The organism is Phyllobacterium sp. 0TCS1.6A, assembly GCF_026420825.1.
GTDB lineage: Bacteria > Pseudomonadota > Alphaproteobacteria > Rhizobiales > Rhizobiaceae > Phyllobacterium.
This window is the reverse complement of record NZ_JAPMAB010000002.1, coordinates 1-226755: the sequence shown is the minus strand read 5'-3', so window position 1 is coordinate 226755 and position 226755 is coordinate 1. Positions and strand designations below refer to the sequence as shown.

The following is a 226755-nucleotide window of genomic DNA, read 5'->3' as shown; positions in this document are numbered from 1 at the left end:
GGATCAGCGTGATGCAATGCCGTTGAATGGGCCATTGAACGGGCCAATGAACGGGCCATGGATAGGCCATCGATGGGCCGTGGGTCCCTATCCTCAGGCTTTCGCCTCGATGGTCAGTTCGGCCCGCGTGCCGCGGTCCCGCGTCACATATTCGATGCTGCTGCCAAGGCTCGACGCCATCGCCTTGACGATCCGCGTGCCGAGACCGGTGCCCTTGGGCTGGGTGCCCTCGGACCAGCCGATGCCGTCATCCTCGACCGAAAGCGTGGCCTTGCCATCGCCCTTCTTGAGGAACGAGACGCGGATCGTGCCCTTCGATCCCTCGGGATAGGCATATTTGAACGCATTGGTGACGAGTTCGGTGACGATCATGCCGATGGAGACGGCCTGGTCGGAGGAGAGGCGGATATCCTCGACGTCCTGCTTTATCTCCAGCCGCTGCGAGGCATGTTCGAGCGAACTGCGCAGTTCCGAAATCAGGCTGGTCAGGTATTTGTCCATCTCGACCTGCCGCACATCGTCGGAACTGTAGAGGCTGCGATGCATGCCGCCGATGGCGGTGATGCGCGCCTGCGCCTCCGTCAGCGCATGTTTCACGGCTTCGTCTACGCTGTTCGATATCTGCAGGCGGATGAGCGCCGCCACCAGGGCGAGGCTGTTGCCGACGCGGTGATTGACCTCGGCGAGCAGCACTTCGGCCCGTTCCTTGCCGCGCAGGATCTCCATGTCGGCGCGCTCGCGGTCGCGGTGCAGCTCGGCGGTGGCGATGGCCTGGGCGATGGCGCTTTCGAGCAGCGGCATGAATTCGTCGCCGACGGTCTTTATGACGTAGTCGGCAGCGCCGGCCTTGAGGGCGTCAATGGCGATCTTCGCCTCGCTCGATCCGGTGACATAGACGACCGGGACGGTGATGCCATGTTCGCGCAGCACACCTAGAAATTGCGTGCCGGTGGTGTTCTGCAAGTAGTGGTCGAGGACAATGACGTCGACCTGCTCGCCGCCCAGGATTTCGAGGCCGGAGGCGGTCGTTGCGGCGTGGACGACTTCATAGCCGGCGCGGCCCAGCGCCTTCTGCGCCAGGCGGACGAATGCCGGATCATCATCGACATAAAGAATGCGGCCTGGCACGTTCCTACCTGTCAAGGAATCTGCATGACGGAAAAGAACAGCCCCAATTGCCGGATGGCATTGGCGAAGCTGTCATATTCCACGGGCTTGGTAATATAGACATTGGCGCCGAGATCGTAGCACCGCTGTATTTCGCCCTCGTCATCCGTCGTGGTGAGGATGACGACGGGAAGTCGCTTCGTGTGCGGGTTGGACTTGATCTTGGCGAGGATGTCGATGCCCGACATGTCCGGCAGGTTGAGGTCGAGCAGGATCAGCAGATAGCTGTTCTTCGAAGTCTCGCCGGTTCTATCCTTGCCGAGGACGAAATCGAGCGCGGAATTGCCGTCCGTGAACGGAATGATCTCGTTGTTGACGCCGGCGCGGCGCACATTCTTCTCGATCAGGCGCGCGTGACCTTCGTCATCCTCCACCATGACAATGGTAACTTCTTTGCCGGTGCCTTTCACGCCATCATACTCCTGCGACTTTCGTCAAATCCGAGGGAAGCCGTAGCACAAAGGTGGAACCTTTTCCAATCTCGGATTGGACCGTGATGTCGCCGCCGAGGTTGCGGGTCAGGGAGCGGACATGGGCGAGCCCGATGCCTTCGCCCGGTTTGTCCTGCTGGCCCGAACGGCGGAAGAGCTCGAAAATCCGCTCCAGATCCTCCTCCGCGATGCCCCGGCCATTGTCGCTGACTTCGACACGGATGAACCTCGGCCCTTGCGGCCTGGCATGCACTTCGATGTGCAGCGGCCGGTCGGGACTGGCATATTTCACCGCATTGTCGAAGAGATTGCCGAAAATCTGCTCCAGAGACAATTTGTCGGTGGTGATCTTCGGCATCCTGCCGCCGATCTCGATGCTGCCGTCGAGGTCGGCGACCTGATGCTGGATGCTCGCCGCGCTCGTCTCGAGCAATTCCCTGAGGTCGATCGGCTCGGGCTTCAACTGGCGGCGGCCATCGCGCGAGATCTTGAGGATGGCATTGATCAGCCCGTCCATCTTCTTGGTCGAAGAGCGGATGAAGGTGATGGCTTCCGGCAGGTCCTCCTCCGCCGCGACGCGGGCAAGCTTTATCTCGTCCTCGGAGAGGACTTCGCCTTCGGAAAGGACATAGGGCTGGATGGCATTGAGCGACGTTTCGAGTTCGCTGGTGAAACCCATGATGTTGACGAGCGGCGCCCGCAGGTCATGCGTGACGATATAGGCGAAACGCTGGATCTCCTGGTTGGCGCGGATGAGATCTTCCGTGCGCTCGTTCACCCGCTCCTCGAGGCTGGCATTCAGGGTCTCGACCTCGCTCCGCGCGCGGGAGAGATCGCGGATGTGCTGGTAGATGACGGAAAGGGCGCCGGCCAGCACCAGCACGATCGCGCCGGCGCCGATGATCGTGGCGCGCTGCAATGTGGCCAGCGCCTCCGACTGTTCGTCGAGGGCCGCCTGCAGATCGATCTCCGAGGCCACCATGTAATTGTTGAGGATCTCGCGGATGCCGGACATGGTTTGCTCGCCGGCGCCGCGGCGGGTAATGGCAATGGCCTCCGCGGCCTTGCCTTCCATGGCGAGATCGACGGTATGATTGAGATCGTCCAGCCTTTGCGTGATCAGCTGGTCGAGCCGGGGAAAGTCCTTCTCATAGCTTTGCCTGCCCGTCACGCTGCGCCTGAGCGTATCGCGCCGCGCGGAAAGACTTTCCAGCGCCGATTTGTAGGGCTCGAGGAAATTGTCCTCCTGGGAGAGAAGATAGCCGCGCTGGCCGGTTTCGGCGTCCTGCAGCGTCGACAGCAGGTCGGTCGAGCCGCTGCGAATGGCGCGCGCCGAGACGACTTCGTCGAAATAGTGACGGCTCTGCTGTACGAGCCAGATGGTCGAGCCGACGATCCCGAGCAGGATCAGTCCGCCGATCGAAATCATGATGAGGGTGGAGCGGGCGAAACTGGATCTGGTGCTGAACATTCGACCGTTGCTGCTAGGGTTCGTGCCGTATCGACAGGCTAGCGCAAATTGACCCGTGGGAGCCAGAACGTCAACCTGGAGTAGCGCTATTCGGTGGATGGTTCCTGTCGCTGCGCCAGTACCGGATCGGCCCGCGCCGCCTCCGCCGCCACATAGGCGAGAACGGCCGCAAACACCACGGTGCCGCCGGCGATAGTGCTGCCGCCCGGCATTTCCGAGAAGAAGAGCCATATCCACAAGGGTGCGAGCGGCGCATCGAGCGAGCCGAGCAGCGCGGTTTCGACCGGCGGCAGCAGCCGTGCGCCGAGGGTGAAGAAGGCGAGCCCGACGGCCGAGACGAGCAGTCCGAACAGCGCCAGCATCAACAGGTCCGGGCCCGCGACGGAGAGCGGGGCGGCGGCGATCGGCCAGCAGACCAGCGCGCTCGCAAGCGCCGATATGCAGGCCGCCGGCATGATGGCGATGTCGGGCGAGCGGCGGACGATGACCATCAGCACCGCCATGCACAGCGTCATGCCGAAGGCGAGGAGATCGCCATGGATGGTGCCCTCATTGTTGATGCCGATCATGATGACGATGCCGATGAGCGCGGTGGCGCTGGCGATGATCGCGCTGCGCCGCGGCCGTTCGCCCAGCGCCAGCCATGCGAGCAGCGCCGCGACGAAGGGAATGGTCGCGTAGACGACGGCGACATGCGCGACGGTGGTTTCCTTCAGCGAGGTGATGAAGAATACCGTGCCGAGGCCGGAGACGGCGACGAAAGACCATCCCGCCGCGCCCATGTCGAGGAACACTCGCAGGGTACGGCCGCGCTCCATGATGGCGACGACCAGCGCCAGGCCGAGCGCCGCGAAAATGCCGCGCCAGGCAAGGATCGTCCAGCTGTCGAGCGGAATGACGCGGGTAAAGAGGCCCGCGAGGCTCCAGGCCAGCGCCGAAAGCGCGACGAGAACGAGGCCGAGGGCGCGGGATGCGGATGTCATGGATGTCCTTTGCGAGCGTGGCGGCCATGGTGGGGCCGGTGCGGCCCTTTGGCAAGCGGCGCGGCGTGCAATGCTGCCATCCCCATGTCAGGAGTGGTTTCAGCCTTGATCGCGGGGGCGGCCTGCCGCATAAAGCAGTGCAACTCACACCCACTTCACGCAACACAAGTCAATTCAGAAAGCTTCGCCATGCCTGATGTAATCGTTCCGGATAATGCTGTTCTTCTCGGCAGGGCCAGGGTGCCCGGCCATGATCATCCGCGTGTCGTCACGGTGCGAAACGGCGAAGTCTTCGACATTACCGCCAAGGCGGCGCCGACGGTGCGGGATATCGGCGAACTGGACAATCCGGCCGCCTATGTCGCCGGCGCTGCGGGTACGCCCGTCGGAAAGATCGACGCCCTCATCGCCAATAGCTGGCAGGAGGAACACGACGAGGCCGCGCCCAGCCTGCTCTCGCCGATCGATCTCCAGGCCGTCAAGGCATCCGGCGTCACTTTCGTCGCTTCGCTGCTGGAGCGCGTTATCGAGGAACAGGCCAAGGGCGACAAGGCCAAGGCCGATCTTCTGCGCAGCGAGGTGCTCGAACTGATCGGCGCCGATCTTTCGCAGATCGTTCCGGGCTCGCCCTCGGCCATGCAGGTCAAGGAGGCGCTGCTCGCACGCGGCGTCTGGAGCCAGTATCTCGAGGTCGGCATCGGCCCCGATGCGGAGATCTTCACCAAGGGCCAGCCCATGTCGACGGTCGGCTATGGCGCCGATGTCGGCCTGCATCCCGTATCGAGCTGGAACAATCCGGAGCCGGAAATCGTGCTCGTGGTGACCAGCCGGGGCGAGATCATCGGCGCGACGCTCGGCAATGACGTGAACCTGCGCGATGTGGAAGGCCGGTCGGCGCTTCTCCTCGGCAAGGCCAAGGACAATAATGCTTCCGGCGCGGTCGGGCCGTTCATCCGGCTATTCGATGCCTCGTTCACGCTGGAAACGGTGAAATCCGCCGAGTTGAGCATGCGCGTCGAAGGTACGGACGGCTTTGTCCTCGAAGGTCACTCCAACATGGCGAAGATTTCGCGCACGCCGGAATCGCTGGTCGAGGCGACGATCGGCCGGCATCACCAGTATCCGGACGGGCTGGTGCTCTATCTCGGCACGATGTTTGCGCCGGTGAAGGATCGCGATGGCCCGGGCATGGGCTTCACCCACAAGATGAACGACGTCGTTTCCATTTCGACGCCGACGCTCGGCACGCTGGCCAACCGGGTGCGGCTCTCGACGGAATGTGCGCCCTGGACCTATGGCGCGAGCCAGTTGATGCGCGATCTGGCGAAGGCGGGCCTTCTCTAGTGTGGTTTTCGGAATTGAAATACGCTCCGGCCCCTGCCGCCATAGTGAGGCGTATTTCAATTCCACCACACTAGAAACATAGGGTCACTAGGTCCAGAAATAGCGGACGATGTGGAAGAATATCGGGGCGGCGAATATGAGACTGTCGGCCCGGTCCAGCATGCCGCCATGGCCTTCGATCATGTGGCCCCAGTCCTTCACGCCGCGGTCGCGCTTGATGGCGGAGGCGACGAGCCCGCCGAAGAAGCCCATGATCGCTGCCAGCGCCGCCATCAGGCCTGCCTCGGCCGGTGCGAATGGCGTCAGCCAGGCCAGCGCCGCACCGAGCAGCGAGGCGCTGACAATGCCGCCGATCAGGCCCTCCCACGTCTTGGAGGGCGATATTTTGGGCGCCACCTTGCGCTTGCCGAAGAGCTTGCCGAAGACATATTGCAGCACGTCGCTGCCCTGAACCGTCACGATGAGGAATGCGATGAGCAGCAGGCCCTTGCCTTCGAAGCCGGGAATGGCGAGCGTCAGCAGTGCCGGCACGTGGCTGATGCAGTAGACGGAAAGCATGATCCCCCATTGCTGCTCGCTGACGCGTTCGAGAAAGCGCTCCGTATCGCCGGAGATCGCGGTCAGGGCCGGCATGGCGAGGAAGCAGTAGACCGGCACGAAGATCGAATAGAGCCCGTACCACTCGATCCAGAGCAGGTAGTACTGCACCGGGATGACCACCAGGAACATGCCGATCAGGATGCGGTGGTCGCCGCGCCGCGTATGGGTCAGCGTCACATATTCGCGCAGGGCGGCGAAGGAAACGAAGGCGAAGAGGAAGATCACCCCGCCCTTGCCGAAGAGGAAGGCGATGGAAATCGCCGCGATCATGATCCACCACGCCTTTATGCGGGCGTTGAGATTGACCAATGTCGAGGGGAGGACATCGCTGGTGCGCCGGCTCTTCCAGCTGAGCAGCGTGGCGATGGCGCTTGCGAGGGTGAGGACGCCGAGGAGCCCGAGGAAAAGCCAGATCGTTTCAGCCATGGGCCAGCGCCTTCTGCCGTTCCGGCGAAAGATCGAGGAGAGCCTCCCGCGCGCGGTCGAGGAAAACATGCCGGTCCTCGCCCTCTTCGAGGACGACCGGCGCCCCGAAGATCACGCGGCAGAGCAGCGGCACGGGCAGCAGTGCGCCCTTCGGCAGGACCCGCGACATGTTCTCGATCCAGCAGGGCACGAGTTCGACATCCGGGCGGGCGACGGCAAGATTGTAGAGGCCGGAGCGAAAGCGCAGCAGCGGCTCCTCGGTCATGTTGCGCGTTCCTTCGGGAAAGAAGATCAGCGAGCTGCCTTGCTCGAGCGCGCCGAGCATGATGACCATGGGGTCCTCGGACCGCTCCACCCAGTTGCGCTCCACCAGCACGGTGTTGAGAATGTCCCGCGCCAGCACATGGCGGACCTTGTTCCGGCGCCAGTAATCGGCTCCCGCCACGGCGCGCGTGCGGCTGCGCTCTGAGGGCGGCAGGCTGGACGAGAGCAGGATGAAATCGCCATGGCTGCTGTGATTGGCGAAATAGATGCGCTGCCGGCCGGATGGCGCGCAGCCTTGCCATATCGGACGCACGCCGGTTATGGCGCGCGCCAAGCCCGCCAGTCCCATCGCCGCAAGCCGCTGGATCGCCGCTTTCACGTGAATTTCCCCCCAATGCCGGTCGTTGTCGGGTGCCGGCCGATTGGCAGATAGAACAATCGGCGAGGCAAAAGCAAGATGCCGTTTCGATGGATGCGGGTCGCCGCTCAGCCGGCGCGGGCGAGGCCGGCGCGGATGCGGTTGACCATCGTATAGAGCGAGACGAGGGCGAGCACCGGGAACAGCCACTCGAACCAGCGCGGGACGAGTTGCAGGGCGATGAGGACCGCCAGCACGCCCAGCGCCAGCGCGCGGTCGCTCTTGCCGAACGGACCGTCATAGATACGCCCGGCGCCGACCATCGTCCCGAGCACGCCGGCATATTCGACCAGCAGCGCGGCGATGGCGAAGGCGACCACGCCGGCAGCCCCGAAAGGCGCGACGAGGGCGAAGGGCAGGATCAGCGCCACATCGGAAACCACATCGCCGATCTCGTTGAGATAGGCGCCGAGCTTCGAGGCCTGGCCGAACTCGCGCGCCATCATGCCATCGATGGCATTGAGCGCCATGCGCACGAACAGGATGACCGGCACGATCCAGAAGATGCCGGGATTGGCGGCAAAGACCGCCATGGCGATGCCGCCCGCCGCCGACAGCGCCGCCGCGCCGAGCGTCACCTGGTTGGCGGTCATGCCGGCCTTCACCATGTGGCCCACGAGCGGACGCAACAGGTTCTGGAAGGCGGGCTTGATCGAATAGAGTGTCGGCATGGGCGGCTCGCTGGTTGGATCCTTGACATGGCGCAGGCGCCAACCCGATCTATAGCCAAATCCGCAGGTCTCGGTAAGTGGCCCGGCGCCCGGACGAAAATGCAACTGCGCCTTGAAAAACAATGGTTTCTTAAACGAATACATTCAGGATAAGCTCGCAGGGGAGCAGGTATAAGAAGCCAAAACAGAACGATGGTCAGATCGGAACGGGAATTTCAAGCCATTCTGCGGCGGCTGGAGCTTGCGCTCGATGCCTCGCAGATCGGCGTATGGGAGCACAATGTCGATACGGAAGAGCTGCATTGGGACGTGCAGATGCATCGGCTCTACGCCACAGGCCTCTCCGTACAGAAGGTAAATTCGGCGCTGTGGCTGAATTCCATCCACCCGGACGACCGGGCGCGGGCTCTCGAGGATTTCAACCGGGCGGCGCGCAATCACGGCGACTACTCCTCGGATTACCGCATCGTCTGGCCGGATGGCAGCATCCACTACATGCGCTCGCGCGCCTATCGCTACGAAGACGGTGCGGCGACGACCTATATCGGCGCGGAATGGGATGTGAGCGCGGATGTGCAGCTCAATCGTGAGTTGCAGAACCAGACGGCAATCGCCGAGGCGCGCTCGATCGCGCTGGAGGCAAGCACGGCGCAGATCGCCTATGCGGCGGAGCACGACTACCTGACCGGCCTGCCCAATCGCCGCTATTTCGACAAGCGCCTGCGCGAACTGGTCAAGGCCGATGTCGAGCGCCTGGCGGTGCTGCATGTCGATCTCGACTATTTCAAGCAGGTCAATGATACGGCCGGCCATGCGGCGGGCGATTTCGTGTTGAAATCGGCGGCGCTGATGGTTGCGTCGGTGGTGCCGTCCAGCGGCTTCGTCGCGCGCATGGGCGGGGACGAGTTCGTCGTCGTCCTGCCGGATTTCGGCTCGCTGGCCGAACTTGAAATGGTGGCGCAGCATATCGTTCGGCTGCTCAAGCAGGGCGTGACCTATGGCGAGGTCCTGTTGCAGACGGGCGTTTCGATCGGCGTCGCCTGGACCGATGACGGCCGGTCGGAAAATCTCCTGGCCGAGTCCGATCTTGCGCTCTACCGCGCCAAGAAGCGGGGCCGCAACCGCGTCGAATTCTTCGCGCCGCATCACAAGGTCGAGCTTTCGCGCGACCGGCGCATCGCCGAACACGTGAAACTCGGCCTGAAACGCGGCGAGTTCATTCCGCATTACCAGGTGCAGGTGGATGCCCGTTCCCAGCAGATCGTCGGCATGGAAGCCCTCGCGCGCTGGCAGCACCCCACGCGCGGTTTGCTTGACCCGGAAGCTTTCCTCAAGGTCATGGCGACGCTTGGTCTCATGGCCGAACTCGACACCGTCATTCTCGAACATGTGCTCAAGGATCGCAGGACATGGCAGGGGTGCGGTCTTTCGGTGCCTCGCATCGCCGTCAACACATCCGCGTCGCGGCTGTCCGATCCCGGCCTTTCCGAGCAGTTGCGCCATCTTCGGATCGAGCCGCACTCCATCTCCTTCGAATTGCTGGAATCGGTGTTCCTCGACGAGATCGACGACGACGTGCTGATGAACATCGCCACGCTCGAGCGGATGGATGTCGATATCGAGATCGACGATTTCGGCTCGGGCCATGCCTCCATCATCGGCCTTCTGAAGCTGAAGCCGAAGCGGCTCAAGATCGATCGCCGGCTGGTAATGCCGATTACCACATCGCGCGAGCAGCGCATCCTCGTCCGCTCGATCGTCGACATTGCGAAGGCATTGGGCATCGGCGTCATTGCCGAGGGCGTCGAGACGCCAGAACATGCACGGCTGCTGCGCCGCCTCGGCTGCGATACGCTGCAGGGCTATGCCATTGCCTATCCGGCGGCCGCCGCGGCAATCGGCGACCGGTTGCTGGCCGAACAGAGCGCGGCAACGCTCGTCCTCAGCCGCTGAGACCTTTCATACCGTACTCCGCATTGCCCGGTTGCGCCGGGCCATGCCTGTCTCGCCAGGGTGCTAATGCCGGGTATCGGACGTGAGCCCCGAGGCCGCGGTGCGGGCCAGGAACGGCTTGTGGAAATGTCCACGCGCCGCGAGTACGCCGAGCTCGCGGTTGGCGGCCATGGCCGCCAGTTCCTCCTCGTCCCGGATGCCGCTGTCGAACAGCGTCAATATGGTACGGGCCAGCTCGTTGCACCTTGGATGAGTCTTGGGACAACGGTCGAGCATGCGCGACGCCCGTTCATGGGCCGCCTGCATGATTTCCCAATCGCTCGAAGCGAATATTCGTCGATCCTTGTCAAGTAATGCCATTACACGCCTCCATTTTTGTGGCGCAAGCGCGAGGGGTAACAGACGCTGCGATCGTCGGGTCCGCGCTCGGCAATGATGATGAAGCTAAGCGCATTTTTCCTGCCACATCAAACCGAAAATGATTCGCCTGCATGGTCGCGGACTTACCGCACCGCATCATCGCGAAGCCGCGGCGGGAATTTGCAGGAAGGGTCGCGGTCAGGTTCTGGCGCGGCGGTCCGCCTTTGCGGATCGCCTGGATTGTAACCGATAGTTGCTGCATGATGGGGGTGGTCGAACTGCATTTTACTGTTCCTGTGCCGGCCCCTTGAAATGCCGGACGCACGACACCGGTTCCCGCCGTGGAACCAAATATGCCGGCTGTCCGTTGTCGGCACTGGATCGGAAAGGTACGCCCATGGCGCCGCGTTCATTCTGGAAGGGGTATCTGAAACTTTCGCTCGTAACGTGCCCGGTGGCGATGTCGCCGGCGACGACCGACAATGAGAAGGTCAAGTTCCATACGCTGAACCGCAAGACCGGCAATCGCGTCGTCAGCCAATATGTCGATGCCGTCAGCGGCAAGCCGGTCGATGAGGACGAGGAGGTCAAGGGCTATCAGCGCGGCGAGGACGAATATATCGTCCTCGAGGATGACGAGATCGATGCCGTGGCGCTCGAAAGCACCCGCACCATCGACATAGAGATGTTCGTGCCGCGCGACAGTATCGGCTGGATCTGGTACGACAAGCCGCATTATCTCGTGCCGGACGATCCGGTGGGCGAGGAAGCCTTTTCCGTCATACGCGATGCGATGGCAGCCACGGACCGGGTCGGTATTTCACGGCTGGTCATGTATCGGCGCGAGCGCGCGGTGATGCTCGAGCCGCGGGACAAGGGCATCGTGCTCTGGACCCTGCGCTATGGCGACGAGGTGCGCGACCAGGAAGCCTATTTCGAGAAGATCGGCGACAGCAAGCCCGATGGCGAATTGATGACGATGGTCAAGAAACTGATCGACGAACGGACCAAATCATGGGAACCGAAGATGATCGAGGATCCGGTGCAGGACCGGCTGCTCGATATCATCGCGGCCAAGAAAAAGGGCAAGCGCGCTGCCAAGCCGAAGCCGGCGGCCGGGGCGGAAGAGCCGAGCAATGTCATCAATATCATGGACGCGCTGCGCAAGAGCCTCGCCAGGGAAGGCAAGGGCAAGAAGGGCTAGGCCGCATATGGGAGCCTCGCTATCGCCGCTTTGATGGCGTCTTGCGCGCCAGCGGCGCCTCGGCCTTCCTGAAATCCGCCCACGGATTCTTCGACAGCGCCGCGAGGCGCGTCGGCGTGTTGAGCACGGTGAAATAGGCCGGCCCGATCCCCGGCGTCAGTTCCTCCCAGTCGAGAGGCATGGAAACGGCGGCGCCGGGTCGGGCGCGGGTGGAGTAGGGCGCCACCGCCGTTGCGCCGCGCTGGTTGCGCAGATAGTCGATAAGGATCTTGCCCCTGCGCTTCGATTTGGTGATCGTCGAGACATATTTGTCCGGCGTATCCGCCGCCATGGAATCGGCGATCGCCTTGGTGAATTCCTTCACCTGCGGCCAGTCGGCCTTGGGCTTGAGCGGCGCCACCACATGCAGCCCCTTGCCGCCGGAGGTCTTGAGGAAGGCATTGAGGCCCGCCCGTTCCAGCCTCTGGCGCGTCTCCTGCGCGGCCTCGATGACGTCTTGCCATTCGACGCCATCGCCCGGGTCGAGATCCATGATGATCGTATCCGGATGTTCCCAATCGGCCACGGTCGATCCCCAGGGATGGATCTCGAGCACGGCCGACTGGACGAGCCCCAGCAGCCCATCGAGATCGTTGATGCTGATGAGCGGCTCCTCGCTCTCCTCGTCCGTTGCGTCCTTGACCAGCACGATGTTCTCGTTGAGCCCCTTCCACGCATGTTTCTGGAAGAAGCTCTGCCCGGTAATGCCTTCCGGACTGCGCAGCAGCGCCAGCGGCCGCCCGGTGACGAAGGGCGCCATGCAGTCCCAGACCTCGGTGTAGTAATCCGCCAGCCCCTGCTTGGTCACGCCTTCGTCCGGCCAGTAGATCCGATCGGGATGAGTGAGCTTCACGGCGGGCTTCTCCTCTCTGGGTTCGGCCTTGGCAGTGGCCGCGGTCGTCTCGCGCACCACTTCCGTCGGCTCCTTGTCCTCGCGCAGGCCGCGAAATGCCGCATGGCGCAGATTGTTGTCGGCTGTCCAGGCGCGGAACTCCACATCCGCCACAAGCTCCGGCCTGGTGTAGCGTACCTGCCGCGCGGCGTCGGCGCCGAGCTTTTCGGCGAAGGGGCTGGACGGGATGCGGATGCGCTCCAGCCGCCTGAACAGATCCTCGGCGACGCTGGCGCTGTAGCCGGTGCCGACCCTGCCGACATGCTCCAGCTTCCTGCCATTGTAGACGCCCATGACCAGCGATCCGATGGCCTTGCGCGAGGTCGTGGAGGGCACATAGCCGGCAATGACGAATTCCTGCCGCGACGAGCATTTCGACTTGATCCAGCTCTTGCTGCGGCCGGAGCGATAGGGCGCGTCGCGCAGCTTCGAGACGATGCCCTCGAGGCTGAGGCGGCAGGCATGGCTGAGGACGGTGGCGCCGCTTGCTTCGAAGTGGCCGCTATAGCGGATCGGCTCGGCGCCGGCGCCGACGAGCTGTTCCAGCAGCCGCTTGCGCTCGATCAGCGGCGCATTGGTGATGTCATAGCCGTCGAGATAGAGCATGTCGAAGACGTAGAAGACGAAACGGTCGGTGCGGCCCTCGCTCAGATCCCCCTGCAGGGCCGAGAAATCCGAGGCCCCGCCGGCGTTTTCCACCACCAGTTCGCCATCGATCAGGGCGGTTCCCATCGGCAGCGCCTGGAACGCGGCGGCTATTTCCTTGCCGAACTTCTTGGTCCAGTCGAGGCCGCTGCGGGTGAGGAACTTCACCCGGCCTGCCTCCACCCGGACCTGGAGGCGGTAGCCGTCGAACTTGATTTCATGCAGCCAGCGGTCGCCTTCCGGCGGCTTGGGCGAAAGCGAGGCGAGCGTCGGCTCGACAAAATCCGGCAGCGGCTTCTTCTTCGCGCCCTTGAGCGCGGCGGGATCGGGCATGGCATCGGCTTCCGTCGTGCCGGCCGCTTCGCCGGCATTGCCGGTTTCATTCGCTTTCCTTGCCCCATTTTTCTGCTTGGCACGGGGTTTCTTTTCGATCTTGCCGGTTCTGGACGACCAGCCCGGCGCGTCCTTGGATATTTCCTCCAGATCGCGGCCGGTCTTCACCGAATCCGGTTCCTCTTCGAGGATGTCGGGGGCGTCGGCCGCGCGGGCAACCTCGTCCTCGGCCTTGATCAGTAGCCAGTTCTCGCGCTTTTCGCGCGGCCTGCCATGTATCCGCACAAGATGCCAGCGGCCGCCCAGCTTTTCGCCATGCAGTTCGAATTCGAGATGGCCCTTCTTGTAGCCTCGGTGCGGATCGCCGACGGGCTCCCACGTGCCGCGATCCCATAGCAGCACGGTGCCGCCGCCATATTCGCCCTTCGGGATCGTGCCTTCGAAATCGCCGTAGTCGAGCGGATGATCCTCGACATGGACCGCCAGCCTTTTCTCGCTCGGCACGAGGCTCGGTCCTCTCGTCACGGCCCAGCTTTTCAGCACGCCATCCATTTCCAGGCGCAGATCGTAATGAAGCCGGGTGGCGTCGTGCTTCTGGATGGTGAAGCTGTTGCCCGCCTTGCGTGCCTTGCGCCCGCGCGGCTCCGGGGTCGATTTGAAGTCGCGCTTCCTCCAATAGGTCTCCAGCGCGGGCATGGATCAGCTCGCTTTCCGGCGGGCCGGTTCTGCCGTGGCCTTGCGCGCGGTTTTCTTCTTCGGCGCCGCCGTCTTCTTGCCGATGCCGGCGCTTTCCCGCAGGGCTTCCATGAGATCGACGACCTTTTCGGATTTGCGCGGCTTCTGCTTCGGGATGGCCTTGCCTTCCATCTTCGCCTTGACCAGCTCGGCCAGCGCCGCCTCGTAGCGGTCCTCATATTCGGAAGGATCGAAGCTTCCATGCTTGGTTTCGATGATATGCTTGGCAAGATCGAGCATTTCGCCCTTGATCTTCATGTCTGGAATGTCGCTGAAGGCTTCCCTGGCCGAGCGCACCTCGTAATTGAAGTTCAGCGTCGTCGCCACCAGGCCACGACCCTCGGCGCGGATGAGGAAGGTCCGCACGCGGCGGAAGATGACCGTCTGCGCCAGCGCCATCACCTTCTTGGCCTTCAGGCCCTCACGGATGAGGTTGAATGCTTCTTCGCCATGCTTGTCGCTCGGCGCCAGATAATAGGGCTTGTCGAAATAGACGTCGTCGAGATCGGCGCTGGGGATGAAGGCATCGACCGCCAGCGTCTTGTCGCTTTCGGGCACGGCTGCGGCCACTTCTTCAGGTTCGAGCACGATATACTCGCCGCCGGAAACCTCGTAGCCCTTGGTCTGGTCTTCGCGCTCGACCGGCTTGCCGGTGGAACTGTCGATGAATTGCCGGTGCACGCGGTTGCCGGTCTCGCGGTTCAGCGTGTGAAAGGCGATGCGGTCCGAAGTGGATGCAGCGGTGTAGAGCGCTACCGGCGCCGTCAGCTCACCGACCTTGAGAAAGCCCTTCCAGTTTGCCCTTGGTGCCACGATACGCTCCCATACTCACCAACGAAGGGAATGCCGGTGGAGCGCATTTTGTTCCGGGCCTCTGCAATCTATGGCCCGGTCAGTCTCTGTCCGCCAGTTCCACCGTGCGTGCTCCGACATGGAGGGCGCGGCCCGCGCCCCACCCGAAGATCGCCGCGGCAAGGCCAAGAAAAACGAACAGAAAGGCAGTCGCTCCGTAACTCTCCGTCAGGCTGTGGATCAATCCTACCAGCAGTGGGCCAATGGCGGCAAGCATGTAACCGATACATTGCGCCATGCCGGAAAGATGGGCGGCGACATGGGGATCGGGCGAGCGCAGCACGATGATCGTCATGGCGAGCGCGATGAGGCCGCCCTGGCCGATGCCCTGGACGATGCCCCAGACCCAGAGGCTGGAAATCGGCGCGAACAGCACCCCGAGGAGGCCGACCGTCGCGCAGGCGACGAGCGCGGCGCCGATAAGGCGCTGGTCGGCGCAGCGCACGGCAATGGAAGGGATGGCGAGGCAGGTGAGCACCTGCGCCATGATCGACAGCGATGCGAGGCCGCCGGCGGCGACGGCATCGAGCCCACGGTCGCGAAGAATGGGCGACAGCCAGCCGAAGACGCAATAGGCCAGCGACGACTGGAAGCCCATGAACAACGTCACCTGCCAGGCGAGGCGATCCATCCAGAGGCCTTCCACCTTGAAGCCGGTCCGTTTCACCCGCACCTTGCGTCCGGCGGCAAGCGGCAGCCAGAGCAGGGCGACCGCAAGGGCAGGGACCGCCCACAGGCCGAGCGCCAGCGACCATGAGCCGGATGCGAGATTGCGCAGGGGCACGGTGAGGCCGGCGGCACCGGCAGCGCCGGCGCAGAGCGCCATCGTATAGAGCCCGGTCATCATGCCCATGCGCGAGGGGAAATCCCGTTTCACCAGGCCGGGCAGAAGGACATTGCCGGTGGCGATGCAGGCGCCGGCAAGCGCCGTCCCCGCGAAGAGAAGCGGCAGGGATGAAAAACCGCGCAGCGCCGTGCCGAGCGCCAGCAGCAGAAGCACGACCAGCAGGGTGCGCTCGGCGCCGATCCGCTGCGCCAGCTTGGGCGCGAGCGGCGCGAAGACGCCGAGGCAGACCACGGGAAGCGTGGTAAGGACACCGGCGCCGAAGGAGGAAAGGCGGGTCTGCTCGATGATTTCCGGCAGCAGCGCCGAGGCGCTCGAAAACAGCGGTCGCAGGTTGAGCGCGATCAGCACGAGGCTGAGACCGGTGGCGATCGCGATGGCGCGGTTCGGGAAAACCGGCGGGCGCGGACTGGGCTTGCTGTCCAGTTCGGCATCGATCAGCTGTTCGCCCGACAGGTCGGTGGCGATCTGGCGGTTCATGATGCCAGCAACCGGTCGAGCTTGGCGATGATGGGCGCCATGAAGTTGCGCGCGGTCTCCGCCGCGAAGTCCGGCTTGCCCGAGGCTATGGCGTCGATGATGGCGACATGCGCCGCCATGTCGGGCTCCGGCAGTTCGCCCGTCACCGTCGCCTGGATGACGTCGCTGATCGAGGCCGAGAAGAAATCGTAGACTTCGAGCAAGGCCCTGTTGCCGGAGGCGGTCACGACCGCGCGGTGGAAGGCGAAATCGCGCTGGATATAAACCGAGCGGCGGGAAGGTTCGTATTCGCCGCGCCGCGCCAGCAGGACGCGCAGGTCGGTGATGGCGTCCGGGTTGGCGCGCAGCGCTGCAAGCCGCGCTGCCTCGACTTCCAGCGCGCACCGGGTCTCGACCTGGTCCCGCAGGCTGGTGCGGCGCATGCGCAGCATGCCCTCTTCGACGTCCAGCGTCGATTTCACATAGGTGCCGGAACCCTGGCGCGTCTCGAGCAGCCCCTTGGCGGCCAGCACCCGCACGGCTTCGCGCACCGGGCCACGGCTGACGCCGAGCATGGCGGCGAGTTCGGTCTCGTTGGGGATGCGTTCGCCGACTTTCCAGCGGCGCGAGACGATCTCGGCGCGGATATTGTCGATGGCGGCATCCGCAAGATTGGTGCGGTTGACGGATTGCATGCGAAGTCCTCAAGTCATCTGATGATTTGATCATTAGACGATAATCCGGCCGCCGTCAAACAGGCGCAACGGGCGTCCGCGACGGGAATCCCGGCGACGTGCGCAGAACTGTTAAATAACTGTCATATGACTGTTATATTGGTCCTATAGACGGCAGTCGTCACACGGATTTTACAACCCCAGGAGCTGCTCCTATGACCCAATATTTCTCAAAAGCCGCTTTGCTTGCCATTGCGGTGGCCGCCTCGACAGGCGCCGCATCCGCCCGCGACCAGATCCAGGTTGCAGGTTCCTCCACGGTTCTTCCCTATGCCAAGATCGTTGCCGAGGCTTTCGGCGAGACCTTCCCGAACTTCAAGACCCCGGTCGTTGAATCCGGCGGTTCGGGCGCAGGCATCAAGGAATTCTGCAAGGGCGTCGGCGAAAACACCATCGACATCGCCAATGCTTCGCGCGCCATGAAGGATACCGAGCTGAAGTCGTGCGTCGATGCCGGCGTCAAGGACGTTCAGGAAGTTCGCATCGGTTATGACGGCATCGTCTTCGCCACGGACATCAAGGGCCCCGATTGGGCGCTGAGCCCGAGCGACGTATACCTGGCCCTCGCAGCCAAGGTCGTCGTCGACGGCAAGCTCGTCGACAATCCGAACACCAAGTGGAACCAGGTCAATCCGAAGCTGCCGGACTGGGACATCGCCGCCTATATCCCGGGCGAAAAGCACGGCACCCGTGAAGTCTTCGAGGAAAAGCTCCTCGCTGCCGGCTGCGAAGCCACCAAGGCATCCGAGACCATCGCAACGCTCGGCCTCGACAAGAAGGCTGCTGCCGCAGCCTGCATCGCCGTGCGCAAGGACGGCAAGGCGATCGACATCGACGGCGATTATGCCGAGACGCTCGCCCGCATCGATGCCAACAAGACCGGCGTCGGCGTATTCGGCCTGGCATTCTACGAAAACAATGCCGACAAGCTGAAGGTCGCAACGGTCGACGGCATCGTGCCGAGCACCGAGACCATCTCTTCGGGCAAGTACCCGGTTTCGCGCCCGCTGTTCTTCTACGTCAAGAAGGCGCATCTCGGCGTCATCCCCGGCCTGAAGGAATATGTGGATTTCTTCCTCGACGACCAGATGGTCGGTGAAGACGGTCCGCTGGTCGAATACGGTCTCGTCGCTGCCCCGGAAGCGGAACGCAAGGCTCAGCGCGACGCCTTCGCTGCCGGCGAAACGCTCAAGAACTAAGCATGATCGGAACATGAGGCCGCCGCGAGGTGGCCGCATGGTCTTGTAAAATCTGAATTGGCGGACGGATCGAGGAAGCCCTGATGTCCACATTGCTGGTATTTGTGATTGTCGTTGCCATAGGCATCGTCGGCTATTTCATCGGCCGGCAACGCGCGGTGCACAACGAGAAGTCGGGCGCCAAGGCGCATTCCCTGCCGCACTATCACGGATGGTGGGTCTTTCTCGTTTCCGTCCTGCCCGCAATCATCTTCCTCGGCATATGGGCGTCCGCATCCAGCCTCTATCTCGAGCGCAACGCCATTTCGAAACTTCCCGTCCACAATGCGGAAAGCGTGATCGCCAGCCAGAGCCTCGAGATCGGCATGGTCAGCGGCATTGCGCGCGGCCTCGCCCGCCTCAGCGAGGAGGAAAAGGCCAGCCTGCCGCAAACCTTCGCCGAATTGCGGCCGCTCCTTTCCAGCAAGGGCGTGGCTCTCGCGACGGAAGGCCAGGATTTCATGATCCCGATCGCCGTCGAATGGAACAGGAATGCCACGCGGCTGAGCGTCATAGGCGGCACGATCGCCATTGGACTGGCCCTCGCCGGCGCGATATTCGGCCTGTCGCGCGTCGGGGTGCGCTCGCGCGCCCGCAACAATGTCGAGCGGATCGTGCTCTGGGGCCTGCTTGCAGCCTCGACCATCGCCATCCTGACGACGGTCGGCATCATCCTGTCGATGCTGTTCCAGACCATCACATTCTTCCAGTCCGTATCGCCGCTCAACTTCTTCTTCGGCACCGTCTGGGATCCGCGTTTTGCCGATGCCGGCTCCGGCGGCTCGCAGGGCCAGTTCGGCCTGATCCCGCTTCTGGCCGGTACGCTCTATATCGCCTTCGTCGCCATGCTCTTCGCGGTCCCGGTCGGGCTCTTCGCAGCCATATACATGGCGGAATATGCCAGCCCCAAGGTGCGCTCGGTGGTCAAGCCGCTGCTCGAGGTGCTGGCGGGCATCCCGACCATCGTCTACGGCTTCTTCGCCCTCGTTACGGTCGGGCCATTCCTGCGCGATTTGAGCGCGGCGCTGGCGGGCGGCTATGCCTTCATCCAGGCGCAGAGCGTGCTTACCGCCGGCATCGTCATGGGCGTGATGCTCATCCCCTTCGTCTCCTCGCTGTCGGACGACATCATCACCGCCGTGCCGCGTTCGCTGCGCGACGGCTCGCTCGGCCTCGGGTCGACGCCTTCCGAAACCATCAAGCGGGTGGTCCTGCCCGCCGCCCTCCCAGGCATTGTCGGCGCCCTGCTGCTCACGGCCTCGCGCGCCATCGGTGAAACGATGATCGTGGTGCTGGCAGCGGGCGTCGCCGCGCGGATCAGCATCAATCCCTTCGAGGCGATGACCACGATCACGGTCAAGATCGTCAACCAGCTGACGGGTGACCTCGAATTCAACTCGCCGCAGACCCTCGTCGCCTTCGCGCTTGGCCTGTCGCTGTTCTTCATTACCCTGGCCATGAACATCTTCGCACTCTACATCGTGCGCAAGTACCGGGAGCAATACGAATGACCGATACGACACTCAATGCCCCGGCCGTTGCGGCCAGGCCGGCCCGCCGCGATATCGGCCTGAAGCGCCGCTATGCCGCCGAGCGCCGGTTCAAGATGTACGGGATCATCGCCATCGCCATCGGCATCTTCTTCCTGGCCGCACTGTTGTATTCGGTCATTTCGAACGGCTACACGGCGTTCTGGCAGACCGAGGTCAACCTGGCGATCAATTTCGATCCGGAAGTCATCGATCCCGACAACAAGCGCGCGACCGATCCATCGGTGCTTTTGACGGCGAATTATCCGGTCCTGGCGCGCAATGCGCTGGCGGAGAAGCTCGGCGTCAGCAAGACGGACCGCCCGGCCATGCGCGAGATGAGCAAGCTGTTCTCGGATGGCGTGCGCGGCCAGCTGCGCGAGCTCGTTGCCGCCAATCCGTCGCTGATCGGCACGACGCAGAATATCTGGGTCCTGACCGGCGCGGACATCGATTCAGCCTTCAAGGGCCAGATCGACATCAGCGTCGAGGAGAGCCGCCGCAAGGTCTCCGACCGGCAGCTCGGCTGGATGGAGCAGCTGAAGGGCGAGGGCGCCATGACACAGCGCTTCAATTCCGGGCTCTTCACCTATGGCGCGTCGAGCCGCCCCGAGACATCGGGCCTCGGCGTCGCCCTGGTCGGTTCGCTCTACATGATGCTGATCGTGCTCGGCCTGTCGCTGCCGATCGGTGTCGCCGCGTCGATCTACCTGGAGGAATACGCCAAGAAGAGCCGCCTCACGGACATTATCGAGGTCAATATCAACAATCTCGCGGCCGTGCCCTCCATCGTCTTCGGCCTGCTCGGCCTCGCGGTCTTCATCAACTTCTTCAACCTGCCGCGCTCGGCCTCGCTGGTCGGCGGACTGGTGCTGACGCTGATGACGCTGCCGACGATCATCATCGCCACCCGCGCGGCCTTGCGCGCCGTGCCGCCATCCATCCGCTCGGCGGCGCTCGGCGTCGGCGCCTCGAAGACGCAGATGGTGTTCCACCACGTCCTGCCGCTCGCCGCGCCCGGCATTCTTACCGGCACGATCATCGGCCTTGCCCATGCGCTGGGCGAAACGGCGCCGCTGCTGCTGATCGGCATGGTGGCCTTCGTCGCCAACAGCCCGGTAACGCCGCTCGATCCGGCAACCGCGCTGCCGGTGCAGATCTATATGTGGGCGAACGAGGCGGAGCGCGCCTTCGTCGAGCGCACCTCCGGCGCGATCATCGTCCTGCTGCTGTTCCTGGCGGTCATGAATATAACGGCTATCATCTTGCGCCGGCGCTTCGAGCGTCGCTGGTAAAACGAAAAGGCTTGTCCTATGAACCTGATGACGGAACGAAATCTCGAAAAAGCGGTGAATGAAAAAATGAACGCACAGTTCAACGCGATCAAGATGCAGGGCAAGGATGTCACCGTCCATTACGGCGACAAGCAGGCCCTGTTCGGTGTCAGCCTCGATGTTCCTGAGAAGATGGTAACGGCGCTGATCGGGCCTTCCGGCTGCGGCAAATCCACCTTCCTGCGCAGCTTGAACCGCATGAACGATACGATCGAAGGTTGCCGTGTCGGCGGCCAGATCACGCTGGACGACGAGGATATCTACAATCCGAAGATCGACGTGGTCGAACTCCGCGCCCGCGTCGGCATGGTGTTCCAGAAGCCCAATCCGTTTCCGAAGTCGATCTTCGAGAACGTCGCCTATGGCCCGCGCATCCACGGCCTTGCCCGCGGCAAGCAGGAGCTCGAGGAGATCGTCGAGAAGAGCCTGCGCCGCGCCAGCCTCTTCGACGAGGTGAAGGACCGCCTGCACGAGGCCGGCACGGGCCTTTCCGGCGGCCAGCAGCAGCGCCTGTGCATTGCCCGCGCCATCGCCGTCAGCCCGGAAGTCATCCTGATGGACGAGCCCTGCTCGGCACTCGATCCGATCGCCACCGCCAAGGTGGAGGAACTGATCGACGAACTGCGCCAGAACTATACGATCGTCATCGTGACGCATTCGATGCAGCAGGCCGCCCGCGTGTCGCAGCGCACGGCGATGTTCCATCTCGGCAATCTGGTGGAAGTCGGCGATACCGAGACGATGTTTACCAATCCGACCGAAAAGCGCACACAGGACTACATTACCGGACGCTTCGGCTAAGCGGTGGAGGAACAATCATGACCGACCTGCAATCCCAGCATACGGTACGCGCCTACGACGAGGAACTGAAGTTCCTCACCCACAAGATCGCCGAGATGGGCGGCCATGCCGAGCGCATGGTCGAACAGGCCATCACGGCCATGGTCAATGCCGATAACGCGCTGGCGCAAAGGGTCATCTCGGACGACCTCATCCTCGATGCGGGCCAGCGCGAGATCGACGAGCGGGCGATCACCATCATCGGCAAGCGCCAGCCCATGGCGATCGACCTGCGCGAGATCATCGGCACGATTCGCATTTCCTCCGATCTCGAGCGCATCGGCGACCTCGGCAAGAACATTGCCAAGCGCGTGGTGGCCGTGACGGAAACGCGGCAGACGCTCTCCGTCTATCGCGGCCTGCAGACCATCGCCGAACTCGCCTTGACGCAGCTGAAGGACGTGCTCGACGCCTATGCGACGCGCTCGATCCAGCAGGTCAATATCGTGCGCGAGCGCGACGACGAGATCGATGCGCTGTACACCTCGCTCTTCCGCGAGCTCCTGACCTATATGATGGAAGATCCACGCAATATCTCGGCCTGCACGCATCTGCTGTTCTGTGCCAAGAATATCGAGCGGATCGGCGATCACGCGACCAATATCGCGGAAACGGTCTATTATATCGTCACCGGTTCGCAATTGCCGGCCGAGCGGCCCAAGGAAGACCAGACCCACAGCATCGTGGTCGATGAAGCCAACCTGTCCTAGTATCGCAATGCCGAATTTCGCAACCCGTCGCAACCCGGTACCGGCGATCCCAGGATCGGGAATGCCGGTGTTTACAGGAGGAGGCGCCTTGCGGTGCTTCCTGTCACACTCGGTTCCCGCGCGGAAAGCCGGTTCCACCGTCCAGGATTTGCTCTAGTCAGCGGATAATCTCATGGCCATAGCTCCGAAGATCACTGTAGTTGAAGATGAAGAAGCGCTCAGCGTCCTGCTTCGATACAATCTTGAAGCAGAGGGTTATCTCGTCGACACCATCGCCCGTGGCGACGAGGCGGAAATAGCCCTGCGCGAGAAGGTTCCGGACCTGCTCATACTGGACTGGATGCTGCCGGGCCTTTCCGGCATCGAGCTATGCCGCCGGCTGCGCACGCGCCGCGAAACCGAGACGCTGCCGATCATCATGCTGACGGCGCGCGGCGAGGAGAGCGAGCGGGTGCGCGGCCTTGCCACCGGCGCGGACGACTACATGGTCAAGCCGTTTTCGACGCCGGAACTGCTGGCCAGGATCAAGGCCATGCTGCGCCGAGTCAATCCGAGCCTGTTGTCGCACGTCCTCAGCTTCGGCGATCTGAAGCTCGACCGCGAGCAGCATCGCGTCTTCCGCAAGGAGCGTGAACTGAAGCTCGGGCCGACCGAATTCCGGCTGCTGGAATTCCTCATGCAATCGCCGGGGCGGGTTTTCTCGCGCGGCCAGCTGCTCGACAATGTCTGGGGCGCCGATATCTATGTCGACGACCGCACGGTCGATGTCCATGTCGGCCGCCTGCGCAAGGCGATCAATGTCGGCCGCTCGCCGGACCCGATCCGCACGGTGCGCGGCGCCGGCTATTCATTCGGCTAGGCGTTTGCCGGCAGGGCATATTCCAGCGGGCGCGCCGCCCCGTCTTGGGATGGATCAGATCGCCTTCACATATTTGATGAAGGGCGTCACCTTGGCCAGCCGGTCATAGAGCAGGCGCGCCGTTTCATTGTCCCGGTTGGTCATCCAGTAGACGGAGTGGATATCGTCCGCCTTCGCCTGCGCGTGGACCGCCTCGATCAGGGCGCGGCCGACGCCTTTGCCGCGGCTGTCCGGATCGGCATAGAGATCCTGCAGATAGCAGACATTGGCCACGCTCCAGCAGTGGCGGTGGTAGAGAAAATGCGTCAGCCCGACCGGCTTGCCGTCCCATTCGGCGATGAGGCCGCGGAATTCGCCATCGCCGCCGGAATTCAGGCGCGCGAACGTCGTCCGGTAGACTTCCTCGGCAACGCTGGTCTCGTAGAAGTCGAGATAGCCGGTCCAGAGGCGGCGCCATTCGGTCTCGTCCGAACGCCGCAGGGGGCGGATCAGGATGGTCATGATTTTCCTCGTCTCATGGGTGTGTGGGGTCGGGTGAGAGGGGGCGGGTGAGGGCTGTGGTGCGGCATCGTAGCCCGGTGTCCGGCCTTCAACAAGCATCGCCCGGCGCCGGCGGCAGAAATCGTCATCGGCGCTCTGGCAGAAAACCGTGCCCCGTCCTATATTCGTCGCGGCGCTCTGCGCTTCTCGACAGGAGAGACATATTCCCCGGGGCCTTAATGATCCCTTAGGGAGCTGTCCCTGAGGAGGCCCGTGGGCCTCTTCACACGGCGCCCACCTACTTTGTAGGTTCCCGGGATCGACTTCTCCATCGGTTGTGTGGACGCCACTGTTTCATCCCGAGCCGGCTTGCCGGCGCCTCATGAAAACAAGCGCGTGCATCATCCGTCTTCCGTCAAAGAGCTGAAAAAAACGCTGCGTCTCGAGGCTTTGGCCAGGCGCGACGCGCTGTCCGCCGAATATCGGACGCAGGCCTCGCAGCGGATCGCGGCAGCGGGGCTCGAGACTATTCCTGTCGCGCCCGGCGAAATCGTCTCCGGCTTCTGGCCCATCCGCTCCGAGGTCGACCTGCGGCCGCTGCTGCACGCGCTGGCCCAGCGCGGTGCGCGGCTTTGCCTGCCGGCTATCATCGACAAGCAGACCATTGTCTTCCGCGAGCATCGCGACGATGCGGCGATGGTGGAGACGGGCTTCGGCACGTCGGGTCCCGCCGAGGATGCGCCCGTGCTCGATCCACAGCTGATGCTGGTGCCGCTGGCCGCTTTCGATGCGCGCGGCCATCGCATAGGCTATGGCGCCGGCTATTACGACCGGGCGATCGCCGCGCTTCGCCGCAAGGGCGCCCGGCCGCGCCTCGTCGGCATCGCCTTCGACTGCCAGCAGGTGGCGACCGTGCCCGACGAGCCGCATGATGTGCCGCTGGCGGCCATCCTCACCGAAAGCGGCTTGCGCCGCTTCGCAACGACCGATAAAGCCAGTGAAAATACCTTCAGGATGGATGTGTGAGATTACTTTTTCTTGGTGATATGGTTGGACGCACGGGACGCACCGCGGTCCATGAGAAGCTGCCGGGGCTGATCGTCGATCTGAAGCTCGATTTCGTCATCGTCAACGGTGAGAATGCGGCGGGCGGTTTCGGCATTACCGAGGAAATCTTCCGCGATACGATCGGCGCCGGCGCCGATGTGGTGACGACCGGCAACCACGTCTGGGACCAGCGCGAGGCGCTCATCTTCGCCGCCCGCGAGGAACGGTTCCTGCGCCCCGCCAATTTCCCGGTCGGCACGGCGGGCAAGGGCTCTGGCGTCTATCTCGCCAGGAACGGCGCGCGCATCCTCGTATCCAACATCATGGGCCGGGTCTTCATGCATCCCGACCTGCACGATCCCTTCACGGTGGCGGAGGAAATCCTCGCCGCCTGTCCGCTCGGCGAGCAGGCGGATGCGGTCGTCTTCGATTTTCACGCGGAAGCCACCAGCGAGAAGCAGTGTTTCGGCCATTTCGTCGATGGAAGGGCCAGTCTCGTCGTCGGCACCCATACGCATGTGCCGACCGCCGACGCGCAGATCCTCAATGGCGGCACGGCCTACATGTCCGATGCCGGCATGTGCGGCGATTATGATTCCTCCCTCGGCATGGAAAAGGAGGAGCCGCTCAACCGTTTCCTGTCGAAAGTGCCGAAAGGCCGTTTCGAAGCCGCCAGCGGACCAGCCACGATCTGCGGCGTCGGCGTCGATATTTCCGACCGCACCGGCCTTGCCGAAAGGATTGCACCGCTGCGCATCGGGCCGCGGCTTGAAGAAACCATACCGGCATTCTGGAAATAAGTTGACCATTCCAGCACATGCAGACTTAATTCGCCCAAATGCTTCGCACCATCCGGTCACTCAACAAGGAATGTAAGACCCCATGGAAGCCCTGCTCTCTCATTTCGATTTCATCTATCAGCCAGCCGGCCTGATCGCGCTCGTCACCCTCGTGGTGATGGAGGTCGTGCTCGGCATCGACAATCTGATCTTCATTTCGATCCTGACCAACAAGCTGCCGCAGGAGCAGCAGGCCCGCGCCCGCCGGCTCGGCATCGGCGCCGCGCTCATACTGCGGCTCGCGCTGCTGTTCACGATTTCGATCATCGTCCAGCTGACGGAGCCGGTCTTCGAGGCATTCGGACATGGCTTCTCCTGGCGCGACATTATCCTCATCGCCGGTGGTCTCTTCCTCGTGTGGAAGGCCACCAAGGAGATCCACCACACGGTGGACCACGAGGATGCCAAGGAAGACGTGATCGGCAAGCAGGTGACCCTGACGATGGGCGGCGCCATCACGCAGATATTGCTGCTGGACCTGGTTTTCTCCGTCGATTCCATCATTACCGCGGTCGGAATGACCGATGAGATCGTCATCATGATCATCGCCGTCATCACCGCCGTCGGCGTCATGCTGTTCGCGGCGGAACCGCTTTCGCGCTTCATCGCCGCCAATCCGACGATCGTGATGCTGGCGCTCGGCTTCCTGCTGATGATCGGCATGACGCTCATCGCCGATGGCTTCGGCTTCCACGTGCCGAAGGGCTATATCTACGCGGCCATGGGCTTCTCCGCACTGGTCGAAGGGCTCAACATGCTTGCCCGGCGCCGCAAGAAGAAGCATTAGAAACGAACGGATTTCAAGGAGTACCAAATGACCCCGAATGTGCTGCCAGAGGCCTATGTGCCGCTGAAACTGGCGAACGGGAACCTCGCCTACCAGGTTCTCGCCGTCCTCCTCGGCACGGCATTTCTCGCCGCGAGCTCGTGGATCGAGGTGCCGATGTATCCGGTGCCGGTGACGATGCAGACCTTCGCGGTGACGCTCGTCGGTGCGCTTTATGGCTGGCGCCTCGGCGCTGTCACGGTGCTGGCCTGGCTGGGCGAAGCGATGATCGGTTTCCCGGTTCTTGCCGGCGGGGCAGGCGGCTTCGTCCATTTCGTCGGGCCGACGGCCGGCTATCTCGCGGGCTTCGTGGCGGCAGCCGCAGCGGCCGGCTTCCTCGCAGAGCGCGGCCTGACCCGCAATCCGCTGGTGTCGTCGCTCGTCATGCTGATCGGCAATGTCATCTGCCTGGCGCTCGGCGCGGCATGGCTCAGCTACCTGTTCGGTTTCGACATCGCCTGGACGAGCGGCGTTGCACCGTTCCTTGCCGGCGCGGTGCTCAAATCCGCCTTGGCGGCCGCGACGATCGAGATCATGCGCCGCCGGGGTCTGCGCCTGTCTTGACGGTCAGGCTTCGCCCGCATCACCTGTTGTGCATGCTGACCTATGTCGGCAAGGGCTATAGCGAGGCCTTCGTCGACAATTATGACAGGATCATAGCAAGGCTCTCGGCGGGCGAGGATGTGCTGATATGCGAGGGGCCGGACGATGTCTGCGGCCCCTTGCTCGTTTCCGCCGATGCGCATTGCCGCCGCGAGAGCGTAACCGTCCGCGACCGCAACGCCTTGCGCGAAGTCGGGCTGCTGCAGGGGCGGCCTCTTGCCGTCGGCGACACGATGCGGCTCGATGCCGGGCTGCTGGCGGCGTTTCGCGACGCCTTTGCCAAGGGTGCGACGCGCAGCGCCTGCGGCGGCTGCGAATGGGCGGATCTCTGCTCGCGCGTGGCGAAATCGGGCTTCGACAATGTCAGGCTGGTGGCCAGTGCGGTTCGGCACACGGCACAGTAGACGAACAGGGCGTTTTTCCCTATAAGGGCGCCATTCCAAAATCGCGATAATCTATGCAGGGGCGCCATGGCCGGCCATTCACAGTTCAAGAACATCATGCATCGCAAGGGGCGTCAGGACGCCGTGCGGTCGAAAATCTTCTCCAAGCTCGGGCGCGAAATCACCGTCGCCGCCAAGCAGGGCCTGCCGGACCCGGCAATGAACCCGCGCCTGCGCCTGGCGGTGCAGAACGCCAGGGCTCAATCGATGCCGAAGGACAATATCGAGCGGGCGATCAAGAAGGCGGCCGGCGGCGATGGCGACAATTACGAGGAAGTGCGCTATGAGGGCTACGGCCCGGGTGGCGTCGCCGTCATCGTCGAGGCCCTGACCGACAATCGCAACCGCACCGCCTCCAATGTGCGCGCCGCCTTCACCAAGGCCGGCGGTGCGCTGGGCGAAACCGGCTCCGTCGGGTTCATGTTCAGCCGCGTCGGCGAAATCACCTACAAGCCCGAGGCGGGCGACGCCGACAAGATCATGGAAGCCGCCATCGAGGCGGGCGCCGAGGATGTGCAGAGCGACGAGGACGGCCATGTCATCCTCTGCGCCTTCGAGGATATTGGCGAGGTCTCCAAGGCGCTGGAAGCTGCGCTCGGCGAGGCCGAATCGGTCAAGGCGATCTGGAAGCCGGCGACCACCGCTCCCGTCGATGAAGACAAGGCACAATCGGTGCTGCGGCTGATCGCGACGCTCGACGATGATGACGACGTGCAGAACGTCTATGCCAATTTCGAAGTCAGCGACGAGGTTCTCGCCAAGCTCAGCGCCGCCTGAACCGCGGCCTCGACCAGATGATGAAAGCCCTGCCCGACGCGTGTCGGGCAGGGCTTTTGTTTTCTTGAGCGTCCGGAGACAGGAGTGCGCGTTAGTTTACCGGCCCGTCGCCGCCGAGCGCCGATAGATCGCCGGTGGATTGCACGCCCGTTGCCCGGTTCACCAGCACGGTGACGACCCACAGCACCACGCCGACGGCGATGAGCACGCCGGCGATCTTGTATTGTACCGGATCGCGCCCGGTCCATGGGCCGGCGAAGAAGGCGCATGAGATGGCGCCGACGATCGGCAGCAGGGTCGGGGTGCGGAAGTGGTCGTGCTCCACCTTCTCGCGGCGCAGGACGAGCACCGCGACATTGACGATCGTGAACACGAAGAGCAGCAGAAGCGCCGTGGTGCCGCCGAGGGCCGGCACCTCGCCCACGAACAATATCAGGCCGAAGGCGAGCAGCGTCGTGAAGCCGATGGCCCAATAGGGCGTGCGGCGCGTCGGATGCACCTTGCCGAAAAGCGGCGGCAGCACATGTTCGCGGCTCATGCCATAGACGAGGCGGCTCGCCATCAGCATGTTGATGAGCGCGCTGTTCGCCACGGCAAACATGGTGATGAAGCCGAAGATCCAGATCGGAAATCCGGGCGCTCCGGCCTGCACCACCTTGAGCAGGGGCGTCTCGCCCTCGCCAAGCTCTGCGGGGGATACGAGCGTAATCGACGAGATCGAGACCAGCACGTAGATCAGCCCGGTTATCAGCAGGCCGGTAAGGAGAACCTTCGGGAAGATGCCCGAAGGATTCTTGCATTCCTCCGCCATGTTGACGGAATCCTCGAAGCCGACCATGGCGAAGAAGGCGAGGGTGGTTGCCGCCATGACCGACCAGAATATGCTGCTGTCCGGTGTCGAGGCGAACTGGGTGATGCGGGAAACATCGCCCTGTCCCCCGGCGATGGCCCACAGGCCGATGAAGATGATGATCAGCAGGCCGGTGAGCTCGACCATGGTCAATACGACATTGGCCTTGACGCTTTCGCCGACGCCACGGAAATTGATGATCGCGACGAGCGCCATGAAGGCGAGGCCGACAAGCGAGATCCCTATGCCCGCCTCGAGATTGAGCTGGAACGCGCCTGAAAGATTGGCCGCGAATGCCCGCGATGCCGTCGACGCCGAGGTGATGCCGGAGCACATGACGGTGAAGGCGACGATGAATGTGATGAAATGGATGCCGAAGGCCTTGTGGGTATAAAGCGCGGCGCCCGCCGCCTTCGGATATTTGGTGACGAGTTCGAGATAGCTGAAGGCCGTCACCACGGCCACGACGAACGCGATGAGGAAGGGCAGCCAGACCACGCCGCCAACCTGCTTGGCGACCTGGCCGGTCAGGGCATAGATGCCCGTGCCCAGAATATCGCCGACTATGAAGAGAAGAAGTAGCCAGGGTCCCATGACCCTATGCAGACTGGGCTCGATTTCGGCGCCAGTCTTGCTCGTCGCGGAAGCCGCGTTTGCCATGGATAATCCTCCCTTGCGCGCCACAACTGTCGGAAAAGCTATTGGCGAATCAGAAACTTGTCAAACAGTCCTGGTGATGCAGCGCTTTAAAGGGATTGCATCAACGTTGCTGCGCCCTTCGACAGGCTCAGGATGAGGGAGAGTAGAGTTTTGCAGGGGGATAATTCAGCGAGGCTTCCAACCTGGGCTCCCAACCTTCCCGCCACCAACCCACGTCCCTCATGCTGAGCCCTTTATGGTGAGTTCGTCGACCACGAAGCACGCACTATTTTGATGCGGTGCTATAAAAAAGCGATTGCACAAACGTTGCTGCGCCCTTCCACAGGCTCAGGATGAGGGAGAGTGGAGTTTGGCAGGGGGATAATTCTGCGAGGTTTCAGATCATGGCTCCCGACTTTTCTGCAATCAAATCAATCATCCTCATGCTGAGCTTGTTGAATGACCCCACAACAGTAATGCAACACACGTCCCCTCTGGTGGGATAAATGGAAACTTATCCCACCACTTTGAAACCGGGTTATTTTGATTCGGTCCTTTCCAGTGGGGGAGCAGCTTCCGGAGCTGTTTCGATTGCTGGGAAAGGGTGGCGTTGCCGAAAGATCGGAAGTGACAACCCCGATTGGGCGGCAAACTGCAGAAGGAAACGGAGGTGGCGCTTCGTTTTCCGGGTTGTTGCGTCTGACAAACGTGACAATGGCAGGCAAAGACGTCGCGGGCGGTCTTCGGACCTCGACCCTGATACCTACTGACGCGCTGAAGACCGCCCGTCTCCCCCCATTTCAATGACCAGACGCGATTTTCGCGGGCGTGGTGCGGATTTTCCGTATTCAGCAGGGATTGCCAACCACCAAGTTCCCTCATGCTGAGCCAACCTCCCTCATGCTGAGCCTGTCGAAGCACGCACTATGCTTTTGCAGCGCTCAAAAAAAGGATTGCACAAACGTTGCTGCGCCCTTCGACAGGCTCAGGATGAGGGAGAGTAGAGTTTTGCAGGGTTGTAGCTGTGCGAGCTTGCAAGTGGTGAGGACTTGCAGAACTACCACCCTGCCACCAGCCCACACCCCTCATGCTGAGCCTGTCGAAGCACGCAGCAACAGGAGTGCAATCTACCGGAAGGCTGCACCGCACTTCCAAAATGGCACGCCCCAAAAAGAAAACGGCCCCGAAAGATCGGAGCCGTCAGACAAGCCATGGAGGCAGATATTATATGCCGAGATTGGCGAAACGGCTCTTGAACTTGGAAACGCGGCCGCCACGATCGGTGAGCTGTGCGGAACCGCCGGTCCATGCCGGATGGGTGGACGGGTCGATGTCGAGGTTCATCGTGTCGCCTTCCTTGCCCCAGGTCGAACGGGTCATGTATTCGGTACCGTCGGTCATGACGACCTTGATGTTGTGGTAGTCGGGATGAATATTGGCTTTCATCGGTCTATTCCTGAACTGGTGGGCGCAGGACCGGTTCCACGAGGTTGCGTGGATTTGGTCGGTCATGTGCCGATTGTTAGAGATGAAGCCAAACGCCGCAAGGGCATGGGCTTCCAAAACTGTTGGCGAGCCTATACATCAGCCTTGGAGCAATAACAAGGCCGTATGGCTGCAAAGTCGCATCGCGGCGTTAGGAAGATCGAGGTAATGGCCGAACTGGCGTTTGAAGATGCCGAAAAGAAGCGGCGGACGCTGAAACCGTTGCGGCGGATAATCCCCTACATGACGCGCTACAAGCCGTGGCTGGCGGGCGCGCTGGTGTCGCTGGCGCTTGCGGCGGGAACGACGCTGACGCTGCCGCTCGCGGTGCGCCGCATGATCGATCACGGCTTCTCCGGCTCCAACGGTGCCTTCATCAACAATTATTTCGGCATGCTCGTGCTGCTCGCGGCGCTGCTCGCCATTGCCTCGGCCGGCCGCTATTATTTCGTCATCACCCTGGGCGAGCGCATCGTCTCCGACCTCAGGCGCGACGTCTTCGGGCATTTGACCACGCTGTCGCCGTCCTTCTTCGACAATAGCCGCTCAGGCGAGATCGTCTCGCGGCTGACCGCCGACACGACGCAGATCAAATCCACCGTGGGGGCGACAGCCTCCATCGCGCTGCGCAACATCATCCTGGCGCTCGGCGCCATGGCGATGATGATCATCACCAGCGCCAAATTGTCGGGCCTCGTCATCCTGGCGATACCGGTGATCATCATACCGCTCATCGCCTTCGGCCGTTCGGTGCGGCGGCGCTCGCGGCGGGCGCAGGACCAGCTGGCCGACGCCACCGCCTATGCCAGCGAGTCGATCGTCTCCATGCGCACGGTGCAGGCCTTCACCAACGAGCATCTCGCCACATCGCGCTTCGGCCAGGCGGTGGAGGATGCCTTCGCGGCGGCGCGCGCCTCGGTGCTCGCCCGCGCATTCCTCACCGCCTTTGCCATTTTTCTCATCTTTTCGAGCGTCGTCGCCGTGCTCTGGTTCGGGTCGCGTGACGTGCTCTCCGGCGCGATGACGCCGGGAACGCTCGGCCAGTTCCTGCTTTATTCGGTCTTCGCCGCCGGTGCGCTCGGCGCCCTGTCGGAGGTATGGGGCGAACTCAGCCAGGCTGCCGGCGCGGCGGAGCGCCTCGCCGAGATACTCGACGAGACACCGGCCATCCGCGCGCCGACAAGGCCCGCGCCGCTGCCGAGCCCGGCAAGGGGCGGCATCAGCTTCGAGAAGGTCGGCTTCAACTATCCGGCGCGGCCGGATGCGCCGGCCTTGAACGGGCTGGATTTTGCCGCAAGGCCCGGCGAGACCATCGCCATCGTCGGCCCGTCCGGGGCGGGGAAGAGCACGGTCTTCGCGCTGCTGCTGCGCTATTACGATCCGGTTTCGGGGCGGATTCTCATCGACGGCGTCGACCTGAAGGATGCCGATCCGGCCGATATACGCAGCCGGATCGCCATCGTGCCGCAGGATACGACGATTTTTGCCGCGACGGCGCGCGAGAATATCGGCTTTGGCCGGCCGGGCGCCGACGATGCCGAAATCGAGGCCGCGGCGAAGGCGGCGCTGGCGCATGAGTTCATCCTTGAGCTCGACCATGGCTATGACACGCAGCTCGGCGAGCGCGGCGTCATGCTCTCCGGCGGCCAGCGCCAGCGCATCGCCATCGCCCGGGCGATCCTGCGCGATGCACCGATCCTGCTGCTCGACGAGGCGACTTCGGCCCTCGACGCGGAGAGCGAGATGCTGGTGCAGCAGGCGCTGGACCATCTGATGCAGGGTCGCACGACGCTCGTTATCGCGCATCGCCTCGCCACCGTGCTGAAGGCCGACCGCATACTGGTGCTTGAGCATGGCCGCATCGTCGAAGAGGGGACGCACCAGACGCTGGTGAAGGCCAATGGCGTCTATGCAAGCCTCGCCAAGCTGCAATTCGAGGCCGGCGCGAATGCCTTCAGGGGCGCCGCCGAATAGCGGTAGCCCTTGGAGTGAACTTCAGCTCGGGTCACACTAGAAATATATAGTTGCTAGTGATCCTTTCGAATCTGAAGTTCATCTGACGCTGCTGCAATAATGTCGTGAACTTCAGATTCGGGTCACTGGTGTGGTGGAATTGAAATACGCCTGACTATGGCAGCAGGGGCCGGAGCGTATTTCAATTCCGAAAACCACACTAGAAACATATAATTGCTAGTGACCTTATCGAATCTGAAGTTCATCTGACGCTGCTGCAATAATGTCGTGAACTTCAGATTCGGGTCATTAGCGTTCCGTCAGCTTCAATTCGATGCGGCGGTTGCGCGCCCGCACTTCCGGCGAATTCCCCGGCTCCAATGGCTGGAATTCGCCAAAGCCCGCAGCGACCAGCCGATTGGCCGGAACGCCATTGGCCATGAGGAACTTCACCACCGAGATGGCGCGGGCGGAGGAAAGCTGCCAATTGTCCTTGAACTGGCCGGTGCCGGACAGCGCGACATCGTCGGTATGGCCGTCGACGCGCAATACCCAGTTGATCTCCTCGGGGATTTCCCGCTGCAGGTCGATCAGGGCGACCGCGAGCTTCTTCATCTCCTCCGATCCGGCAGGGTTCAGCTCGGCCGTGCCGGAGGCGAACAGGACTTCGGACTGGAAGACGAAACGATCGCCGACGATGCGGATATTCTCGCGGTCCGACAATATTTCGCGCAGGCGGCCGAAGAAATCCGAACGGTAGCGGTTGAGCTCCTGCACCCTTTGCGCCAGCGCGACATTGAGGCGCTTGCCGAGATCGGCGATCTTGGCATTCGACTCCCGGTCGCGGGATTCCGACGCATTGAGCGCTTCCTCGAGCGCGCCGATCTGCCGGCGCAGCGCCGCGATCTGCTGGTTCAATATCTCCACCTGCGACAGCGCCCGCGCGCTGATCTGCTTTTCGTTCTCGAGCCCGGTGGAAAGCTCGTTGATCCTGCCCTCGGCCGCCGCACCGGCGCCAGCGCCCTGCGACAGCAGCGACTGCAGCCGCGACTGTTCGTTCTGCGCATTGGACAGCGACGCCTGCAGGTTGGCGATCGTATCCTCCAGGTCTTGCTTGTTGCCCTGTTCGAGCGACAGAAGCTGCGTCAGCTCGTTGATCTGGGCGTTCAGGCGGTTGAGCACGGCATCCTTGCCGGTGATCTCCTGGCTGAGCAGGAACTGCGCCAGCACGAAGACGGAGAGCAGGAACATGATCGAGAGGAGCAGCGTCGACAGCGCATCGACGAAACCCGGCCAGTAATCCACATGGCGGACAGGTCTGCGGTTGCGGGCAAGCGCCATCGTCAGGGCTCTTTCCGCTGGATGGCGTCGGTCAGCCGGTCGAGCGTGTGGCGTATCGCCTTCTGGTCGTCGGCCTGTTTCTCCACCCAGTCGCGCATCATCTGCTGTTCGGATCGCATGTTCTTGACAAGGCCCTGGATGCCCTCGGCAAGGTTGGCGAGCGCGGCTGTGGTGCGCTGGTTGGAACCGCCGCTCTCCTGCATGTTCTGCAGGCGCTCCGCCAGCGCGCGCAGCTCATCCGAGGTACCGGCGCTTGCGGCATCGAGGGCGTGAAGGTCCGAACCGAGATCGGTGACGCTGGAGAGCCAGTTTTCCAGCTCCGTATAGAAGCGGTTCTGGGCGCGGCCGGCCTGCAGGTCGAGGAAGCCGAGGATCAGCGAGCCGGACAGGCCGAACAGCGACGAGGAGAAGGCAGTGCCCATGCCGCGCAGCGGCGATTGCAGCCCCGCCTTCAGCGAATCGAGCACGCTGTTGGCGTCGCCGGCGCGCGGATCGAGCGACTGGATGGTCTGGCCGATCGAGCCGATGGTTTCGAGCAGGCCCCAGAACGTGCCGAGCAGGCCGAGGAATACCAGCAGGCCGATGAGATAGCGCGAGATGTCGCGGGTTTCGTCAAGTCTCGTCGCGATGGAGTCGAGCATCGAGCGCATGGCGCTCGTCGAAAGCGCCATGGACTGCCGGCGCCCGATCAGCGCCCGCATCGGCGCGAGCATGGTCGGCCTGGCGTCGGTATCGTGGTCGCCGCGGCGGAAGGAATTGACCCAGCGCACCTCCGGAAACAGCCGGATGACCTGGCCGAAGGCGAGCAGGATGCCGACGAGCAGCACGCCGAGGATAAGCCCGTTCAGACCGGGATTGGTGGTGAAGAACTGCGATATCTGCCGAAAAAGGATTGCCCCGAGGAAACCCACGATGACGAGGAAGATCGCCATGGAGAGAAGTACGAAACGTGGGCTTGAAAGCCGGTAGGGGTCGTAATCATCATTGTCCAGACCGTGATGGGTCGAACTGAAATCGGCCATATTCTCGTCTCCGCATCGCCCGTACATACATCATATGTATGCAAACCAAGGGGGTTGCGCGGAGCCTAGCCGAAAATATGGTCGAATTGGAAGGTTGGAATGCGGCGGCAAGACATTTTGTCCGCCGCAGCCTTTCAAATCGGATCAGACCGGCTTTTTGAGCGTCTTCAGCAGCGCGCGCTGGATGGCTTCGTTGCCGGCGACGAGCGCCTTGCTCTCGATGACGTTCTGGCCGCCGTCGAGATCGGTGACGAAGCCGCCGGCCTCGCGGATCAGGACGATGCCCGCGCCCGTATCCCAGGGATGGAGGCCATCTTCCCAGAAGCCGTCGAAGCGTCCCGCCGCCACGTAAGCGAGGTCCAGAGCCGCAGCGCCGAGGCGCCGCACGCCGGAAACCTCGCCCATGACATTGCGAAGCTGGAGCAGGTAATTGCCATGGTCGCCGCGGCCGAGATGCGGCACGCCGGTACCGATGACGGCATCGACCAGCTTCGTGCGCCCGGCAACGCGCAGCCGGCGGTCGTTGAGGAAGGCACCGCCGCCGCGCTCGGCCGTATAGAGCTCGTCCATGGCCGGATTGAAGATGACGCCGGCGACGATCTGCCCCTGGCGCTCAAGCGCGATGGAGACCGCGAACATCGGGATGCCATGCAGGAAGTTGGTGGTGCCGTCCAGCGGATCGACCAGCCAGCGATGCTGCCCGTCGCTGCCTTCGACCGCGCCGGTCTCCTCCATCAGGAAGCTGTAATCCGGGCGGGCGCGCTTCAATTCGCTGAAGACGATCTCCTCGGAACGCTTGTCGGCCTGGCTGACATAATCGCCCGGACCCTTCAGCGACACCTGGAGATTCTGCACTTCGCCGAAATCGCGCGCCAGCGAGCGGCCAGCCTTCATGGCAGCCTGCACCATTACATTGAGGATCGCTGAACGCGCCATTCGAATTTATCTCCGTCAGTCAGGATGGGTTGCGGCAACATGCGGTTGCCGCATGCCGATGCTCAGTCCGCGCGGCGGACATAGGTGAGTTCGTTGGTGTCGACGATGATGCGCTCGCCGGACGAGATGAACGGCGGAACCAGTACGCGGATGCCGTTTTCCAGCACTGCGGGCTTGTAGGACGATGCAGCGGTCTGGCCCTTGACCACCGGGTCGGCTTCCGTGATCGTCAGCGTCACCTGGTCGGGGAGCGAAATGCCGATGGGGCGCTCGTCGTAGAGTTCGACGGTGACCATCATTCCGTCCTGCAGGAAGGCGGCGCGGTCGCCGACGAAATCCTTCTGCAGTTCCAGCTGTTCGTAGCTTGCGGTATCCATGAAGATCAGCGCGTCGCCCTGCTCGTAGAGGAAGGAGAAATCCTTCTGCTCGAGGCGGACCTTCTCGACGGTCTCGGCCGAGCGGAAACGCTCGTTCAGCTTGGTGCCGTTGATGAGGTTCTTCAGCTCGACCTGGTTGTAGGCGCCGCCCTTGCCCGGTTTCACGGCGTTGGTCTTGACCGCGACCCAAAGGCCGCCATCATGTTCGATCACATTGCCTGGACGGATTTCATTGCCGTTGATTTTCATTTGTCTATCCGGATTGAAGTTTGAACTGGCGCCCGCGGCGACCGATAATGGCGCTCCAAGACCACAAAATCACGCGATAGGCAAGAGAAAGCGCGAAAAACCGCAGCCGGGCGCGGTTTATCGCAGCCTGTTGGCCTCCGAGATGGCGGCCGCCATCTGGCTGTCGTCCAGCCCGTCGAGGAAGGAATTGAGGTCGGGATCGTTCAACCCGGCGCGCCGTGCCACGATGTACCAGGCGGCCGCCTTGACACTGTCGCCCTCGACGCCGAGCCCGTCGCGATAGAGCTTCGCCAGCCTCGCCTGCGCCGCCACATTGCCGCCGGTCGCCGCCCGCAGCATCCAGCCGAAGCCGGTCTTGTAGTCGCGCTTGCCGCCGCGCCCCTCGACGAGCCAGGTGCCGAGATCGAGCTGCGCCGTATCGTGGCCCTTGATCGCCGCGCTGATGAGGAAGACCCGCGCCCGCGCCTCGTCGCGCTTGATGCCGGGCGTGCCATTGGCGAGAACCTGGCTCACCGCATATTCGGCGTCCGCGAGGCCCTTCTTCGCCGCCTTCTCGAACCATGGATAGGCATTGTCGAGCCCGGTCGAGCCGGGCTTTTCCTGCATCAGCATCTGGCCGAGATTGAACTGGGCGGCGGCATTGCCGGCATTGGCGGCCGCCTCGGTCAGCTGCCGGGCCTTTGCCGGGTCCTTCGCCACATATTGGCCGTCGAGAAGGATGGCGGAGTAGCGGAACTGCGCTTCGGGCGAGCCCTGTTCGGCTGCCTTGCCGTACCATTTGGCGGCTTCGGCGGGATTGAACGGCACGCCGAGGCCGCGCGACAATATCTCCGCCACCAGCACCTGCGCCGCGGCGTCGCCCGCCTCGGCCCGCGGCAGCGCGAGATTATAGGCGGTCTTGTAGAGGCCGCGCTGATAGGCGCCGAAGGCGTCGTCCTCCGGCGGCTTGCCGAAACGAGTCGGATTGACCGCCTGCGCATTCTCGTTGGCGGATTTCGGCTTGTCCTGCTTTGGCGCCGTCGCCGGTGCCTGTTCCTGAGGGGCAGCAGGCGATCCAGCAGATGGGGCAGCAGGGGAAGCGTCCTGGCCGAAAGCCATGCTGGGGGCCAGCAGCACCAGGGCGAGCGCTGCGTTTCTGGCGGCAAGACGGCTGGAGCGGATCAATCTGCCCTCCTTCATTCCTGGTCTTCGAACATGGGCGCGGTCTCGTCCAGAAGCCGGTTGGCTTCCCGCATCGCCGCTTCCGGGTCGTCGCCGCCGAAAATGGCCGAGCCGAGCGCGATGAACTCGGCGCCGGTGCTTGCCGCATCGCCTATGCTTTCCATGCTGCTGCCGGCCTGGATGATGCAGGGGATCTCGACCATTGAGGCCCACCAGTCCGCGAGCTCGACATTGCGGGGATGCGCATCGGGCCTGGCATCCGCGCCGATCTTGCCGAAGAGGACGTAGTCCGGCTGCGCCTCGCCGATTTCGAGCGCCGAATGCCGGTTCTTGATATTGCCCGTACCGACGATCAGCCGCGGCGACAGTCGGGAAACGAGGTCGGCGATTTCCGCGGCCTTGCCTTCCACATGCACGCCGTCGGCCTTGATGCGCCCGGCGATCTGGGTGTTGCCGACGATGATGGCGGCCGCGCCGGCCTGCTGGATGACCGGCACCGCGGCCTCGCACATATCCTGGAAACGCGCCTCGTCCAGATCGTATGGCGGCAACAGGACCGACGCCGCATCTCCCCCGGCAAGGGCCTGCGACAGGCGCGCGGCCAGCTCTTCCGGGGTAGCGGCTTCAGGCGCTACAAGAACGATGCGGCAACGGTGGGGAATGGTGTCGTTACTCATGCTGATTACCCTGTCGGCCGTTCTGTCGAAGAATAGTGATGGAATTCGGGCATAAAGGATAGGGCGCGTTTTGAACAGGCCGCGATTTGGCGCGGCGGCGAATTTTTGCAGCCAAAACAGGGGATTTGCCGGCCGCAGCCATTTTCAACCGGCGCAAACAGGCGTAAACGGCAGTGTCTCCCGCCCGGATATCTCCGCCATGCCCGATCTTCTGACGAATCCCTGGTTCTTTGCCGCTGCGGTCCCCGCAACCATCCTCATCGGCCTTTCCAAGGGCGGGCTGGGCGGCGCGATGGGACAGATCGGCGTGCCGCTGATGGCGCTGGTCATGCCGCCGGTGCAGGCGGCGGCGATCATGCTGCCGATTCTTCTGGTGATGGATGTCGCAAGCCTCTGGACCTGGCGCGGCTTCAGGGACGTGCAGACGCTCAGGCTCATGCTGCCCGGCGGCCTCATCGGCATATTCGTCGGCTGGCTGACGGCCTCGGTGATCTCGGACGACATGGTCAAGCTCATCGTCGGGCTGATCGCGATCATCTTTTTCGCGCGCTACATGCTGGCGAGCCCTGCAAGACGCGCGACGCCGCAGCCGCACAATGCCGGCTCCGCGACGCTGTGGTCCAGCCTTGCGGGCTTCACCAGCTTCGTCGCCCATGCCGGCGGGCCGCCCTACCAGATCTATGCCCTGCCGCTGCGGCAGGACCCGCGCGTCTATAATGGAACCAGCGTGATCTTCTTCGCCATCATCAATGCGGTGAAGGTCATTCCCTATTTCGCGCTCGGCCAGTTCGACCGGACGAACCTCCTTGCCTCGGCGGCGCTGATGCCGCTGGCGCCGCTGGCGACCTTCGCCGGCGCGTGGATCGTGAGGCGCATGCGACCCGAGATTTTCTACCCCTTCATGTACGGCATGATTCTGCTGATGGGGCTGAAGCTCACATATGACGGAGTGGTCGCCCTGTTATATTCTTGAACTAAAGTTGATCGGCAATACCGCAACTTTTGCCTTAGGAAGACATTAATCAAACCGACTAGCCAAGCTGAATCGCTAGCCCGAATCCCGGGCATCGAGCTTGCGGATTGCTGACAGGAAGTGGTGAACAACATGACACAGAGCCAGACAAAACAGCGGGACACCCGCATCGATGTCTTCAGGGCGCTGGCGCTGTTGACCATCTTCATCAATCACGTGCCGGGAACGATCTACGAGCACCTGACCCACAAGAATTTCGGCTTTTCCGACTCGGCCGAGGCCTTCGTCCTCATCTCCGGAATAGCCGTCGGGCTTGCCTATGGCTCCAAATTCTCGGCCGGCAGCCGTTTCCTGATGACGCTGAAGGCATGGCGGCGGGCGGCGACGCTCTACAGCACCCATATATTGACGACGATCGCGACGCTGGCGATCTTCTGCGCCGCCGGCATCTACCTGAAGCGGCCGGATTTCATGTCCTTCATCAATATCGGCCCGCTGATGGACGAGCCGGCCAAGGCGCTGATCGGCCTTGCGACGATGGGCCACCAGCTCGGCTACAACAACATCCTTTCGATGTATGGCGTCCTCCTGCTCATGCTGCCGCTGTTCCTGGCGATAGGCAGCGTCAGCATCAGCGCCATGGTCGGCATTTCGGGCGTGCTGTGGCTGGTTTCCGGCGTCTACCAGATCGCGCCGCCGAACTATCCGACCGATGGCGTCTGGTTCCTCAACCCGCTGTCATGGCAGTTCCTGTTCGTCATCGGCATCGCCGGCATCATGCACGTGCGCCGCGGCGGCAGCATCGCCTTCAACAAATATCTGTTCGCCCTGTCGGCGGCCTATATCCTCATCGCGCTCGTCTGGGTGCGCTGGCCGCTCTGGGGCGTCGATACCTCGCTCGGCCTGCCGATGGTGGTCACCGGCTTCGACAAGACCTTCCTGTCGCTGACGCGGCTCGCCCATGTGCTTGCGCTGGCCTATATCATCGTTTCGGTGCCGGCGATCTCCAATCTCGCCCGCACCGCGGTCGATCATCCGCTGGCCATTCTCGGCAAGCATTCGCTGCCGGTCTTCGTGGCGGGAACGATCCTCGCAATGGTGGCCCAGGTGGTCAAGGTGATGAATCCCGGCGGCCTGCTCGACGATACGCTGCTGATCGCCAGCGGCATCATGGCCCAGTTCGCCCTTGCCTATTACCTCGAATGGCTGCCGCGGATCGGCTGGGGCGCCAAGGCCGCTCCGAAGCCGGCCCTGCCGGCCAAGGGCCCTGTCGCCGGCAAGGTGCAGGTGGCCGGTTCGGTCAAGGTCGCCGGCAACGTCCTCGCCTAGGTTTCGGCTAAAGAGACTGGCCAAGGGCGGCCGGACCTGCTTCTATCGCATCAGGGAGTCGTCTGGTGATGTGGGAGGCAGTGCATGGGTGGAATGTTCGATCGGGATCTTGACCGGAACGAAGCCAATCACCAGCCGCTGACGCCGCTTTCCTTCCTGGAGCGTGCCGCGCGGGTCTATCCGTCCCGCACCGCCATCATCCACGGCGCCGAACGCACGGACTACGCCACCTTCTACGCGAGATCGCGCCGGCTGGGATCGGCGCTGCAGCGCGCCGGCATCGGCAAGGGCGACACGGTAACCGTGATGCTGCCCAATACGCCGCCGATGCTGGAGGCGCATTTCGGCGTGCCGATGACGAAGGGCGTGCTGCATTCGCTCAATACCAGGCTCGACGCCCCGATCATCGCCTTCCAGCTCGACCATGCGCAGACGAGGATCGCCATCGTCGATACGGAGTTCGCGGAGGTCTTCGCCGCCGCGCTCGACCTGTGCAGCGTCAAGCCGCTGGTCATCAATGTGGTGGACGGGCAATATCCGGCCGATGCCCCGCATCCGGCGGGGGCGATGATCGGCGATCTCGACTACGAGAGCTTCCTCGCTTCCGGCGATCCGGAATTCGCCTGGTCGATGCCGGACGACGAATGGGACGCGATCAGCCTCAATTATACCTCCGGCACCACGGGCAATCCCAAGGGCGTCGTCTACCACCACCGCGGCGCCGCCCTCATGGGCTATGGCAATATCGTCGCCTCGGGCCTCGGCCGCTACGCCGTCTATCTCTGGACGCTGCCGATGTTCCACTGCAATGGCTGGTGCTTTCCCTGGACGCTGGCGCTGCAGTTCGGCACGCATGTCTGCCTGCGCTGGGTGCGGGCGAAGCCGATCTACGATGCCATCGCCGATCATGGCGTCACCCATCTGTGCGGCGCGCCCATCGTCATGTCGACGCTGATCAATGCGAAGGAGGAGGAGAAGCGGCGCTTCCCCCATACGGTGTCGTTCAATACCGCCGCCGCTTCGCCGCCGGAGGCGATCCTCGCCGGCATGGCCGAGGCGGGGTTCGAAGTGACGCATCTCTACGGGCTGACGGAGACCTATGGCCCGGCAGTGGTCAATGAATGGCAGCAGGAGTGGGATGCGCTGGAGCCGGGCGCAAGGGCGGCGCGCAAGGCCCGGCAGGGGGTGCGCTATCCCTCGCTCGAGAACCTCGCGGTGCTCGACCCGCAGACGCTGGAGCCGGTTCCCGCCGATGGCAGGACCATCGGCGAGGTGATGTTCCGCGGCAATATCGTCATGAAGGGCTATCTGAAGAACGCCAAGGCCAGCGCCGAGGCCTTCGCCGGCGGCTGGTTCCATTCGGGCGATCTCGGCGTTCTCTATCCGGACGGCTACATACAGCTGAAGGACCGCTCCAAGGACATCATCATTTCGGGCGGCGAGAACATTTCGTCGATCGAGGTCGAGGATGCCATCTACAAGTTTCCCGGTGTCGGCACCTGTGCCGTGGTCGCCTGTGCCGACGAGAAATGGGGCGAGACGCCGCTGGCATTCGTGGAGATGAAGCCGGGACATGCGGCGGAGGCGGCGGAAATCCTCGCCCATTGCAGGAAGGTGCTCGCCCCGTTCAAATGTCCGCGTCATGTCCTGTTCGAGGACATACCGAAGACGTCGACCGGCAAGATCCAGAAATTCGCCCTGCGCAGGCGGGCGGAGGAATTCGCCATGGCCGGGCAGGAGGCACGGCCGTCCGCATGAGGCCGGACGGCTGCGAAAGTGCAATTCGCTTGTCGGCGTTAACCGATCATTAAGCATTACAATCTATAAATTGATCATCCAGTTTTCTGGATTCTTACCAAGTGGTTTGGCCACTTTGTTTGACGCCTCCCTGTTAGACTCCTGAGAGCCGCCTCGTTTTGCGGCTCTTTTTTTATGTTCATATCCTCGCGGGCACGCTGCCGTTAACCCTTTATTAAGGATAAACTTGCGCTGATGTATCCGACCGGGCAGGTTGCTGGGGAATACCGCCCGCCAACCGTTGTGATGTTCGACCTGCTGCGCCAGTAAGAAGCACTGCTTTGACGAAATTGCGGATTGCGGCAGCGCATTAGATGACAGGGCATATGATGGGTGAACACGAATTTCGGGCTGACAATACGATTCGACTGGCGGACCGCATGGTCCGCTCCGAGGGCTTCAACCTGCTTTACGACGAGGGCATGAACCTGGTCGAGGAGGCTGCGGCCTATCTCGACGGCGAGGGGCGCGAGGCGGCGCGCTCGATGTCGCGCACGGCCGCGACGCTTTATGCGGCCGAATCGATGCGCCTGACGACGCGCCTGATGCAGGTCGCCTCATGGCTGCTGCTGCAGCGGGCTTCGCGCAGCGGGGAAATGACGCTGGAGCAGGTCCTCTCCGAAAAGGCCAAGGTTCGCCTCGATACGGATTCGGCGCCCGAGAGCGCCGCCGGCTGGGAAGATATCCCGGAGGACTATCGCGGTATCGTCCACCGCTCGCTGCGCCTGCAGGCGCGGGTGCGGCAGATGGACGACGAAATCTACAGCGGCGGCAGGACCCCGCGCCCGAGCTTCCTGACGCCAAATCCGGTTTCGGACCAGATCAGCCTGCTCGCCACCGCATTCGGTCATCGGTAAAAAGCCGGTCGAAACGACAATTTGTTTCTCTTTTGTTCACCTTTCTGCTGTCAAGTCGCCTGACACGGGATTAAGGTCCGCACATGAAAGAAGCGATTCGCATCATCGGCATCGATCCGGGGCTCAGGCGCACCGGTTGGGGCATTATCGAGACGCTCGGCAATTCGCTGCGCTTCGTTGCCTCGGGTACGATCAGCTCGGATGCGAAGCTCGACCTCGCCTCGCGGCTCTGCCAGCTTCATGACGGCCTCGCAGCGGTGATCCACCAGCTCGTGCCGCATGAGTCGGCGGTGGAGCATACTTTCGTCAACAAGGATGCGACGGCGACGCTCAAGCTCGGGCAGGCGCGCGGCATAGCGCTGCTGGTACCGGCGCTGGCCGGCCTCAAAGTGGCGGAATATGCGCCGAACGCCGTGAAAAAAGCGGTGATCGGCGTCGGCCATGGCGAAAAAGCGCAGATACACATGATGGTGAAGGTGCTGATGCCGAAGGCGACATTCGACACCGACGATGCGGCCGACGCCCTTGCGGTGGCGATCTGCCATGCGCACCACCGGCAGAGCGCGATCGGGCGGCTGGCGATAGAACAGAAGCTGGCGGCGCTGTAGGCTGCCGGAAGCGGTGGAATTTTTGGGCGGCACCGATTCCGGGCGGCACCATGACAATCGGGATGCTCTGAACACGGGGTGGCGGCATGATCGGAAAGTTGAAGGGCACGGTGGACGAGATCGGCGAAGATCACGTCATTCTCGATGTGCACGGCGTCGGCTACGTCGCCTATTGCTCGATGCGGACGCTGTCCAGCCTGCCGGGCGCGGGCGAAGCTGCGACATTGCTGATCGAGACCTATGTGCGCGAGGATCTCATCCGCCTCTACGGCTTCGGCACGGTGCTGGAGCGGGAATGGTTCCGCCTGCTGCAGAATGTGCAGGGCATCGGCGCAAAGGTGGCGCTGAGCGTGCTCGGCACGCTGTCCCCGTCGGACCTCGCCAATGCGATCGCGCTGCGCGACATAGCCATGGTCAGCCGCGCGCCGGGCGTCGGCAAGCGCGTGGCGGAACGGATCGTCACGGAACTGAAGAACAAGGCGCCGGCCTTTGCGGGCGAGGCGTTGGGCACGATCGGCCTGAAGCAGGAACTCGGCGAAGGCGTCGCCGCCGCGCCGGTCACCGATGCGGTTTCGGCGCTGACCAATCTCGGCTATTCCCGCGACCAGGCCGCCAATGCCGTTGCCGCCGCGCTCAAGGAGGCCGGGGAGGGCGCCGATTCGGCCAAGCTGATCCGCCTGGGGCTCAAAGAACTGGCGCGATGAACGACGAAAAGACCTGTTCCCGACTATGCCGGGCGGCCCGGGCTTGGTATTTGCCGCAAAGAGTTTCTATAAGGCTGCATGGAACATGCTGAGCGCACGTCACAGGCCGATATCGACCTTCCACCCAATCGCAGCGCATGCGGGAGGCGCCAATGAGTGAGACCGACCGCCTTCTGGCGCCGGAGAAACGCGGAGAGGACCTCGATACCAGTCTTCGCCCGCAGACGCTGGCCGATTTCGTCGGCCAGGCCGCCGCGCGCGCCAATCTCAAGGTATTCATCGATGCGGCGAAGGCTCGCGGCGAGGCGCTGGACCATGTCCTGTTCGTCGGGCCGCCCGGCCTCGGCAAGACCACGCTCGCGCAGATCATGGCGAAGGAGCTCGGCGTCAATTTCCGCTCCACTTCCGGGCCGGTCATCGCGAAAGCCGGCGATCTGGCGGCGCTTCTGACCAATCTCGAAGAGAACGACGTTCTCTTCATCGACGAGATCCACCGGCTCAATCCGGCTGTCGAGGAGATCCTTTACCCGGCGATGGAGGATTACCAGCTCGACCTGATCATCGGCGAGGGACCTGCGGCGCGTTCGGTGAAGATCGACCTGGCTAAATTCACGCTCGTCGCCGCCACCACGCGGCTCGGCCTGCTGACGACGCCGCTGCGCGACCGCTTCGGCATTCCGGTGCGGCTCAATTTCTATACGGTGGAGGAGCTGGAACATATCGTGCGCCGCGGCGCCCGCATCCTCGGCATAGGCATGACCGATGACGGCGCGCTGGAAGTGGCGCGGCGGGCGCGCGGCACGCCGCGCATTGCCGGGCGGCTTCTGCGCCGCGTGCGCGATTTTGCCATCGTCGACGGCCGCGACAGGATCGACCGCGAGATAGCCGACAGCGCGCTGCTGCGGCTCGAGGTGGACAAGCTCGGGCTCGACCAGCTCGACCGCCGCTACCTGGCGATGATCGCGCATAATTTCGGCGGCGGGCCGGTGGGGATCGAGACCATCGCCGCGGGCCTGTCGGAGCCGCGCGATGCGATCGAGGACATTATCGAGCCCTATCTGATCCAGCAGGGGTTCATCCAGCGGACGCCGCGCGGCCGGGTGCTGACCGCCAATGCGTGGAAGCATCTCGGGCTCAGCGCGCCGGCCGATATCGTGCAGCAGCAGATCGCACTGTTCCAGGACGACGAATGATGGCCGACAAACCGATGGATGCAGCCGCAGCGCTGGCTGGTGAACTGACGGCCGACGGCCATCGTCTCCAGGCGCGCGTCTACTATGCCGACACGGATTTCTCCGGCGTCGTCTACCATGCCCGCTACCTCGAATTCCTCGAGCGCGGCAGGACGGATTACCTGCGCCTGCTCGGCGTCCATCATTCGGAACTTGCAGAGGGCAAGCTCGGCGAGAGCATCGTCTGGGTGGTGCGGCGCATGGAGATCAACTTCCGCTCGGCCGCGCGCATCGACGACATATTGACCGTCGAGACCCATACGGCAGCCATTTCCGGCGCGAGGGTGAAGATGGCCCAGTCGATCAGCCGCGGCGACGAGCTGCTGCTGACGGCGACGGTGGAAGCCGCCTTGGTCAATGGGGCAGGGCGGCCGCGGCGGTTTCCGGCCGAATGGGTCGAACTTTTCCGCCCGCATCGGTGAGTTCGAGTAAAAAAACTTATAATCGAACAAATATTTGAATCATAACTGATCCTTAACCATAACAAATCATGAATAGACGGCAGGGAACGAGGCGTTTGGCGTTAACGCCTTCGTTTTACCAAAATTAACGTCAAGAAGCCGCGTTAAGGTTTACTGGATGAGAGACGATTGCAGCCCGGTCGCCAAGCCGGGTTTTCGGATTCGAGGATAATATGGAAGATTTAGCGGTTGCCGTTCAAGCGTCGGATGTATCCTTGTGGGGATTGTTCTGGCAGGCTGGCCTCATCGTCAAGCTGGTGATGATCGGGTTGTTGGGCGCTTCGATCTGGACCTGGGCGATCATCATCGACAAGATGCTCGGCTTCGGCCGGGCCAAGCGCGCCTTCGACCGGTTCGAGCAGGTGTTCTGGTCGGGCCAGTCGCTCGAGGAGCTCTATCGCAATCTCGGCGACAAGCGAACGGTCGGCATGGGCGCGATATTCGTCGCAGCGATGCGCGAATGGAAGAAATCGTTCGAAAAGGGCGCGCGCTCGCCGATCGGCCTGCAGATGCGTATCGACAAGGCGATGGACGTGGCGCTGGCCCGCGAGAGCGACTACCTGTCGGCACGGCTCACTTCGCTGGCGACGATCGGATCGGCCGGCCCGTTCATCGGGCTGTTCGGAACGGTCATCGGCATCATGACCTCGTTCATGGGCATTGCCGGTTCGAAATCGACCAGCCTCGCCGTCGTGGCGCCCGGTATCGCCGAGGCCCTGCTGGCGACGGCGATCGGCCTCGTCGCGGCCATTCCGGCGGTCATCGCCTACAACAAGCTGTCGAGCGATGCGGGCAAGCTTACGGCGCGCATGGAAGGCTTTGCCGATGAATTCTCTGCCATACTCTCGCGGCAAATCGATGAGAAGCTGCCGCGGGCGTGAGTACCGGACTGATGGCGCAACAATATCATTTACGGGATTGACGATATGGGCATGTCAGTGGGTAACAGCGGTTCTGCCGGCGGGCGCCGGCGCCGCGGACGTCATTCCAAGGGTTTGATGAGCGAGATCAACGTGACGCCGCTCGTCGACGTCATGCTGGTGCTGCTGATCATCTTCATGGTCACCGCGCCGATGATGACCGTCGGCGTGCCGATCGACATGCCGGAGACGTCGGCCCAGACGCTGAACAGCGAGGCCGACCCGATCTATGTGACGATCAATCCGCAGGGCCAGATCTATCTGCAGGAAACCGAGATCACCATCGACGAGGTGGTGCCGCGGCTGCAGGCGATTGCCAAGACAGGCTATAAGGAGCGGATTTTCGTCAAGGGCGACAAGGCCGCCGATTACGGTACCATCATGAAGGTCATGGCCAGGATTTCGGGCTCGGGCTTCAGCAATATAGGCCTTGTGAGCCTTCCGGAAGGCAACTGATCCAAATGCGGGCCAGCATAACATCATCCGCAATCATCCACGCCGTCGTGCTGGGCTGGGGACTGTTGTCCTTTTCCGCCCCGAGCCCGATGGACATGGCGAATTCGGAATCGATGCCCGTGGAAATCATCTCGGATGTCAGCCAGCTGCAGCAGGGCGACAAGACCGCTGCGAAGAACGACAAGCCGGCGCCGAAGCCGAGCGAGAAGCCGCAGACCGTGCCCGACGCGCAGAATATCGGCGAGAGCGATACGGATACCGACACCAAGCCGGTGCCGGAGACCAAGCCCAAGCCGGTCGAGGCGGCCGAGGCGCCGAAGCCTTCCGAGATGCCGGTCGAGAAGCCCGAACCGCAGCCCGATCCGAAGCCCGAAGTGCAGCCCGAGCCGACGCCGGTGCCCGCGACAGAGGTGAAGCCGGAACCGGAGCCGCAGCAGGAGGTCAAGCCCGACCCCGTTGCCGAAGCCATCAACGAGACCAGGACGGCGACGATCCCCACCGAGGCGCCGAAGGCGGAGCCTGCGCCGGTGGCCGAAAAGCCGGCCGAGGAACAGATGAAGCTGCCGGAAAAGGTGGCGATGCCCCAGGCAAAGCCGACGCCGCCGGCCCAGACCGCCAAGACGCCGGAGCGCAAGGAACCGACCGAGAAGCCGAAGAAGACGCAGACGGCCTCGACGCCTTCGAAGGACAAGGGCATTGCCGACGAGGTCGCGGCGCTCCTCAACAATCAGAAGCCGGCGGGCGGCGGTGCCAAACGGTCGACGGATCGGGCATCCCTCGGCTCGCAGAAGCCGAGCACGGGCGAGAAGCTCAGCCAGAGCGAAATGGACGCCCTGAAGGGCGCCATCCAGAAGTGCTGGAACGTTCCGGCAGGCGCGGAAGATGCCGACGGACTGCTGGTTACCGTGAAGATGCGGCTGACCCGTTCCGGCGAGATAGAAGGCACGCCCGAAGTTTCGGGTTCCGGGAGTTCGCCTGTACAGCGGGCGGCAGTCGAGAGCGCACGCCGCGCCGTGCTGCGCTGTGCACCATACTCCCTGCCGCAGGAGAAATACGACACCTGGGCAGACGTGACGGTCAATTTCGACCCGCGTGACATGTTCTGAACCAATCGGCCAGCCAGATGAGGGCCCCCAAGCTATGATGAAACTAATCCGGATACTTCTTCCAACCTTTGCGGCGGTCTTCGCCATGGTCATGACCATGAATGCGGCGGCCCGGGCAGAAGTCGTCATCGACATCACCAAGGGCACGGTCGAGCCGCTGCCGATCGCCATCACCGACTTCCTGTCGGGCGATCAGCTGGGCGCGCAGATATCGAGCGTGGTCGCCGCCGATCTGGAGCGGTCGGGGCTCTTCGCCCCGATCGACAAGGGCGCCTTCATCGAAAAGATATCCAACCCGGACGCACAGCCGCGCTTCGACGACTGGAAGGTCATCAATGCGCAGGCGCTGGTGACCGGGCGGGTGACCAAGCAGGGCGACGGCAGGCTGAAGGCGGAATTCCGTCTCTGGGATACGTTTGCCGGCCAGCAGTTGGAAGGGCAGCAGTTCTTCACCTCGCCGGACAGCTGGCGCCGGGTGGCCCATATCATCGCCGATGCGATCTATGAGCGGCTTACCGGCGAAAAAGGCTATTTCGATACGCGCGTCGTGTTCGTCGACGAGTCCGGTTCCAAGGAAAAGCGCATCAAGCGCCTGGGGATCATGGACCAGGACGGCGCCAATGTGCGCTATCTGACGAATGGCAAGGATCTCGTCCTGACGCCGCGCTTCTCGCCGAGCCGCCAGGAAATCACCTACATGTCCTATGAGCATGGCCGGCCGCAGATCTACCTGCTGCAATTGGAAACGGGCCAGCGCGAGCTTGTCGGCAACTTCCCCGGCATGACCATCGCGCCGCGCTTCTCGCCGGACGGGCAGAAGGTCATCATGAGCCTGCTGCAGGAAGATGGCAGCGCCAATGTCTATTCGATGGATCTGCGCAGCCGCACCACGACCCGGCTGACGAGCACGAGCGCCATCGATACGGGCGCGTCCTATTCGCCCGACGGAACGCAGATCGTGTTCGAATCCGATCGCGGCGGCCGCCCGCAGATCTACAAGATGGGCGCCGACGGTTCCAATCCGCAGCGGATATCCTTCGGCGACGGCTCGTATTCGACGCCGGTCTGGTCGCCGCGCGGCGATCTCATCGCCTTCACCAAGCAGTCGGGCGGCCAGTTCTCGATCGGCGTGATGAAGACGGATGGATCGGGCGAGCGCATCCTGACCAGCGGCTATCATGACGAGGGCCCGACCTGGGCGCCGAACGGCCGCGTGCTGATGTTCTTCAGGATGCCTCCCGGCAGCGCCAGCCCGCATCTGATGACGGTGGACCTGACCGGCCGCAATCTCCGCCAGATCCAGACGCCCAACCTGGCGTCCGACCCGGCCTGGTCGCCTTTGCTCGAATAGGATGCCGGATCATTGCAAGGTTAATCGCGGCGGAGTTCCCACTTCGCCGCGATCGTCGTTTTTCCGCCGCATTCCTCGCCTTAAGGATGCGGCACAACCAATAAATTCGCCGTTAGTCCTGGTGTTAAGAGTGGATTAACCCTGTTTCTTGAGCGAGCCTTAACCTCGATATGGTTACTGCTTGCTGACAGACACAATTCAATTCCTAAGGAGTCCAGGCTATGCGCCGCTTCGAAATGATCGCCCGCAGTCCCGTTTTCGTCGCCCTCTTCCTGTCGCTCGCCGTTGCAGGTTGCGCTTCGAAGAAAAACATCAACAACGCCGGTGATCTTGGTCTTGCCGGAAGCGCCACGCCCGGCTCGACGCAGGACTTCACCGTCAATGTCGGCGACCGCATCTTCTTCGATGTCGACTCGTCCGTCATCCGTGCCGATGCCCAGCAGACGCTGTCCAAGCAGGCCCAGTGGCTGCAGCGCTACCCCAATTACTCGATCACGATCGAAGGCCATGCCGACGAGCGCGGCACGCGTGAATACAATCTGGCGCTCGGCCAGCGCCGTGCGGCTGCCACCCGCAACTTCCTTGCAGCCCGCGGCATCCCGGCCCAGCGCATCAAGACGCTTTCCTACGGCAACGAGCGCCCGGTCGCCGTTTGCGACAGCGAATCCTGCTGGTCGCAGAACCGCCGCGCCATCACCGTTCTCGGCGGCGCCGGCAGCTGATACAAAGCAACATCACCAGGAAAAAAGCGGCTGTAACGGCCGCTTTTTTCGTTTTGTATTGTCTTGAAACAAAATTTGGCCGAAGTCACACTGCTCGTGTTAAATACGACGCCAGGATGAAAATCCAAGGTAATTTCCCATTTTCAGGGCGGTGAAGGATGAAGAGACGTTTGAAGTATTTCGTGTGGGCGATGACCGTCGTGCCGTTTCTGGCTGGCGGCGCGAGCCATGCGACCGGCATTGGCGGCGGGTTTTTTCCGCCCGCGCCGAAGACGGATATCGGCCAGGGCGGCGCCCCGATCATCATGGCGCAGGCGGGCGATCCGCGTGTCAGCCAGCTTGAAGAGCAGGTGCGCCAGCTGACGGGCAAGATCGAGGAACTGAACTTCCAGCTGCTGCAGATGCAGGAGCAGATGCGCAAGGTCCAGGAAGACAATGAATTCCGGTTCGAGGAAATCGAAAAGGGCAAGCGCAGCGATGCCGGGCAGAAGAGCGACCGCGCCGTCGCCTCCGCTCCAGCCCAGCCGGACCATGGGGAGGCATCTGACGATGCCTCCGCCACCGATTCCGCTGCTGTTGAAAATCAGCCTGATTCTTCCGGCGACGTGTTGTTCGGCGCCCCGCCGCGCACGCTCGGCCAGATACAGTTTGATGCCAATGGCAACGTAATCGGTGGAACGGCCAGCAATGCGCCGGCCGGTGCCGACAATACCATCGTCGCCGCCCTGCCACAGACCGACGATCCGAAATCGCTCTACGACCAGGCCTACCAGCTTTTCCTCTCGGGCGACTATCGCAGCGCCGAGGCGGCGTTCCGCAGCCATGTCGATCGTTTCCCCAATGATCCGGCCAATCCCGATGCCCGCTACTGGCTGGGAGAATCGCTCTACGGCCTCGGGCGCTACCAGCAGGCGGCGTCGGTCTTTCTCGACAATCACAAGCAATATCCGGATGCCAAGAAGAGCCCGGAAAACCTGCTCAAGCTCGGCATGACGCTGGCCAGGATGAAGGATCATGAAGTGGCCTGCGCCACCTTTTCCTCCGTCACATCGCGCTACCCCAATGTTTCGCAGGCGGTGAAAGAGCGCGTGAAGAATGAACGTGCCGCCAACAAGTGCTGATCCTGCGGCAGCCTTCGCATCCATCGACTTCGCCAGCCTGAACTCGGTCGTGGTCGCCGTCTCCGGCGGCAGCGACTCGCTGGCCCTGCTATATCTCCTGCTCGACCGTTCGAAGCGGGAAGCGGCTTTTCCGAGAATCGTCGCAGTGACCGTCGATCACGGGCTGCGGCCTGAATCCGCCGCCGAGGCAGCCTATGTCGCGCAGCTGTGCGAACGGGCCGGGATCGCCCATCGCACCATGCGGTGGGAGGGGCCGAAGCCTGACAGTGCACTTTCGTCGAAGGCCAGGGAAGCGCGCTACCGGCTGCTGTGCGAGGCTGCCGCCGATCTTGGCGCGCAGGCGATCCTCACCGGCCACACGCTCGACGACCAGATCGAAACCTATGCCATGCGCCTTGAGCGGGCAAAGGAAGCCAGCGATGCGCGCGGCCTTGCCGCAATGGCGCCGGCGACCCTGCTGGAGCGGCGCTACTGGCTGCTCCGGCCCTTGCTCGGCACGTCGCGGGAGACGCTGCGTCGCTATCTGCAACGGGCCGGCGTCGAGTGGCGCGACGACCCGAGCAACGAAAACGTCGACTATGAGCGCGTGCGGGTACGAAACCGGCTGCGCGGCGGCGACCGGGCGCCGCTGCAGCGGCGCATTGCCGAACATGCAGCGCGGCGGCAGGGGCTGGGCGCGGATGCGGCGACGCTACTGCCGTCGCTTCTGGCGATGGAGGGCGACGACCTTGCGATCGTCTCGCGCCAGCCTGCCGGGCCCGATCCGCAGCGGCTGGCGACCGGCGCCATTCTCGCCATCATCGGCGGCCAGGAATTCCTGCCCGCTGCCGCGCAATGCGACAGGGCAGTTGCGTTTCTGGCCGATGGCGAGGCCGGCAAGAAAGCCTCGCTTGCGCGCTGCATCCTCGAAAGCCGGCGCCGATCCACCGCGATCTACCGTGAATTGCGGGGAATCCCGACACATATCGTCGAGCCCGGCGCGACGATCGTCTGGGACGGCCGCTACCGCGTGAGCAATGGCGGCCATACGCCGGTCACGATCATGCCGCGCGGCCGCCAGGCGGATGCGGCGGGCCAGCCTTCGCCATTGCAGCGGCGGGCGGCCGCATCGGCGCCATCGCTCGTGCGAAGCGACGGCACGCTGGTCGAGGACTTCGCCTCGGCCTGCGTCAGCGTCACCCGGCACCTTTCCCTGTTCGACCGGGTTCTTTCAGGATATGATGTGGCACTGGCTCAATCTTTTGCGCACATCTTGAAGTTGCAGGCCTATCCGGCGCCGCCTGTAAACCAGATTAACAAGAATTGACCCGAGTTGGACTGCTAGCCTTGGCAAGGCCACGCTTCGAACCTATGTTACGATAGAATTCCGCATGTGCGGTTGCAATTGATGGGACCCGATATGAATCCTAACTACAGGAACTTCGCGCTGTGGGCGATTATCGCCTTGCTCCTGATCGCGTTGTTCAACCTATTCCAGAGCCCCACATCGCGTTCGGGATCGAGCGATGTTCCCTATTCCCAGTTCATCAGCGATGTGAACAGCGGGCGCGTCAAATCGGTAACGATCTCGGGCAACCGCATTACAGGCGTATATTCCGACAGCAATGCCAGCTTCCAGACCTATTCGCCGGGCGATGCCGGGCTTGTGGGCCGCCTCGAAAGCAAGAATGTACAGATCGCCGCACGGCCTGAATCCGATGGTTCGACCTCGCTGGTCGGAATGCTGATTTCCTGGCTGCCGATGATCCTCATCCTTGGCGTCTGGATATTCTTCATGCGCCAGATGCAGGGTGGTTCGCGCGGCGCCATGGGGTTCGGAAAATCCAAGGCGAAGCTCCTGACCGAGGCCCATGGCCGCGTGACGTTCCAGGACGTGGCCGGTGTGGACGAGGCCAAGGAAGACCTTGAGGAAATCGTCGAGTTCCTGCGCGATGCGCAGAAGTTCCAGCGACTCGGCGGGCGGATTCCGCGCGGTGTGCTGCTCGTCGGCCCTCCCGGTACCGGTAAGACGCTGCTTGCCCGCGCCATCGCCGGCGAGGCCAATGTGCCCTTCTTCACCATCTCCGGCTCGGACTTCGTCGAAATGTTCGTCGGCGTCGGCGCATCGCGCGTCCGCGACATGTTCGAACAGGCGAAGAAGAACGCGCCATGTATCATCTTCATCGACGAGATCGACGCTGTCGGCCGCCATCGCGGCGCCGGGCTTGGCGGCGGCAATGATGAACGCGAGCAGACGCTGAACCAGCTGCTGGTCGAGATGGACGGCTTCGAAGCCAATGAGGGCGTGATCCTGATCGCCGCCACCAACCGTCCCGACGTTCTCGATCCCGCGCTGCTGCGCCCGGGCCGCTTCGACCGCCAGGTCGTCGTGCCGAACCCGGACGTTTCCGGTCGCGAGAAGATCCTGAAGGTCCATGCGCGCAACGTGCCGCTGGCGCCCAATGTCGATCTGAAGGTGCTTGCCCGCGGCACGCCCGGCTTCTCCGGCGCCGACCTGATGAACCTCGTCAACGAAGCCGCCTTGATGGCCGCGCGCCGCAACAAGCGCCTCGTCACCATGCTGGAATTCGAGGACGCCAAGGACAAGATCATGATGGGCGCCGAGCGGCGGTCCACGGCCATGACGCAGGCGGAAAAGGAACTCACCGCCTATCATGAGGCCGGACATGCCATTGTCGCGCTGAATGTCGAGGCGGCCGATCCGCTGCACAAGGCGACGATCATCCCGCGCGGCCGTGCCCTCGGCATGGTCATGCAGCTGCCCGAAGCCGACCGCTATTCGATGAGCTACAAATGGATGATTTCCCGCCTCGCCATCATGATGGGCGGGCGTATCGCCGAGGAGCTGAAATTCGGCAAGGAGAACATCACCTCCGGCGCGTCTTCCGACATCGAGCAGGCGACGAAACTGGCCCGCGCCATGGTCACCCGCTGGGGCTTTTCCGACAAGCTCGGCCAGGTCGCCTATGGCGAGAACCAGGAGGAAGTCTTCCTCGGCCACTCGGTCGCACGGACCCAGAACGTCTCGGAAGAGACCGCCCAGCTCATCGATGCCGAGGTGCGCAAGCTCATCGACGATGCCTATTCGCATGCGCGCAGCATCCTGACCAAGAAGAAGAAGGAATGGATCGCCATTGCCGAGGGGCTGCTCGAATACGAGACGCTGACCGGCGAGGAGATCAAGGCGCTGATGGCCGGCGACAAGCCTGCGCGCGATCTTGGCGACGATACGCCGCCTTCGCGGGGCTCCGCCGTGCCGAAGGCGGGGGCGAAGAAGCCGCGCAAGGGTGACGAGCCCGACAAGGGTTTCGAGCCTCAGCCGCAATCCTGAGCTTGAATACATAGATAAAATGGCCGGTCATGACCGGCCATTTTGTACTAATTGTTCACCTCTTGCTTTTAGTATATTAGCAACACAATTTGTGAAATGCGGCATGACCGGCCTTCTGCCATAAGCAGAACAGACTTGATTGGGACGGTCCTCGCCCCGTAACTGGACCTTCAATATGGCGCGCAAATATTTCGGCACAGATGGAATCCGCGGCAGAGCGAATTCCTATCCCATGACCCCCGATATCGCGATGAAAGTCGGCATGGCCGTCGGCCTCGCCTTCAAGCGAGGCGATTATCGCAATCGCGTGGTGATCGGCAAGGATACGCGGCTTTCCGGCTACATGATCGAAAACGCGCTGGTCGCGGGCTTCACTTCGACGGGCATGGACGTATTCCTGCTCGGCCCGATCCCCACTCCGGCCGTCGCCATGCTGTGCCGCTCGCTGCGTGCCGATATCGGCGTGATGATCTCGGCCTCGCACAATCCCTTCAGCGACAATGGCATCAAGCTCTTCGGCCCGGACGGCTTCAAGCTTTCCGACGAGATCGAGCTCGATATCGAGCGGCTGATGGATGAGGATCTGGGCGACCGGCTTTCCGGTTCCGAGGCGCTCGGCCGCGCCAAGCGCGTCGATGGCGACATTTATCGCTATATCGAGTTCGCCAAGCGCACCATGCCGAAGAACATCTCGCTGAGCGGCCTGCGCATCGTCGTCGATTGCGCCAATGGCGCCGCCTACAAGGTCGCTCCCGCGGCGCTCTGGGAACTCGGCGCCGAAGTCGTCACCATCAATAACGAGCCGAACGGCACCAATATCAACGAGGATTGCGGCTCCACCCATCCGCTCGGCCTCATCAAGAAGGTGCATGAGGTGCGGGCCGATATCGGCATCGCGCTGGACGGCGATGCGGACCGCGTGCTCATCGTCGACGAGAATGGCGCCGTGATCGACGGCGACCAGCTCATGGCGGTCATCGCGCAGTCTTGGCAGGAATCGGACCGCCTCGTCGGCGGCGGCGTGGTGGCGACGATCATGTCCAATCTCGGCTTCGAGCGGTTCCTCGGCGATCGCGGCCTGACGCTGGCGCGCACCCAGGTGGGCGACCGCTACGTGGTCGAACACATGCGCAATCATGGCTTCAATGTCGGCGGCGAACAATCCGGCCATATCGTGCTTTCCGATTTCTCGACGACGGGCGACGGCCTGGTTTCGGCGCTGCAGATCCTTGCCGTCGTGCAGGAGCAGGGACGGCCGGTGAGCGAGGTTTGCCGCAAGTTCGACGCCGTGCCGCAACTGTTGAAGAACGTGCGTACGACCGGCAAGAAGCCGCTGGAGAACAAGCAGGTGAAGAGCGCCATCGACGAGGCGCGCAACAGGCTGGGCAATACCGGCCGCCTGGTCATCCGCCCCTCCGGCACCGAGCCGCTCATCAGGGTCATGGCCGAAGGCGACGACCGCAAGCTGGTCGAAACCGTCGTCAACGACATCATCTCGGTCATTTCATCGGCGGCCTGATCGGCCCTGCCGACGAGAGCATGCAAGGAGCCCCGCGCGGGGCTCTTTTTGTTTGGCTTGTCCTGAATAGCGCCAGGTTGCGCCACCATGCGGGCAATTTCCTTAACGGATATGGTGAATAAACACGGTTAAGCGGGATTTAACTTTTTTCCTCGATAGTCAGCTGCAACTACCGGCTGCATCGCGTGCACCGGTCCATGGGCCTGACGAGGGAAACGGAAATGACGATCCTGACTAAATACAATGTACTGGCGGCCTTGGGCGCCTGTCTCCTTTCCGCTCCGGCCCTCGCGGCGGACATTCAGGAGGCGCCCGTCGTCGAGGTCCAGCAATTCGGCGGCTGGTATCTGCGCGGCGATATCGGCATGAGCAACCAGCGTCTCGACAAGCTCGACTATTCCGGCTTCGACGCGCCGGAAATCTTCGGCTGGCACAATGATGGCGATTTCGATGCCGGCATCACCGGCCAGATCGGCGTCGGCTACCAGTTCAATGACTGGCTGCGTGCGGACGTCACGGCGCAGTATCGCGGCAAGACCGAATTCAGCGCGCTCGACTATTATTCGAACCCGAGCAATCCGGCTTTCGGATCGGGCACCAATGAATACAGCGCCAAGAAGTCCGAATGGCTGTTCCTCGCCAATGCCTATGCCGATCTCGGCACCTATGCCGGCATCACGCCCTATATCGGCGCGGGTATCGGCGCCTCGCGCAATACGATCTCCGAATTCAGGGACGTCAACGTCCTCAATGCCGGCGGTGGCTATGCGGGCAGCAATTCCGAATGGAACCTTGCCTGGGCGCTTCATGCCGGTGTCGGCATCCAGGCCACCGAGCGGATGACCATCGATCTCGGCTACAGCTATGTCGATCTGGGCGATGCCAAGACGGGCACGTTCTACAATGACAATGGCTCGACGCGCGGCGAGCAGGTGACGTTCAAGGACATCACCTCGCATGATTTCAAGCTGGGCGTGCGCTACGCCTTCTAGGCCGGTCGCACAGGCTTTATTTGGATGGCGGGTCCTACGGGGTCCGCCATTTTTCGTGCGTCGGCAGGGAAATCGTGTCGCCGCGGAACATATTTCTTGACTGTCAGCGACATTTCTCTTAATTCCCGCAGCGGGCCACCTTTCCCCAACGAAAGGCGTGCTATCTGAGAGGATAGGAGAAAACATGACGACGCTTTCGAAGCCGGCATTGCGCCCGGCCAATCCCAATTTTTCATCTGGCCCCTGCGCCAAACGTCCCGGCTGGTCGCTCGAAGCGCTTGCCGATGCGCCCCTCGGCCGCTCGCACCGCGCTAAGGTCGGCAAGGCAAAGCTCAAGCAAGCCATTGATCTGACACGTGAAGTTCTGCAGGTTCCGGCGGATTACCGCATCGGGATCGTTCCGGCTTCGGATACCGGCGCCGTCGAGATGGCGCTGTGGTCGCTGCTTGGCGAACGTGGTGTCGACATGGTCGCCTGGGAAAGCTTCGGCGCCGGCTGGGTGACGGATGTCGTCAAGCAGCTCAAGCTGGCCGACACGCGGCTGATCGAGGCCGGCTATGGCGAATTGCCGGACCTTTCCTCCATCGATTTCGACCGCGACGTGGTCTTCACCTGGAACGGAACGACTTCCGGCGTGCGCGTGCCCGATGGCGATTTCATCCCGGCCGACCGCAAGGGCCTGACGATCTGCGACGCGACGTCGGCGGCCTTTGCGCAACGTCTCGACTTCGACAAGCTCGATGTCGTCACCTATTCCTGGCAGAAGGTGCTTGGCGGCGAGGGCGCCCATGGCATGCTCATCCTCAGCCCGCGCGCGGTAGAGCGCCTGCTCACCTACAAGCCGGCCTGGCCCTTGCCGAAAATCTTCCGCCTGACATCCGGCGGCAAGCTGATCGAAGGCATCTTTGCCGGCGAGACCATCAATACGCCGTCGATGCTCTGCGTCGAGGATTATCTGGACGCGCTCAACTGGGCCAAGTCCATCGGCGGCCTCGACGGGCTTGTCGCCCGGGCAGAGGCGAATTTCGCCGTGCTCGACGATTTCGTCGCGAAATCGACCTGGGCCGCCAATCTCGCCCGCGTGCCGGAGACCCGGTCCAACACGTCGGTGTGCCTGACGATCGCCGATCCCGAGATCGTCGCGCTCGATGCCGAGGCACAGGCCGGTTTCGCCAAGAACCTGGTTGCCCTGCTCGAGAAAGAGGGCATCGCCTATGATATCGGCGCCTATCGCGACGCGCCTTCGGGCCTGCGCATCTGGGCCGGCGCCACGGTGGAGGCTTCCGATCTCAAGGCGTTGACGCTTTGGCTCGAATGGGCATTCCAGACGCAAAAAGCGGCGCTGCGGCAAGCGGCTGCCTGACCAGGCGTGGCGGCAATGGCCGCCACCGACAAATCATCCCTTTCGATTTTCATGAATGGAGGCCTTCATGGCACCGCGCGTACTCGTATCGGACAAACTTTCGCCCACTGCCGTGCAGATTTTCAAGGATCGCGGCGTCGAGGTCGATTACCTGCCGGATCTCGGCAAGGACAAGGAGAAACTGCTCGAGGTCATCGAGCAATATGACGGATTGGCCATCCGCTCGGCCACCAAGGTCACGGAGAAGCTCATCGCCGCCGCGAAGAACCTCAAGGTGATCGGCCGCGCCGGCATCGGCGTCGACAATGTGGACATTCCCGCCGCATCGCGCCGCGGCATCATCGTCATGAACACGCCTTTCGGCAATTCCATCACCACGGCCGAACATGCCATCGCGCTGATGTTCGCCGTCGCCCGGGAACTGCCGGAAGCCGATGCTTCGACGCGCGCCGGCAAGTGGGAGAAGAACCGCTTCATGGGTGTCGAGATCACCGGCAAGACGCTGGGCGTCATCGGCTGCGGCAATATCGGCTCCATCGTCGCTACCCGCGGCGTCGGCCTCAAGATGCATGTGGTGGCGTTCGATCCCTTCCTTTCCGATCATCGCGCCGAGGAGCTCGGCGTTGAAAAGGTCGAGCTCGACGAACTCCTTGCCCGTGCCGATTTCATCAGCCTGCACACGCCGATGACCGACAAGACGCGCGGCATCATCAATGCCGAAGCCCTTGCCAAGATGAAGGACGGCGTGCGGATCATCAATTGCGCGCGTGGCGGCCTGATCGTCGAGAAGGACCTCGTGGCGGCATTGAAGTCCGGCAAGGTCGCCGGCGCCGGCATCGACGTGTTCGAGGTCGAGCCCGCGACGGAAAACGAGCTTTTCCATCTGCCCAACGTGGTCTGCACGCCGCATCTCGGCGCATCGACCAGCGAGGCGCAGGAGAATGTCGCCCTGCAGGTTGCCGAGCAGATGTCGGACTACCTCATCAAGGGCGCCGTCTCCAATGCCATCAACATGCCTTCGATCACCGCGGAAGAGGCGCCGCGCCTCAAGCCTTTCGTCAAGCTCGCGGAAGTTCTCGGCGCCTTCGTCGGCCAGGTCACGGAAGAGCCCATCGAGGAAGTCGAGGTCCTGTTCGACGGTTCGACGGCGGGCATGAACACCAGGGCACTGGTCAGCGCGGCGCTTGCCGGCCTGATCCGGCCGCAGGTGGCGGACGTCAACATGGTGTCGGCGCCGATCATGGTGAAGGAGCGCGGCATCATCCTCTCCGAAGTGCGGCGCGACAAGTCGGGCGTGTTCGACGGCTATATCAAGCTCACGGTCAAGTCCGCTTCCCTGACGCGGGCCATAGCCGGCACCTGCTTCTCGGACGGCAAGCCGCGCTTCATCCAGATCAAGGGCATCAACCTCGATGCGGAAGTCGGGCAGCACATGCTCTATACGACCAATAATGATACGCCGGGCATGATCGGCCTGCTTGGCACCATTTGCGGCAAGAACAATGTGAACATCGCAAACTTCGCGCTCGGCCGCGATCATCCGGGCGGCAATGCCATTGCCATGCTCTATCTCGACGAGCGCATCCCCGATCACGTTCTCGAGGAATTGCGGGTCAACAAGGTCATCGTTTCGGCGAAGCCGCTGGAATTCGACGTCGCCTGACGGAGAGGATGATGTCGGCCGATAGCAATGCACTCCATTGGCGGAGGATGGAGGCGGGTGATCTCGCCGCCGTCAGCCGCATGGCCGCCATCATCCATACCGGCTTCTTCGAGGAGGACTCGATCTACAGCGAGCGCCTCGAACTCTATCCCGAAGGCTGCCATCTGCTGCAGGCGGCTTCGGGCGAGGCGCTCGGCTATGCCATAACCCATCCCTGGCGCCTCTATTCCATGCCGGCGCTCAACAGCATGCTGGAGCGGCTGCCGACGACGCCGAGCACCTATTACCTGCACGACATCGCCCTGATGCCGGCGGCGCGCGGCACCGGCGCGGCGGGCAGGATCGTTTCGCTCCTGGCGCGGCATGCCGGCGAGCAGGGGTTCGATACGATGTCGCTGGTGGCGGTCAATAATTCGGCCGGCTTCTGGCAGAAGCACGGCTTCGAGATCGATGACCGGCCCGAGCTCGAAGCCAAGCTCAGGACCTATTCGGACGATGCCCGTTTCATGCTGCGGCGGCTTCGCTGACGCTTCGGCGGCTCAATTGCGCGACCATTCGCGGCCCATGCCTCCGGATCATGGTTTTGCTTAACAATTTCCCCCCGAACTCAAAGAATGGTCGCACTTTTCCAATCCAGCCTGTATAGAAGCACCGCATTTACCGAAAAAATGCGCGATAAGAGGATGTGGCTCGAGGAGTTTTGAATGGCTAATGTGGTTGTGATCGGCTCGCAGTGGGGCGATGAGGGCAAGGGCAAGATCGTCGACTGGCTTTCCGAGCGCGCCGATGTGATCGTTCGCTTCCAGGGCGGTCATAATGCCGGCCATACTCTGGTCGTGGACGGCGTCACCTACAAGCTCTCGCTGCTTCCCTCCGGCGTCGTGCGCCAGGGCAAGCTTTCGATCATCGGCAATGGCGTCGTTTTCGATCCGCATGCGTTCATCGCCGAGAAAAGCCGCCTTGAGGCGCAGGGGGTGAAGGTCACGCCCGAAACCCTGAAAATCGCCGAGAACACCACGCTTATCCTGTCGATCCATGGCGAGCTCGACCGCCGCCGCGAGGCCTCCAATTCGGGCACGAAGATCGGCACGACCGGCCGCGGCATCGGCCCGGCCTATGAGGACAAGGTCGGCCGCCGCGCCATCCACGTGCTCGATCTGGCGGACCCCGAAACATTGCCCGCCAAGATCGAAAGGCTGCTTGCGCACCACAATCCCCTGCGCCGCGGCCTCGGCATAGAAGAAGTCGATGCGGCGAAGCTGCTTGCGGAACTCAACGAGGCGGCGCCGCACATCCTGCCCTTCATGGACCGCGTCTGGTATGTTCTCGACCAGAAGAAGCGGGCGGGCGAGCGCATCCTGTTCGAGGGCGCGCAGGGCACGCTGCTCGACATAGACCATGGGACATATCCCTTCGTCACCTCGTCGAACACCGTTGCCGGCCAGGCCTCCGCCGGCTCGGGCATCGGCCCGGGTTCGCTGCATTACGTGCTCGGCATCACCAAGGCCTATACCACGCGCGTCGGCGAAGGGCCGTTCCCGACGGAGCAGGAAAACGAGGTCGGGCAGTTCCTCGGCGAGCGCGGCCATGAATTCGGCACGGTCACCGGCCGCAAGCGCCGCTGTGGCTGGTTCGATGCGGTGCTGGTGCGCCAGGCCGTCGCCAATAATGGCATCAGCGGCATTGCGCTGACAAAGCTCGACGTGCTGGACGGATTGAAAGAGATCAAGGTTTGCACCGGATATGAGCTCGATGGCGAGACCATCGATTATCTTCCGGCGGGCCAGGGCCAGCAGGCGCGGGTGAAACCCATCTACACCACCATGGAAGGTTGGGAAGGCACCACTGCCGGCGCGCGCAGCTGGAGCGAATTGCCGGCGCAGGCCGTCAAATATGTCCGCTATGTCGAGGAGCTGATCGGTGCGCCGATCGCGCTGCTTTCGACCAGTCCGGAGCGGGACGATACGATACTTGTTACTGACCCGTTTCATGATTAGACTCGGGCGCGAGAATTACGAAGCAATCTCGCAGTAAAACCATAGGTTTGGGTGAATGGCCGATTTCGTTGCAGTATTGAGAAAGACAATTGACGGTCTCGCGGATCCTACGCCGGAGCTCCGGCAACGCGTATATGCCAAGGCTCGTGCAACGATTGAGCAGAAACTGGTCGCCCTCAATGCGTCCGAAGCGGTGGCTGCGCGGCAGACGCAGGCGCTGGACGATGCAATCGCCGAAGTCGAATCGAGCTTCGCACCGCCTCCGGCCGCCGCCGCTCCCGAACCGGTCGAACCACCACCCGCACCCGCCGAGTCCCAACAGGCCCCCCAACCCGAGCCTCAACCCGAAACGGTAGCGCCCCAGCCCCAGCCCCAGCCCCAGCCCCGGCCCCGGCCCCAACCCCAGCCCCTGCCGCCGACGCCCGTCGCTCCGCCGTCTTTCGTGGCACCCGCACCGTCTTCCGTGCCCGAGCCGGCTCCTTCGTCGGAAATGTCGGAGCTGCTGCGGGCGGAGAAGGGCGAGACAGGCTATGAGTTCGATCGCGAGGACGTGCCCGTAGAGGCTGCGCCGACCAGTTACACGCCGTCCAACTACACGCCGGTGCAGTCGCAGCCGGACGCGCTGGAGGATTTTCTTACCGGCCAGCGTCAGGCGGACAAGCGTGACGAACCGCAGGAAGACCAGCCCGTTTCGACGGGACCGCAGTGGCAGGACGATCTTGCCGACCACCGCGTGGAGGGCGAACCCGCTATTGCCGCTGATGGTGAAGACCGCAGCGACTACGGCGTTTATACGCGCAAACCACTCAAGCATCCGACGCAGCGCCGTTCGCTGACGCCGATCATCGCCGCCGCCGTCGTGCTGATAGCATTGGCCGGCCTGGGCTATGCCGGCTATGTCTGGCGCGATTCGCTCGTCGAGCGTGCGGGCGCGGCCAGGGATTATCTCGCCAGCCTCACTTCGTCGAGCGAAGAGGGCGGGCAGCAGCCACCGGCAGCGCCCGCCGAACAGCAGGCCAGCCAGGAGCCGCAGCCGGCAACGCCGGGGCAGCCTGCGCCGACGAACGAGGCTTCGCCCGCGCCGGCAACGCCCGAGCCGCAGGCCGAACCGAAATTGACGCAGCGCCTGCTGCCGGATGGGCAGGAGGTCGATCCCGGCCGGGCCAATGACACGCCGTCGCTCGGCGAGGGCACGTCCGTAGCGACCTCGACGCCGGACCAGCCTGCCGCGCCGAACGAGCCGAACGCACAGGCACCGGCGGCATTGCCGATCGGCCAGAAGGCATTCTTCTACGAGGAGCGCTCGGGACAGGATGCGGGCACTGCCGAATCGGGCGGTGTCGTCTGGTCGGTCGTCCAGGAATCGCCGGGCAATGATCTGCCGCCGGAACCGGCCATCAAGGCGGAAGTCACGGTGCCGGAGCGTGGCATCAACCTGCGCATGATCATTCGCCGCAATGGCGACAAGACCCTGCCGGCCAGCCATCTGATCGAGATGATCTTCACCGTGCCCGAAGGCTTTGCCGGCGGCGCGATCGAAACCGTGTCGCGGATGACCTTCAAGGATACCGAACAGGCGCCGGGAAGCCCGCTCGTCGCCATTCCGGCAAAGATCGCCGACAATTTCTTCATCATCGCGATGAACGACGCAAAGACCGCGATCGACACCAACATGTCGCTGATGCGCCGCCAATCCTGGATCGACATCCCCATCGCCTACAAGACCGGCCGCCGTGCCCTGATCACGCTGGAGAAGGGCCTGCCGGGCGAAAAAGCCTTCGAGGAAGTGCTGCGATCCTGGGCCGCCAAATCTGCCGGCACACAATAATCTGCCGGCACACAATAGTCGGCGGGAATACATAGCAAAAAGGCCGCATCCGCGGCCTTTTCTTCATCATTCGAATTTCCGGTTCCTAGCGGGCGTCGGCCCCCGTGCTGACGAGAGCCTTCTGCTGCTTCAGCGCGGCCGCCTTGACCGCATCCTGCACCTTCTCGAACGCCCTGACCTCGATCTGGCGCACACGCTCGCGGCTGATGCCGAACTCGGTCGAAAGGTCCTCGAGCGTCACCGGATCGTCCGACAGGCGCCGCGCCTGGAAGATGCGGCGTTCGCGGTCGTTCAGCGATGACATTGCGCCGGTCAGCATCTCGCGGCGGTTTTCGAGTTCGTCCTGCTCGATCAGCATGGTCTCGGCGCTGTCATGGTCGTCCACGAGCCAATCCTGCCAATCGCCGCCCGCTTCGCCATCCGACGAGCGGATGGGCGCATTGAGCGAGGCATCGCCGGACAGGCGGCGGTTCATCGAGATGACCTCGTCCTCCGAAACGCTCAGGCGCGTCGCGATTTCCTTGACCTGTTCAGGATTCAGATCGCCATCGTCCAGCGCCTGGATCTTGCTCTTGACCTTGCGCAGGTTGAAGAACAGGCGTTTCTGGTTGGCGGTCGTACCCATCTTGACCAGGCTCCAGGAGCGCAACACATATTCCTGGATCGAAGCCTTGATCCACCACATTGCATAGGTCGCCAGACGGAAACCACGCTCCGGTTCGAAGCGCTTGACCGCCTGCATCAGGCCGACATTGCCCTCGGAGATCACTTCGCCGATCGGCAGGCCATAGCCGCGATAGCCCATGGCGATCTTGGCGACGAGCCGCAGATGGCTTGTCACCAGCTTGTGTGCCGCCTTGGCGTCGGTATGTTCCAGATACCGCTTGGCGAGCATGTACTCTTCCTGCGGTTCCAGCATGGGAAACTTACGGATTTCTTCCAGGTAGCGGGTAAGTCCACCGTCACCACTCAGGATAGTCGGAAGATTTTGGGCCACTTAGCACCCCTCCTCATTTAGAATATGAACCTCCATTTTCGGCAGGTTCGCAGCGTCTGCCCGCCCAGGAACTGGCGCGGACACTCTGATGCTATGCATATATAGGTAGTATTTTGGCAAAAACACGGTGCATTGCGTCGCGAAACAAACCGTCACATGAATGTGAACGACGCGCTCATGTTTGCATTTATTCTCGTGAACGGCCAAAGGGCCGAAAAGTTCCCGCCAGATCAGGAAAAATGCGTGCGGAACGCTGCCAGAAGCTCTGCCATGTCTTTCGGCGGCGGCGCCTCGAATTCCATGATCTCGCCGGTCGTCGGATGTTCGAAGACGAGGAGGCGCGCGTGCAGCGCCTGGCGGGCAAAGCCTTTCACCAAAGTCTGCAGCGGCTCGCCGAGCTTGTTCGCCTTGGTCTTGAACGCGCTGCCATAATCATGATCGCCGACCAGCGGGTGGCCGATATGCGCCATGTGCACGCGGATCTGGTGCGTCCGTCCGGTCTCCAGCCGGCATTCCACCAATGAGGCGAAGGCGGTGGCATCTTCCCTGGCGCCATAGCGTTCGAGAACTTCGAAATGCGTCACCGCATGGCGGGCATCGTCCCGTTCCTCGTGCACGATGGCCTGCTTGGTGCGATCCTTGTGCGAACGGCCCAGTGGCGCATCGATCGTGCCGGTCGCGCGGTCGGGAGCGCCCCAGACGAGGGCGAGATAGGCGCGTTCGAGATCGCCGGTGCGGCCATGATCGGCGAATTGCGCGCTGAGATGGCGGTGGGCATTGTCGTTCTTCGCGACGACGATGACGCCGCTGGTATCCTTGTCGAGGCGGTGGACGATGCCCGGCCGCTTGACGCCGCCTATGCCCGAAAGCGTATCGCCGCAATGGTGGATCAGGGCGTTGACGAGCGTGCCTGTCCAATTGCCATTGCCCGGATGCACGACGAGGCCGGCAGGCTTGTCGATGACGATCAGGTCATTGTCCTCGAACAGGATGTCGAGCGGGATTTCCTCGCCCTTGGGCTCGGCTTCCGCCGGCTCCGGAATGATAATGGCGACCTCATTGCCTTCGCGAAGCTTGTGCTTCGTCTCGAGCGTGGTGCGGCCGTCGACCTGGACCTGGCCATCGGCTATGAGAGCCTGTATGCGATTGCGCGAAAGATCCGGCGCAAGCTGCGCGGTGAGCCAGGCATCCAGCCGCTTGCCAGTCGCTTCCGTATCGGCAATTAAGACTTTCAAAAAACCGGTCCCTTCGTTACAGAGGCCTCGACTGAAACCTCGGAGATGCCTTGCATGGCGAATATCAGCCCAGATATGGATGGCGAAGAACAGCCGCTGGACCCGACCATGGAGCGGGTGCGCCGCAAGATGATCCGCCTTCTGGCTGTTTCCATCGGCATCATGGTCGTTGGTCTTATGGCTGTGCTCGCCGCCATTGTCTACAAGATAAACCAGCCGATCGGCGAGGTGGCGAGGCCTGCAGCGCCGGCGGTCCCTGGCCAGCCGCTCGGCGACGCGCTGGCTGGCGAGGCGATCACGCTCGATCCCGGCACGCGCATCCTGTCGCACAATCTTTCCGGCGGGCAGCTTTCGCTGGAAACGCGCCTCGTCGACGGCACGCGGCAGATCCTGATCTATGACATCGCCACCAAGCGGGTGGTCGCAAGGATCGGCGAGGCCATCAACTAGCGTCCAGCACCGGAGGTTTGGTCGGCCGCGCATGGAACGAACCGCATATTAGTCATTGCACTTTTCGTTCCGCTTGGTTATATCGCGCTCACAAACTGCTTGCGCCCATCGTCTAGCGGTCAGGACGGCGCCCTCTCACGGCGCAAACAGGGGTTCGATTCCCCTTGGGCGTACCAATTTATTTATTTATTGCCATTTACTCGGATTTCTGAATTTCGTCGGTACGTGACATTTTCCTACAGTAACTTGTCCGAGTTCAGTCCTAAATATTAGCGATTCACAAATGAATAAAATGAGATTATACCGTAAGAAACGGGGTGGACAGTCACAATGAGATCATATCAAACAGATCTGGTCGCTGACTACTTTCTTGCAAGAGCGAATCCGGAATTTGGCGATGCGCTTTCCAATCTAAAACTTCAAAAGCTATGTTATTACGCTGCAGGTCTGATTGCGGCGGTGCGTCCAGATGATGAACCCCCATTATTTGACGATCCGATTAAAGCTTGGCAGCATGGCCCGGTCGTTCCTTCGCAGTACCATCGGTTTAGCGGCCATAAGTCGGACACCATACCTCACGTTGCAGTCTTCGATTTTGACCAGTTCGATGCGCCTGATCTTGCCATATTAGATGACGTGAATTCATTCTATGGCCAATATTCGGCATGGAAGCTGCGAAATATGACACATGAAGAAGAACCTTGGATCAACGCCTATAATCAACCAAACGGCAACACGATCACGACTGCAGCGCTTCGCGACTACTTCCGCTCGGAGGTTAGCGGCGATTACATAAGCTCCTATCGTGCGCAACAGGGATAATCGGAAACCCTTTAGGGGCGTCGTTGGAACAAGTCCGCCGGAAAACTCCGACACACAAGCTCCGTTGTTCTCGTTTGAAAAAATGGTCGTTAACGGATACAGCGTTAGCTGTTGCGCAGTAGTTGATCAGGCTGCGTTGTCTCGGAAGCTTTTTACCCTAAGCAGTCTCAAATGGCGGGATATTTTGCAGTCGCCAAGACATGGGCTTGGTTCTGAGAAGATTGCAAGAGCAAGTCTAAGGGTTGCCGTTCCGATTTCTGTTACTGACGACGTTACGTTTCTCGCCATCCGGTTCAACAACAAGAAGCCGATGGTGGGGTATAGAGAAGGGCGGATATTCCACGTTTTATTCCTGGATCACGATTTCACCGTATACAACCACGGCTAACTAGGCCTGTCTGATCGGATTTCGGATGCGCCACGGCGATGACGACGCGTGTTTCCGGCCGCTTCGCCGGGTTGCCGCTTATCCCTGGCGTTTCTTCTTCACCTGCGCCATGCGCGGCTTGGTTTCGAGGCCGCTCTTGTAGAGATTGTTGCGATCGAGCACCTTCACGTCCCGTTCGCCGCAAAGCGCCATCGTTATGTCGAGCTCCTTGCGGATGATCTCGAGGGCTTCGGTCACGCCGCGCTTGCCGCCGGCGCCGAGGCCGTAAAGGAAGGCGCGCCCGATATAGGTGCCCTTGGCGCCGATGGCCAGCGCCTTGAGCACGTCCTGTCCCGAGCGGATGCCGCCATCGAAATGCACCTCGATCTTGTCGCCGACCGCATCGACGATCTCGGCCAGCACGGAGATCGAGGAGGGGGCGCCATCGAGCTGGCGTCCGCCATGATTGGAGACGATGATGGCATCAGCGCCGGTCGCAGCGGCCATCTTCGCATCCTCCACGTCGAGAATGCCCTTGATGATGATCTTGCCGCCCCACCGCTCCTTGATCCAGGCGACATCGCTCCATGAAAGGCGCGGATCGAACTGTTCAGCGGTCCAGACGGAAAGCGAGGAGAGATCGGCGACACCCTTGGCATGGCCGACGATATTGCCGAAGGTGCGGCGCTTCGTGTTCAGCATGCCGAGGCACCATTGCGGCCGCGTCGCCATCTGCCAGATGTGCTTCGGCGTGAATTTGGGCGGGGCGGAAAGGCCGTTGCGCAAATCCTTGTGCCGCTGGCCAAGTATCTGCAGGTCCAGTGTCAGCACCAGCGCGGAACATTTTGCGGCCTTGGCGCGGTCGATCAGATTATAGATGAACTCGCGGTCGCGCATGACATAGAGCTGAAACCAGAACGGCCTGGTGGTCGCTGCCGCCACGTCCTCGATCGAGCAGATGCTCATCGTCGACAGGGTGAACGGCACGCCGAATTCCTCGGCGGCCTGTGCGGCCAGTATTTCACCATCCGCATGCTGCATGCCGGTGAGGCCGGTGGGCGCGAGCGCGACCGGCATCGAAACGGGCAGGCCAACCATGGTGCTTTCCAGCGTGCGCTCGGTCATGTCCACCGCCACGCGCTGGCGCAGCTGGATCTTGGCGAAATCCGCCTCATTGGCGCGATAGGTGGTTTCCGTCCAGGCGCCGGAATCGGCGTAGTCGAAAAACATCTTGGGCACCCGGCGCTTTGCAATCCGCTTCAGATCGGCGATCTCTACTGTCTTGGCCATGGATTATTCTCTTCGTTTCGACGAGGTTGTTTCAACCTGTTGCAGGCTGGTAGGCAAGCCTGGAGCTTGGATAATCATATACGGGCAGGCGCTTCACGAGTAAATGGCTTGTTGTCCATCCGCAACATTGTCTATGTTGTATGCCTTGCTGTCCGCATCCCCGCAACCCACAGGAAATACAATGGCGAAACCACCCATTCTCGTGCTTGGACCCCTCATGCCCTATCTGATCGAGGAGCTCGAAAAGAGATATGCGCTGGAAAAGCTCTATGAGAAAGAGGATGCGCTCGGATATCTCCAGGAAAATGCGCATCGCTTCGAAGCTGCGGTCACCAGCACATTTACCGGCCTCAAGGCGGACATGATCGATCTGCTGCCCGCCGTGAAGATCGTTTCTTCCTTCGGCGTCGGGATGGATTCGCTCGACGTCGCCTATGCCGCGACGAAGGGCATCAAGATCGCCAATACGCCGGACGTCCTGAACGAGGATACGGCCAATATGGCGATATCCCTGCTGCTGGCGTCGACGCGCGACATCGTCGCCAACGACCGTTTCGTGCGTGAAGGCCGCTGGGCGCGAGGCGAGACGGCGCCTCTGGCCCAGGGGATCGAGGGCAAGAAGGTGGGGCTTGTCGGGCTCGGCCGGATCGGCAGCGTCATTGCCGCAAAGCTCACCGCATTTGGTTGTGAAATCGTCTATCACACGCGCAATCAGCGCACCGACAGCCCCTATGGCTATTATGGCGACCTGATCGAAATGGCGCGCGACTGCGCGGCGCTGATAGCCATTCTGCCCGGCGGCGAAGCGACCCGGGGCGTCATCTCGCGCGACGTGTTGAAGGCGCTCGGGCCGCAAGGCACCTTCGTCAATGTCGCGCGCGGGACGGTGGTCGACGAGGAGGCGCTGGTCGAGCTGCTGCAATCCGGCGAGCTTGGCCGGGCAGGGCTCGATGTCTTCGTCGATGAGCCGAATGTACCGACGGCGCTCTTCGCGCTCAACAATGTCGTGCTGCAGCCGCATATGGGCAGCGCCACCGTCGAGACGCGCAAGGCCATGGCCGACCGCGTCGTGACCAATCTGGAAGCCTATTTCGCCGCGAAGTAGAGCCTGTTCCACATCGCCGGGCGCTTGGCAGCCCGGCGGTCAGCGCTGTGTCGTCGCGATGCTGCTCAACCGAAGACCACGGTCTTGTGACCGTTGAGCATGACGCGGGATTCGAGATGCTTCTTGACCGCGCGGGCGAGGACACGGCTTTCGATGTCGCGGCCGGTCGCCACGAAATCCTCGGCGCTCATCGCATGGGTGACGCGTTCCGTCTCCTGCTCGATGATCGGGCCCTCGTCGAGGTCCGGCGTGACGTAATGCGCGGTCGCGCCGATCAGCTTCACGCCCCGCTCGAAAGCCTGGTGATAGGGCTTTGCACCCTTGAAGCTCGGCAGGAAGGAGTGGTGGATGTTGATGACCTTGCCGAACAGGCGCTTCGACAGGTTGTCGGACAGGACCTGCATGTAGCGCGCCAGGATCACGAGATCGGCGCCGGTGTCCTTGACGATCTTCAGCAGGGCGTCTTCCTGCTCCTTCTTGTTCTCCCGCGAAACCGGCAGGACATGGTAGGGAATTCCCTCATGATCGGCGAAGCGGCGGCTGTCTTCATGATTGGAGACGATCGCCACGACTTCGGCATCGAGCCAGCCGACATTGATCTGGTAGATCAGGTGCTGCAGCGCGTGGTCGAAGCGTGAAACCATGATGACGATCTTCGGCTTCTTCGATTGATCGACCAATGTCGTCTTCATGTCGAAGCGTTCGATCGCCGGCCGCAATCCGCGCTCCACATCGTCCTTCGACGTGCCCTCGGCGGCGGTGAAGGCGATGCGCATGAAGAACCTGTTGGTCTGCCGGTCCCAGAACTGATTGCTCTCGGCGATATTCGCGTCCATCCCCGCCAGCTCGGTCGTGACGGAGGCGACGATGCCCGGACGGTCTTCGCAAGTGAGGGTCAGAACGTAGTTTTTGTCTGGCATGGGAACTCCGGCTGTCAAATGAATGTGGCGGGATGATAGGGCGCGCGCCCGGCTTCCGGCGATGCAAAAGCGAAGCGCATAGTCCTTTTTCCGGCATCGTCCGCCGGCGTCAAACGAAGTTTGCTCATCCGGCGATGAATTTCGGCGCGGTCACGGTCTACGGTTTGGCGCCGTACCAGCGCGGCGTATAGACCCATTCGCCGCCCGCAGCGCGCGGAAAGCGCTGGGTGAGCGAGGAGCCGACGATGATGACCGTCCGCATATCCACCTGTTCCGGCGTCAGCTCCCCGAGGGCGATGGTGGTGAGCGCTTCGCCGGGGCGGCCGATGTCGCGGCCGAGAACGACGGGTGTCGCGGGCGAACGATGTTGCCGCAATATTTCGATGGCGCGCGGCAATTGCCAGGGGCGGTGCTTCGAAATCGGATTGTAGAACGCCATGGCGAGATCGGCTTCGGCGGCGAGGGCGATGCGCTTCTCGATGATTTCCCAGGGCTTCAGATTGTCGGAGAGCGACAGAATGCAGAAATCATGGCCAAGCGGCGCGCCGCTGCGGCTCGCTGCCGCCATTGCGGCCGAGACACCCGGCAGAACGACGAGTTCGACCTCATGCCACGCCGGATCGGCGGATTCGTGCAGCGCTTCGATGACGGCGGCGGCCATGGCGAAGATTCCGGGGTCGCCGGAAGAAATCATCACCACCGAACGTCCGCCCGCCGCAAGTTCGAACGCGTGCCGCGCCCGCTGCATCTCTTCCCGGTTGTCGGTCATGTGCAGGCGCTGATCCGGGCGAAACGGCCCGGCCATGCGCACATAGGTCTCGTAGCCGAGAACGTCTTCCGCCCGCTGCAATTCATGCTGAACGGCGGGGATCATGTAGTCGCGATCGCCAGGACCGAGGCCGACGACGACCAGCCGGCCGCGCCGGTGCGATGCCGGCGCCGCTTCGGGCGTTGTCACGAACAGGAGTTCCGCCTCGCCGGGCGCCGCGTCGTCGCTGCCTATGCGGATGCGAAGCTCGCCCTCGTCGTCGACCGGCAGGCGGGCATCGGCCAGCCACGGCGCGTCGCCTTCGATGCGGACCTTCTTTCCGGCCAGCATGTCGGCGATGAAGGTCTTGGCGTCCTCCGGGTTCTTCAGCACATAGCCCGGCGGCGGGTTGAGCAGGCACGTGCCGAAGCGCAATTCCCCGGATGTCGTTATGGCGGGCGCTATGCCGAGGATCGATGCAATGGTGCGGGCGAGCGGGTTGACGCCTGTCGTCCCGCCAAGCAGGGGAACCACGGCGCTGCCATCATCGGCGACGGCCAGCACCGGCGGCTCGGCACCCTTCTCGCCGAGGATGGGCGCGAGGGCGCGAATGGTGATACCCGCCGCGCAGAGCGCGATGATCGGATGCCCCTCGCGATATTTGCCGCGGATCGTGGCGCCGAAATCGTCGAATGGCTCGTCCGCGCCGGCAGCGCGGCTGGCGAGGCCGTGGATGATCGCCTGCGGCAGGCCAGCCTTGATCTTTCGGGCGGTTTCGAGCCCGAGTGCCGACAAGACGACCAGGATCGGCGCCGGTGCGGTCATTCTCCGGTTCCCTTCCACTTTTCGCCCGGGACGAGGATCAGCGAGAAATAGGGAGAGCTGGAGGGATCGACCTCGCTCAAGGGCAGGATACGCTGCGCGTCCATGGTGGCGCGCTCGACATAGAGGGCCCGGTGCATCAGTCCAAGCTCGGAGATGACGCCGCGCACCTTGTCGAGGTTCTTGCCCAGCTTCATGATGGCGGCGGCTTCCGTATTGGCCAGCCGGCTTTTCAGTTCGTCGGCTTGGAGCACGCCGGACAGAACCGTCAGCGTCTGGTTCCGGTAGACGAGCGGCGCGCCGAGCACCGCGGCACCGCCGAGAATGGAACAGACGCCGGGCACGACCACCGTCTCGTAATGTTCGGCCAGGCGGTCGTGGATATACATGAAGGAGCCGTAGAAGAACGGATCGCCCTCGGCGATGACGGCGACGTCGCGCCCGGCATCGAGGTGTTCACGCAGCAGCCTCGTTATGTCGCCGTAGAAGTCGCTGACGATCGCATCATAATTCATGTGGGCCGGCAGGATCTCCGTCGTCACCGGATAGATCAGCGGGACCAGCTGCTGTTCCGCCGTCAGGTATTCTTCCACGATCGAAAGGGCATTGCCCTTCTTGCCGCGCGCCGCGTGATAGGCGACCACCGGTGCCGCCCGCAGCAGGCGCAGGGCCTTCAAGGTGATGAGTTCAGGGTCTCCCGGACCGACGCCGAGGCCGAAAAGCCGTCCTTTGTGCGGCATTATTCCTTCTCCGAAGCCAGCGCGTTGACCGCGGCGGCGGCCATGGCGCTGCCGCCGCGCCGGCCGTGCACCACGACATAGGGGATGCCGAAATCATTCTCCGCCAGCGCCTGCTTGGATTCCGCCGCGCCGACAAATCCGACTGGAAAGCCGAGGATGAGCGCTGGTTTCGGCGCACCTTCCGCGATCATCTCGAGCAGGCGGAAAAGCGCGGTCGGTGCATTGCCGAAGGCGACGACCGAACCTGCGAGCCGGGGCCGCCACAATTCAAGCGCGGCCGCCGAGCGCGTATTGCCGATCTTGCGGGCAAGTTCGGGCACCGACGCTTCGCCCAGGGTGCAGATGACTTCGTTTGCCGCCGGAAGGCGGGCCCTCGTCACGCCCTCCGATACCATGCGGGCATCGCACAGGATCGGGGCGCCGCGCAGCAGCGCCTGCCGGCCGGCATCACCGGCGCCCGGGGAAAAGGCCAGTTCGTCGATGACATCCACCATGCCGCTCGCATGGGCCACGCGCACGGCGAGCTTTTCGAGATCGGCCGGGATCCTGCTGAGGTCGGCTTCGGCGCGGATGATGGCGAATGAGCGATCATAGATCGCCTGGCCATCGCGGATATAGTCAAGCATCAAATGGCCCCCCGGAGCCGGAAAATCTGGCGCCGATCAATTCGGCGGCTTCCTCGATAGTGCGGTCGCCAGCCAATAGCTTGCCAAATCGCGACGGTCCACCGGTCGCATGCAGAAAGATGTCGTAATGCCCGGGAGAAGTGGCAACGAGCGTCACCTGCCGCGCCAATGGCGAAGCGCATGATTTGGCGCAGCCGGTCAGGTGGACATGCGGAAGACCCGGTACGCCGGCAAGCCTGTCGGCCAGTTGCGCCGCATCCGCCTGCGTATCGGCCAATGCCGCGCCGCATCCGGTCGAGCCCGAGCAGGCGATCATGTTGGCAAGCGGCGCACGAATATCGGTCGTGAAGCCAGCCGCTTGCAGCTCGCCAATGAGCGCCGCCGCCATATCCGGCGATGTGGCGGCGATGAGCACGCTCTGCCACGGGGTCATGCGGAGGCGGCCGTCGCCATGGGAAAGGGCGAGCGCGGCGAGCCGCTGCATCGATGCCGCCGATAGCCGCCCCAGCGCAGGCAGTGCGCCGACAAGATGATGGTCTCCTGCCGCATGGATCCGGCCGAGATGTCCGCCACGGTCCGGCGCCGCGCGCCGCCAGTTCCCGGCCGGTTCTATCCCTGCGCCCTGCCGGAGCTTCGCCACGATGGTTTCCGCCGGCATTTCCGCCAGCAAATGCCGCATGCGCAGCGATTCAGGCCGATCGGCGCGCCAATCCAGGAAGAGATCGAGCACTGCTTCGATGAAGTGGCCGGCCCCGGAGCGCATGACGAAACCGCTGGCCGGCCTGTCGTCGGCGGCGATCGGCGGCACGCCGGCGAAGCCGAAGCACAAACCCGGCCCTGATCCGGCGATATCGGCGGCAGAGAGCCATAGATCATGCGGGTGATCGAGCTTGGCGACGGTTTCGCCGCCATCGATCAGGATGCAGAATTTGGGCGAAAGAGACTGGTAGTCGGTGCGGGTTTGCAGCGCCGCGAGCAGTTGCAGGCCCAGAGGCCGGGCATCGATCAGCGCCGGCTCGAAACCCGCCGTCGGATTGATCATGACATTGCGGACATCGTCGCCCTCATCCGTCAAGGGACCGAGTCCGGCCGCCAGCAGCGCATCGATCAGCGCCGTCCGGTGCTCCGGCGCGACGCCGCGCAGCTGCAGATTGGCGCGGTTGGTTATATCGATGATGCCATTGCCGAAGCGTCGCGCTGCATCGGCGATGCCGCGTGCCTGCTGCGCCGTCAGTTCGCCGAAGGTGAGCTTGAGCCGGCAAATGCCGCCATCGCGCGCTTCGACCATGCGAAACAGGCCTGGACAGGCCGAGCGCCGGTCGCCGCTGCTTCGCGGGCGGTCTATGGTGGAAGCGGAAATCATCGGGTGAAACTACAGTATGGCTTTGCGCCTGCCAACTGCCGCCATCACCCTGTCGTTGACCGGTTCCGCGGTTTCGGGCATGCAGGGCGCAGCGAGTTTCGGGAAACATGATGAGACAGTGGCTGACAATCATCGGCATCGGGGAAGATGGCTATTCGGGACTGGGTGAGGCGGCGCGCAATGCGCTGGCGCAAGCGCGAACGGTTTTTGGCGGACAGCGCCATCTCGACCATCTGCCCGAGCAGGTTTCGGCGCGGCGCATAGCCTGGCCGACGCCCTTCTCCGATGCCTATCCGCTGCTGCTCGAACGGCGCGGCGAGCCCGTCGCCGTGCTGGCGAGCGGCGATCCCATGTATTTCGGCATGGGAGCGACCCTGACGAGATATGTCGCCGCCGAGGAAATGCACATCCTGCCGGCGCCGTCATCCTTCTCGCTGGCCGCGGCGCGCATGGGATGGCCGATCCAGAACAGCGTGCTTCTGAGCGTCCATGGCCGGTCGCTGGAAACGATCCGCGCCCATCTTGCGCCCGGTGCGCGCCTGCTCGTCCTGAGCAATGATGGCGATACGCCCGCCGCGGCCGCGCGGCTGCTTTGCGATGCCGGCTTCGGTAGCTCCCGGCTTACGGTGCTCGAACATCTGGGCGGCGGGAGCGAGCGCCGCATCGACGCGACTGCGAGGGACTGGCCGCATGGACGCTGCGCCGATCTCAATGTCCTCGCCATCGAATGCGGCGAGCCTTCATCCGATACGGACAGCCTGCCGCTGGTGGCGGGCCTGCCCGACGGGGCCTTTCGCCACGACGGGCAATTGACGAAGCGGGATATCCGCTCCGTTACGCTGTCGCATCTTGCGCCGCTGCCCGGCCAGCTGCTGTGGGACGTGGGGGCGGGCTGCGGTTCCATCGGCATCGAATGGATGCGCTCGCATCCATCATGCCGGGCCATCGCCATCGAGGCCAATCAGGCGCGGCAGGAATTCATAACGCATAATTCCCGCGCCCTCGGCGTGCCGGGCCTGGCATTGATATGCGGCGAGGCGCCGACGGCACTGACCGGCCTCGAGGCACCCGACGCTGTCTTCATCGGCGGCGGCGTCACGGATGAAGGCGTCATTCAAACGTGCTGGGAGGCCTTGAAACCCGGCGGCCGGCTCGTCGCCAATGCGGTCACCGTGCAAAGCGAGATGTTGCTGTTCAACTGGCGGTCGACGCATGGCGGCGATCTCGCCAAGCTGCAGATTTCGCACATTCAGGCAATTGGCGGTTTTGATGGCTGGCGGGCGGCGCTTCCCGTCACTATCTATAGCGTTCGCAAGCAGAGATAGCCTTGTTCGGCCTCGTCCCGCGACAGGATTACGACAGGATTATGCTCTCTAAGGGAGGCGGGAGATTGCATTTGGGCGACTATTCCTGTTCTTAGCTTCGGCTAGGCAGGGGGATCCCATGCAGATCGGGAGTCAGGAGCAGGAAACACGCATGGCAACTTACAGATACTTCATATGGCCCATCATGTTCACGATCGTGGGTCTGGCGCTGGGAGCCTGGATAGGGTTCGTCTATTCGGGAACATTGCAGGGCGCCTTGTCGGTTCTGTTCATCTGTACCGTACTCGGAATTCTCGAGATTTCGCTTTCCTTCGACAATGCCATCGTAAACGCCAAGATCCTGAAGGATATGACGCCGAAATGGCAGCATCGCTTCCTGACCTGGGGCATCATCATCGCCGTGTTCGGCATGCGCATCATCTTTCCGCTGGCGATCGTCGCCGTGGCGGCGTGGATCGATCCGATCTCGGCCTTGAAGCTCGCGATTTCCAATCCGGGCGAATATGCGCGCATCATGAATGAAGCCCATGTGGGCATCGCCGCCTTTGGCGGAACGTTCCTGATGATGGTCGGGCTGAAATTCTTCTTCGACCATGAGAAGGACATTCACTGGATCAAGGTCATCGAAAGCCGGGCCTCGCGCTTTGCCTCCATCCAGGGCATCGAGGTCGGCGTGGTGCTGGCCCTGATCATCTTCTTCTCGCGCCAGCTGGAAGGAGCGGAATCCATCACCTTCCTTACCTCCGCCATCTATGGCCTGCTCACCTTCCTCGTGGTCGAAGGTCTCGGTGCCATTCTCGACGCGACCCAGGAACAGATGGACAGCGTGCACAAGGGCGGCCTTGGCGCGTTCCTCTATCTCGAAGTGCTCGATGCAAGCTTCTCCTTCGATGGCGTCATCGGCGCCTTCGCGCTTTCGACCAATCTCTTCGTCATCGCCATCGGTCTCGGCATCGGCGCGTTCTATGTGCGCTCGCTGACGATCATGCTGGTGGAGAAACAGACGCTCGGCCAGTATCGCTACCTCGAGCATGGCGCATTCTACGCGATATTGGTGCTCGCAGTGATCATGTATTGCCAGACGCTGGTGCACATCCCCGAGGTCATCACCGGCCTGATCGGCGCTGCCTTGATCCTGATGTCGCTGTTCTCGTCCATCGTCTATCGGCGGCGGAACGGCGAGGTGGAAGCGGCCTGAAGTCCAGGCAGGCTCTTTCGAGGTTTCGCAAGGCGCCGGGCGAAAGTCCGGCGCCTTTCCTTTCGCGCCCTGGAAAATGCCCAGGCGCGCGGACCGGGGGAACATTTGCCGTGCCCTCGGACTTTATGGAGACGTGAAGCTCCGTTCTGCCAAAGGAGGCTTGCTCATGGGCTGGACCATTGCAGCGTCGAACGGGCCCGCCGCGCGGGCCGGCAACGCCCGACCGCGTGCGTCCAAAGTCGAAGCGCTGCCGGGAGGATTGCAAGAGGTCAGGCACGAGGCGGAACATTGCACGCGCTGCCATCTCTACAAATCGGCGACGCAGACCGTATTCGGCGAAGGGCCGCAGGATGCGAGGATCATGTTCGTCGGCGAGCAGCCGGGCGATCAGGAGGATCTTGCCGGCCAGCCCTTCGTCGGCCCGGCGGGCAAGATGCTCGATGCGGCACTGAAGGAGGCGGAACTCGACCGGTCGCAGGTCTATGTCACCAATGCCGTCAAACATTTCAAGTTCACGCCGCGCGGCAAGCGCCGCATTCATCAGAAGCCGAACATGGGCGAAATCCGGCCATGCCGCTGGTGGCTCGAACATGAGCTCGGCATCGTCCGGCCGAAGCTGGTGGTCGCGCTCGGCGCAACGGCCTTGACCGCCCTGATGCAAAGAACGGAAAGGCTTGCGGATTTCCGCGGCCGCGCCGTGGCTTTCGGTGACGGCCAGCAGCTCTATACGACCGTTCATCCTTCCTATCTGCTGCGGATTCCGGATGCCGATTCGAAGCAGATGGAAACCGCGAAGTTCGTCAGGGATATGCGGCAGATCAGGAAGCTGGCCTATCCGGGCTAGTCCGCCGTGCGGCGCCGATTGGAGATATTACTTGACTGGGCGGGCCAATCGCTGGATTGACTGTGCGACAAAAACTCAAGACCCAATCGCTCATTGCCGGTGCCAGATTTGCAAACATTGTCAAAGTCCCAGATCGCTTCCTATGTTCTGGCCGCGGCCGCCCTGTTCGGCGTGCTGCAACTCGGTCTGCTCTCGGCCCTGCTGTCGGGCCTGCTCGTCTACAGTCTCGTCCACATGGCGGCTCCCGTTCTCGGCCGCCTCGGTGTGTCGAACGGATTCACGCGAACGCTCGCTCTCGCGCTGTTGAGCCTGATCTTCATCGTGCTCATCGTCGTCGGGGTGACGAGCGCCGTTTCGCTGCTCGCCGACAATACGGAAGGCATCGTCTCGCTGTTTCAGAAGATGGCGGAGATCATCGATACGGCGCAGGTTCACCTGCCGGCCTGGGCGCGCGAATATTTCCCGAGCAATCTCGAGGAACTCGAGAGCCTCGCAGCCCGCTGGCTCCGCGATCATGCCGGGCAGCTGCAACTCGTCGGCAGGGACATCGGCGTGCTGATCATCCGCGTCGTCCTCGGCATGGTCGTCGGCGGCCTCATTGCCCTGACCTCCTTTGCCGACAGCAGGTGGCCCGGGCCGCTGGCCGTTGCGCTGACGGAGCGGGCGGAATTCCTCAGCAATGCCTTCCGCAACATCGTCTTTTCGCAGCTGCGCATTTCAGCGCTCAATACCTTCTTCACCGCGATATTCCTCGCCGGGGTGCTTCCGGCCTTTGGCGTGCATCTGCCTCTCGTCAAGACGATGATCGCCGTGACATTCCTGGTCGGGCTGCTGCCGGTGATCGGCAACCTCATCTCCAACACGGTGATCGTGATCGTGGCGCTGAGCGTTTCCTTCGTCGCCGCGGTCGGTTCGCTGGCCTTCCTGGTGATCATCCACAAGCTCGAATATTTCATGAATGCGAAGATCATCGGGTCGCGCATCAAGGCGCGGGCATGGGAATTGCTGCTCGCCATGATCGTGCTGGAGGCATGGTTCGGCATTTCGGGGCTGATAGCGGCGCCGATCTACTACGCCTACGCCAAGGATGAATTGAAACAGCGCCACCTCATCTGAGAATCCTCTGGTCCGGCCAACCGCTTGCGGCTAGACTGGCGGCACAGCAAATCTGGAGTCCACCATGCCGCCATTTCCAAATGAGGTCAGATCCATTCTCAACCGGGTCATGGGTTCGTCGCCGGCGGATCTGCGGCTCATGGCGCAGCGGCTTCACGATCATGCGGTGGAAGAGCGCATGCCGGCCGACGAGGTGAAATCCCATCTCGCCGAACTCGGCTACGGCAATATTTCCGATTTCTGCAAGGATTTGGAGCTGCCGGCGCATGTGGCGGAGCGCTGGGAGCGCTTCGGCGTGTCGTCGGAGATGAAACAGGTGTTCGGCATGCTGATCAAGCAGCGCAAGAAGTTCGCCGATGCGGCGGCGGAGTTCGAGGCGATCACGCATATGGGGTTGATGGATTTCCTGCGCAGCCGCGGCGTCCTCTAATATTTCGCCAGCAGCGCCGCGGCGGTATCGCTGTCGGTGATCAGCACCTTGGCGGCGACGACCTTCAATGCCGCGCGGATGGCCTCGGTCTTGGCAGTTCCGCCGGCGGCAAGCACCACATTCGGAATGCGCGCCACTGTCGGAAGGTCGATCGCCATGATCTGCCGGTTCACCTCGTGGTCGATCAGGCGTCCTTCCGCGTCGATGACGTAGCATAATATGTTCGCCACCGCGCCCTTGGCGGTCAAAGGCCCGATCAGGCTCGCCGGCAGGATATCATGCCTGAATATGGTCGATTCCGGCGTTATGCCCCCGACGGTCAGGAGGGCGATGTCAGCCGCCTCCGCGCGCTGCTTGACGTCCTTCAGCGATGCCTGCTGCCACAGCGCGTCGCGCAAGGAAGCATTGTCGACCACCACCGGCGCGGTGATCTGGTAACTGTCGACCCCATAGGCCTCCGCGACGCGGGCGGCGACGATCGACGGGTTGACCCAGCGGGAATGCGGCAGGCTGCCGACGAGCGCCACGACCGACGCATCCTTCAGCTGGCGCTTTTCGATGAAGCGCAGGCTGGCATAGAGGGTGGCGCCGCCGCCGATGGCGAGCGTCATGCCGTCCTGCATCGATTCGCCGAGATAGGAGGCCACCGCATGGCCTATCGCCGTTTCGAGGTGTTCTTCGCTGCTGGGCGTCGGGATGACGATGGCCGAAGACAGGTTCCAGCGTTTTTCGAGTTCCCGCTCCAGCGCGATCTGCTCTGCCGTCACGCCGTTGATGGTGGTGACGACGATGCCTTCGGACGTGCACGCCGCCAGCGTGCGCATCACCTTTACCCGGCTCACCTGCAGCTTTTCCGCGATCTGTTCCTGCGTCAGCCCCTCGACATAATAGAGCCAGGCCGTCTTCACCTTCAAATTCGACGAAGTCATCGGAAGTTCCGCCTGTTCCATCCCAATCTCCCCCTTCGGAATATCTGCTGGCATGCCCAAACTGTCATATAAGCTTCATTGTTCAAATGTATTTGACAAGTGACAAATGAACATGAACTATCATTGCCAGCATGGTCGAAGCTATACAATGGCCGGCCATGCGTGGAGGATGATTTTCGTGGAACCGCAACCTTTCCACCGAACACCAGAATCCCTGGGAGGAGAAAGAAAATGAAAAAAGTCGCAAGAATGTTGTTGGGCACGCCGGTACTGCTGGCAGCTTCGCTGGCCCTGGGCAGTGCCTGGGCGGAAAATCTTACCCTGTACACGTCGCAACCCGATGCCGATGCCGCCAAGACGGTGGAAGCGTTCAAGAAGGTCAATCCGGATATCGAGGTCCAGGTCTATCGTTCCGGCACGAGCGAGATCATGAGCAAGCTTGCGGCGGAATTCGCCGCCGGTGCCGCCCAGGCCGACGTCCTGCTCATCGCCGATGCCGTCAGCATGGAAAGCCTGAAGAAGCAGGACAAGCTCCAGGCTTACGAGAAAGCCAATGTCGAAGGTTTTGCCGCTGATTCCTACGATGCCGGCAAGACCTATTTCGGCAGCAAGCTGATCACCACCGGCATCGCCTATAATTCGGCCGCTCCGAGCAAGCCCGCGCATTGGGCCGATCTGGCGAAGCCGGAATATAAGGGTGCGATCGTCATGCCGAGCCCGCTTTATTCGGGCGCTGCGGCCTATCTCCTGAGCGGCTTCGTCGCCAATCCCGAGTTCGGCTGGGATTATTTCGAGAAGCTGAAGGCCAATGAAACGGTCAGCGTCCGTGGTAATGGCGCGGTGTTGAAGTCGGTCGCCAGCGGCGAGAAGCCCTATGGCATTCTTGTCGACTTCATGGCGCTCAACGCCAAGGCCAAGGGTTCGCCGATCGAATTCGTGTTCCCGAGCGAAGGCGTTCCTGCGGTCACCGAGCCGGTTGCGATCATGGCCGGCGCCAAGAACGTACCGGCAGCGCAGAAATTCGTCGACTTCATCCTGTCCGACGAGGGCCAGAAACTGGCGCTCGAACAGGGATATCTGCCGGCGAAGCCCAGCATCGGCCGGCCGGGCTGGCTGCCGGAAGGCGTCGAGGTCAAGGTCATGCCGATCGAGACGCAGAAGGTTCTGCAGCAGACCGATGCCGACAAGGCGAAGTTCGGCCAAATGTTCGGTGGCTGATTTGCCATTGACTGGCGCAAGGAAATATCAGGGCTCGGATGGAGCCCTGATTGCCGGCGTGGCGATCATCGTGGCGATGCTGTCCATCGTGCCGATGTTTCGTCTCGCATTCGAAATTGTCATGCCTCAGGGCAGCCTCTCGGCGGCCCCCACCATCGCCGCGCTCTCGGGTTCAGCCACCTGGACGGCGACGCTGCATTCGCTTCAGGTCGGCATTGGCGGCACCCTGCTTGCCGTCGTGCTCGGCACGGCGGTTGCGCTTCTGGTCAGCCTGACCGATGTGCGCGGCCGTGGCCCATTCGTGCTTTTCTACGTCGTGCCTTTGCTGATCGCGCCGCAGGTGACGGCCCTTGCATGGCTGCAGCTTTTCGGCCCGGCGAGCCCCTTCCTGAAGCTTATCGGCATGGCGCCGCCGCTTGGCACCCGCAATCCGCTTTATTCGACCGGCGGCATCATCGCGCTGCTCGGCGTGCAATATGCGCCGCTGGTGTTCCTGATGGTGCGGGCAGGGCTGCGCAAGCTGCCGCGCGAACTGGTCGAGGCGGGTTTGAGCAGCGGCGCCGGACGGTGGACGGTGGTCGGTACGATCATCCTGCCATTGATGACGCCTTCCATCATCGGGGCGACCGCCCTTGCCTTCGTCTCCTGCGTCGGGAATTTCGGCATTCCCGCCTTTCTCGGCATTCCCGCCGGCTATCTCGTCCTGCCGACATTGATCTATCAGCGGCTTGCAAGCGGCGGGCCCGCAGTATTGTCGGAGGTCGCCGTCCTCTCCATGCTGATCGGGCTGATCGCGATGGCGGGGATACTGGCGCAGGATTTCGCCGCCAGACGGCGCGACTATCGCATCACATCCGCCTCTCTCACCGCCGCGCCATTCACGCTTGGAAAGTGGCGGCCGCTTGCTGAATTGCTGATGTGGCTGGTGGTCATCATCGTCCTGGTCCTGCCGATCCTCGGACTGCTGCTGACCTCGCTCGTCGCGGCCTATGGCGTGCCGCTCACCATGAAGACGGTCACCCTCGCCAATTACGAGTTCGTCCTGTTCGAGCACGCGGCCGCCAGGCGCGCCTTCTTCAACAGCTTCGGCCTGTCATTGGCCGCCGCGGCCTTCGCCGTGGTGATCGCGGTGCCGCTCGCCTATCTCATCACCTGGCGCAGGCGCTGGTGGACACGTTTCCTCAATCTTTCCGCCGAGCTTCCCTATGCGCTGCCGGGCGTGGTGCTGGCCATCGCCTCGCTGCTGCTGTTTCTCAAACCCGTTCCGGTGATCGGGCTGCACATCTACAACACGATCTGGATCATCCTCTATGCCTATCTCGCCCGCTTCCTGGTGCTTGCGCTGCGGCCGACCATCAGCGGGCTGCATCAGATCGACAGGTCGCTCGAAGAGGCGGCGCAGGTCGCCGGCGCCGGTCTGTATCGCCGCTTGCGGACCATCGTATTCCCGCTTGTCGCACCGGCGACGCTGGCGGGCGGCGTGTTGATATTCATGACCGCTTTCAGCGAATTGACGGTTTCGGCGCTGCTCTGGGCCTCCGGCTCGGAGACGATCGGCGTCGTCATCTTCTCGTTCGAACAGGGCGGCGATTCCAATTATGCCGCCGCGGTCTCGACCCTGACCGTGCTGGTCACCTTCGTGCTGATGCTCTTCACCAACCTCTTTGCACGGCATCTACCATCCGGAGTACTCCCATGGCGGGATTGAAGCTTGAAAACGTCACCAAGACATTCGGCGATCATGACGCCGTCTCGAATGTCTCCATGAATGTCGCCAATGGCGAGTTCGTTGCCGTGCTCGGCCCTTCGGGCTGCGGCAAGACCACGCTGCTGCGGCTGGTGGCGGGCTTCGAGCAATTGAACGCCGGGCAGATCATCGTCGGCGGCGAGGTGATGTCCGCGCCCGGGCAGAGCGTGCCGCCAGAACTGCGGCGCGTCGGCATCGTCTTCCAGAACTACGCGCTGTGGCCGCACATGACCGTGGCGGAGAATGTCGGCTACAGCCTGAAAGTCGCCAAGGTCGACAGGGCGACGCGGGAAAAGCGGGTGGCCGATGCGCTGGCACTGGTCGATCTGCAGAGTTATGGCGACCGCCGCCCGGCCAATCTTTCCGGCGGCCAACGCCAGCGCGTGGCTCTTGCGCGCTGCCTCGTATCCGCGCCGTCGCTGGTGCTATTCGATGAGCCGCTTGCCAATCTCGACGTGCATCTCCGCGCCGCGATGGAGGATGAATTCGCCGCCTTTCACAAGCGCACCGGCACGACGATCATCTACATCACCCACGACCAGGCGGAAGCCATGGCCCTCGCGGACCGGATCGCGGTGATGGATCGCGGCCGCCTGATCCAGTTCGCGACGCCGCGCGAACTCTACGAGGAGCCCGCAACGGAAATGGTCGCTTCCTTCATCGCGCAGGGCATGGTCGTGCCGTGCGAAGTCCTCTCCAGCGAGACGAACGGTCGCTGCCGGGTGCGGGTGCTGGGACAGGAGGCGGAATTCCGCTGTCGCAAAGGCCAAGGCGCGACCGCTGATGCAAAGGTGTGCATACGCTCGGCCGATATCCGCGCCGGCGGCGATGGCCCCATCGGCGTCATCGTCAGGCGCAGCGTCTACAAGGGCGGCGGCTCGCGCATCGAGGCAGTCGCCAAGGCGGATGAATCCGTCGACCTGCATTTCGAGCTCGCCGATCCGCACCGGCTGGAGGAGGGCGCCACCGCGCGCATTTCCATCGGGTCGGGCTGGGTCATACCCGCCGAGGGGGCAGCTTGATGCGCGTGGACTTCCATGGCGGCTTTGGTGAAAAGGGCCGCACCAGCCTCGGCATATCCGACGGCAATTCAAACCTGCTGTTCGATGCCGGGATCAAGGTCGGCGCGAAGGGACGCGACTATTACCCGATGATCGCGGCCGACGCGGCGGCGGCACTCGATGCGGTGTTCATCTCCCATGCGCATGAGGATCATATTGGCGGCCTTGCCTGGCTCTGGGCGCAGGGCTTCCGCGGCCGCATCGCCATGACGGCGGAAACGCTGGCCGAGATGCCGGCCATGCTCGCGCAATATGGCGAGGCAGAGCATCTCGGCGCGCTGCCGGAGCTTGCGGCGCATGTCGAACTGTTCGAACCCGGCGACGATATCACCATAGGCGGCATCGAGGTCGGCACCGGCCGCTCCGGCCATGTCGCCGGTGGGGTCTGGTATGCGGCGAGGCTGGAGGGCAGGTGCATCGTCTACACCGCCGACATCGTTCCCGACAGCGCCGTTTTTGCCATGGACCCGATACCGGCCTGCGACCTGCTGGTCTTCGACGCGTCCTATGGCGATGACGCCATTTCCGGGGCGGATCGCGCCCATGCCATACAGGCCTGGATAGAAGAACAGTCCAGCGGCTGCCTCCTGCCGGTACCGCTATCGGGCAAGCCATTGGAATTGATCGCCATCCTGCCGGAGCGCTTCGCCGTCCATGCGTCGATGCGCGACGCCATTGCGGCGCAGGTCTCCGCCGGCAATGCGCTGAAGCATGGCGCCCGCGCGCTGCTTGAGCGCAAGCTGCAACGGGCGGTGGACTGGTCGGAGGGCGATGCGCTGCCCGATTGCCCCTTGCTGACCTTTGACGGCATGGGCAGCGCCGGCCCCTCGGTCGAAGCCATCGCCGCCGCCGCCGCGCAGGACTATCCCGTTCTGCTGACCGGCCATATTCCGGCCAATACGCCGGCAAGTTCGCTGCACGGGGCAGGCCGCGCCGCGTGGATCCGCCTGCCGACGCACCCGACGAGGCCGGCAAACGTGAAAATCTGGCACGAGGCCGGTCAGCCACTGGCGGTCGGCCATTCCTGCGAGCGTGGCGCGTTGCAAGCCCTGAAAGCGCATATGCCGAGGCTCGACGACGCCATTATATCCGGCGACCATCTGTTTCTGTGAGGCATGCGCATGCGAATACTCGTTTGTAACGACGATGGAATAGAGGCGCCGGGTCTCGGCGTGCTTGCCGAAGCTGCCGCCAGGATCAGCGACGATGTCTGGATCGTGGCGCCGGACGGCAAGCGCACTGCGGCAAGCGCATCCATAACGGTGGGCCGGCCGCTGGTGATGCGCGAGATCGAGCCGCGCCGCTTTTCCTGTTCGGGAACGCCGGCGGATTGCGTCGTGACCGCGATGACCTGGCTGTTCAAGGATCGGCAACGGCCCGACATCGTTCTGTCGGGCATCAATGATGGCCGGAATGTCGCCGAGGATATCGTCTATTCCGGCACGCTGGGCATTGCCCGCGAGGCATCGTTCTGGGGCGTGCCGGCGATCGGCTTTTCCCGCGTGAAGAATTTCGAACCCGGCGACGGCGATGTCGAATGGCTCGTCGCTTTCATCCGGACCGCCTGGCAGCAGCGGCAGGACTGGGTGCTGGAGGGCCACTGGCTGGGCGTCAATCTCCCGCATTCATTGCCCGCTCCGATCCGGCAGCCGCGCATCGGCCGCGACAAGATCGCGACCCGCTCTGAAGTCACGGCCAGCGATGGCGACCTGACCACCCTCATCGTGCCGCGTGGCCGGGCGCACAGCACCGAAGCCGGCGACGAGAACGACCTTATCGATCGCGGCAATGTCTGTATCAACCGGCTGAACTGGTTCGGCCAGGCCGGGCTAGATCAGGCGTTCCTGGCGCGGCTTTCGGCCTGATCATCCCCGCCGGGCGACAAGGATGCCGCAGATGACGATGACGCCGCCGATCGCCTGAACGAGACCGATCGGCTCGCTGAGCAGGACCCAGGCGAGGATCGCTGCGACGACAGGCTGGAGCAGCAGCGTCAGCGAGGAGAAGGCCGGCGGAAGAAATGCCAGCGCGAAGGTGATCATGCCTTGCCCGCCCGCATGCGAGACGAAGGCGAGGCCGACCAGCATCGCCCAGCCGAACATTGTCAGCGGCAGGAGATCGGTTTCGAAGATCAGCGCGATCGGCAGCATGCACACCGCAGCCGTCGCCGTACTCCACAGCATGATCGTCCGCGTGGAAAAGCGCGAGCGCAGGCGGCCGATGACCAGAATATAGCCCGCATAGAACACCGCTGCGAAAGCGGCCGTCGCATCGCCGGCGAGGTGGCCGTCGCCAAGCGCGGCCGGCCCGCCCTTGAGCACGATGACGCCGACGACGGCAAGGGCGAGGCCCATCAGAAAGACGCCGCTGACCCTGGACCTGAACAGGAGCCAGCTGCCGAGCGTGACGAAGATCGGCGCCAGATTTGCCAGAAGGGTAGCGTTCGCGACAGATGTCATGTGGAGCGCGAGATGCCAGGCCGCGAGATCGGCGGCAAGGAAGACGCCCGGGGCCGCCAGCCAGAAATAATCGGACAGGCCCTGCGGGCGGGCATTCCTGACAATGGCTCCCGCCGGATTGGGCCAAAGCAGCAGCGGCAGGAACGCGATCGCCACGCGCCAGAAGGCCGTGCCCATGGGCCCGACTTCCGACAGGCGAACGAAAATCGGCGAACCGCCGATGGCCATGCCGCCGAGCAGCAATGCTGCCAGGGCGAGATGATTGGTGGCTGGGGCAGCGTCGGACGAGGAAGTGGCCATGTCATGTTTCCGGATTGACCTCTCCTCTACAGCAATTGGCAGAGCGTGAATATTCAGATGATTTCAGCCATTCATTCATAAAATTGAAGAGCCGCCGCGTCTGGACCAGCGCTCCCGCCTGCCATGGTGGAACCAAAGCCGCTTCCGGAGGGTTTTTGAGCAGTCCCCACAAAGGAAAAACGCCATGGAAACCCTCACTGCCACCGTAAAGCCAGGCGATGCCGCGGGGGCGCCTTGACCTGTCGCCGGTCTTTTTCCGCGGCCCGGGCGTAACCGGCCATGCCGCCGCTGGACACCCACATTCTCCTCCTGGCGCTGTTTGGACTGGTCGTGCTGTTGACGGCGTGGCTGCCGATGGTGCTGAAGGATTATCCGCTTTCCCTGCCCATCATCTGCATCGCCTTCGGCACGATCTTCGTTTGGCCGCCATTATCCGGCGTTCTCGGAGAAAATCCGCTCGATAGCCGCTATATTACCGAGAAAGTCACGGAATTTGCGGTCATCATCTCGTTGATGGGCGCCGGGCTCAAGATCGACAGGATCTTCGGCTGGCGCAGCTGGCAGACGACGTGGCGGCTGCTGGCGATCTCCATGCCGCTGACGATCCTTGCGATCGCGGTGCTCGGCTGGAGCTATCTCGGGCTTGGCGTCGCCTCGGCATTGCTGCTGGGCGCCGCGCTCGCTCCGACCGATCCGGTGCTGGCCAGCGACGTTCAGGTCGGTCCGCCCCAGTCCGGCGAGGAGAAGGAGGTTCGCTTTGCGCTCACATCCGAGGCGGGGCTGAATGACGGGCTGAGCTTTCCCTTCGTGCATCTCGCCATAGCGATTGCCGGCATATCGGCCCATGACGGCGCGTGGTTCGGCCATTGGATGCTCTATGACGTCATCTGGCGGATCGGCGCAGGCGCGGGCATCGGCTGGGGCGTCGGCAAGATTCTCGGCTATCTGACATTCCGCCTGCCGCAACCGGCAAAGCTGGCGCGAACCGGCGACGGCTTCGTGGCGCTCGGCATAACCTGCCTCAGCTATGGGCTCGTCGAGATCGCGCATGGCTATGGCTTTATCGGCGTCTTCGTCGCCGCGCTGACGCTGCGCAATGCCGAGCGGGACAGCGGCTATCACGAAGACCTGCATGATTTCGCCGAGCAGATCGAGCGGCTGCTGATGATGGTCGTCCTCGTCTGTTTCGGCGCGGCCATCGCCGAGGGGACGGTGTTTGCGGCGCTCGACTGGCGCATCTTCGCCACGGCGCTCGCGATCATCTTTCTGGTGCGGCCGATCTGCGGCTGGATCGGGCTGATCGGCAGCCGCATACCGCCGCATGAAGCCGCCGCGATTTCGTTCTTCGGCATTCGCGGCCTCGGCTCCTTCTATTACCTCGCCTATGCGCTCGGCCATGCCGGCTTCGCCCGAGCGGATGTTCTCTGGGTGACGGTTTCGCTCGTGGTGCTGATCTCCATCATCCTGCACGGAATTGCGGTGACGCCGGTGATGCGTTATCTGGAACGCGGTTGAGGAATTCGGGACGCCATGAAAGCGACGGTCTGGCATAGAAGACTGCTGGTTGCAGTCACCACTATCCTGTTCGGCGTGTTCGGCTTCTGCGTCATCCAGGAACGCCTCTTCATCCGCAATGCCGAACAGGCGGAGGGCCGGGTGGTCAGGCTGGAAGAGAAGCCGGGCAAGCGGCAGATGCTCTACTATCCGGTGGTGGAATTCCGCTCCGGTTCCGGCGAATTGATCGAATTTTCCTCGGCATGGAGTTCATCGGAACCGACGAACAAGGCCGGCGACATCGTCAAGGTGTTCTATGATCCGGAAGATCCGCACTCGGCCCAGGTCGGCGACTGGCTGTCGCTCTGGGGCGGCGCGGCGATCGTCGGCGCACTTGCGCTGGTGTTCGCAGCGCTCACCTGCGGGCTTTATTACAGGGTCAGCTTCAATCGTCAGCGTCGGGCGCGCGGTTCGCGTTGATCCATTCGAAATCGCCCGCCAGCGCCTGATCCACCTTTTCCTGCATGGCGCGATAGCGCTGCAGCAATTCTTCGCCGAATGGCGTGACCGCGGCGCCTCCGCCCTGCCTGCCGCCGCGCTGGGAATCGACCACGGGCGCGGCGAACATCGCGTTCATGGCGCTGACGAGCAGCCAGGCGCGGCGATAGGACATGTCCATTGCCCTGCCGGCAGCGGAGATGGAGCCCGTCAGGCGGATGAGTTCGAGAAGCTGCATCTTGCCCGGGCCCAGGCGCTGCCTGTCGGGGAAATCGATGCGAACATGGGTCTTCAGGCCGCCTCGCACTTGCTCCCTCTCTTCATATTGACCGCAATGATCGAGGCCCTATCTATAACGATCGAACTGTGATTGTACATGATCCGCGGCAGGGGCCAAAAAGCGAGACAGAGGAGCCAGCGATGTTTGCGGCACAAGAGATCGTCCAGGACGACAAATCCGAGTTCTATCGCGAGCTGGCGACACAGCTTGGCGCGCTTCTGGATGGCGAGAGCGACCCGACCGCCAATGCCGCCAATACCGCGGCGCTGATCTTCCAGATGGTGCCGGACCTGAACTGGGCCGGGTTCTATTTTCTCCGGCAGGAAGGCGAACTCGTCGTCGGGCCGTTCCAGGGCAAGCCGGCCTGCGTTCGCATCGCCATCGGCAGCGGCGTTTGCGGCACCGCCATGGAAAAAGGCGAATCCATCATCGTCGAAGACGTGCACGCCTTCCCCGGACATATCGCCTGCGATCCCGCCTCGCGCTCCGAACTCGTCGTGCCGCTGATCCATCGGGATCGCGTCTTCGGCGTACTCGATCTCGACAGTCCCTCGCCGGGCCGCTTCGACGTCCTCGACCGGGCGGGTTTCGAGCAATTGGCCGCCATCTACGTCGCCGCCTGCAAATGGGAAGAACATGCCGGCTGACAGCGCCGCGCCGCTCTACGAAGGCAGGTGGATGGTCCGCCGCCTTGCCATCGACTATCTGGCGAGGTCGAGTTACCGCTTCGCCGGCATGGCGACGATCGACGGCGGCAGCTTCGCCGAAACCGGGACCGTTTCACTCGGCGCAAACGAATTTCCGGCGACGAGACAGTATGATCTCGTGGCGAATGACACGGGCATCGAGGTGTTTTTCGCCGATGGCCGTCCGTTCATAATGCTTGCCGCGATGCCGGACCAGCGGGTGCATCATCTCTGCGGCGCCGATGATTATCGCGGGCGCTTCTTTTTTCGCGGCAATGACGAATGGGCGGAGCGCTGGCGCGTGATCGGGCCGAGGAAGAATTATGCGAGCCTCAGCCTCTACCGAAGGATGGCCTAGGCGCGATCAGCCCGGCGCCGTGCACAGGTCTTCCAGCATCTTCGACGCCTTGCTGCCGCGCCTTTCCTTGTGCCGCAGCATGCGGAAGCGGCGCGGCGGAAGATCGAACGACGCTACGCGGATCAAACCCTGCTGGAGATAGGGCCGGGCGGCGGCGCCGGAAAGCGCGGCCGCGCAGCTGCCCGCCGCCACGGCGGCAAGCACGGCTTCATTGGAAGGCAGCGTCAGCGCCACCCGGAATTCGCGCGGATCGGCGCCCATTCTCGCTATGGCGGCGAGAAATTCCGAGCGCGTTCCCGAACCCTCCTCGCGAAAGACCCAGCTCGTCCGTTGCACGAGATCGTCGACGCCGAGCGGCTCGCCCGCCGCCCATGGATGATCCGGGGCGACGATGACGATCAGCCCGTCCTCGGCGATTTCGCGCGAGGCCAGCACGGGCGCGTCGAAAACCCCTTCGACAAAGCCGAGTTCCGCCTCGCCATTCAACACCGCCTCGGCGACGGAGCGGGTATTGCCGATCTTGAGGTCGATCTCGATGCCCGGATAGGACCGGTGAAAACGCATCAGGACCGGGGGTAGCCAGTAGCTCGCAATGGTCTGGCTCGCCCATAGCGCCAGCCGGCCCCGGCTGAGGCCGCCGAGTTCGGACAGCAGCAGTTCCGCCGAGCGCACGCGCGCCAATGTCGCCTTGGCCTCGCCGAGAAAATCGCGGCCGAGCTCGGTCAGTTCGATGCGACGGCCGACACGATGGAAAAGCTCGACGCCATGGAAATTCTCGAGGTTCCTGATCGCGCTGCTGACGGCGGACGGCGTGAGATGGATATCGGCAGCGGCGCGGGTGAGATGCTCGCGCTCGGCGACGGCAACGAAGATGGCCAATTGTTCGAATGTCATGATCGTTCGATCCTATCGAATGATTTGTAGAATAATATTCGATGGAAGTCGATATATCGAGTGACCTATTCTTCAGGCACGATGCACAATGAAATTCCTTCCTGCAAAAACCTGATCAACTGCCTGCCTGGCACGGCCCTTTCCTTCGGCGTCGCCGCGGCCGCCTTTGTCGCGACGAAGGCCGAGTTCGCGCTTGCCGGTGCTGTCTGGCTGGGCGGGCCGATCCTGGCTATCGCGCTGGGGCTGGTCGTCGCCCAGGCGCTGGCGCCGGGCGGTCGCTTCGAAGCCGGAATAATGTTCAGTTCGAAGACCTTGCTCGAAGTCGCGATCGTGCTGCTCGGGGCTTCGATCAGCCTGCAGGCATTGCAGGGCGCCGGCCTGGCTCTCGTCGCCGGGATCACGCTGGCCGTGTTCGTCTCGATCGGCGTCAGCTATGTGATCGGCCGCTGGATGGGCCTTGCGCCGAGGCTCGCCACGCTGATTGCCTGTGGCAATTCCATCTGCGGCAACTCGGCGATCGTCGCCGTCGCCCCGGTCATCAAGGCCGGGCGCGAGGAAATCGCCGCCGCGCTGGCGTTCACCGCGGTGCTGGGGATCGCCACGGTCTTCCTCCTGCCGCTGCTTTACGCCTATGCCGGAATGGGCGCATCGAAATACGGCGTTCTCGCGGGCATGACCGTCTATGCCGTGCCGCAGGTGCTGGCGGCCGCCGCTCCCGCGGGAGCGCTGAGCGTGCAGATCGGCACGCTGGTGAAACTCGTCCGCGTGTTGATGCTTGGCCCGGTCCTGATGGTTCTCGGAACGATCAGCAGGGATGCAGGCGCGCGGCGGTCGGCACCTGTCCTGCCCTGGTTCATCGTCGGCTTCGGGCTGATGATGGCGATGCAGTCGATGGGGCTGTTGCCGGATGCGGTTCAGAGGCCCGTCGCCGACGCGGCCGAAGCGCTGACGCTGGTGGCGATGGCGGCGCTCGGCCTGTCGGTGAATATCCGCACCATCGCCCATGCCGGCGGCAGGGTGATAGCCGCCGCCACGCTCTCCCTTGGGGCACTTGCCGCTATCGGCTATCTGCTGATCCTGGCGCTGCGGATTTCCTGAGCCGGCCACACTTACTGTGCGGGGTCACATGTCGCTGCGGTCATGATAGCCCGCGCGGGTCTGGCGATCCCGCGCCGTCTTCTCGGCTGCCGTCAGCCGGCGCCGCCTGGCCATGCCATAGGCGATGACGATGCCCAAGATGACGGGCCCACCCACGACGACGAAAAACCAGAAATATTCTGTCATCCACTCTCTCCGTTTGAAAACGAACCACGGAGCGAAAAGATGGTTCCGATGTGGAGCGATGGAGGATGGTGATCCCGACTGGATTCGAACCAGTGGCCTACAGATTAGGAATCTGTCGCTCTATCCGACTGAGCTACGGGACCATCGGCCGAGACATACTGTTTTTCGTCGCAAAGGCCAAGTCCGAAGATGGCGAAAATGGCCTCACGCGGCGGGCGCCAGTGCATTTTCGGCCAGCTGCACCCAATAGCTTATGCCGTGCGGGATGGCCTCGTCGTTGAAATCATAGGCGGGGTTGTGCAGCGATGCGCTGACGCCATTGCCGATGAAGATGAAGGCGCCGGGGCGCGCTTCCAGCATGTAGGAAAAATCCTCGCCCGCCATCATCGGTGCGGCTTCATCGTCCACCAGGCCGTCGCCGGCGACAGCGCGGGCGATTTTCGTGGCGAATTCCGTCTCCCGCCCGTGATTGAAGGTCACCGGATAATTGCGCACATATTCGACCTCGATCCTGCCGCCGAATGCCGAAGCCAGGCCCTCCGCCGCCTGCTTGATGCGCCGTTCGGCGAAGTCGCGCGATTCGGCGCGCAATGTCCGCACCGTTCCGGCGAGCTCGGCCTTTTCGGGGATGATGTTATGGGCGTCGCCCGCGTGGAATTTGGTGACGGACAGGACGATCGAATCCAGCGGATCGGTGCCGCGCGAAACGATCGTCTGCAGGGCGCCGACGAGCTGCGCGCCGATGACGACCGGATCGATGGTCGTATGCGGCTGCGCGGCGTGGCCGCCCTTGCCGTCGATGGTGATGTTGAATTCGTCGGTGGCGGCCATGATCGGGCCCTTGCAGATGGCGAATTCGCCGACGGCAAGGCCCGGAATATTGTGCATGCCATAGACTTCCGAAATGGCGAAGCGCTCCATCAAGCCGTCCTTGACCATCTCGCGGCCGCCGCCGCCGCCCTCTTCGGCGGGCTGGAAGATGATTGCGACCGAACCGCTGAAATTGCGCGTCTCCGCAAGGTAGCGCGCCGCGCCGAGCAGCATGGCCATGTGGCCGTCATGGCCGCAGGCATGCATCTTCCCCGCTGTCCGCGATGCCCAGGGCTTGCCGGTGATCTCGACGAGCGGCAGGGCGTCCATGTCGGAGCGCAGCCCGATCGTCGCGCCTTCGCCGCGCGCGCCGCGTATGATGCCGACCACGCCGGTGCGGCCGATGCCGGTGACGATCTCGTCGCAGCCGAATTCCCGCAGCTTTTCCGCGACGAATTGCGCTGTCTGGTGCACGTCGAACATCAATTCCGGATGCTGGTGCAGATGGCGTCGCCACTGCGCAACTTCTTCCTGCATGTCGATGGCGCGATTGAGCAAGGGCATTCGGGGATCACTCCAGGTTCATTGCAATTTTTATGGCGATTAAAGGGCTTTGCCTTTTGCCTGCCACATAAGATAGATAAGGCCATTGCCGCCCCACGTGAAGCGCAGCATCGGCCGCCTTCCACGTTTATACAGACAGGCTGGGTTTCAGGAATGCGGAAAACTGTAGCACTTTTTCTACTTGGCGCGGCGTTGTCAACGCTTTCGGCCCATGGCGCCGTTTCTTCGGCGCGGGCCGAGGCGAATATCACCTTCGATGCCGGCACGGGCGAGATACTGTCGCAAAAGGATGCGTTCCAGCGCTGGTATCCGGCTTCGCTCACCAAGCTGATGACCGTCTATGTCGCTTTCCGCATGCTGGAATCCGGCCAGGTCAAGCTCGACACGCCCGTGCGCATCACCGCGCTCGCCGCCAGGCAGCCGCCGAGCAAGATGGGCTACAAGGTCGGCTCGGAACTGACGCTCGACGACGCGCTGAAGATCATGATGGTGAAATCCGCCAATGACATCGCCATGGCCGTCGGCGAAACGCTGGGCGGTTCCTCGGAGAAGTTCGCGGCGCTGATGAACGAGGAGGCCCGGCGCATCGGGATGACCGGTTCGCATTTCGTCAATCCCAACGGGCTGCATTCCGACGATCATTATACGACGGCGCACGACCTTGCGATCATGACATGGCATCTGCGCCGCGATTATCCGCAATTCGCCCATTATTTCGATATCGAGGCGATCGATTACGGCGGCAAGAAACCGCAGCCCAATCTCAACGCGCTGATCGGCCGGTTCGAGGGCGCCGATGGCATGAAGACCGGCTTCGTCTGCCCTTCCGGCTATAATCTCATCGGCTCCGCAACGCGCAATGGCAGGACGATCGTCGCCGTGGTCCTCGGCGAATTGAAGCTTTCCTCGCGGGCGACCAAGGCGGCGGAGTTATTGGCAAAAGGCTTCGAGACGAGCGCCTCCGGGCGCGGCACCGGGCAGACCATCGAGACGCTGCAACCCTATGGCGGGGCGACCAGGGATGTCGCGATCAACATGCGGCCCGAGGTCTGCTCCAAGACGTCCGGCTCGGACAGCTGGGACGGCAAGGATCTCGAGGGCCATATCGTCGCGGGCTCGCCCTATATGAAGCGCATGGACCGCCAGCCGGTGGCGGAGAAGGTGGCGCTGCTCCCGGCCAAGCTCAATGCGCTCGGCATGGAAATGAACCGCATTCCCGTGCCGAGGCAGCGGCCGGAACGCGCCTTGAGCGATGCCGGCAATGCGGCAAGGGCCGCGATCAACTGATGGCTGCCGCGCCGATACCCGTTTCCGTGCTGACCGGCTTCCTCGGCGCCGGCAAGACGACGCTGCTGAACCGGCTGCTGAAGGACCCGGCGCTTTCCGATACCGCCGTGATCATCAACGAGTTCGGCGATGTCGGCATCGATCACCTGCTGGTGGAGAAGGCCAGCGAGGGCATTATCGAACTGTCCGATGGCTGCCTCTGCTGCACGGTTCGCGGCGAGCTCGTCGATACGCTGGCCGACCTGATCGACCGGCTGGAAACCGGAAGGATCAAACGGCTGAAGCGCGTCGTCATCGAGACGACAGGCCTCGCCGATCCGGCGCCGGTGCTGCATGCGATCATGGGCCACCCCGTATTGCTGCATGCCTACCGCCTCGACGGCGTGATCACCGCCATCGACCAGGTCAATGGCATGGCAACGCTGGATGCCCATGAGGAAGCCGTGAAACAGGCCGCCGTGGCGGATCGCATCGTCTTGACCAAGGGCGACCTGCGCCAGGCGGCGGGGCAGGGCAGGCTCCTGCGCGACCGGCTGGCCGATCTCAATCCCGGCGCCGAGATCATCGACGCGTCGGAACAGCGCGCCGGCTATGCCGGGCTGTTCGAATGCGGCGTCTACAATCCCGAGACCAAGACCGTCGATGTGCAGCGCTGGCTGAACAGCGAGGCCTATCGCGACAGGGACCGCGAGCGCGCCAGTCTCGGTCACGGTCTCGACCACGGCCACGACCATCACCACCATGATCATGATCACGGTCACGACCATGGTTCGCACGATCATCACCATCATGACGTCACCCGGCACGACGCGTCGATCCGCTCGTTCTCGCTGACCCATGACCGGCCGATACCGCTGTCGGCGCTCGACATGTTCATCGACCTGCTGCGCTCGGCGCATGGCGAGAAGCTGCTGCGCGTGAAGGGCATCGTGCAATTGGAAGACGATCCGGAACATCCGCTCGTGCTGCATGGCGTCCAGCAGATATTCCATCCGCCGGCGCGGCTGCCGGCCTGGCCGGCCGGAAAGCGGGAAACGCGGCTGGTGATGATCGTCAAGGACCTGCCGGAAACCTATGTGCGGCAGCTGTTCGCGGCGTTCCTCAACGAGCCGCAGATCGACACGCCCGACCGGGCGGCGATGCAGGACAATCCGCTGGCGATTTCAGGCATGAAGCTTTCGCAGTAGGTCAGCCGCGCTCGATGTGGAAGCGGTGCCCGCCCTCGACATTGACGGTTTCGATCAGGCGGTGGCCCTCGGTCATGCAGAAATTCGGCATGTCGATGACGGCGAGGGGATCGGTCGTCTCCACCCAGATACGCGCGCCGGGCGCAAAATCCTGCAATTTCCGCCGGGTCTTGAGCACCGGAAGCGGGCAGTTCAGCCCACGCAGATCATAGATTTCCTGGTCCGTCATCGGCTTATTCGCCCATGATCTTCCACCAGGCCTTCTTGGCGGGGGCGGGCGTTTGCGTCGGCTGTGCCTGCGTCTGGGCAGGCTGCGCCTGGGCAGGCTGCGCCGGCGCAATCGACGCCGTGGTCTGCGGCGAAGTGCCCGGCGGCGTTGCCGTGGTCGCTGCGGTCTGGGAGGCAGGCCGGCTCATGCGGGTCCGCCTTCCTTCCTTTTCCTCTTTCGCCTTGTCGGCTGCGACAGCCGAAGCCAGCCGCACCATGACCTGCGGCTTCGAGGCAGAGCCCTCGTCCTGCGGCGAAAGCGATGGCGGCTCCATCGTCACCCGTTCGCCGCGGGCGCGGCGTGCGCTCCAGTCGGCGATGATCCGGGCTTCCTCGAGGCCCTTGATCGAGCGGCTCGGCGGCTGGGTCTTGCCCTTGCCGGCCATGGACGAGAAAGCGGATTCATAGGTGCTCTGATAGGATTGATAGGCCATGCGCAGCGATTCCGGCTGGTTCGCCGGCGGGCAGATGCTGGTGGCGGCTATCGGAGCATTGGGATCGGTCGTGTGGTTGAAGACATATTTCTTCTCGCACACATCCACCTTCGGCGGCACCTTGGTGATCTCGAAATGATCATAGCCTTCCTTCAGGTTCTTCCAGAAGGCGTAATTGGGGTCATCCTTGTAGCGCGCCATGTTGGCGGCGGTCATGCGGAACGGGAATGCCTGCAGCTGGATCGATTGCTGGCCGCCCTTGAAGGCGTCGCGCGCGAAGGCGTAGATCTGCGCCACCTGGGCATCCGTCATCGAGTAGCAGCCGGATGAAGAGCAGGCGCCGTGCACCATGAGGTTGGCGCCGGTGCGGCCAAGCGCACGGTCGAGCGCATTGGGGAAGCCGGTGTCGAACGAGAGGTAATAGTTGGATTTCGGGTTCATGTGGGCGGGACGGACGGCGTAGAAGCCTTCCGGTGCCTGGCGGTCGCCTTCGATGAACTTGGGACCGAGCTTGCCCGACCATTTGCAGATCTGGTAGCTGGTCACCATGTCGTAGCGGCCATTGTCCTTCTGCTTCCAGATCTCGAGGACATTCTCCTCCTTGAAGATGCGGACCATGATCGGCGATGTCGTCGTCATGCCCTTGGTCTTCATCACCTTCACCAGCTTGGGCGGGATGGGCGTGTTGGCGCCATTCGGAACCATGTCGTCGATCGACGATCCCTGGCAGCCGGCAAGGAAGAGCGTGAGCATCAGGGGCGCAAGGATCTTGGTCGGTATCTTCATCGCTTCAACTGTTGCAGTGGCCACAAAAACGTCCGTCTGGTCGGTTCGACCGCGGGTCCAATCTACTAAATGCACCCGTTATAGTTGATAAAGACTTACTGCGACCACACAAATTCGCGATCACGCAGATGTCCCCTGTCATGGAGTGAGGGCGGATTTATGGCGAAGCAGCGGATGATTTTTAACCTAAAGCGGCAAAATTAAAAAGGCGGCACAAAGGCCGCCTTGTTAATTTATGCCATCGATCGCGACATTAGCCGTTGAGGGCATCCTTGAGCGCCTTTGCGGGCTGGAACGCGACCTTCTTGGAAGCTGCAATCTTGATGGTTGCGCCTGTTGCAGGGTTGCGGCCTTCACGAGCAGCGCGCGCCTGTACCTTGAACTTGCCAAAGCCTGGCAGCGAAACTTCATCGCCAGCTACAACTGAATCGGTGATGTTTTTAAGAATGCTGTCAACAATCGCCTTTGACTGAACCTTTGTAAGACCCTGATCAGCTACGAGCTTTTCAACGAGATCGGACGTATTCATTTGGCGGTTTCCTCAGTATATTCGTTGATCGGAGGGGTCTGTATGGCATGGGGCGGCCGGTCTGTCATCAGCAGCACAACCCAAAATGCACGTTTATACCCAGTGTTTACGGGGTTTTTTCGCAAATCGACGCCAAAAACCGCTCCATGCGCACGTCGGTCGCCACCGGGCCGGGCCAAGTGATTCGGCTTGCCTGTATCGCATTCAGCTGCCGGAAGCCGGTGACTGCGCGCTGAGGCGCCAGATTGGCGGGTTGCCGATATGGCGGACCACATGGTCGATGAAGGCGCGAACTTTCGGCGGAACGTGGCGTGTCGGCGGGTACACCGCATGGATCGCATAGGGTATCGGCGTGGCACCCGGCAGGGCGGGGATCAACGTTCCGTTGCGCAGGGACTCGGCGGCGATGAACATGGGCAGCAGCGCGAGGCCAAGCCCCGCAACGGCCATGTCGCGCATCACCTCGCCATTATTGGTGACGAGCCTGCCGCGCATCGCAACCGCGATCGGTTCGTGCGTATCTGCCGGATTCTCGAATTGCCAGAGCTGGCTCGTATTGACGTTGGAATAATCGATGCAGCTATAATCGCCGAGCGCCTCGATCGATTGCGGCAGGCCGTGTTCGCGCGCGAAGGACGGGCTGCAGCAGACGATGCGCGGGTCCTCGCAGAGCTTGCGGGCGACGAGGCTGGAATCCTTCAGCACCCCGATGCGGATGCCGACATCATAGCCGCCGCGGACGAGGTCGGTCATGCGGTCGTCGAACTCCACGGCCAGTTCCAGCTCGCCGTACTGGCGGGCGAAGTCGGCGATCATCCTGCCGAGATAGAGCGTGCCGAAGGTCATCGGCGCGGTGATGCGCAGCGTGCCCCGCACGGCGCCGCTGCGCCGGCCGGCGGTCTCGGCGGCGTCCATGATGTCCTTCACCAGCGGGCGAACCTGCTCCATGAAGTCCACCGCATGCACCGAAGGCAGCAGCTTGCGCGGCGATCGCTGGAAGAATTCGACGCCAAGCGCGGCTTCGAGATCGGCTATCCGCTTGCTGACCACGGATTTCGACAGGTTGAGCCGTGCCGCGGAAGCCGTGATGCTGCCGGTTTCCATCACGTCGAGAAAAGTGAGAAGATCGTCAAAACGCCAGTTCATGGTGCGACTGTATCGCACAAGATCGACCAGGAACAGCGCAAACAGCGCTTATGGTTCGATGCTGTCGAACCTGGATACGGAATTTGCGGGCTTTATGCGGCGCCCGGAAGCCTCGATATTGCAACCAACGGCAATATTGCCCGGCCAATCGAACCAAGGAGGCTCTCATGAGCTTGCAACTGACGGGAATTCATCATCTGACCGCCATCACGGCCAATGCGCCGGAGAATGTGCGGTTCTACACGCAGACGCTCGGCCTGCGGCTGGTCAAGAAGACGGTCAACCAGGACGATACGAGCGCCTATCATCTGTTCTATGCGGATGGGAAGGCGACGCCCGGCACCGATCTTACGTTCTTCGACTGGCCGGCGACGCCGGAGCGCCGGGGCACGCACAGCATAGCCCGCACGGGCCTCAGGGTCGGCAGCCGCGCCAGCCTCGACTGGTGGAAGGCACGGTTCGCGCAGCTCGGCGTGACATCGGGCGAGGTCACCGAAACCGGCGGCCACGCATCGCTCGATTTCGAGGATGCGGAAGGCCAGAGGTTCCGCCTCGTCGATGATGGCGGCAGCGGCGAAGCCTATCCCTGGGACAGGAGCCCGGTGCCGGCGGAGCATCAGATCAGGGGGTTGGGACCCATCGTGATCAGCGTGCCGGACATAACCAATACGGAAGCCATCCTCGTGCATATCATGAACATGAGCAAGGTGCGGGAATATCCGTCGCCGGACGGCGAAGGGGATGTGCATGTGTTCGCCATGGGCGAGGGCGGCCCGGCAGCCGAACTCCACGTGGCGGTCCAGCCCAATCTTCCCGCCGCCAGGCAGGGCGCCGGAGCGGTGCATCACGTGGCCTTCCGCGCGCCCGACATCGCCCAGCTGCATGAATGGACCGAGCGGTTGAAGAGCTTCCGCGTGCCTTCCAGCGGCGAGGTGGAGCGCTATTACTTCCGCTCGCTCTATTTCAGGGAGCCGAACGGCATCCTGTTCGAGATCGCAACGGATGGACCCGGCTTTACCGTCGACGAGCCCTTGGAGACGCTGGGCGAGGCACTGTCGCTGCCGCCATTCCTGGAGGCGAAGCGCGAAGCCATCGAAGCCGGCCTCAAGCCGCTCTGAAGCCCGCCAGCCACGACCGGACCGCCTCGATATCGAGCGGTCCGGTCTCGTGCCCCGCATCGATCCGCAATGTGTCGATCTCTGCGCCCGCGGCCCGCAAATCCGCCTCTAGACCGGCGGCGTGGGCGCCGAAGACGTCATGTTCGCCGACCACCATCAGGATTTTCGCGCCCGACAGATCGGCCCCGGGCGTCTCCTCCAGCACCTTCCCGGCGCGAAGCAGCACGGCGTTCTCAACGAGGCCGGGGTGAAGCTGCATCATCGCCGCGAGCAGGTTTGCGCCGTTCGAATAGCCGATGAAAACGGTGCGGTCGAGATCGAGCCCATAGGCCTCCACCGCGCCTTCGACGAAGGCATTGAACGCCTCGGCTTCGGAGCGGATGTCGGCCTGGTCGAAGCTCAGCGGGCCATAGCGGCGGAACCAGCGGGCGATGCCCTCCTCGGTGCTGCGGCCGCGCAGGCCGATCAGCCTTGCCCCGGGTGCGGCGGCCGCCGCCAGCGGCATGAGGCTGGTCTCGCTTCCCGCCGAGCCATGCAGCAGCACGAGCGTCAGATCCTCCGCCTCCTCCGGCAGATGGACACGGTGGATGAACGGCAGGTCGCGGTAGATGAACCTTTCCTCGCCGGGCATCCCGAACTGGGGCAGGACGATGCGGAAATTTTCCGCCTCGGCCTCGAAATGCGGCGGGATGAACAGCTTCGTTCCGAGCGTTTCATAGGGCTCGTCCAGCAGCATGCCCGGCCCGTCCGAGGCGAGCTCGAGCAGGCTGCCGCCCGGTTCGCGCACATAGATCGAATGGAAATATTTGCGGTCATGTATGGCGGTGGCATCGGCGCCATCCGCGATCAACCTGTCGAAGACGGTCGAGACCGCCGCAATGTCGTCGGCGCGAAAGGCGATGTGGTCGATCGTGCCGGTGCCCGGCGCCGAGCTCCAGAAGCCCGAGGCATCGCGCACGTCGACATGGTCTCCGGCCGGCGAGGTCAGGCGGGTGATGGTGCCGCTCTGCTCCCGTGCATCGCAACCGAAATAATGCTGGAGGAATTGCGCGGTCGCTTCCGGCTGCTCCGTCAGCACCGTTGCGGCATGGATGGAGCGGATCGCGCTTTCGGCGGGAATGCCGCTGCCCGTCCACGGCTCCGTGGTTCGTGCCTGCCGCACACCGACGAGCTTGACGATGACGCCGTCGGGATCGTGAAAGCGCAGGACAGGTTCGCCGAATTCCTGCGCGGGACCGGTGACGGCGACATTATGGGTCATCGCCCGTGTCAGCCAGTAGCCGATGCTTTCCAGCGGCACCGCCAGCGCGATCTCGCTGGGCTGGCCGTAACCGACGCGGCCGGGCGAGCCGTCTTCCCAGACGAGGAAGGTGACCAGCGTGCCGGGCGAGCCGATCGCATCGCCATAAATCAGGTGCAGCTGCGCCGCATCCTCGAAGCCGCCGGTGCGCTTGACGAGCCGCAGCCCGAGAAACCCGGCATAGAAATCGACATTGGCCTGAACCTTGCGCGCGATCAGCGTGATGTGGTGAATGCCGGCCATGGAAGCGTCCTCGTTGCTGGCCGGAGTGATAGGGAGAATGTCCCCGGCGCGCAACTCGCAAGGTGTGGGCGGAAGGCAAAAAAGAAACACCCACCGCTGGGAGGAGCGATGGGTGTTGCACAAAGAACGGTTCTGGGAGGAAAACCGTCTTGGGTAATCGCGGCCTTGGGAGGAGGAGGTCGCCGCGATCGGGGTATTTCTTAGAACGCCGAAGCGGCCTTCTTTGCTACGAAGGAAATGTCGCCGCGGGAGATGCCGAGGTCGTTCAGTTCACGTGCGGAAAGGCGGCTCAGTTCGTTGACAGTGTCGCGGTAACGGCGCCAGTTATTGTAAGAGCGGATCAGGTTCATTTCACTCACCTTGCGATTTAAATTTTGTGGATCATTCTGTTGAGCTGCATATAGGCGAGTGCCGGCGAGACTTGCAGTGACAAGTTTGCATAGCTGGTTTGCAAGAAATATGGGCTGAATGCCTTCGTTTGCGGCGGATTATGCCTTCAAATTGACCATATTCGGCTTTGGCGGCATGAATCCCGCATCATCGCGCTGCCGGAGCAGGCTCAAACGGTGCTTTTGGCCGCCTGGCTGCCCGATTTTTGGCCTCTCGTCCTGGCATTTGCCTTGGTGCCCGTCTGGGCATTCGCCGATTTTGCAGGGCTGGTGCGCTTGCTCGCGCGTTTGCGGGAGCGGCGTTCCATTTCGGCATCGGCTTTCTTCGCTGCCGCTTCCGACTGTTCGCGATAGGCCTCCACTTCCTCCTCCGTGAGATGCTCGATGCCGATGAAGGAATTCTTGGCCTTGCTGACCCGCAGCAATTCGTCGAGCTTGGTCTGCAACGCCACGCTGTCGCGGTTCTGCGTGTTCTGGATGAGGAACACCATGAGGAACGTGATGATCGTCGTGCCGGTATTGATGATGAGCTGCCACGTATCGCTGAAACCGAAGATCGGCCCGCTTACGGCCCAGACGATGACGATGGTCACGCACAGGATGAAGGTCAGCGGCCGCCCGGCCAGCATCGCGACGTAATTGGCGATATTGGTGAAGAACTGGTTCAATGTGGCGACTCCCCGAAGACCGTGCATCAGCGTGCAGTGGCACTTAAACGGGAATGCGACTGCAATGGTTCCGGTTGCGGTTCCGGGTACGGCTCGCGCCGACATAATCCTTTAAAAACGCCGGCGGGAGGCGTATGCTTGGTGATGATGCTGAGGGTCCCTGTGGGCCAGGTACGGCCACATGGACTGTCCGGTTCTATGAATCAGGGAGGTACCATCATGGCACATTTTCACGTCATAGCCGGCGATGGCGAGACCATCATTCATCCCGAGGTGCGGGAGATCGGCTTTAGCGACATATTCACGGCGCTGCGCCGCGGCCTGGGCGATTTCTGGGCCAAGCCTTCGCATTACGTCTTCCTCTGCCTTATCTATCCCGTGGCCGGGCTGGTGCTGCTGCGCCTGTCGGCCGGGGCCAATGCGCTGCCGCTGGTTTTTCCGCTGATGTCGGGATTTGCGCTGATCGGTCCGGTTGCGGCGCTCGGCCTCTATGAAATCAGCCGGCGGCGCGAGCTGGACATGGATGCCTCCTGGCGCCATGCGACGAACGTGGTGCGCTCTCCCGCGCTCCCCTCGATCATCGCCGTCGGTGTCATGCTCTTCGCGACGTTTCTGGCATGGCTGCTCACGGCGCAGGCCGTCTATACGAGCCATTTCGGCGACAGCGCGCCCGCATCGCTGGCGGTCTTCCTCGACCAGTTGTTCACGACGCCCGAGGGCTGGAACATGATGCTCGTCGGCAATGCGATCGGCTTCGTCTTCGCGCTCTTCGTGTTGTGCACCACGGTCGTCGCGTTCCCGCTGCTGCTCGACCGGGACGTCGGCGCCTATGCCGCGGTGGCGACATCGGCCAGGGCCGTGTTCACCAATCCGCTGCCCATGCTGCTGTGGGGGCTGATCGTCGCGGTCCTGCTGGCGGTGGGGTTCCTGACGCTGTTCGTCGGCCTCGCCATCATCATTCCGGTCCTCGGCCATGCAACATGGCATCTCTATCGTGCGGTGGTTGTCTCGCCGCACGATGAAGCCCGGCGCTGAGGTTCAAGCTGGCAGAACCCTGCAAATCTCCACATCCCTCAGGCTGAGCCCCAACTTCCCTCATGCTGAGCCTGTCTGCTGATGCCACTGTCCCGGTTGCAGTGATGTACCGCGTGCTTCGACAGGCTCAGCATGAGGGAGGTGGGTTGGTGGCATGAGGGAGGTGGGGTGCAATCCCTTTTCGAGATGCTGGATACGGAAAATCCTCACCACGCCCGCGAAAATCGCGTCTGGTCATTGAAAATGGGGGAGACGGGCGGTCTTCAGCGCGTCAGTATGGTATCAGGGTCGAGGTCCGAAGACCGCCCGCGACGTCTTTGCCTGCTATCATTGCGTTTGTCAGACGCAACAACCCGGAAAACGAAGCGCCACCCCCGTTTCCTTCTGCAGTTTGCTGGATAGTCGGGGTTGTCACTTCCGACCGTCCGGCAACGCCACCCTTTCCCAGCAATCGAAACAGCACCGGAAGCTGCTCCCCCACTGGAAAGGACCTGCACAGAATACCCCGGCTTCAAACAGGTGGGATAAGTTTTTTTGCGTGCCGGGGCGAAGAATGAGCGAAATCAGAAGCTTGCAGGGCAAAATATTTTTTTAGGCCGAAAATCTATCCCACCGCATGGGCCAGTTTGCCCCTGTTCACGGCCCGGAGAACGAGAGATGGCAGTCCCCGGTTTAATTGCGGCCGGATGTCGGGATTTCGCCTTGTGCTTCGTCCTTTGAGCAATGGAACGAAGGAGAAACGCCATGAGATCAACCGCAGGAGGTCGCCGATGACCGCCACTATCACCGCATTCGAACGGTCGCCGGACCGAGGCAAGGGCCTGGCGCGCGATACGCGCGTCCGCTGGGCGCTGGAAGAAGTGGGCCAGCCCTATGATGTCAGGCTTCTGTCGTTCCAGGCGCTGAGGCAGCCGGCGCATCTCGCGCTCCAGCCATTCGGGCAGATCCCGACCTATGAGGACGGCGATCTCGCTCTGTTCGAATCCGGGTCGATCATATTGCATGTCGCGGAGCGCCATGGCGGTCTGCTGCCGCACGATGCGAAGGGGCGGGCGCGCGCCATCACCTGGATGTTCGCGGCGCTCAACACGGTGGAGCCGCCCATTATCGACCGGTCGACGACCGTGTTGCTGGAGCGCGGTGAGCCCTGGTACGAACAGCGCCTGTCCGTCGTCGAGGAGCGCGTGCGCAAACGGCTCGGCGAGCTTTCCCGCTGGCTTGGCGACAAGGAATGGCTCGAGGGCACCTTCACCGCCGGCGACCTGCTGATGATCTCGGTGCTGCAACGGCTGGGCGGGTCCGGTATCGTGGAAGACCATGCCAATCTGTCGGCCTATGTCGCCCGCGGCGAAGCACGCCCGGCCTATGCACGCGCCTTTGCGGCACAATTAGCAGTATTCACGGGTCAGTAACGATCGAGCGCTGGAAAGCCCGCCTCAACGGTCGTGCAGGACATGCGCCGCCTTGACCGCTGCCGTGGCGCGGTTCTCGACGCCCATTTTCACATAGATCTGTTCCAGGTGCTTGTTGACGGTGCGGGCGCTGAGATTGAGGATCTCGCCGATATCGCGGTTGGATTTGCCCTTGGCTATCCACAGCAGCACCTCCGATTCGCGCTGGGTGAGGCCGAAGCTCTGGCGCAGCAATTCATCGCCGCTGGCCTGGTTCGCCAGCGTCAGGCGGAACAGATATTCGTCGGCGGTGAGCGCGCCGAGATAGGTGAGATGCAGCCCGCCCATGGCGCCGTCGATCTCGACGGTTTCGTCGCGGGCGCCGGCGCGTTCGGCCGCGCGCTCCCGCAGCCATGCCGCCACCTTGTCGCTGATGAGCCGATGCGCCTCCTCGGCCCTGCCCAGCGTCTGCTCCATCAGATGCGTCGCCTGCGGCGTCGTCCAGCGCGGCCTGCCGTCGCGGCCGATGGCCAGCAGATGCCGCCCCGCCGCATCAAGCGCCACGCGGGCGTTCTGGGCGGAGCGGGCATTGCCGAGGTGGACGCGGATGCGCGCCCGCAGCTCGTCGATATTGATGGGCTTGGTCAGGTAGTCGACGCCGCCGGATTCCAGCGCATGAACGATGTGCTCCGTCTCGGAAAGGCCGGTCATGAAGATCACCGGCACCTGCGCCACCGAGGCGGTGCTCTTGATCTTGCGGCAGGTCTCGAAGCCGTCCATGTCGGGCATGACCGCATCCATGAGGATGAGGTCGGGCGTGATGCGCTCGACGACCTTCAGCGCGGCCGCGCCGGAGGTGGCGATGAGCACGGACGATCCCGCCTGCTCCAGCGCGTCGGTCAGGAAGCCCAGCGTCTGGGGCGAGTCGTCGACGATCAGCACGATATCGCGCGGGGTGGCTTCAGTCACGGTGGCCGCTTTCCTTGTTGTGCACCAGGTCGAGCAGGAAGCGTTCATAGCCGGCCATGTCGAATGCCTGGACATAATGCCTCACTTCGTCGGCAAAGGGGCGATGTTCTTCCAGCCTGGCAAGTTCCGTCAGCTTCATCTCGATGCCGCGGACATAGCCTATCTCGCCGAGGCGGATCAATTCGCGCAGGTGGGTTTCGCCGGGGCTGACGAGCGGGCGGCCTTCCGGTGCCGGCGGCTGGGGCGAGGCGTCTTCATAGACCCATTCCAGCCCCAGCAGGCGGGCGATCCGGTCCTGCAGCTGCCGCACGTCGAAGGGCTTGGCCAGCGTGTCGTTGTGCTGGTCGGATTGCTCGGAGGAAGGGCCATCGCCGATATTGGCCGAAAGCATGATGATGGGCGATTTATCTCCCGCCTCGCGCAGGCGGGAGACGAGCTGCCAGCCATTCATCTGCGGCATCGATATGTCGATGATGAAGAGATCCGCCTTCACCCCTTCGATGAGCGTCAGGCATTCCGGCCCGCTGGCGGCGGTGAGGACGACGAAATCCAGCGGCGCAAGGATTTCGCGCACCATTTCGCGATGATCCTCATTGTCGTCGACGACGACGATGGTGCGGCGCTGGCCGGAATAGGTGCGGATCCTGCGCAACGGCGATGCCGGGATCTGCGGCCGCAGGACGGCGGACAGCATGAGCCGGACACGGACGGTCGAACCCTTGCCATGGGTGCTGTCGACGAGGATCTCGCCGCCGAGCGTCTGGGTCAGCAGCCGCGTGATGGTGAGGCCGAGGCCGAGGCCCGGCATGGGCCGAATGTTCTCGGCCTCGCCGCGGTGAAACGGTTCGAAGATCCTCGGCAATTCGCTTTCGGGGATGCCGCGCCCCGTATCGCTGATGGTGAAGGTCGCGACCTGGCTGCGGTACGAGACGTCGAACGTGACGGTGCCGCCATCGGTGAACTTGATCGCATTCGACAGGAGATTGACCAGTATCTGGCGCAGGCGCTTCTCGTCGGTGCGCACGAAGACCGGCATTCCGGCGGAGCGGCTGTGCTTGAAGATGAGCTTCTTCGCATCCGCCTGCGGCTGGAACATCTGGACGATCTGGTCGAGGAAATCGCCAAGATTGATCTCGTTGGAGAACACTTTCAGGCGGCCGGCCTCGATCCGCGAAATGTCGAGCAATCCGTCGATCAGCCCGGAGAGATGGTCGGCGCTGCGCTTGATGACGCGGATCGCGGCCTGGCGCGGCGCGGGTATCGTCTCGTCGCGCTCCAATATCTGCGCATAGCCCAGAACCGCATTGAGCGGCGTGCGCAATTCATGGCTCAGCCCGACGACATAGCGGCTCTTGGCGCGGTTTGCGGCCTCGGCGGCTTCCTTCGCCTCCTGCAGCGCGGCATCCGTCTTCTCATGCGCGGCGATTTCCTTGAGCAGCAGCGTGTTCTGGCGCGAGGATTCCTCCTCGGCGAAGACCCTGCTGTCATGGGCGAGCACGTAGAACCAGCAGGCAATGGCATTCACCACCGCGAAAACGAAGAACACGATCAGCAGCGTCCGGTGCACCACGGCGGATGCGTCGGCCGGGCCGCTGGTCTGGTAGGCGATCATCGCCAGCACCGCCGCTATGCCGGTGAGCGAGACCGATACGGTGAGGGCGTAGCGCCCCAGCCGCGAGCCGAGGGCGCGGATCGCCCTTTCCGGCAATAGCGACGCGGCGACGGCGCTGACCTGGGCATTGGTGGATGCCGTCGGCTTGCACAGATCATGGCAGCGGCTGTCGAGCGAGCAGCAGAGGGAGCAGATCGGCGCAGCATAGGCCGGGCACCAGGCCATGTCCTCCGTCTCGAACGGATGCTCGCAAATGGAACATTGCAGCGTCTGCACCTTCCGCCATTCGGATGGGGCGGTGCGGGCGAGGTAATATCTGCCCTTCGTCCACCAGGCTATCAGCGGCGAGACCAGGAAGGACACGGCAAGGGCGATGAAGGGCGCCAGCGCCGCTGCCATGGCGCCGAACAGGCCGAAATGCGCGGCAAGCGACGTGGCGGTGGCGGCGCCCATCGCGCCGAGGCCGACCGGGTTGAGATCGTAGAGATGCGCGCGCTTGAATTCTATGCCGGGCGGCGCCAGCCCGAGCGGCTTGTTGACGAAGAGATCGGCGGAAATGGTGCAAAGCCATGCCATCGCCACCAGCGAGAAGATGCCGAGCGTCTCCTCCAGCAGCCGGTAGATGCCGAGTTCCATCAACAGCAGCGCGATCATGACGTTGAACATCAGCCACACCACCCGTCCGGGATGGCTGTGGGTCAGGCGCGAGAAGAAGTTCGACCAGGCGAGCGATCCCGCATAGGCGTTCATCACATTGATCTTCAATTGCGAGACCACGACGAGGACGACCATGAGGACGAGCGCGAGGGTGGTGGAAGGGGTCATGTAGCCGAATGCCGTCAGGTACATCCATGAGGGATCTGCGGCCTTTTCGAGGGGGACGCCGCTGCTCAGCGTCAGCACCACGAGGAAGGAGCCGGCGAGGAGCTTGGGCGCGCCCATGATCACCCAGCCGGGGCCGGCGAGGAAGATCGCGATGCGCTGGCGCCAGTTGCGGTGGCCGTCGGGCGGCAGGAAGCGCAGGAAATCCACCTGTTCGCCGATCTGCGCCATCAGAGCCAGTATCACCGCGCTCGCCGCGCCGAACTGCGCCAGGACGAAGGGCGCGATCATCCGCTGTTCTTCGCCGGTTCCGGACGATGCCATGGACGATGCCATGGGCGATGCTATGCCGCCAAATGCCCGCCAGAGGTCGAACTTTTCCCAGTCGACCAGCGCAATGACGATGAAGGGCGCGACGTTCAGGATGATCCAGAACGGCTGCGTCGCCAGCTGGAACTTGCTGATCATCCGCACGCCATAGGTGACGAGGGGAATGACCGCGACCGAGCTTATGATGTAGCCGGCCCACAGCGGAATGCCGAATGCCAGTTCGAGCGCGCCCGACATGATCGACGCCTCGATGGCGAAGAGCAGGAAGGTGAAGCTCGCATAGATCAGCGAGGTGATGGTCGAGCCGATATAGCCGAAGCTCGCGCCGCGCGTCAGGAGATCGATATCGACGCCGTGGCGAACCGCATAGCGGCATATGGGCAGGCCGATCGCGAGCATCAGCGCGCAGGCGACGAGAATTGCGGCAATGGCATTGGTCGTGCCGTAGGAAAGGGTGATCGTCGCGCCGATCGCCTCAAGCGCGAGAAACGATATCGCCCCGATCGCCGTCTGCGCGATGCGCTGCGAGGAATAGCGCCGGGCGCTCTTGGCGGTGAAGCGCAGCGCGTAGTCTTCCAGCGTCTGATCCGCAACCCAGCGATTGTACTCGCGTCTTACGGGAATGATGCGTTGACGCGCAACCATACACCCTGGCTTCCCCTGATTTCATCCGGGCCACTTAAGCACGGCTTTGCCGCGGGAAGGAAGCGCCGACATGCAATGTTCGGTCATGCCGGCTACGTCGTTTAACGTATGTGGCTTCGATCCCGCCTGCCCGATAGTGGCCGGTAGCACGCCCGAATGGCTGAAGCCACAGCCCCAAGGCGCCAGACAAAGCAAAAAAGGGGATCAGACATGAAAATCAGGACAAGCATCCATGCGGCGGCCTTGGCCGGCATGCTGGCCGCGACGGCGTTTCAGGGCGCCTTCGCCCAGGAAGACACGATCAAGATCGGCATCCTCCATTCGCTTTCGGGAACGATGGCGATTTCCGAGACGACGCTCAAGGATGCGATGCTGATGCTCATCGACGAGCAGAACAAGAAGGGCGGCGTGCTCGGCAAGAAGCTCGAGGCCGTCGTCGTCGATCCGGCGTCCGACTGGCCGCTTTTCGCCGAAAAGGCCCGCGATCTGATCGAAAAGGACAAGGTGGCGGCGGTTTTCGGCTGCTGGACCTCCGTTTCGCGCAAATCGGTCCTCCCCGTCTTCGAGGAACTCGACAATATCCTGTTCTATCCGGTGCAATATGAGGGCGAGGAGAGCCAGCGCAACGTGTTCTACACCGGCGCCGCTCCGAACCAGCAGGCCATTCCCGCCGTCGACTACCTTGCCGAGAACGAAGGCGTCGAGCGCTGGGTGCTGGCCGGCACCGACTATGTCTATCCCCGCACCACGAACAAGATCCTCGAAGCCTATCTCAAGGCCAAGGGCGTCGCGGCCGAGGACATCATGATCAACTACACGCCGTTCGGCCACAAGGACTGGCAGACGATCGTGTCCGACATCAAGAAGTTCGGCTCTGCCGGCAAGAAGACCGCCGTCGTCTCGACCATCAATGGCGATGCCAACGTGCCCTTCTACAAGGAGCTCGGCAATCAGGGCGTCAAGGCCGAGGACATTCCCGTCGTCGCCTTCTCGGTGGGCGAGGAAGAGCTCGCCGGCCTCGACACGTCGCCGCTGGTCGGGCATCTCGCGGCCTGGAACTATTTCCAGTCGGTCGACACGCCCGCCAATGCGGAGTTCATCAAGACCTGGAAGGCCTTCACCAAGAACGACAAGCGGGTGACCAACGACCCGATGGAAGCGCATTATATCGGCTTCAACATGTGGGTTAAGGCCGTCGAGGCCGCCGGCACCACGGAGCCCGACAAGGTGATCGATTCGATCGTCGGCGTCTCGGTGCCGAACCTTTCCGGCGGCTATTCCACGATGATGCCCAACCACCACATCACCAAGCCGGTGCTCATCGGCGAAATCCAGACCGATGGCCAGTTCGAGACCGTGTTCGAAACGCCCGGCCTCGTGGTCGGCGACGAATGGTCCGACTATCTGCCGGACTCGAAGGATCTCATCTCCGACTGGCGCAAGCCGATGTCGTGCGGAAACTTCAACGTCGTCAGCGGCAAGTGCGGCGGCAAGGGTTCCTGACACGCTTCCAGCGGGGTCGCGGGATTGAGCCGCGACCCCCTCTTCAATCTCACAGAGGACAGGGCCCATCGCCCTCGTTAGCCATGCAGATCGCAATCAGAATCGCCCTGATGCTCCTCCTCGCCGTCGCTGCCGCAGCAGGCGCGCGGGCTGACGACCTGCGTGCGGGCATAGACGGCCTCGGCAAGGGCAATTTCGCGCAGGTCGCGAAAGGGGTGCAGCAACTCGCGCGCAGCGGCGATCTGCGTCTGGTGCCGGTTTTCGAAGCGCTTGGCGATGGCGCGCTCTATGCGCGCAAGTCGGACGGCACGGTGTTCATTGCCAGCGAAAAGGGTTCCGGCCTGGCACTGACCGATGCGCTGACGGGAGCGGCGGCGGGCGATGCGCCGAAGGCCGGGTTCGAGCGCATCCGCGTCAATAACAACCTTCGCCGCGCGGTGCGGACCGCCATCGGCGCGCTGAGCCTCATGAGCCCGGACAGGGCCGCCCGGCTGCAGGCGGCGAAAGCGGTATTCGCGGCGCCGGCGGACGATTCCCTCGAGCTGGTGGAGACGGCGCTGGCAAGCGAGACGGATGCGGAAATCCGCAGCGCCCTCGAAGATGCGAAAGCGGCGGCGCTGCTGAAATCGGACCGGTCCATCGCGGAAAAGCAGGGCGCGATAGAGCGGATAGCCGCGCGCGGCGACAGGGACGCCATGTCGATTCTGTCGTCCTTCCGCGCCGGCGCGGATGGAGATCTGCGTCTCGGCATCGACCGCGCCATCGACGACCTTCAGGCGCGGCAGGCATGGTGGGATATGGGGCAGAATGTCTGGTATGGCGTCTCGCTCGGCTCGGTGCTGCTGCTCGCGGCGATCGGCCTCGCCATCACCTTCGGCGTGATGGGCATCATCAACATGGCTCATGGCGAGATGGTGATGATCGGCGCCTATACGACCTATGTCGTGCAGGACGTCATCCGCGCCTCCTTTCCGCAATGGTTCGACTGGTCGCTGGCATTGGCGCTGCCGGCCGCCTTCCTTGTCGCGGGCTTTGCCGGGTTCCTGCTGGAGCGCGGCGTCATCCGGTTTCTCTATGGCCGGCCGCTGGAGACGCTGCTGGCGACCTGGGGCGTATCGCTGATCCTGCAACAGGCCATCCGCTCGATCTTCGGGCCGAGCAATCGCGAGGTCGGCAATCCGACATGGATGTCTGGCGGCTTCGATTTCGGCGGCCTGACGCTGACCTATAATCGCCTGTGGATCGTGGTCTTCTCGCTCGCCGTCTTCGTGACGCTGCTCGTGCTGCTCAAGCATTCGCGGTTCGGGCTGCAGATGCGGGCGGTGACGCAGAACCGGCGCATGGCTTCCTCGATGGGCATAAGGACGCCGTGGGTCGATGCGCTGACCTTCGCGCTCGGCTCGGGCATTGCCGGCATGGCGGGCGTGGCGCTGTCGCAGATCGACAATGTGTCGCCCAATCTCGGCCAGAGCTACATCATCGACAGTTTCATGGTGGTGGTCTTCGGCGGCGTCGGCAATCTCTGGGGCACGCTCGTCGGCGCGTTCTCGCTCGGCATCGTCAACAAGCTGCTGGAGCCCTATGCGGGCGCCGTGCTCGGCAAGATACTGGTGCTGGTGCTGATCATTCTTTTCATCCAGAGGCGGCCGCGCGGCCTGTTCGCACTCAAGGGCAGGGCGGTCGAAGCATGATTTCAGCATCCATAAGACGTTCGTCGCACCGAAACATCGTGCTCTTTGCCGGCGCCATCATGGCTGTTGCAATTCTGGTGCTGGCGCTCAACCTGCTGGTGCCGGCGCAGAGCGCCTTCCACGTGCCGACCTATGCGGTATCGCTGTTCGGCAAATATCTGACCTATGCCCTGCTGGCGCTGGCGCTCGACCTGGTCTGGGGCTTCTGCGGTATCCTGTCGCTCGGCCATGCGGCCTTCTTCGGCCTCGGCGGCTATGCGATGGGCATGTATCTCGTGCGCCAGATCGGCTCCCGTGGCGTCTATGGCAATCCGCTGCTACCCGATTTCATGGTCTTCCTCAACTGGCAGGAAATGCCGTGGTACTGGTATGGTTTCGACCATTTCTGGTTCGCGGCGCTGATGGTCCTCCTCGTCCCGGGAGCGCTCGCCTTCGTCTTCGGCTGGCTCGCCTTCCGCTCGCGGGTGACCGGCGTCTACCTGTCGATCATCACCCAGGCCATGACCTATGCGCTGCTCCTGTCCTTCTTCCGCAACGAGATGGGCTTTGGCGGCAATAATGGCCTGACCGATTTCAAGGAGCTGCTCGGCTTCAACCTCCAGGCGCAGGGCACGCGGCTCGGCCTCTTCGTCGCCTCGGCATTGGCGCTGTCGGTGGCGCTGCTGGTGAGTTCGCTGCTGGTGCGGTCCAAGTTCGGCAAGGTCCTCGTCGGCATCCGCGATGCGGAAAGCCGCACCCGGTTCCTCGGCTACAGGCCCGAGAACTACAAGCTGCTGATGTTCACCGTCTCGGCCATGATGGCCGGGGTCGCCGGGGCGCTCTACGTGCCGCAGGTGGGCATCATCAATCCCGGCGAGTTCGCCCCGGCCAATTCGATCGAGGTGGTCATCTGGACGGCCGTCGGCGGCCGCGGGACGCTCATCGGCCCCGTGCTCGGCGCGGTGCTGGTCAATCTCGGCAAGAGCGTCTTCACCGCCGAATTCCCCGAATTCTGGCTGTTCGCGCTGGGCGGCCTGTTCGTCGCGACGACGCTGTTCCTGCCGAAGGGCATCGTCGGCACGCTGCGCGAGAAGATGACGCCGCGAAAGAAGGCCGAACCGGCGGCTGAACGGCCGAAGCCGGCCGTGGCCGATGCCGAACCTCTGGCGGCGGAATAGGAGCCCATCATGGACACAAGCCCGAGAAGCCTGCTCTATCTCGACAATGTTTCGGTCTCCTTCGATGGTTTCAAGGCGCTGAACGCGCTGTCCTTCGTGGTTGCGCCGGGCGAGCTGCGCGCCATCATCGGACCGAACGGCGCCGGCAAGACCACGATGATGGATATCATCACCGGCAAGACGCGGCCCGATAGCGGCCAGGTGTTCTTCGAGGATACGATCGACCTTACCACCCGGGACGAGGCCGGCATCGCGCGGCTAGGCATAGGGCGGAAATTCCAGAAGCCGACCGTGTTCGAGAGCCATACGGTCTGGGACAATCTCGAACTGGCGTTGAACCGTGGCCGCAGCCCGTTTGCGACGCTGTTCTACAAACTGACCGCACGCGACAGCGACCGGATCGACGAGATACTGGCGACCATCCGGCTGACGGGCCGGAGAGACGAGCTTGCCGCCAATCTGAGCCACGGCCAGAAGCAATGGCTGGAAATCGGCATGCTGCTGGCGCAGGAGCCGAAGCTTCTCCTCGTCGACGAGCCGGTGGCCGGCATGACCGATGCCGAAACGGCGGAAACGGCCGTTCTGCTGAAGGAGATCGCCAGGACGCGGGCGGTCGTCGTCGTCGAGCACGACATGGGCTTCATCCGCGATCTCGATGTGCGGGTGACCTGCCTGGCGGAAGGATCGGTGCTCGCCGAAGGCTCGATCGATTTCGTCAGCAACGATCCCAACGTCATTGAAAACTATCTGGGCAGGTGAAACATGCTTGCGGTCGACAATATCGGTTTGCACTATGGGGCGGCGCAGGCGCTGCGCGGGGTCTCGCTGACGGCGGCGCCCGGCCGCATCACCTGCGTGCTCGGCCGCAACGGCGTCGGCAAGACCAGCCTGTTGCGCGCCATCACCGGCCAGCACATGACCAGCTCCGGCAGCATATCCCTCGACGGCCGGCCGATCGATGGCCTCGCGCCCTATTCGAGAGCCAGGCGCGGCATCGGCTATGTGCCGCAGGGCAGGGAGATATTCCCGCTTCTGTCGGTGAAGGAGAACCTCGAAACCGGCTTTGCGCAGCTGGCGCGGCGGGACAGAACCATTCCGGACGATGTCTTCAGCCTGTTTCCGGTGCTGCATAGCATGATGGCGCGGCGCGGCGGCGATCTTTCGGGCGGGCAGCAACAACAGCTGGCGATTGGCCGCGCGCTGGTGATGCGTCCGAAAGTGCTCGTTCTGGATGAGCCGACGGAAGGAATACAACCGTCGATCATCAAGGATATCGGCCGCGCCATCGTTTACCTGCGCGATTCCATGGGCATGGCCGTTCTTCTGGTCGAACAATATCTCGACTTTTGCCGCGAACTCGCCGACCATGTCCTCATCATGGATCGTGGCGAGATCGTGCTGGAAGGCGCTGCCGATATTCTGGATACGGCAGCGGCGCGGCGGCACTTGACCGTCTAGGCTTTTGGGGGCTCGGTTGGACATTCATCACCTTGCAACGACTGAAGAGCGGCCGCTGCTCCGCCCGTCGGCGCAGCGTGCGTCGGGCGAGGGCTCCCTGTCGTTGAAGCAGGCGAACGGCAGGACGCGCATTGCCGGCCTCTATCAGGAAGGCTGTGCGAAACTGCGGTTTCCGCAGTCCGAAACCGGCGCGATGGAGGCCGTGATGATCAATACCGCCGGTGGCCTGACCGGCGGCGACAGGCTCGGATGGACTTTCGACCTCGCGGATCATTGTTCCGCGCAGCTCACGACCCAGGCCTGCGAGAAGATCTACCGGGCTTCGGACGGGATGGTTGCAAATGTAACCACCTCGATAAGGGCCGGGCGCGGCGCCTATGCCGCATGGTTGCCGCAGGAGGCTATCCTCTTCGACAATTCCGCGCTGCAGCGCCGGCTCGAGGTCGATCTTGCGGAGAATGCGGAGGCGCTGCTGGTCGAATCCACCATATTCGGCCGCCGGGCCATGGGGGAAGTCGTGAACGATGTGCGCTTTTCCGATCAATGGCGCATCCGCCGCAACGGCCGGCTGATCCATGCGGAGAATTTTGTGCTGAACGCCAGCAACGGCGGATCGATGCAGCGGCCCGCCCTCATCGGCGGCAATGGCGCGGTGGCGACGATCCTGCTGGTTTCGGACGCTGCCGAGAAGCTGCTGGAGCCGGTGCGCTCGATCGTCGGCGCGCTTGGCGGCGCTTCCTTCTGGATGGGCAAGCTGCTCGCCCGATTGGTGGATGTCGATGCCTACCAGCTGCGCAAGCGGCTGCTGCCGCTGCTGGCATTGCTTAACCGGGGGCGGCCATTGCCCAGAGTCTGGTCGATATAGAGGAATAACGAATGAACCTTACGCCGCGCGAGAAAGACAAGCTGCTGATATCCATGGCTGCGATGGTGGCACGCCGCCGCCTCGAAAGGGGGGTGAAGCTCAATCATCCGGAGGCGATAGCGCTGATCACCGATTTCGTCGTCGAGGGTGCGAGGGACGGCCGCCCCGTCGCCGAGCTCATGGAGGCCGGCGCCCATGTGATCACGCGCGACCAGGTGATGGAAGGCATCGCCGAAATGATCCATGACGTGCAGGTCGAGGCGACGTTCCCGGACGGGACCAAGCTCGTCACCGTTCACGAACCGATCCGATAATCTGCGAGACTACAAGGGATACCCGACATGAGAAAAACTGCGTTCATCCTCCTGCCAATGCTGTTTCTGGCGACGCCGGCGCTCGCCCACCTCGATCCGGTGGAGCACGGCTCGTTTGCCGCCGGCTTCACCCATCCGGTCTCCGGCCTCGATCATATATTGGCGATGGTCGCCGTAGGCCTGTGGGCGGCACTGCTTCCGCCGCGCGGACGCTTCCTCGTGCCGGCGGCCTTCGTGGTCGCCATGATGGCCGGCTTCCTCCTCGCGCTTCTCGGCGGCAGCCTGCCCTTCGTGGAACCGGCGATCCTCGCCTCCGGCGTGGTCATCGGCCTGCTCGCGGCAGTCGCGCTGAAGGTGGACATTGCCGTCGGCGCCGCGCTCGTCGGCTTCTTCGCGCTGTTCCATGGCTATGCCCATGGCGGCGAGATGGGATCGGCCGGAGCGCTTGCCTATGCCGGCGGCTTCGCCCTCGCCACGGCAGTGCTGCACGGCGTCGGCATCGCCTTCGGCAACGGCCTCGGCAGGATCGCCATTCGCACCGCGGGCGCCGCTACCGCGCTCGCCAGCCTGTGCCTGGCAGCCGGTATCGGAGGCTGAGCGATGATACCGGGAGAAATCATCACCGCCGCCGGCGACATCGAGCTCAATGCCGGTGCGGAAACCACTGTCCTGAAAGTCGCCAATAGCGGCGACCGTCCGATACAGGTCGGCTCGCATTATCATTTCTACGAGACGAATGCGGGGCTTGTCTTCGACCGGGAACGGGCGCGGGGCAAGCGGCTGGACATCGCCGCCGGCACCGCGGTCCGGTTCGAACCGGGCCAGGAGCGCGACGTCGTATTGATCCCCATCGGCGGCAACCGGACGATCTATGGTTTTCAGCAGAAGATCATGGGAAAGCTCTGAACAGGAAGAAATTACCATGCCCTTGAATATCTCCCGGTCCGATTATGCGCGAATGTTCGGCCCCACCACCGGCGACAAGGTGAGGCTTGCCGATACGGAGCTTTTCATCGAGGTCGAAAAGGATCTCACGCTCTATGGCGAGGAGGTGAAATTCGGCGGCGGCAAGGTGATCCGCGACGGGATGGGGCAGGGCCAGGTGACCCGTGCCGAAGGCGCTGCCGATACCGTCATCACCAATGCGCTGATCGTCGATGCGACCGGCATATACAAGGCCGATGTCGGCCTGCGCGACGGGCGGATCGCCGCCATCGGCAAGGCCGGCAACCCGGATACGCAGTCCGGCGTGACCATCGTCATCGGGCCGGGAACGGAGATCATTGCCGGCGAAGGCAGGATATTGACGGCGGGCGGAATGGACGCCCATATCCATTTCATCTGCCCGCAGCAGATCGACGAGGCGCTGATGTCGGGCGTGACGACGATGCTCGGCGGAGGCACTGGCCCGGCCCATGGCACGCTGGCGACGACATGCACGCCGGGGCCATGGCATCTCGGCCGCATGATCCAGGCCTTTGACGGCGTTCCGATGAATCTCGGCCTGTCGGGCAAGGGCAATGCCTCGCGTCCGCAGGCGCTGGAGGAGATGATCCTCGGCGGCGCCTGTTCCCTGAAGCTGCATGAGGATTGGGGCACGACGCCGGCGGCGATCGACAATTGCCTCGCGGTCGCCGATGCCTTCGACGTGCAGGTGATGATCCACACCGACACGCTGAACGAATCCGGCTTCGTCGAGGATACGGTCGCGGCGTTCAAGGGCCGGACCATCCATGCCTTTCACACCGAGGGCGCGGGCGGCGGGCATGCGCCGGACATCATCAAGATCTGCGGCCTGCCCAATGTCATTCCCTCGTCGACCAATCCGACCCGGCCCTATACGCACAATACGATTGCGGAACATCTCGACATGCTGATGGTCTGCCATCACCTGTCGGCCTCCATACCGGAGGATGTCGCCTTCGCCGAAAGCCGCATCCGCAAGGAAACGATCGCCGCCGAGGACATCCTGCACGATATCGGCGCTTTTTCGATCATATCGTCGGACAGCCAGGCCATGGGCCGGGTCGGGGAAGTCCTGATCCGCACATGGCAGACGGCCGACAAGATGAAGCGCCAGCGCGGCGCGCTGCCGCAGGAAACCGGCGACAACGACAATTACCGGGTGAAGCGCTATATCGCCAAATATACGATCAATCCCGCCATCGCCCATGGCGTTTCCGCCCATATCGGCTCCGTCGAGGTTGGAAAGCGCGCCGATCTGGTGCTGTGGAACCCTGCCTTCTTTGCCGTCAAGCCGGATATGGTGCTGCTCGGCGGTTCCATCGTCGCCGCGCCCATGGGCGATCCGAATGCCTCGATACCGACGCCGCAGCCGGTGCACTACCGGCCGATGTTCGGCGCGTTGGGCAGGAATCTCACTGCCTCGTCGGTGACTTTCGTCAGCAAGGTCTCCATCGAGGCGGGTCTTGCCGAGCGGCTCGGCGTGGAAAAGCAGCTCGTCGCCGTCGAAAATACCCGTGGCGGCATATCCAAGGCGTCGATGGTCCACAACAGCGCCACGCCGCATGTGGAGGTGGACCCTGAAACCTATGAAGTGCGTGCCGATGGTGAACTGCTCACCTGCGAGCCCGCAACCCAATTGCCGATGGCGCAGCGCTATTTCCTGTTCTAGGCGCCGCCGGAAGCCCAACCGTGGAGGACTATGAAATGAAACGTGTCATCGACCATCATCACGGCCAATATCACGGCATTCCCTTCGATCGCGTCGTGCTTGCCCATGATGAACGTCACCTGCGGCGCAAGGTGATCAGCCTGCAGCAGGGCGAAAGGATATTGATCGACCTGCCGGAGCCGGTGGCCTTTGCCCATGGCGACGTTCTCGTCCTTGAGGACGGCCGCATGGCGGAGATCGTCGCGGCAGAGGAAGCGCTGTTCGAAGTCCTGCCGCGCAACCGGCAGCATCTCGTCGAACTGGCCTGGCATCTCGGCAACCGGCATTTGCCGGCGCAGCTGGAAGACGACCATATCCTGATCCTCCGCGACCATGTCATCAAGCAGATGCTCGAGGGACTGGGCGCGCAGGTAAAGGAAGTCGTCGGGACGTTCCAGCCCTTGCGCGGCGCCTATCACGGGCAGGGGCACGGGCATGGTCATGGGCATGGGCATGATGGGCAAGACCACCATCATGATTGATAATGTCGCCCTGCTGCGATTGATGACATGGCTGTCCCCGGCCTTCCCGGTCGGGGCCTTCTCCTATAGCCATGGCATCGAGCGGGCGGTGCATGACGGGCTGGTCGTCGATCGCGGTTCATTGCATGAATGGCTGGTCGATCTTCTCGGCCATGGCTCGGCCTGGAACGATGCGGTGCTGTTTGCCGGGAGCTACCGGCTGGCCAACCGCGAGCAGGGGGCTCGGGAACAGTCCGACTGGGTGGATATCTGCGAACTTGCCGAAGCGATGGCCGGTTCAAGCGAGCGCCACATGGAGACAATGCTGCAGGGCGAGGCTTTTCTCGCTGCCGCCCGCGCCTGGCCGCATCCGATCCTGCACAGCCTGCCGAGCCAAGCGGCAATGCCGGTCGCGGTCGGCGCGCTGGCCGGCGCGCATCGCATCGACATGAAGGCTTCGCTTTCGGCCTATCTGCACGGTTTCGTCGCCAATCTGGTGCAGGGCGCCATCCGGCTCGTTCCCCTTGGCCAGAAGGACGGCGTGGCCATATTGGCCGGCCTGGAGCATCGGCTGGTAGGCGTTGCGGAGCGGGGCTGCCGCTCGTCGCTCGCCGATCTCGGCAGCGCCGCCATCATGTCCGAAATCATGGCCATGCGGCATGAAACGCAATATTCGAGGATTTTCAGATCATGAGCTTCAACAATGGACCCTTGCGCGTCGGCATAGGCGGACCCGTGGGATCGGGCAAGACCACCGTGACGGAGATGCTGTGCAAGGCGATGCGCGCGCATTATTCGCTCGCCGTGGTGACGAACGATATCTACACCAAGGAAGACGCGCTCATCCTCAATCGCCTGCAGGCCCTGCCGGAAGACCGGATCATGGGCGTGGAGACAGGCGGCTGTCCCCACACCGCCATACGCGAGGATGCGACGATCAATCTTCAGGCGATAGCGGCGATGAACCGCCGCCACCCGGATCTCGACATCGTGTTCATCGAGTCCGGCGGCGACAATCTGGCCGCGACCTTCTCCCCGGATCTGGCCGATATCACCATCTATGTCATTTCGGTGTGCCAGGGCGAAAAGATCCCGCGCAAGGGCGGCCCCGGAATTACCCGCTCCGACCTGCTGATCATCAACAAGAAGGACCTCGCGCCCTATGTCGGCGCCGATCTCGATGTGATGAACCGCGATGCGCAGGTCCAGCGCGGAGCGAAACCGTTCGTCTTCACCGACATGCTGCGCCGACAAGGGCTGGACGAAGTCATCGGCTTCATCGAATCGGCAGGCGGCCTTGTACGAGGCGCGCCGGCCGCTTTGGCCGGGTAGGTCCCGGCCGGGGAAAACGGGCGAGATTACTGCGACCGTGGCGAATTGTTGTCGAGCACGTCCTGATAGGCGACGAGGTCGAGGAATGCCTCGGCTTCCGTCACCTCGCCATCCTTCATCGTGAAGATCCAGACGAAGCTGTTGCTGTAGGTGGCGCCCGAGGATGTCGGCGCACTGGCGTCGAACCGGATGATCACCTTGTCTCCCGAAGCCCAGATGTGATGCAGGACGGGCTTCAATGGGCCGGCGAGGCGGCTCACCAGCGGTCCGGCGCCGCGACCGACGAGATCGTCCCGGCTGTTATAGACGCCCGCTATCGGGCCTGATCCCATGATGGTCCACTTCACCTGCGGCGACAGGATCCTGAAGACGTTCTCGCCCTTGCTCCAGCCGTCGAATGCCTCGCGAACGATCGCCTCGTTGCGGCTTTCCGCCGTGTCGGCGGCGGTATTGGAGCTGGCCGGAGCCGCGGCAAGCGTGAATGCGAGCAGGATGACGGCCATCAGCCAATTGGTGGACTTGAAATGGTTGCCCATGTTTTCCTCCTTCGGAAGTTGCGATGCCTCCAGCCTCGCAATTGCCGGCGCCGATGGGGTAGCTTGATTGTCTGAAAAACTTGCCGGATCATCCGATTGGTGTAAAAAACCTCTGTCCAGATCAAGGAACGCGCAAGAAGATGACTATCGGGAAGCTCGATATCCTTGCCGCCGCGATAGCCCGCCACGCGCCCGCGGACGGTACCTATGAATGTGGCCTCAAGGGCATCAAGCTGATCCGGGCATCCCAGCCGACCACGCCGATGCCGGTCATCTACGAACCGACGGTCTGCCTCGTCGCGCAGGGACGGAAACAGGCGGCACTGGGCACGAAATCCTTCGTCTACGACCCCGCCCACTTCCTGGTCGCCTCGGTGGACCTGCCGGTCATGGGCTCGGTCGTCGAGGCAAGCGCGGATCGCCCCTATCTTTGCCTGCAGCTCGACCTCGACATGGCGGAGCTCGGCGAATTGGCGATTCGCTATCCCGACGAACAGGCCGAACCGAAGATCTCGCCGGCCGGGCTGACCTTGAATGCAACCTCGCCGGAGCTGCTGGATGCGGCTGTCCGGCTGACCGCATTGCTCGACGCGCCGCGGGATCTGGAGGCGCTGGGGCCGCTGACAATCCGCGAGATGCTCTACCGCCTGCTCACGGGTAGCAGCCGGAACGTCATTCGCCACATGGCGCGCCGCGACAGCCGGTTGAACCAGATATCGCGGGCGATATTGTGGATACGCGCCAATTTCCGCGATGCCTGCCCGATCGACCAGGCGGCAGATGTCGCGGGGATGAGCCGTTCGACTTTTCATCTGCACTTCAAGGCCATCACCACGATGAGCCCGCTCGAATTCCGCACGCATCTTCGCATGCAGGAGGCTCGCCGTCTCATGGTCACCGGATCGAGCGACGCGGCGAGTGCCGGCTTTCTCGTCGGCTATGAAAGCCCCTCGCAATTCAGCCGGGATTATTCCCGGCTTTTCGGCATGCCTCCGGCCAGGCACGCAAGCAAGCTGCGCAACACGCTGGGCGGGCCGGGACTGTCGGAAACTGTCGTCTAGGACGGCTCAGCGGTTTTCAAGGCCGTTCTTCAAGCGCTGTTGGCGGATCTCGGCCGCCTGTGCGCGAACATTGGCGCGCAGTTTGGCAAGGCCGGCGCGCTGTTGCAGCCATTGTTCAGCATAGGCCGATTTGGATGTGAAGCCGTTGTCGTGCTGCTCGTCCCAATCAAGCGCGCCCTGCATGGCGCCTGCCCATTCCTCGACGTTGCCGGCCGCATATTCATTGATCGGACGGCCGACTACCTCGGACAGCGAAGCGAGAAGCGCCCGGTCGCCATCTGCCGGCAGGTCGGGATGGGCGGCGAGATGAAAACGATAGCGCAGCTGGCCGGCATAGAACCAGACGACGGCTTCGTCGCGCGTGCCGCCACTGAACAGCTTCGACGCGAGAACATAGTAGGCTGCCGGATGACTGGCCTCGATATTGCTCTTGAGCTCGGCCGGCGTCATCGCCGCGAAATCATCCTGCGACCTGCTTTCGCGCGTACCGGCCGGGACAAGCAGGATAGCGCCGAGCAGTAGCCAGGCCCCGGCGATCAGCCGCATCTTGCAGCGACGACGCGGCCGGTGGCAGGGTCCGTTTCGATCGTGACGCGGTCTTCGCGGAAATCCTGCGTGACCATCTGGCCGGGCGTAATCTGGCGCACCGTCTTCGCATTTGTCAGGCGCATCGCCTCGTCGTCGGTCGGCTTCGGCTTACCGACCAATGCCTGCGCCGCTTCGGCCTTGCAGGGGCCGCCAGATGGCTGTGTCGCGGCAACGTCGTTCTGGCACGACGCCAGGGCCGGCAGCAGGCCGATGAGCAGGAGGGGCAAAAGGCGGCAGGTTCTGGGCATGGGAGACATCCTCGGGATCGTTGGAACGCCAAGGGTAGCTCACCCTGGCGAAAAGCGTAAGCATCGGATCGATTGGCGGCGCTTGCCGGCGCCGTCGAACGCAGGCTACACTATCAGTCGCTGGCGAGTGGTTCAGTGCAGACCCGACTCAAGTTCCGCGTGGAAGGTAACGCAGGGATATCTATGCGTAAATTCATTACCGCTGCAATTTTCGTCCAACTCGTATGCGGATCGGCCTTTGGCGCCAGCGGCAAAAGCGTCACGATCGACAACCAGCTGGCGGCCTGCGTGAAAGTCGACGCGGGAAAGCCGGTTGTGACCGCCAATCTCCTGCGCGTCGATGCCGATTTTCAATTGAACAGCTCGATTGCGGAGTGCGGCTGCAAGTCGGCGCTGGCGGCTTATGTCAGCAGCGTCGAGCAGGGCGGCCGTCAACTGATCGTGCAGCAGGGAACCTTTGGCCTCACAGCCGGCGGACGGCGAGAGCTGGTGCTTGCGACCGATGCAGCCTCGTTTACCGACGGACAATTCACGATCCAGCTCGCTTGCGCGCCGCCGGCCTGATTGGCAAGTTGCGGCAAGGACGCGCTTGCCGCCGTAGTTGCAGCGTCCATCAGCCGTCGGTCGACACAGTAACGGATTTCCAGCTTTCTATCTCCTGCTGCAAGCGCGCGATCCTGTCGGAGACGAGTTCGAGCGCATCGCTGCCAAGCAGCAGCTGCGGCGGCGGCGCGTCGGATGCGATCAGCCGCAACACGGCCATTGCTAGTTTGGCCGGATCGCCGAGCTGCCTGCCGCTCTTTTCCTGGCGCGCTTGCCTGATTGGATCGAACAGCGCATCGTAGTCGGCAACAGACCTCTCCGTGCGGGTCATCGAACGCCCGGCCCAGTCGGTTCGGAACGAGCCGGGGCACAGCGCGGTGACATGCACGCCGAACGGCGCCATTTCGGCGCGCATGACCTCGGAGATACCCTGGAGGGCGAACTTGCTGCCGCAATAATAGGCAATGCCGGGCATGGTGATCATGCCGCCCATCGAGGTGACGTTGACGATGAAACCGCGACGTCTTTGCCGGAAACGCGGCAGGAAGGCCTTTGCGACCGCGACGGCGCCGAAAACATTCACATCGAACTGGCGTCGCATCTCTTCGAGCGGCGATTCCTCGAGAATGCCTTCGTGGCCGTAGCCGGCATTGTTGATGAGGACGTCCATCGCCCCGTGGTCTGTCTCCACCTGTTCGACGATTTCGGCTATCCGGTCGAATTCGGTGACGTCGCACAGGACGGTGCGGACCGCCGGCAGGCTCTCCGCAAGGCTCGCCCGCGACGCCTCGGAGCGGACGGTGCCGACCACCGTGTGGCCGAGATTGCTGGCCGCTGTGGCGATGGCAAGGCCGAAGCCCGAATTGGCTCCGGTGATGAAGAAGGTCTTCCTGGACATGTTTCCACTTTCCGGTCTTGTTTGATGGTGTCCTTGACTGATAATCTTCGATATCCAATGTGCCGAGGCCAAAACCTATGAATATCTTGCCAAATCCTATGAGTCTGGAGCGCGCGCAGGCGACGCGCCAGGCGCTGGTGCAATTGGCCGGAAATATCGCCACTGGCGAGGGGTACAACCCGACCGGGCTTGCCAATGTCCGCATTCTCAGGACCGAGGCAGTCCTTCACGATGTTCCCGTGCTCTACAGGCCGGGAGCCGTTTTCGTGCTGCAGGGGCGAAAGCAGGGCATGCTTGAAGGCGATGTGTATCGCTATGACGAGGAGCATTATCTGGCGGTTTCAGTGCCCGTTCCGTTCCGGATGGAATCCGTCGCCAGCGCAGAACGGCCGCTGTTTGCGATCTATGTGGAATTCGACATGCCGCTGGCCGCCGAGATTGCCGCGGAAATCGAGAAGCGATCTGCGGCACCGTCGGCCGCCAGGGCGAAAAGCCTCGTTTCCAGCAGGATGGAACCCGATATCGAGGATGTGCTGCTGCGTCTGTTGAAGGTGCTGACCGATCCCATGGAAACGGCGGTGCTGGGCGCAGGCATCCTGCGCGAATTGCACTATCGGGTTCTCGTCGGCCCCCAGGGCGCGGCGATGATAGCGGCGTTGCAGCAGAGAGGTACGGCCGGGAAAATCGTGCAAAGCCTTGCCCGGCTGCGCGAGACCTGCTGCTCGGAGGTTTCCGTTGCTGCGCTGGCCAGCGACGCCGGCATGAGCGTTCCGTCCTATCACGCGCATTTCAAGGCGCTGACGGGCAGCAGCCCGATGCAATATGTCAAGGCCATGCGGCTTCACGAGGCCAGACTGATGCTGGCGCGCCAGGACAGGACGATCGCGGAAGTCGCTCTCTCGGTCGGCTATGTCAGCCCCGCCCAGTTCAGCCGCGACTTCAAACGACACTTCCGCCGCACGGCTTCGGAAGAGGCGAAATGGGTCCGCCAGCATCTCGGCGCATTTGCCCTGGGACTATAGGCGAACGCAATTTAGCATTGCATTCGACACAAATCGTGTGGAACGACACTCGACCGATATTCGATATCGGTTCCTTGCGAAGCCAAGTGTCTGACGGTATTTCCGGCTTGTGGGGTAAAAAGGAGATTCCGGATTAATGCATTGGGTTTTCGCGTTCGGCATATTGGTTTCGCTGCTTTTTGTTTTTGTGGTCTCCTACAAGAACAAACCACCGCAAGGCCCCAACCGCTTCGGCATGGCGGCTTCGCCCGTCAATTTTCAAACCGCGGTGCGGCGATTTTTTACCGGATACTTCGATTTCAAGGGCCGGGCGAGCCGTACGGAATTCTGGTATGCGATGCTTTTCTATGTGTTGCTGCTGTTCGTCCTGGCCCTGTTCAATCTCCCGGACCTCGTTGTTACGATATTGCTGGTGGTCACGATGGTGCCGTTCTTCGCCGTCACCGCCCGCCGCCTGCACGATACGAACAGAAGCGGTTGGTTTCAGCTCGTCACATGGGTTATGCCGCCTATCGGTACGATCGTCGCCCTGTTCTGGCTCAACGAAGAGCCACGCGATTAAACTCATTCCCGCACGGCCTTGCTAAGTGGAGACTGCCTCCATATTATAAATGGAGCAACCCTCCATTTCCAGCAAAGGTATTCAGATGGCGAACCGCTTTGAAGACAAGGTCGTGGTGATCACCGGCGGGAGCGACGGTATCGGCCTGGCAACCGCTGAAATCACTGGAAAATGTTGGCGATCCTGATGCAAGGGTGGTGCGGCGGAGACACGTGCCGTGGCAACCATACTGCCCTGGAAGATCAGCATCGGTGATCTTGCTGCGAAATTTGGGAGTTAAGGAAAGAATGCCCTATCGAACGGCGGTGATCGCCGCCCATTCCGTAGGTCGCTGATCGTAAGCACCTCCTGTCCAGCATTCTATCTCGAGGCTGGTCCAAGGTGCGTTATCGTGCCAACATTTCATAAGATCTGCGACCGACAGATAATTGTAATATCGGCCAAGGCCGTCCAGCCCCTCAGCCGTCCCTGTCTTGAAGCTGGCCCAGACAATGCCGCCATCTACAAGCGCAGAATAGATTTTCTCGATTACAGGGCCCAATTCGTTTCTGGGGGCATGAGTCAGCGAAGCGCAGGCATATACGCCGTCATACTCTTTGACGGCACAGAGTTCGTTGAACACCATCGTTCTTACGGGTTGACCTATGCGGGCCGAGGCAATTGCAGCCAGTTCGGCAGACCCATCGGTAGCATCCAGATGGAACCCTGCATTGAGGATCGCTTGGGCATCGACGCCCCCGCCTGTGCCTAACTCAAGAATCCTGCCACCCGGTTTGCAGCGGTTCAGGAAAGAAAAGAGTCTTGGATTAGGAGTATTCCAATCGGCTGCATATTCAGCGGCGTTGGAATTGTAAAATTCTATTGTCACGTACTGCCCACCCTAGGCGCATATCAAGCTATCAGAAACGGCGATCGCAGTGCACTGCCTTGGACAAAGATTTGGCTTTAATGCGCGAAGCTCGACGATGAACACCGTAAGCGAAGATTGTCTTTCGTTCACGACTTCGGAATCAAGCGATGTCACGTTCCCAGCTCTTCGTAAAAGCGCAACAGGTAGCCATCAGGATCGGCGACAATGAATTGGCGATGGCCGAATTCGACTTCGTCCACACGATACCACTTCTCTTCAGGCGCGAGATAAAGAGCGAAATTGTGCCTTCGCAGTGCTTCCATCATGCCATTGATGCCGTCAACCCGGATTTGAACATTGAGCCCTCTGCCAAACGGATATGATTCTGGAAGGTGCCCATCGTCAAAAGTGCGGCCTTGGCCGATCTGATCGATCATGATTTCTGCCTCGCCAAGAGCAAGGTAACAAAAGCCCTCTTCGGCGCGTTCGTACAAGCAGGTAAAACCAAGGACGTCACAATAGAACGCCTTGGACTTCCTCCAATCAGACACGGCGAATTCAGGCACAAGCGCATTGGACATTCACATGTTCCTTTATAAGGGCCCTTAATGACCGATATCCCCTCCGATGTGAGCCTCTGGTGCCGAGGGGCATTCTCAACGGAAATCAACAGGCACGTTTGAATACATCGTTCAAATATGCCTGATCCTGTATGCGAAAGTGCGTGGTGCCAACTTTTTCGAAGCCCTGCTTCAGATAAAAAGCTATGCCCGATGTATTCTCGGAATTGGTAGTCAGCCAGACCGACGGGCTTTGTGACGCCCGTGATAGGTCAGGCTACCGGTGGACCCGAACTCCGATGGTTCGTCTCCGAGGGCCTTATGATCAATCAGGACAAGGGTATTTGCTATCTCCGCCTGGCGTCTGATCTTCGCCACCTGCGTAGTATCCAGCCGTGAGACCAGGTACTCCCAATCGGGTTCTTCGCCGCTGTTCCAGATGATCTCAACGAAATCGCTGTCGATGGAGCAGCCCATCTCGGACTTCATTGGCCAGATGGGATTTCGACCGGAGAAAAAGTCAGCAATCCTGACCGAAAGGCAAGATAGTGGCCAAAAGGCCAAATATCGTGTCATTCGACAGTGGTGTCGATTGCCAAGATAAATTACCCTTGGCCTCATTCTAAGCCATTGAAATCGCACAAGTCAATTTTGACGTGTTGCAGCAAAATTACCTTTTTTGCCAAGGTAAATTACCTTTGGCCTAAAATTTATGCATTTCGCGGTTGCAGCCAAGCTTTCGTTGCCGGTTGCAACTGTGTGTGGCGAGCCGATAGTATCGTCTCTGAAATGGCGGACGCCAGACGGAGATAGCATGACCCAACACGGGCTCTCCCGCGAAGAGCTGTTTGCGTTGGTTTGGGAAAAACCAACGCAGGAAGTGGCGAAAGAGCTCGGCGTTTCGGATGTTGCAATCGGTAAGCTATGTGTTCGTTTGCAGGTTCCAAAGCCGCCGCGCGGATATTGGGCAAGAGTGCAGGCTGGTCAAACTCCGCGACGTCCTGCATTGGCTGCTTTTCGGGAGGAAGTTGAACGCAGCCGCCAGAAGGCGGCACGGGCGATATCGGCGGTATCTCTTTCGAATCTACAGCAACAATTTTACCGGGCGGCACTCTCCGACCTGCAAGGTCGTGGTGTCGATGTAAAGGGAGCGGCGCTACGAGGCAGTCGGCTACCAGATATAGACCCGGACCTTGCTACGCAGATTCTGCTGGCCATTCAGAACCGTGGGTATGAGTGGGTCAAGGATGGGAAGGTCATTGCGACCTGGACACATCCAGCACGCAATAGCTTGGCAAGGCTTGTCGAAAGGCTATTACCAATTGCCCGGCCACAACTGCTGGTGTTTGAGAACGCAGGCAAGAAGGACTGGTACGCTTCAGATGGTCCGGTCGTCCTCTTGCGATTGACGTCGCACCTGCAGGAGCGGCTGGCCGCTCTGGCGCGCATCGTCCGCGATCAAAAGCTGCAGCACGTGGTTATGCCACTTATAGCGACCGATCACGCCTGGTCGGTTCGCCACGTTTTCACGCCGGAGTCGAATCTCCTGCTGGACAGCACTTTGTGCGTTTCTGCGACCGAGCTGTGGATAGAATATACGCGAAAATCCTGGCGCGACGAAGATCCACCGGAACGCTACATGACGGGCAAAATGATGCTCAAATCGATCATGCCGATCGACTATTTGCCCGGGCGTGAAGTTTCGCTGTCGCCAACAATTTCACGGGCCTCAGTGTCGCCCTATCGAAACCGCCTTCTAGCCTTGCATCAGGCGGAGCAAGTAAATGAGATGATGGTTAGTGCTGCCTATGCGATTGAACGCGAAGTTCCGAACGATACACTGACGATTGCAGATCGGTTATGGTTCGGAGCGGATCGCCCCTTTTCCTCCGCTCGTGAAGCGTGGCGGCAGATCAACGAGGGGCTCGATCGATGGGAGCAGGAGCTCGAAGGCGAACGTTCTGCATTGGCACAGGCGATACTTGGTATTGAACTTGGAGATATCGTGACAACCGAGAGTCGCGGCCGGCTCCTGCGGCTTTCGGCGACGGGAACCAGTCTCTACGCCAGCGACGATCATGTCACTTTTCTCATATACGGCACTCGGTTTCGGAAGGACGGTACCGTAGACAAATTGCAGGATACCATCACCTTAATTTTTCCATGGGAGGGTATGAACAAACGCAAGGCAACTGGGCACATCGGCAACTGAGGCTTGCCCTCTATCTCCGATCGTCCTACATTAACTTCGTGCTGTAGGGCGCAACGACCTAGGGTCGGACGGGCGATGCCTGCCTACATATCATCAACCGAAAAATGCGCCCAATGCCCAATCTTGAAAACCTGAAGAAGCAAGCGAAGCTGTATCTGCGTTGGCATCGTGACCAGTACTACCCGGTCGCCGCACAAATTCGAGCTATGTTGCCTGGCTTCCGCCATCTGAGTGACTGTGAGGTGCTTGCCCACAGCTTTAAGCTGTCGGACGCACAGGAGTTGGTCGCAAGGACGATTGGGTTTGAGAGTTGGGAGGCGCTCCGAAAAGGAGTCCACGCTATGAACGCCAAACAAGCTGAAGCTTTGTCTAGACCGACTTTGCTTGCCGCAGAGCCACAACTTTTTGTCACTGATATCACGACCACATGTGAATTTTACACGCGCAAACTCGGATTTACCGTCGCCTTTACCTATGGTGAGCCGCCGTTCTATGGACAGGTGTTCCGGGACGGGGCAAGGCTAAATCTCCGTAGTTTTTCGAAATCGGCTATTGACCCACAGCTTCGGGACAGTGAACGCCTGCTCTCTGCATCTGTCACGCTCGATGACGCGAAATCGCTCTTTCTTGAATTTCAAGCGGCGGGAGTCGAATTCCATCAAACTCTTAAAACGGAGCCTTGGGGCGCCCGGACATTCGTCGTGCGCGATCCGGACGGAAATCTGATCCTCTTTGCAGGTCGGGGCGAATAAACTGCACATCGCAGCTGAACTTGTCCGATCGGCGATACGTCATCCGCAAAAATCCTGGCTTGTGCAACAGTGTGGGCACCGCTGAGATGGAGCCCATTTCATGTGTTTGAGGCTGCCTCAAAACCTCCAGCGCGCACTAGATAACGGCAGCTAAGCGTCATAGGAGACATGTCTCAGCGCGCGATGAAGGTCGTGTTTCGACTTCATTGTCGCCGTTCGTAGTGATTCCGTTGCTGCCCGAAACCTGCCACTCGTTTAGTTCCGCCAAACGACAGAGCCGGGGCCGCTTCCAGACAGGTAGCTTTCAGATGTCTATAGTGGAACAACTGCCATTCATTGAACTGCGACATTGCAAGGATTGGACGCAAATGACCTACGACGAGGGGGAGCACGTCAAGGAAGTTTTTGCCTACTTCGGCCGCGCATATTACGAAGCGGGCGTGTTGGAAACGGGCCTAGCGATTGCGCTCATGCAGATCGATTTCCTTGGCCGAGTCCGCGATCAATATGTAGCTGATCGGGGAAAATCCTTTGATCGGACACAATACGAAGCTGAATTCGATCGCTTTATGGAGAACCAACACGCGCAGACACTAGGTAATCTAATTAAGCGCGTTTCGGCATTGCCCGAGCTTAGTGATAGCCTAAAAGAAAGGCTCGGGGATGCCAAAAAACGCAGGGATTTCCTAGGTCATCACTATTTTAGGGAAAGGGCAGCCGAGTTTAGCGATCGCACCGGCCGCGACAAGATGATAGCGGAATTGCACAATGACGGTGATATGTTTGAAGCGATCGATCGCGATATTTACGCTGAATTGGGCCCAATCCGTGAGAAGCTCGGAATGAGCGGCGAAAAATTCCAAAAGTATCTCGCGCAGTTTTACGCTGCGCACGGCATTGACTCTTCGACGGAATAGCCCACGCTTCTAATCGGGACATGAAAATTCTTGGGGGGGTAAAATGCCTTGGTCTGATGGGTTAGCGGTAGGAAGTCCTGCTTACCAGATTGCGTCGTCAACGAATCTTCGCGTGCGCGTCGTGGCAGGTCCCGGCACAGGGAAATCGTTTGCGATGAAACGGCGCGTGGCTCGGCTCTTAGAACAAGGAATCGCGCCAGCGTCGATCCTACCGGTCACGTTTACTCGTGTCGCCGCAGAAGACCTCCATCGCGAGCTCGTGAATATGGATGTGGCAGGTAGCGACGGACTGACTGGCGTTACACTCCACAGCCTCGCCATGCGTATGCTGATGCGAAATCACGTGCTTGGCGCAACTGGCCGAATGCCAAGGCCGCTTAACGACTTTGAACTGGAACCGCTCATTTGCGACTTGATGGGCGCACATGGAGGAAAGAGGGCGGTAAAGACGTTTAAGCAAGCGTATGAGGCGGCTTGGGCTCGACTGCAACATGAACAGCCGGGATATGTCCTCAATCCCGCAGACACTGCATTTCAACAGGACCTACTAAATTGGCTCCGCTTCCACCGCGCTATGCTAATCGGCGAGGTGATCCCTCAGCTATACCAATACCTCCGAAACAACCCGGCGGCGCAGGAACGCAGCGAGTTCCAGCATATTTTGGTCGACGAATATCAGGACCTCAACCGGGCGGAGCAATCCGTCATCGAGCTTCTTTCCGATCACGCACACGTCTGCATTGTTGGTGACGATGACCAGTCGATATACAGCTTCAAGCACGCTCATCCGGACGGGATTCGCCAATGGCTTATTGCAAACGCTGGCGCGGATGATCTTGGGCTAGATGATTGTCGCCGCTGCCCGACTCGCGTCGTTCAGATGGCCAATAGCCTAATTGACCACAATCAAATCAGACCAGTGCCGCGCGCGCTTGTCCCCCTGCCTGCCAATGGGCTCGGCGATGTCCGGATTATTCAATACCCGTCGCTCACAAATGAGGTAAACGGCGTTGCGAACATCATCGCAGCGACGGTTGCGAATGGCACGCCTCCCGGCGACATATTGGTGCTTGCGCAGCGTGGCGTGATCGGAACCCCGATCTATGAGGCCCTTGTTGCGCGGCAGATTCCAGTGCGGTCCTACTATGCGGAAGCGGAACTGGACGCATTGGAAGCCCGCCGCGCGTTCGCGAAGCTGAAACTCCTTGTCGACAGGGACGACCGCGTCGCTCTGCGATGGCTGGTCGGCATTGATGGCAACAATTGGCACGCAGCAGGCTACCGTCGTGTGCGTGACCATTGCGAGGCTTCCGCTCTAACGCCCTGGCAGGCGCTAGAGCAGATCGCAGCCGGAAACCTCTCCTTGCCTCATACTGGCGGGATCGTCGTTGCTTTCAACGACCTCGTGGCTGAGCTTCATGCCTTGGAGGCACTTCCCAACCTAGCGTCTGTCGTGGATGAGCTATTTCCGGCTGGGCAGATTGCAACACGCGATATCCGGCAACTGTCGCTCGACATTCTTGCCGAAATGGACATGGAAGAAGGCGTTGACGGCGAGGACATCAACGGCGAGTTCCTGTCGCGGCTTCAAGAGGCAATAAACCAGCCTGATATTCCTTCGGAAATCCAAGACGTCAGGATCATGAGCCTTCACAAGAGCAAAGGACTCAGTGCTCCTGTCACAATCATTGCGGGCTGCATTCACGGCCTGCTCCCAAAGCAGCCTGACAACACCCTCCTCGCTGCGCAGCAAGCCCTAGAAATGGAAGAGCAACGGCGGCTGTTCTATGTCGGCATCACACGAGTGAAAGCATCGCCAGATGCTGGCAAGCCGGGCACGCTGATTCTGACCTACTCACAGACCATGCCGATGGCATCCGCCCTAGGGGCTGGCATCGCACCAGCGCAGATGCAGTATGGCCTCGCGTCCCTTCATGCGAGCCAGTTTATTGCCGAGTTAGGTCCGGCAGCACCACAACCAATCGCGGGTTAGGGCATTGGCGACACGCGATGAAGTCTACGCAAAGTTTGGCATAACGGCGGAAGCCGCACAGCTATTCGAGGTTGAACTAGGCTCGCTGCTTCTGTGTGCCCGCGCGATCAAACAGGGCTGGAGGTTCAAAGCCGACTCCGACAAGGCGCGGAAGCTCCTTCATGACATCGACCGGAGCACGCTGGGACATCTGCTTGGCAACTTGAAAAAATGTGTAAGGCTTGACGATGGATTGGCTGACCGCTTCGCGTCCGCGTTGCAAACGCGGAACAGGCTGTTTCATCGGTTCTATGAATCACACAGTTTCAAAATTCAGACCGACGAAGGACGCGATGCGATGATGGCTGACCTCGAGACTATGCACGTCGACCTCGTCAACGCATGGCAGGTTGCCAGCAGCATGGCGGGTGCGGCAACGGCATTTTTGCTTGAACTAAGAAGCAAGAGAGCTTAGCCGCTGGGTCGATCTAGGGTGCATATTCGCCCGCGAGGTACGCTTTTCGGCGAGGGCGAAGTCTGCATGAACGTTCGAATTGAGGGCGCGTTCCCGTCGAAACACCGCGCCCACCCGAACGACCGCTTTCTCGGTTCCCCCATTTAGAACCGGACAGGCAGAAAACCACCCAATCCGAGACGCGTGCAAATCGATCCTGTATGGCCTGTTTGGGCCCAATGTCGCCACAACGCAAGTCGCCGACACTCCAACCTTGGAGCGTTGTCGGTACGCTCAATGAACTAACCGTTGCGCCGAGACGATGGGTCGTCTGCGATGGACAGATCTGGATCTTCGACTGGGGCGGCGAAGGTTGTTCCAAATACTCGCTCTACTTCTGCTCTCCTATAGATCCGCGTTATTCGGTTGCCTGAGAATGCCGGGCGAATACCACCTGCAGCTAATCTTGCCATTAAGCCACCGTGACCGTTCTGCCCTATATCCTGGCGCAGTCTCCCAAGGCTAATGAACAGCCTGTCAAATCGTTCAACATCTGCCGCCCGAACATGCTTCCTCGGATACCCACTTGCTGGATGGCGGGCGCGGTAAAATGTCAGGTGGCCCTTCTGGCTGAGGAGGCCCAATGTCGCATGGTCGATTCTTAAGAACCGGCGCACCGCGTCCCACTCAGGATCAGACGTAACGGCCTGCCTTTGCAGCACTACCTGCGCCTCCGCGGGATCCAACAGCAACGCGTCAATACCGAATTTCCGTGGGTCGCGCCGCGCCGAAAGTAGGCGGGCCTCGCGGAACGCCTTGTAGATGTCAAACACGCTTTGCCGGGTCCGGCTACTCATTTCGTATATGGACAAGAAATCCGGAGAGGGATCGGCGATGGGAAGATCTTCGATCGGCTTAATGAAGGCCAATAGCTCGGCTTGTGATAGGTATGTCTTGTCTGCTGCGTCCCGGCGTTTTTCCAGCATTCTGCACTTCACGAAGCCCGTCGCATGGTGAAGCGAGCATCCGAGAAATTTTCCAGCGTCTCGCACTGGCACAATGTCCTGGATGCGCTGCTTGAGCATGTCGATCTGCGGCAGCGTCACGTGACTGGGTGGATCGGGCAGATCGTCCAAGGTGGGAGCGAATTCCTGAAGCATATGAATGAGCCTGTCCTGCCGTATGCCCAGTTGCTTCTCGACGCTGCCCAGCGTGATGCATATGGGCCGGTCAATCCGCCGGCCCAGAATAGAGGTACCTGCAACGACGGGATAGTTTTCTACGATGAAACTCCGGACAAGCTTTCGGAGAGGCTCCACCCCTCCACCGTAGGGATCACTGGTCAGCCAAGCAAAGAAGCCGCCGAGGTCTCTGTTGTGGGACGCGAAGGGCGAGCGGTATTCCGCTTTGAAATGCCAAAGTGTTTCCAGTAGCGACGACGGGCCACCGCGAAGGACGTCGAAGCCTCTTTGTCCGCAGCTATGCCAATCTCCGTCGCTCATCTCGCTTGCCGCCGCCGAGGCTCCGAACAGCAACCGCATGCCGAGCATTTCAGATGCCTTTGAGACAGCTGGTAGCGGAAGGCTGTCGATCCAGTCCTGCCCCCGCCAACCCGACAGGCGCTTTCGAATATAGTGTTCGAGTTCATTCGGTTCACGATACTGGGCTTCGCCAGCCGCTGAAATTATCAGCTCCCAATGCTTCCGCGCCACCGATGCGAAATCGTATGCATGTATGGTAAACTTTTCTTCCGGGAGAGCTCGTAGTGGCGTGTTATGAATTTCGCAGCACCGAATTGACTGAAATTGCCAATCAACTCGCCGGTAAGCACCGGCAAAGCCAGCTTCGGCGATGCTCTCGCGAAGACATACAGGGCAATATTCTGCCCCCGTCCGCTTGAGCGAGCGATTAGTTGCAATTTCGCGCCCTATTTTGTGGCGTGCTGCGCCAATAGATCTGATTGCATATCGTTGAAGCGGGGAAGAGGGTACGCCAGCCAAATCGGCCAAGCGAGAAATTTCACCGGCATCTCCCAGAGTGAGTGACTTCCAATTGAGTCTCATATCGAGACAAAACTCTCCGGCTCCGTTGACCATGTTGCGAACTGCGAGCCGGGAGGCGAGCGAAGTTGGTGTTTCCCGATCGGCTATCTTACAGGTCAAGGCTAGTCGTCGCGTCATCGGCGTACCTCATTCTGGAGAAGTACCCGTGTGTTGATGCGCTCGAAGTCAGCAGCGAGAAAGGGGTTAAGTCCAGGCAAGCAGCCAGAACGTCGTTCAAAGGCTGCCGCGAAGTGTTGCAGGTCCAGAGTGTCGGCACGGGCCAATAATGCGACTTGAATCGCTTCGATAACAATTTCGATAAGTAGCCCGAACTCGTGATCCGCGGCATGAACCAGCCGCGCAGCGAAGTCGGGATTGAAGTTTACCATTTGTTGGAGGGACGATCGTGCAGCGTACTCTTGGGTGACATTGAGTGCGAAATCAGCGCTTGCGTGACGTGTCAGCCTTGGGAACTCCACTGGTACCATCCTCCTTGCCAACTGAGGATCATGATTGAGGAGCTCTCTTAACTCGAGGGTCCCCGATAGGATGAGACCAACCGGCCATATCTTCGTCTGCATGAGCGATTTCAGCGTGCGGACAACCGGCTGGATTGCCTCCTTTGTCTGATGGCGCATGAGATCCTGTGCTTCATCGAGGTGGAGGAACAGCGTGCGTCGCGCTCGCAGGTGCTGGCGGACCATGTCCCAGATGATCATTTCGGTCCGCCTGCCTTGGAATGGATATCCCACAGCGTCGAGTGCCGTGACGCCAACAAATTTTAGCGTTGCTGGGGCGGGAACCAGGAAGCTCACGACTTCAGTGCGGGCCGTTTCCGGTTCGTCGATGACGAGGCCGGGCGTATGGGAAAAGAGCCGTGCGACAGCACTCGTCTTGCCACTACCGGAAGCGCCAATTACCGCGATTCCCCTTGCCTCCATGACGACGCCTGCCGAGATTTCCGCCCTTCTGCGGTCCAGCAGCAGCTGAAACTCAGCCTGAAGACGTTCGTACGCTGGATGTGCGGCAAATACTTGCTTCAAGATAACGATTCTTTGGGCTACCAAGCTGCTGAGGTCACTCATCGAAAAACCTCAGGCGCGCGTTGGATTCTGGCTGTATGTCGATCTCGTCCGCGTCTTCAGTCGACAGATCCTGAGGTCGGGGGCTATCTATTACGTCACTCAGAAGGTCTTGGCCGACCCGGAAGGGCTCGGCAGCCTGTTGCTTCGATTTGATGGTCAGTCCCAGGTAAACCTGACTTTCCTGATGATCGATTTCCTCCGGTGTTATTCGCTTCGGCTGGACACGCATCAACTCCCGCGCCTGACGATCGATCTCGACAATACGAGCACGCGCTTGCCAGATCACTTCTTCCGTCAGTTCCGCCTCGCGGTGATGTTTGTTACGAAGGTCGAACACAATCTCTTGCCAATCCGAAAGCGAAAACCCAACAACCGCCTCTGACACTGCTTGGGCGGACACGAACCGACCGCCGATAAAGACGGAGACCGCGGAAATGTCATCCGGATCAACGCGCACCTGAATACGGCGCTCGCGGCCCCTCAGCAGTGCGTCTTGTAGCTCGGGGCAGCTATAGTTGATTCCGTGTACCCTGACGCCGTGTCGCCCGAGCTCGCGCTCGACAGGGACACCAAAGACAGCACGCTGCGTATTGATGTCAGGAGGCGCCAATATGTACTTTTCCTCGACGAGCCTTTTCCAGGCATTCGCAGGGGTCTCGCCGCGCAAACCGGTGTGGGGGGTGTTGTGGTAGATGTCGACAATGAAGGTTATGAAGATCTTGGCTAACTCGTCATCAGTGAGTGCCGCCCGTTCCTCGGACGGATAGTCCCCCCTGGCCTCCGGATTAGCGAAGGTACGACCTGTCAGAAACTGCGCCAGTTGACCGCCGAAGGTTCCAAAGATTCGCTCCACCGTGCCTCGCAGCTTGGGTATGCCCGCAGGAGGAGCTTCATAGGTGCTGCCCAGCTCAGTTACAGCTGTTCGGAATCCCGTGGACGTGAACGCGGATCCTTGGTCCGTGACAATCGCGCCTATACCGCCGTGGTAATGCCACGGCGATGAACATCCCGCCGCCCATGCGACGGATGTCTTGTTTTTGACGATCAGGTTCATTGCGCGAACAGCGTTCTCGCTCGAGGGATTTTCGACAAGGAGAAATGACAGGACGCAGCGTGTAGCGCAGTCGATCGCAACATAAATCCAGCGTCTTCCAATCTCGTATCGCTGGCGTTGCTCGCGGTCGAGGGCGTCGAGAGCTCCAGCTCTTCCGAATAGGGAAATGACGTCTACATTCCACTCGTCCATCTCGATACGCTCCATCGGATAGCTGGCTTTGATACCCTTTTCATAAAGTCCAAAATGTCGCTTCGCAGCCTCGTACCCATGTCGCGCGGCATAGACTTGGAAGGTGTCAAGTTCCTTAATCCTCCGACGGATGGAGCGGTCAGAAGGTTGAGGAAGTGGCGGATCGCCTAGCGCAATCCGAGTCTTGTTGACTTGGCGAAAACGCACGTTGGTTTCGCCGATTATGGCGAGCTGGGATGGCCTTTGAGGGGAAAGGTACCCGTTTATGCATTCGCCAAGCAGCTGCTCCACCTGAGGGCCAAACTTTCGGGCGTATGTTGCTTCGCTCCGGCGCTTCCTGAGTAGCGCGAGGGCGTTCTGCCCGTTTCGGTCATAGAGGCGGATCCACGACCGCAGGGTCGAGGTTCCAGGAGGCCTTCGAAGGATGACCTCAGTGCCAACCTGTTTCTTACCGTGCTGTTTCTGACGCTGATCCTCAAGCTTGTTCACCGCCAGAGAGAGCTCGGGCATCGCTTGCCCGATCGATTTCAGGGTGCGCATAACGCGGCCTTCAGCCTCCAGGACCTTGAATGCTCGGCAATAGCTCTCTTTCCAAAAGAGCTTGTCTCTGTAGCTTTCCGGCAACGTCGAGAGATACTGCTGATCGTTGCGTAGCCTTCGTGCCGCATACGCAGAGGCAAAGAAGCCGCGCCTGTATTCCACATTCGGTTGGCCAAAAAGTTTTGTTAGTTCCGAGTAGGTAAACTCGCGATACTCTTGGCTCCCGTCGCAGGGGCGCAGGATGATCCCGTCGTCCAGCTGCCTGTGCAGTATGTGCTGAACCCGATCAATGACAATGCAGTCAAGTTCTGAGATCCGGAAACGAATGGTCATTGAAGACCCCTCCGAGCTAGTATGCGAGTGGATGGCGTAATCTCCGCAGTGCAGTCTGCAGCTGCGCAACCGTCGTAGATCGCCCGGAATGCCGCACGGAAGGCTCGCCCCGCCAGCCCGGATTGTGAGACAACGCTGGCTATGGTCGTTTCGCCAGAGCACTTCAGGATGATCGAACAGACACTTTCGTCGGCCTCTGGATCCGCTGTGCGACGGAAGTCGTGAAGGCGGGCGGCATTCAAAGCCTCATCGGCGGTGAAATGGTTCTCAGTAACAAGCGCGACATCATGTGCGAACTCGAGGGGGGTGGCAGCGCGAATATGTTCGAGCTTTTCTCGAAATCTCCTTCTGCTCACTTGAGGCGAAGGTTTGACCGCGACCGCAATCCGTCGCCCGCAGATCAGCGTAACCAGGTAGTCGAATACGTGCCGCCTACGTCGTGCCAATCCGTCTTGGTATTCCACCGCCGGCGGCTGATCCCAAATATCAAAGATGTCCTGGCGAGCCAGGAGCAAATGGAGCACTCGCTGTTCAAGCTTGCTCTCGAAGACGATCCGGCGCGGGTGGTGATTGGCCGGGAGCTGCGCCACGAGGGCGCCTCTGAGGCTGGCTCGCGATCGTGGCGAGATATGGCGAGTCGAGCGACTGGAGTGCGGGGGGATGAATGCATGATTTGTCTGTTGCATGGACGTTTGCGCCGATGCGGCTCATCCCAGAGCCGCTCTCTATGGCGCCTCCTTTTTCTGAAGGTGAAAGGGGGCACGCGTGCAGCCGGATGGCCGGCGCGCGTACTTGACTTTTCAGGAAGAAAAAGGGAAAAAGAGACATCGATGCCAAATCGATCTTCTTATCGGCCTTGAGAGTTCCAGCTCTCAGGGCCGTTTCCCTTTAAAGGGAACTCAGCAAACTATCTCATGTCAGCCTCCAATGTTTGGTAGCGGTCGGGCCAGAGACTGCTTGCGCGAACGCCTAGCTTCGCTGCGATGGCCTGCTGTACTCTTTCAGACTTGGCGCGCCCCTGGCATACTCTTGTCACAGCGACTTGGGTGATGCCGAGTTCTTCAGCGATCTTCACGAATGTGATCTTCTCTGCGCGCAGCCGGCGCTTGATACTATCGTGGCGTTCGATATCAACCCGCATGCTAAAGCCTCAATGCAAAGTGATTCGCTCAAGGATAAGTCAAAGTTATAATAGAAATCAATGACTTATATTTTGAGCCAAATTGGTTCTACTGGCCACGAGCTAGAATATGGCCAAAAACAACTAAGGTCTTAACTTCACTCGGAATTTCTGTTTGAGCGTTCTTTTGAGCGGAAAAAACTCTATGCCAAAGAGGGGCAGTTAGCGAACTGCCCGGTGTAAACTTTACCCGCGGCGATCGACTATCGTTAACTTTCGCCCGCATAAACCGTTACGTGATTCCTCGGCAGCCCGAATATGGAATTGCTGATAACTTCAAAGATCAGTTCAGGTAGCTTCCACAGGTTTAACTATCGCTTCTGATTTACGCCCTCATCTCAGCCATTCATGGTGGAGTACATCGTCTTCGAACCCTGCTGCTCACTTACCCGACGGAAGTGGTCCGCGTGACAAACCGATATGGAGCACAATCCGGACGGGATCGTCGGTTTGTTAAATGGCGGCAGTCCACGGTGACGGCTGCATCACTCTCGAATTTCCCCTGACACAGCCAAAGATTGGCGAATTCTAGTCGCAAAAAGCCTCATCTCGGCCACTGGCAGGGTGCTGAACCAACGGTGAGCGAACGCTAGGTCTAGTTCGCACTTCGCTCACTGCGGGCTTGCCTTATCGTCCGCCAACCCTTCTATCAATTTGCGAACGCGTTCAGGATCCACTGGCGGCGTGTTTCGCCGAGCAAGCCACTCATCTGGCAGGCCGGCGATGGCTCGAAAGCGCGCATAGAAGTCGCGCCGGCGATCGACATTTAGTGTGTCGAGTGCAATTTTGGCCTTACTCGACAGGCGCTGTGGTAGCCAGACCTGCCCACGTTTATTGGAAACGACGATCAGGGAGCGATGCGTAAAGGCGCTAGTGTCGCCGATGCGCCCGCTCGATTTTCCCCGATGATATTTCTGCAGCTTAACCAGGATGACGAGGTTTCGGTTAGTTGCCTCAAGCAGAGACTCCAGTGCACAGGTGCTGGTGAATATCCTTGATCCCATCTCGCTCCATGTATGTTCTCCACGGCCCCCTTCGGCTCCCCAAGCCTCCGCATAGAAGCCCGGAGCGGTATCGATCGACCATCGACGGACGACAACATCACTCGGCGTGACGCCCAGCACTTCCCTGACGACGTCCGTCGGAAAGGGGCGGTCCAAGGCAGATGGGCTACCATATGGGTCATGGCGATCGAGCTGCCGTTGGGTGTTGGGAGTCTCAGCGACCCATGGTTGAACGCTATGGTCGTCTTTCCCGAAATGACGGGTAATTTCATCCTCGTCATCCGGGAGCCAACGAAAAAAGGCCTCATCGGAAAGCAAGGTCATAGCGGTTGAACGAGCATCGCTATCGCTTGCCAGCACGCTTCGGATGGTGATGTTCGTATCCCGGTTGATTGACCAACGTCCCGCGACGGGAGTCCATTCTGCCGCTAGCTTCCCGTTGTTGATGCCCAGCATTGGGGCCAACAGCCGGGCATCGTCACGAATAGTGCTTCGACTTTCGCCACTCTCCGGCATGGGAATGTCCAATTCCTTGACCAAATCGAGAGGAAACTGATCGGTGAGATCAGCGAGCCACAAGCCGTCATCGCGGGAAAGCTGGTACTCGTTCAAGAAATCCGCCCAAGCATCCCCCCTCCAGTCGTCACCTACGACCGGCCGCGAAGCGAGCAGGTCACCTGCGGCAAGCATAAGGGCATGCCAGCCGAGATATCCTCCATAGAGATCCCGACCGGGAACATAGCCGGATGACCAAGTGTCGCCGTAGCTTGATTCGCGTGGGCATTCGTGCATGGCGCTCACCGTCTTGTCCCAACGGCGCACCCAACCGCCAATACGGTCCTCCACCTCCCAGCTAGGACAAGCGAACACATCGCACAGACGGTCGACCTGATATTTGTTAAAGTCGTAGTCTAAGTGAAAAGCATCAGCCGGCTGCGGTGAAGAGTCTGGGCGCGGGACATAGCGAAACTCGGCGTAGCCGGCCCGGGGCTTGTTAGCATAGGGCGACACGTTCGAAGCGGAGAGAGCATCGATTGACGCTGCGCTTTCAGTGGGAGCGAGCGCGGGGGCGATATTCCGTAATATGTCGATGGCAAACGACCGCATCACCACATGCGGAAATTTCAACGACAGGGCGACGCCTTCAAAGAAAGAACGATGGCAAAGGAGTCTGTTAGGATTGTCCTTGCTCACACGCGCCAGAGCGATCAACAACCAAAGCTGAGCATGCATCGCGTAGAACGGGAGCTTTGCATCGGTGAATGGCAAAGCTGTCTTCGAAGAGAAGCGTGCGATAAGCTGATCTAGGATATCGAAACGCCGGATCTCCGCCAAACGTCTGATCGCATGCGCCGCGCGCCAGCGCATCGCTGCAACAGGGTGGCCAAGTCGAGCCCATAAAAGAGCGGCTACCAGGTCCGCCTCGTCTTCGGGGATCAAAAGGCGATCGTCCCAAGGCCCATCGCCGACTTCCGTCGGCAGCTTCTCGGCGCTGCTGGCCAAAAAGCGGTCCAATCCTTCAGCTATCGCTTGATTGCTGACGCCCGCGGCCAATCGCGCAGCCAACGCCAACCATGCGTTCCCTCCAAGTTCGTCCGCAACCCCGCGCAGCCCGGCAACGACATGTTCGACCAGCCCGATCCGATCGGCTAGGAAATATTTCTCAAGCCCCCGCCAGGCACCCCAGGCATCACTGCTTGAGCCAGCCAGTTCCGCGGCATGTTTTGACGCCAGCCGCAGCCCAAGCCTCGGCAGTGCATCACGCATAGCTGTCGAGATTTTGCTCCATTCTTCGACGTAATTGTCCAACGCACTGACCTTGTCAGCCAGAGTTGCGATGTTAGACTCGACGACAGCCCGCACGAATCCAAGGCGTTCCGCGGGTGTGGATGTCCGCTTTGCAAGTTCGAGCAGCGTTCGAACCGGCCAGCGCCGCCCTGTCTGGTCCACTTCTTCGCTCGAAATCTGCCGATCGATCTCATCGGGATCGCTCAGATCGATCGGGAAAATTGGGGGAGGTTCGGGACTTGCAGCCGAAGTGACTGGTGATGGCGGAGTTTCGGAAAGTGGGCCACGCCACGTGAGAAGCCCCTCAATCCGAGCTCGAGATTTCGATGTCGCTGGGAGTGTTTGCTGAGCGAGGCGTTGCAGACCTTCGATCGTTTCGCGCGCAGGCGTCAGTTGATCGTCGCGATCGATCTCGACGAGAAGCAGATTGAAGAACCATTCAAGGTGGTCCTTCGGTAGGTGCTTGATTGCCTCGGAGGCGAAATCCGAAATGCGCCAGGTCCAGGCCTCGCCCGGTGCAGCCAAGCCGAACAGCGCTGCCGCTGTCGCCGCCGGGAGTTTCGATTGGCGCATAAGGACCGTCAGAGTGGGCCCAAGTGACAAGTTTAGCCGCGCGACATCCCTGTCGTCCAAGCGAGCCAGCATTGCAAGCACCCCCAAGCCCGCGATCGGAACCATAGTCTGAGCATATTCGATCCATGGAAAGCGTCCGTCTTCACCTTGGTTCAACTCTAGGATACGAGCGAGCGTGTGCGCCGCCACCGCCGAGAGTTCCGGGCCGGAATAGTGCCCCGTAAGTTCCAGCAGATGGTTGGTACGATCGAAATCGTCCGAGCCGATAGCCTCTGCCAGATCGAGCGCTCTTCTAAAGTAGGCAGACGCCTCTTCGGTGCTGACTCGCCACACAGCTCGTGAAAGGCGCCCATAGGCTGTCACCCTGGAGCCTACATCCGTGTCGAGCTGAATCTTGCGTTCAACATGGCCAGCGAGAGTGAGCGCCGCATCTTGGCATTCCTTGACGCGCGATAGCCTAGCAACGGCGTCGGTAAGTTCCTGGGCGAACAAACCTGGAGCGCTTGCCAGCCAATCCACCATCCGTTTCGCGAGCGCTGGATCCAATGCTCCCAGCGCATCAGACACGTAGAAAATTGCCCGGAATCCAGTCCGGGCAAGATATGCCTTTCCGTCACGATAGGGGTAGTTAGAGGACCTCTCCACATCACCGATGAGGCGATCGAAGGCCGTGCTCACCATCTCAATACGCGTGCGGCCAGATGGCGGGCGGACGATGCTCGCAATGTCCTGAGCATATTGCAGTAGCGGCGTGATCCGGCTGCTGAGCGTGCGGGAATAATCTGAGCGGTCTTTATCATCGAGACCGCCACGCCGTTTCCGCTGCGGTCGAGCACCGTCATATTTCGGCTCTGCTAGCTTCTGTGTGAGAGCGCGCGAAAATGCCGCTGCGCCACGCGTCCTCGCGCTTTTCGGGACGAGCTTGATAAGCTCAGAAGGCGCGATGTCTATCAACGTGACGGGCTTGCCCCGCAGCGCGGATCTCACTCCTGCTGCTGCCACAGTCAGGTCAATCGTACGATCGAGTGTATTGTAGCTTGAATAATGGAAGATGGATTGGGCCTTAAGCCCGGCGCCTTCTACGAGGCTCATGCCCTCTTTATACAATCCGAGATCGGCAGCCCGAGCTGCCGCGAGCACACTGGCCATCGCCAAGCCTTCACCCTCGGCCGTGACCGGCGGGGCAGCGGCCATCGCTCTGAGGACCCGTTTGTCTCGAGTGTCGTCCCTTTCGGTGAACCGCATGGCAGCGGCGAAGAGAGAGCGTAATGGCAGGCGACATCCGCACAATCTCGAGACTACTCGCGCCGATGGGGCATGAGATGTCGTTTCATGGCGTTCAAGGAGATCAAAGAGCTCGCTGAATTTGACGAATGCAGTTCCGTCCTCTCTGCGCCCAAAAAACTCAGCCACACGCACGTCGTTTCCTGCAAGCATTTCAACGTAGGCAAAGCCGACGTCGTCCCGATCGCGAGACACGTTAGAAGTATTGAACCAATTGCCTCGGCGCGATTGCGCCGCCCAATTATGCCAGTCGATTGATCGACGTGCATGTCTCCTGGCTTCGTCACGATCGCCAGCGAAAGCGTTCGCCAATGCCAGCGCGGAGTGCTTCCCTCCCGGCCAACCAACATTCGTAAGGGCGAGCCGCCGCAGTGCTTCGGGGTCATTGGCGACGGCTGCGAGATCTGGATGCTCATAGAGAAATCGGTCGGAACGCTCATGGCCGGCCGCAACGAATGACGCTTCCAAGAGAAGTTTAAGCAGATCGTCTCGCCGGCCGAGTTCTCCTGCCAATGCCATCGCGGCGGTGACCCGAGCCAAGCGAATGTCCCTGGTGCTAACCTGCGAAGCGCCGTCGGGAACGCGAAGATCGTATGCCAGTCGAATGAGCTGATCTGCATCGCGGAGCGACGTCAGTAATGCGGGCAACGCCCTAGCCGCATAATTTGATGTTAGCTGCCGATTTTGCAGTGCCGAAATGACACGATCTCGGCTTGCTTGATCGGTGCCATAGGTCGATCGCACGAGGGTTTCCGTCGGCTCGTCGCGGAACATCAGGCCATGAGGTGTTCTTTCGAGCAACGGTGCCAGATCGGCCGCAAAGCTTTCGACTTCTTCCGCGATCAGGCCGTGTGCGGCGGCGAGTTCTTCGATTGGCACCGGGGGCGTAAGCAAAGCGATGCCCGCAAGTAGAAGGTCGATATCGGCGTCTTGGGCTCCACGCGCATGGGCAGTGTCTCGCGCTTCCGCTAGGCGCTTGCGCAGCAAAGCATCGAGGAGATCATTCGGCTCGCTAGTGGCATCCGGAGATAGCAGGGGGTCAAAGGGTCGGCCGGTCGTGATCAAGCTGTCGAGACAGCGCGGATTGCGACCTGACCGCGTGAGTAGTGCAGCAACTTCATCTCCGGACGCATCTGGTACGCGCCGTGCGATCAGTGTCCGTGCTTCGACATCTGTGAACGATGGTATCGGAAATCCACGGTTGGTGCTGTCTCCGATCGCGATCGCAAGCCTTTCGGTCCGACATGACGCAATCAAACGAACACCTTCTATGGGATCGACGCTGACGCTTCGCAGAAGGAGGTGAGCAAAAGACGGGGTAGCGGTTGCCTGTGCGGCTAATCCCGCATGGTCAATCGCGTCCAAGACCAGTGATAGGCAGGCCTCTGGATTTGTGTTGCGAGCCGTTGCCACCGACTGGACCAAGCGACGACGAAAGGCTCTCAGCAGGCTCGTTGCGTCGGCAATCGGAAGCAGGATATCACATAGCCCCTCGCCGGCGAGCAGGTTGGCAAGGTGCACCAATGTTCGATCGGGAAGATGCCGACCGTCGGCAGGATCACGCCACCTGCCAGCGCCGAACCCATCAAACAGGACTACGGGGCCGTCCGCGCGCAGCTGGTCGGCGAGCCCTTGCATTAGAACAGTCTTGCCCATTCCGCCCGCGGCATGGAGAATGAGTGGCGCACCGGGCTGCCGAGCCTGCGCCAAGACGTCGGCAAGCACAGCTCTCTGAACGACGTCCTGAACTTCAGGAAAAGCATCAGGTGTGGGATAGAGCCGATCCTCGTGTTCGACCTCCAGTTCGGCCAAGACCGCTACACGATCGACGCGCTTGTCGGCTTCACTGCCAGGACCGGCCTTTATCCTTATGAGGTTACGCAGCTTAAGTAAGCGCTTCTCCGCATCGGGATCACTAGGCTCGCTCCAAGCCGCCAGCGTAGCGGAGATCAGTCGCTCTGCATCGACTAAACTTCCTTTGCTGCCGACCAACTCGAGTCGGCGCAACAGTTCGGCCGGTTCATGAGGGTAGTCTTCGAGGGCATGCGCGATCTGTCCCGCTTGTCGGCCTACATCACCGTCTACGTCCGAACCTGCGATCACTGCGGTAATTGCCGAGCCTAGATTGTCATGTATGGGCCTATTCGTAGAGAATTCATACCGAACCGCCTTTTCGACATGCTCATCGCCGTGAGCAACACGAAGCTCGGCGTCGGTGATCGCGAATTTGACGAGCGTGGAAGCTAGGTCCGCGGCTCTCACCGCGCTTTTCGCGCTGGCTATTGAGTATTTGAATTGGACGACAGTGACTCGATGCGATCCGGCCACATCTGTACCACCATGGTATCGGACAAGATCGGCAATTTCGACGGCACCTATTCCGAGCTCCTGTTCATCCCGTTCATCGAACCCTTCGAGCGTGATTGATGTAAGGTCGGTCGACGGCAGCAGGAGCTCGAGAGCCGTGCGCGCTGCCCAAGCCTCGTGATAAGCGTGTCCGGCCTTCGAGGCTCGAACCTTATCAATTGTTATTGTATCGACAGGCGAATCTTCACTGCTCATAATCGATTGATCTACCAGTATTCGCTGGGCGGTGCTATATGAGGGCTTTCCAGACCTAGAAATCCGAAAGCGGTAACGGCCTCATAGCTGCTAGGCAGGAGCGCCCAATATCTGACATTCCGGCCGGCTCCTACGCATCCTAAAACAGACACAGCGTAGAGGCGGTAACAGGTAGCGGACCGTCCACACTTCAATATCGTAAACGTCTTGCGCTTTGTTCCAGCCATTCCAGTTCACGGCAGCCAAGAGAATTTGGACTCCAGCTGCCCGTGCGTAAGCTGCGAAAACGAGATTCCAGAGCAAAGTATTTAGAGTTTCACCGCCTTGATCTTGGTGAGCTCAGCCGGCTCGTTGGCTGCAGCGGCGAGCTTCTCCACCCACTCATCCGAATACGTATAGTCCTTATGCGCCGCATGATAGATGCAGTGTGTCTTGTCAGTGTTTTCCGGCTGTGGAGCGCCGTTCTTAGGGCGTACCTGATACAAGCGAATGGCCTGCTGCAAATTGTGTGTCGTGAAGGTCTTTTTGCTTTTCTGAGCTACGAGCTTAACCACCTTTCCCGGCTTGTGCGGGTACTCATCATCCGAGATCACCTTTTTAGTGAGCACGTTGTGGATCTGCTTCCCTGCTGCAGAGTCGGGCTTCACGAATTGGATGTTCGCCTTTGATTTAGAGGCAGCGGTGAGCGTGTAGACCACCTGGAACTGGAACTCGGTATTGTTGAGCTGCTCCGGCGTCATACCTTCTGTCAACTGAGCGTCGATCGCGTCGATCTCAGGTGGCACCTCGTACTTGTTGACAGTGGTCACCTGTTCCAGGTCCAGCCGCGCGAACTGGAGAGCGAACGCAAGTTCAGTCGACAGCGACAGCTCATCGCCAAATAGTTTGCAGATGGCTGTATCGAAGTTCAGGCAGCACGCCTGGAATATCCCGAGCCACTTTAGGTCCGCTTTACCCAAGAGATGGTGCTCGACTTTGTCGCGGAGCTTCTTCAGCGCCCTAAGGTTTTGCTTGATCCCATCGGAAAGCGGGCAGTCTCCCCTCTCGATCATTTCGCTTAGCGGTACTGAGTGACCGTCGTTTTTTTTGATCGCTACGGGTGTTTTGCGCGTGTAATACTCATGCATGAGGTAGGTCCAAGCGATGTTGGCCAGAACGCAGAAAACCTCAGTCTTGAACTTCATCGCCGGGCTATTGAATATCTGAACGGCAAGAATCATGGCTTCACGCGACCGGATCAGCTTTTCATCGTCGTATGGGTTCAGGCCCGTTTCCGGATCGCGCGATTTCCGATGCTTGAGAAAAAATGCGATCTCTTCCTCAGTCGCCACCACTTGAGCGGCGTTCTTCTTCACAAAGGCAATCCGCGCAAAGTTCACGGTCGGTGACCGTCCCGTGTTGACCCAGGCGTGTATGTCCTGGTTGCGCCAGTTCTTCACGAAGAGCGCCTTTACGACGCGCCTCTCCAGTTCTGTAAGTGATGCCGCCCCATTCGCCATGTTGCCCCCCAGCTTATCCATATATCCACTCAGTTGTTCCCTTTCGAGCGGTTCGCGCTTCTTGTCTCACGTATAATGACCAAGCGAGAAAATAGATGCAATAAGTATAGCCGACGGACCCGCTTGGGTCTTCATGCACTCACCTTTGGATTGGCTTTAGAATTATTCAAATGCGGCGCATTTAACTGGCGTGCCTTTCCGCATCTGGAGGATAGGGCTAGTAATCAGAGGCATGTCTCGTGGCACTCGAGGTTCGATTAGACCACAAAATAGGGCATGCACATTCTATGCCGAGTGTTGGGGGAAGGCGTCATCAATTTACGTTCCCCGGGGGATACTTGCGTACTCAAATGGAATCTAGTCCAATGCTACGGGGGGACGCCATGCCATACTTCATAGACAACGACCTTGCGTTGAATCTGGTAGGTGCGCCCAATACGGGTTTTCGCCCGGGACAGTTGGGCGCTTTGCATTCTTCCCTAGCGCATTTCTCGGTCTACGACGAACCCGCGATTCTTTCCTTACCCACCGGCTACGGAAAGACGGCACTACTCATGGCCTTGCCGTTTTTGCTGAGGGCCGTGCGGGTATTGGTCGTCGAGCCCTCCGACGCCCTGCGGCGGCAGACCACGGGCCATTTCAAGGAGCTTTCCGTCCTGCGGCGGCTCCGGGTACTCGATGAGGCCACGCCTAACCCCAAGGTCCATAGTCAGAAGGGTGCTCCTGCAGATGCGGCCGAGTGGTTAAAGCTTGCGGAGCAGGACCTAGTGATCTCGACGCCTCAGAGCCTATCGCCTGTCGTCGCGCCGCAGGCGCCGCCGGATCTGTTCGACGTCATCATTTTCGACGAAGCGCATCATGCGCCTGCAGAAACGTGGGCGGCTTTCCTTGCGCACTACCCGGACGCGAAGTTCGTCTTCCTGACCGCCACTCCGTTCCGCCGCGATCGAAAGGTGATCCCGGGAAGAATGGCTTATTATTACCCAGTATCGAAGGCCGCCAAGGAATCGGCATTCGGGCGGGTAACGTTCACACCGGCGCCAGTGCGGAATGAAAACGATGACGAGGAGATAGATCGTTCGGTTGCCCGAACTGCGGTCGCGCGGCTGCGTGCCGACCAAGCGAATGGCTTTGACCATCGCATTTTTGCCCGAGCGGCGACGATCGCATCAGCGCGGAGGCTGGTCGAGGTCTATGCCGAGGCCGGCGCCCGCGTCAGGACTATCGACAGCCATGCTTCCAAGCGTGCCCAAGACACGGCGGAGGCAGAGCTGCTCGCGGGGGAAATCGATGGTGTGGTCTGCGTCGACATGTTCGGTGAGGGCTATGACTTTCCTAAGTTGAAGATCGCTGCTCTCCACGCACCCCATCGTTCCCTAGTACCTACATTGCAGTTCATCGGTCGCTTCGCACGGACGAACGATGCTGCGACCGGCGATGCCACGCTAGTGGCGCCAATATCGCGACTCAAGGCGGCGTCGCTGAAACTGTTCAAGGAAGGGATCGACGTCGCCGAGTTGATCGATGAAGTCGCTCGGGCGCAGATTGCGGATGCAGAAGCGGATCGAGAGGTCCTGGACCTGCTCAAGATCAGCAAACAGGCGGACTCGGACTACGATTCCGTGACGCCACTCCTGTTGGAGCTCTACGCGCACGCGCAGATCTTCGAATGCTACGCGCAACCGGACTTCTCGCAGTTCGGCGATACCATAGGTCGTGATCTGCGGGTGGTGAAGCAATGGTCATCGGAGGATGGGCTTATATCGCTTCTCCTCACTGTCGATACCTCACCGCCGAGCTGGGCGACATCTGACGTTCTGGTCAACGTGCGTCATGATGTATTCCTCCTGGCCTACAACGAGGCCTCTCACCTGTGCTTCATCGGCTCGACCCGCCGAACGGCGCGCATCTATCAGGACCTCATCCAGACCGCGCTGCCCGACCAGCATAGGCCTATTAGCTATGAGCGAACGCGCCGTGCGTTGAGTGGGCTGAACAACCTTAGGTTCTACAACGTCGGCCTGAGAAACACGGCGGTCAATTCTCAGGCTGAGTCTTACCGGGTGATGACAGGCCCGGCCGCAGAGCGCGCGATAACGAGCGGCGACGCCCGAGCTTATTCCCAAGGCCACTTTTTCGGCAGCGGTGTCGGCGGTGACGACGTCCGCGAGACGATCGGCGCCAGCAGCAGCTCGCGCATCTGGTCCAATCAACGCCTGACCGTCGCTGAATACATAGAGTGGATCACCGGGCTCAATGGCAGACTTGGCGGTGGGGGCGGCATCTCGGCCTCGCAACTAGATATTATCCAGCACGCCCGCACCCTTCGACAACTTCCCGAGCGGATCATTGCCGCTGGCTGGCACAAACAGGCCTACCGGCTTGCGCAACGGATTCGGTGGAGAAACCACGCAGGCGAGCCGTGGTCCTATGGCAACATAACAGACCTAGAGCTGGCCAATTGGCAAGTGGACGTCACGCGTTCCGCTATGACGTTTAACGTCGCCTCTGACACTTTCAACGAGAGCTTCCGCTTCGGTATCGATGGTGGTGCGCTGTTCACGAAAGTCGGCGCGAAGGATGTCGAGATCCATACTGGCTATGACGAATGGTCAGACTTGGCGTCATGGCTGTCCGAGCACCCGCCGGTCTTCTACGCGGCCGACAAGTCCTCCTTCGTCGGCGTGAACTTGATCGCAGCTGCAACAGCAGTCGTGAGCCAGCTGCGCGATGGCGACGCAGAGGCTCTTGGCTGGGACAATTGTAAGATCGATTTGGAATTCGGACCAGATCAGCCGGACGGGAGGTTGAGTGTCCATCGATGGCTTGAGCGATACCTGATGGCCGTGCCCTACACTATTGCGCTCGTTTATGACCACCGAAGCGGCGAAGCGGCGGACTACATCGCCGTGGTAAAAAATCCGAATGGCACCGTCGTAGTCAGGCTATATCACTGCAAAGGTGCTGGTGGTGTCCCGTCCGGCGGACGCGTAAACGACGTCTACGAAGTCTCAGGGCAGATGTTGAAATCTATCACCTATTGCGATGCCGCGGTACTGGTCCAGCACATCGAGCATCGCATAAATGCAGGACGTCACCGCAATCCTTCCCGTTTTGCGATCGGCGACCTCCAGATCTTAAAACAGACGCTGGAGGAGGCACCGCCGACAGGACTGACCTTCGAAGTCTTCGGCGTGCAGCCTGGCATATCCAAAGCCGCGGTGAATGCGCATCTTGCCGATCTTATGATTTACGGGTTGGATTACGCTCAGCGGGGTGGTGCCTCACGGGCCCAATGGCTCATCAGTGCCTGACGGGGTTCGGCTCAATTGACGACAACGATCTTCTTTAACGAAGGGAATCTATCGGAGGGGGAATGGCGCACCAGGACAAATACACGAGTTACGAGGAACTCTGCCAGCACGAAGTCGAGGACATCCACTACTCTGTCACGGCACGGCCGATCTCGGGTAGCCGGATCGCGATCGTGGCACCACATGGCGGAGGTATCGAGTTCCTCACCGCCGAGCTCGTGCGGTCCATTGCGGGCGAGGATCATAATTACTACGCTTTCAAAGGCCTCAAGAAGACGGCGAATCAGGACCTTCACATCACTTCGCATCGGTTCAACGAACCGCGCGCACTGGGGATGATAGGGCTTTGTGAGAAGGTGCTAACAGTGCACGGTCTCAAACATGATACACTGTCTCTTCAAGTCGGAGGACGCGATACTGTATTACGAGAGCGAATCCATGCCGCGCTCGGTGCTGCCGGATTCGATAGTAAGGTCGTGACGGAAGGGGCTTACGGCGGCATGGAGCCGCAGAATATTTGTAATCTCGGAAAGACGAGTTCGGGTGTCCAGCTGGAGATCAATGCTGGTCTTCGACAGGTCCTAAGGGACGACGGAGCCGCCTACGACAGGTTTGTTCAAGCGGTACGTTCCACGCTGTAGCTATGTTGTTCTTTAGTCTTGCTTCGAGGTCGGAGCCAGGCGGCTATTTGGCTGCGATTTACTTCTTCTCCCGCCTTATGGTGCGACGGTGCGGCATATAGCTGGGTGGCGTGAGCGCCTCTAGGCCAACCATGACCTCTTGCGTGATCGTCGACCATGTCTGCTTTCAGGAAGAGCAAAAGCTCATCTCTACGACCGATATGAGGGCGCTTTGCCAACTGACTGGATCCAACCTAATCTCGGGCGTTCCAAAATCTGTAGTGACTTCTCGAAAACGGCCCCTCCTCCATAGGACATTTGAGCAGCGCGAAGTTCCGATTTCGTTTATCCATAGAGGTATGATTGTGGAGGGGCCGATGAAGATACCAGTAGAGTTCGAGAACATTATCGCTGATGTCGAAACACGACAGGAGCCGCTTCCGTCTCATTACTTTCAGACAGAGTTGATGAAGGCTCGCACGACGCTCGGGAAAGATCTCGACGCCGATCTAAATGCCGGTGCATTTGCTGAACTTGTCGCATGGACCCTGACGACCGAAGCCTGGGGCCTTGAGCCATGGCATTCTTACTTCGGCCCATTCGGTTCATGGATCAGCATTGACGGGAAGAAGGCATTCGCACCGGCTGTCGATCAAGTCGACGAAGCCATCTTCCAGCATTGGGCCAGCCGTGTCGGTCAGTTCAGGCACCCAGGACTGCAGGCTCGCTATGCGGACCTATGCTGGGAGCTTGCGAGGACGGTCGGCAATGCTAAGCCAAATTTTCGCCATGCCATCGCTGCCGTTGATGCATATCTCGAGGGCGTGTCTAGTGGTCTCGTCACCGAGTTTCATGAGCAGATCGCGTCAGCGAGCCGGGCACTCGATATCGCTCGCCAGATCCGGGACAACGACCGCTCCGAGGCAGTCATCGTCATGCTCCTGCAGCTTCATGACAAAGCCGTGGCGGGAGAGGGGTGGTGGTGGAAGACCTACGACCGCCTGATCGCGGATAGGGGATTGACCGATGACAGGCGTGCCTATCTCGCCCAGAGCCTAGAAGGGCTGGCGGCTGACTACGCGGACACTGCGAACCCTAAAAAGTTTGACCCTTTCCAGCTCGAAAACGTCTCTGAACGGCTGCAGGCCTACTACAGTCGCGTCGGTAGCCGTCCGGACGTGGTCCGGCTTCAAGAGACAGTGGGTCGGGCTTTCGAGCACACCGCCGGTCTTGGTGACAACATGCGCGCGTCTTCTATGCTCCAGAGCGCCGAGAATGCCTATCTCGATGCCGGCAAGCCAGAGGATGCGAAGCGAGCGAGGATCGCGCGGATAAAAGCAATCGAAGCGTCTCGAGATGAAATGCAGTCGTTCGAGACCACTCAGACGATTACGAAGGAAGAAATGGAGGCGTTCGTTTCCACGGTGGTCACCGACGATCCCCTGCACACCTTCGCCAGGATAGCGAACCAGTTCGTGCCTGAGGTTGCGCAGATAGAGGCGCAGATCAAAAAAGGCGGGGAGGATGGCGAGGGTTCGATCATGAACTTCATTCCGATCGCGATAATGGCGAAAGATCATCAAGCCGCGATGCTCGGAGGGATAGAAGACGATCTTGATGGACGTGTAATCCATCATGCCCAGCAGAACGTGCAGTGGACTTCACCATACCTGCACCGTGCGCTGCAGGCAGCGATCGAGAAGCACGAACTCAACCCATATGCGGTTACCGGGTTTGCCGAGCGCTCGGGTCTATTCGAAGATTCCAGCTTCCTACTCGAAGGCGTGGGCGCGTGGTTTGCTCACGATCACATGAAAGCAATCCATGTGCTGGTCCCCCAAATAGAGCGTGCACTCCGTACCATCACCGGTAAACTGGGTGAACCCGTCACTAGAAAGCACCCGACTATACTGGATCGCGAGATCGCTATCGGCATGGGTGAAATATTCGGAAACAAGGGTGTTAAGGAAACCTTCGGCGCTGATTTGACGCTCTATTTCAAGCTCATTTACTCCGATCCTCGGGGACTAAACCTGCGGAACTCGATTGCACACGGTACTCTTGAGCGCGGTATGATAAACGCAGTGATTAGTGATCTTCTTATCCATTCTTTGCTTGTACTTGGCCTGTGGGATCAACTAGCCGACCACCGGAAGAAGAAGGCGGCTGGGGGCTGAGGAATTTTTGCAGCTGGCTGGACGGCTGGACTGGGACGCAAAGCAGCCATTGAATGCCTTGATCATGAAATATTCTGTTTGGTCGCGAGGCCGAAATGGGTGGTCGCACCGCTTTCAACCTGTCGGTCGGAAGCGGCGGGAAAAGACAGCAATCCTGACCCAAAGGCAACTTTGTGGCCAAAAAGGCAATCTAGCATGGCATTCGACAAGTGGGAAAAAATGGCGCGCCCGAAAGGATTCGAACCTCTGACCCCCAGATTCGTAGTCTGGTGCTCTATCCAGCTGAGCTACGGGCGCGTGCCACATTGCGCATTTGTCTGCGCAGCGCGGTTCCTAATGGGTCGGTCGATGAATTGCAAGCCGGTTTGACAAAAAACCGCAACAATTTATCGCCGGCCTGTCGTTTCTAGAGATTGCGGCCGATCGCGAGATACTTCTCGCGGCGGTCGCGCTTCAATGTTTCGCCGTCCATGTTGCTCATCGAATTCAATGCGGCATTGATGATGTTGCCGGTTGCTTCGATGGCCGCTTCCTTGCCGCGATGCGCGCCGCCGACCGGCTCGGGGATGATCCCGTCGATGATCTTCAGTTCATAGAGATCCTGGGCCGTGATGCGCATGGAGGTGGCGGCGTCCTTCGCCCGCGTCGAATCGTGCCAGAGGATCGAGGCGGCGCCTTCCGGCGAAATCACCGAATAGATCGAATGTTCGAGCATGTAGACCCGGTTCGCCGTGGCGATCGCGATCGCGCCGCCCGAGCCGCCTTCGCCGATGATGACGGAAACGATCGGCACCTTCACATTGAGGCAGGCGGCCGTGGAGCGGGCGATCGCCTCGGCCTGTCCCCGTTCCTCGGCGGCGATGCCCGGAAACGCGCCGGCGGTATCGACGAGCGTGAGGACCGGAAGCTGGAAACGGTCCGCCAGTTCCATGATGCGCACCGCCTTGCGGTAGCCTTCGGGCATGGCCATGCCGAAATTGTGCTTCAGGCGGGTTTTGGTGTCGCTGCCCTTCTCCTGTCCGATAACGGCGACAGCCTGGCCGCTGAAGCGGGCAAGGCCAGCCTGGACCGCCTCGTCGTCGGCGTAATTGCGGTCGCCGGCGAGGGGGGTGAAATCCGTGAACAGCCGGCCGATATAGTCCAGGCAGTGCGGCCGGTCGGGATGACGGGCGATCTGCGCCTTCTGCCATGGCGTCAGCTTGCGATAGAGATCGCGCAGAGCTTCGGCAGAGCGTTTCTCCAGCCGCGCTATCTCGTCGTTCGTGTCGAGCGCACCGCCCTCTTCGGCGAGTTTCTTCAGCTCGAGAATCTTGCCATCGAGATCGGCAACAGGTTTTTCGAAATCGAGATAGTTGTACATGGGCGAAATGTCTGCCTGCAAACGGTGAATTTTTTGTTTCTAACTGGCTGCTGCCGGCGCTCATGTCAAGGAAGCATGGTGGGAAGAAACTCCGGCAGCGGATTTATAGGGCGGATTCGGGCAAAGGTGTGGTGGCTAGCCGGCCCGCTTGGTGCGCGTCTGCCGCGGCTTCCTGGCGGGTGCGGCTTTCTTCCGTCGGCGTTTCGGCCGGCTCCAGGCCAGCCATTCGCCCTCGCCTTCATAATGTTGCGGGCCCCTGGCGGCAGTTGCGAGGCCGGTGCGCAATTTGCCGAGATCGATATCCGGCATGTTTTCGACGAGAGCCGCCGGAAGCCGGTCGATATCCAGCCAGGTCACGTCGAAATGGATCTTTTCCGGGCCGCTGCCGCTCGAAACGATGAAGAACCATTCGCTCTCCATATAGTCGCCGAACCAGGGGTCGGGAAACAATGCCGGCTTGAACGAGAAACCGAAGCCATCGATCTCGTCCCAGCTCCATTCCTCGCGCCATCGCATCGATCGCGTCGCCGGAGTGGAGCGATGGAAGCCCTGCGCATCGATGCGGATCATCTCGCGGTCGTCGGCTGCCGGCGCGGATGCCGCTTCAGATCCGAACAACCTTTTCAACAAGCGCCACATGGCCGGCTTTGCCTCTGGCGCCGATCATCGGACGCCTCCCTCATCAGTCTGCCAGAGGGTGATGCTCGGTGACAAGCTGGTGCAGCCGCTCTTCCATCACATGTGTGTATATTTGCGTGGTGGAAATGTCGGAATGGCCGAGAAGCTGCTGCACGGCACGCAGATCGGCGCCATTCTGTAAGAGATGGCTGGCAAAGGCGTGGCGCAGCACATGCGGCGATATGGCGGTGCTGCGCAGGCCGGCGCGGGCGGCCAGTCCCTTCAGTTCCCGGGCGAACACCTGCCGGGCGAGGTGCCCGGTCTCCGACAGCGCCGGGAAGAGCCATGGATTGTCGGCGGCGCTATCGATGGCATCGCGGGCCGCAAGATAGCTGGCCATCGCCGTCCGCGACTTGCCCGAAAGCGGCACCATGCGATCCTTGGCGCCCTTGCCGCGGACCATCAGAAAACGGCTGTCGGAGCGGGCCACGGTAGCCGGCAATCCGACCAGTTCCGAAACGCGCAGGCCGGATGCGTAGAGTATTTCGAGCAGCGCATGCAGGCGAAGCGCCTGGAGCCGCCCGCCCGGCGCGGTTTCCGGCGATTGCGCTTCCAGTTCCGCCCGCGCGAGAAGCTTGCCCACATCCGCCTCGCTCAATATTTTCGGCAGGCTGCGGCCCTTTTTCGGCGCGTCCAGAGTGATGGTCGGATCGTCCGTGCGGATATTCTCGACGTAGAGGAAGCGGAAGAACTGGCGCAGGGCAGAAAGCCGCCGCGCCTGTGAAGTGGCCGCGAAGCCACGCCCGGCAATATCGTCGAGATAGGAGCGGATCAGGTCGGAGCCGGCCACGGTCAGCTGCGTTCCCTTCGCCGATGTGAAGGCGGCGGCATCCTCGAGATCGCGCCGGTAGGAGTCGAGCGTATTCTGGGCGGCGCCGCGCTCGGCGCTCATCATCTCAAGGAAGGTTTCGATAGCGGCTGCGGCACGCATGGTCACGGTTTCTGCGGCTTGGGGTTGAGTTTCTCGCTCGGAACGCGAATCGTCATCTCGGCTTGCCTGGGCTCCACGAACGCGGCAAGCGCGAGCATGCCCGCATAAATGATGCAGGCCAGAACGGCGAGGACGATGATCAATCTGGTAAGCGTTGGCATTGCGAAGCGATCATACGGATTTCGGTTCCATAATCCTGCCGAAAAAGCCTTAGCATTTGATGAATCGACGCTACAGTCTGCTTGACGCCGCCCGGGTTTTCCTGTCGAAACGCTTTATGAACACGACCGACGATGCAACGCTTCCTGCCGACCTGCCGGAACTCGCCCGATCGATCCGCGAGCAGCTGGGTCATCGGTCGATCGTGCTTGTCGGCCTGATGGGCGCCGGCAAGTCGACCGTCGGCAAGAAGCTGGCATCGATGGTCGAATTGCCGTTTTTCGATGCCGATCACGAGATCGAAAAAGTCTCGACGATGACCATACCGGAATTGTTCGAGGCCTATGGCGAGGCTGAGTTCCGCGATCTCGAGCGGCGGGTCATCGCCCGCATGCTGGAGGAGGGCCCCATCGTCCTTGCGACCGGCGGCGGCGCCTATATGAACGAGCAGACGAGGGGCGCCATCGCCAGCGAAGGCATATCGCTGTGGCTGAAGGCGGAGCTCGACATCCTGATGGCGCGCGTCCAGCGCAAGCAGAACCGCCCGCTGCTGAAGAACAGCGACCCCCGCGGCGTCATGGAGCGCCTGATGGCCGAGCGCTATCCGGTCTATGCCCAGGCGGATCTGACCATCCATTCGCGGGATGAAAAGAAAGAAATAATCGCGCTGGAAGCCATGCAGGCTCTTGCCGCCCACCTTCTCGACGCCGCCAATGATGGAACAGACGCCCATGTCCAAGCATGATGCCCCGACGCTCGTACCCGTGCAGCTCGGGGACCGCTCCTATGACATTCTGATCGGTTCGGGCCTGCTGGAGCGGGCGGGGCAGGAGATCGCTGCCCGTCTTGGCAAGGTGAAGGCGGCGATCGTCAGCGACGAGACCGTGGCCGCGCTCCATCTCGGACGCCTTGCGGACAGTCTGGCTGCGGCCGGCATCCAGTCGACGCCGGTGCTCGTCGCGCCCGGCGAGAAATCCAAGAGCTTCGGCACGCTGGAAACGGTCACGAATGCCATTCTTTCGGCACGGCTGGAGCGCGGCGATATCGTGATCGCCCTTGGTGGCGGCGTGATCGGCGATCTGGCCGGATTTGCCGCGGGAATTGCGCGGCGCGGCATGGATTTCGTGCAGATGCCGACATCGCTGCTGGCCCAGGTCGATAGTTCGGTGGGTGGCAAGACTGGTATCAATACCGCCCACGGCAAGAACCTCGTCGGCCTGTTCTACCAGCCGCAACTGGTGCTGGCGGATATGGACGTGCTCGACACGCTGTCGAAGCGCGAATTCCGGGCGGGCTATGCCGAGGTCGCCAAATACGGGTTGATCGACAGGCCGGACTTCTTCGCCTGGCTGGAGCGGAGCTGGCAGGGCATTTTCGATGGCGGCCCCGAAAGAGCCGAGGCCATCGCCGTTTCCTGCAGGGCAAAGGCCGATGTCGTGGCCCGCGACGAGCGCGAGACGGGTGATCGCGCGCTGCTCAATCTCGGCCACACCTTCGGCCACGCGCTCGAAACGGCGACCGGATATGATTCCGCCCGCCTGGTGCATGGCGAAGGCGTGGCGATCGGCATGGTGCTGGCGCATCAGTTCTCCGCCAGGATGAACCTTGCGAGCCCTGACGATGCCGCCCGCGTCGAGGCGCATTTGAGCGAGGTCGGCCTGCCGGTCTCGATCGACGCGATCGCGGGGGAGATACCGCCGGCAGAAAAGCTGATGGATTACATCGCCCAGGACAAGAAGGTTTCGCGCGGTGCGCTGACCTTCATCCTGACGCGGGGAATTGGCCGCTCGTTCATCGCCAGGGACGTGCCCGCTTCGGCCGTCCTGGGCTTTCTGCAGGAGAAGCGGGGCAAATAAGCCCCAGGCCGCAAAGCCGCAAGCGTGGTCTCGCTCGACCTAGCGCCGTGCCGCCTCGTCCGGCGCCGATGGCTCCAGCGCCAGCGCATGCACGGTTCCCTTGAGCTCGTCCTCTAGAACCTTGTTGATGGAACGGTGGCGCTCGACACGCGACATGCCTGAAAAGGCTTCCGCGACAATCCGCACACGAAAATGCGTTTCGCCCGAGCCGTCGAATGTGGCATGATGCTCGCCGTCGGAATGGTGGTGGCCAGCGTGAAGATGGCTTTCATTGATCACGGCCAATGAAATCGGATGAAAAGCCTTCGTCAGTTTGTTTTCGATGGCTGACTGTGTGGACATTTCGCTCTCCTGCGCCCATATGGTAGTTTCACTTGGCAAATCCGAACATGATCACAAATTTACCGCCATTTCAGGCGTTAGGTTGAACCATGGGCAAATGTCAATTGTTGTGTCCTTAACCAATCAGGCAGCGATCCTCTGAATAGATGACTTCGAACTCGAAATATTTTGACAGTATCCGAATCCGCCCCAAAAAGGCAGAGGAGGAGAAATCACACAAGCATATCTGCCAGTGGGACGGCTGCGACAAGCCGGGGCCGCACCGCGCGCCTGTCGGACGCGAAAAGGAGGGCGAGTTCTTCCATTTCTGCATCGATCACGTACGCGAATACAACAAGGGCTATAATTACTTCTCCGGATTGTCGGATGTCGAAGTGGCGCGCTACCAGAAGGAAGCGCTGACCGGCGACCGTCCGACATGGACCGTTGCGGGCCTGCCGGGGAGCGGCGCCGGACCGAGCGCCCGATCCGCCAGCGCCGGCGGCACCGGCAAGGCATCGCCGGATTTCTCCAAGATGCGCTCCGGCCGGGCAGCCTACCAGAACCGCTTCCGCGACCCGAACAGCGTGTTCGGCGGCGTGCGGACTCACGTGCGCAAATTGAAGCCGCTCGAATCAAAAGCGCTGGATACGCTCGGGCTCGGTGCAAAAGCTACTGGCGAAGACATAAAGTCGCGCTATAAAGAACTTGTGAAGCGCCATCACCCGGACGCCAATGGCGGTGATCGGGCTTCCGAGGACCGTTTCCGTGACGTGATCCAAGCCTATCAATTGCTCAAGACGGCCGGTTTCTGCTAACCACGCTCGGGCTGAATTCGAAACCCTTCGGGGTTTTACGACTGTGACTATCTTTATGCGTCTGCGCCCGCAGTCGCGCAGGAGGCATGATGAACAAGGTTGATCGCGATATTGCGAATTTGCCGGATACGACGGTTTCCGTTGCCGAAGTGTTCGGCTTCGATTCTGACATGCGGGTGCCCGCCTACAAGGCCGGTGATGCCTATGTGCCGGAGATCGATCCCGATTACCTGTTCGACAAGCAGACGACGCTCGCCATTCTCGCCGGCTTCGCCTTCAATCGCCGGGTCATGGTTTCAGGCTATCACGGCACCGGAAAGTCGACCCATATCGAGCAGGTGGCGGCACGGCTCAACTGGCCCTGTGTCCGCGTCAATCTCGACAGCCATGTCAGCCGTATCGACCTCGTCGGCAAGGATGCGATCGTCGTCAAGGAAGGCATGCAGATCACGGAATTCCGCGACGGCATCCTGCCCTGGGCCTATCAGCACAATGTGGCGCTGGTATTCGACGAATACGATGCCGGGCGTCCGGACGTCATGTTCGTCATCCAGCGCGTGCTGGAATCGTCGGGCCGCCTGACCCTGCTCGACCAGAGCCGCGTCATTCGGCCTCACCCGGCTTTCCGCCTGTTCGCCACCGCCAACACGGTCGGCCTTGGGGATACGACCGGCCTTTATCACGGCACCCAGCAGATCAACCAGGCGCAGATGGACCGCTGGTCGATCGTGACCACGCTGAACTACCTGCCGCATGACAATGAAGCGGCCATCGTTGCGGCCAAGGCGAAGCATTACCAGAACAAGGAAGGCAAGGAGATCGTCTCCAAGATGGTGCGTGTCGCCGACATGACCCGCGCCGCCTTCATCAATGGCGATCTCTCGACGGTGATGAGCCCGCGCACGGTCATCACCTGGGCCGAAAACGCGGACATCTTCAAGGATGTCGGCTTCGCCTTCCGCCTGACCTTCCTCAACAAATGCGATGAGCTGGAGCGGCCGATCGTCGCTGAATTCTACCAGCGCGCCTTTGGCAAGGAACTGCCGGAATCCACCGCCAACGTGGTGATGGCGTAGTAGGAATATCGGGATAACATGGCGGGACCCGGAGACAATTCACGAGCGACTGCGAAGGGTTTGGTCGACGCCGAGCCGTTCAAGCGCGCCGTCACGGCCTGTGTTCGCGCCATCGCCGGCGATCATGAAATGGAAGTCGCCTTCAGCAATGACAAGCCGGCGCTGACGGGTCATCGTGCCCGGCTCCCCGATCTGCCGAAGCGGCCGAGCGCCAATGATATAGCCGTCACGCGCGGCATCGGCGATTCCATGGCGTTGCGCCGTGCCTGCCATAATGACCGGATTCACGCCACGCTCGCGCCGGAAGGCAAGCAGGCGCGCGCCATTTTCGATGCGGTCGAACAGGCGCGGGTAGAGGCGATCGGCTCGCTGCGCATGGATGGCGTGGCCGAGAACATCACCTCGATGCTCAGCGACAAATATGCCCGGGCGAATTTTCCGGCGATCACCGACAAGGACGAAGCGCCGCTGGAAGAGGCGATAGCGCTTCTGGTGCGGGAGAAGCTGACGGGTCGCAAGGCGCCGGAAACGGCCGGCAACGTGCTCGATCTCTGGCGCGACTGGATCGAGGAAAAGGCTGCCACCAAGTTCGAGCACCTTTCCGAGAAGATCAACGACCAGAATGCCTTTGCCCGCGTTATCCGGGAAATGCTCGCATCGATGGAAATGGCCGAGGACCTGGCGCAGGACAGCCAGGAGGACGAGAGCCAGGACAATGATGACGATGCCCCCGAGCCCGAGGAGAACAATGAGGGCGGCTCGGAAGAAGAGCAGGGCAGCGATTCGTCCGAAAATGACGATTCCGAGAATGCCAGCGACGACAGCCAGGCCGGCGAAACGGAAGCGGCGGAAGCATCCTCCGACGACATGGATGATGATTCCGATGCGGATGCCGAGATTCCGGGCGAGGCGCGCCGGCCCAATCCACCCTTCTCCAATCTCGGCGCGGAGAGTGGTTACAAGGTCTTCACCCAGGAATTCGATGAGATGACCGATGCGGAAGAGCTCTGCGACGAGGCGGAGCTTGATCGGCTGCGGGCTTTTCTCGACAAGCAGCTCGCCAATCTTTCCGGTGTCGTCGGACGGCTCGCCAACCGGCTGCAGCGCCGGCTGATGGCCCAGCAGAACCGTTCCTGGGATTTCGATCTGGAGGAAGGATATCTCGACTCTGCCCGGCTCGTGCGCATCGTGATCGATCCGACCCAGCCGCTTTCATACAAGCAGGAGCGCGATACGGATTTCCGCGATACGGTGGTGACGCTCCTCATCGACAATTCGGGCTCCATGCGTGGCCGGCCGATCACGGTCGCTGCGACATGTGCGGATATCCTGGCGCGGACGCTTGAGCGGTGCGGCGTCAAGGTCGAGATATTGGGCTTCACGACGAAGGCCTGGAAGGGCGGGCAGGCGCGCGAGGCCTGGCTGGAGCGCGGCAAGCCCGCGACGCCCGGGCGGCTCAACGATCTGCGGCACATCGTCTACAAGCGCGCCGACGCGCCATGGCGGCGGTCGCGGCGCAATCTCGGCCTGATGATGCGCGAAGGGCTGCTGAAGGAAAACATCGACGGCGAAGCGCTGATCTGGGCTCACCAGAGGCTGCTGGCGCGTCCCGAGCAACGGCGCATCCTGATGATGATCTCGGATGGCGCGCCGGTCGACGATTCGACGCTGTCGGTCAATCCGGGCAATTACCTGGAGCGGCATTTGCGTGCGGTGATCGAGGAGATCGAGACGCGTTCGCCTGTCGAACTGATCGCGATCGGCATAGGCCATGACGTGACGCGCTATTACCGCCGCGCCGTCACCATCGTCGATGCCGAAGAACTTGCCGGCGCCATGACCGAGCAGCTTGCTTCGCTCTTCGAGGAGCAGGAGCAGCGGGCCGCCAGGAAGTATGGCAGCCGGTGAGCCGCAAGCGGCTGCATTTCTCGATCCTGTTGATGTGTTCGCTCGCGCTCGATATCAGCGCCTGCGCCAGCGAAACCGATGTCACGCCGCTGGACGTTCGGTCGGCGACGTTCAGCCAGTTCCGCATCGGATCGGCCGAAACGCGCTTCGGTCCGCTGGAGTTCGTCGGCGGGCTGGAGTTGCGCGCCAGCAATGATGATTTCGGCGGATTTTCCGCCTTCCGCTATCTCGACGCCGGCCGCAGCTTCGTCGGAGTGACGGATACCGGTTTCTGGTATGCCGGAACAATGCAGCGCGACGGCGATGGCAGGCCTGTTTCAGTCGCGGATTTCCGGCTGGCACCCATACGCAGCGGCGAGGGCGACGCGGTGCGCGGCAAGCGTAATGGCGATGCGGAAGGGCTCGATGTAAGCGATGGAATCGCCATAATTTCCTTCGAACGCAATCATCGTATCGCCGAATATGCGCTGGACCTCGATAAATTCGCCTCCACGCCGGTCACATTGCCGCTGCCGATACCGCGCCACGAGCTGCGCACGAATCGCGGCATCGAGACGGTGGCGGGATCGCCAGCGGCCAGCCCGCTCGAAGGTGCGCGGATCGCCGTCAGCGAAATGAGCCTCAATGCCGCCGGCGACATGTTCGGCGCCGTGCTGGAGGGGCCGCGAAAAGGCGTCTTTTACGTGGCTCGCCGCGACGATTTCGACATCAGCGACGGCGATTTCCTTCCGAACGGTGATCTTGTGCTGCTGGAGCGCAAGTTCCGTGTCATCAGCGGCGTCTCAATTCGTCTGCGGCGGATCGCGGCGGACGATATCCGGGCGGGTGCAACCTTGCAGGGAACGACCATGCTGGAAGCCGATCTGCGCTCGCAGATCGACAATATGGAGGGGCTCGACATATGGCAGGCCGAGGATGGAAGCACGCGTCTGTCGATGATCTCGGACGATAATCGTTCGATCGTGCAGCGCAATCTCTATCTTGAGTTCCGGCTGGCGGAATAGATCGCCGGCGCGAAAATCGCCAGGATGGCGCCATAGGGCACCAGCATGACCACGGCCATGACGATCTTCACCACCAGGTCGCCGAGGCCGAGAGACGCCCAAAGCGGTATTTCCTGGCCGAGAAAAGGTACGGGCATCGCCAGCGAGGAATCCGGTTGCCCGGTCATGGCGTCGATCCAGGCGAAGCGCGCGGCGAAGGCGATGGAGAAGAACAGCAGCGTGTCGAGCATCGAGCCGACGATGGCGGAGGCGAAGGGCGCCTTCCACCAGGAGAGCTGCCGCAGCCGGTTGAACACGGTGATGTCGAGGAGCTGCGCCGTGAGGAACGCCGTGCCTGAGGCAACGGCGATGCGCGGCGTTGCCAGCCAGATCGACAGGATGACGGCGATGGTGAAGCCGGCATAGACGACGCGTCTCGCGAAGGTCGGGCCAAAGCGGCGGTTGGACAGGTCGTTGACGAGAAACGCTATCGGATAGGTGAACGCGCCATAGGTCAGGATCTGGCCGAGGCCGAAATGATCGAACGGGAACTGGACCAGGAAGTTCGACGCGGCGACGACCGCGCACATGGCGATGACCGGAAGAATATAGTCAGACTGGGTATAAGCGCGGGAAACCGGCATTTTTTTATCCTGGGTAATGGAACCAGCAATAAGGCCAGCGCGTGGCTGGCCTTCGAACGAGCGTGAAGTGTCAGCCTATCAAGCGGCGACAGGAGCCTCGAGCAGCTTCTTGGCGATCTGACGCTTCAAGAGGCGGGCGCGCTGCGAAAGTTCCTTCTCGTCAGCCTTGACGAGGAAGGCATCGAGGCCGCCGCGATGCTCGACGCTGCGCAGGGCATTTGCCGAAACGCGCAGGCGGAAGCTCTGTCCGAGGGCTTCGGAGATAAGCGTGACATGGCACAGGTTTGGCAGAAAGCGGCGGCGCGTCTTGTTGTTCGCGTGGCTTACATTGTTGCCGTACTGTACCGATTTGGCGGTCAATTCACATGTGCGGGACATTTTGGTCTCACCTTCAAATTTCGTTACCAGGCCGTCCGAATGTCTCGTTGAACCATCGCACGTTGCCATGCAGCGGCGCGCTATCGGACAGGCGGCCTTTTGGGAAGTCGCGTTTCTATAGTGATATGAGGCTTCTGCGTCAAGTCTGCTTGTGTTTTATTGCGAGCCGGTTGGCGGCAATAACGCATCGATGCTTGAGTTTAACACAACTTTGCCCGCATTCTACCCATGAGTGGGGGCAGGGATGAACACGCGCCACGCCGTGGCTGCAGGAAAAGAGCCATGAATCTTCGCTTGAATCTCACTTTCACGCTGATGCTCGCAGTTTTCATGCCGAGCGGCGCCCATGCGGAGCAACCGCGCGCGTACAAGGCGGATTATCGTGTCTCGCTTTACGGGTTGTCGATCGCGGAGGCGAGTTTTTCGACAGATCTCGCGCCCGACGGGGCCTTTAAAGTCAAGGGACACCTGTCGAGCTCGGGCATAGGCAGCCTGTTCGACGATACCAGCGGTACGCTGGACGTAGAAGGCCGCATCGGCAAGTCAGGGCCCGTGCCTGGCAATTACGTCGTCAAATACAAGCATGGCAACAAGGACAAGAGCACGACGATCGCCTTCAACAATGGCGATGTCGCCAACACCGTCAACGTGCCGCCGGTCAGGAAGAAGGGAAAATGGGTGGATTTGAAGCCCGAAGACCTGCGATCGGTGTTCGATCCCATTTCCGGCGTGATGGTCGTAACGGACGATTTGAACAAGATATGCAACCGGACGCTGCATCTTTATGACGGCCAGACCCGCGTCGATCTCGTGCTTTCGGCCAATGGAGGGCCGAAGCCCCTGGACATTAAGGGCTTCAAGGGGCAATCGATCGATTGCGCCGCCAAGTTCGTCCCCATCTCCGGTTACCGTTCTGACCGCAAGGCAATCGAATATCTGAAGAACAGCAGCAAGATCGGCCTCACCTTTGCATCGTTCGGCAACTCCGCTATCTATTCGCCCGTGCAGGCGTCGATCGGCACGCGAATCGGTACGGTCAAGGTTGCTGCGACCCGTCTCGAAGTTCTGAAATAGGCGGGCCGCCGGGCCCGCCTTCGATTGTGGAGGGGGCAATTGGCGACGATAATCGGTTTTCTGGCAATCATCATGTGGGCGATGCTTGCGCTCTTCACCGATGTGTCGGGCAAGGTGCCGCCTTTCCAGCTGACGGCCATGACATTCGCAATCGGTTCCTGCCTTGGCCTGGTTTCATGGCTCTGGCGGCCCGGCGCTGCGCGACATCTGCGCCAACCGGCAAAGGTGTGGCTGCTCGGCGTTGCAGGCCTGTTCGGCTATCACTTCCTTTATTTTACCGCGTTGCGCAATGCGCCCGCCATCGATGCCAGCCTCATCGCCTATCTCTGGCCGCTGTTCATCGTCGTCGGTTCGGCGCTGATGCCGGGCGAGCGGCTGCGCTGGTTCCATGTGGCCGGCACGCTGCTCGGGCTTGCCGGAACGGTGCTGATCATCACCAAGGGCGGCGGGTTCGGCTTCGATGCCCGCTATGGCTTCGGCTACGCCATGGCCGCCCTGTGTGCCCTGACGTGGTCCGGCTACTCGCTGCTGTCGCGGCGGTTTTCGCGGGTGCCGACCGATGCCGTAACCGGCTTCTGCATCGCTACCGCGCTGTTGTCGCTGATCTCGCACCTGCTGCTCGAACAGACGATCTGGCCCGAAGGGATCGTGCAATGGCTGGCGGTGCTCGGCCTCGGCCTGTTTCCGGTCGGAGCGGCGTTCTATGCCTGGGATTACGGCGTGAAGCACGGCAATATACAGGTGCTGGGCTCGTCGAGCTATGCCGCACCGTTGCTGTCGACACTGGTGCTGATCTTCGCCGGGGCGACCGAGCCGAGCTGGCGGATATTCCTCGCCTGCCTGCTCATCACGCTTGGCGCCGCATTGGCCGCCAAGGACATGCTGCTGAAGAGGCGCTAGCGGGAAGCCCGTTCTCAGTCCTTCGTCGAAGCCGGAGCCCAGCCGGGCTCGGCCATTTCGAATTGCGCGAAGTCGAAACCGGGCGCGACCGTGCAGCCGACGAGCGTCCAGGCGCCAAGGGAGCGGGCCATCTGCCAATGTCCCGCCGGAACGATGGCCTGCGGGCGCTCTCCCTCGAGAAGCGACATGCCCAGCCGGTGCGTTTCGGTGACGCCGTCGTCTGCGGCAATGGAAAGCAGCAGCGGCGCGCCGCCATACCAGTGCCAGGCCTCGGCTGCGTCCTTCACCCGGTGCCAGGCCGATACTTCGCCCTCTTCCAGAAGGAAATAGATGGCGGTGGAATGGCCGCGCCCGCCAACCGGCCACTCGGTGCGATTGTCACGGAAGGTCTGGACGTAACAGCCGCCTTCCGGATGCGGCTCCAATCCAAGTACGCGCTTGATGTCGTCGGCGGTCAGAGCCATCAGAAATTGTCCTTGCGCTTGCGGATCTCGGTGAATACCGCCTCGTCCGAGGCATGCTCCAGCTTCAGGTTGCGGCGGATGGCCGGATCATGCCAGCGCAGGAACGGATTGGTCGCCATCTCGCGCATGATCGTCGTCGGCAGCGTCGGCAGGCCGGCTTCGCGCAGGGTCTGGACTTCCCTTGCCCGTTCCTTGAGCGCCGAATTGTCCGGATCGATCGCGAGGGCGAAGCGGGCATTGCTCTCGGTATATTCGTGGCCGCAATAGACGGTAGTTTCGACGGGCAGGGCCACGAGCTTCTGCAGCGATCTGAACATTGTGGCGGGCGTTCCCTCGAACAGCCTGCCGCAGCCGAGCGAAAACAGCGTGTCGCCGGCGAACACCACCTTCGCCTCGGGCAGGAAATAGGAGACCTCTCCGGCCGTATGGCCCGGCGTCGAGATCACCTTGACGTCGTAATTGCCGAATTTGAACTGGTCGCCGTCCTTCACGGTGCGGTCGATGCCCGGAATCGAGGCCTTTTCTGCCTCGGGACCGATTATTTCGATACCGAAGCGCTGCTTGAGAGCGAGATTGGCCTCGACATGGTCGTTGTGATGATGCGTCGTCAGTATGTGGGTCAGCTTCCAGCCCCGCCGCTTCAAAGCCGCGAGGATGGCCTGTTCCTCCGGCGCATCGATCGCGGCGGTTAGGCCCGCGGCCGGATCATGGATGAGAACGCCGTAATTGTCGGTACGTGCCGGAAATTGTTCAATCTGCAAATCTGACATGCTGCTGCTCTGTTGGTTCTTCGGATGCAGGATAAGCAGGCCGCGCTCAATCGCAAGCTATTTGACCGGCCTTTTCTTGAAGTTGTCATTTCGCGTGCTACGGTGCCGCGCATGCATCTCGATATTATCGATCTACGTTCGTTCTACGCCTCGACGCTTGGGCATCTGGCCGAGCAGTCCATCACCATGGCGCTGGTTCCCTTATGGCCGAAGCTGCCCGGTGAACGGCTTGTCGGCCTTGGCTATGCCGTGCCCTATCTGGACAGGTTTCGGGGCGATACGGAACGCACCTTCGCCTTCATGCCGGCGGGGCAGGGTGCCGCGAGCTGGCCTCCCGCCGAGGCATCTTCCACCGCGCTGGTCTTCGAGGAGGAACTGCCGCTGCCCGATTCGGCGGTGGACAGGATCCTGCTCGTTCATGCGCTGGAACATGCGGAAGATCCCCGCGAGACGCTCAAGGAAATGTGGCGCGTGCTGGCGCCCAATGGCCGCCTCGTCATCATCGTGCCGAACAGGCGCGGCCTGTGGGCGCGGTTCGAACATACGCCGTTCGGCAGCGGCCGGCCCTATAGCCGAAGCCAGCTGACGCGGCTGCTGCGCGAGACGAATTTCACGCCCGGCCCGTGGAGCGAGGCGCTCTATTTCGCCCCGTCTTCGCGTCGCCTCATGATGCGGCCATCCGCATTGATCGAGCGCTTGGGCAGGCGCCTCTGGCCGATGTTCTCCGGGGTTCTGATCGTCGAGGCGCAGAAGCGGGTCTATCAGGGCCTGCCCGTCGCCAAGCGCTCGTCACGCCGCGTATTCGTGCCAGTCCTCTCGCCCCAGGGCACCGCGATGCGGCGCGAGAAGCAGGATCGACCGGCGCCCTAGCGCCTGAGGCAGGATCGGCGCCCTCAGCGCCGGAGCAGGAATACCGCCTGCTGGCCGAACAGGTTCCAGAAGCCCCACGGCATGTTGAATGCCAGCCGTTCGCCCATGGCGTTCAGCGCCACGGCGGCTTCGATGTGGGCGCCGATTTCCTTCGTCACGTCGACGAAATCGTTGATCGTGCAGAAATGGATATTGGGCGTATCGTACCAGCTATAGGGCAGGTCCAGCGTCACCGGCATGCGGCCGTTGACGGCCAGCGAGGCGCGCACGCGCCAATGGCCGAAATTGGGGAAGGAAACGATCGCCTTCCCGCCGATACGCAGCAGCTCGGTCAGGACATATTTCGGGTTTCGTGTCGCCTGCAGCGTTTGCGACAGGATGACATAGTCGAAGCCGGAATCGGGATAATATTTCAGGTCGCTGTCGGCATCGCCCTGGATCACCGACAGGCCGCGCGCAACCGATTCGTTCACGCCCTTCTGCGAAAGTTCGACGCCGCGGCCATCGACCGCCTTCGTCGTCTGCAGAAGCTCCAGCAGCTCGCCATCGCCGCAACCGACATCGAGCACGCGGGAACCCGGCTCGACGAGCGATGCGATGACGGTGAAATCGACGCGCGGGTGGCTGTTGACGCTCATATCGCCAGCCCTCTCGCACGTGCCGCGGAGCGGATGAAACCATTGATGGCGGAGAACATCTCCGGCTCGTCGAGCAGGAAGGAATCGTGGCCGCGATCGGATTCGATCTCGACGAACGAAACGAAAGCGCCTGCCGCGTTCAGTGCATGCGCCACGGTGCGGCTCTCGCTGGTCGGGAACAGCCAGTCGCTCGTGAAGGACACGATGCAGAAACGGGTCTTGGTCCCCGCAAACGCGTCGGCCAGCCGGCCATTATGCTCGGCCGCCAGGTCGAAATAATCCATGGCCCGTGTCATGTAGAGATAGGAGTTGGCGTCGAAACGATCGACGAAAGTCGTGCCCTGATGGCGCAGATAGCTCTCGATCTGGAAATCCGCGTCGAAGCCGAAGGTGACGCTCTGCCGGTCCTGAAGGTTGCGCCCGAACTTCCTGTGCAGGGCGGCCTCGGAAAGATAGGTGATATGCGCTGCCATGCGGGCGACGGAAAGCCCTTTGCGGGGCAGCGCGCCGGCGTCGAGATAGCGGCCATTGTTCCATTTGGGATCGGCCATGATAGCCTGGCGTCCGACTTCATGAAACGCGATGTTCTGCGATGAATGACGGGCGCCCGTCGCCAGCGCCACGGCCGAGAACACCCGGTCCGAATGGCTGGATGCCCATTCGAGCACCTGCATTCCGCCCATCGACCCGCCGACGACGGCAAAGAGCTGGTCGATGCCGAAATGATCCACCAGCATCGCCTGGGCTCGCACCATGTCGGCAATCGTGATCACCGGCAGGTCCAGCGCATAGGGCTTGCCGGTGGCAGGATTGATCGAGGCAGGACCGGTAGAGCCGAGGCAGCCGCCGATCACATTGGAGCAAAGCACGAAGTAGTGATCCGTATCGATCGGTTTTCCAGGGCCGACCAGCAGCTCCCACCAGCCGGGCTTGCCCGTCACCGGATGTTCATTGGCGACATGCTGGTCGCCTGTCAGGGCGTGGCAGATCAGGATGGCGTTGGATTTGTCTGCGTTCAGCGTCCCGTAGGACTGATAGGCGATGCGAAAGGGTGAAAGCTGCACGCCGCTGTCGAGCTGCAACGGCTTGTCGGCGCCGAACTCGACCACGGGGCTGTGGGGGTGCGTCGCTTCATTGTGCCGGCTGTTTGGAGCTGTGGGTCGTTCCGCTTTTGTCATTGTGCATGTATCTGGTTTTTCCGAGCGTAGCTATGGGGGTGCGGCCAGCAAAGTCAATGGCTTCTTTGAGTTCCGCCCGCCGCAGCCGATAGTAGCTCTCGACATATGGGCCGGGGAGCGGTATGTCCGCACGGTCCATTTTCCGCCAAACCCCGAAGACATGGGACAGATGAAAGCCATGACGACGACGCTCCAGCCCTTGCGACCGACCCCCAAAGCCGGACTGCTCGATATTGCAGCCTATGTGCCGGGCAAGGAGCATGCGCACGGGGTGGCGAAGGTCTACAAGCTGTCCTCGAACGAGACGCCGCTCGGGCCGAGCCAACATGCCGTCGAGGCATTCGCGGCGGCGGCGGCCAATCTCGAAATCTACCCGGACGGGCAGGCCACGGCGCTGAAGGAAGCGATTGCCGAAGTGCATGGGCTGAACACCGCCAATATTCTCTGCGGCAACGGGTCGGACGAATTGCTGGGACTGCTGTGCCAGACCTATCTTTCGCCCGGGGACGAGGCTGTCTACACCGAACACGGCTTCATGGTGTACAAGATCTACATCATGGCGGCGGGCGGTACGCCCATCGTCGCCAGGGAACGCAACGAAATGGCGGAAGTCGACGCCATTCTCGCTGCCGTGACGCCGCGTACGAAGATCGTCTTCCTGGCCAATCCCAACAATCCGACCGGCACCTACCTGCCGTTCGAGGAGGTCCGCCGGCTTCATGCCGGGCTGCCGAAGCACGTTCTCCTCGTGCTCGACGCGGCCTATGCCGAATATGTGCGCCGCAACGACTACGAATCCGGGATGGAGCTCGTTTCTTCGTTCGAAAACGTCGTCATGACGCGGACGTTCTCCAAGATCTACGGGCTTGCCGGATTGCGGATCGGCTGGATGTTCGCGCCGACACATGTGGTCGATGCGCTCAACCGCATTCGCGGCCCGTTCAACATGAATTCGGCGGCGATCAAGGCCGGGGCGGCAGCGATCCGCGACCGGGCCCATGTCGACAGAACCGTGGCGTTCAACGATGAATGGCGCGAATGGCTTACTGCCGAGCTGACGGCACTCGGCCTGCGGGTGACGCCCTCCGTCGCCAATTTCGTGCTCGTGCACTTCCCCGAGGCCGCTTCGAAATCCGCGGCGGCGGCCGATGAATATCTGACGAGCAAGGGCTATATCTTGCGCCGCGTCACGGGATACGGATTTCCGAACGCGTTGCGCCTTACCATTGGATCCGAAGAAGCAAATCGCGGCGTAGTCGCTGCACTCTCCGAATTCCTGAAGTAAACAATGTCCAAAGCACATTTCAACACCATCACCCTGATCGGCATCGGGCTGATCGGATCATCGCTGGCACGCGTCATCAGGCGCGAGGGGCTGGCCGAGCGCATCGTCATTTCCACGCGCAGCGAAGCCACCCTGGCGCGCGCCCGTGAACTCGGCCTCGGCGATGCCTACACCATCGACGGCGCCGAAGCGGTCAAAGATGCCGATCTCGTCATCATATCCGTGCCGGTCGGCTCGTCCGGTGCCGTTGCCAGGCAAATCGCCGGCAGCCTGAAGCCGGGAGCGATCGTCACCGATGTCGGCTCGACCAAGAGCTCCGTCATAGCGCAGATGCAGCCCGAACTGCCGGACAATGTCCATTTCATTCCAGGCCACCCGCTGGCCGGCACGGAGTATTCGGGCCCGGATGCGGGTTTTGCCGAGCTGTTCACCAATCGCTGGTGCATCCTCACACCCCTCGAAGGCACCGATCCCGACGCTCTCGCGCGCCTGCGCGCGTTCTGGGAGGCCTGCGGTTCGCGGCTGGACACGATGGACCCCGTTCATCATGACCGCGTACTGGCGATCGTCTCGCACCTGCCGCACCTCATCGCCTATAATATCGTCGGCACCGCCAGCGATCTCGAGGAAGTCACCAATTCCGAAGTGATCAAATATTCCGCTTCGGGCTTCCGGGACTTCACCCGGCTTGCCGCATCCGATCCGACGATGTGGCGCGATGTCTGCCTGCACAACAAGGATGCCATCCTCGAGATGCTTGCGCGCTTCTCGGAAGACCTTGCATCGCTGCAGCGTTCGGTGCGGTGGGGAGACGGCGAGGCATTGTTCGATCTGTTCACGCGGACGCGTGCCGTAAGGCGAGGCATCATCGATGCCGGCCAGGAAATCGATGCACCGGATTTCGGTCGGCAGAAGATAAATCCGAGCTGAGTCCTCGGAATCATACGGGGGGCAGGCGGCCGATGCGGATGAAACCGATCGACATCTTGCCCTCCTTGACGCTCAGGGGGAGCGTCGGCGAGCCGCTGGCGTCCCGGGGCATGAACGCCATTGCCTGAAGCGCCGACGAGATCGTGCGCTTCTCCTCGGGAAAGACGGCCTGCAGCGCCTGCGCCACGCGCTCGGCATTGCGCATCGTTATGTTGAACTCGCCGGTGATGCGTCCGTCTTCGGCGATGGAGAAGGGGCCGCTCACCACAAGGCCGCTGCCATCGGCAAGGCCGAGATCGACATTGCGCAGCACGCCACTCTGGCCGCGAAGGGCAGAAAGATCGCGCTCAGGCTTTCCAAGCAGCGCAAATCCATTGGCGAGCTGGATATCGGCCGAACCCGTCAGCTCGGGCAGGGGGCGATCGAACACCACATTGTCCGAAAGTTTCAGATTGGCGAAGGCAAGCGCCACATTCATCTCCGGCTCATTGGTCGAAAATGCCAGGCTGCCCTGCTTCAGGACCGCCAGGGGTGGCGTTTCTGCCGCCGCGCCGCGCTCCTTCACGACCAGATCGGCGCCCTCGACGGCTAGTTGCCGGGGCAATGGCTTGTCCAGCCGGACGTCGGAATTGAGTTTCGCCCAAACCACCTCCAGCGGCATCAATCCGGGCGCATCGATCGTGGCGGGGCCTTCGATATCGCTGACGATCCGCATCGGGTCGTTGATGCGAGCGGAGGCGTTGAGGCTGCCGGTCGCGATCGACAGGTTCTTCGCCTGATCGGCCCAAACGACGCGCGTGCAATGCAGGCCGAGCCGCAAGGGATAGCCGCTCGCATTGGCATTCTCGCAGGCGGCGTCGATGCCCCGCTCCTTGAAGGCCGCGAGATTGGTTGCCACGCGATTTTCGAGTTCGCGCGCGAAATAGAACCAGGCGCCGGTATAGATCACGGCCAATGCGACGAGGAAGGCCAGAATGTAGAGGACGAGCCTTCCTCGCTTGCGGTCGGTGTCGGCAGTGCTTGACGGCATGGTCCGGGCCTCGCTATCGGTCAGATGTGTCATTTGAGCTATCAGGTGAGCTATCAGGATGGATATGGGCGATTTTTGGGTCTTTGGCTACGGATCTCTTATGTGGAAGCCCGGCTTTGCACATGTCGAGACGCATCATGCTCGTCTGCATGGCTACCGCCGGTCGCTTTGCGTGCGTTCGCATGTGCATCGGGGCACGCCGCAGCGGCCCGGTCTCGTGCTCGGGCTGGATCGCGGTGGTTCCTGTCTGGGCATGGCCTTTCGTGTCCCGGGAGAACTGGAAGACGAAGTGGTGGCCTATCTGCGTGAACGCGAGCTCGTCACCCACGTCTATCTTGAGCGCAAGCTCGGCATTCGCCTGGCCGATGGCCGCAAGGTCGAAGCGCTGACCTACATCGTCGACAGGCAGCATGTGCAATATGCGGGATCGCTGACGGTCGAGGAGGCCGCGGCGGCAGTGCGCGGCTCGGTGGGGCAATCGGGCCGGAACGAGGACTACGTCCGCAACACGCTCGAACATATGCACAAGATGAACATCAGCGACCATTGGATGGAAGCCGTCGCTGCCGCCATGGATAGCCCCGGGAATTGAAGCTCCCGGCTACTGCGGAGCTCCGATATCGGTGACGCCAAGCTCGGCCAGACGCTTTATGGCGCTGGGCGGCATCGGCGGGGGATTGGGCGAGCGCGCCGCTTCGACCAGCAATTCATCGCACGCCGCCTCCGTGACCTCCGCCAGCTTTTTCAGGAAGGCATCGTTGTCGAGGCCGGGCTGGATCGGCGGCAGGATCTTGCAATGGATCACGCCCGGATGGCGCAGGAATTTGCGCCTCGGCCAGTAGAGCCCGGCATTGTGGGCGATGGGCAGCACGGGAACGCCGAGTTCGCCATAGATATGCGCTATGCCATATTTGTAGTTCGGCGGCGCGCCGGGGCTCGTTCGGGTGCCTTCGGGATAGATCATCAGCTGCCTGCCTTCCGCGACGGCCAGGCGCGCGCCGCGCACCGCCGCCTTCATGGCCGCCGAGCGCTTGCCCCTGTCGATCGGCACCATCCGCATCTTCTGCACATACCAGCCGAAGAGCGGTATCCACATCAGCTCGCGTTTCAGGATGTAGACCGGATCGGCAATGTGGGGCAGGAAAGCGTAGACGTCCCAGAAGGACTGGTGCTTCGGGGCGCAGATATAGGGACCAACCGGAATATTCTCCAATCCGTCGATCTTGATGTCCGTGCCCGCCAGCACCTTCTGCAGCCACAGATTCGAGCGCGCCCAGTTCTTCGGTATGGCCCAGGCACGCTTGCGCGGGCTGAGGAAGTAATAGGGCGTGAAGATGATCATCTGCACGATCAGATTGGCGTAGAAGAAGGTGTTGAAGAGAATTGATCGGATGATCGTCATGGAAATCCCGGAAGAGTGCTGATTGCTGCCCGCGGAGCCTGGGTGCGGCACAGCGTGAAGTGGATTTACCCTGATTTCTCGCTAGCGTCTAATTCTATGAACGAGGTCCAATGCAAATTGCGACCAGTTCTCCGGCAGGTAGGAGCGCGCGAGGGCGCCGACATATTTGACATATTCGACGAAAAGCACCCTTACGACCTGGCCGCGCGAAATCCAGTCGCCCTGGCGCAGATCCGTGTTGACGATCGGATAGGGGATGAACTCGATATCCTGGGACGCGCGGCCCAGTTCGACCATCGCGCGCGGTATGTGGTAATTGTTGGTGACGATGATGAGGCGCCGATAGCCGCGGGATGTCGCCCATTTGATGCTCTCTTCGGCGTTGCCGACCGTATCCAGCGCCGACCTGTCGATATCCACGCAGCATTCGAACAGTTCGGGGTCGCCGCCGGTGACGCGCTGCAGTTCGCTGCGCTTGGTCGAATAATGCACGCCGCTGATGAAGAGCCGCTTGCCATGGCCGGATTTCAGCAGGTCCAGCGCCCCCTCGATCCGCGAGTAACCGCCGGTGAGCACGACGATGCCATCGGCCGGCTGCGCCAGTTCAGGCACGTCGAGCGTCGTCACCCTGTCGCTGAAGATGACGAAACCGCCGATGAAGACGCCGATGACTCCGACAAGCAAGATGAAGATCACCGGAGCGACGCTGCGGCGCAGCAGTGAAAGCACCCGCTTTCCTCTGCTCTGGCGGCCAGGCTGTGGTCCGTTGCTGTCGTCGTTGCGGTCCATCTGCGCTGCAATTGCCTTGTTGGTGTAAATTCGGGAATGGCTACAATATCAATTGAAATAAGGTTCTAATGGACGCCTACCCATCATGGCTTTCACCCATGCGCCCGTCAATCTGGCGCAGATGAGCAATGACCGTCATTCTTGTCGTAATCATGGTTAGAACACTGACGGCAAGTATGATGAGGATGACGCCCGTATAGCCGCCAGAGCCGATCGAGAAATTGCCGAACAGCGCTGTCGCCTGGTCGGCCTCGGGCGTGGCGAGATTGCGCGAGGACCACCAGCCGATGATCAGGAAGATCAGCATTGCCAGCGCGCCGCCGCAAAGCGCGCCCTTTAGCGCGGTCCAGAAGAAGTGCCGTTCGAACTGGCGTGCCACGAATTTCTGGTCCGCGCCGATGAAATGCAGCACTTCGATGATGTGACCATTGCCTGCCATGGCTCCGCGCGTGGCGAAGATCACCGTCAGCACGGTGGCGGCGAGGACGAGGGCAAGCACCCCGGTGCCGATCAGCACCGTGGAACGGGCCATGGATACCAGCCGATCGACCCAGTTGCGGTGGTCGTCGAAGCTGGCGGCCGGTATTTCGCCGACGAGGGCAGCCCGGAGCGCGCCGAAATCCGGCGGCGTTTCTTCATCGAGGCTGACGATCACCAGGCGGGGGACTGGAAGCTCATCGAGGTCGAGCCCGGTTCCGAGCCATGGCTCCAGCAGCCGCGAAGTCGCCTCGCGATCGACGATACGCGTCGCGGTGACGCCGGCGAAGCCCTGGGCGATGGCACTGGCGCGATTGAGCATCTCGTCCATGTCCTGCCCCTCGACGGGCCGGATCTGGATCGTCGCTTCGGTCGATATCTGGCTTTGCCAGGTCGCCGCGGTCGATTGCACCAGGCTGACCGCCCCGATGGTCAGGCAGGCGAGAAAGGTCATGATGGCGATGACGATCATCAGCGCATGGCCGACGACATTGCCGGCCGGCACGATTGGCGCCTGGCCGCTGCCCTGCCGTAGGCGCTGGTAGAGCACGGCCGCGAGATCGACCGCCCGGTCCTTCAGTGCGGCGGCATCAATCATAGATGTCCAGCCTTCCCTGATCGAGGATCATGCGGCGCGCGTTGATCTGGTCCATCAGGGTCAGGTCGTGCGTGGCTATGACGACGGCGGTGCCGGAACGGTTCAACTCGCCGAAGAGCCGCAGCAGCCGCCGGGCGAGCGGCGGATCGACATTGCCGGTGGGCTCGTCCGCAAGAAGGATCTCCGGCTGGTCGATGAGCGCGCGGGCAATGGCAGCGCGCTGCTTTTCCCCACCGGAAAGCACAGGCGGCAGGACGTGCATGCGTTCGCCCAGCCCCACCCAGTGCAGAAGTTCCTCCACCTCCGCCCGGTAGGTAGCCTCCTCCTTGCCGCGCACGCGCAGGGGAAGGGCTATGTTCTGGTAGGTGGTCATATGGTCGAGCAGCCGGAAGTCCTGGAAGACGACGCCGATGCGCCGCCGCAGGAGTGGCATTTCCTTCGAAGAGATCGTCGCAATGTCCTTGCCGAAGACGGTGATCATCCCGCGCGTCGGCTTCAGCGACATGAACAGAAGCCGCAACAGCGAGGTCTTGCCCGCTCCGGATGGTCCGGTCAGGAACTGAAAGGATCGCGGTGAAATGTGGAGGCTGACATCGCGCAATACCTCCGGGCCCATTCCATAGCGCAACCCGACATTTTCAAAACGAATCAAGTGTTGAATTCCATTGCCATCGTGACGCTGTTTTATTCAGGCCGAGCGGGTTTGACCACCCATCAATGGTGCACACCATCGACGTAAACATGAAATTTGTGGGGCGAGACCGTGGCGGGGGCAGCTTTTGCAATTTCAGGCGGGATCGGGCATAGCTGCGCCCAGGCGAGATCGGAAAAAACGGGAATCAGCATGCCAAAGGTCGGCGGGAAAAACATAGAGGTTCTATTCAGCGCCGAACAGATTGCGGCGCGCAATCTGGAACTTGCGAAGGCGATCCGCGCGCATGACATGAAGGACCTCCTGGTGATCTCGATCCTCAAGGGTTCTTTCATCTTCGCCGCCGATCTTATCCGGGCGATGCATGATGCCGGGGCCGAGCCCGATGTCGAGTTCATCACCGTTTCAAGCTATGGCAAGGGTACCGAGAGCGGCGAGGTGCGGCTGTTGCGGGATATCGACAGCGATGTCCACGGCCGCGACGTCCTTCTCGTCGATGACATACTGGAATCCGGAAAGACGCTCAAATTCACGCGCGAACTCATGCTGGAGCGTGGCGCGCGGCATGTCTATATCGCGGTGCTGCTCGACAAGAGCGTCAAGCGCAAGATGGATATCGAGGCGGATTTCAAAGGCTTCGAATGCCCCGATTATTTTGTCGTCGGCTATGGAATGGATGTGGGTCATTCCTTCCGGCAACTGCCCTATGTGGGCATCGTCACCGACTAGGCCTCAGTTGAAGTTGAGCAGCCGCTCCAGATATTCCTTCTCCATCTGGGGGCTGAGGGCATTGCCGAGCCGCTTGCGGATGGCATCGAGGATCTCCCTTGCCCGCTGCACGTCGATCTCGCCCGGAACCTTGGTCTGCGATCCTTCGTCGAACGGGCCGCCATAGCGGTTGGACCGGCCGAGCGGATCGCGGTTTTCGCCGCGCTGCTGGCCCGACTGTCCGGTCTGGCCCTCCTGGCCCATGGCCTGCTGCATTTGCCGCATCATATCCTGGCCGCCGCGCCGCAAGGCATCGAGCGCATTGCTCTGGCGATCCAGCGCCTGGCCGCCATCGGCCTGCCCGAGCGCCTTGCCCGCATCGCCCATGGAGCCTTCCGCCTCGCCGAAACCTTCGCCCGGCTGGATGCCCATGCCTTCCAGCTCCTTCATCATCCGGCCGAGCTCGGACTGCAACTGGCCCTGGCCCTGTTGAAGGTCGCGCAGGGCACGGGCGATGTCCTCCTCCGACATCTGCCCTTCCTGACCCTGTTGGCCCTGCTGCCCCTCTTGTCCTTGCTGACCTTGCTGGCCCTGCTGACCTTGCTCGCCTTCCTGGTCGAAGCCCTGCTGCAGGCCGTTCTGGCGCTGCTGCTCGAGGCGATGGGTCTGGTTCATGAGGTCCTGCTGGCGACGCATCAGATCGCCGAGCTTGTCCATCTGCTGCTTCATCGGGTTCTGCTGGCCCGATTGCGCCTGCTGCTGGCCCATCTGCAGATTGTTCATCATGTTCTCGAGTTCGGACAGCAATTGCTGCGCCTGGTCGCGGGAACCCTGCTTCGCCAGATCCTCTATCCGATCGAGCATCCTGTCGATGTCTTCCTGCCGCAATTCCTGCACGTTGGGATTGGGCATCTGCGCCATGTTCTGATTGTTCTGGTTCTTCTGGGCGAATTCGCGCAGGTACTGGTTCATCGCCTCGCGCAGCTCGGCCATGCGCTTCTCGATTTCCTCGGGGCTCGCCCCCTGTTCGATCGCTTGCCGCAGCGCTTCCTGCGCCTGCCGCAGGCGCCGCTCCGCATCCGATAGCGCGCCGTCCTCTATGCCCCGCGCCACCTGCCACATATAGGCGGCGACCTCGCGCAGCTGATCGTCGGATTTCGCCAGCTGCAGCCGGGTATGGATACTGCGCAAGGCAATGTAATGGGTGGCGTTGTTGATCGTCTCCTCCGGCCACATCGTGACCGCATCGAGCGCGTTCAGCACCTCCTGCTTGGCATTGGCGTCGAGCGCAAGATTGCGGCGCTGTTCGACCACCGCCCGCGCCAGGGGATTGGCAAAGGGGCGTTCGGGCATCACCAGCGTCTTGGTCTCGCTGCTGGCTTCCTGCTTGGCATCGTCGGCGGCAATGAGCTTCATCCGGATTTCGGAGCCGGACCATGGATGTTCCGTCAGGTCCTTGGTCGTCTTCGTCTCTTTCGGCTGCTCGCCCCGGCGCGGCAAGGCAAGCGGCAATTCCGGTGGCGCGAACAGCGGCCGGGCATCTTTCGACGGCGGAACCGCCTGCTCGAACTTCGCCTCGGCGCTCGCCGCACCATAATCGTCGCCGATCTCGTAGAACACGTCCATGGTGCCGTTCGCGGCACTGGTCGGGTCCTTGGTAAACCGGATCGTCGGGGCGGCGTCGGGCTTCACGTTGAAGGTCCAGCTGGACAGGCTGGTGCCGCCATCGGCCAGAGCAACGGTTGCGTTGGCACCGAGGGTCAATTCAAAGTTGCGTGGCTTCTGGCTCGCGGCCTCCGGGGTAGCCTCTGCCTCTGCCTTGCGCGCCTCGACATCGACCGTCTTGCCGTCCAGCGTCTGCGTCAGTTTCTCCCAGCCCGAGCCTCCGATGATGCGGACGATGAGCGTGCTGCCCTCAGGAACGGAAAATTGCTGATCCCCGGCATTGGCCGTGGATGTCAGGAACACCGGCGGCCGGCCGGTATAGCGCGGAGGCGTGACCCAGGCGTCTATCCGCGGCGGGACGGCATTGCTGCGGGCATGGCTGACGAAGGCGTCGCTGATGCGTCCTCCGAACGGTCCGGTCGAAAAGGCGAAGGCAACGATCAGGAGCAGGCCCAGGATGGCGCGCAGCGCCAGCGGGTCACGCTCGGCGACGCGCGTCGCCGGCAGACCGCTCTTCAGATTGTTGATGCGCTCGGCCATGCGCCGGCGATGCTCGTTCCACAATGCTACCGCAAAGGGATCGTCCGAACTCGAGGCCAGCGCCTCCGTCTGGATTGAAATCGGCTGATGCTCGAGCGCATTGACGCCTTCGAGCCGCCGGGTGACATCGCTCCGGTTCGGCAGGCGAAACTTGAAAAGCAGGTAGGCCGCCGCTGCTGCAGCCAGCGCGAACACGCCGAGCAGCCCCATGCGCACCAGATCCGGCAAAGCGCGGAAGATGCCGAACCAGGAAAGAATGAGGAAGGCCGTACCCAGCAGCAGCAGCGGAAGAAGCAGCGGCCACAGGCGTTCCAGCGCAATGGCAAGCCAGGCGAAGAGGCGCGGCCCATCCGGTTTCCCGAATGCCGCAATGCCCCTTTTGGCCTCTTCCCGATGATCGGGGTGTTGACCGGTCATTCTCACTCCATCCGCTTGGTGGCCGTCAACTCAGGGAAAGAATAGCACTCAAAATGGCAAAGGCGAGGCCATAGGGCGCCAAATGCGATCATACTTCCGTGTTGTAGGTCAGCGTTCAGGTCAGCGGGCGGGTCAATGAAGCCCCTCGAAAGCTCACAACTAGAGCCAATCCGGCACGGAATCGAGGCCGATCAGTTCCTCATAGGTCGTACGGGGCCGGACGACATGAAAACGGTCCTGATGGACAAGCACCTCGGGCACCAGCAGGCGCGTATTGTAGGTGCCCGCCTGCACCGCGCCATAGGCGCCTGCGCTGCCGATGGCGAGGAGTTCACCCGCCGCCGGCCGCGGCAGGTCCCGGTCGAGGCCGAGATAATCTCCGGTCTCGCAAACGGGGCCGACGACGTCGCCGCGAATGCGTGGATGATCGGCGCGCGGTTCCCTTACCGGCTTGATCGCGTGATAGGCCTCATAGAGCGTCGGCCGGATCAGATCGTTCATCGCGGCATCGACGATGACGAAGTTGCGCGCGTCACCCTCCTTGACGAAGATCACTTCGGTTACCAGCACGCCCGCATTGCCGACGATCAGCCGTCCCGGCTCGAATATGGTCTTCAACCCGAGCGGCTTGAGGTGCTTCTGCACGATCTGCGCATAGGCATCGGGCAGGGGCGGCGGGTCATTGTCGAGCTGATAGGGAATTCCGAGCCCGCCACCGACATCGACATGCCTTATGTCATGACCATCGGCCCGCAATTGCCCCACCAGTTCGGCGAGCAGCCGGAATGCGTTGTCGAATGGTTCGAGATCGGTGATCTGGCTGCCGATATGGACGTCGACGCCGGCAACCTTCAACCCCGGCAATTTTGCGGCGTGGGCATAGACGGTGCTGGCGCGTGCGAGCGGAATGCCGAACTTGTTTTCGGACTTGCCGGTGGAAATCTTCTTGTGGGTGCGCGCATCGACATCCGGATTGATGCGCAGCGAAACGCGCGCCGTCTTGCCCGCCGCGGTGGCGCGGCTGGACAGGAGTTCCAGTTCCGGCTCGGATTCGACGTTGAAACAGTGGATCCCGGCGGAAAGAGCGAGGTCGATCTCGTCGGCCTTCTTGCCGACGCCCGAAAAGACGATCTTGTCGGCCGGAATTCCGGCGGCAAGCGCCCGCCGCAATTCGCCGCCCGAGACGACGTCGGCGCCGGAGCCGAGTTTCGCGAGGGTGGTCAGCACGGCCTGGTTGGAATTGGCCTTCAAGGCATAACAGACCAGCGCATCCATATCGGCGAATGCCGCGGCGAAGACGTTGTAATGGCGCTGGATGGTGGCGGTCGAATAGCAGTAGAACGGCGTTCCGACCGCGCGTGCGATCTCTTCCAGGCTGACGGATTCGGCATGCAGCACGCCATCGATATAATGAAAATGGTTCACGAAACAGCCTGGCAATCTTCTGGCTTAATAGACAGCGCCGCTCAGCGACGCCCGGTGAAATGAATTGCTGTCAGATCAAGGGATCGAGGATGAACCGTTTGTCCTGTACCGGCTGTGGCGCGGGCTTCGGCTCGCCCGGCGCGGTGGTCACGGAAGCGGGCGGCGCTTCGAGAGGTCCCTTTCGCCCACAGGCGGTAACGGCGCCGGCGATCGCGGCAATCATCAGAACTGTCGTCAATAAGGAACGGCGCATGGGTTATCCTGTAATCAGCAAGGTATCTATCTCTAGCCCATGGGGGCGGCGTTTGCATCCCCCATTGCCTTTCAAACTTCGTTTAGGCCCGTCAGAGTGTCCTGAGGCGCTTGTGCCATGATCTTATCTGCCTGCGCACCTGATCCGGGGCCGTGCCGCCATAGGATTTGCGGCTGCGCACCGATTTGTCGACGGTCAGGAAGCCGAACACCGCATCGGTGATATCGGGATGGATCTGCCGAAGGTCGTCAAGGGAGAGCTTGGCCAGGTCGACCTTCTTCTGCTCCGCCATCGCCACGGCGCGCCCCGTGACATGATGCGCCTCGCGGAAGGGAAGTCCGAGTTCGCGCACCAGCCAGTCGGCGAGATCGGTCGCCGTCGAATAGCCCGAGCCAGCCGCCTTCTTCATTGCGGCGGTATTGATCGTCATGTCTCGCACCATGCCGGTCATGGCCGCGATGGCGAGTTCCAGCGTCTCGGCGGCGTCGAACACGGCTTCCTTGTCTTCCTGCATGTCTTTCGAATAGGTCAGCGGCAGACCTTTCATGACGGTCAGGAGCCCGACGAGAGAGCCGGTAATCCTGCCGGTCTTGGCGCGGACGAGCTCGGCCGCATCGGGGTTCTTCTTCTGCGGCATGATCGAGGAGCCGGTGGAGAAGCCGTCGGAAAGACGCACGAAGCCGAATTGCGGCGTCGACCAGATGACGATCTCCTCGGCAAGACGGGAAAGATGCGTCGCGGCAATGGCAGCCATCGCCAGATATTCGAGCGCATAGTCGCGGTCGGAGACGCTGTCGAGCGAGTTGCGGGTGGGTTCGCGGAAGCCGAGCGCCTTCGCCGTCATGTGGCGGTCGATGGGAAAGCCCGTACCGGCGAGGGCCGCTGCGCCGAGCGGCGATTCGTCCATGCGCTCGATGGCGTCCCTGGCGCGGCTGACGTCGCGTCCGAACATCTCCACATAGGCCATGCAATGGTGGCCGAATGTCACCGGTTGCGCCGTTTGAAGATGGGTGAAGCCGGGCATGAGCGTTGCCGAATGTTCGGCCGCCCTTTCGAGGAAGGCTTCGATCAGCCTCTTCAATGCGGCGGCGGTCTTTTCGAACTCCGCCTTGACCCAAAGGCGGAAATCGACCGCTACCTGGTCGTTGCGGGACCGCGCGGTGTGCAGGCGGCCCGCAGCGGGGCCGATGAGTTCGGCGAGGCGAGACTCGACATTCATGTGAATGTCTTCAAGTTTGCGTGAAAAAGTGAAGTTTCCGCTCTCGATCTCTGACAATATCGTGTTCAGGCCACCCGATATCTTGTCGTAATCGTCCGCCGCAATTATGCCCGTCTTTGCAAGCATGGCCGCATGGGCGAGAGAACCTTGAATGTCCTGGGCGTAGAGTTTCTGGTCGAAGCCGATGGAAGCGTTGATCTCTTCCATGATCGCGGCCGGACCCGAAGCGAAACGACCGCCCCACATTTCGTTGCTGTTCTTCTTGTCGGACATGATGAGCCTTGGCTGAAAGGGTAGGAATAGGATGATAGACGGCGACGGCACACCGAAACAGACACGCAACAGCAGCAAGAAGATCATCGCTCTTGCTGCGCTCGCAGGCATCGCCGCCGGTGCGCTTGGGGTATACGTGATGGAACGGCCATCTGGCAATATTGTTGCTGGGGTAGCTTCGACCGATCAATGCAGCCTCAAGACCGAAGCGGCAAAGTCACTGGACGGACTGGCGACCGGCGCTGTGGCGGCGATGCGCGGTGCGGACACGCCGCAATCCATGGCGTCGCTTTCGTTCATGGCGCCGGACGGCAAGCCCGCCCGGCTTTCCGATTTCAAGGGCAAGACCTTGCTGGTAAATCTCTGGGCGACCTGGTGCGCGCCGTGCCGGGAAGAAATGCCGGCGCTGGACGCGCTCGCCGCGAAGAAGAACGGCGCCGATTTCGAGGTGGTGACGATCAATATCGACACCGGCGATGCCGAGAAACCGCAGGCTTTCATGACCGAGATCGGCGTGAAGTCGCTACCGCTCTACCGCGATGCGACGATGGGCGTCTTCAACGATCTGAAGCGCAAGAACCTCGCCTTCGGGCTGCCTGTCACCATGCTGGTGGACAAGGATGGTTGCCAGGTGGCGGCGATGAACGGCCCGGCGGACTGGTCCGGCGAGGACGCAGTCCGGCTGATAGACGCGGCGAAAAAGCTCTAGGCGAGGCCTATTCGGCCTTGTCGCCGCCGCCGGCGGCAGCCTTGCGGGCCTTCTTGGCCTGATATTTTTCGAAGCCGGTAGGATCGCCTGGCTTGCGTTCCTTCGGCGCCTTCTTCGCCTTTGCCGGCTTTTCGGCGGTCCAGCCGCCCGGCTTGCCGGCAGGCTCGAACGTGCGGTCCGACTTGTAGCCGCGTTCGTCGCGCTCGCGACCGAACTGCTTCTTCGGCTTGAAATCGCCGCTGCCGCGTCCCGAGAAACCGGGAGCGTCGCTGCGGGTGATGTTCACGCCTTTTTCACCCGAGCCGAACTGCTTGATGCGGGCGAGGAAGGCGTCGGCCTTGTCGGCGGAGATCTCGAAACGGGTTTCCCCATCGAGGATCTTGATCGAGCCTACGTCGGATTTGGTGATGTCGCCGGCCTTGCAGATCAGCGGCAGCAGCCAGCGCGGCTCGGCGCGCTGCTTGCGGCCGACATTGAGGGCAAACCAGCCGCCGCTCTCGAAATGGTCGCGGCGTTCGGAACGCGCGCCGCGTTCGCCGCGCTGCGGACGGTCGTCGTCACTCCCCCTGCGGCCTGATTCACGGATCGGCTGGAGCACATGCGCCGGCGTATTGGAAAGCTCTTCGGGAGCCGGGCGCGCGGCAAATTGCTGGCGCAGATAGGCGGCGGCGATCTGTTCGACCGAATGAAGTTCGAGCAGCGCGGCAACGTCTTCCGCCTCTTCCTCGACGATCGGCTCGCGCAGCTGCGCGTCATTGAAGATCCGCTCGCGATTGCGCTGGTTGATCGCATCGGCATTGGGCGGCGGCACCATCGTCGTCGCGAGCTTGGCGCCCTGCAACAGCCGTTCCGCCGTGCGGCGCCGCGATGCGGGGACGATCAGCACGCAGATGCCCTTGCGCCCGGCGCGCCCGGTACGGCCGCTGCGATGCAGGAGCGTCTCGGAATTGTTCGGCAGGTCCGCATGGATGACGAGATCGAGATTCGGCAGGTCGATGCCGCGGGCGGCAACGTCGGTGGCAACGCAAACCCGCGCCCGCCCGTCGCGCATTGCCTGCAGCGCATTGGTGCGCTCGGCCTGGCTGAGTTCGCCCGACAGCGAAACCACGGAAAATCCGCGGTTGGAAAGGCGGCTCGTCAGGTGCTTCACGGCCTCGCGGGTCGAGCCGAAGATGATCGTATTCTGGGCGTCGTAATAGAGCAGCGAGTTGATGATCGCGTTTTCCCGCTCGCGCGGGGCAACGGGCATGATGTGGTATTCGATGTCCGCATGCTGCTCCCGCTCGCTCGTCGCCGAGATGCGCAGGGCATTGTTCTGGAACTGCTTGGCAAGCGCGGCGATGGGTTTCGGCACGGTTGCCGAGAACATCAGCGTCCGGCGGTCTTCCGGCGCTTCGGCCAGGATGAATTCAAGGTCTTCGCGGAAGCCGAGGTCGAGCATCTCGTCGGCTTCATCGAGCACGACGGCGCGCAGTTCGGACATGTCGAGAGAGCCGCGGGTAATGTGGTCGCGCAGGCGGCCGGGCGTGCCGACCACGATGTGAGCGCCCTGCTGCAGGGCGCGGCGCTCCTTCATCATGTCCATGCCGCCGACGCAGGAAGCGATGCGCGCCCCGGTCTTCTCGTAGAGCCATTCGAATTCGCGCCTTACCTGAAGGGCGAGCTCGCGCGTCGGCGCTATGATCAGCGCGAAGGGAGCGCCGATCGTGGCGAAGCGGTCGCTGTCGCCGAGCAGGGTCGGAGCAATGGCGATGCCGAAGGCAACGGTCTTGCCGGAGCCGGTCTGGGCGGAAACGAGAAGATCGGCGCCGGCAGCTTCAGGTGCGAGAACGGCGGTCTGCACAGGCGTCAAGCTTGTGTAGCCACGGGCAGTCAATGCACCGGAAAGCGCCGGAGCGATGGAATCGAAAGAGGTCATTGCAAACTTTCAGTGATGTGATGCGTGTGCGGCGTCAATCGAGACGAGCGGCACATAAATCGCGTTGTTGCGCTCTCCCTAGTGCTTGGCGTGCCATCCGTCAATGGCAGGAACGCATAGCTCCCCTGCAGCCGGACCTTTCCAGGGCCCTCCAATCCCGGCGGCTGCGGCTTTGCGCGAGCCATGTGCGATAACAGATCATCTTGCGGAAGCCGCATCAAGAGCCGGGATGGCCAGCCCGTTTCAGCCTTACGATGGCGAGGTCCAGCGCCGAGAGGAATGCCGAGCGATCGCGCGGCGAAAACGGCCTTGGCCCGCCGGTTATCTGGCCGGCGGAACGCAGTTCCTCCATCAGGTTGCGGGTTGCGAGCGTATTGCCGATGGAAGCCTCGGTGAAGGCGCGACCGGTCGGCGAAATGGCGTCGGCGCCGGCTTTGACGCATCTGCTGGCCAGCGGAATATCGGCGGTCACCACGATGTCGCCGCGCGATACGCGCTCGGCAATCCAGTTGTCCGCTGCATCGAATCCGTCGCTGACGATCACCCGCTCGATCATCGGGTCGCGCGGAATGGCCATCATCGCGTTGGAAACGACATAGACCTTCAGGCCGTGCCGCTCCGCCACGCGGTATATTTCAGGTTTGACGGGGCACGCATCCGCGTCGACGTAGATTGTGATCGGCTTGAGTTCCATTGCGCCAGCCTATCCGAATATCTGCAGCGCGGCGAGGCCAAGCGAAGCGCCGAGTCCGATGGCGATCCCGGCCGCCAGCGCCGCGACGAGCAGTCCGGTACCCAGCCAGACGCCATCGCGCTCGCCGAGGCCGATGGAAAGGAGAACGATGCTCAAGGCCGGAATCTGGTTGATCAGCGGGATCGGCAGAAGGACGATCAGCGACATGAACAGCGCCACGATGCTGACGATCCTCTCGGCGATCATCTGCGGCACGAGCCAGTAGCGCGGCCGGGCCAGCCGCTCGAATTTCATCAGGATCGGCTCCAGCCGCGCAATGGCTTTGCGATAGGTCGCCGAACGCATGGATTTACGCCGGAGGAACGCGGGAAACCACGGCTTTTTGAAGCCGATCAGCATCTGGATCGACAATAGCACGAGCGGGATGCCGAAGATGGTGGAGGAACCCGGCGGCAGCGGCAGCAGGTTGAGCGCGGCAAAGAGGATCAGCAGCGCGCCGAAGCTCCGGTCCGACAGGGCGGTGAGGATATCGTCGAACGAGATGCGCTCCGCCGGTCCGTCGGCCAGGCCCAGCAGGATCGTCGAAAGTCGCGGCAAAGGCTGGCTTTCCGGGGTCAAGTGGCGTGCCGTCAGCGTGTCGGAACCGGGGTCTCTCCACGGTAGTCGTAAAAGCCGCGCCCGGTCTTCCGTCCGAGCCAGCCGGCTTCGACATATTTGACCAGCAACGGGCAGGGGCGGTATTTGGAATCCGCCAGGCCGTCATAGAGGACCTGCATGATCGAAAGACATGTATCGAGGCCGATGAAATCCGCGAGTTGCAGCGGGCCCATGGGGTGGTTGGCGCCGAGTTTCATCGCCGTGTCGATGGCATCGACCGAGCCGACGCCTTCATAGAGCACGTAGATCGCCTCATTGATCATCGGCAGCAATATGCGGTTCACGATGAAGGCCGGGAAATCCTCGGAGACGGTCAGCGTCTTGTCGAGGCTGTTGACGAAATCGCGCGCCGTTTCGAAGGTGTAATTCTCGGTGGCGATACCGCGAATAAGCTCAACGAGCTTCATGACGGGCACGGGATTCATGAAATGAATGCCGATGAAGCGCTCCGGACGGTCCGTCGTCGCCGCAAGCCGCGTGATGGAGATCGAGGACGTATTGGTGGCCAGTATTGCCTCGGGGTTGAGCGTCGGGCAAAGCTGGGCGAAAATCTTGCGCTTGACGGTTTCGTCCTCGGTCGCCGCCTCGACGGCGAGATCGACGCTGGAAAGGTCTTCCATGCGCAAGGCCGGGCTTATCCGCGAGAGTGCCGAGACGCGGTCGGCCTCGCTGAGCTTGCCGTGGGAAACCTGGCGCGCCATGTTGCCATTGATCGTGGCGATGGCTTTTTCAAGCTGCTCCGGGGCCTGGTCGTGGATCAAGACCTTATAGCCGGCGACGGCGCATACATGGGCTATACCGCTGCCCATCTGGCCCGCGCCGATAATGCCTACAGTCTTGATTGTCCCGGCCATGTTTCCATCCATTTTTTGTTTTGACGAAAGACAAACTAAATGGCCGGGGTAGCGTTCGTCTACCCCGGCCAGACAATTTCGTTGCGGGGCGCATCCCGTTGCGGCGCGCCCGGTGGCTAAGCCGTCAGAGCGCCTTTTCGAGCTCCGGCAAGACGACGAAAAGGTCGCCGACGAGGCCATAATCCGCCACCTGGAAGATGGGGGCCTCCTCATCCTTGTTGATGGCGACGATGACCTTCGAATCCTTCATGCCGGCGAGGTGCTGGATGGCGCCCGAAATGCCGACCGCAATATAGAGGTCCGGTGCCACGACCTTGCCGGTCTGGCCCACCTGCCAATCGTTCGGCGCGTAGCCGGCATCCACCGCAGCGCGCGAAGCACCGACGGCGGCGCCGAGCTTGTCGGCCACCGGCAGGATGACTTCCCTGAACTTCTCGTTCGAGCCGAGCGCGCGGCCGCCGGAAATGATGATCTTCGCCGAAGTCAGTTCCGGCCGGTCGCCGCCCGAAAGCTTTGCCTCGATGAACTTGGAAAGGCCGGGATTGGCTGCTGCCGAGATGGTCTCGACCGGCGCCGAGCCGCCTTCCTGTGCCGCCGCAAATGTCGCGGTGCGCACGGTGATGACCTTTTTCGGGTCCGTTGCCTGCACCGTCTGGATCGCATTGCCGGCATAGATCGGGCGCTTGAACGTATCGGGCGAGACGACCTCGACGATGTCCGAGACCTGCATCACGTCGAGCAGGGCGGCAACGCGGGGCAGGACGTTCTTGCCGTTGGTGGTGGCGGGCGCAATGATGGTGTCGTAGTTGCCCGCGATCGAAACGATCAGTGCGGCCGTGGCCTCGGCGAGGCGGTTGGCAAGATCGTCGCTGTCGGCGAGCAGGACCTTCGTCACGCCTTGAAGCTTGGCGGCCTGATCGGCAACGCCTTTTGCACCCTTGCCGGCCACCAGGACGTGGACGTCGGAACCGATCGCGAGCGCGGCGGTCAGGGCCTTGGCGGTCTGGTCGGAAAGCGCCTCGTTGTCGTGTTCGGCAAACAGAAGAATAGCCATGTCAAATAATCCTTTCCTGACCTTAGAGCACGCCAGCTTCGTTCTTGAGCTTGGAGACGAGCTCCGCGACGTCCTTCACCTTGACGCCGGCCTTGCGTCCGCTCGGCTCTTCGGTCTTCAGGACCTTCAGGCGGGGCGCGATATCGACGCCATAGTCAGCCGCAGCCTTCTCGTCCAAGGGCTTCTTCTTCGCCTTCATGATGTTGGGCAGCGAGGCATAGCGCGGCTGGTTGAGCCGCAGATCGGTGGTGACGATCGCGGGGAGGCTGATCTCGATGGTCTGCAAGCCGCCATCGACCTCGCGGGTGACCTTGGCCGAGCCGGCATCCAGTTCCAGCTTGGAGGCGAAGGTGCCCTGGCTCCAGCCGAGAAGCGCCGACAGCATCTGCCCGGTCTGGTTGGCATCGTCGTCGATCGCCTGCTTGCCGAGGATCACGAGCTGCGGCTGTTCGGCATCGACGACGCCCTTCAGGATCTTCGCGACGGCGAGCGGTTCGACCACATCGTCGACCTTGACGAGGATGCCGCGATCGGCGCCCATGGCAAGGGCGGTACGGATGGTTTCCTGCGCCTGGGCCGGGCCGATGGAGACCACGACCACCTCTTCGGCCTTGCCGGCTTCCTTCAGACGGAGCGCTTCCTCGACCGCGATTTCATCGAACGGGTTCATGGACATCTTGACATTGGCCAGTTCTACGCCCGACCCGTCTCCCTTGACCCTGATCTTGACGTTGTAATCGACCACCCGCTTTACCGGTACGAGGACTTTCATGGGGACTCCCTCTCAATGAACCTTTGACAGCTTTAGCCGCCATTCGAAGGTACCTGCTTGCCGGATGCCGACATTGAGGTAAAAAATGCGACGCACATCAGTGCGAACAGCGCGGGACCGTAAATATGACTTCCGGACACGTCAATGCGAAACGCCGGAGTTTTGCGACTTCAAACGATTATTATATGCGGCTCAGCGCCCCCATTTGACCGGCTCCGGCGGCACGGCGGCAGAATCCTCCACCGGTGCCGAAATGACGGCTTTCGGCGAAACGACCTCGCGGTCGAGAAGCGGCACGTTCCGGCGTTTCAGGACGAGGGTCAGCAGCGCGCCGGCGACGATGCCGCCGACATGGGCGGGCCAGGAAACCTGCTCGTCGCCTTTCCAGAACAACATCAGGAATTGCGCCGCGATCCACAGAAGCAGGGGGTAGAGCGCCGGTATGCGCAGCGGGATACGGCCAAAGGCCAGGACCCAGACTTTCACGCGGGGGTGGAGCAGGAGATAGGCGGCGACGATGCCCGCTATGGCGCCGGACGCGCCGATCAGCGGCGCTTCCGATTGCGGAATGATCACCCCATGCAGGAAGGCGCCCGCCGCCGCGCAGAGCAGGTAGAACAGCAGGAACTTGAGATGGCCGAGCGCATCCTCGACATTGTCGCCGAAGACCCAGAGAAACAGCATGTTGCCGCCGAGGTGGAAAATATCGGCGTGCAGGAAGGCATAGGTCACATAGCTGAAATCGGCCGGGATAACCTCATAGGGGGCCGGAAGCGTCGCCAGATCATGCACGAGCGCCGGTATGAAGCCGAAACCCAGAACCGCGGCTTCGAGATGACTGCCGCCGATATTGACGAGCGCATATACCAGAACGTTCGCCGCGATCAGCCCGAGGGTCACATATTGAAGCCGGATATGTTTGAGACTGTTGGCGTCATGCAGGGGAATGAACATTGGCGCCGGGTCTCCATGTCAACGATGTTGGCCCGGAACCCATAACACGTCCGTCGCACCATTGTCATTGACCGCGCGCGCCGCGACGAACAGCAGGTCCGACAGCCTGTTGATATATTTCAGGGCGGCAGGCGTCACGCGCTCGCCGGGGACCTGCGACAGTTCCACCATGCGGCGCTCGGCCCGTCTCGCCACCGTTCGCGCCAGATGCAGCGCCGCCGCCGCCGGTGATCCGCCCGGCAGCACGAATGAGCGAAGCGGGCTCAGCCTTTCGTTGAGTGCATCGATGTCCTGCTCCAGCCGCAGCACCTGGCTTTCGACGATCCGAAGCGGTTCATGCGCCATGGCCTCGCCGGTATCGGGCGTCGAGAGGTCCGCGCCGAGATCGAACAGGTCGTTCTGCACCCGGAGCAGGGCAGCATCCAGTACGGGATCGAGGGCTTGCGTATGGATGCGCGCCAGGCCGATGCAGGAATTGGTCTCGTCCACCGTGCCATAGGCTTCGACGCGGATGTCGTGCTTGAGGCGACGGGGGCCCTGCGTCAGTCCTGTCGTGCCGTCGTCGCCGGTACGGGTATAGATCTTGTTGAGCTTTACCATTCGCCGATCTAGCCCGCAGTGCGGTGGAAATAGATCGCGCCGACGATCAGGATGATGGCGACGAGCTGCAGGAATATCCGCAGCTGCATCATCTTGTTCGAGAAGTTCGCATCGCCGCCCCGCATCATGTTGCGGAGACCCACGAGCAGTACGACGGTGACCGCGGCGATGGCGATTACCGCCAGGAATTTGAAAATGACGTCCATAACTCTATTCCTCAGACTGTCGGCCAGTCTGCTCCTGTTATGATTTGCCCGCAAGCAGACGATATAACGCACGTGACGGCAGCAGCCGGCGGGCGAGATCGGCGAATTTCGCCGGCAGGGTCACGATGTAGTGCGGTCTGGGCCGCTTGCTCTCCAACGCATGTTTGAGCACCTTGTAGATGGCTTCGGGCCCGAGGGCAAATGGCTGCCTGCGGCCGGTGCGGGCGTGTTCGATTTCCCTGCGATAGACGTCGCCATGGGGCGAGCTGCCCGTATCGATGTGGCTCTCGACATGCTCGATCGCATTGGCCCGGAACCGGGTTTCGATGGAACCGGGTTCCAGCAGCGAGACATGAATGCCGCTACCCTGCAGCTCCATGCGCTGCGTCGTCATCAGCCCCTCCAGCGCGAATTTCGCCGCAACATAGGCGCCGCGCCATTTCATCGGCACCAGCCCGAGGATCGACGAGCAATGGACGATCCTGCCGTGACCCTGGCGCCGCATCACGGGTATGACGAGCCGCGTCAGCTCATGCCAGCCGAAGAATGCCACGTCGAACTGCTCGCGCAATGCAGCCACCGGCAGGTCCTCCACCGCGCCGGGTATCGCATAGGCGCCGTTATTGTAGAGCGCATCCAGCGTTCCGCCGGTGCTTTCGAGGACTGCCGCCAGGGTCGATGCTATCGAAGCGGAATCGCGGTAATCGAGGTAATGGGCGGAGAAACCTTCGGCCTGCAGCGCATCGATATCGGATTTCCGCCGCGCGGTGACGAACACGGTCCAGCCATCGGCCTTGAGGGCCCGGGCGCAATAGGCGCCCATTCCGCTGGAACCTCCCGTTATCAGGATCGTTTTGGATGGGGTCATGTTTTGGTATCTAAATCAATCGATTGCGCAGAAAATGACTTCACATATTTGCCTGTGGCTTGCAATCTCGCTTATCAAATCAGAGGGGCCGATCATTGGGAATACGGAAAGTCCTGACCTTCACCTGGCGCATAGCCGCAGATGCGCTCGGTCATTTCAACTCCGATGATGGCTGGGCCCTGGCCAGTCATGTCGCGCTTTCCGGCATCATGGCGCTGTTCCCGTTCCTGATCTTCGCCACGGCACTCGCCAGCTTTCTCGGCGCCAGCGCCTTTACGGATACGGCGGTGCATGTGGTTTTCGACACCTGGCCCGAGGTCATAGCGACGCCGATCGCCCAGGAAGTGCGCAATGTCCTCAATGTCCAGCGCAGCGGATTGCTGACGATCAGCGTCATCGCCGCCGCCTATTTCGCCTCGAACGGCGTCGAAGCGCTGCGGGTGGCGCTGAACCGCGCCTACCGTGTCATCGACACGCGCTCCATCATCTATTGCAGGCTGCAAAGCCTTGGCTACGTGATCATCGCCACGATCGGCATCATGGCGATCAGCTTCCTGCTGGTGCTCGCGCCGCTGGCGATGAGCATCGCCACACGATGGCTGCCCGAACTGACGCTGATTTCCGGGACGATCCGTTTCTGGCGCTATTGCATTGCCTCGGCCGTGCTGATCGTGGCGCTGCTGGTGGTTCACCTCTGGCTGCCGGCGGGCAGGCGCGGCCTGTTCGATATCCTGCCGGGCATATTGCTGACGCTGCTCGCCTGGACCATCGGCGCCACCATCTTCGCCAGCTATCTCGAGACGTTCGCCTCCTACGTGACCACCTATGCGGGCCTCGCCTCGATCATGGCCGCCATCGTGTTCCTCTATATCATCGCGGCGATCTTCATCATCGGCGCGGAGATCAATGCCGCCATCATCCGTTACCGGGAGGGCAAGCGGGCGGAGCGTTTCTGAGCCGTGGAGAGCGCGACGCCGAGCGTCGCTATCAACATCCCGACGAGCTGGAACGGCGAAAGCGTCTCGCCGAAGAGTGCATAGGCCATCAGCGCCGTCACGGCGGGGACGAGATAGAACAGCGACGCCACCCTGGAAACCGCGCCCTGCTTGATGAGCACCATGAGCAGCAGGACCGCCCCGATGGACAGGACCAGCACCAGCCACGCCATCGCGAATGCGAGTTCGCCGGACCAGACGATCTGATGGGTCTCGAAGGCGAAGGTCATCACCGCCATGAGGATCATCGCGCCGAAATATTGCAGCGTTGTGCCGGCTTTCAGGTCGATCTGGCCGACGAACCGCTTCTGCCAGACGGTGCCGATGCTGATTGCGACGACGGAAAACAGCGCCGCGGCAACGTTGGCCGGCGTTATGCCTTGCGCCGAAATGGAAAGCTTCGGCCACAGGACCATCGACACGCCGATAAAGCCGACTGCAAGGCCGGCCCAGTGCCGCCGCTGGATCGTCTCTCCGAGCGCGATGCCCGCCACCACGGCGGTGATCAATGGCTGCAGGCCGACGACGAGCGCCGACATGCCGGCCGGCAGGCCATTGTGGATGGCCCAGAATACCGCACCGAGATAGGCGCCGTGGATCAGGCATCCGGCAATGATGGCATGCAGCGCGCCGCGGCGGTCCGGCCATTTGTTGCCCGTGACGGCGACCCAGACGCCGAGTATGGCGCCGGCGATGGCGAAGCGCAGCATGAGGAACAGAAACGGCTCCATATAGGGCATCGCATAGCGCGCGCCGATGAAGCCGGTGGCCCAGAGAACGACGAACAAGGCGGGGAACAGGCTGACCGGCATGGGAGGGAACCAGATTGGATGGAGCGGAGGGCTTTCCAATATACCATCGCGGCGGCGGCGAACAGCGGCGGCGCTAGAGATTTACCATCCGCCTGATGTCGTCCGGTGTTTTCCCGGCCTGGCGCAATGAGCGCAGCGAGGTATCGCGGCGGCTCTTCGACAGTTTCTCCCCCGATGCGTCGAGAATGAGTTCATGATGGTGATAGACCGGCGCCGGCAGGCCGAGGATCTGCTGCAGGACGCGGTGAACCGCCGTTGCGAAGAACAGGTCCCTGCCGCGCACGACATGGGTGATGCCCTGCAGCGCATCGTCCACCACCACCGCGAGGTGATAGCTTGTCGGCGTATCGCGTCTCGCCACGACGACGTCGCCCCATGCCTCCGGCTTCGCCGCGACCTGTCGCACGCCTTCCGGGCCGAGCTCGTCCCAGGCGAGCGCCGCGCCGATATGGGCCACGGCCTTGTCCATGTTCAGCCGCCAGGCAAAAGGCATGCCGGCGGTCGTTCTTTCCTGCCTCTCCCGCCGGGAGATTTCGCGCTCGTCATGCGGATAGAGCGGCGCGCCATCGGGGTCTTTCGGCCAGTCGCCGGTTCCGACGCGCTGCCTGAGTTCACTCCGGCTCATAAAGGCGGGGTAGACGAGATCAAGCTCCACGAGCCTGCCAAGCGCGGCGGAATAATCGGCAAAATGTTCGGACTGGCGCCGGAAAGTGCCCTCCCATTCGAATCCGATCCAGGCGAGATCGTCGAGAAGGTCCTGTTCGAGGGCGGGCGTGCAGCGTTCGCGGTCGATGTCCTCGATGCGCAGGAGCAGCCGGCCATCATGGTCATCGGCGAATTTCCGGTTGAGCAGCGCCGAATAGGCGTGGCCCAGATGGAGATGGCCATTGGGGCTAGGAGCGAAGCGGAACACCGGTTTTGTCATGAGTATCGACGCATGATCTTGAAAGGACGGGACGCGGATTGATACGGTGTTTCAGTTGCAAGTGCAAAGGAACAGCCGATGCGGCGGATCGATACGCTCGACGACATAGCAGAGGGACTGGGCGAACTCATAGGCACGCATCCCGAACTTGCCGCCATTGCCGAGCGGGCGGGGCCGTTGCCGCTGCGGCGCTCGGAGCCGGGATTTGCAAGTCTTGCATCGATCGTCGTGTCGCAGCAGGTCTCCAGGGCCAGCGCCGATTCCATGTGGCGCCGGTTGAACGAACTGGTCCAGCCGCTGACGCCCGTGACCTATCTCGCCGCCGGCGAGGGCATATGGCGCGCCGCCGGCCTGTCGCGGGCCAAGCAGGCGACGCTGGAACGGATCAGCCGCGCCATCCTTGCGGGCGGGCTCGATCTTGCCGCCCTGACGGAAGTGCCGATCCAGGATGCGATCGAGCAGATGACCCGGGTGAAAGGCATCGGGCCGTGGACGGCGGAAGTCTATCTTCTGTTTTCAGCCGGCCATGCGGATGTGTTTCCGTCCGGCGATGTGGCGCTCCAGCATGCCTATGCCCATGCCTATGGCGAATCAGCGCGGCCCGATTCGAAATCCCTGCGCGCCTTTGCCGAACGATGGAGCCCCTGGCGGGGCGTTGCGGCCAGGCTTTTATGGGCCTATTACGCCGCGACGCGTGGCCGGGATGGCACACCTGTCGCATGAAGTTGAATTTGTGGTGTTTTTCCAACGGCCCCAACGCTATTTGCTTCACAATCCTGTCACGTCCGGCTTACAATATTAGGGCCTGATGGTTGGAACGGGAGTTGATTCCTTGACAATAGCCGTCTCGCCGGACGGGTTGCCGGCATTGGTGCTCAACGCGGATTATCGTCCGCTCAGTTACTACCCCTTGTCGCTCTGGTCCTGGCAGGACGCGATCAAGGCGGTTTTTCTCGACCGTGTGAACATCGTCGCCGAATATGAGCATGAGGTCTCCTCGCCATCCTTCGCGATGCGTCTGCCGAGCGTGGTTTCGCTTAAAAGTTACATAAAGCCCTCGCGCAACCCGGCCTTCACGCGGTTCAACGTGTTCCTGCGCGACCGGTTCGAATGCCAGTATTGCGGTTCGGAAGAGGATCTGACCTTCGATCACGTCGTGCCGCGCTGCGCGGGCGGCGAAACGATCTGGGAAAACGTGGTTGCGGCCTGCTCGCCCTGCAATCTGCGCAAGGGCGGCATGATGCCCAACCAGGCCAAGATGTGGCCGCGGCAGAAACCCTACCAGCCGACGGTGCACGACCTGCACAATAATGGCCGGCTTTTCCCGCCGAACCATCTGCATGAAAGCTGGATGGACTATCTCTACTGGGATGTCGAACTGGAGCCGTGATCTTCCGGTTCGTCCGTTTTTCCGGTTCGTTTAGCGCCTGCCCGGGATCATGGCGCCGCGAAACGCCACGATCATCAGGACGAAGCTTGCAATGGCGTTCCATCCGGCGAAGGACAGGCCGAGGACGCGCAGCGCCGCGTTGTCGCAGGCGGGCGGGCGGATCGCGTTCATGTCGTTCAGCAGGCTGCCGGCATCGGTGGTGATGGACATCGAGACGGCCGTGCAATCCGCGGGTCCCGCCCAGAACTTCCACTCCACGCCGGCGTGGAAGATCGCCAGTCCGAGCCCGATCAGCATCAATACGCCGCCCAGTGCCAGCAGCAGTCGTGTCAGGCCGGCCGGCCAGCGCAACGCCGCGGCAGCGGCGGCAACGAGCATCAGCGGTATGCCGGCATAATAGGGATAGCGCTGTTCCAGGCACAATTTGCAGGGCAGGTAACCGCCAAGATACTGGAAGCCGAGGGCCGCGCCGACCGTCGCCGCCATGGCGACGAGGAGGAAGAGGGCGGTTTTCAGATGGGCGCTTTGGCTGCTCATGATGATGTGGATATTCCTCGTCTGGTATGAAGGGAGCCTGCTAGAGATGGAGATAGTGGAACAGCGCGTAGAGCAGAATTAAGACGAGGGCCACTGCTCCGGCAATCAATCCGAGACGCTTCTCGATGAATTCCCGGATCGGCTCGCCATAGCGGCGCAGCAGCCATGCCAGGAAAAGGAAGCGTGCGCCGCGCGCCACCACCGCCGAGACGATGAAGAGCCAGATGTTGATGCCGGCGGCACCGGAAAGGATCGTCACCACCTTGATCGGCGGCAGGTGCGCCAGGCCGGAGGTGATGAGCAGCAGCAGGATGGCGTCGGCGCTGGTCGAGCCGCGCAATTGCTCGAAGGCATCGAGCTTGCCATAGACTTCGAGGATGGGCTTCGCCAGCGCCTCATAGGCGTAATAGCCGAGCATCCATCCGGCGATGCCGCCAAGCACCGAAGCGACGGTGGCGACGATCGCATAGCGATAGGCGCGGTCGGGCCGGGCCAGCGCCATGGGCAGATAGAGCACGTCCGCGGGAACCAGAAACACCGAGCTTTCGATGAAGGCAATGACGGCCAGCCAGGCCTCGGCCGATTTGCGCGCAGCAAGGGACATCGTCCAGTCATAGAGTCTGCGCAGCATGTGAGGTCCTGTATTGGGTTGGTCTGGTGCGTCTCTTAGAGCAAATTATCGCCGATGGGAATCGGGGGCGTCGATTTTGCCTCGGTCGCGGGCAAGATCGCGGTCTGCTCGTGTCAGCGCCGGGCGGCCGTCAGCAATGCGGCGATGTCGTCATATCCGCGGGCTTGCGCATGTTGCAGCGGAGTGACGCCATCCTTGTCCGCGAGGTCGGGCCGCGCCCCGGCCTCCAGGAGCAGGCGGACGATCTCGAAATGCCGGCTTCCGCCGTCACCGAGGATGATGGCTTCAAGCAGCGCCGTCCAGCCAAGTTTATTGACATGATCCACATCGACACCGGCGGCGATCAAGGTACGCACGGTCTCGACGTGGCCACGCTCGGCGGCCGGGATAAGGGCGGTACCGCCATAGCGGTTGGTGCTTTTGAGATCGGCGCCATGGGCCAGCGTCATGCGCAGGATTTCAAGATGGCCGCGCGCACCGGCATAAAGATAGGGGCTGTCGTTGATGTCATCCCTGGCGTTGACATCGGCTCCCGCCTCGATAAGCAGTTTCGCGGTCTCGATCCGGTTGGCATGGGTGGCGGCGAGAAGGGCCGTCCGCCCCCTGCCGTCGCGCGCATCGATGGGTGCGCCGTCCGCCAGCAACTGCCGAACAGCCGTGGCATCGCCGCGGCCTGCGGCTTCGATCAATCCCTGCTCGGTCGCTTCAGCCATGGTCATCCCCACTATCGGCAGTAACATGATCGGCAATCCGACCCGCAAGACGAGGCCAAGAATGGTCGCGATCATCATCGGCCCGGATCGTTTCCGCAATTTGGTTGTTCCCTGTTCCAGCGGCATCGCTGAAGGCGAGCCTGCCTGCGTCTAGCTGTACTCTGCAACGACCTGCATCACCTGATCGCGCATCCAGCGGTTGGCGGGGTCGTTGTCCGTTGCCGCTGACCACACCATGGAAATCGGGCTGACCCGCAAATCGAGCGGCACCTCGGCCATTGCGAGGCCAAACAGGCCGGCATAGCGCTTGACGATTCTGGTCGGCAGGGTCGCGATCAACGGTGTTTCGCGCACGGCCGTAAGCACGGTGAGGAACTCCGGCGCCGCGACCGATACGTCCAGGCGGACGTTGGCGCGCTTCAGAGCATCATCGATGCAGCCTTCGATCGCGTCCTTCTGTGAAACGAGGGCATGCTTCAGCGTGAGATACAGATCGCGGTCCAGCGCCTGCGGCAGGTCGAGCAGGCCCGGATTGTAGCAGCACATCAGCGACTGCTCGAACAGCAGGCTGCGCCTATGCCTGTTGCTGCCGTCTTCATAGCAGCCGACGGCCAGGTCGATGACGTTATCGTCGAGAAGCCTGTGGACCAGTTCGGGGTTGACCGCGCGGGCAAGCACCTTGATGCCGGGCGCAGCTTCGTTCAGGACCGCGGCAAGGCGAGGCACGAGCAGGACCTCCAGTTCGCTGGAAAACCCGATCCGGAATATCTGCCTTGCCCGCGCAGGCTCGAACGCCGCGGGCGTGACGATCGTCTGCTGCGTGTGGCTCAGAATCTGCTCCACCGCTTCGGCGAGGCGCAAGGCCCGATGCGTCGGCTGCATGACCTGGCCGACACGCACGAACAATTCGTCCTGAAACAATGTGCGAAGCGTTGCGAGATTGTGGCTCATGGCCGGCTGCTGGATTTTCAGCCGGGCCGCCGCCTTCGTCACGCTCCGCTCGCGCATCAGCGCATCGAATGCGACGAGCAGGTTCAGGTCGAAGGACCAAAGATTGAAATGATCGATGGAGGCTATCTCATTCATCGATTTGATCGTTGCACGAACCTGTCCTACTTGTCCATAGCGATCAGGCAGCGCTGTCCCCGTTCACTATCAATGACAGGAGATTCCATGAGCGATCTTGGAAAAGAATATCATATTGCCGGAGTGACGGTGCGGAAGGTGCAGGAGCAATATCTGCGCCAGGTGGCACCTTCCTTTCTTTATCCGGCCGCCACGGTCGAAGAGATCGAGGCGATCGAACCCGGTCTTGCCGCGGCCGACATGGACGACGAGCGCGAAACTCTGGTCGTGAGCATTCACACCTGGCTCGTGACGACGCCCGATCACGTCATCCTGATCGATACGGGCTCGGGCAACGACAAGGAAAGGCCGCGCAATCCCGGCTTTCACCATCAGTCCATTCCGTTTCTGGAGCGGCTGCGCGATGCAGGCGTGGAGCCGGGCGATGTCGATTTCGTCATCAATACCCATCTCCACGTCGACCACTCCGGCTGGAATACCGTGCTGGAGCATGGAAAATGGGTGCCGACGTTCAAGAACGCGCGTTATGTCTTTCCGCAGACCGAACAGGAATACTACTCGTCGACGGCCAGCCACAATGACGTGAATATTCCCAGTCTTGGCGTCTATGAAGACAGTGTCTGGCCGATAATCGACGGCGGGCTCGCCGACTTCATCGACAGCACGGGCGGTTCGTTCCTGGATCGGTTCACCTTCCTGCCGACGCCGGGCCACAGTATCGGTCACATGTCGGTCCTGGTGGAAGCAGACGGCGAAGCGGCGATCTTCGGCGGCGATGTCATGCACCATCCGATCCAGGTGGAGCGTCCCGATCTCAACACTGTCTTCTGCGAATTCGCAGATCAGGCCACCCGGTCCAGACGGCGTATCCTCGAACTCGCGGCCGACAATCGCGCCCTTTATTTCTCCACGCATTTCCCCGGCTCGTCCGCGGGTCATGTCACCCGCAACGGTAACCGGTTCAGGTGGTCCTATGCCTAAAGACAAACTCACATCCTCAAGCTTTGATGCGGGCGAAATTATATTCGACGAGCATCATGTCGACAGCGGAACCGACGGCATCAAGCTCTATCTCCGCAACAAGCGCAGGATGGACCACGAGGAATTTCTCGCGGAGAAGACCATCGTGATGATGCACGGGGCAACCTTCTCGTCGGGAAGCCTTTACGATGTTCCCTTCAACGGCATGTCCTTCATGGACTATCTCGCGCATCAGGGTTTCGACGTCTTTGCGGTCGATGTGCGCGGCTATGGGAAATCGGGCCGTCCGCCCGAAATGCAGGTGGCCCCCGACCTCAACCCGCCGCTGGTGGACACCGGCACCGGCGTCGCGGACCTCGCGTCGGCTGTCGAATTCGTCCTCCGGCTGCGCGGCCTGCAGGCGGTCAATCTGTTCGCCATGTCATGGGGCGGCAGCGTGGCCGGCGCTTACGCCGCGCGCAACGGCGACAAGGTGCTCAAGCTCGCGCTGCTCGCACCGCAATGGCTGAGCGATGCTCCCATTCCGATCGATTCCGGTGGCGCCCTTGGTTGCTACAGGCTTGTTCCGGTCCATGCGGCGCTGGCGCGCTGGCTCGGCACCGCGCCCGAACATGCGCGCGAGCGGCTTGTTCCGCAAGGCTGGTTCGACCTCTGGGCAAGGTTCGTCCTTGCGGAGGAAGTGTCGGAAGCCGACAGGGAACGAGGCCATATCCGGGCCACGAATGGGCCGATACAGGATATCCGGACCTATTGGCGAGCCGGGAACCCCTATTATCAGCCGGGCGAGATTCGAGCGCCGGTGCTCTTGCTGCATGGCGAATGGGACATCGACGTGCCGCTCGACCTGGCGCGCGCCTATTTCGGCGAACTGACCGGCGCGCGCTACAGGCGCTGGGTCGAGCTGGGCGAGGCGACGCATCTGGCGCTCATGGAGAGCAACCGCATGCAGGCCTATGTGGAGATAGCGCGCTTCTTCGACGAATGCTTCGAGCCGGAATAGCAGGCGAGCTGGCGGCCACTATCGCGACCGTCGCGCCCCTGCCGGCTCCTGCAAAGCTTTCAGGGGCCGCGGCGCATGCGTGCATTCTCGCAAGAAAACCGTTCAGGACGGTTGACCGATGCCGGCCTATACATGTATTTCACTGCTCGGATCATGGCGAGCCATGGTCCGCGCTCATTGCGGCCCCCTTGGCGGAATTGGTAGACGCGCCTGACTCAAAATCAGGTTCCGAAAGGAGTGCTGGTTCGATTCCGGCAGGGGGCACCATACCTATCCACGCGCCTGAACAATCGATCGTCGGTGCCGGCCGGCGGCCCCACCGCGCACCGCACTATTTTATGACGGTTTGTCGCAATGTGTATTGCGGCAATTGGCGGCGTCGTGGAATTATTTTCCAATGAGCGAGACAAATTCCGGCGAATCTGCCCCTATCATCATTTGCGGCTGCAAGCGAAGCGGCACCACCGCCCTGGTGCGGATCATGAATGACAATGGCATCATGATCTCCAACGAATGGGCGCTGTTCGCCTGGCCGAGCTGGCAGCACAAGCTCTCCCTGCGGCAATGGCTGGAGAACAAGCGGGCGGCGGTCGATCAGGATCCGTGGCTGCAGCATTGGCACCTCAAGATCGTGCTCGCCGGCGACGAGGCCGACAAGGGTTTCGCCCCCGCGCTGCATTCGGTCTATGGCAACAGGCCGCGCTGGACCTGGGGCGACAAATGGTCGGACTATGTGTTCCACGTGCGCGATATCAAGGCGCATTTTCCCGATGCGAAGATACTCTACATCTACCGTGACGGGCGCGATGTCGCTGCAAGCATGCTCAGGAAGGGCATGGCAGGTTCGGTGGCGGAGGCCTTCCGCCTCTGGGTCGATACGATCGAGGCGTGGCGCGGCTGGGAAAAGGAATTCGACCATCTCGCCATCCGGCAGGAGGACCTGCTGGGCCAGCCCGAGCGCGTTGCCGTCGATATCGCCCGATATTGCTCGTTCCCGCTCAGGAGCGCCGATCATGCCGGCTATGTCGTGCTCGGGGCGGATGCGGAGTCGCCGGCGGACTATGTGTCGAAGAACCCGTTCAAGCACAAGGGCGCCTATCACGACCAGTTCTCCGATGCCGATATTCCGGCAAGCGCGATGCGCCATCTGCGGGCGCTCGGCTATATGGAGGCGGATGCGCTGACGGAGCCGGCAGGCTAGCGGGCGTCGCAGGGGATGGCGCCTAATCGCGTCCCGTCATCTGGCGCAATCGCTCGCGCACCAGCCGCGCCAGGTTCTGGGTGCGGCGATAGAGATGCAGCTGCGAGGCGGCCTTGCGGGCCGCGCGATCCGCTGCGGGATTGAGGCCGATCACCAATGTGCCGATCTTTTCGCGCTCGCTGAACAGGCGGGAGGCGACGGGATGATCGGGGACGGCGCAGGAATCGGTCCTGACGATGTTCGGGTCGTCGAGATGGTTCTTCAGCATTTCGACCATCAGCAGAACGCCCGGCGAAAAGGCGGCGAGCTTCTCGTCATAGGCGATCTTCCAGGTCCAGGCCTCGCCGGCCTCGACGAAGACGATGAGGATTGCGATCACCCGGCCATCGAGTTCGAGGGAATGGATCCGCACCAGGTCGCGCGCCGCGAGATTGTTGACCGCCTCGCGGGCAAAGGCGGCGCGGAAGCGATCGACGGCCATGGCCGAACGCCGCTGGCCCTTCCAGCCGCTGGCCTCGACGACGAGGAACTGCTCGAGCTTGATGCGGATATCGTCCTCGTTGCGGCTGACGACATAAGCGAGGTCGCCCTTTTCGGCGAGCCTGCGCCAAAGCCTGCGATATTCCTTGACGCGGCGGCCGCCGATTGCCTGGCGAAGATAGTCGTCGCCGTCCATGGCGCTCTGGAGGATGGGCCGTTCGACCTGGCTCGCCGTCACAAGCGGCAGGTTGCGGTCGATGGCGATGGTGCGGATCAGCTGGGCGACCGGCCCGTCGAGGCGCATTTCGGGCAGCACCAGGATGTCCGGCAGCTTCAGGTGCTTGCGGCCCAGCATGTCGAAGAGATCGTTGAGCACGCCGACCGGATCGTCCCGGTCGATGAGGGGCGTGCTCTGCGGCCCGAAAGGCGTCGCCCATGCACGCATGATCGCGCCCGACATGGCAAAGCCGGCGCGCTCGATCGTATAGGGCATGAGGAAACGCAGGCGGCTCTTCACCTCGTTCTCGTCGCGGATCAGCATCAGGCGAACCTGGCGATCGTCGAGGCGCGGCATTGCCGGCGCGAGGAAACGCGGATTGAAGAAGACGTTCGGCTCGATGGTCCGGTAGGTCAGATAGTCCAGCTCTTCGAGAAGATCGAAGCCGGCCGAGGCCGAATAGATGGAAAGCTTGCGCGGAATGTTTCTGCTGCCAAGGGGGCTGCCAGGGGTGCTGCCGAGGGTCTCCTCGATATGGCGGGTCGATTCCCGGACCGGCTCCAGGCCCGACAATTGCGCGATGATCTGCGCGGAGGGTCCCGCCGCCAATTCCTCGAGAATCGGTATAGCTGCCATCAGATTTCTTCCTTGACGGGTTCTCGATCAGAACTGCCGGCGAAAACGAACATGGTAATCTTCAGCCTGTTGCGAACCGTCCAGGCCAGGGCGGAGGCTTCGAACACCATGGACAGTCCCGTGGCGATCGCCGCTCCCGCAAGTCCGTACAAGGGTATCAGCACCATGCTGAGAGAGATGTTAACGGCCAGCGTGACCGCATAGACCGTCGCGCAGATCTTCTGCTTGCCGGCCATGTTGAGCAGGCTTTCGGCGGGGCCGATCGAGGCGCGGGCGACGACGCCGACAACCATGATGAACAGCAGCGGGTAGCCGGCCGTGAACTGCGCGCCGAAGAGGTAGAGCAGGGGCTTGCCGAGGATGAGCAGGATGATTGCCATGGCGAGCGAGGGCCAGAAGGTCCATCGCGCCGTGTCGCTGGCGAATTTCGCCAGTTGCCGGTGGTCCTGTCCCTGCATGAGCACGGAATAATGCTGCGCGGCGCCGGCCTTGACCGAGAAATAGACGAAATGCACGAGGGCGAGCAGCTTGACGGTGGCAAAATAGACGGCGACTTCGTCGGGCTGCATGAAGCGCCCCACCATCAGGACGTCGGCATTGGTCAGCAGGAAGAAGAAGCCTTCGACGAGGAATATCGGCAGCGAGACCTTGAACCATTCGGCGAAGTGGATTTCCCGCGGCCCGGGCGGAACGACCTCGGCAAAACGCCGGCAGACGATGGCGAGCTGCGTCAGCGTGGTGAGATAGGTCGCAAGGATGGCGGAAATGACGGCCACGACCGCAGTCGGCGGAAAACCGGCCACATGGGCGAGGCTCATCATCAGCAGCGTCAGAAGCGGCCTGACGATATAGGTCGGGGTCAGGGCGATCAGCGCCCAGGAGCGCGAGCGCGCCGTGCCGTCCAGCGTATCGCCGAGGGCGATCATCGGCAGGCAGATGAAGCCGATCAGGAATGGCGCGACGTAATAGGATTCGAGCGAGTCCCGCAGGGCATGGACGCCCGCGGCGCCGAGAAGCGCGATGAGCGTGGTGACGGAAACGGCGAAGGTCTTGCTGGTGAACAGGATGCCGCGCAGCAGGTCGGGCTCGTTCCTGTCCAGATATTGCGGTACATAGCGGATGATGCTGGTCTGGAAGCCAAGGCAGGAGAGATTGCCGAGGATGACGACGGTCACCCAGACGAGAACGAAAATGCCATATTCGAACTGGCCCATCCACCGCGCGAAAACCACCTGCGACAGAAGTGCGATGGCGGCACTGACGATCCTTATGGCGAAGGCGATAAGGGAGACGCGCTGTGCGACGGCCTGCTCGCCGCTGCCCTCCAGAACCTGGTCGATCCTCGCCAGCAAGGGAACCAGCCGCTGCGCCATCTTGTCGGGCAGGAGCCGGCCTGCAGTTTTGACCGCAGTATTTCGCAAGGAGCTCTCCAAATGTTGCACAACCGCAAGTTCTATAAGGGGCTAAACCTTTAGAAACGGTTCTAGCGCCCGGACGACGGTTTACAGCGCGGCGGGCTCCTCCTGCAAAGAAAAGGACCGCAGCCTTTTGAACTGCGGTCCTCTTTGTTCATCAGGCAAACGAGCCGTGGCAGTGCTTGTACTTCTTGCCGGAGCCGCAGGGGCAAAGCTCGTTGCGCCCCACCTTGCCCCATGTGCGGGGATTGTTCGGATCGCGATCGACGGGATCGACGATGCGCAGATCCTCCTCGGCCTCGTTGAAATCGTCCTGGCCGGTGGTGCCGTCGATATGATGGCCTTCCATCGCCGGCAGCGCCGGTTCCGGGGCATCGGCGGCCTCGCGGACGAGTTCGACGCGCATGAGCTGCGATGTCACGTTCTGGCGCAGGTTCGCCAGCATCGCCTGGAACAGCTCGAAGGCCTCGGTCTTGTATTCGTTGAGCGGGTCGCGCTGCGCATATCCGCGGAAGCCGACGACCGAGCGCAGATGGTCGAGATTGACCAGATGTTCGCGCCACAGGGCATCGAGGCTCTGGAGAATGACCGACTTCTCCACATAGGCCATGATTTCCGGCCCGAAGCGCTCGGCGCGGTCCGCGGCGGCCTTCTCGACCGCTTCCATGATGCGCTCCCTGATGTCGTCGGGCTGGATATTGTCTTCCATCGCCCATTCGGTGACGGGCAGGTCGAGATTGAGGATGTTGCGGACATCCTCGTCCAGCTGCTGCACCGCCCATTGTTCGGCATAGGCGCCCTCGGGCGTATGCCGTGCGATCAGGTCGTCGACGACATCCTCGCGCATTTCACGGGTGGTCTGGCTGAGATCGGAACCGTCCATCAGCTCGATGCGCTGCTCAAAGATCACCTTGCGCTGATCGTTCATGACGTCGTCATATTTCAGCAGGTTCTTGCGGATGTCGAAATTGCGTGCCTCGACCTTCTTCTGCGCCTTCTCCAGCGCCTTGTTGATCCAGGGATGGACGATTGCCTCGTCTTCCTTCAGGCCGAGCTTCTGCAGCATTCCGTCCATGCGTTCGGAGCCGAAAATGCGCATCAGGTCGTCCTGCAGCGACAGGAAGAATTTCGACCGGCCCGGATCGCCCTGACGGCCGGAGCGGCCGCGCAGCTGGTTGTCGATGCGGCGGCTTTCATGGCGCTCGGTGGCGAGGACATAGAGCCCGCCGGCGGCAAGCGCCTTTTCCTTCAGCCTTGCGATATCCTCGCGGATCGCCGCTTCCCTGGCGCTGCGCTCCTCGCCTTCCGGCATGTCGCCCAGTTCCTGGTGCGTGCGCATTTCGAGATTGCCGCCGAGCTGGATGTCCGTGCCGCGGCCGGCCATGTTGGTCGCAATGGTGATTGCGCCCGGCACGCCCGCCTGCGCCACGATATAGGCTTCCTGCTCGTGGTAGCGCGCGTTCAGCACCTGGAAATCCTTGAAGCCTTCCTTGCGCAGGCGCTCGGCGAGCAATTCGGATTTCTCGATCGAGGTCGTGCCGACGAGGACCGGCTGGCCCTTGTCCGCGGCCTCGCGGATATCGCGGACGATGGCGCGGTATTTCTCCTCGACGGTCCGGTAGACCTCGTCGTCCTCGTCAATGCGCTGCACCGGGTTGTTGGTGGGGATTTCCGTGACTTCGAGGCCGTAAATATTGCCGAATTCCTCGGCTTCCGTCGAAGCCGTGCCGGTCATGCCGGCAAGCTTCTTGTACATGCGGAAATAGTTCTGGAAGGTGATCGAGGCCAGCGTCTGGTTTTCCGGCTGGATCGTCACATGCTCCTTCGCCTCCAGCGCCTGGTGCAGCCCTTCGGAGAAGCGGCGGCCCGGCATCATGCGGCCGGTGAACTCGTCGATGATGACGATCTCGTCATTGCGGACGATATAGTCCTTGTCCTTCTGGAACAGCTTGTGGGCGCGAAGCGCATTGTTGACATGGTGGACGACGGCGACGTTCTCGATGTCGTAGAGGCTCTCGCCCTTGAGATGGCCGGCCTCCCTCAGAAGGTTCTCGAGCTTTTCGGTACCTTCCTCGGTGAAGATCGCGGTCTTCTGCTTCTCGTCGATCTCGTAGTCCTCCGGCTTCAGCGGCAGGATGAACGTGTCGATCAGATTGTAGAAGTCGGAACGATCGTCGAGCGGGCCGGAGATGATGAGCGGCGTGCGCGCCTCGTCCACGAGGATGGAATCCACCTCGTCGACGATCGCGTAATGATGGCCGCGCTGCACCATCTGCGAGCGCTCATACTTCATGTTGTCGCGCAGATAGTCGAAGCCGAGCTCGTTGTTGGTGGCGTAGGTGATGTCGGCATTATAGGCGCGGGCGCGTTCCTCGTCGTCGAGTCCGTGGACGATGATGCCATAGCTCAGGCCGAGGAAATTGTAGATCTGGCCCATCCAGTGGGCGTCGCGGCTGGCGAGGTAGTCGTTGACCGTGACGACATGCACGCCCTTGCCCTCGAGCGCGTTCAGATAGACGGGGAGCGTCGCGACTAGCGTCTTGCCTTCACCGGTGCGCATCTCGGAAATGCCGCCCTGGTGGAGGACCATGCCGCCGATCAGCTGCACGTCGAAGGGCCGCATGCCGAGGACGCGCTTTGCAGCTTCCCTGGCGACGGCGAAGGCGGGCACGAGAAGATCGTCGAGCTTGGTGCCCGAAGCGAGGTTTTCGCGGAACTCTGCGGTCTTTGCCTGCAACTGCTCATCGCTCAGGGCCGCGATTTCGGGCTCCAATGCGTTAATGGCGTCCACACGCGCTTTGTAACCTTTGACGCGACGCTCGTTTGACGAGCCGAAAATCTTGCGGGCGAGGCCGCCGAAACTGACCATCCCTGGTCCTCTCTATAATTCGTTCCATCGGCGGACCCCGGAGTGGGGCCACCGGACTGAGACCAAGAAGCTGCGATAGACCCGGGCACCACTCCCAAGGTATAAGTGCATCTTCCGCCAAGCTATCTGGACGCAAAGCCGTTGGACAGATAAGAGGGGCCTTGAATTATGTCAATGTTGAAGCGCTGCGGCCCAATGCTTCAAAATGGCCAAATTCTGCCATATTCATGGCTCGTACCGTTCCTCCCAAGGAGAAATTGATGATGACCCGTTTGCAGAATAAAATTTCATTGCTGGCCACGGCCGCTATTTTGGCTGGCGTTTCAACCTTTGCGTTGGCGCAGGAGCCGAACAAGGTGCTGGCCACGGTCGATGGCACCGAGATTACCCAGAAGGACCTGGACCAGGCTTCCGCCGATCTCGACCCGCAGATTTCGCAATTGCCCGAGGACCAGCGGCGTCTGGCCGCCCTTGCGGCCATCATCGACATCAAGTCGTTCGCGACGAAGGCCGAGGCCGAGAAGCTCGACGAGACTGCCGAATTCAAGTCGCGCATGGACTTCCTCAAGGAACGCGCGCTGCACAATGAATATTTCAAGCAGCAGATCGTCGACAAGATCACCGATGCGGACGTTCGCGCCCGCTACGACAAGGAAATCGCCGCGATGCCGGCCGAGAACGAAGTCCGCGCCCGTCACATCCTGGTGAAGACGAAGGAAGAGGCAGAGGCGATCATCAAGCAGCTCGACGGCGGCGCCAATTTCGAGGAGATCGCCAAGACGAAATCGACCGACGGTTCCGCCGCGCAGGGTGGCGATCTTGGCTATTTCGGCCAGGGGCAGATGGTTCCGGAGTTCGACAAGGCCGCAAACGAGCTGGAAATCGGCAAATATACGAAAGTTCCGGTGCAGACTCAGTTCGGCTTCCACGTCATCAAGCTCGAGGACAAGCGGGCGAAGCAGCCGCCGGCATTCGACCAGGTCAAGGAGCAGGTCAAGTCGATGGTCATCCGCGAGCGCTACATGGACCTGATCAAGAAGGAGCGCGCTTCCCTGAAGATCGTCTATGCCGATCCGGAAGTGGAAAAGGCCTTCAAGGCCGCGACGGAAGCCCAGAAGTAACGTTCCATCGAGCCCGGCATCCGTCCGGGCTCGTCCCACCTCCACGATAAGCCAGCCCATTTCGAGGTTCCAGATGTCGACATCGGTCTCCCCCTTGGCGCCCAGACATGTGCCAGCAATGCCCGAAATACAGGGTCTTCGCATTGCGACGGCGGAAGCAGGGATCAAATACAAGAACCGCACCGATGTCATGATGCTGGTTTTCGACCGGCCGGCCGCCGTCGCAGGCGTGTTCACCCGGTCGAAATGCCCCTCGGCGGCGGTTGATTTCTGCCGCTCCAGCCTTGCCGGCGGCGTGGCGCGCGCCGTCGTGGTCAATTCCGGCAATGCCAATGCCTTCACCGGCAGGAAGGGCCGCGAATCCACCGATCTCACCGCTGCCGCCGCCGCCGAGGCGGTAGGCTGCAAGGCAAGCGAGGTCTTCCTCGCTTCGACCGGCGTGATCGGCGAGCCGCTCGATGCGGCGAAGTTCAGCCATCTTCTCGGCGGCCTGGCCAAGCAGGCGGTCCCCGGCCGCTGGCAGGAAGCGGCCGAGGCGATCATGACCACGGATACCTTTCCGAAGGTGGCGACGGAAACCGTGCTCATCGGCGGCGTGCCCGTGACGATCAATGGCATAGCCAAGGGTGCAGGCATGATCGCGCCCGACATGGCGACCATGCTCAGCTTCGTCGCCACCGACGCGCCGATTGCCGCCGACGTGCTGCAGAAGCTGCTTTCGTCCGCCGTGGGCGGCAGTTTCAACTCCGTCACGGTGGATAGCGATACATCCACATCCGACACATTGCTGCTGTTTGCCACCGGCGCTGCCGCCGAGCGCGGCGCGGCACCCATCGACAGTGCCGCCGACAGGCGGCTCAAGCCGTTTGCCAGGGCGCTGGAGCGGGTGCTGAAGAACCTCGCCCTCCAGGTGGTGCGCGACGGCGAGGGCGCCCGCAAGATGCTCGAGATCACCGTTACCGGCGCAACATCGGCGAAATCGGCGAAGCGCATCGCTCTGTCGATCGCCAATTCCCCGCTGGTGAAGACAGCTGCCGCCGGCGAGGACGCCAATTGGGGCCGAGTCGTCATGGCCGTGGGCAAGGCCGGGGAGCCGGCGGATCGTGACCGGCTTGCCATCTGGTTCGGCGATATTCGCGTGGCGCGCGAGGGCGAGCGCGATCCGGACTATTCGGAAAGCGCGGCTTCGAGCTACATGAAGAACGAGGATATCAGGATCCGCGTCGACCTTGGCCTCGGCAAGGGCAAGGCGACGGTGTGGACCTGCGACCTCACCAAGGAATATGTGGCGATCAACGGCGATTATCGCAGCTGATCGGAGGAATGATGGAACTATCGCAGATCAGGCAATTCGAAGCAGCGGGCTTCCGCGCCTGGCCGGCGGCGCATGTTCATTATGATGGCAGCTGGGCGGTGCGGACGACGCCGAACCATCCGGCAAAGCGGCTGAATTCCATCAATCCGCTCGATCCGTCCGATATCGGCAATATGGAGTCGCGCATCGCCGCCGATGTGGAGCGCATGCGGCAGCAGGGCGTGAAACCGATGTTCCGCCTGTCGCCGCTGGCCCCGCCGCAGCTGGCCGCGCATCTCGCGGCTTCCGGTTGGGAGCGGTTCGACGATTCGCTGGTCATGGCCTTCGATCTTGCCGATACATTGCCGGCCGGTTCCGGCGTCGGGGTGACGAGCAATGATGTCGACGGTTTCGTCGATGCCTATCTCGTCCTGCAACCGGGCAATGACGGCCTGAGGCGCGGGCTGACCGGGACCATCGACGCGATCCAGCCGGAAAAGGCCCTGCTGACGATCGTCGATGACGGGCGCGTCGTCGCGGCGGGTATCTGCGTGCGCGACGGAGCCCTTGCCGGACTGTTCAACATCATCTCGGCGCCGGATGTGCGCCGCCGCGGCGTCGGGACGCGGCTGGTGCGGGCAGCGCTGGACTGGGCCGCGCAAAGGGGCGCGCGCAAGGCCTGGCTGCAGGTGGAATTGTCGAATGGCGCGGCGATCGCGCTTTACCATCGCTTCGGCTTCCAGGACATCTACCGATATCATTACATGCGGATGGCAGGCCGATGAGCAGTGCCCCCCTGCCGATCCTGCTGGTCACCGCCTGCGCGCTCGTCGATTCCGACGGACGCGTGCTGTTGACGCAGCGACCCGAGGGCAAGAGCCTTGCCGGCCTGTGGGAATTCCCCGGCGGCAAGGTGGAGCCGGGCGAATCGCCCGAGGAGAGCCTCATCCGCGAATTGAAGGAGGAACTGGGCCTGACGGTGAAGCCGGCATGCCTCGCCCCGCTGACTTTCGCCAGCCACGGCTATGAGACTTTCCATCTGCTGATGCCATTGTTCATCTGCAGGCGCTATGAGGGCATCGCCCAGCCGCTCGAGGGGCAGGCGCTCAAATGGGTGCGCCCGACCGACATGCGCAACTATCCGATGCCGCCGGCCGACCTGCCATTGATCCCGTTTCTGATCGACCTGCTCTAACCCCCCTCATGCTGAGCTTGTCGAAGCACGCACTATGTGGATCCAATCCATAGAGCCCGTCCCACCCGACCACACGCGCTAAATCTCCCCGTTAACCCTGATGCTTAAGGGAACTTTCACCGGTTTAAGAGAGGTTTAATCAATAGTTGTGACGTGATTTCAGGTGGGGCATGCAGCGCAAGAACGATTATCTTGACGACGATCTTCTGCAACAGAGGGGCTATAAGCGGGCGGCGGGAAGCGTGCTGCGCTGCGCCTTGCTGTTCGGCTCGGCGGCAGTTGCGCTGGCGCTGATCATCGCGCCCCTTGCGCATCGCACCAGCGACGCGCTCGTCGACGTTTCGGCGGGACAATCCATCGACCAGATATCGACCGGTTCGATCAAGCGGGCGGAACCGTCCATCTCCACGATCCGGCGCAGCGTGCTGCAGAACACGCCGACGGCGGTCTGCATCCTCGAACGCGACGGCACGAGGTCGGGCGACTGCTGAAGCCCCTAATCGGGCTCCGAGGCGGCATTCTTGAGGAAATCGGCAAGCGACGCCTTGGCCGAGCCGGGCTTCAGCGGCTTCTGCTGCGATTCGTGAGGGGCCCAGCCGGACATCCATATGAATGAGAATGTCGCCCTGATCCGGCCGTCCGGATCGCTATAGCGTTCGGCATAGATTTCCGCCACCCGGGCGAAGAAGCGCCGGGTCAGCGGCTTGCGCGAGCGTCCGAACAGGATGTTCTGGGCGCCCATGGCCCTCAGGTCGCGAAACAGCCCGAATACCGAATCATAGCGCACCGTATAGGTCTCGATATCGGCGACCGGCAGGGCGAAGCCCGCGCGCTGCAGCAGGCCGCCCACATCGCGCACATCGGCGAAGGGCGCGACGCGCGGGGCGGCGCCGCCGCTGATTTCGGCCTCGGCGGCGATCATGCACTGGCGCAGCTCGGACAATGTGTCCTCGCCCGCCATCGCCCCGATGAACAGCCCGTCGGGCCGCAGCGCGCGGCGAATCTGCAGCAGCGTTCCCGGCGTGTCGTTGGTCAGGTGCAGCGAAAGCAGCGAGACGATCAGATCGACGCTGGCGGGCCGCAGCGGCAGGAATTCCTCATCGGCGACGATCGCCGGATAGGCCGGGTCGAGCAGGGCAGGGTCGCGTTCGGCCCGGTAGATGGCATCGGCCTTGCCGCTTTGCCGCACGGCGTCGGCGGCTTGACGTCCAAGACTGGCCAGCGCCACGGCAATGCCGAACCGGCGTTCGACCGCCGAAAGCCGTTCCCCGAGGTCATCGGCGGCGCGGGCGAGAAGAAAATCGCCGGCATGGCCGTGCTGCCGCAATGCCCGCCTTTGCCTTGCGAGGAGCAGGTCCCGATCGAAAATTGCGTGGCTGTCCTTTGCCAAGTTTCGCGTCTCTTATCGCTGGTGTATGAGTAGTCCCGTGCTAAATGCGGCGTCGCCGGGAGAATTGCAATGAGGCATGGTTGAAAACTTCCCTGGCGGTGGCACGCGGTGCTTTTCTGCGGCTGGCGAATACGGCTTCCGACCTGCTGTTCCCGCCCACCTGCGCCGGCTGCGGCGAGCATCTGGCCCGGGCCGGCAGCCTCTGCGGTCCATGCTGGGCCGAGGTCCGCTTTATCGACAAGCCCTATTGCCCCGTGCTGGGCACGCCGTTCAGCCATGATCTCGGTGCCGAGATTCTCTCGGTCGAAGCGATAGCCGACCCGCCGCCATTCGCGCGGTCGCGATCCGTCGCGGTGCATGAGGGCATCATCCGCGAGATGGTCCACAGCCTGAAATATAATGACCGGCTCGATCTCGCTCCCTGGATGGCGGCGTGGCTGGCGCGGGCCGGCGCCGAGCTGCTGGCCGATTGCGATGTGATCGTGCCGGTGCCGCTGCATGCGCGCCGCTTCTGGATGCGCCGCTCCAACCAGTCCGCCGAACTTGCCCGCCATGTTGCCCGCCGGAGCGGCAGGCCTTTCGAGCCGGACGCGCTGAAACGCGTGAAGCGCACGCGCCAGCAGGTCGGGCTGGGCCTGAGCCAGCGAACGGCCAATGTGCAGGGTGCCTTCAAGGTGCCGCCGGAACGGGAAATACTGGTTCGCGGCCGCAATGTGCTGCTGATCGACGATGTCTATACGACGGGCGCAACGGTGAAGGCCGCCGCGCGCGCGCTGCTGCGATCGGGCGCGGCGCGGGTCGACGTGCTGACATTCGGCCGTGCGATAAAACAGGAACTGCCGGTCTAGATTCTTCCGCTTTTGCCATCCACTTCCCTCGCAGAATTAGAACCCTGCAAAACTCTATTCTCTTTCATGCTGAGCTTGTCGAAGGGCGCAGCAACGTTTGTGCAGTCCCTTTAGTGCTGCATCAAGATAGTACGTGCTTCGACAGGCTCAGCATGAGGGGGGTGGGTGTTTGGCAGGGTGGTAGTTCTGCGAGGTTTCAAATTTCAGCGCCCTCCCTTTCTGCAATCAAACCCAATCCCTCATCCTGAGCTTGTCGAAGGGCGCAACAACGTTTGTGCAGTCTCTTGTTAAATACGGAAAATCATCACCACGCCCGCGCAATCGCGTCTGGTCATTGAAATGGGGGGAGACGGGCGGTCTTCAGCGCGTCGTAGTGGTATCAGGGTCGAGGTCCGAAGACCGCCCGTGACGTCTTTGCCTGCTGTTGCTGCGCTTGTCAGACGCAACAACCCGGAAAACGAAGCGCTACCTCCGTTTCCATCTGCAGTTTGCTGGCCAGTCGGGGTTGTCACTTCCGACCATTCGGCAACGCCACCCTTTCCCAGCAATCGAAACAGCACCGGAAGCTGCTCCCCCACTGGAAAGGACCGAATCACAATAACCCGGTTTCAAAGTGGTGGGATAAGTTTCCATTTATCCCACCAGAGGCGACGTGTGTTGCATTACTGTTGTGGGGTCCTTCGACAGGCTCAGGATGAGGATGATTGATTTGATTGCAGAAAAGTCGGGAGCCAATATCTGAAACCTCGCAGAATTATCCCCCCTGCAAAACTCTACTCTCCCTCACCATGAGGGAGGTGGGGGCTCAGCATGATGGAAATGGAGGTTTGCAGGGTGGTGGTTCTGCGAGGTTTCATACTCAAGCTCCCAACCGATCCGGCAAAACAGCTCTTTTCGTCGCATTATTTGCTGCCTATATAGGGCTAAAGTGGAGAGTGTTATGGTTGATGTAACGATCTATACGCGAAATGGTTGTGGCTTTTGCACGGCTGCGGTGAGCCTCCTGAAGAAGAAGGGAGCGGAATTCGTCGAGCACAATGCCAGCATCGATCCATCGGCGCGGCAGGAGATGCTGGCGCGAGCCAATGGCCGGACGACGTTTCCGCAGATTTTCGTCGGCAAGACCCATGTCGGCGGCTGCGACGATCTCTATGCGCTGGAAAATGCCGGGCGGCTCGACAGCCTCCTCGCCACCGGCGAACTGGTTTGAGGTAGAAAGATGAGCGTTTTTCGAGCTGCCGCCATACAGATGCGATCCGGGGTCGATCCGGAGCGCAATGCCGCCGACCTGACCCGGCTTGTCACCGAGGCTGCCGGCAAGGGCGCCGCCTATGTGCAGACGCCGGAAATGACCGGCTCGCTGCAGCGGGACCGGGCCGCGTTGCGCGCCGTGCTGAAGGACGAGCGTGACGACGTCATCGTTCGCACCGCCTCCGAACTCGCGGCAAGGCACGGCATCCATCTTCACATCGGCTCGACGGCCATAGCGCGGGACGACGGCAAGATCGCCAACCGGGCCTTTGTTTTCGGCCCGGACGGCAAGGTGATCGGCCGCTACGACAAGATCCACATGTTCGACGTCGATCTCGACAATGGCGAAAGCTGGCGCGAATCGGCAGCCTACGAGCCGGGCCTCGATACGGTCGTCCTCGATCTGCCCTTCGCGCGGATCGGCCTTGCCGTGTGCTACGACGTCCGCTTTCCGCAATTGTTCAGGGCGCAGGCGCTGGCCGGCGCGGCGGTGATCACCGCGCCCGCGGCATTCACCCGGCAGACCGGCGAGGCGCATTGGCAGGTGCTGCAGCGGGCGAGGGCGATCGAGAACGGCGCCTTCATGATCTCGGCTGCGCAAGGCGGCGTGCATGAGGACGGCCGCGAGACCTATGGCCATTCGATCATCGTCGGCCCATGGGGCGACGTCCTGGCCGAGGCGGATCATGCCGACCCTGCGGTCATCGTCGCCGATATCGACCCGTCGCTGAGTCTCGCCGCACGCGGCAAGGTGCCCAATCTGAAGAATGCACGGCCCTTCGGCGTGATCGTCGAGAACAAGGGCGAGACGGAGAGGCTGGCCGCGGCATCATGATACGGTTCTCGCTGCATTGCGACAAGGATCACGAATTCGAGGGGTGGTTCCGAAGCAATGCCGATTTCGACGCGCAGACGGAAAAAGGCCTGATCTCCTGCCCCAATTGCGGCTCGCGCGCGATCGGCAAGGCGCTGATGGCGCCTTCGGTCTCGACCGGGCGGCAGAAGGAGAAGATTGCCGTCGCCGTCAGCCAGATGACCCGGGAAATGAAGGAACTGGCGCGCAGGATCCGCGAAAACGCCGATTATGTCGGCGCGGAATTCGCCGAGCAGGCGCGCAAGATGCATTTCGGCGAGATCGCGCCGCGCGGCATCTATGGCGAAGCGACGCCTGACGACGTGGAGGAATTGCTGGATGACGGGGTCGAGGTGATGCCTCTGCCGGTCTTCCCGGAAGACCACAACTGATCTTTTCGAAGCCAGTCCCAGCGCGGAAGCCAGCCATGCCCCTTTTCAACTCCGCGCCGGTTCTTCTCGTCCTGACGGGCGCATTCCTCGGCCTCACCCTGCCATTCGGCAAGCTTGCCTTCGCCGCCGGCATCAGCCCGTCGGTCTGGGCCTGGGTGATATCGACGGGGGCCGGCGTGGTCCTGCTGGCCGCCTATCTCTTCGCCGGCGGCCGGCCGCGTCTCGATGGGCACAGGCTGCGCTATTATCTCGTCGCGGCGCTCATATCCTATGCCGCGCCCAATGTGATGACGCTCTCGGCCATACCCCATCTCGGCGCCGGCTATACCGGCATCATGTATACGCTCTCGCCGATCTTCACCCTGCTTCTGTCGCTGCTGTTCGGCATGCGCCGCCCCAACATGCTGGGGCTGTGCGGTATTTTCACCGGTTTCGCCGGTGCCGTGGTGGTGGCGTTCACGCGCGGCCAGGTCGGCCAGCCGGCCGAGACGCTGTGGGTGATCGTCGGGCTGCTCATCCCGGTGCTGCTGGCGCTGGGCAATGTCTATCGCACGCTCGACTGGCCGCAGGATGCCCATCCGACGGAGCTTGCGGCGGGCAGCCACATCATGACGGCGATCCTGCTCGTGCCGGCCATTCTCGTCCTGACGGGATCGTTCCCGCTGGCGCCGCTCGGCAATGCGCCGCTGCTCGTATTGTTGCAGGTCGTCGCCTCGACGGCGATGTTCGCGCTGTATTTCCGGCTGCAGGCAGTCGGCGGCCCGGTCTATCTCAGCCAGATCGGCTATGTCGGCGCGGCGGTCGCGCTGCTGGCGGGAACCCTGTTCCTGGGGGAGACCTACCGGCTCTCCACCTGGCTCGGCGCGGCGATCATTGTCGCCGGCGTGTTGATGACGACGCGGGCGCAGCAGATGGCGCGCGCCTGAACCTCGCCTGTCAGCCGTTCGTCTCCCGCAGCCACTCCATGCTCGCGGCGATGATATCTTCCGGCCTGTGGGAAATATCCTGCCGCAATACCAGCGGTTCTCCCGTCGGAACCTCGAGCGTCGCCAATTGGCTGTCGAGCATGGAAAGCGGCATGAAGTGGCCGGTCCGCCTGCCCATGTGGTCGCGCAGCACGTCGAGGCTGCCATCGAGATAGATGAAGGCGAGGGGGCCGCCCGCCTCCTGCCGCAACAGGTCGCGATAGCTCTTCTTCAGCGCCGAGCAGGAGATGACGATGCCATTGTCCGCCTCGGCCAGTTCACGCCCGATCCGCCGCAGCCAGGGCCAGCGATCCTCGTCGGTCAGCGGAATGCCCGCCGCCATCTTCTCCACATTGCTTTTCGGGTGCAGCACGTCGCCTTCGACGAATGGCAGGCCAAGTCCCTTGGCGACAGCCTCGCCCACGGTTGATTTGCCGGAGCCGCTCACTCCCATCACGATCACGCGAATCATATCGAAGCCGTTATGCCCCCATCTATATGCAGGACCTGGCCATTGATGAAGGAGGATGCGTCGCTTGCCAGGAAGACCGCGGCGCCCGCAAGCTCTTCCACATTGCCCCAGCGTCCCGCCGGGGTGCGTTTTTCGAGCCAGGAGGAGAATTCGGCATTCTCGATCAGCGCCTTGTTCAGCGGTGTCTTGAAATAGCCCGGTGCGATCGCGTTCACTTGCAGCCCATGTCTTGCCCAATCGGTGCACATGCCGCGCGTCAGATTGCGGACGGCGCCCTTGGTCGCCGTATAGGGGGCAATCGACGGGCGGGCAAGCTCGCTCTGGACCGAAGCGATATTGATGATCTTGCCGCGGCCGCGGCCGATCATGTGCCGCGCCACGCTTTGCCCGACATAGAACACGCTCGATATGTTGGTTTCCAGCAATTGATGCCATTTGTCATGGGGAAACTCTTCCAGCGGCGCGCGATGCTGCATGCCGGCATTGTTGACCAATATGTCGATGGCGCCTTTTTCGGTCTCGATCGCATCGACGGCAGCGCGCACGGCGGCCGGATCGGTGACGTCGAAGGCCGAGACATGGGCCGTCAGGCCCTCGCGCTGCAATTCCTCCGCGGCGGTCCCGGCCTTCGACTCGTCGCGTCCATTGATGATGACGGCGGCGCCGTGCATCGCCAGTCCGCGGGCGATGGCGAAGCCTATCCCCTGGCTGGATCCGGTGATGAGCGCCAGTCTGCCTTCGAGACTGAACAGAGGGTATGGCATGACGGGAGTTCCTACGATAATGCACTCAGAGCGATCACATTACACGCTTTGGTCGATTCGCCTATGTGCGAGTCAACCAGGGAGTGTCGTCAGGCGATGCCGGGGAGAAAGTTCGAGCAGAATGGGAGCTGCAACTTGGTGTTGAGGCTCTCGGTACCTATACTATTGTTTCAGCCAAAGAGGATGAGAGAATGACGTTACACCAGAATCTGATTGCCGGCGAATGGGTCGGTGGGGACGCGATCGCCAATATCAATCCGTCCAACACAAATGACGTGGTCGGCGAATATGCCCGCGCCACGGCAGACGATACATTGAAGGCAATCGCTGCAGCCAAGGCGGCGCTCCCCGCATGGTCGCGCAGCGGCATCCTCGAACGCCATGCCATCTTGCGCAAGACGGCCGATGAGATCACCGCCCGCAAGGAGGAGATCGGTCGCCTCCTGTCGCGCGAGGAGGGCAAGACGCTGGCCGAAGGCATCGGCGAAACCGTGAGGGCCGCGCAGATATTCGATTTCTTCGCCGGGGAAGTGCTGCGGCTTGCCGGCGAGGTATTGCCGAGCGCCCGGCCGAATATCGGCGTCGAGATCACCCGCGAGCCAGTCGGCGTCGTCGGCATCATCACGCCGTGGAACTTCCCGATCGCCATTCCGGCCTGGAAGATCGCGCCCGCGCTGGCCTATGGCAATACGGTCGTGTTCAAGCCTGCCGACCTCGTGCCGGGCTGTTCCTGGGCGATCGTCGATATCCTGCATCGCGCCGGCCTGCCCAAGGGCGTGCTCAACCTCGTCATGGGCAAGGGCTCGGTGGTTGGCCAGGCCATTCTCGACAGCGCCGACGTCAATGCGATCACCTTCACCGGCTCGGTCGGCACCGGCAAGCGTGTCGCTGCGGCCTCCATCGAACACATGCGCAAGTTCCAGCTGGAAATGGGCGGCAAGAACCCGTTCGTCGTGCTCGACGATGCGGATCTCGGCGTCGCCGTCGATGCTGCCGTCAACAGTGCGTTCTTCTCGACGGGCCAGCGCTGCACCGCATCTTCGCGCATCATCGTCACCGAAGGGATCCATGACCGTTTCGTCGCGGCCATGACCGAGCGCCTGCAGAAGGTGGTCGTCGATGACGCGCTGAAGGACGGCACGCATATCGGTCCCGTCGTCGATGCGGGCCAGCTCAAGCAGGACGTCGATTATATCGAGATCGGCAAGCAGGAAGGCGCCCGGCTGGCCTATGGCGGCGAGCGGCTGGAGCGGGCGACGCCCGGCTTCTACCTGCAGCCGGCATTGTTCACCGAGGCGACCAACCAGATGCGCATTTCCCGCGAGGAGATATTCGGGCCGGTGGCGAGCGTCATCCGCGTCAAGGATTACGAGGAGGCGCTGCATACGGCGAACGACACGCAGTTCGGTCTTTCGTCCGGCATTGCCACGACGAGCCTCAAGCACGCGACGCATTTCAAGCGCAATGCCGAGGCCGGCATGGTGATGGTGAACCTGCCGACGGCGGGCGTCGATTTCCATGTGCCCTTTGGCGGGCGCAAGGGATCGAGCTATGGACCGCGCGAACAGGGCAAATATGCTGCCGAGTTCTATACGACGGTGAAGACGGCCTATACGCTGGCCTGAGGTCTGAAACTTTAGTCTGCCATGCTGGCGGGGCTTTTGCCCCGCCATTTTGTTTTTGTGCTGTTTCTCGGCTGGCTGCCAGCGATGGTGGGGTTGTGGATAAGTATGGATTTTGCGGGGGTGGGGCGGTCTGGCCGGATTTTCGTTGGTTTTGAGGGATTTGCGGCGGAGCAGGCGGCCCAAACGCAGCTTGAACGTGGGCCGAAAGCGGGTTTGGGCCTGGATGATAGAGGGTGATTTTGGAATAGTTGCAAAAAGGCAGAAAAAACTTGTCGGTTGGAGTTGACACTTATGAGTTAGGTTGTCTATATACGGCACCAACGAGGGCGGGACGCCGCTGGCGGTTGCTGGTTGCGC

Annotated in this window: 216 protein-coding genes, 4 tRNA genes, 1 other RNA gene and 2 pseudogenes; 123 read left to right on the top strand and 100 right to left on the bottom strand. The window is 61.8% G+C overall.

What is annotated here, in order from left to right:
* Positions 1–93: 93 nt before the first annotated feature.
* From OSJ75_RS05245 to OSJ75_RS05230, 4 genes are all read right to left on the bottom strand, one after another.
* Positions 94–1128, bottom strand: coding sequence for a response regulator (locus tag OSJ75_RS05245; protein WP_267227173.1), 1035 nt, complete (start codon positions 1126–1128; stop codon positions 94–96).
* 11 nt (positions 1129–1139) lie between these two features.
* Entirely contained in the window at positions 1140–1577 is a 438-nt protein-coding gene (locus OSJ75_RS05240) for a response regulator (RefSeq protein ID WP_323748422.1), read from the bottom strand.
* 4 nt (positions 1578–1581) lie between these two features.
* Positions 1582–3069, bottom strand: coding sequence for a sensor histidine kinase (locus OSJ75_RS05235; RefSeq protein WP_267227171.1), 1488 nt, complete (start codon positions 3067–3069; stop codon positions 1582–1584).
* A gap of 86 nt (positions 3070–3155) precedes the next feature.
* A complete protein-coding gene (locus OSJ75_RS05230; RefSeq protein ID WP_267227170.1) occupies positions 3156–4052 on the bottom strand; it encodes a DMT family transporter in 897 nt (298 codons plus the stop codon).
* A gap of 189 nt (positions 4053–4241) precedes the next feature.
* Between OSJ75_RS05230 and OSJ75_RS05225 the strand changes: the two genes are divergently transcribed.
* Complete coding sequence (locus OSJ75_RS05225) at positions 4242–5396, top strand: fumarylacetoacetate hydrolase family protein (RefSeq protein WP_250020145.1); 1155 nt, start codon at positions 4242–4244, stop codon at positions 5394–5396.
* 87 nt (positions 5397–5483) lie between these two features.
* On the opposite strand, the gene OSJ75_RS05220 is transcribed toward OSJ75_RS05225, so the two are convergent.
* The 3 genes from OSJ75_RS05220 to OSJ75_RS05210 all read right to left on the bottom strand — a co-directional run bounded on the left by OSJ75_RS05220 (position 5484) and on the right by OSJ75_RS05210 (position 7775).
* Positions 5484–6422, bottom strand: coding sequence for a phosphatidate cytidylyltransferase (locus OSJ75_RS05220; RefSeq protein WP_250020146.1), 939 nt, complete (start codon positions 6420–6422; stop codon positions 5484–5486).
* Positions 6415–7035 (bottom strand): lysophospholipid acyltransferase family protein, encoded by a 621-nt coding sequence (locus tag OSJ75_RS05215; protein WP_250020172.1) that lies wholly within the window; start codon positions 7033–7035, stop codon positions 6415–6417. The genes OSJ75_RS05220 and OSJ75_RS05215 overlap by 8 nt, the downstream gene beginning before the upstream one ends.
* Before the next feature lie 137 nt (positions 7036–7172).
* On the bottom strand, positions 7173–7775 hold the full coding sequence (locus tag OSJ75_RS05210; protein ID WP_267227169.1) for a CDP-alcohol phosphatidyltransferase family protein: 603 nt from the start codon (positions 7773–7775) through the stop codon (positions 7173–7175).
* 192 nt (positions 7776–7967) lie between these two features.
* Here OSJ75_RS05210 and OSJ75_RS05205 point away from each other — a divergent pair, with 192 nt between their 5' ends.
* Positions 7968–9728 carry a putative bifunctional diguanylate cyclase/phosphodiesterase gene (locus tag OSJ75_RS05205; protein WP_250020148.1) on the top strand — a complete coding sequence of 587 codons (1761 nt, stop codon included), beginning with the start codon at positions 7968–7970 and terminating at the stop codon, positions 9726–9728.
* A 63-nt stretch (positions 9729–9791) separates the two neighbouring features.
* On the opposite strand, the gene OSJ75_RS05200 is transcribed toward OSJ75_RS05205, so the two are convergent.
* Positions 9792–10088 (bottom strand): hypothetical protein, encoded by a 297-nt coding sequence (locus OSJ75_RS05200; RefSeq protein ID WP_250020149.1) that lies wholly within the window; start codon positions 10086–10088, stop codon positions 9792–9794.
* Positions 10089–10485: 397 nt separating this feature from the next.
* Here OSJ75_RS05200 and OSJ75_RS05195 point away from each other — a divergent pair, with 397 nt between their 5' ends.
* Positions 10486–11292: a Ku protein gene (locus OSJ75_RS05195; protein ID WP_250020150.1), complete on the top strand. Its 807-nt coding sequence runs from the start codon at positions 10486–10488 to the stop codon at positions 11290–11292.
* Between the two features lie 19 nt (positions 11293–11311).
* Here OSJ75_RS05195 and ligD read toward each other — a convergent pair whose 3' ends face one another.
* The 4 genes from ligD to OSJ75_RS05175 form a co-directional block, all read right to left on the bottom strand.
* A complete protein-coding gene (ligD, locus tag OSJ75_RS05190) occupies positions 11312–13897 on the bottom strand; it encodes a DNA ligase D (protein ID WP_267227168.1) in 2586 nt (861 codons plus the stop codon).
* Positions 13898–13900: 3 nt separating this feature from the next.
* The gene (locus OSJ75_RS05185; protein WP_250020152.1) at positions 13901–14749 is read right to left on the bottom strand and encodes a Ku protein; all 849 of its coding nucleotides are present in this window, start codon (positions 14747–14749) and stop codon (positions 13901–13903) included.
* 79 nt (positions 14750–14828) lie between these two features.
* Positions 14829–16112: a CynX/NimT family MFS transporter gene (locus tag OSJ75_RS05180; protein WP_267227167.1), complete on the bottom strand. Its 1284-nt coding sequence runs from the start codon at positions 16110–16112 to the stop codon at positions 14829–14831.
* Positions 16109–16786: a FadR/GntR family transcriptional regulator gene (locus tag OSJ75_RS05175; protein WP_267227166.1), complete on the bottom strand. Its 678-nt coding sequence runs from the start codon at positions 16784–16786 to the stop codon at positions 16109–16111. Before OSJ75_RS05175 ends, OSJ75_RS05180 begins: the two co-directional genes overlap by 4 nt.
* 194 nt (positions 16787–16980) lie before the next feature.
* Here OSJ75_RS05175 and OSJ75_RS05170 point away from each other — a divergent pair, with 194 nt between their 5' ends.
* From OSJ75_RS05170 to phoB, 6 genes are all read left to right on the top strand, one after another.
* Positions 16981–18024: a substrate-binding domain-containing protein gene (locus OSJ75_RS05170; protein ID WP_250020155.1), complete on the top strand. Its 1044-nt coding sequence runs from the start codon at positions 16981–16983 to the stop codon at positions 18022–18024.
* 83 nt (positions 18025–18107) lie between these two features.
* The gene (pstC, locus tag OSJ75_RS05165) at positions 18108–19574 is read left to right on the top strand and encodes a phosphate ABC transporter permease subunit PstC (protein ID WP_267227165.1); all 1467 of its coding nucleotides are present in this window, start codon (positions 18108–18110) and stop codon (positions 19572–19574) included.
* A complete protein-coding gene (gene pstA, locus OSJ75_RS05160; protein WP_250020157.1) occupies positions 19571–20887 on the top strand; it encodes a phosphate ABC transporter permease PstA in 1317 nt (438 codons plus the stop codon). The genes pstC and pstA overlap by 4 nt, the downstream gene beginning before the upstream one ends.
* A gap of 66 nt (positions 20888–20953) precedes the next feature.
* Positions 20954–21727, top strand: a complete 774-nt coding sequence (pstB, locus tag OSJ75_RS05155; protein ID WP_250020158.1) for a phosphate ABC transporter ATP-binding protein PstB — start codon at positions 20954–20956, stop codon at positions 21725–21727.
* Between the two features lie 26 nt (positions 21728–21753).
* Positions 21754–22476, top strand: a complete 723-nt coding sequence (gene phoU, locus OSJ75_RS05150; protein WP_267227494.1) for a phosphate signaling complex protein PhoU — start codon at positions 21754–21756, stop codon at positions 22474–22476.
* 172 nt (positions 22477–22648) lie between these two features.
* Positions 22649–23335, top strand: a complete 687-nt coding sequence (gene phoB / locus OSJ75_RS05145; protein WP_250020159.1) for a phosphate regulon transcriptional regulator PhoB — start codon at positions 22649–22651, stop codon at positions 23333–23335.
* A 54-nt stretch (positions 23336–23389) separates the two neighbouring features.
* Here phoB and OSJ75_RS05140 read toward each other — a convergent pair whose 3' ends face one another.
* The gene (locus tag OSJ75_RS05140) at positions 23390–23836 is read right to left on the bottom strand and encodes a GNAT family N-acetyltransferase (protein ID WP_267227164.1); all 447 of its coding nucleotides are present in this window, start codon (positions 23834–23836) and stop codon (positions 23390–23392) included.
* Positions 23837–24007: 171 nt separating this feature from the next.
* Here OSJ75_RS05140 and ssrS point away from each other — a divergent pair.
* The 7 genes from ssrS to OSJ75_RS05105 all read left to right on the top strand — a co-directional run bounded on the left by ssrS (position 24008) and on the right by OSJ75_RS05105 (position 28350).
* Positions 24008–24164, top strand: a non-coding RNA gene (gene ssrS / locus OSJ75_RS05135) — 6S RNA.
* 20 nt (positions 24165–24184) lie between these two features.
* Positions 24185–24841 (top strand): 5-formyltetrahydrofolate cyclo-ligase, encoded by a 657-nt coding sequence (locus tag OSJ75_RS05130; RefSeq protein ID WP_267227163.1) that lies wholly within the window; start codon positions 24185–24187, stop codon positions 24839–24841.
* Positions 24838–25662, top strand: coding sequence for a TIGR00282 family metallophosphoesterase (locus OSJ75_RS05125; protein ID WP_250020162.1), 825 nt, complete (start codon positions 24838–24840; stop codon positions 25660–25662). The genes OSJ75_RS05130 and OSJ75_RS05125 overlap by 4 nt, the downstream gene beginning before the upstream one ends.
* An 82-nt stretch (positions 25663–25744) precedes the next feature.
* A complete protein-coding gene (locus OSJ75_RS05120) occupies positions 25745–26488 on the top strand; it encodes a TerC family protein (RefSeq protein ID WP_250020163.1) in 744 nt (247 codons plus the stop codon).
* A 27-nt stretch (positions 26489–26515) separates the two neighbouring features.
* Positions 26516–27091, top strand: a complete 576-nt coding sequence (locus OSJ75_RS05115; protein ID WP_267227162.1) for a biotin transporter BioY — start codon at positions 26516–26518, stop codon at positions 27089–27091.
* A complete protein-coding gene (locus tag OSJ75_RS05110; RefSeq protein ID WP_267227161.1) occupies positions 27088–27534 on the top strand; it encodes a DUF1284 domain-containing protein in 447 nt (148 codons plus the stop codon). Before OSJ75_RS05115 ends, OSJ75_RS05110 begins: the two co-directional genes overlap by 4 nt.
* A 66-nt stretch (positions 27535–27600) precedes the next feature.
* Positions 27601–28350 (top strand): YebC/PmpR family DNA-binding transcriptional regulator, encoded by a 750-nt coding sequence (locus tag OSJ75_RS05105; RefSeq protein ID WP_250020166.1) that lies wholly within the window; start codon positions 27601–27603, stop codon positions 28348–28350.
* Between the two features lie 91 nt (positions 28351–28441).
* Here the strand turns inward: OSJ75_RS05105 and OSJ75_RS05100 are convergent, their stop codons facing one another.
* A complete protein-coding gene (locus OSJ75_RS05100; RefSeq protein WP_250020167.1) occupies positions 28442–29860 on the bottom strand; it encodes an APC family permease in 1419 nt (472 codons plus the stop codon).
* Positions 29861–31063: 1203 nt separating this feature from the next.
* Entirely contained in the window at positions 31064–31285 is a 222-nt protein-coding gene (rpmE, locus tag OSJ75_RS05095; protein ID WP_250020106.1) for a 50S ribosomal protein L31, read from the bottom strand.
* Positions 31286–31492: 207 nt separating this feature from the next.
* On the opposite strand from rpmE, the gene OSJ75_RS05090 reads away from it, so the two are divergent.
* Positions 31493–33298 carry an ABC transporter transmembrane domain-containing protein gene (locus OSJ75_RS05090; RefSeq protein ID WP_267227159.1) on the top strand — a complete coding sequence of 602 codons (1806 nt, stop codon included), beginning with the start codon at positions 31493–31495 and terminating at the stop codon, positions 33296–33298.
* Between the two features lie 288 nt (positions 33299–33586).
* Here OSJ75_RS05090 and OSJ75_RS05085 read toward each other — a convergent pair whose 3' ends face one another.
* The 6 genes from OSJ75_RS05085 to OSJ75_RS05060 form a co-directional block, all read right to left on the bottom strand.
* The gene (locus OSJ75_RS05085; protein WP_250020104.1) at positions 33587–34618 is read right to left on the bottom strand and encodes a peptidoglycan -binding protein; all 1032 of its coding nucleotides are present in this window, start codon (positions 34616–34618) and stop codon (positions 33587–33589) included.
* Between the two features lie 2 nt (positions 34619–34620).
* Complete coding sequence (locus OSJ75_RS05080) at positions 34621–35640, bottom strand: MotA/TolQ/ExbB proton channel family protein (RefSeq protein ID WP_267227158.1); 1020 nt, start codon at positions 35638–35640, stop codon at positions 34621–34623.
* Between the two features lie 144 nt (positions 35641–35784).
* A complete protein-coding gene (locus tag OSJ75_RS05075) occupies positions 35785–36576 on the bottom strand; it encodes an inositol monophosphatase family protein (RefSeq protein ID WP_250020102.1) in 792 nt (263 codons plus the stop codon).
* Between the two features lie 62 nt (positions 36577–36638).
* Positions 36639–37202: an elongation factor P gene (efp, locus tag OSJ75_RS05070; protein WP_250020101.1), complete on the bottom strand. Its 564-nt coding sequence runs from the start codon at positions 37200–37202 to the stop codon at positions 36639–36641.
* Between the two features lie 117 nt (positions 37203–37319).
* On the bottom strand, positions 37320–38300 hold the full coding sequence (locus OSJ75_RS05065) for a tetratricopeptide repeat protein (RefSeq protein WP_267227493.1): 981 nt from the start codon (positions 38298–38300) through the stop codon (positions 37320–37322).
* A 77-nt stretch (positions 38301–38377) separates the two neighbouring features.
* Complete coding sequence (locus OSJ75_RS05060) at positions 38378–39040, bottom strand: thiamine phosphate synthase (protein WP_250020099.1); 663 nt, start codon at positions 39038–39040, stop codon at positions 38378–38380.
* Between the two features lie 199 nt (positions 39041–39239).
* Here OSJ75_RS05060 and OSJ75_RS05055 point away from each other — a divergent pair, with 199 nt between their 5' ends.
* The 23 genes from OSJ75_RS05055 (at position 39240) to OSJ75_RS04945 (ending at position 65370) form a co-directional block, all read left to right on the top strand.
* Positions 39240–40013, top strand: a complete 774-nt coding sequence (locus tag OSJ75_RS05055) for a sulfite exporter TauE/SafE family protein (protein ID WP_267227157.1) — start codon at positions 39240–39242, stop codon at positions 40011–40013.
* A 132-nt stretch (positions 40014–40145) separates the two neighbouring features.
* Positions 40146–41342, top strand: coding sequence for an OpgC family protein (locus OSJ75_RS05050; RefSeq protein WP_250020097.1), 1197 nt, complete (start codon positions 40146–40148; stop codon positions 41340–41342).
* 84 nt (positions 41343–41426) lie between these two features.
* Entirely contained in the window at positions 41427–43100 is a 1674-nt protein-coding gene (locus tag OSJ75_RS05045) for an acyl-CoA synthetase (RefSeq protein WP_267227156.1), read from the top strand.
* Positions 43101–43468: 368 nt separating this feature from the next.
* A complete protein-coding gene (locus tag OSJ75_RS05040; protein ID WP_250020095.1) occupies positions 43469–43996 on the top strand; it encodes a DUF1465 family protein in 528 nt (175 codons plus the stop codon).
* A gap of 83 nt (positions 43997–44079) precedes the next feature.
* The gene (gene ruvC, locus OSJ75_RS05035; RefSeq protein WP_250020094.1) at positions 44080–44604 is read left to right on the top strand and encodes a crossover junction endodeoxyribonuclease RuvC; all 525 of its coding nucleotides are present in this window, start codon (positions 44080–44082) and stop codon (positions 44602–44604) included.
* 86 nt (positions 44605–44690) lie between these two features.
* A complete protein-coding gene (gene ruvA, locus OSJ75_RS05030; RefSeq protein WP_267227155.1) occupies positions 44691–45308 on the top strand; it encodes a Holliday junction branch migration protein RuvA in 618 nt (205 codons plus the stop codon).
* Positions 45309–45460: 152 nt separating this feature from the next.
* Entirely contained in the window at positions 45461–46501 is a 1041-nt protein-coding gene (gene ruvB / locus OSJ75_RS05025) for a Holliday junction branch migration DNA helicase RuvB (RefSeq protein ID WP_250020092.1), read from the top strand.
* Positions 46498–46962: a tol-pal system-associated acyl-CoA thioesterase gene (ybgC, locus tag OSJ75_RS05020; protein ID WP_267227154.1), complete on the top strand. Its 465-nt coding sequence runs from the start codon at positions 46498–46500 to the stop codon at positions 46960–46962. The genes ruvB and ybgC overlap by 4 nt, the downstream gene beginning before the upstream one ends.
* A gap of 212 nt (positions 46963–47174) precedes the next feature.
* Positions 47175–47882, top strand: a complete 708-nt coding sequence (gene tolQ, locus OSJ75_RS05015; RefSeq protein WP_250020090.1) for a protein TolQ — start codon at positions 47175–47177, stop codon at positions 47880–47882.
* 45 nt (positions 47883–47927) lie between these two features.
* A complete protein-coding gene (gene tolR, locus OSJ75_RS05010) occupies positions 47928–48377 on the top strand; it encodes a protein TolR (protein WP_250020089.1) in 450 nt (149 codons plus the stop codon).
* 5 nt (positions 48378–48382) lie between these two features.
* Positions 48383–49483, top strand: a complete 1101-nt coding sequence (locus OSJ75_RS05005) for a hypothetical protein (RefSeq protein WP_267227153.1) — start codon at positions 48383–48385, stop codon at positions 49481–49483.
* 85 nt (positions 49484–49568) lie between these two features.
* Positions 49569–50834, top strand: a complete 1266-nt coding sequence (tolB, locus tag OSJ75_RS05000; RefSeq protein WP_250020111.1) for a Tol-Pal system beta propeller repeat protein TolB — start codon at positions 49569–49571, stop codon at positions 50832–50834.
* 221 nt (positions 50835–51055) lie between these two features.
* Positions 51056–51556 carry a peptidoglycan-associated lipoprotein Pal gene (pal, locus tag OSJ75_RS04995; RefSeq protein WP_250020087.1) on the top strand — a complete coding sequence of 167 codons (501 nt, stop codon included), beginning with the start codon at positions 51056–51058 and terminating at the stop codon, positions 51554–51556.
* 158 nt (positions 51557–51714) lie between these two features.
* Positions 51715–52677: a tol-pal system protein YbgF gene (gene ybgF, locus OSJ75_RS04990; protein ID WP_267227152.1), complete on the top strand. Its 963-nt coding sequence runs from the start codon at positions 51715–51717 to the stop codon at positions 52675–52677.
* Positions 52652–53983, top strand: coding sequence for a tRNA lysidine(34) synthetase TilS (gene tilS / locus OSJ75_RS04985; RefSeq protein ID WP_267227151.1), 1332 nt, complete (start codon positions 52652–52654; stop codon positions 53981–53983). Before ybgF ends, tilS begins: the two co-directional genes overlap by 26 nt.
* Before the next feature lie 93 nt (positions 53984–54076).
* Positions 54077–56008, top strand: a complete 1932-nt coding sequence (ftsH, locus tag OSJ75_RS04980; protein WP_250020084.1) for an ATP-dependent zinc metalloprotease FtsH — start codon at positions 54077–54079, stop codon at positions 56006–56008.
* A 175-nt stretch (positions 56009–56183) separates the two neighbouring features.
* Positions 56184–57527: a phosphoglucosamine mutase gene (gene glmM, locus OSJ75_RS04975; protein ID WP_250020083.1), complete on the top strand. Its 1344-nt coding sequence runs from the start codon at positions 56184–56186 to the stop codon at positions 57525–57527.
* A 221-nt stretch (positions 57528–57748) separates the two neighbouring features.
* On the top strand, positions 57749–58519 hold the full coding sequence (locus tag OSJ75_RS04970; protein ID WP_250020082.1) for an outer membrane protein: 771 nt from the start codon (positions 57749–57751) through the stop codon (positions 58517–58519).
* Between the two features lie 184 nt (positions 58520–58703).
* On the top strand, positions 58704–59882 hold the full coding sequence (locus OSJ75_RS04965) for a phosphoserine transaminase (protein ID WP_267227150.1): 1179 nt from the start codon (positions 58704–58706) through the stop codon (positions 59880–59882).
* A 67-nt stretch (positions 59883–59949) separates the two neighbouring features.
* Positions 59950–61545 carry a phosphoglycerate dehydrogenase gene (gene serA / locus OSJ75_RS04960; RefSeq protein ID WP_267227149.1) on the top strand — a complete coding sequence of 532 codons (1596 nt, stop codon included), beginning with the start codon at positions 59950–59952 and terminating at the stop codon, positions 61543–61545.
* A gap of 11 nt (positions 61546–61556) precedes the next feature.
* On the top strand, positions 61557–62072 hold the full coding sequence (locus tag OSJ75_RS04955) for a GNAT family N-acetyltransferase (RefSeq protein ID WP_267227148.1): 516 nt from the start codon (positions 61557–61559) through the stop codon (positions 62070–62072).
* A gap of 177 nt (positions 62073–62249) precedes the next feature.
* Positions 62250–63542: an adenylosuccinate synthase gene (locus OSJ75_RS04950; RefSeq protein WP_267227147.1), complete on the top strand. Its 1293-nt coding sequence runs from the start codon at positions 62250–62252 to the stop codon at positions 63540–63542.
* 55 nt (positions 63543–63597) lie between these two features.
* Positions 63598–65370 (top strand): hypothetical protein, encoded by a 1773-nt coding sequence (locus OSJ75_RS04945; protein WP_267227146.1) that lies wholly within the window; start codon positions 63598–63600, stop codon positions 65368–65370.
* A gap of 85 nt (positions 65371–65455) precedes the next feature.
* Here OSJ75_RS04945 and rpoH read toward each other — a convergent pair whose 3' ends face one another.
* Both rpoH and OSJ75_RS04935 read right to left on the bottom strand, forming a co-directional pair.
* Entirely contained in the window at positions 65456–66367 is a 912-nt protein-coding gene (rpoH, locus tag OSJ75_RS04940; RefSeq protein ID WP_250020076.1) for an RNA polymerase sigma factor RpoH, read from the bottom strand.
* A gap of 230 nt (positions 66368–66597) precedes the next feature.
* Positions 66598–67602, bottom strand: coding sequence for an RluA family pseudouridine synthase (locus OSJ75_RS04935; protein WP_267227145.1), 1005 nt, complete (start codon positions 67600–67602; stop codon positions 66598–66600).
* 54 nt (positions 67603–67656) lie between these two features.
* On the opposite strand from OSJ75_RS04935, the gene OSJ75_RS04930 reads away from it, so the two are divergent.
* From OSJ75_RS04930 to OSJ75_RS04920, 4 genes and pseudogenes are all read left to right on the top strand, one after another.
* Positions 67657–68052, top strand: coding sequence for a fimbrial protein (locus tag OSJ75_RS04930; protein WP_250020074.1), 396 nt, complete (start codon positions 67657–67659; stop codon positions 68050–68052).
* 5 nt (positions 68053–68057) lie between these two features.
* Positions 68058–68168, top strand: a pseudogene (locus OSJ75_RS22910) (hypothetical protein); the annotation flags it as partial.
* A tRNA-Glu gene (locus OSJ75_RS04925) sits at positions 68154–68228 on the top strand. The pseudogene OSJ75_RS22910 and the gene OSJ75_RS04925, both read left to right, overlap by 15 nt.
* Before the next feature lie 154 nt (positions 68229–68382).
* On the top strand, positions 68383–68874 hold the full coding sequence (locus tag OSJ75_RS04920; protein ID WP_267227144.1) for a Panacea domain-containing protein: 492 nt from the start codon (positions 68383–68385) through the stop codon (positions 68872–68874).
* A gap of 466 nt (positions 68875–69340) precedes the next feature.
* On the opposite strand, the gene OSJ75_RS04915 is transcribed toward OSJ75_RS04920, so the two are convergent.
* The gene (locus OSJ75_RS04915) at positions 69341–70531 is read right to left on the bottom strand and encodes an alpha-hydroxy acid oxidase (protein WP_267227143.1); all 1191 of its coding nucleotides are present in this window, start codon (positions 70529–70531) and stop codon (positions 69341–69343) included.
* Between the two features lie 181 nt (positions 70532–70712).
* Between OSJ75_RS04915 and OSJ75_RS04910 the strand changes: the two genes are divergently transcribed.
* Complete coding sequence (locus OSJ75_RS04910) at positions 70713–71636, top strand: 2-hydroxyacid dehydrogenase (protein WP_250020072.1); 924 nt, start codon at positions 70713–70715, stop codon at positions 71634–71636.
* Positions 71637–71701: 65 nt separating this feature from the next.
* On the opposite strand, the gene purU is transcribed toward OSJ75_RS04910, so the two are convergent.
* The 5 genes from purU to cobG all read right to left on the bottom strand — a co-directional run bounded on the left by purU (position 71702) and on the right by cobG (position 76855).
* Complete coding sequence (purU, locus tag OSJ75_RS04905; RefSeq protein ID WP_267227142.1) at positions 71702–72556, bottom strand: formyltetrahydrofolate deformylase; 855 nt, start codon at positions 72554–72556, stop codon at positions 71702–71704.
* A 157-nt stretch (positions 72557–72713) separates the two neighbouring features.
* Positions 72714–74129, bottom strand: a complete 1416-nt coding sequence (gene cobJ, locus OSJ75_RS04900; RefSeq protein WP_267227141.1) for a precorrin-3B C(17)-methyltransferase — start codon at positions 74127–74129, stop codon at positions 72714–72716.
* A complete protein-coding gene (locus OSJ75_RS04895) occupies positions 74126–74866 on the bottom strand; it encodes a precorrin-2 C(20)-methyltransferase (protein ID WP_267227140.1) in 741 nt (246 codons plus the stop codon). Before OSJ75_RS04895 ends, cobJ begins: the two co-directional genes overlap by 4 nt.
* The gene (locus OSJ75_RS04890) at positions 74866–75492 is read right to left on the bottom strand and encodes a precorrin-8X methylmutase (RefSeq protein WP_250020068.1); all 627 of its coding nucleotides are present in this window, start codon (positions 75490–75492) and stop codon (positions 74866–74868) included. The genes OSJ75_RS04895 and OSJ75_RS04890 overlap by 1 nt, the downstream gene beginning before the upstream one ends.
* A complete protein-coding gene (cobG, locus tag OSJ75_RS04885; protein ID WP_267227139.1) occupies positions 75485–76855 on the bottom strand; it encodes a precorrin-3B synthase in 1371 nt (456 codons plus the stop codon). The genes OSJ75_RS04890 and cobG overlap by 8 nt, the downstream gene beginning before the upstream one ends.
* A 110-nt stretch (positions 76856–76965) precedes the next feature.
* On the opposite strand from cobG, the gene cbiE reads away from it, so the two are divergent.
* The 5 genes and pseudogenes from cbiE to OSJ75_RS04860 all read left to right on the top strand — a co-directional run bounded on the left by cbiE (position 76966) and on the right by OSJ75_RS04860 (position 81768).
* Positions 76966–78180, top strand: a complete 1215-nt coding sequence (gene cbiE, locus OSJ75_RS04880; RefSeq protein WP_267227138.1) for a precorrin-6y C5,15-methyltransferase (decarboxylating) subunit CbiE — start codon at positions 76966–76968, stop codon at positions 78178–78180.
* A 151-nt stretch (positions 78181–78331) separates the two neighbouring features.
* Positions 78332–79378 carry a DUF475 domain-containing protein gene (locus tag OSJ75_RS04875; protein ID WP_250020065.1) on the top strand — a complete coding sequence of 349 codons (1047 nt, stop codon included), beginning with the start codon at positions 78332–78334 and terminating at the stop codon, positions 79376–79378.
* Between the two features lie 199 nt (positions 79379–79577).
* Positions 79578–80222, top strand: a pseudogene (locus tag OSJ75_RS04870) (UdgX family uracil-DNA binding protein); the annotation flags it as partial.
* A 117-nt stretch (positions 80223–80339) separates the two neighbouring features.
* On the top strand, positions 80340–81338 hold the full coding sequence (locus OSJ75_RS04865; RefSeq protein ID WP_252597197.1) for an AI-2E family transporter: 999 nt from the start codon (positions 80340–80342) through the stop codon (positions 81336–81338).
* Between the two features lie 64 nt (positions 81339–81402).
* A complete protein-coding gene (locus tag OSJ75_RS04860; RefSeq protein WP_250020063.1) occupies positions 81403–81768 on the top strand; it encodes a hypothetical protein in 366 nt (121 codons plus the stop codon).
* On the opposite strand, the gene OSJ75_RS04855 is transcribed toward OSJ75_RS04860, so the two are convergent.
* On the bottom strand, positions 81765–82697 hold the full coding sequence (locus tag OSJ75_RS04855; RefSeq protein WP_267227136.1) for a sugar-binding transcriptional regulator: 933 nt from the start codon (positions 82695–82697) through the stop codon (positions 81765–81767). The genes OSJ75_RS04860 and OSJ75_RS04855 overlap by 4 nt on opposite strands.
* 231 nt (positions 82698–82928) lie before the next feature.
* Between OSJ75_RS04855 and OSJ75_RS04850 the strand changes: the two genes are divergently transcribed.
* The 5 genes from OSJ75_RS04850 to OSJ75_RS04830 all read left to right on the top strand — a co-directional run bounded on the left by OSJ75_RS04850 (position 82929) and on the right by OSJ75_RS04830 (position 88588).
* Positions 82929–83915, top strand: a complete 987-nt coding sequence (locus tag OSJ75_RS04850; RefSeq protein WP_267227135.1) for an ABC transporter substrate-binding protein — start codon at positions 82929–82931, stop codon at positions 83913–83915.
* Between the two features lie 76 nt (positions 83916–83991).
* The gene (locus OSJ75_RS04845; protein WP_267227492.1) at positions 83992–85623 is read left to right on the top strand and encodes an ABC transporter permease; all 1632 of its coding nucleotides are present in this window, start codon (positions 83992–83994) and stop codon (positions 85621–85623) included.
* Entirely contained in the window at positions 85611–86684 is a 1074-nt protein-coding gene (locus OSJ75_RS04840; RefSeq protein ID WP_267227134.1) for an ABC transporter ATP-binding protein, read from the top strand. Before OSJ75_RS04845 ends, OSJ75_RS04840 begins: the two co-directional genes overlap by 13 nt.
* Positions 86684–87835, top strand: coding sequence for an MBL fold metallo-hydrolase (locus tag OSJ75_RS04835; RefSeq protein WP_267227491.1), 1152 nt, complete (start codon positions 86684–86686; stop codon positions 87833–87835). The genes OSJ75_RS04840 and OSJ75_RS04835 overlap by 1 nt, the downstream gene beginning before the upstream one ends.
* Before the next feature lie 9 nt (positions 87836–87844).
* A complete protein-coding gene (locus tag OSJ75_RS04830; protein WP_267227133.1) occupies positions 87845–88588 on the top strand; it encodes a 5'/3'-nucleotidase SurE in 744 nt (247 codons plus the stop codon).
* Here OSJ75_RS04830 and OSJ75_RS04825 read toward each other — a convergent pair whose 3' ends face one another.
* Positions 88589–89482, bottom strand: coding sequence for a DMT family transporter (locus OSJ75_RS04825; protein WP_250020058.1), 894 nt, complete (start codon positions 89480–89482; stop codon positions 88589–88591).
* Between the two features lie 288 nt (positions 89483–89770).
* On the opposite strand from OSJ75_RS04825, the gene OSJ75_RS04820 reads away from it, so the two are divergent.
* Together OSJ75_RS04820 and OSJ75_RS04815 are read left to right on the top strand one after the other, a co-directional pair.
* Positions 89771–90997, top strand: coding sequence for a cation:proton antiporter (locus tag OSJ75_RS04820; RefSeq protein ID WP_250020108.1), 1227 nt, complete (start codon positions 89771–89773; stop codon positions 90995–90997).
* A gap of 15 nt (positions 90998–91012) precedes the next feature.
* Entirely contained in the window at positions 91013–91456 is a 444-nt protein-coding gene (locus OSJ75_RS04815) for a DUF3592 domain-containing protein (RefSeq protein ID WP_267227132.1), read from the top strand.
* Here OSJ75_RS04815 and OSJ75_RS04810 read toward each other — a convergent pair.
* Entirely contained in the window at positions 91422–91781 is a 360-nt protein-coding gene (locus OSJ75_RS04810) for a winged helix-turn-helix domain-containing protein (RefSeq protein ID WP_250020056.1), read from the bottom strand. The genes OSJ75_RS04815 and OSJ75_RS04810 overlap by 35 nt on opposite strands.
* Before the next feature lie 113 nt (positions 91782–91894).
* Between OSJ75_RS04810 and OSJ75_RS04805 the strand changes: the two genes are divergently transcribed.
* Positions 91895–92401 (top strand): GAF domain-containing protein, encoded by a 507-nt coding sequence (locus OSJ75_RS04805; protein ID WP_267227131.1) that lies wholly within the window; start codon positions 91895–91897, stop codon positions 92399–92401.
* Positions 92391–92798, top strand: coding sequence for a DUF6314 family protein (locus OSJ75_RS04800; RefSeq protein WP_267227130.1), 408 nt, complete (start codon positions 92391–92393; stop codon positions 92796–92798). Before OSJ75_RS04805 ends, OSJ75_RS04800 begins: the two co-directional genes overlap by 11 nt.
* A 6-nt stretch (positions 92799–92804) precedes the next feature.
* Here OSJ75_RS04800 and OSJ75_RS04795 read toward each other — a convergent pair whose 3' ends face one another.
* Entirely contained in the window at positions 92805–93692 is an 888-nt protein-coding gene (locus OSJ75_RS04795; RefSeq protein ID WP_267227129.1) for a LysR family transcriptional regulator, read from the bottom strand.
* 60 nt (positions 93693–93752) lie between these two features.
* On the opposite strand from OSJ75_RS04795, the gene OSJ75_RS04790 reads away from it, so the two are divergent.
* Positions 93753–94790: a YeiH family protein gene (locus OSJ75_RS04790; RefSeq protein ID WP_267227128.1), complete on the top strand. Its 1038-nt coding sequence runs from the start codon at positions 93753–93755 to the stop codon at positions 94788–94790.
* Between the two features lie 24 nt (positions 94791–94814).
* On the opposite strand, the gene OSJ75_RS04785 is transcribed toward OSJ75_RS04790, so the two are convergent.
* From OSJ75_RS04785 to OSJ75_RS04775, 3 genes are all read right to left on the bottom strand, one after another.
* Positions 94815–94976: a hypothetical protein gene (locus tag OSJ75_RS04785; protein WP_250020051.1), complete on the bottom strand. Its 162-nt coding sequence runs from the start codon at positions 94974–94976 to the stop codon at positions 94815–94817.
* 66 nt (positions 94977–95042) lie between these two features.
* A tRNA-Arg gene (locus OSJ75_RS04780) sits at positions 95043–95119 on the bottom strand.
* Between the two features lie 61 nt (positions 95120–95180).
* Positions 95181–96350: a M20 aminoacylase family protein gene (locus OSJ75_RS04775; protein ID WP_267227127.1), complete on the bottom strand. Its 1170-nt coding sequence runs from the start codon at positions 96348–96350 to the stop codon at positions 95181–95183.
* 153 nt (positions 96351–96503) lie between these two features.
* On the opposite strand from OSJ75_RS04775, the gene OSJ75_RS04770 reads away from it, so the two are divergent.
* On the top strand, positions 96504–97637 hold the full coding sequence (locus tag OSJ75_RS04770) for a D-alanyl-D-alanine carboxypeptidase family protein (RefSeq protein WP_267227126.1): 1134 nt from the start codon (positions 96504–96506) through the stop codon (positions 97635–97637).
* Complete coding sequence (locus tag OSJ75_RS04765) at positions 97637–98824, top strand: CobW family GTP-binding protein (protein ID WP_267227125.1); 1188 nt, start codon at positions 97637–97639, stop codon at positions 98822–98824. Before OSJ75_RS04770 ends, OSJ75_RS04765 begins: the two co-directional genes overlap by 1 nt.
* Before the next feature lies 1 nt (position 98825).
* On the opposite strand, the gene OSJ75_RS04760 is transcribed toward OSJ75_RS04765, so the two are convergent.
* The 4 genes from OSJ75_RS04760 to OSJ75_RS04745 all read right to left on the bottom strand — a co-directional run bounded on the left by OSJ75_RS04760 (position 98826) and on the right by OSJ75_RS04745 (position 101986).
* Positions 98826–99053, bottom strand: coding sequence for a sulfurtransferase TusA family protein (locus OSJ75_RS04760; protein WP_267227124.1), 228 nt, complete (start codon positions 99051–99053; stop codon positions 98826–98828).
* A 4-nt stretch (positions 99054–99057) separates the two neighbouring features.
* The gene (locus tag OSJ75_RS04755; protein ID WP_267227490.1) at positions 99058–100311 is read right to left on the bottom strand and encodes a L,D-transpeptidase family protein; all 1254 of its coding nucleotides are present in this window, start codon (positions 100309–100311) and stop codon (positions 99058–99060) included.
* Between the two features lie 253 nt (positions 100312–100564).
* Positions 100565–100840 carry an HU family DNA-binding protein gene (locus tag OSJ75_RS04750; protein WP_250020043.1) on the bottom strand — a complete coding sequence of 92 codons (276 nt, stop codon included), beginning with the start codon at positions 100838–100840 and terminating at the stop codon, positions 100565–100567.
* A 204-nt stretch (positions 100841–101044) separates the two neighbouring features.
* A complete protein-coding gene (locus OSJ75_RS04745) occupies positions 101045–101986 on the bottom strand; it encodes a LysR family transcriptional regulator (RefSeq protein ID WP_267227123.1) in 942 nt (313 codons plus the stop codon).
* A gap of 167 nt (positions 101987–102153) precedes the next feature.
* Between OSJ75_RS04745 and OSJ75_RS04740 the strand changes: the two genes are divergently transcribed.
* Positions 102154–103104: a ring-cleaving dioxygenase gene (locus tag OSJ75_RS04740; protein WP_267227122.1), complete on the top strand. Its 951-nt coding sequence runs from the start codon at positions 102154–102156 to the stop codon at positions 103102–103104.
* Here OSJ75_RS04740 and OSJ75_RS04735 read toward each other — a convergent pair.
* The 3 genes from OSJ75_RS04735 to OSJ75_RS04725 all read right to left on the bottom strand — a co-directional run bounded on the left by OSJ75_RS04735 (position 103091) and on the right by OSJ75_RS04725 (position 105704).
* Positions 103091–104647 carry a VOC family protein gene (locus OSJ75_RS04735; protein ID WP_267227121.1) on the bottom strand — a complete coding sequence of 519 codons (1557 nt, stop codon included), beginning with the start codon at positions 104645–104647 and terminating at the stop codon, positions 103091–103093. The two genes, OSJ75_RS04740 and OSJ75_RS04735, sit on opposite strands and share 14 nt — an antisense overlap.
* Before the next feature lie 200 nt (positions 104648–104847).
* A complete protein-coding gene (locus OSJ75_RS04730; protein WP_250020039.1) occupies positions 104848–104997 on the bottom strand; it encodes a DUF1127 domain-containing protein in 150 nt (49 codons plus the stop codon).
* Positions 104998–105206: 209 nt separating this feature from the next.
* Positions 105207–105704 carry a low affinity iron permease family protein gene (locus OSJ75_RS04725; RefSeq protein ID WP_416362521.1) on the bottom strand — a complete coding sequence of 166 codons (498 nt, stop codon included), beginning with the start codon at positions 105702–105704 and terminating at the stop codon, positions 105207–105209.
* Positions 105705–105923: 219 nt separating this feature from the next.
* Between OSJ75_RS04725 and OSJ75_RS04720 the strand changes: the two genes are divergently transcribed.
* Together OSJ75_RS04720 and OSJ75_RS04715 are read left to right on the top strand one after the other, a co-directional pair.
* Entirely contained in the window at positions 105924–106739 is an 816-nt protein-coding gene (locus tag OSJ75_RS04720) for a DUF2189 domain-containing protein (RefSeq protein WP_267227119.1), read from the top strand.
* Between the two features lie 770 nt (positions 106740–107509).
* Positions 107510–108151 (top strand): glutathione S-transferase family protein, encoded by a 642-nt coding sequence (locus OSJ75_RS04715; RefSeq protein WP_267227118.1) that lies wholly within the window; start codon positions 107510–107512, stop codon positions 108149–108151.
* 24 nt (positions 108152–108175) lie between these two features.
* On the opposite strand, the gene OSJ75_RS04710 is transcribed toward OSJ75_RS04715, so the two are convergent.
* Together OSJ75_RS04710 and OSJ75_RS04705 are read right to left on the bottom strand one after the other, a co-directional pair.
* Complete coding sequence (locus tag OSJ75_RS04710) at positions 108176–109147, bottom strand: response regulator (RefSeq protein WP_416362520.1); 972 nt, start codon at positions 109145–109147, stop codon at positions 108176–108178.
* The gene (locus OSJ75_RS04705) at positions 109092–112508 is read right to left on the bottom strand and encodes an ATP-binding protein (RefSeq protein WP_267227117.1); all 3417 of its coding nucleotides are present in this window, start codon (positions 112506–112508) and stop codon (positions 109092–109094) included. Before OSJ75_RS04705 ends, OSJ75_RS04710 begins: the two co-directional genes overlap by 56 nt.
* A 210-nt stretch (positions 112509–112718) precedes the next feature.
* Here OSJ75_RS04705 and urtA point away from each other — a divergent pair, with 210 nt between their 5' ends.
* From urtA to ureG, 13 genes are all read left to right on the top strand, one after another.
* Positions 112719–114011, top strand: coding sequence for an urea ABC transporter substrate-binding protein (gene urtA, locus OSJ75_RS04700; protein WP_250019946.1), 1293 nt, complete (start codon positions 112719–112721; stop codon positions 114009–114011).
* A gap of 110 nt (positions 114012–114121) precedes the next feature.
* Positions 114122–115702, top strand: a complete 1581-nt coding sequence (gene urtB / locus OSJ75_RS04695) for an urea ABC transporter permease subunit UrtB (protein WP_267227116.1) — start codon at positions 114122–114124, stop codon at positions 115700–115702.
* A complete protein-coding gene (urtC, locus tag OSJ75_RS04690; RefSeq protein ID WP_267227115.1) occupies positions 115699–116859 on the top strand; it encodes an urea ABC transporter permease subunit UrtC in 1161 nt (386 codons plus the stop codon). Before urtB ends, urtC begins: the two co-directional genes overlap by 4 nt.
* 9 nt (positions 116860–116868) lie before the next feature.
* Positions 116869–117618: an urea ABC transporter ATP-binding protein UrtD gene (gene urtD / locus OSJ75_RS04685; protein ID WP_250019943.1), complete on the top strand. Its 750-nt coding sequence runs from the start codon at positions 116869–116871 to the stop codon at positions 117616–117618.
* Positions 117619–117621: 3 nt separating this feature from the next.
* Entirely contained in the window at positions 117622–118317 is a 696-nt protein-coding gene (urtE, locus tag OSJ75_RS04680; protein WP_267227114.1) for an urea ABC transporter ATP-binding subunit UrtE, read from the top strand.
* Positions 118318–118339: 22 nt separating this feature from the next.
* On the top strand, positions 118340–119182 hold the full coding sequence (locus OSJ75_RS04675) for an urease accessory protein UreD (protein WP_267227489.1): 843 nt from the start codon (positions 118340–118342) through the stop codon (positions 119180–119182).
* Between the two features lie 11 nt (positions 119183–119193).
* Positions 119194–119496, top strand: coding sequence for an urease subunit gamma (locus tag OSJ75_RS04670; RefSeq protein WP_034503828.1), 303 nt, complete (start codon positions 119194–119196; stop codon positions 119494–119496).
* 27 nt (positions 119497–119523) lie between these two features.
* Positions 119524–120093 carry a HupE/UreJ family protein gene (locus OSJ75_RS04665; RefSeq protein WP_267227113.1) on the top strand — a complete coding sequence of 190 codons (570 nt, stop codon included), beginning with the start codon at positions 119524–119526 and terminating at the stop codon, positions 120091–120093.
* A gap of 3 nt (positions 120094–120096) precedes the next feature.
* Entirely contained in the window at positions 120097–120402 is a 306-nt protein-coding gene (locus tag OSJ75_RS04660; protein ID WP_250019940.1) for an urease subunit beta, read from the top strand.
* 16 nt (positions 120403–120418) lie between these two features.
* On the top strand, positions 120419–122131 hold the full coding sequence (ureC, locus tag OSJ75_RS04655; protein ID WP_267227112.1) for an urease subunit alpha: 1713 nt from the start codon (positions 120419–120421) through the stop codon (positions 122129–122131).
* Positions 122132–122166: 35 nt separating this feature from the next.
* Complete coding sequence (locus tag OSJ75_RS04650) at positions 122167–122652, top strand: urease accessory protein UreE (RefSeq protein WP_267227111.1); 486 nt, start codon at positions 122167–122169, stop codon at positions 122650–122652.
* Positions 122627–123325, top strand: a complete 699-nt coding sequence (locus OSJ75_RS04645) for an urease accessory protein UreF (protein WP_267227488.1) — start codon at positions 122627–122629, stop codon at positions 123323–123325. Before OSJ75_RS04650 ends, OSJ75_RS04645 begins: the two co-directional genes overlap by 26 nt.
* Positions 123322–123963: an urease accessory protein UreG gene (gene ureG, locus OSJ75_RS04640; RefSeq protein WP_250019935.1), complete on the top strand. Its 642-nt coding sequence runs from the start codon at positions 123322–123324 to the stop codon at positions 123961–123963. Before OSJ75_RS04645 ends, ureG begins: the two co-directional genes overlap by 4 nt.
* A gap of 26 nt (positions 123964–123989) precedes the next feature.
* Here ureG and OSJ75_RS04635 read toward each other — a convergent pair whose 3' ends face one another.
* Positions 123990–124499: a nuclear transport factor 2 family protein gene (locus OSJ75_RS04635; RefSeq protein ID WP_267227110.1), complete on the bottom strand. Its 510-nt coding sequence runs from the start codon at positions 124497–124499 to the stop codon at positions 123990–123992.
* A gap of 140 nt (positions 124500–124639) precedes the next feature.
* Here OSJ75_RS04635 and OSJ75_RS04630 point away from each other — a divergent pair, with 140 nt between their 5' ends.
* Entirely contained in the window at positions 124640–125560 is a 921-nt protein-coding gene (locus OSJ75_RS04630; RefSeq protein WP_267227109.1) for an AraC family transcriptional regulator, read from the top strand.
* A 6-nt stretch (positions 125561–125566) separates the two neighbouring features.
* Here the strand turns inward: OSJ75_RS04630 and OSJ75_RS04625 are convergent, their stop codons facing one another.
* The gene (locus OSJ75_RS04625) at positions 125567–126106 is read right to left on the bottom strand and encodes a hypothetical protein (RefSeq protein WP_267227108.1); all 540 of its coding nucleotides are present in this window, start codon (positions 126104–126106) and stop codon (positions 125567–125569) included.
* Positions 126097–126396 carry an I78 family peptidase inhibitor gene (locus OSJ75_RS04620; protein ID WP_267227107.1) on the bottom strand — a complete coding sequence of 100 codons (300 nt, stop codon included), beginning with the start codon at positions 126394–126396 and terminating at the stop codon, positions 126097–126099. Before OSJ75_RS04620 ends, OSJ75_RS04625 begins: the two co-directional genes overlap by 10 nt.
* A gap of 72 nt (positions 126397–126468) precedes the next feature.
* Here OSJ75_RS04620 and OSJ75_RS04615 point away from each other — a divergent pair, with 72 nt between their 5' ends.
* Complete coding sequence (locus tag OSJ75_RS04615) at positions 126469–126960, top strand: DUF2195 family protein (protein WP_267227106.1); 492 nt, start codon at positions 126469–126471, stop codon at positions 126958–126960.
* Between the two features lie 49 nt (positions 126961–127009).
* On the opposite strand, the gene OSJ75_RS04610 is transcribed toward OSJ75_RS04615, so the two are convergent.
* Positions 127010–127837: an oxidoreductase gene (locus tag OSJ75_RS04610; RefSeq protein ID WP_267227105.1), complete on the bottom strand. Its 828-nt coding sequence runs from the start codon at positions 127835–127837 to the stop codon at positions 127010–127012.
* A gap of 83 nt (positions 127838–127920) precedes the next feature.
* Between OSJ75_RS04610 and OSJ75_RS04605 the strand changes: the two genes are divergently transcribed.
* Together OSJ75_RS04605 and OSJ75_RS04600 are read left to right on the top strand one after the other, a co-directional pair.
* The gene (locus OSJ75_RS04605) at positions 127921–128859 is read left to right on the top strand and encodes an AraC family transcriptional regulator (protein WP_267227487.1); all 939 of its coding nucleotides are present in this window, start codon (positions 127921–127923) and stop codon (positions 128857–128859) included.
* Between the two features lie 163 nt (positions 128860–129022).
* Entirely contained in the window at positions 129023–129421 is a 399-nt protein-coding gene (locus OSJ75_RS04600) for a DUF805 domain-containing protein (RefSeq protein WP_267227104.1), read from the top strand.
* A gap of 292 nt (positions 129422–129713) precedes the next feature.
* Here OSJ75_RS04600 and OSJ75_RS04595 read toward each other — a convergent pair whose 3' ends face one another.
* Entirely contained in the window at positions 129714–130289 is a 576-nt protein-coding gene (locus OSJ75_RS04595; RefSeq protein WP_267227103.1) for a class I SAM-dependent methyltransferase, read from the bottom strand.
* 152 nt (positions 130290–130441) lie between these two features.
* Entirely contained in the window at positions 130442–130852 is a 411-nt protein-coding gene (locus OSJ75_RS04590; RefSeq protein ID WP_267227102.1) for a bleomycin resistance protein, read from the bottom strand.
* 793 nt (positions 130853–131645) lie between these two features.
* Between OSJ75_RS04590 and OSJ75_RS04585 the strand changes: the two genes are divergently transcribed.
* The 5 genes from OSJ75_RS04585 (at position 131646) to OSJ75_RS04565 (ending at position 137159) form a co-directional block, all read left to right on the top strand.
* Positions 131646–133043: a hypothetical protein gene (locus tag OSJ75_RS04585; RefSeq protein ID WP_267227101.1), complete on the top strand. Its 1398-nt coding sequence runs from the start codon at positions 131646–131648 to the stop codon at positions 133041–133043.
* Positions 133044–133156: 113 nt separating this feature from the next.
* Positions 133157–133795, top strand: coding sequence for a bleomycin resistance protein (locus OSJ75_RS04580; RefSeq protein WP_267227100.1), 639 nt, complete (start codon positions 133157–133159; stop codon positions 133793–133795).
* A 368-nt stretch (positions 133796–134163) separates the two neighbouring features.
* Positions 134164–134712 carry a hypothetical protein gene (locus OSJ75_RS04575; protein ID WP_267227099.1) on the top strand — a complete coding sequence of 183 codons (549 nt, stop codon included), beginning with the start codon at positions 134164–134166 and terminating at the stop codon, positions 134710–134712.
* Positions 134713–134755: 43 nt separating this feature from the next.
* Positions 134756–136705, top strand: a complete 1950-nt coding sequence (locus OSJ75_RS04570; RefSeq protein WP_267227098.1) for an ATP-dependent helicase — start codon at positions 134756–134758, stop codon at positions 136703–136705.
* Positions 136706–136709: 4 nt separating this feature from the next.
* Positions 136710–137159 (top strand): hypothetical protein, encoded by a 450-nt coding sequence (locus OSJ75_RS04565; RefSeq protein ID WP_267227097.1) that lies wholly within the window; start codon positions 136710–136712, stop codon positions 137157–137159.
* Between the two features lie 281 nt (positions 137160–137440).
* On the opposite strand, the gene OSJ75_RS04560 is transcribed toward OSJ75_RS04565, so the two are convergent.
* From OSJ75_RS04560 to OSJ75_RS04550, 3 genes are read right to left on the bottom strand one after another with little or no spacing between them, the layout of a single operon-like run.
* On the bottom strand, positions 137441–139318 hold the full coding sequence (locus OSJ75_RS04560) for a TniQ family protein (protein WP_267227096.1): 1878 nt from the start codon (positions 139316–139318) through the stop codon (positions 137441–137443).
* Positions 139315–140265 (bottom strand): TniB family NTP-binding protein, encoded by a 951-nt coding sequence (locus OSJ75_RS04555; RefSeq protein WP_267227095.1) that lies wholly within the window; start codon positions 140263–140265, stop codon positions 139315–139317. The genes OSJ75_RS04560 and OSJ75_RS04555 overlap by 4 nt, the downstream gene beginning before the upstream one ends.
* A complete protein-coding gene (locus OSJ75_RS04550) occupies positions 140258–142384 on the bottom strand; it encodes a Mu transposase C-terminal domain-containing protein (protein ID WP_267227094.1) in 2127 nt (708 codons plus the stop codon). The genes OSJ75_RS04555 and OSJ75_RS04550 overlap by 8 nt, the downstream gene beginning before the upstream one ends.
* 221 nt (positions 142385–142605) lie before the next feature.
* On the opposite strand from OSJ75_RS04550, the gene OSJ75_RS22865 reads away from it, so the two are divergent.
* Positions 142606–143244, top strand: coding sequence for a hypothetical protein (locus OSJ75_RS22865; protein WP_323748404.1), 639 nt, complete (start codon positions 142606–142608; stop codon positions 143242–143244).
* A 47-nt stretch (positions 143245–143291) separates the two neighbouring features.
* On the opposite strand, the gene OSJ75_RS04540 is transcribed toward OSJ75_RS22865, so the two are convergent.
* The 3 genes from OSJ75_RS04540 to OSJ75_RS04530 form a co-directional block, all read right to left on the bottom strand.
* The gene (locus tag OSJ75_RS04540; protein ID WP_267227092.1) at positions 143292–143525 is read right to left on the bottom strand and encodes a helix-turn-helix domain-containing protein; all 234 of its coding nucleotides are present in this window, start codon (positions 143523–143525) and stop codon (positions 143292–143294) included.
* 650 nt (positions 143526–144175) lie between these two features.
* The gene (locus OSJ75_RS04535; protein ID WP_267227091.1) at positions 144176–150775 is read right to left on the bottom strand and encodes a hypothetical protein; all 6600 of its coding nucleotides are present in this window, start codon (positions 150773–150775) and stop codon (positions 144176–144178) included.
* Between the two features lie 308 nt (positions 150776–151083).
* On the bottom strand, positions 151084–152295 hold the full coding sequence (locus OSJ75_RS04530; protein WP_267227090.1) for a DUF3644 domain-containing protein: 1212 nt from the start codon (positions 152293–152295) through the stop codon (positions 151084–151086).
* Between the two features lie 362 nt (positions 152296–152657).
* On the opposite strand from OSJ75_RS04530, the gene OSJ75_RS04525 reads away from it, so the two are divergent.
* From OSJ75_RS04525 to OSJ75_RS04515, 3 genes are all read left to right on the top strand, one after another.
* Positions 152658–155588: a DEAD/DEAH box helicase gene (locus OSJ75_RS04525; RefSeq protein ID WP_267227089.1), complete on the top strand. Its 2931-nt coding sequence runs from the start codon at positions 152658–152660 to the stop codon at positions 155586–155588.
* A gap of 62 nt (positions 155589–155650) precedes the next feature.
* Positions 155651–156229: a poly-gamma-glutamate hydrolase family protein gene (locus tag OSJ75_RS04520; protein WP_267227088.1), complete on the top strand. Its 579-nt coding sequence runs from the start codon at positions 155651–155653 to the stop codon at positions 156227–156229.
* 356 nt (positions 156230–156585) lie between these two features.
* Positions 156586–158385: a DUF4209 domain-containing protein gene (locus OSJ75_RS04515; protein ID WP_267227087.1), complete on the top strand. Its 1800-nt coding sequence runs from the start codon at positions 156586–156588 to the stop codon at positions 158383–158385.
* A 220-nt stretch (positions 158386–158605) separates the two neighbouring features.
* Here the strand turns inward: OSJ75_RS04515 and OSJ75_RS04510 are convergent.
* From OSJ75_RS04510 to OSJ75_RS04490, 5 genes are all read right to left on the bottom strand, one after another.
* Positions 158606–158682, bottom strand: a tRNA-Arg gene (locus OSJ75_RS04510).
* Between the two features lie 109 nt (positions 158683–158791).
* Complete coding sequence (locus OSJ75_RS04505; RefSeq protein ID WP_267227086.1) at positions 158792–159745, bottom strand: acetyl-CoA carboxylase carboxyltransferase subunit alpha; 954 nt, start codon at positions 159743–159745, stop codon at positions 158792–158794.
* 135 nt (positions 159746–159880) lie between these two features.
* Positions 159881–160372 (bottom strand): hypothetical protein, encoded by a 492-nt coding sequence (locus OSJ75_RS04500; RefSeq protein ID WP_267227085.1) that lies wholly within the window; start codon positions 160370–160372, stop codon positions 159881–159883.
* Between the two features lie 55 nt (positions 160373–160427).
* Positions 160428–161354 (bottom strand): site-specific tyrosine recombinase XerD, encoded by a 927-nt coding sequence (locus OSJ75_RS04495; RefSeq protein ID WP_250019915.1) that lies wholly within the window; start codon positions 161352–161354, stop codon positions 160428–160430.
* A 2-nt stretch (positions 161355–161356) separates the two neighbouring features.
* On the bottom strand, positions 161357–161515 hold the full coding sequence (locus OSJ75_RS04490) for a histidine kinase (RefSeq protein ID WP_250019913.1): 159 nt from the start codon (positions 161513–161515) through the stop codon (positions 161357–161359).
* 116 nt (positions 161516–161631) lie between these two features.
* Here OSJ75_RS04490 and OSJ75_RS04485 point away from each other — a divergent pair, with 116 nt between their 5' ends.
* Both OSJ75_RS04485 and aroB read left to right on the top strand, forming a co-directional pair.
* Positions 161632–162258, top strand: coding sequence for a shikimate kinase (locus OSJ75_RS04485; protein WP_250019911.1), 627 nt, complete (start codon positions 161632–161634; stop codon positions 162256–162258).
* Positions 162245–163369 carry a 3-dehydroquinate synthase gene (gene aroB, locus OSJ75_RS04480; RefSeq protein WP_250019910.1) on the top strand — a complete coding sequence of 375 codons (1125 nt, stop codon included), beginning with the start codon at positions 162245–162247 and terminating at the stop codon, positions 163367–163369. The genes OSJ75_RS04485 and aroB overlap by 14 nt, the downstream gene beginning before the upstream one ends.
* Before the next feature lie 39 nt (positions 163370–163408).
* Here the strand turns inward: aroB and OSJ75_RS04475 are convergent, their stop codons facing one another.
* Entirely contained in the window at positions 163409–163711 is a 303-nt protein-coding gene (locus OSJ75_RS04475; RefSeq protein WP_250019909.1) for a BolA family protein, read from the bottom strand.
* Positions 163712–163857: 146 nt separating this feature from the next.
* Here OSJ75_RS04475 and OSJ75_RS04470 point away from each other — a divergent pair, with 146 nt between their 5' ends.
* From OSJ75_RS04470 to OSJ75_RS04455, 4 genes are all read left to right on the top strand, one after another.
* The gene (locus OSJ75_RS04470) at positions 163858–164508 is read left to right on the top strand and encodes a J domain-containing protein (RefSeq protein ID WP_250019908.1); all 651 of its coding nucleotides are present in this window, start codon (positions 163858–163860) and stop codon (positions 164506–164508) included.
* A gap of 89 nt (positions 164509–164597) precedes the next feature.
* Entirely contained in the window at positions 164598–165584 is a 987-nt protein-coding gene (gene cobS / locus OSJ75_RS04465; RefSeq protein WP_250019907.1) for a cobaltochelatase subunit CobS, read from the top strand.
* An 18-nt stretch (positions 165585–165602) separates the two neighbouring features.
* Entirely contained in the window at positions 165603–167492 is a 1890-nt protein-coding gene (gene cobT / locus OSJ75_RS04460; RefSeq protein ID WP_250019906.1) for a cobaltochelatase subunit CobT, read from the top strand.
* On the top strand, positions 167489–168496 hold the full coding sequence (locus OSJ75_RS04455; protein WP_267227084.1) for an esterase-like activity of phytase family protein: 1008 nt from the start codon (positions 167489–167491) through the stop codon (positions 168494–168496). Before cobT ends, OSJ75_RS04455 begins: the two co-directional genes overlap by 4 nt.
* Here OSJ75_RS04455 and OSJ75_RS04450 read toward each other — a convergent pair.
* Together OSJ75_RS04450 and rpmB are read right to left on the bottom strand one after the other, a co-directional pair.
* A complete protein-coding gene (locus tag OSJ75_RS04450; RefSeq protein ID WP_267227083.1) occupies positions 168469–169119 on the bottom strand; it encodes a queuosine precursor transporter in 651 nt (216 codons plus the stop codon). The genes OSJ75_RS04455 and OSJ75_RS04450 overlap by 28 nt on opposite strands.
* Positions 169120–169197: 78 nt before the next feature.
* Complete coding sequence (rpmB, locus tag OSJ75_RS04445; protein ID WP_250019902.1) at positions 169198–169497, bottom strand: 50S ribosomal protein L28; 300 nt, start codon at positions 169495–169497, stop codon at positions 169198–169200.
* A gap of 282 nt (positions 169498–169779) precedes the next feature.
* Between rpmB and OSJ75_RS04440 the strand changes: the two genes are divergently transcribed.
* Entirely contained in the window at positions 169780–170571 is a 792-nt protein-coding gene (locus tag OSJ75_RS04440) for a DUF3108 domain-containing protein (protein WP_267227082.1), read from the top strand.
* 72 nt (positions 170572–170643) lie between these two features.
* Positions 170644–171471 carry a DMT family transporter gene (locus OSJ75_RS04435; RefSeq protein WP_250019955.1) on the top strand — a complete coding sequence of 276 codons (828 nt, stop codon included), beginning with the start codon at positions 170644–170646 and terminating at the stop codon, positions 171469–171471.
* Positions 171472–171485: 14 nt separating this feature from the next.
* On the opposite strand, the gene OSJ75_RS04430 is transcribed toward OSJ75_RS04435, so the two are convergent.
* Positions 171486–171935 (bottom strand): cupin domain-containing protein, encoded by a 450-nt coding sequence (locus OSJ75_RS04430; protein WP_267227081.1) that lies wholly within the window; start codon positions 171933–171935, stop codon positions 171486–171488.
* Positions 171935–172705, bottom strand: a complete 771-nt coding sequence (gloB, locus tag OSJ75_RS04425) for a hydroxyacylglutathione hydrolase (RefSeq protein ID WP_267227080.1) — start codon at positions 172703–172705, stop codon at positions 171935–171937. The genes OSJ75_RS04430 and gloB overlap by 1 nt, the downstream gene beginning before the upstream one ends.
* 111 nt (positions 172706–172816) lie before the next feature.
* On the opposite strand from gloB, the gene OSJ75_RS04420 reads away from it, so the two are divergent.
* Positions 172817–173575 carry a class I SAM-dependent methyltransferase gene (locus tag OSJ75_RS04420; RefSeq protein WP_267227079.1) on the top strand — a complete coding sequence of 253 codons (759 nt, stop codon included), beginning with the start codon at positions 172817–172819 and terminating at the stop codon, positions 173573–173575.
* A 23-nt stretch (positions 173576–173598) separates the two neighbouring features.
* On the opposite strand, the gene metW is transcribed toward OSJ75_RS04420, so the two are convergent.
* Positions 173599–174213, bottom strand: a complete 615-nt coding sequence (metW, locus tag OSJ75_RS04415) for a methionine biosynthesis protein MetW (protein WP_250019893.1) — start codon at positions 174211–174213, stop codon at positions 173599–173601.
* A complete protein-coding gene (gene metX / locus OSJ75_RS04410) occupies positions 174210–175391 on the bottom strand; it encodes a homoserine O-acetyltransferase MetX (protein ID WP_250019891.1) in 1182 nt (393 codons plus the stop codon). The genes metW and metX overlap by 4 nt, the downstream gene beginning before the upstream one ends.
* 178 nt (positions 175392–175569) lie before the next feature.
* Between metX and hisC the strand changes: the two genes are divergently transcribed.
* Positions 175570–176676, top strand: coding sequence for a histidinol-phosphate transaminase (gene hisC, locus OSJ75_RS04405; protein WP_267227078.1), 1107 nt, complete (start codon positions 175570–175572; stop codon positions 176674–176676).
* Positions 176677–176679: 3 nt separating this feature from the next.
* Positions 176680–177606 (top strand): prephenate/arogenate dehydrogenase family protein, encoded by a 927-nt coding sequence (locus OSJ75_RS04400; protein ID WP_267227077.1) that lies wholly within the window; start codon positions 176680–176682, stop codon positions 177604–177606.
* 10 nt (positions 177607–177616) lie between these two features.
* Here OSJ75_RS04400 and OSJ75_RS04395 read toward each other — a convergent pair whose 3' ends face one another.
* Positions 177617–178669, bottom strand: coding sequence for a DUF2125 domain-containing protein (locus tag OSJ75_RS04395; protein ID WP_267227076.1), 1053 nt, complete (start codon positions 178667–178669; stop codon positions 177617–177619).
* A 31-nt stretch (positions 178670–178700) separates the two neighbouring features.
* On the opposite strand from OSJ75_RS04395, the gene OSJ75_RS04390 reads away from it, so the two are divergent.
* Positions 178701–179228, top strand: coding sequence for a gamma-glutamylcyclotransferase (locus OSJ75_RS04390; protein ID WP_250019885.1), 528 nt, complete (start codon positions 178701–178703; stop codon positions 179226–179228).
* A gap of 9 nt (positions 179229–179237) precedes the next feature.
* Here the strand turns inward: OSJ75_RS04390 and OSJ75_RS04385 are convergent, their stop codons facing one another.
* The 4 genes from OSJ75_RS04385 to ftsE form a co-directional block, all read right to left on the bottom strand.
* On the bottom strand, positions 179238–180038 hold the full coding sequence (locus tag OSJ75_RS04385; protein WP_267227075.1) for a lysophospholipid acyltransferase family protein: 801 nt from the start codon (positions 180036–180038) through the stop codon (positions 179238–179240).
* A gap of 81 nt (positions 180039–180119) precedes the next feature.
* On the bottom strand, positions 180120–180767 hold the full coding sequence (locus tag OSJ75_RS04380; protein ID WP_267227074.1) for a YdcF family protein: 648 nt from the start codon (positions 180765–180767) through the stop codon (positions 180120–180122).
* Positions 180768–180903: 136 nt separating this feature from the next.
* Positions 180904–181902 carry a cell division protein FtsX gene (locus OSJ75_RS04375; RefSeq protein ID WP_250019880.1) on the bottom strand — a complete coding sequence of 333 codons (999 nt, stop codon included), beginning with the start codon at positions 181900–181902 and terminating at the stop codon, positions 180904–180906.
* Positions 181895–182554, bottom strand: coding sequence for a cell division ATP-binding protein FtsE (ftsE, locus tag OSJ75_RS04370; RefSeq protein ID WP_256473233.1), 660 nt, complete (start codon positions 182552–182554; stop codon positions 181895–181897). Before ftsE ends, OSJ75_RS04375 begins: the two co-directional genes overlap by 8 nt.
* Before the next feature lie 192 nt (positions 182555–182746).
* On the opposite strand from ftsE, the gene hpt reads away from it, so the two are divergent.
* Positions 182747–183283: a hypoxanthine phosphoribosyltransferase gene (gene hpt / locus OSJ75_RS04365; protein WP_250019878.1), complete on the top strand. Its 537-nt coding sequence runs from the start codon at positions 182747–182749 to the stop codon at positions 183281–183283.
* A gap of 3 nt (positions 183284–183286) precedes the next feature.
* Here the strand turns inward: hpt and OSJ75_RS04360 are convergent, their stop codons facing one another.
* From OSJ75_RS04360 to argH, 4 genes are all read right to left on the bottom strand, one after another.
* Positions 183287–185884, bottom strand: a complete 2598-nt coding sequence (locus OSJ75_RS04360; RefSeq protein WP_267227073.1) for a TIGR02302 family protein — start codon at positions 185882–185884, stop codon at positions 183287–183289.
* Positions 185885–186043: 159 nt separating this feature from the next.
* Positions 186044–187309: a diaminopimelate decarboxylase gene (lysA, locus tag OSJ75_RS04355; protein WP_267227072.1), complete on the bottom strand. Its 1266-nt coding sequence runs from the start codon at positions 187307–187309 to the stop codon at positions 186044–186046.
* A gap of 70 nt (positions 187310–187379) precedes the next feature.
* Positions 187380–187562: an LPS translocon maturation chaperone LptM gene (lptM, locus tag OSJ75_RS04350; protein WP_267227071.1), complete on the bottom strand. Its 183-nt coding sequence runs from the start codon at positions 187560–187562 to the stop codon at positions 187380–187382.
* A 91-nt stretch (positions 187563–187653) separates the two neighbouring features.
* Positions 187654–189054 (bottom strand): argininosuccinate lyase, encoded by a 1401-nt coding sequence (gene argH, locus OSJ75_RS04345; RefSeq protein WP_267227070.1) that lies wholly within the window; start codon positions 189052–189054, stop codon positions 187654–187656.
* Between the two features lie 31 nt (positions 189055–189085).
* On the opposite strand from argH, the gene tlpA reads away from it, so the two are divergent.
* Positions 189086–189763 (top strand): thiol:disulfide interchange protein TlpA, encoded by a 678-nt coding sequence (gene tlpA / locus OSJ75_RS04340; protein WP_250019871.1) that lies wholly within the window; start codon positions 189086–189088, stop codon positions 189761–189763.
* Between the two features lie 7 nt (positions 189764–189770).
* Here the strand turns inward: tlpA and OSJ75_RS04335 are convergent, their stop codons facing one another.
* The 10 genes from OSJ75_RS04335 to OSJ75_RS04290 form a co-directional block, all read right to left on the bottom strand.
* Positions 189771–191681 carry a DEAD/DEAH box helicase gene (locus OSJ75_RS04335; protein WP_267227069.1) on the bottom strand — a complete coding sequence of 637 codons (1911 nt, stop codon included), beginning with the start codon at positions 191679–191681 and terminating at the stop codon, positions 189771–189773.
* 217 nt (positions 191682–191898) lie between these two features.
* Positions 191899–192375, bottom strand: coding sequence for a YaiI/YqxD family protein (locus OSJ75_RS04330; RefSeq protein ID WP_267227068.1), 477 nt, complete (start codon positions 192373–192375; stop codon positions 191899–191901).
* Between the two features lie 9 nt (positions 192376–192384).
* Complete coding sequence (locus tag OSJ75_RS04325) at positions 192385–192972, bottom strand: exopolysaccharide biosynthesis protein (protein ID WP_267227067.1); 588 nt, start codon at positions 192970–192972, stop codon at positions 192385–192387.
* 32 nt (positions 192973–193004) lie between these two features.
* Positions 193005–193886: a 3-hydroxybutyryl-CoA dehydrogenase gene (locus tag OSJ75_RS04320; protein WP_250019864.1), complete on the bottom strand. Its 882-nt coding sequence runs from the start codon at positions 193884–193886 to the stop codon at positions 193005–193007.
* A 124-nt stretch (positions 193887–194010) separates the two neighbouring features.
* Entirely contained in the window at positions 194011–194940 is a 930-nt protein-coding gene (locus tag OSJ75_RS04315; protein ID WP_267227066.1) for an electron transfer flavoprotein subunit alpha/FixB family protein, read from the bottom strand.
* Between the two features lie 22 nt (positions 194941–194962).
* Positions 194963–195712 (bottom strand): electron transfer flavoprotein subunit beta/FixA family protein, encoded by a 750-nt coding sequence (locus OSJ75_RS04310; protein WP_267227065.1) that lies wholly within the window; start codon positions 195710–195712, stop codon positions 194963–194965.
* Positions 195713–195904: 192 nt separating this feature from the next.
* Complete coding sequence (locus OSJ75_RS04305) at positions 195905–196666, bottom strand: rhomboid family intramembrane serine protease (RefSeq protein ID WP_267227064.1); 762 nt, start codon at positions 196664–196666, stop codon at positions 195905–195907.
* A gap of 18 nt (positions 196667–196684) precedes the next feature.
* Positions 196685–197266 carry a cob(I)yrinic acid a,c-diamide adenosyltransferase gene (locus tag OSJ75_RS04300; RefSeq protein ID WP_267227063.1) on the bottom strand — a complete coding sequence of 194 codons (582 nt, stop codon included), beginning with the start codon at positions 197264–197266 and terminating at the stop codon, positions 196685–196687.
* A gap of 8 nt (positions 197267–197274) precedes the next feature.
* The gene (locus tag OSJ75_RS04295) at positions 197275–197472 is read right to left on the bottom strand and encodes a twin transmembrane helix small protein (protein WP_250019857.1); all 198 of its coding nucleotides are present in this window, start codon (positions 197470–197472) and stop codon (positions 197275–197277) included.
* Positions 197473–197509: 37 nt separating this feature from the next.
* On the bottom strand, positions 197510–198340 hold the full coding sequence (locus OSJ75_RS04290) for an SDR family oxidoreductase (protein ID WP_267227062.1): 831 nt from the start codon (positions 198338–198340) through the stop codon (positions 197510–197512).
* 101 nt (positions 198341–198441) lie between these two features.
* Between OSJ75_RS04290 and OSJ75_RS04285 the strand changes: the two genes are divergently transcribed.
* Entirely contained in the window at positions 198442–199296 is an 855-nt protein-coding gene (locus OSJ75_RS04285) for a YihY/virulence factor BrkB family protein (RefSeq protein ID WP_267227486.1), read from the top strand.
* Here OSJ75_RS04285 and OSJ75_RS04280 read toward each other — a convergent pair.
* Together OSJ75_RS04280 and gluQRS are read right to left on the bottom strand one after the other, a co-directional pair.
* Entirely contained in the window at positions 199263–200147 is an 885-nt protein-coding gene (locus OSJ75_RS04280) for a DMT family transporter (protein ID WP_267227061.1), read from the bottom strand. The genes OSJ75_RS04285 and OSJ75_RS04280 overlap by 34 nt on opposite strands.
* Before the next feature lie 73 nt (positions 200148–200220).
* The gene (gluQRS, locus tag OSJ75_RS04275) at positions 200221–201072 is read right to left on the bottom strand and encodes a tRNA glutamyl-Q(34) synthetase GluQRS (protein ID WP_267227060.1); all 852 of its coding nucleotides are present in this window, start codon (positions 201070–201072) and stop codon (positions 200221–200223) included.
* 78 nt (positions 201073–201150) lie between these two features.
* Between gluQRS and OSJ75_RS04270 the strand changes: the two genes are divergently transcribed.
* Together OSJ75_RS04270 and OSJ75_RS04265 are read left to right on the top strand one after the other, a co-directional pair.
* The gene (locus OSJ75_RS04270) at positions 201151–201795 is read left to right on the top strand and encodes a DNA-3-methyladenine glycosylase family protein (protein WP_267227059.1); all 645 of its coding nucleotides are present in this window, start codon (positions 201151–201153) and stop codon (positions 201793–201795) included.
* 109 nt (positions 201796–201904) lie between these two features.
* The gene (locus OSJ75_RS04265) at positions 201905–202462 is read left to right on the top strand and encodes an HNH endonuclease (RefSeq protein ID WP_250019850.1); all 558 of its coding nucleotides are present in this window, start codon (positions 201905–201907) and stop codon (positions 202460–202462) included.
* Positions 202463–202492: 30 nt separating this feature from the next.
* Here OSJ75_RS04265 and OSJ75_RS04260 read toward each other — a convergent pair whose 3' ends face one another.
* From OSJ75_RS04260 to OSJ75_RS04245, 4 genes are all read right to left on the bottom strand, one after another.
* Complete coding sequence (locus OSJ75_RS04260) at positions 202493–202999, bottom strand: disulfide bond formation protein B (RefSeq protein ID WP_250019849.1); 507 nt, start codon at positions 202997–202999, stop codon at positions 202493–202495.
* Positions 203000–203039: 40 nt separating this feature from the next.
* The gene (locus OSJ75_RS04255; protein ID WP_267227058.1) at positions 203040–203630 is read right to left on the bottom strand and encodes a YqaA family protein; all 591 of its coding nucleotides are present in this window, start codon (positions 203628–203630) and stop codon (positions 203040–203042) included.
* A 113-nt stretch (positions 203631–203743) separates the two neighbouring features.
* Positions 203744–204343, bottom strand: coding sequence for an ankyrin repeat domain-containing protein (locus OSJ75_RS04250; RefSeq protein WP_267227057.1), 600 nt, complete (start codon positions 204341–204343; stop codon positions 203744–203746).
* Between the two features lie 150 nt (positions 204344–204493).
* Complete coding sequence (locus OSJ75_RS04245) at positions 204494–205429, bottom strand: LysR family transcriptional regulator (RefSeq protein WP_267227056.1); 936 nt, start codon at positions 205427–205429, stop codon at positions 204494–204496.
* Positions 205430–205516: 87 nt separating this feature from the next.
* Between OSJ75_RS04245 and OSJ75_RS04240 the strand changes: the two genes are divergently transcribed.
* The 4 genes from OSJ75_RS04240 to OSJ75_RS04225 all read left to right on the top strand — a co-directional run bounded on the left by OSJ75_RS04240 (position 205517) and on the right by OSJ75_RS04225 (position 208611).
* Positions 205517–206410 carry an MBL fold metallo-hydrolase gene (locus tag OSJ75_RS04240; protein WP_267227055.1) on the top strand — a complete coding sequence of 298 codons (894 nt, stop codon included), beginning with the start codon at positions 205517–205519 and terminating at the stop codon, positions 206408–206410.
* Complete coding sequence (locus OSJ75_RS04235) at positions 206403–207410, top strand: alpha/beta hydrolase (protein ID WP_267227054.1); 1008 nt, start codon at positions 206403–206405, stop codon at positions 207408–207410. Before OSJ75_RS04240 ends, OSJ75_RS04235 begins: the two co-directional genes overlap by 8 nt.
* 182 nt (positions 207411–207592) lie before the next feature.
* A tRNA-Leu gene (locus OSJ75_RS04230) sits at positions 207593–207677 on the top strand.
* A 130-nt stretch (positions 207678–207807) separates the two neighbouring features.
* The gene (locus tag OSJ75_RS04225) at positions 207808–208611 is read left to right on the top strand and encodes a sulfotransferase family protein (protein WP_267227053.1); all 804 of its coding nucleotides are present in this window, start codon (positions 207808–207810) and stop codon (positions 208609–208611) included.
* A 22-nt stretch (positions 208612–208633) separates the two neighbouring features.
* Here OSJ75_RS04225 and bspF read toward each other — a convergent pair whose 3' ends face one another.
* From bspF to secA, 3 genes are all read right to left on the bottom strand, one after another.
* A complete protein-coding gene (bspF, locus tag OSJ75_RS04220) occupies positions 208634–209944 on the bottom strand; it encodes a type IV secretion system effector crotonyl transferase BspF (RefSeq protein WP_267227052.1) in 1311 nt (436 codons plus the stop codon).
* Positions 209944–211365, bottom strand: a complete 1422-nt coding sequence (locus OSJ75_RS04215; RefSeq protein WP_250019840.1) for a lipopolysaccharide biosynthesis protein — start codon at positions 211363–211365, stop codon at positions 209944–209946. Before OSJ75_RS04215 ends, bspF begins: the two co-directional genes overlap by 1 nt.
* 151 nt (positions 211366–211516) lie before the next feature.
* Complete coding sequence (gene secA, locus OSJ75_RS04210) at positions 211517–214228, bottom strand: preprotein translocase subunit SecA (protein WP_267227051.1); 2712 nt, start codon at positions 214226–214228, stop codon at positions 211517–211519.
* 227 nt (positions 214229–214455) lie between these two features.
* On the opposite strand from secA, the gene OSJ75_RS04205 reads away from it, so the two are divergent.
* The 5 genes from OSJ75_RS04205 to OSJ75_RS04185 all read left to right on the top strand — a co-directional run bounded on the left by OSJ75_RS04205 (position 214456) and on the right by OSJ75_RS04185 (position 218329).
* The gene (locus OSJ75_RS04205; protein WP_416362519.1) at positions 214456–215349 is read left to right on the top strand and encodes a peptidylprolyl isomerase; all 894 of its coding nucleotides are present in this window, start codon (positions 214456–214458) and stop codon (positions 215347–215349) included.
* A 73-nt stretch (positions 215350–215422) separates the two neighbouring features.
* Positions 215423–216664 carry a bifunctional glutamate N-acetyltransferase/amino-acid acetyltransferase ArgJ gene (gene argJ / locus OSJ75_RS04200; protein ID WP_267227050.1) on the top strand — a complete coding sequence of 414 codons (1242 nt, stop codon included), beginning with the start codon at positions 215423–215425 and terminating at the stop codon, positions 216662–216664.
* Between the two features lie 11 nt (positions 216665–216675).
* Positions 216676–217428 (top strand): GNAT family N-acetyltransferase, encoded by a 753-nt coding sequence (locus OSJ75_RS04195; protein WP_267227049.1) that lies wholly within the window; start codon positions 216676–216678, stop codon positions 217426–217428.
* On the top strand, positions 217425–217838 hold the full coding sequence (locus tag OSJ75_RS04190) for a (deoxy)nucleoside triphosphate pyrophosphohydrolase (protein ID WP_250019835.1): 414 nt from the start codon (positions 217425–217427) through the stop codon (positions 217836–217838). Before OSJ75_RS04195 ends, OSJ75_RS04190 begins: the two co-directional genes overlap by 4 nt.
* 170 nt (positions 217839–218008) lie before the next feature.
* Complete coding sequence (locus tag OSJ75_RS04185) at positions 218009–218329, top strand: hypothetical protein (RefSeq protein WP_267227048.1); 321 nt, start codon at positions 218009–218011, stop codon at positions 218327–218329.
* Between the two features lie 5 nt (positions 218330–218334).
* Here OSJ75_RS04185 and OSJ75_RS04180 read toward each other — a convergent pair whose 3' ends face one another.
* On the bottom strand, positions 218335–219228 hold the full coding sequence (locus OSJ75_RS04180) for a methyltransferase domain-containing protein (protein ID WP_267227047.1): 894 nt from the start codon (positions 219226–219228) through the stop codon (positions 218335–218337).
* Between the two features lie 44 nt (positions 219229–219272).
* On the opposite strand from OSJ75_RS04180, the gene OSJ75_RS04175 reads away from it, so the two are divergent.
* The 5 genes from OSJ75_RS04175 to OSJ75_RS04155 all read left to right on the top strand — a co-directional run bounded on the left by OSJ75_RS04175 (position 219273) and on the right by OSJ75_RS04155 (position 223498).
* Positions 219273–220076, top strand: coding sequence for a ComF family protein (locus tag OSJ75_RS04175; protein WP_416362518.1), 804 nt, complete (start codon positions 219273–219275; stop codon positions 220074–220076).
* Positions 220077–221016: 940 nt separating this feature from the next.
* Positions 221017–221286, top strand: a complete 270-nt coding sequence (gene grxC / locus OSJ75_RS04170; protein ID WP_250019831.1) for a glutaredoxin 3 — start codon at positions 221017–221019, stop codon at positions 221284–221286.
* Positions 221287–221295: 9 nt separating this feature from the next.
* Positions 221296–222162: a carbon-nitrogen hydrolase family protein gene (locus tag OSJ75_RS04165; RefSeq protein WP_250019830.1), complete on the top strand. Its 867-nt coding sequence runs from the start codon at positions 221296–221298 to the stop codon at positions 222160–222162.
* A complete protein-coding gene (locus OSJ75_RS04160; RefSeq protein ID WP_250019828.1) occupies positions 222159–222572 on the top strand; it encodes a DUF1178 family protein in 414 nt (137 codons plus the stop codon). Before OSJ75_RS04165 ends, OSJ75_RS04160 begins: the two co-directional genes overlap by 4 nt.
* 35 nt (positions 222573–222607) lie before the next feature.
* The gene (locus OSJ75_RS04155; RefSeq protein ID WP_267227045.1) at positions 222608–223498 is read left to right on the top strand and encodes a DMT family transporter; all 891 of its coding nucleotides are present in this window, start codon (positions 222608–222610) and stop codon (positions 223496–223498) included.
* A 10-nt stretch (positions 223499–223508) separates the two neighbouring features.
* Here OSJ75_RS04155 and OSJ75_RS04150 read toward each other — a convergent pair whose 3' ends face one another.
* Positions 223509–224009 carry a gluconokinase gene (locus OSJ75_RS04150; RefSeq protein ID WP_267227044.1) on the bottom strand — a complete coding sequence of 167 codons (501 nt, stop codon included), beginning with the start codon at positions 224007–224009 and terminating at the stop codon, positions 223509–223511.
* Positions 224006–224773, bottom strand: a complete 768-nt coding sequence (locus tag OSJ75_RS04145) for an SDR family oxidoreductase (protein WP_267227043.1) — start codon at positions 224771–224773, stop codon at positions 224006–224008. Before OSJ75_RS04145 ends, OSJ75_RS04150 begins: the two co-directional genes overlap by 4 nt.
* Positions 224774–224964: 191 nt before the next feature.
* Here OSJ75_RS04145 and OSJ75_RS04140 point away from each other — a divergent pair, with 191 nt between their 5' ends.
* Positions 224965–226398 carry an aldehyde dehydrogenase family protein gene (locus tag OSJ75_RS04140; protein WP_267227042.1) on the top strand — a complete coding sequence of 478 codons (1434 nt, stop codon included), beginning with the start codon at positions 224965–224967 and terminating at the stop codon, positions 226396–226398.
* Positions 226399–226755: the final 357 nt, after the last annotated feature.

Coding starts and splice junctions, on each gene's coding strand:
- OSJ75_RS04745 (WP_267227123.1), bottom strand. CDS start 101,986: ATGAACTGGCGTTTTGACGATCTTCTCACTTTTCTCGACGTGATGGAA.
- OSJ75_RS04610 (WP_267227105.1), bottom strand. CDS start 127,837: ATGTCCAGGAAGACCTTCTTCATCACCGGAGCCAATTCGGGCTTCGGC.
- OSJ75_RS04335 (WP_267227069.1), bottom strand. CDS start 191,681: ATGACCTCTTTCGATTCCATCGCTCCGGCGCTTTCCGGTGCATTGACT.
- OSJ75_RS04175 (WP_416362518.1), top strand. CDS start 219,273: ATGCGGCGTCGCCGGGAGAATTGCAATGAGGCATGGTTGAAAACTTCC.
- OSJ75_RS04650 (WP_267227111.1), top strand. CDS start 122,167: ATGAAACGTGTCATCGACCATCATCACGGCCAATATCACGGCATTCCC.
- OSJ75_RS04740 (WP_267227122.1), top strand. CDS start 102,154: ATGAGCTTGCAACTGACGGGAATTCATCATCTGACCGCCATCACGGCC.
- OSJ75_RS04890 (WP_250020068.1), bottom strand. CDS start 75,492: ATGCTTGACTATATCCGCGATGGCCAGGCGATCTATGATCGCTCATTC.
- OSJ75_RS04295 (WP_250019857.1), bottom strand. CDS start 197,472: ATGGACGTCATTTTCAAATTCCTGGCGGTAATCGCCATCGCCGCGGTC.
- OSJ75_RS04485 (WP_250019911.1), top strand. CDS start 161,632: ATGAACACGACCGACGATGCAACGCTTCCTGCCGACCTGCCGGAACTC.
- OSJ75_RS05205 (WP_250020148.1), top strand. CDS start 7,968: ATGGTCAGATCGGAACGGGAATTTCAAGCCATTCTGCGGCGGCTGGAG.
- OSJ75_RS05080 (WP_267227158.1), bottom strand. CDS start 35,640: ATGGCCGATTTCAGTTCGACCCATCACGGTCTGGACAATGATGATTAC.
- OSJ75_RS04670 (WP_034503828.1), top strand. CDS start 119,194: ATGAACCTTACGCCGCGCGAGAAAGACAAGCTGCTGATATCCATGGCT.
- OSJ75_RS04795 (WP_267227129.1), bottom strand. CDS start 93,692: ATGACATTCGAACAATTGGCCATCTTCGTTGCCGTCGCCGAGCGCGAG.
- OSJ75_RS04255 (WP_267227058.1), bottom strand. CDS start 203,630: ATGCTGCGCAGACTCTATGACTGGACGATGTCCCTTGCTGCGCGCAAA.
- OSJ75_RS04665 (WP_267227113.1), top strand. CDS start 119,524: ATGAGAAAAACTGCGTTCATCCTCCTGCCAATGCTGTTTCTGGCGACG.
- metW (WP_250019893.1), bottom strand. CDS start 174,213: ATGAGCGTCAACAGCCACCCGCGCGTCGATTTCACCGTCATCGCATCG.
- OSJ75_RS05215 (WP_250020172.1), bottom strand. CDS start 7,035: ATGGGACTGGCGGGCTTGGCGCGCGCCATAACCGGCGTGCGTCCGATA.
- OSJ75_RS04450 (WP_267227083.1), bottom strand. CDS start 169,119: ATGCCGGTTTCCCGCGCTTATACCCAGTCTGACTATATTCTTCCGGTC.
- OSJ75_RS05085 (WP_250020104.1), bottom strand. CDS start 34,618: ATGGCGCTTGCCCGCAACCGCAGACCTGTCCGCCATGTGGATTACTGG.
- OSJ75_RS04305 (WP_267227064.1), bottom strand. CDS start 196,666: ATGTTCATTCCCCTGCATGACGCCAACAGTCTCAAACATATCCGGCTT.
- secA (WP_267227051.1), bottom strand. CDS start 214,228: ATGGTCAGTTTCGGCGGCCTCGCCCGCAAGATTTTCGGCTCGTCAAAC.
- OSJ75_RS04515 (WP_267227087.1), top strand. CDS start 156,586: ATGAAGATACCAGTAGAGTTCGAGAACATTATCGCTGATGTCGAAACA.
- OSJ75_RS05045 (WP_267227156.1), top strand. CDS start 41,427: ATGGGTGGAATGTTCGATCGGGATCTTGACCGGAACGAAGCCAATCAC.
- phoB (WP_250020159.1), top strand. CDS start 22,649: ATGGCCATAGCTCCGAAGATCACTGTAGTTGAAGATGAAGAAGCGCTC.
- OSJ75_RS04185 (WP_267227048.1), top strand. CDS start 218,009: ATGCAGCGCAAGAACGATTATCTTGACGACGATCTTCTGCAACAGAGG.
- OSJ75_RS05065 (WP_267227493.1), bottom strand. CDS start 38,300: ATGGCTTTCGGCCAGGACGCTTCCCCTGCTGCCCCATCTGCTGGATCG.
- OSJ75_RS05200 (WP_250020149.1), bottom strand. CDS start 10,088: ATGGCATTACTTGACAAGGATCGACGAATATTCGCTTCGAGCGATTGG.
- OSJ75_RS04250 (WP_267227057.1), bottom strand. CDS start 204,343: ATGGCTGAAGCGACCGAGCAGGGATTGATCGAAGCCGCAGGCCGCGGC.
- OSJ75_RS04470 (WP_250019908.1), top strand. CDS start 163,858: ATGACTTCGAACTCGAAATATTTTGACAGTATCCGAATCCGCCCCAAA.
- OSJ75_RS04830 (WP_267227133.1), top strand. CDS start 87,845: ATGCGAATACTCGTTTGTAACGACGATGGAATAGAGGCGCCGGGTCTC.
- OSJ75_RS04320 (WP_250019864.1), bottom strand. CDS start 193,886: ATGGCCGGGACAATCAAGACTGTAGGCATTATCGGCGCGGGCCAGATG.
- OSJ75_RS04435 (WP_250019955.1), top strand. CDS start 170,644: ATGTGGGCGATGCTTGCGCTCTTCACCGATGTGTCGGGCAAGGTGCCG.
- ligD (WP_267227168.1), bottom strand. CDS start 13,897: ATGCCCGCGCTGGAGACCTATTGGAGGAAGCGCGACTTCAAATCGACC.
- OSJ75_RS04660 (WP_250019940.1), top strand. CDS start 120,097: ATGATACCGGGAGAAATCATCACCGCCGCCGGCGACATCGAGCTCAAT.
- OSJ75_RS04860 (WP_250020063.1), top strand. CDS start 81,403: ATGCCGCCATTTCCAAATGAGGTCAGATCCATTCTCAACCGGGTCATG.
- OSJ75_RS04550 (WP_267227094.1), bottom strand. CDS start 142,384: ATGACCATTCGTTTCCGGATCTCAGAACTTGACTGCATTGTCATTGAT.
- OSJ75_RS04490 (WP_250019913.1), bottom strand. CDS start 161,515: ATGCCAACGCTTACCAGATTGATCATCGTCCTCGCCGTTCTGGCCTGC.
- OSJ75_RS04420 (WP_267227079.1), top strand. CDS start 172,817: ATGCATCTCGATATTATCGATCTACGTTCGTTCTACGCCTCGACGCTT.
- aroB (WP_250019910.1), top strand. CDS start 162,245: ATGTCCAAGCATGATGCCCCGACGCTCGTACCCGTGCAGCTCGGGGAC.
- OSJ75_RS04235 (WP_267227054.1), top strand. CDS start 206,403: ATGCCTAAAGACAAACTCACATCCTCAAGCTTTGATGCGGGCGAAATT.
- OSJ75_RS04950 (WP_267227147.1), top strand. CDS start 62,250: ATGGCTAATGTGGTTGTGATCGGCTCGCAGTGGGGCGATGAGGGCAAG.
- OSJ75_RS04715 (WP_267227118.1), top strand. CDS start 107,510: ATGACCGCCACTATCACCGCATTCGAACGGTCGCCGGACCGAGGCAAG.
- tolR (WP_250020089.1), top strand. CDS start 47,928: ATGGGCATGTCAGTGGGTAACAGCGGTTCTGCCGGCGGGCGCCGGCGC.
- OSJ75_RS04530 (WP_267227090.1), bottom strand. CDS start 152,295: ATGGATAAGCTGGGGGGCAACATGGCGAATGGGGCGGCATCACTTACA.
- rpmE (WP_250020106.1), bottom strand. CDS start 31,285: ATGAAAGCCAATATTCATCCCGACTACCACAACATCAAGGTCGTCATG.
- OSJ75_RS04270 (WP_267227059.1), top strand. CDS start 201,151: ATGCGGCGGATCGATACGCTCGACGACATAGCAGAGGGACTGGGCGAA.
- OSJ75_RS04755 (WP_267227490.1), bottom strand. CDS start 100,311: ATGAAGATACCGACCAAGATCCTTGCGCCCCTGATGCTCACGCTCTTC.
- OSJ75_RS04240 (WP_267227055.1), top strand. CDS start 205,517: ATGAGCGATCTTGGAAAAGAATATCATATTGCCGGAGTGACGGTGCGG.
- OSJ75_RS04155 (WP_267227045.1), top strand. CDS start 222,608: ATGCCCCTTTTCAACTCCGCGCCGGTTCTTCTCGTCCTGACGGGCGCA.
- OSJ75_RS04225 (WP_267227053.1), top strand. CDS start 207,808: ATGAGCGAGACAAATTCCGGCGAATCTGCCCCTATCATCATTTGCGGC.
- hpt (WP_250019878.1), top strand. CDS start 182,747: ATGCCAAAGGTCGGCGGGAAAAACATAGAGGTTCTATTCAGCGCCGAA.
- OSJ75_RS05050 (WP_250020097.1), top strand. CDS start 40,146: ATGACACAGAGCCAGACAAAACAGCGGGACACCCGCATCGATGTCTTC.
- grxC (WP_250019831.1), top strand. CDS start 221,017: ATGGTTGATGTAACGATCTATACGCGAAATGGTTGTGGCTTTTGCACG.
- OSJ75_RS04915 (WP_267227143.1), bottom strand. CDS start 70,531: ATGGCCAAGACAGTAGAGATCGCCGATCTGAAGCGGATTGCAAAGCGC.
- OSJ75_RS05140 (WP_267227164.1), bottom strand. CDS start 23,836: ATGACCATCCTGATCCGCCCCCTGCGGCGTTCGGACGAGACCGAATGG.
- tolQ (WP_250020090.1), top strand. CDS start 47,175: ATGGAAGATTTAGCGGTTGCCGTTCAAGCGTCGGATGTATCCTTGTGG.
- OSJ75_RS04440 (WP_267227082.1), top strand. CDS start 169,780: ATGAATCTTCGCTTGAATCTCACTTTCACGCTGATGCTCGCAGTTTTC.
- OSJ75_RS04580 (WP_267227100.1), top strand. CDS start 133,157: ATGCCCAATCTTGAAAACCTGAAGAAGCAAGCGAAGCTGTATCTGCGT.
- glmM (WP_250020083.1), top strand. CDS start 56,184: ATGGCGCGCAAATATTTCGGCACAGATGGAATCCGCGGCAGAGCGAAT.
- OSJ75_RS04730 (WP_250020039.1), bottom strand. CDS start 104,997: ATGAACCTGATCCGCTCTTACAATAACTGGCGCCGTTACCGCGACACT.
- cobG (WP_267227139.1), bottom strand. CDS start 76,855: ATGATTTCCGCTTCCACCATAGACCGCCCGCGAAGCAGCGGCGACCGG.
- hisC (WP_267227078.1), top strand. CDS start 175,570: ATGACGACGACGCTCCAGCCCTTGCGACCGACCCCCAAAGCCGGACTG.
- OSJ75_RS04575 (WP_267227099.1), top strand. CDS start 134,164: ATGACCTACGACGAGGGGGAGCACGTCAAGGAAGTTTTTGCCTACTTC.
- OSJ75_RS04280 (WP_267227061.1), bottom strand. CDS start 200,147: ATGCCGGTCAGCCTGTTCCCCGCCTTGTTCGTCGTTCTCTGGGCCACC.
- ruvC (WP_250020094.1), top strand. CDS start 44,080: ATGAAAGAAGCGATTCGCATCATCGGCATCGATCCGGGGCTCAGGCGC.
- pal (WP_250020087.1), top strand. CDS start 51,056: ATGCGCCGCTTCGAAATGATCGCCCGCAGTCCCGTTTTCGTCGCCCTC.
- bspF (WP_267227052.1), bottom strand. CDS start 209,944: ATGGCAGCTATACCGATTCTCGAGGAATTGGCGGCGGGACCCTCCGCG.
- OSJ75_RS04625 (WP_267227108.1), bottom strand. CDS start 126,106: ATGCGGCTGATCGCCGGGGCCTGGCTACTGCTCGGCGCTATCCTGCTT.
- OSJ75_RS04260 (WP_250019849.1), bottom strand. CDS start 202,999: ATGAGCAGCCAAAGCGCCCATCTGAAAACCGCCCTCTTCCTCCTCGTC.
- OSJ75_RS04385 (WP_267227075.1), bottom strand. CDS start 180,038: ATGACGATCATCCGATCAATTCTCTTCAACACCTTCTTCTACGCCAAT.
- OSJ75_RS04825 (WP_250020058.1), bottom strand. CDS start 89,482: ATGGCCACTTCCTCGTCCGACGCTGCCCCAGCCACCAATCATCTCGCC.
- OSJ75_RS04620 (WP_267227107.1), bottom strand. CDS start 126,396: ATGCCCAGAACCTGCCGCCTTTTGCCCCTCCTGCTCATCGGCCTGCTG.
- lptM (WP_267227071.1), bottom strand. CDS start 187,562: ATGCGCCGTTCCTTATTGACGACAGTTCTGATGATTGCCGCGATCGCC.
- purU (WP_267227142.1), bottom strand. CDS start 72,556: ATGCCAGACAAAAACTACGTTCTGACCCTCACTTGCGAAGACCGTCCG.
- urtA (WP_250019946.1), top strand. CDS start 112,719: ATGAAAATCAGGACAAGCATCCATGCGGCGGCCTTGGCCGGCATGCTG.
- OSJ75_RS04140 (WP_267227042.1), top strand. CDS start 224,965: ATGACGTTACACCAGAATCTGATTGCCGGCGAATGGGTCGGTGGGGAC.
- OSJ75_RS04165 (WP_250019830.1), top strand. CDS start 221,296: ATGAGCGTTTTTCGAGCTGCCGCCATACAGATGCGATCCGGGGTCGAT.
- ureC (WP_267227112.1), top strand. CDS start 120,419: ATGCCCTTGAATATCTCCCGGTCCGATTATGCGCGAATGTTCGGCCCC.
- OSJ75_RS04710 (WP_416362520.1), bottom strand. CDS start 109,147: ATGAACGCTTCCTGCTCGACCTGGTGCACAACAAGGAAAGCGGCCACC.
- OSJ75_RS04150 (WP_267227044.1), bottom strand. CDS start 224,009: ATGATTCGCGTGATCGTGATGGGAGTGAGCGGCTCCGGCAAATCAACC.
- cobS (WP_250019907.1), top strand. CDS start 164,598: ATGAACAAGGTTGATCGCGATATTGCGAATTTGCCGGATACGACGGTT.
- OSJ75_RS04590 (WP_267227102.1), bottom strand. CDS start 130,852: ATGTCCAATGCGCTTGTGCCTGAATTCGCCGTGTCTGATTGGAGGAAG.
- ruvB (WP_250020092.1), top strand. CDS start 45,461: ATGAGTGAGACCGACCGCCTTCTGGCGCCGGAGAAACGCGGAGAGGAC.
- argH (WP_267227070.1), bottom strand. CDS start 189,054: ATGTCCGACAAGAAGAACAGCAACGAAATGTGGGGCGGTCGTTTCGCT.
- OSJ75_RS04815 (WP_267227132.1), top strand. CDS start 91,013: ATGAAAGCGACGGTCTGGCATAGAAGACTGCTGGTTGCAGTCACCACT.
- OSJ75_RS04535 (WP_267227091.1), bottom strand. CDS start 150,775: ATGAGCAGTGAAGATTCGCCTGTCGATACAATAACAATTGATAAGGTT.
- urtD (WP_250019943.1), top strand. CDS start 116,869: ATGGACACAAGCCCGAGAAGCCTGCTCTATCTCGACAATGTTTCGGTC.
- OSJ75_RS04245 (WP_267227056.1), bottom strand. CDS start 205,429: ATGAATGAGATAGCCTCCATCGATCATTTCAATCTTTGGTCCTTCGAC.
- OSJ75_RS04765 (WP_267227125.1), top strand. CDS start 97,637: ATGGCTGCCGCGCCGATACCCGTTTCCGTGCTGACCGGCTTCCTCGGC.
- OSJ75_RS04495 (WP_250019915.1), bottom strand. CDS start 161,354: ATGCGTGCCGCAGCCGCTATCGAAACCTTCCTTGAGATGATGAGCGCC.
- OSJ75_RS04705 (WP_267227117.1), bottom strand. CDS start 112,508: ATGGTTGCGCGTCAACGCATCATTCCCGTAAGACGCGAGTACAATCGC.
- urtC (WP_267227115.1), top strand. CDS start 115,699: ATGATTTCAGCATCCATAAGACGTTCGTCGCACCGAAACATCGTGCTC.
- ftsH (WP_250020084.1), top strand. CDS start 54,077: ATGAATCCTAACTACAGGAACTTCGCGCTGTGGGCGATTATCGCCTTG.
- gloB (WP_267227080.1), bottom strand. CDS start 172,705: ATGTCAGATTTGCAGATTGAACAATTTCCGGCACGTACCGACAATTAC.
- OSJ75_RS05230 (WP_267227170.1), bottom strand. CDS start 4,052: ATGACATCCGCATCCCGCGCCCTCGGCCTCGTTCTCGTCGCGCTTTCG.
- OSJ75_RS04895 (WP_267227140.1), bottom strand. CDS start 74,866: ATGCCGCACAAAGGACGGCTTTTCGGCCTCGGCGTCGGTCCGGGAGAC.
- urtB (WP_267227116.1), top strand. CDS start 114,122: ATGCTCCTCCTCGCCGTCGCTGCCGCAGCAGGCGCGCGGGCTGACGAC.
- OSJ75_RS04720 (WP_267227119.1), top strand. CDS start 105,924: ATGGCACATTTTCACGTCATAGCCGGCGATGGCGAGACCATCATTCAT.
- OSJ75_RS04400 (WP_267227077.1), top strand. CDS start 176,680: ATGTCCAAAGCACATTTCAACACCATCACCCTGATCGGCATCGGGCTG.
- OSJ75_RS04195 (WP_267227049.1), top strand. CDS start 216,676: ATGGAACTATCGCAGATCAGGCAATTCGAAGCAGCGGGCTTCCGCGCC.
- OSJ75_RS05220 (WP_250020146.1), bottom strand. CDS start 6,422: ATGGCTGAAACGATCTGGCTTTTCCTCGGGCTCCTCGGCGTCCTCACC.
- OSJ75_RS04520 (WP_267227088.1), top strand. CDS start 155,651: ATGGCGCACCAGGACAAATACACGAGTTACGAGGAACTCTGCCAGCAC.
- OSJ75_RS04955 (WP_267227148.1), top strand. CDS start 61,557: ATGTCGGCCGATAGCAATGCACTCCATTGGCGGAGGATGGAGGCGGGT.
- metX (WP_250019891.1), bottom strand. CDS start 175,391: ATGACAAAAGCGGAACGACCCACAGCTCCAAACAGCCGGCACAATGAA.
- OSJ75_RS04290 (WP_267227062.1), bottom strand. CDS start 198,340: ATGACCCCATCCAAAACGATCCTGATAACGGGAGGTTCCAGCGGAATG.
- OSJ75_RS04540 (WP_267227092.1), bottom strand. CDS start 143,525: ATGCGGGTTGATATCGAACGCCACGATAGTATCAAGCGCCGGCTGCGC.
- tolB (WP_250020111.1), top strand. CDS start 49,569: ATGGTCATGACCATGAATGCGGCGGCCCGGGCAGAAGTCGTCATCGAC.
- OSJ75_RS05175 (WP_267227166.1), bottom strand. CDS start 16,786: ATGCAATCCGTCAACCGCACCAATCTTGCGGATGCCGCCATCGACAAT.
- OSJ75_RS04630 (WP_267227109.1), top strand. CDS start 124,640: ATGACTATCGGGAAGCTCGATATCCTTGCCGCCGCGATAGCCCGCCAC.
- OSJ75_RS05075 (WP_250020102.1), bottom strand. CDS start 36,576: ATGGCGCGTTCAGCGATCCTCAATGTAATGGTGCAGGCTGCCATGAAG.
- OSJ75_RS05170 (WP_250020155.1), top strand. CDS start 16,981: ATGACCCAATATTTCTCAAAAGCCGCTTTGCTTGCCATTGCGGTGGCC.
- OSJ75_RS04475 (WP_250019909.1), bottom strand. CDS start 163,711: ATGTCCACACAGTCAGCCATCGAAAACAAACTGACGAAGGCTTTTCAT.
- pstC (WP_267227165.1), top strand. CDS start 18,108: ATGTCCACATTGCTGGTATTTGTGATTGTCGTTGCCATAGGCATCGTC.
- serA (WP_267227149.1), top strand. CDS start 59,950: ATGGCACCGCGCGTACTCGTATCGGACAAACTTTCGCCCACTGCCGTG.
- OSJ75_RS04505 (WP_267227086.1), bottom strand. CDS start 159,745: ATGTACAACTATCTCGATTTCGAAAAACCTGTTGCCGATCTCGATGGC.
- OSJ75_RS04970 (WP_250020082.1), top strand. CDS start 57,749: ATGACGATCCTGACTAAATACAATGTACTGGCGGCCTTGGGCGCCTGT.
- OSJ75_RS04760 (WP_267227124.1), bottom strand. CDS start 99,053: ATGACGGACCAGGAAATCTATGATCTGCGTGGGCTGAACTGCCCGCTT.
- OSJ75_RS04635 (WP_267227110.1), bottom strand. CDS start 124,499: ATGGGCAACCATTTCAAGTCCACCAATTGGCTGATGGCCGTCATCCTG.
- OSJ75_RS04145 (WP_267227043.1), bottom strand. CDS start 224,773: ATGCCATACCCTCTGTTCAGTCTCGAAGGCAGACTGGCGCTCATCACC.
- OSJ75_RS04835 (WP_267227491.1), top strand. CDS start 86,684: ATGCGCGTGGACTTCCATGGCGGCTTTGGTGAAAAGGGCCGCACCAGC.
- OSJ75_RS05195 (WP_250020150.1), top strand. CDS start 10,486: ATGGCGCCGCGTTCATTCTGGAAGGGGTATCTGAAACTTTCGCTCGTA.
- OSJ75_RS04570 (WP_267227098.1), top strand. CDS start 134,756: ATGCCTTGGTCTGATGGGTTAGCGGTAGGAAGTCCTGCTTACCAGATT.
- OSJ75_RS05060 (WP_250020099.1), bottom strand. CDS start 39,040: ATGAGTAACGACACCATTCCCCACCGTTGCCGCATCGTTCTTGTAGCG.
- OSJ75_RS04750 (WP_250020043.1), bottom strand. CDS start 100,840: ATGAATACGTCCGATCTCGTTGAAAAGCTCGTAGCTGATCAGGGTCTT.
- OSJ75_RS04360 (WP_267227073.1), bottom strand. CDS start 185,884: ATGACCGGTCAACACCCCGATCATCGGGAAGAGGCCAAAAGGGGCATT.
- OSJ75_RS04785 (WP_250020051.1), bottom strand. CDS start 94,976: ATGACAGAATATTTCTGGTTTTTCGTCGTCGTGGGTGGGCCCGTCATC.
- OSJ75_RS04390 (WP_250019885.1), top strand. CDS start 178,701: ATGGGCGATTTTTGGGTCTTTGGCTACGGATCTCTTATGTGGAAGCCC.
- argJ (WP_267227050.1), top strand. CDS start 215,423: ATGTCGACATCGGTCTCCCCCTTGGCGCCCAGACATGTGCCAGCAATG.
- OSJ75_RS05100 (WP_250020167.1), bottom strand. CDS start 29,860: ATGGCAAACGCGGCTTCCGCGACGAGCAAGACTGGCGCCGAAATCGAG.
- OSJ75_RS04805 (WP_267227131.1), top strand. CDS start 91,895: ATGTTTGCGGCACAAGAGATCGTCCAGGACGACAAATCCGAGTTCTAT.
- OSJ75_RS04945 (WP_267227146.1), top strand. CDS start 63,598: ATGGCCGATTTCGTTGCAGTATTGAGAAAGACAATTGACGGTCTCGCG.
- urtE (WP_267227114.1), top strand. CDS start 117,622: ATGCTTGCGGTCGACAATATCGGTTTGCACTATGGGGCGGCGCAGGCG.
- OSJ75_RS05040 (WP_250020095.1), top strand. CDS start 43,469: ATGGGTGAACACGAATTTCGGGCTGACAATACGATTCGACTGGCGGAC.
- OSJ75_RS05225 (WP_250020145.1), top strand. CDS start 4,242: ATGCCTGATGTAATCGTTCCGGATAATGCTGTTCTTCTCGGCAGGGCC.
- OSJ75_RS05210 (WP_267227169.1), bottom strand. CDS start 7,775: ATGCCGACACTCTATTCGATCAAGCCCGCCTTCCAGAACCTGTTGCGT.
- OSJ75_RS04910 (WP_250020072.1), top strand. CDS start 70,713: ATGGCGAAACCACCCATTCTCGTGCTTGGACCCCTCATGCCCTATCTG.
- tilS (WP_267227151.1), top strand. CDS start 52,652: ATGAACGTGCCGCCAACAAGTGCTGATCCTGCGGCAGCCTTCGCATCC.
- ybgF (WP_267227152.1), top strand. CDS start 51,715: ATGAAGAGACGTTTGAAGTATTTCGTGTGGGCGATGACCGTCGTGCCG.
- OSJ75_RS04160 (WP_250019828.1), top strand. CDS start 222,159: ATGATACGGTTCTCGCTGCATTGCGACAAGGATCACGAATTCGAGGGG.
- OSJ75_RS05115 (WP_267227162.1), top strand. CDS start 26,516: ATGACCCCGAATGTGCTGCCAGAGGCCTATGTGCCGCTGAAACTGGCG.
- OSJ75_RS05235 (WP_267227171.1), bottom strand. CDS start 3,069: ATGTTCAGCACCAGATCCAGTTTCGCCCGCTCCACCCTCATCATGATT.
- OSJ75_RS04735 (WP_267227121.1), bottom strand. CDS start 104,647: ATGGCCGGCATTCACCACATCACGCTGATCGCGCGCAAGGTTCAGGCC.
- OSJ75_RS04845 (WP_267227492.1), top strand. CDS start 83,992: ATGCTGTCCATCGTGCCGATGTTTCGTCTCGCATTCGAAATTGTCATG.
- tlpA (WP_250019871.1), top strand. CDS start 189,086: ATGATAGACGGCGACGGCACACCGAAACAGACACGCAACAGCAGCAAG.
- OSJ75_RS05120 (WP_250020163.1), top strand. CDS start 25,745: ATGGAAGCCCTGCTCTCTCATTTCGATTTCATCTATCAGCCAGCCGGC.
- OSJ75_RS04930 (WP_250020074.1), top strand. CDS start 67,657: ATGGCGAATATCAGCCCAGATATGGATGGCGAAGAACAGCCGCTGGAC.
- ruvA (WP_267227155.1), top strand. CDS start 44,691: ATGATCGGAAAGTTGAAGGGCACGGTGGACGAGATCGGCGAAGATCAC.
- OSJ75_RS04430 (WP_267227081.1), bottom strand. CDS start 171,935: ATGGCTCTGACCGCCGACGACATCAAGCGCGTACTTGGATTGGAGCCG.
- OSJ75_RS04315 (WP_267227066.1), bottom strand. CDS start 194,940: ATGGCTATTCTTCTGTTTGCCGAACACGACAACGAGGCGCTTTCCGAC.
- OSJ75_RS04555 (WP_267227095.1), bottom strand. CDS start 140,265: ATGAGTGACCTCAGCAGCTTGGTAGCCCAAAGAATCGTTATCTTGAAG.
- OSJ75_RS04875 (WP_250020065.1), top strand. CDS start 78,332: ATGGCAACTTACAGATACTTCATATGGCCCATCATGTTCACGATCGTG.
- rpmB (WP_250019902.1), bottom strand. CDS start 169,497: ATGTCCCGCACATGTGAATTGACCGCCAAATCGGTACAGTACGGCAAC.
- OSJ75_RS04965 (WP_267227150.1), top strand. CDS start 58,704: ATGACGACGCTTTCGAAGCCGGCATTGCGCCCGGCCAATCCCAATTTT.
- OSJ75_RS04190 (WP_250019835.1), top strand. CDS start 217,425: ATGAGCAGTGCCCCCCTGCCGATCCTGCTGGTCACCGCCTGCGCGCTC.
- OSJ75_RS04395 (WP_267227076.1), bottom strand. CDS start 178,669: ATGACACATCTGACCGATAGCGAGGCCCGGACCATGCCGTCAAGCACT.
- ybgC (WP_267227154.1), top strand. CDS start 46,498: ATGATGGCCGACAAACCGATGGATGCAGCCGCAGCGCTGGCTGGTGAA.
- OSJ75_RS04560 (WP_267227096.1), bottom strand. CDS start 139,318: ATGACGCGACGACTAGCCTTGACCTGTAAGATAGCCGATCGGGAAACA.
- OSJ75_RS04330 (WP_267227068.1), bottom strand. CDS start 192,375: ATGGAACTCAAGCCGATCACAATCTACGTCGACGCGGATGCGTGCCCC.
- OSJ75_RS04300 (WP_267227063.1), bottom strand. CDS start 197,266: ATGGTAAAGCTCAACAAGATCTATACCCGTACCGGCGACGACGGCACG.
- OSJ75_RS04310 (WP_267227065.1), bottom strand. CDS start 195,712: ATGAAAGTCCTCGTACCGGTAAAGCGGGTGGTCGATTACAACGTCAAG.
- pstA (WP_250020157.1), top strand. CDS start 19,571: ATGACCGATACGACACTCAATGCCCCGGCCGTTGCGGCCAGGCCGGCC.
- OSJ75_RS04855 (WP_267227136.1), bottom strand. CDS start 82,697: ATGACTTCGTCGAATTTGAAGGTGAAGACGGCCTGGCTCTATTATGTC.
- OSJ75_RS04850 (WP_267227135.1), top strand. CDS start 82,929: ATGAAAAAAGTCGCAAGAATGTTGTTGGGCACGCCGGTACTGCTGGCA.
- OSJ75_RS04525 (WP_267227089.1), top strand. CDS start 152,658: ATGCCATACTTCATAGACAACGACCTTGCGTTGAATCTGGTAGGTGCG.
- OSJ75_RS04205 (WP_416362519.1), top strand. CDS start 214,456: ATGGCTCGTACCGTTCCTCCCAAGGAGAAATTGATGATGACCCGTTTG.
- OSJ75_RS05105 (WP_250020166.1), top strand. CDS start 27,601: ATGGCCGGCCATTCACAGTTCAAGAACATCATGCATCGCAAGGGGCGT.
- gluQRS (WP_267227060.1), bottom strand. CDS start 201,072: ATGACAAAACCGGTGTTCCGCTTCGCTCCTAGCCCCAATGGCCATCTC.
- cobJ (WP_267227141.1), bottom strand. CDS start 74,129: ATGACCGCACCGGCGCCGATCCTGGTCGTCTTGTCGGCACTCGGGCTC.
- OSJ75_RS04375 (WP_250019880.1), bottom strand. CDS start 181,902: ATGATTGATGCCGCCGCACTGAAGGACCGGGCGGTCGATCTCGCGGCC.
- OSJ75_RS04645 (WP_267227488.1), top strand. CDS start 122,627: ATGGGCAAGACCACCATCATGATTGATAATGTCGCCCTGCTGCGATTG.
- OSJ75_RS04920 (WP_267227144.1), top strand. CDS start 68,383: ATGAGATCATATCAAACAGATCTGGTCGCTGACTACTTTCTTGCAAGA.
- OSJ75_RS04775 (WP_267227127.1), bottom strand. CDS start 96,350: ATGCCCTTGCTCAATCGCGCCATCGACATGCAGGAAGAAGTTGCGCAG.
- OSJ75_RS05005 (WP_267227153.1), top strand. CDS start 48,383: ATGCGGGCCAGCATAACATCATCCGCAATCATCCACGCCGTCGTGCTG.
- efp (WP_250020101.1), bottom strand. CDS start 37,202: ATGAAAATCAACGGCAATGAAATCCGTCCAGGCAATGTGATCGAACAT.
- OSJ75_RS04800 (WP_267227130.1), top strand. CDS start 92,391: ATGCCGGCTGACAGCGCCGCGCCGCTCTACGAAGGCAGGTGGATGGTC.
- OSJ75_RS04840 (WP_267227134.1), top strand. CDS start 85,611: ATGGCGGGATTGAAGCTTGAAAACGTCACCAAGACATTCGGCGATCAT.
- cobT (WP_250019906.1), top strand. CDS start 165,603: ATGGCGGGACCCGGAGACAATTCACGAGCGACTGCGAAGGGTTTGGTC.
- ureG (WP_250019935.1), top strand. CDS start 123,322: ATGAGCTTCAACAATGGACCCTTGCGCGTCGGCATAGGCGGACCCGTG.
- pstB (WP_250020158.1), top strand. CDS start 20,954: ATGAACGCACAGTTCAACGCGATCAAGATGCAGGGCAAGGATGTCACC.
- OSJ75_RS04585 (WP_267227101.1), top strand. CDS start 131,646: ATGACCCAACACGGGCTCTCCCGCGAAGAGCTGTTTGCGTTGGTTTGG.
- OSJ75_RS05180 (WP_267227167.1), bottom strand. CDS start 16,112: ATGAACCGCCAGATCGCCACCGACCTGTCGGGCGAACAGCTGATCGAT.
- OSJ75_RS05055 (WP_267227157.1), top strand. CDS start 39,240: ATGCCCGATCTTCTGACGAATCCCTGGTTCTTTGCCGCTGCGGTCCCC.
- OSJ75_RS05090 (WP_267227159.1), top strand. CDS start 31,493: ATGGCCGAACTGGCGTTTGAAGATGCCGAAAAGAAGCGGCGGACGCTG.
- cbiE (WP_267227138.1), top strand. CDS start 76,966: ATGAGACAGTGGCTGACAATCATCGGCATCGGGGAAGATGGCTATTCG.
- OSJ75_RS04770 (WP_267227126.1), top strand. CDS start 96,504: ATGCGGAAAACTGTAGCACTTTTTCTACTTGGCGCGGCGTTGTCAACG.